The sequence below is a fragment of the Desulfobaccales bacterium genome, from assembly GCA_041648175.1.
Taxonomy (GTDB): Bacteria; Desulfobacterota; Desulfobaccia; order Desulfobaccales; family 0-14-0-80-60-11; genus 0-14-0-80-60-11.
The window spans coordinates 1-230,686 of the sequence record JBAZPO010000004.1; the positions used below are offsets into that span (position 1 = coordinate 1).

Sequence of the window (230,686 nt, forward strand, 5' to 3'; positions counted from 1 at the left end):
AAGCCTGCGCCCGCACAGGCTGGAAAGCCTGTGCCACCAAAATACCCTCTCCCCCATTGGGGGAGAGGGAAAATACATTAAAAATCCGGAAGTTAGGTAATGGCCTCTTTTAAGAAATCATATTCTCTTCTATCTATAGCAAAAACCTTGCCGGACACTACTGCCTAAGTCCCCCTTTTTCAAAGGGGGACTTTGTACGGTTTTGGCTGACAGCTGACAGCTTCAAGTCAACGGTCCCAACGCCTCGCTCTCCTCCGAGGTGACGGGCTGGAGCACCACCACGGTGCGGTTATCTTCCCTGAGGTAAGTCCGGGCCACCCGGCGAATATCGTCCGCGGTGACCGCCTCTAAGGAGCTGAGAATCTGGTTGGCCAGGGTGGCGTCCCCGGTCTTTAAGTGGAACAGGCCGACCAACAGACCCCGGAAAAAGTTGTGCGCCAAAGAGCGGACAGCCTGGGAGCGCACCAGTTTTTTGGCCCGGGCCAGTTCCATCGGGGAGACGCCGTCCTCCCGGAGCTTATCTATGGCGGCCCAGAGTTCCTGCTCCAACTCCGGCAAGGGCCGCCCGGGAGTGGCCACCGCGGTAATCACCAGCAGGTCCGGGTCCTGGGCTGAAAAGGGCAGGGGGGCCAGTTCCACCTCCAGGGCAATGGCCTTACCCACCCGCACGAACTCCTGGTGGAACCGGGACGCCTTGCCGCCCGACAGGATGACGGCCAACAGGTTCAAGGGGTAGAGATCGGGATGGTCGATGCCCACGATATGAAACCCGGCGAGCAAGGCCTCCACCTGGGAGACTTTTTTGACGACGGCCCGGCGCTCGCCGCGCTGGGGCGGCTCCACGACCTGCGGCTCCGGGGCCGCAGGCGGCGCGGGAATCTGGCCGAAGTATTTCTCTACCAGGTCTAAGGCCCGAGCTGGCTCCACGTTTCCGGCGATGACTATGGTGATTTTGGCCGGGTGGTAGTGACTGCGGTAGTAGGCCAGGCAATCGTCCAGGGTCATGCGGTGCAGGTCCTGGTTCCAACCCACCACCGGCCAGTTATACGGATGCTGGGTATAGGCGGTGGCGCACAACTGCTCTTCCACCAGTCCAAAGGGGCTGTCCACTGAGCGCAGCTTCCGTTCGCTGATGACCACCTGACGCTCCGGCTGGAAGGTGTCGTCGTCCAATTTCAGGTGCAGCAGACGGTCGGCTTCCAATTCCAGGCCCAATTCCAGGTGCTCGGCGGGCAGATTTTCAAAATACGAAGTGTGATCCCGGGTGGTGAAGGCGTTGATCTCGCCGCCCTTGGCCTGGAGGAGTCGGGAGAACTCCTCAGGCCCCAGGGTTTCGGTGCCCCGGAACATCAAGTGCTCGAAGAGGTGGGAAATGCCGGTGATGCCCGGAAGCTCGTACCGGGAGCCCACCTTATAGTGAATCTGCAGGGAGACGATGGGCAGCCGGTGATCGGGAAGCACGAACAGGGTGAGGCCGTTGCCCAGGGTAAAGTGCTCCATGGTGATCTCGGGCTGCCATGCAGCGGGATCGAAATTCCGGGATGGGGTCATATAATTCCTCCAGCCTTATTTCACCACAAAGGCTCCAAGATGGATAGTAATCAGTGGTCAGTGATCAGTGGCCAGTAAAAAAATCCACCTCTCATTCCCAAACTTAGCTTGGGACTGTGAGAAAACAGGTTACTATTGAGATAATCTGTTTTTTATAAACCAATTTTTATAAACCAAGAGACCAGCAACCAAAAGGCGATTCCGATCCAAACACCCACTGACCACTGACCACTGACCACTGATCACTGATCACTGAACACTACTTTTCCCAGGATACCCGCTCCATTTCCGCAGCAAGGTCTCATCCACTTCCACGTTGATAGGGATCTTCTCCACAATCGGAATGGTCTGGGGCTTCTCCCCCGCCAGGACCCGTCGGGCCATGTCGCCTATGTCTTCCCCCAGGCGGTGGTAATCCACGGCCACCCACAGCGCCGCGCCCTGGTGCGATCCTTCAGGGAGGCTGCTCACCACCCGGACTTTCATCTGCCGGCCCCAGTCCAAGATCAGGGGAGCGTAGCGCTTGGCGCTGGCCGCGGGCGGCAGGTAGATCACCCGGGCCCCCCGTTTTATCAGCTGCGTCAGCCCCGGGCCGTCGGTGGCAGCAGCTCCGCTGGTCTCAACCAGAGGCTGCGCCCCAAAGTGCGGTGCGGTGGCGATAAAGCGCTGGGCGAGGTCTGCGGCCACCCCATCCGTGGGATCATACAGGAGCCCCCAGGGGCCTTGCCCCAGTAAACTGGTCCCCTGTTGCAAGGCGGCAGCCAGGGGCGCCGGGGTAGAGATGCCGGTGACGTTCTCCTGGTGAATCTCGGGATGGGCTGGTTCATAGGCGGCTCCGGTAAAATACGGATTGGCCACCAGCCCAAAGACCACCGGCGCCTTTTTCACCACCGGGGCCACCAGGAGCAGAGCCGGGGTGCCCAGCACGATAAGGAGCCGGGGTTGACGTGCCCGCAGGAGGTGCAGGGTTTCTTTACCTTCGGGTCCGAACTCCGGGACAAAGACCACTTCTCCGGGAGTCGCCGCCAGCTTCGCCTGCACTCCGGCTACCGCCTGCCGCATCCTGGGCGAATCCGGGGAGCAGAAGATGACGATGGGAGCTTCGGGGCCGGGACCGCAGCCCCAGGCAACCAGAAGCGCCAGATAGACCAAGAGGCCTGGTAGTTTTCTGTTTCCTCTTTTCTGTTCTCGGTTAGAAAAGACCAAAGGCATATTTTAAAAGGGCGCGTTCTGACTTCATGATGGGATGAACCCGGGCTTCAACGGATTAGCGCGGTTGGCCAATTCTTCCCGCTACTTTTTGAAGCCCAAAGAACCGTCAGGCGCAAAGTCGAACATCGGACCCCAAACCACTTCCCAGTAGTAGCCATCCAGGTCGGCGAAATAGCCACTAAAACCACCCCAGAAGGTGTCTTCCGGGGCTTTGGCAATAGAAGCGCCCGCAGCCTCGACCTCTTTGAAAATGGCCACGACTTCGTCCCTGCTTCGGGCGTTGTACGCCAGAGTTATGCCGTTGAAACCACTGCGGGTGGGAGACAATTGGGGTGAAATGTCTTCGGCCAACTTCTCGATCGGATAGAGCGTCAGCCAGACACCGGGCAGCTCGAAAAACGAGATCCCTTCATTCTCGGAGTTTGGGGAAATCCCAAAAATAGTTGCGTAGAATCTGGCGGCCTTCGCCAGGTCCGTCACCCCGAGAGTGATAACGGTCATGCGGGGAATGGTCATGAGCACCTCTCAGAACAAAAAAGATCCTTCCTAATTTTTGAAGAAGTGACTCCAATAACTGATTTTCCCCCGCCAATCCAAGCTTGGAACCATACCAAATCTTTACAACAAAAAAATAGCTTAATGAATGATCTTGCCGATACGGTCCCACCGCACGCGGAAGTCATCGGTATTCCATTGGAAATTGTAAACGAGACCTTTTAACCCTCCGGCAAAGGCCTGCACAAAAGGCTCGCCCGGTGGCCCCTGCCAGGAAAAATAAATGATAATGGCCTTGCCCCGCAGGTTATCCATGGGGACGAACCCCCAGAAGCGGCTGTCATAGCTGTGATCCCGGTTGTCCCCCATACAGAAATAGGAGTTGGCCGGCACCACCACCGGCGCCAGGTTATCCCGGGGCGACTCGGTGGGGCTTTGCGGGGGTGGGATAATTAACGGATCGTCGTTAACCGCCTGAGGGGTCTCATACTCCTTACCGTTGACATAGACTTTTTTGTTGGTGATCTGGATGCGGTCGCCGGGAAGGCCGATAACCCGCTTGATATAATCTTTGGTGGGGTCCTGGGGGAAGATGAAGACGACCACATCCCCCCGCTTAGGCTCGCCGATGGGAATCCAGACCTTGTTGGAAAATGGGTTGCGGATGCCGTAGCTAAACTTACTCACCAGGAGATAATCGCCGATGAGGAGTGTCGGCTGCATGGAGCCGGAAGGGATAGAGAAAGCTTGGACCAGAAAGGCCCGGAGCACCAGGGCCAGGATGACAGCGATAAACAGGGACTCCCCGTATTCTCGCCAGAAGGGCTTCTTTAGCGCACCGGATCGCACGCCTGTGTCTTTATATTTCATGGATAGCATCATTTATGGATTTTCAGGAGCGCCGGAATGGCGCTGCATTTCAAGGGAGCTGCTTTAATCCACCGGGGTAAATTGGTCCTGGCCGGCGCCGCAAATGGGGCAGACCCAGTCCGGCGGCAATTTATCGAAAGGGGTGTTGGCGGCGACGTGATTGTCCGGGTCTCCCTGGGCAGGATCATAAATATAGCCACATACCTGACACTGATATTGCTTCATGATGTCCTCCTTTTTCAGCCACTCAAGTCCGTGAAGATCAGGACGGCTATGCAGAAATATATGGTTAATCTAAGAATTATTAACCCAACTTCCTGATAAGTCAATGGGATTCTCGAGGGTATCTTGGCTGGAGGAACCTTTTCCCCCAGTAAACCTGCTGTGATCAGATCTAAACGACAGGAAAGAGAAGACTCAAACGGGAAACTGCCTTGAGGCGGAAAGCAATTTTACCACCCATCGGCCAGATTAGCGCTCCCGGCCGATGGGCGACCCCTCGAAGAACGGGATTTTTTTTAGCTGAGGGAGCTGATCAGGTCCGGGCCGGCTGCGAAGGACTCCAGGTAGTAGTCGGCCTGCAGGCTGGGGTTGCGGTAAGCCACAAAGGGCACCCCGGCATTGGCCGCGAAGTGCTCATCCACCCGGGAGTCCCCAATATAGATGGCCTCAAAGGGCGCCAGGTTGAAATGGGCCAGGATGCGCACAAAAGCTTCCGGGTCGGGCTTGGGCCGGCTGACGTCCTGGGCTGAAATCACCAGGTCAAAGTCGTCCGCCAGCCGGTGATAATTGAGGACAGCCCCGGTAGTGGTGGTGCGGTTGGTCGCCAGCGCGGTGTAGCGCTCACGGCGCACAAACTGCAGAAACTCTCTGAGGTGCGGCTCCTCCACCATCATGGCGATAAAAGGGGAGTAATCGAAGTCGCGGGCGAAGTCCAAGACCGCCTCATAATTGGCATAGCCCTTAAAGATGTGCTCCAAAGATTCCCCCACGGTGTGGCTGTGGATATAGTCCACAGCCTCGGGGCTCAAGAGCGGACGGCCGAAGTGGCTGAGAGTGCCGTTATAAAAGGCGATGTTGGCCGGACGGGAATCGAACAGCACCCCGTCGCAATCAAAGGCTACCAGTTTGATCAAGTTATCGTTCTCCTGCATTGCGGGAGGTAGTTCTCCTGCCGGGCCTTAAGGCTCTTACGGCAAAGCGCCGCCATGTCAGTGATCTATTTATTTAATTTATCAGATTTTTATGAAAAGGCCAGATACAGCGAGTGCCAAAAGGTTGTCCCGTAAGGGGCATGCTCTAAGACCCAAATCCCCCTAAGCATTTGTAGGAGTGGGGTCTCCCCGCCCTGGTTTCAAAAGTGCTACGGGCTGGCCGGGGAAACCCACCCTGCATCTGAATAGAAACCGCCAAATGCTTAAGTGAACAGCATTGGATTGAGGGGGACTTAAAAATCAGCGAGCGGCATGAATTTATGGCAAACGCTATAAGCCAAGGGTGATTCATGATCTCACCAGCTCCGGGAGGTTTTCTCCTTGATTTTCGCGCCCGCTTCTCCCAGAATCATAATTTATGACCAACATTGAGATACTGCGTTTAACGGCCCTCCGGGAGCTGTTCCCTACCCATGAGCTTGACGCCCTCCTGGTTTCCGGTCCCGAGAACCGCCGTTATGTAAGCGGGTTTACCGCCGATGATCCCGACTGGGGCATGCTCCTCATTACCGCCCGGGAGGCTGTGCTCCTCACTGATTTCCGCTATCAGATCTGGGCCGAGCAGGAGGCCGGGGACTTTGAGGTGTTCATCTATAAAGTCGACCTGGGGGAAACCTTGGCCGGTCTCCTGAAGAACCTCAGGGTGAGCCGCCTGGGTTTTGAAGCCGCGCATCTCACCTACTGGCAGTACCAACGCCTGACCAAGAAAGTGGCAGACGCTGGGCTCACGGTCACCTGGCAGCCCACGGAAGGGCTGGTGGAAGGCCTCAGGCAGCGGAAGACCGCGGCTGAGTTGGCCGTCATGCGCCGTGCCCTTACGTTGACCGAAACCGTGATGCGCCAGGTGGAAGGCGAACTCGCCCCGGGTCTTACCGAGCGGCAGGTGGCCTGGGAGATCGAAAAGCGTCTGAGGGAAGGGGGGGCCGAAGGCCTGGCTTTTCCGTCCATCGTGGCCGCTGGCCCTAACAGTGCCCGGCCCCATCACCACCCGGGTGACTATGTCATTAAGGCCGGGGAACCCATCATCATTGACATGGGGGCCAAAGTCGACGGTTACTGCGCCGACATGACCCGGACCTTTATCCTGGGACCTCCGGATGAAGACTTTCGGAAAATCTATTCTCTGGTACATCAGGCCCAGGCCAAAGCGGAGGCCGAACTCAAGGCCGGCATGGACAGTCTGGCCGGTGATGCCCTGGCTCGGGAGGTGATTACCGCAGGGGGCTACGGTGAGGCCTTTGGCCATTCCCTGGGCCACGGGGTGGGATTGGCGGTACATGAATCACCCAGCTTGAGCCCCGCCGAAGCCAGGCGAGTGGCGTTGCCGGACGGGTGCGTGGTCACGGTGGAACCGGGGATTTACCTCAGCGGCTGGGGCGGCGTCCGCCTGGAGGACATGGTGCGGCTCACCCCTGAGGGGGCCGAGGTGATGAATACCCCTGGATATTTTTATGAGTGGTAGAAAGGCAAGGCGAAAAGGGATAAGGACATGAGGCTTTTCCAGGTTTTCTGGGCTATGTTGAACGATAATGTGGCAGCCAGCTAAAAGTAACGGTCTATCAACGAATTCTCCCCCTTTTCCCCTCTTCCCCCTTATTTTTTATTTCACTCTTCTGCCGATCTCCCAGGGGGTGGAGAAGTCTAATCCCACCAGGGAGCGTCCCGGCTTGGAGGGGTGGGGCAGAACCCAGACCACCTGTCCGCTGCGGTGAATCTCTTTTGCCATGTCAGGCAGAATAAAACTGAACTCCACCGGGTCTCCGGCGGCATATTTTATCGGCGTATCGATTTTAGCCCCGGTCTCGCTAATGTTCAATAAATAGGTATCCCCCAAAGGTTTATGGTTAATCTCTTTGATTTCCAAATAGACTGATATGCGTTTAGCCCGGCGTCGCTCATCCATTGGCATCCTCACCCCTGTTATACCAAATGGCGCTCATAAAGGTAATTTAAAAGAATAATCGCAAGCTTAACACTCATGAACCGAAAGTCTCTCTCTCAGGGATAAAAACCCCTCTGCTCCCTTTTCAAAGGGGGTTTAAAATCCCCCTTTGGCAAAGGGGGATTTAGAGGGATTTGGTTTTCACGGTAAAGCCTGCGGCTATCTATGTACCTGTTTGATCGCATTTTCGTATTATGCGGCATAATCTCATTACTCCTTGCGGTCCTGAGCCTGGGTGTCACAGACCATGACCACCAGGTCGCTGCTCTGGCCGGCCGGGTCCTTGACCAGGTCCTCGAACACGGCCTTGACGGAAAACCCCGCCTTTTTGAACACGGCAATAGCTCCCAGCGCCTGGAGGTGAACCTCGGCCACCAGCTTTTCCAGGCCGAATTCCCCGGCCAGCTCGACGATTTCGTTAATCAGGAGAGTGCCCAAACCCCGGTGTTGGTAGTCGTTAGCCACCACTACCCGCACGTTGCCCACATGCCTTTTCCAGCCCAGCTTGCGCATGTGCAGGGTAACATCCCCCACTATCCGGCCCTCGGCTTCCGCCACCAGGGGAAAGACCCGGTTTAAGTCGATGTGGTTCACCCAACGATCGATCACGGCCGGGTCCCGTACGTCATTGCGCAGGAAGCTCAATGCCCTGGCATCGAGACCCCGAAAGAATTCCAGCAGTTTCTCCCGGTCCTCCTTCACCATGGGCCGCAGGATCACCCGGCTGCCGTCTTTCAGCACCCCCTCTTTGTGGTAAGCCATGACCTCGCTCCCTTTTGCTGTAGTTAGCTGTCAGGTTTCAGGTGTCAGGTTTCAGGTTCCCTCGCCCTTAAAAAGAACCGGGATGACGATCTAATGAACAGCCCTCTAAGAATTGCTGCCTCGCTTTTTTCTGACACCTGAAACCTGAAACCTGAAAAAACCTCTCTCACGTCCCCTGGGCCAGACGCTCGGCCAGAAAGGCCGGCAGTCCGGCGGCCAGGATGCGGTGTTGCGCCCCGCCTATATCATAAGGGGCCGACTTGAAGTGGATGGTAAACTCCTTATCGTCGAAGATAGCGTAGCACGCTTCGGGGTTGCCATCCCGGGGTTGGCCCACGCTGCCGGGATTGATGAGATAATGCTCCTCCGGGGATAACCTTATTTTCTTAGGTGAGATCTGGCGCAGGGCTACCTTCCCCCGAATATCACGGTACCACAAAGCCCGCCGATGGGTGTGACCGAAAAAACACACCCGGGTTTGCGGATGGCTGAGCAAGTGCTTCAAGACCCTTTTGCCCTGGAAGTGATAAGCGATATAGGTATCGGGGCTGGCAGGGGTGCCGTGGCAGGCGAGAAACGAGCCCGGCTGCTCCCGCAACAAGGGCAGACCTTGGAGAAATGCCAAAAATTCCGGTCGGACCTGCTCCCGGCACCACATCAGGGCCTGGTGGGCGATGATATTAAAATGCTGGGCCCGTTCCGCATCGAACAGGGCCAGGTCATGGTTCCCCGCCAGACTCCACACCGTCCGGGTCTTGAGCAACTCCAGGCATTCATTGGGACTGGCATTATAGCCCACCAGGTCGCCCAGATTCAGGACAACCTCAACCCCCTCTTGGTCGATCTGGGCCAGCACGCTCGAAAGCGCTTCCAAGTTACTATGTATATCGGCAATTATGGCCAGTCGCATGAAGGGTTTCCGGTCTTCGGTTTTAAGTTTTCGGAAAAGCCCAGCGGCTTTATCCCAGGCCTTGCATTTACTTACATCGTCATTCTTGCCCAAATTAAAAGAAATTCAAACACTTTTTTGATTTTTTAGATCTCGCCCTCTGAATTTGCAGCTAAGATAGCAGCTGAACGAAAACTGTCCTCATTGACTTTTCCGGGGATTTTGTTACGTTTTGGCCACATGGAACCCGGCGATATTGTCGAATTTTTCGAAGAAAAGCGCATTTTCTGCGCCGTCGTCCTGGATCTGAAGGGCGAACGGCTCCAGGTGTTGAGCCAGTCCAGCCGCGAAATGACCCTGGCTCCCAAGCGTGTCCTCCATGCCGGCCCCCGTCTGGCTATCGCCACCCTGTCCCGCCAGGAGATGTTGAACCGCCTGGACGATACCGCCCGGACACGCGAGGCCCTCAAGGCTGACATCAATCTGGAAGAACTGTGGGAGCTTTTGGCTTCCGAAGACCAGGCCGTGTCGGTGGCCGAGATGGCTGACCTGTGGTTTGGCCAGGTCGACCCTGACCACGTTGCTGCCACGGGCCGGAGCCTCAGGGACGACCGCTTTCTCTTTAAGCTGAAAGAAGGCCTGGTCATCCCCAACCCAAAAGAAGTAGTGGAGCTCCTGAAGGAACAGCTCAACCGGGAATCAACGCGCCGCCAGGAGGCCGAAGAGATCGGCGCCTGGCTGAAGGTAGTCTCGGAAGGCCAGGCCGCGGCGGCCGGCCCCTGGAAAGACCGGGTTGTCGAGCTCTTGCGCCAGATGGCGGTGTTTGGGGTCGAGGCCCCAGATTATCTCGAGGGCAAGGCCATATTGGACAAAGCCCGGCTCAACCCGGCGGAGGCCCCGTTTCGCCTGCTGGTCTGGCTGGGGGTCTTTCAGGAAGATGAAGACCTTGACCTCCACCGGCTGGAAGTCCCTCTAGAATTCCCCCCGGAGGCCCTGGCCCTGGCCCGGCAGTTGGCCCAGACCTCGCCTCCCGATCTTTATGCGGCAAAGCGGCGTGATCTAACCCATCTTGAGATCATTACCATTGACGGGGAGCGCACCCGGGATTACGACGACGCCTTGAGCCTGGAAGCAGTGGCGGACGGCTGGCGCCTGGGGATTCACATCGCCGACGTCTCGTCCCAGGTGTTGCCCCAAACCTCACTGGATTTGGAGGCCCAGGCCCGGGGCACCTCCATTTACCTGCCTGAGCGGCGGCTGCCGATGCTGCCGGAGGAACTCTCGGAAGACACCGTCAGCCTGCTGGTCCACCAGGAGCGCCTGGCCTTAAGCTTTCTGGTCACCTTAACCCCTGACGCAGAGCTCAAAGACTGGGAGATCGTCCCCAGCCTTATTAAGGTCCAGCGGCGCCTGACCTACCATGAAGTCGACAGTCTCCTGGACCAGGATCAGCAACTCGCCACGCTGTACCATCTGTCCCGCCGTCTCAAGGAACGGCGCCTGGCCAAAGGCGGCTACGAGCTGAAGCTGCCCGAAGTCTGGATCACCTTCACACCCCAGGGCGAAACTCAGATCGTGGTGGAAGACCAGGAGACGGTCAGCCGCCAACTGGTGGCCGAGGCCATGGTCTTGGCCAACTCCCTCGCCGCTCAATTCCTGGCGGATAACGGCATTGCCGCCCTCTACCGCGGCCAGCCTGACCCTCGGGAGCCTATCAAACCCGCGCCGGACAAAACCCTTCTGGAACTCTGGCAGGATCGACGCCGTTTAAGCCGCGTGGTAATGGACCTGACGCCGTCGCCCCACTGGGGTTTGGGGCTGCCCTGCTACACCTTTGCCACCTCTCCCATCCGCCGCTACCTGGATCTGGTGATTCACCGCCAGCTCCTGGCCGTGGTGAGTGGCCATCCGCCCATCTACACGCCTGATGACCTGGAGCAGATCCTGGCCACCATCGAGCCGGCCATGCGCCGGGCCGGGCAGTTGAAAACCCGGCGCCTCCGCTACTGGCTCTTAAAGCACCTGTCAACCCGGGTCGGACAACGGCTTGAGGCCCTGGTGCTGGACAGCCTGCCGCACCGCTACCGCCTCATGTTCCCCGATATCCTGCTGGAACTCTTCATGGCGGGCCCGGCCAGCGTGAAGCTCTCCCCGGGCGATACCGTCCTGGTGCGCCTGGATCGCGTCAACCCCCGGGCCGACCAGATCAAGGTGTCCCTGGCCTAAACAGTTTGCATCCGGAAAACCCTTTAAAATCCCCCCCTTTATCAAAGGAGGGCTAGGGGGAATTTATAACTGCCCGAAAATCCGCATTAAATCCCCCTTTTTCAAAGAATGACTGTGAAGGCCATTTGTATCTTTATACCAGCTCGCATTCAAATGGTGGCACAGGCGTCTTGCCTGTGCAGGCGTAGGCCAGAGCCTGCGCCTATTAAGATTTTCCCTTTGAACCCAACTCGGTATTAAACGTTTCCGGTGAGAACTAGAGCGTTTGCCAAAAGTTCCTTCCTCTTATCCCCTCTCCCCCCAACGGGGGGAGAGGGTTAGGGTGAGGGGGGTGCTAACTCACTGCCATCAATCCCCTTGCCCCCCTCAGCGTCCATCTGCTATGATGGACAAAATTCAACCCCTTTTACCCCGGCGGAACCGTGAAAAAAAAGAAACCTGCCAGCGAATCAGCCAAGCCTCAAACCTACCTGCAGTATGAAGTGTTGATCTTCATAACCGGAGCGGTCACCCTCTCGCTGGAAGTGCTCGCCTCGAGGATTATGACCCCGTATTTTGGCGTCAGCCTCTATATCTGGGCCGGCATCCTCTCCATCACCCTGATTTTTTTGGCCCTGGGTTACCGCCTGGGCGGCCAGATTTCCCAACGCCGGGACCACGACGCCTTGCAGCAGATCCTGCTGGCCGCGCCTTTATGGGCCGCATTCTATCTGGTTATTGCCACCGCGCTCTACCCCATCGTCTTTCCAATGCTTGCGGCCATGAACCTGGTCGTGGCGAGCTTCCTGGGCGGGACCTTACTGCTGGCCGTGCCGTTGGTCGTGCTTTCCGCCATGAACCCCCTGCTCATCGCCCTCGACCGCGATTCCCGAGCCTCCGGTGACGGCGGTGCCGGGCGGATTTTTTTTATCAGCACGGTCGGGTCGGTGGCCGGCGTGGTGCTGACTGCCTTTCTCCTTATCCCCAACTTGACCAACTTTCGCGCCTTACTGTGGATGAGCCTGGGGATGGGGGTGGTGGTCGGGGTGATCGCTTTTATGAACCGGGCGCTTCCCGGGCGCCGCAAAAAGCGCCTGCTGTTCGGTTGTGGGATCGTTCTGTTGTTGAGCGGCGGTTTACTGGCGGTACAGCCCGCTTACTTAAGAATGCTCGCGGGGATGAGCGACATCGGCAAAAATTTCAGGGTCTTGGCTGAATATAGTTCAGTGTTTGGCAATATAAAAATTTTGGCCGTGACCCCTGAAGGCGAAGACCGGAAACCGGCCACCGCCTATCTCCAGGACGGTATCATCCAAAATATGGTGTCCGCCGACGGCACGGTCCTGGATCACACCGAATTTATGGTCCGTCTGGCCGATGCCTATGCGCCCAAGGCCAAAAACTCCCTGGTGTTGGGCATGGCGGCCGGGATGATCCCCCGTTATCTGCACAAAAAGGGCGTTGAGGTCACCGCGGTGGAAATCAATCCCAACTCTCTCCAGGCGGCCACGGAGTTTTTCAACTTTGACGCCCGCGGCATCAAGGTGCATATCGAAGACGCCCGGACCTTTGTCCGCCGCCACCGGCACGCCTATGACCTGGTAATTACCGATCTGTTTCAGGGTGATTCCACCCCGGACTATCTCTTGACCGTGGAATATTTCCGGGAAGTGCGGGCCTGTTTGCGGCCCGGTGGAGTCGTGATCATTAATACGTACTTCGATCCAAACAACGAAACTGCCGACGAGGCCATTTTAGCCACCGTCAGCGCCGTTTTCCCTTATGTCCTGGAATTGCGCTCGCCCCCCTCTACCGGCCTGGTGAGCAGCGCCTGCCTGGTGGCCTCAGGTGACCCCCTGTCCCCCGAGGTGGCGAAAAACCTGGCCGACCGCAACACCATGCCCCCCAAGGATTATCAAACCCTGCTGAATGCCAGGCTGATCGACCGCACCCAACTAAAAGACCCCCGCCCCATCACCGACGACCACAATATCTTCTCTCTCCTATTCGCCGGCAGCCAACTCCGCTACCGCAGCCAATTCAATAAACTCCCGCCCAATCTTTTGGTCAATTAAAACCCCAGTACGAACTCGCCTCCATTGCGCCAGTGAGATCATATCCGCAACTATCTTCAGATCGCAGGTTCTTAAAAAAGTTGATTTTCTGCAAAAAACCTTTAAAATTGGCGTAATATCTCTTACTATCTTCTTCTAAGGAGCTTGATCGTGACGGAATACATCAGTCCATTAATCCGTTGGCTTCACTTATCTGATTTTCATATCGGGATGGACGATTACGCTCAAAGAAAGCTTTTCAAGCAAATTCATCAGCACGTTGAACAACGTCTGAATGAATATTTTACTCCTGATTTAATTTTTATTACCGGCGATGTGGCTGATAAAGGAAAACCAGAGCAATACATAACTTTTGTCTCAGAATTTTTAGACAGATTGAAAGAATTATTTGAGGCTGATATACAAGAAAGAATATTTATTGTTCCTGGAAATCACGATGTCTTCCGAGAAAGGAATAAGCATTTTGATCAAAAAGAAATTTGCCTAAATAAATCGCGATTCTTTTATCCTACTGAAGACGGACGCAACGAAAGATCACAATTCCTTCCCCGGTTTGCCGCATATCATGCTAATACAAGTATCATCCCTTGTGATTGGTTAGCAAAAGAAGATGGATGCTATACCCGCAAACTTGAAATTAAAGGCATAAACGTGGGAATTGTCGGAATCAACACTGCCTGGATTTCCAAAGACAATCAAGATAGACATTATCTCTCTCCTGGCATTGATATTATTGACGATGCATTGGAGAAACTTAACGGAAGCAACATTAAAATCGTTTTAGGGCATCATCCGGTTGATTGGTTCATTGACGCTCATGTACCACCTATTAGAGCTATACTTGGCAAACACCATGCCCTTTACTTACACGGCCATCTACATAAAGGGGCTCAGGCAAGACCTGAAGATGGCGCAGGCTATGGCTTCCTATGTGTCCAGTGCGGTGCCGCTTTTCAAACAGAGGAAACCGATATTTGGGATAATGGATTACTATGGGGTGAACTCGATTCTCAAAAGAGAATGCTGCGTCTGCAACCTCAGGAATGGAACTCTGATACCAATGAATGGCGGCCTGGTAATAATCTCCCTGGATCCAAGAAAGTTACGGGGACCGAATGGTGGGAATTTCCATTGCCGGGTCCCACATTAACAGGTGAGGTGATACCCGAGCCATCTATATATCCGGTGGGTTGGCAACCGGTGGACATGGCATTTCTCAATTCGCAACGTGAACCACTCCAAAAAGAGCGCGCATTGCGATTCTTTGACGGTGCATTTCCCGATTGGCGAATTGCTCTATCACCTGATATTCAACGCTTTGCATTGGTAGGACAGGTGCTAAATCAACTCATAGGCCACATACCGAACTATAAACCTCAGCTTGTCCTTCTAAAGGGACCTATCGGCGAGGGGAAATCCACTGCACTGATGCAAATCATTGATGGTGCACTCCAAAAGATAAACGGATTGAAGGTGTTATGGCTTGTCGATGCAAGTTCAGGGTTGAAACCCGAAGAAATACTTCGACTTCCACAAACAGGCGCTCCCTGGCTTTTGGCAAGTGACGCTGCCGATATGATAGCTGACGAGTTGTACCACACATGCCATTTACTCAGGCAATACCAACGCGGTGATATCTGTTTCCTGTTGGCTTGCCGCGATTCCGACTGGAAGGAATCGAAGGCGCATAAATTAGATTGGATAACAAATACAGACTTCCAGCAGCATCACGTCACGGGATTGAGTAAGGATGATGCGCGTGCAATTATTGCATCCTGGAAAAACTTTGGTGATGAAGCTATGGGAGGTCTTTGTCGTCTGGATCAAGAGACAGCAGTCGAACATCTGTTTGAAGCAGCAACGCGTGAGGCTGAAACGAATAGGGGTGCATTAATTGGTGCTTTACTTAAAGTCCGTTATGGGGACGATCTCAAAGAACACGTTAAAGCATTGTTAAACCGACTTGAAGGACGCCCAATTCCAGGCGGCGCCGCTGACCTACTATTGGCTTTCACTTACATTTCAGCAATGCATGCTGAAGGTTTTAATTTCCTCTCCAGGTCAGTATTGGCAGAGGCATTAGGCTGTCATCCCGGTGAGATCAATGCGTTCGTTTTAGCACCGCTTGGAATGGAGGCTGCAATTTCCAAAGATGGGCAGTTTATTCTTACACGACATCGTGAAATTGCTCGTGCTGTTACGAGTCTCTCACAGGAAGTCTTTGAGGTAGATGTCGAAGGTATTTACATTGATCTTGTAAAATCGGCAGAGAGGTTGCGAGCTAATGGAGAGTATGTTCCTAATCTGAATGGATACTATTTCAGCATTGCCGACCATTTCTTTAGAAATAGAAAGGACTTAGCACTTAGAATCGGTGAAGTGCTAATTGAACGAAATCCTGATTATCTCCCCTTACGTACCCATCTCTCTCGTCTCTATCGTGAGGCCTACAGCTCAGGAAGGGCAACTACTCTATTTCGCAATCTTGGGGGTACCATTAGAGATAGGCCTGTGTTAATGGAATGGGGGATGAGTGAGCACACGGCAGGTCGACATGCTTTTGGCGTTATTCTTATGGCCTTATCTATTGCTGATATTCGTGGAATTGTGCCACCAGTGAAAGACAATGCCATGAAGTCCTTTAGCAGCCTCAGCCATGCTTTTGGATTACTCTTTGAGAAATACCTCGATACAATATTTAACCGAGGACGCGGGGCTACAGCTCGGATGGGATTGACATTGCGCTTGAACGAAAAAGAACGCGATAGATTGATTGGCCATTTACGACAGAGCGGTGAAGAGGAAGGCGAAGAGATTGTTTTGGACGATGAGTTGTCCCTCTTCCAGGAGGCCCTTATGCATGCATGGAATATTTGTGGCGAAGATGTTGGAAGGCTTCGAAAATACGTTGAAGCCCCCGGCATAATGAATTTTACTGGGCTAAGATTGCTAATCGCTAATGCACTTAAAGTTCGAAAAGAGAAAGTTTCTGACTCTTGATACCCGCAATTTAAGTCCAACGAAATTAACGCAATCCATTTTCGCTATGGTGACTTTATCTGCGCCTCCTTGGGCCATCGACGTCTAATCTCCTGGCTTTAATTCTTTTCTGTCATGCGTCCCGCCTGTGCTGGCCCCTGGCCCCATGAACCGGGTAAACTTGCTCCCGACTATCACTATTCTGGCTCAGGCTTGCAGGTCCGTAGGGCGGGAAAGCGCAGCGCATCCCGCCTTTCGCCTCATTCCATCTCCAGACGCCGAACGTCATCATCTGCCGCCCATTCAGGGTCATATATACCGCGCTCCACGTATCGCTGAAAGCTTGAATACGGCCAATCCGCGACCCTCGCAACATGACCATGCTTAACCGGATTGTAGTGGATGTAATCTACATGACGCTCATAGTCACCCTCATCACGGATGACATGTTCCCAAGAACGTCGTTGCCAAATGCCTCGTTCTCCCTTCTGCAAACGCCGGGCTGAAAGTCTTTCCCCTCTGGAAATTTGTGCGGCAAATCGTGCCTTGATATCATGCCAACGCGTGGAGAAATCCCCATCCCAGAAAATTATCTTGTTCACGCCCTCGTTCCCAAGTTGCACTTGGGAACGCCACTATCCGCCCAAGCTCTGCTTGGGCACCACCCATAGGGGCAGTGTCTCTCCGCCCATAGTGTTACAGGCTTCCAGCCCGTGTCCTTTTAATACCCCATTCCCCACCCTTAGAGGCGATATGCGATCTTATCTGTACCTCCTTGGGCCATCGACGTCTAATCTCCTGGCTTTAATCCTTTATCTTGTTTGGTAACATAGTTGCCATGCGAGGCCCGTGGCATTCATTTGGGTAAAAAGTCATGGGATTTAGCAAGATCTTGACAGATGGTAATTAAGCTTTAAATTAAAGAAAAAATTAAATAACCCCGCACCATCACGGAGAATGAGATGCGGGGCATGGCATATGGTTCCCAAGCTCCGGCCTGGGAACCTGATTTTAGGCAAAGGTCCACATTGGATGGTCAAACGGAGCTTGGATAGGCATGGGCATTCCCAAGCGGAGCTTGGGACGAGGGAAAAAAATCTACTTCACCCAAGAAAGGAGGCGAATTATGCCAAGCGAGCGTATTTACCAAGGGGAATCGACAGCTGGCAAGTTGCAAGAGGCCTTGGACAAGGCCCTTCAGCAACTCGGTGGCGAACTCGGGGAGGGCGGCGTCAGCGATGCAATGGCATCGTGGAAGATCATCGAAGTTACAGGTCAGCAAGGGGGTATTGCCGCATTCCACAGTGTGCAGGTAAAGATCGCTGCCACACGTACCCCTGCCTGGAGTTAAGTTCGGCCTAACCTGGCGACGTTCCCAGAAAGACAATGCATAACTAATTCCACGGGCGCACCAACGGGTGCGCCCGCAAATTGGGCGGAAACATCGATCCACCTATGGTGATTTTCACGCCCTCGTTCCCAAGTTGCACTTGGGAACGCCACTATCCGCCCAAGCTCTGCTTGGGCACCACCCGTAGGGACAGTGTCTCTCAACCCATAGTGGTACAGGCTTCCAGCCCGTGTCCTTTTAACACCCCATTCCCCACCTTTAGAGGCAATATGCAGATCTGCGCCTCTTTGGCCCATCGCCGTCTAATCTCCTGGCTTTAATCCTTCTCTGCCATGCGTCCCGCCTGTGCTGGTCCCTGGCCCCATGAACCGGGTAAACTTGCTCCCGACTATTACTATTCTGGCTCAGGCTTGCGGGGCGTGCCCTCCAAGACGGAGCGCGGGAAAGCGCCGCGCCTCCCGCCTTACTGGCTGCCCCGTCCAAGCGCGCCGAAAAAAGAGGCCACCCATGGATAAACGCTGTACCATCTGTACTCACCCTGCCCTCACCGAGATCTCCAACGCTTTGCAGGCCGGGGTGTCCCTGCGTTCCCTGGCCGCCCAATACGGGCTTTCCCTCTCGTCTCTTTCCCGCCACACCAAACATGTGCGCCGCGCCTTGGCCGTCGCCGCGGACGAAGCCCAGCAGAACCATCAAACCGCCCTCTTGGATAAGCTGGACCTCTTCGAGTTCCGCCTGGAACGCATCTTTCACAAGGCCGAAGACCTACGCTCCCTCCACATCTCCTTGGGCTGTGTCCAGGAAGCCCTCCGCATCTTCACCCTCCGCGAAAGAATCCGCCAATCCCATCCAGGCAATTTTTAATGCCCCCGTTCCGCATGCTAAGCATTCCACATCAGATTTACTGCGGATATTCAACGAGTTACATCCGTAAACGCTCCGCTTCGATCCGGCGCGCCTCCGCTCAGGATGCGGCGCGACATGCGTGCGAGATGCGGCACGACCCTGCCCATCCGGTACGCCCCCTGGGAAAAAACCCTAAAAAAGGTCTAAAAAGGTCCAAAAAGTGGGTAAAAAAGGCGGCAAAAATGCGCCTTGAGACCCAAACCGTAGGGCGGGAAAGCGGAGCGCATCCCGCCTTGAATCTCATTCCCAAGGTGCACTTGGGAACGAGAAAAAGATCACTCGTTGCAACCAGCTTGACATGGAGCGATTTTCTTGTAAAGTTAGTAAGTTTAGACATGTCAGACTGCAAGCCGGGCCTGTCCTGAGCAGTCTCAAGTGGATGTCTGTTGCAAAACAAACCTAGCAAAGAGCGAGGGTAATCCGGCTGATTGAGTCTGTCGAGGTCAGTTGGGTGAGAGGCGCTCGAGGAGTAACAAGCAAGATGGATAAAATTGTTCTGAAAGCTACCAAGCGTGACGTGGTCGGCAAGAAGGTGGGCGCCCTGCGCCGCCAAGGAAAACTCCCGGCCGTGCTGTACGGGCACCGTATGGAGACGACCCCGATCCTGCTGGATGCCTATGAGGGGACCCAGACGCTTTCCCGCCTGACTTCGTCCAGCCTGCTGACGATCGACCTGGACGGGAAAGAGTTCCTGGCGCAGGTGCGGGAGAAGCAGCGCGACTACATCAAGAACCGCCTGGTGCATGTGGACTTCCAGATCGTCTCGCTCACTGAGAAGATGCGCACCAAGGTCAGTATCGAGCTGACCGGCACGGCCCCCGCGGTCAAGAACTTCAACGCCCTGATTCACACCGGTCTGACCGCGCTGGAGGTCGAGTGCATGGCGGAGGACCTGCCGAAGCGGATCGTGGTGGACATCTCCGGTCTGGCCGAACTCGGCGACGCCGTCCGGGTGCGCGATGTCGTCCTTTCAGACAAGGTGAAAATCCTGGCCGATATGGAAGATGTCATCGCCATTGCTGCCGCCTCCAAGAAAGAAGAGGTCAGTGCAGAAGCCCCGGTTACAGAGGAAGCCGTGCCTGAGGAGGCCGAACGCGGCAAGAAGGACTAGAAAGTCTCTCAAGAGGGTAAGGAATAATCCCCTTAATAAATACGGAACAGCGGTGCCTTAAGCACCGCTGTTTATTTCGATATGGCCGATAGAGCAAAAAACTATCAGCAGAATTTGACCTCGGCCTTCCGGTTACTCCCCAAACACCCGAATAAAAATCTGATCCACGTGGCGGAAATAGCGGTTCAAGTCGAACACCGCCGCAACCTCAGCATTCGTCAAGTGTTGGCCGATCTCGGCGTCGTCTTTAACCAGTTGGGCAAAGTCGCCCCCCTCCTGCCAGACTCGCATGGCCGGGCGCTGCACCAATCGATAGGCCGTGTCCCGGGTGAGCCCCTTATTGATCAGGGCCAGCAACAGCGACTGGGAGAAGACCAGCCCATGGGTCAACTTCAGATTGGCCTCCATGTTCTCCGGGTAGACCTGGAGGTTCTTGAGGAGCCGGGTGAGGCGGGCCAACATGAAATCCAGGAGCACAGTGCTGTCCGGCGCGATGACCCGCTCAACTGAAGAATGGCTGATATCCCGTTCATGCCATAGGGCCACGTTCTCCAGGGCCGCCAGGGCGTTGCCCCTGAGCACCCGGGCCAGGCCGCAGAGGTTTTCCGAGAGGATCGGATTGCGCTTGTGGGGCATGGCCGAAGAGCCTTTCTGACCAGCGGCGAACTGTTCTTCCGCCTCCCTGACCTCGGTGCGCTGCAGGTGGCGAATCTCCAGGGCCACCTTTTCCACGCTCGCCCCGACCAAGGCCAGGGTGAGAAAAAATTCGGCATGCCGGTCCCGCTGGATGATCTGGGTGGAAATGGCCGCAGACGCAAGCCCCAGGCGCCGGCAGACCCCGGCCTCACACTCCGGAGGCAGGTGGGCAAAGGTGCCCACCGCACCGGAAATTTTGCCCACTGCGATGCTGTGCCGCGCGTGAACCAAACGCTGCCGTTGCCGCTGAAACTCGGCGTACCACAGAGCGAATTTCATCCCCAGGGTGATAGGTTCGGCGTGCACCCCGTGGGTCCGCCCCACCATGACCTGGTCTTTGAAAGCGTAGGCCCGGTCTTTCAACACTGCCAGCAACTCATCCACATCATCCAGAAGCAGGTCCGCCGCCTCCGTCAGGCGTAAACCCAGGGCGGTGTCCAACACGTCCGACGAGGTCAAGCCGAAGTGGAAGTAGCGGCCCTCCTCTCCCAGACAGGCGGCCACCTGGTCCACGAACGCCGCGACGTCGTGATGCGTCTTGGCTTCGATTTCCAGGATGCAGGACACGTCAATCTTGGCCAGACCGGTGGCCCGGGCCGGCACGTCAGGCGGAATGAGACCGCACTCCGCCATGGCTTCCATGGCCGCCAACTCGACCTTAAGCCAACTTGCAAACTTGTTTTCTTCAGTCCAAATCCGGGCCATCACCTCACGGCTATATCGGGTAATCATGCTGCACCTCGCATAAAAAAATCTTCGTTTCTATCGAGGAGCGCCAAAAGAAGAGAACTCTTGGCCCCCTCGCCGAACCTCGATCCGCCTGGGACCGGCAGGAATTGGATCGACCATTGATTATAATCAGAAAATCACGAAGGGCGGTAAGAGAAATTGGCAAAGGGGAAATAATGCTGCGTCAAGGAGCGAGAGAGTTGACGTCGACCTTGGGAGAATATACTGTTGATCAAAGGAGATGATTCCGCCCAAGCCCTTATCATGGCACTTTGGGCGTGATTATAATTAAAGATATTGAGGTTGCTATGCCCGGTTGGGGGGAACTTTTTGCCGATCCTGTGATGCAAGGCCGGGAGCCTGATCCCGAGCTGATGGCCCTCATCCCCGTGATGCAGCAGGCCGGCTGCCGCAGGGTGCTGGATGCCGGCTGTGGCGTGGGCCGTCACCTGCTGCCGCTCCTGGCCGCCGGATTCCAGGTCTGGGGCGTAGATGTTGACGCCCAGGTATTGCAAATCCTTAAAGACCGTCTGAAAAATGCCGTGGTTGCGGCCGGTCCGTATCTGGCTCAGGCCGACCTCAACCGTCTGCCCTTTGTGCCCGGGGCCTTCGACCTGGTGGTGTCAATCAAGGTCATCAATCACGGCTATGCCGCCACCTTTCGGGAATATTGCCGGGAGTTGGATCGGGTCGTGAAACACGGCGGCCACCTGTTTATCAACGCTTCCCCCAGGGAGGTCGTCGAGAGGATCAGGCTGCCCCAGACCCGGGAACTTGAGCCTGGCACCCTGGTGAACATTGCTACTCCGGACGGTGCCGTGATCCACCATTTTCCCACCCCGGAAGAACTGCGGGAGCAGTTTCCCGGCTATAAGATCCACCGCTGGGAGACCATTATGTCTTCCATCATGTTCATGGGCAACGTGGAAATGCCCCAGATATTTTTCTGGGGCGAAAAGGAGAGGGAGCGTTAAGCAATTAGCAATTAGCAATTAGCAGTTAGCTATCAGCAAGTTTTCCCTCCTGCCTCAATGGGAGCGAGGGGGATTTAAAAAACTATTAATATGGCTGATCCTCAAGAACCATCCGTTTTGGTACGACGCTCACCCGGCCTGATGGCCATCGTCCTGAACCGCCCCCGGGTCCTCAATACCCTCAACCTGGAAACGATTAGCTTGCTGCGCCAGGCCTTCGATGCGGCCCTGGCCGCGGACCGAGTGCGGCTGGTGCTCATCAGCGGCGCGGGCGAGAAGGGATTCTGTGCCGGGGGCGACCTCAAGGAACTGACCCAGGCAGTCCGGGAGCACACGGTGCACCTGGCCGACCAGTTCTTCCGGGAAGAGTATGCTCTGGACCTCCTGATCCACGACTCCCCCAAGCCGGTGGTGGTTCTGGCCCACGGCATCAGCATGGGTGGCGGGCTGGGCCTGGCCGCGGGCGCGGATATCGTCGTGGCTACCGAAACCACCCGCATGGCCATGCCCGAAACCCGTATCGGCTTCTTTCCGGACGTGGGCGCTACCGGCTGGCTTTTTACTAAATGCCCGCCGGGTTACCCTGAGTATCTGACGTTGACGGGCTATGAGATCGTGGGGGCGGAATGCGTTCGAATGGGGTTGGCCACACACTTGGTGCCGCAAGCCCGCTTACCTGAACTGCGGCAGGGGTTGGAAAATTGTTCCGAAGAGCTCCCCGCAGATAGGCCCGGGGCCGCGGCAGTCTTGCACCAGGTCCTGGCCCCTTTTGCCCTGCAAGATATTTCGCCGAATCCCGATATGGACGTCTGGGTGAAGGAACATTTCGCGGGAAAACGTTCCCTCAAGGAGATCGTGGCCGCGCTCAGTCAATGCAGCGCAAAGTTAGCGCTCTGCGAAGACACCCACCAACGTTTGGGCGAGCGCTCCCCCACGGCCATGGCCGTGACTCTGCAATTGCTCCGGGCCAATGCGGGCCGGCCCTTGCCGGAAGTGTTCCGGCGGGAGGCCCTGGCGGCCCACTTTCTTATCACTCACCCTGATTACCTGGAGGGTATCCGGGCCCGTATCATTGACAAAGATGATGAACCCCGCTGGCAGCCGGCGACCATTGAGGAATTGGGACCTCTGACGGCAGGGTTTTAATTTTGTGGCACAGGCCTCCGGCCTGTGGAAAACAGGTTGATTTACCAAGGAGAAGCCATGACCTATCAAACCATTCTGTTTGACCAAGACGCCGGAGTAGCCACCATCACCTTTAACCGCCCGGACAAACTCAATGCTCTGAACCACGAGATGCTGGTTGAGTTCGAGGATGCCTTGGAGAAGGTGCAGCAGAACCCCGACATTCGGGTGCTCCTCCTCACCGGGGCTGGCCGAGCCTTTATCGCCGGGGCAGACATCAGCGAGTTCCTGAAATTCGGTCCCCTGGAGGCCCGGGCCTTCGCCCGCTCCGCCCATGAAACCGGCTTTATCCTGGAGGACCTGGAAATCCCGGTGATCGCCTGCGTCAACGGCTTTGCTTTGGGCGGGGGCCTCGAGATGGCCATGGCCTGTGATTTCATCTACGCCGCGGACACTGCCCGCCTGGGCCAGCCGGAGATCAACCTGGGGATCATCCCCGGCTTCGGTGGCACCCAACGCCTTTCCCGTCTGGTGGGTAAGGGTACGGCCAAAGAGATGGTCCTTACCGGCCGCATGATGGACGCCGCGGAGGCCAAAACCTTGGGGCTGGTGGCTCAGGTCTTCCCCGCGGACACCTTTATGACGGAATGCCGCAAAGTTGCCCAGGCCCTGGCGGCCAAGGGCAGGGTGTCGGTGCGCGCCGCCAAGCAGGCCATCGACCGAGGATTTGACCTGGACCTGAAAAATGCCTGCCTTCTGGAGGTGGATGTCTTTGCCCTGTGCTTTGCTTCCCCGGATGCACACGAAGGGGCCCGGGCCTTTTTGGACAAGCGCCCGCCGAAGTTTTTGTGAGTGATCTGAGGGCCAGGTGACGTAGAGCAGGACCTGAGTATCCGCCCATCCAACCTTGCGGCGGGGCCTGGTTTCTTTTACAATTGTGAAAAATCTTGAATAGAGTTGCTTATGACTATGATGATTCGCAAACCCACCCGGGCCATCTTTATCGGCCCGGTCCAGATCGGCGGCGGCGCCCCGGTGGTGGTCCAAAGCATGACCAACACCGACACCCGGGATGTTGGGGCGACCTTGGCCCAGATCAACCGTCTGGCCGCAGCGGGCTGCGAAGTGGCCCGCCTGGCCGTGCCCGATAAAGAAGCGGTTGAGTCCTTTGGCAAAATCAAGCGGGAGAGCCCGCTGCCCCTCATTGCCGATATTCACTTCAATTACCGGTTGGCCCTGGCGTCTTTGGAGGCGGGGACCGACGCCATTCGCATCAACCCCGGCAACCTGGGCGGCGCCGAAAAGACCCGGATTGTGGTGGAGGCCTGCCGGGAGCGAGGCGTGCCCCTGCGCTTGGGGGTCAACGCCGGCTCCCTGGAAGCAGACCTGTTGGCGCATTACGGCGCGCCCACCGCCGCGGCCATGGCGGCCAGCGCCATGCGCTGGGTCAAACAATTCGAGGAGTGGGATTTTTTTAATTTTAAGATTTCTTTAAAATCGTCCGATGTATTGACTACCGTGGCGGCCTATGAGGAACTGTCCCACCAGACCGATTATCCTTTGCATCTGGGTGTCACCGAAGCCGGGGGTCTCATTGCTGGCACGGTGAAATCGGCTCTGGGCATCGGCATGCTACTGGCCAAGGGCATCGGCGACACCATGCGGGTTTCCCTGACCCGGGACCCGGTGGAGGAAATCCGGGTGGCCTACGAGATTCTTCGAGCCCTGCACTTAAGGGAACGGGGGGTTGAACTTATCTCATGCCCGACGTGCGGGCGCTGCCGGATTGATTTATTTGCCCTGGCTGAAGAGGCGGAACGGCGTCTGTTAAACGTGACCGCGCCCCTCAAGGTGGCCATCATGGGCTGTGTGGTTAATGGTCCCGGAGAAGCCCGGGAGGCCGACGTGGGCATAGCCGGAGGCGCCGGCGTAGGGCTGTTGTTTAAGAAAGGCGAGATAGTGCGCCAGGTGCCGGAAGCCGAACTCCTGTCCGCGCTGCTCACGGAAGTGGCGGCCCTCACCGGCGAGGCGGTGAAACTGCCAGAAACCGACTGACGCGGCAAGAGTTCCCTTATGGAGAAGGTTTTTTATGTGACTTGGTACCCCGGTCTGACTCATTACCTTCAATTTTATATCAAGGCATTGAAGATAATGTGTTGGTAAACCGATTCTTTGGTGAGCATAAACGTTTTGTTTTATAGTCCGAAAAGAACATTTTGCTTGACAACTTGTTGGGTCAGCGAGAAGAATAGCCTCATCAACGCAGGAGCCCGGTAAAGGAGGTTCGACCATGAGGATTTTGGGCTTTTTAATGATAACTGCACTTGCCGTCGTCCTTTTGGGATGTGCCACTTTCCAGCGTTCCCAAGTAATTGACACCGACAAACTTGAAGGCTATGCCGCTGGAACCTTCAAAGAGGATAGTTCCGGACCGACTGGAAGTTTAGATGTGGCAGGTTCTGGAGCCGCTTGGGGAGGTGGCGGCGCCATGGGAGTTGCCGGCATTAACCTAAGAACCGGTCCGCCACCAAATGGCGCTTTAGACTTCGCCAGAGCGGTTGCCATGATCAATTATAGTAAGAAATTGACAAGCGTGAAATATGATCAGTTTGGCGGGGTCATTGACTATGAGTTTGATCAAACGCCGTTAGCTCGCAGTAAATATCGTGATCCGGCGACTGCGCCCAAGCTGCCTTCATCGTTCGGCCATCAACCCATTGAATAGCAAGGTGGTGTAAGTCTATGGGTAAAAGATTGTTTGTCCTGGCAGTCATACTGGTTTTTTGTTTTGGCTGTGCAAAGGGTACCTCAGAAGTAGGAAAGGCTTCTGAATGGAATAAAACTGTCATGGCCCCAGACGTGGCAGGGCAGAGTGGCTTGGTTTTTGATCCCTTAAACATTGATGGTGCTGCTTTACCTGATATACATGATCTCCCAACCCCTCCTATACAGCCAGCAAAAAAATATACCGGAATAATAAAAAATAACACCCGTTTTGAGGTGTCAATTCCTGCCCGCAACAGTAGCGCTACCATCACCATTCCGGCTTACGGCTGGGTGGAGTATACTGCCTGGAATAGTTATTTTAACGTCACGGTGTATCATGATGGCAAGCCGTTCTATTGTCTCAACATCCATGCCCATCTCCAAAATTACCCTTTTATGTGCAAAAAATACGATTTCATTGCGGAGATCGTCAAAGATGAACCGGTGATAAGGCAGGGGCCCTCTGAGCCCTCCAAGCTTAAGCCCCGCAAGATAAAGCGGAAGGTCGAAAATCCGCCTTGTTAAGTTTCAGGTATTTTCTTTCCAAAAAAGCCCGGAGCTCCCCGGGCTTTTTTGGGGCTCGCCAGATGAGAAGCCGGTTATGTTCCTTCTGGGGAGTTCATTTCTGTTATTCAAGAATAAGGTAACGCTAAGACATGGCTTAATCGCCTTCTCTCCCTCCGTGAATTACCACAACTGTTTTTCCCTGCTCCGCCCAGTCATACAGCCATTCAATGTATGGCTGTTCCACATGGATACAACCGTGAGTTGCTAACTCTTTCTTCAAGTCTGGGTCAGGCACTTCGCCTTCGTGGATGGCTCTTTTTCCTTTAAGATCGAAAAATATGGAGTAAGACATGGGTGTATCATAGGTGCGAGAATAATAATCTGCATCTTTTGCTCTTACAACATAAATTCCCGGCGGGGTTGGAGTTTCATCATCGCCGGTTATTATGGGAAATTCGCAAAGTTTTTCTCCGTGTTCATAGGCCGCCCCGACCTGCTGGATTTGGTCAATCCAAATCATTTTTTCATAGCGTTTGAATATATCGATGGCACTAGAAGGTAGAGCATAAATCTGAGTGAACAGCACAATGACAATGCAATAAATATATTTTCTCATTATCTTTACTGCCGCGCCTTTTTAATTGGTTAAGATCATCAACTTATTGTCTGAACGCCCCTTTTCTAAAGTGGCCGGGTTACTGCCCGGCTGACGTTCTGCACGATGTCCAGATAGACTTCCGAGTAGTTCAAACGTCCCTGCCGGATGGCGTAGAAGGCGTTCAGCATGAGGGACGCCACCATGAGATTGGCAAAGAGCAGTTGCGGGGCGCCGGCCTCCATGAGTTCCTCACACGACATCGTCGCGGGACTCTGGTCTCCGGGGGTGGCGATCTCGGGATGATAGCGGATCAGCGATGGCGTGAGATCCTGGCCGTCTTGCCGGACAAAGATTTGGACGTTGCCGTCTTCGTAGTCGTTGCCCCCGGAAATGAGGGTGAGGTCACTCAAAGAGGAGGCATGACGGCTCACCAAGTTGCGGGAGGCGTGGTTGTCTACCATGAGGAAGACCACTTCGCCCTCACCGATCAAACGGCCCACGTTTGCCTCCGTGACATATTCCGACGCCGACCGGAAGGCCAGGGCTTCGTACTCCTGGGCCAATTCCAGTGACTTCACTTCGGCCTTGTTGCCCAGGCGGGAGAAGGCCTGGCGGGCGGCATTGCTACGTTCAAAGCGGTCGCCGTCAATGAGGGTGAGACGGGCCCGAGTTTCGGAAAACTGCAGATAGCGGCAGAGGAAGGGCAGGAGGGCGCAGCCAATCCCTCCGATGCCGATGGCCTTGATTTCCAACATAGTGGCTCTCAGTCTTCAGCGGTTAGCGTTCAGGTATGTATAATTTTATATTAATGAATTTATTGTCATTATAATAGCAGTTACCCGCTTTTTGATTGAACTCATTCCCAAGCTGAGCGTGGGAATGGGTTGAAAAGGGATCGAAGTCAAGAGATGGAATAAGGCGAAAGGCGGGATGCGCTGCGCTTTCCCGCCCTACGTTGCTACAGGTTACGGTCTTAATTCGCATTTTCACCGCCTTTTTTACCCTATTTTCGGACCTTTTTTAGACCTTTTTTCGTGTTTTTTCTCAGGGGCCGCACCGGATGGGCAGGGATGCGGCGCAACGCGCGTCGCATCCGCATCGGGTGCGCGTCGGAGAAAAGCGGATGGTTTACGGAGGGAACTCGTTGAATACCCGCAGGAAATCGGATGTGGCAGGGTTAGGATGCGGAACGGCGGCCTTAAAAGTTCCTTACCGGGATGGGCGATATTTTTTCGGAGATCGGGGTGAGTGCAGATGGAACCGCGTTTATCCATGAGTGGCGATATGAGGCGGGCACGGTTAACCGGACCCGCAAGAATCGGTCAGGATAGTAATAGTCCAGGGCAAGTTTAGCAATGGAGAGAGCAAGGGGCCAGCACAGACGAGACACATGACAGAGAAGAGTTAAAGCCGGGGAGATTAGACGTCGATGGCCAAATAAGGTGCAGATAAAATAACCATTTAGAATACCTATTATTTTAATTCACGCGGCGTATATATAGCAGAAATCACCAATTCTAGATAAAGGCAGGATTGTCAACATTTTGAGTTTAATGCGGCTGGTCGTAATGAGAATTTTGACTTACACGGTTTTAGAAATGAACCTCGTTAAACTATGATATGAAAGTGCGGTGGGTCATCGAATACCGGATCAATCGCCTGCAGTTCCTCAATCTCCAGCGTGCTTGACAGCCCCACCTCTCTTGTGGCAAAATATTTATGGGAACCTATCTATGATCGATATTTATAAATATCCTTACGAAAATATTTCTTAAATTATATGATCTGGCAGCGCATCTTCATACTTTAAGTAAACAAAATGCCTATCTTGACTCTGCTTTCTCAGGTAAAGTCAAAACCCAAACGGAGGATCTATCTCCTTTTCTTGCTTTATATCGTCTCTATTCCCATAGGCGCTATCTGGTTCACAGCTGCTGAATCTTCTTATTACATGGGTGGACCAACCTTTTTGGAGAGATTGGGAATGGCATTTTGGTTTGCTATCCAAACTGCGACTTTTAGTACCCTGGGTGATGTTGTCCCGCAGACTTTATTGGGTCGATTAAGCGCAATCTATCTAAAATATAACACCTTATTCTGCCTTGGAGGAATAATATATTATACTTTGCAAGCTTCTCTTCTGGAACGGTTGGATAAAATTACCGAGGCCAGGATCCGCCAGATCAGAGAAAAGCCGATTGACATCTTTCTTTGCCATCGCAAAACCGATAGCTCGGGCCACACCGGAAGGATTTTTGATCGACTCTCTGCCTTTTTCGGTCCTGAACATGTCTTCATGAGCGTCAATATCCCTGGTAAGGGTGAGAAAATTGGTAATATCGAGGAAATAATCCCCAATTGTAATATCGTAATAGGGGTTATCGGTCGTAATTGGGCACCTTTCGAAGAAAATGGCGTGGTGCATCTAGAACTAAAGTATGCCATCCAAAAAAATATTCCCATAATCCCAGTACTAATCAACGATGCGGAAATGCCCTCTGTCTCTGAAATTCCAGGCGATCTGGCCGGAATTCTGAGGATTCAGGCCCATGAATTGAGCGATGCCCGATGGAATACCGACGTTCAGAAACTGATAGATCTCATTGATACCATGCGTAAAAGATTTTAAATCAATAAAATAATAATGCCCTAAAATGCTGAGACGCAGGATTTATCTTCTTTTAATTATTTTCCTTTGCATGATTCCGTTAGGGACTGTCGTATTCGTTTTATTTGAACCAGGCGAAGGACCAGCTTTAAGCAAGATAGGTCGTGGCCTCTGGTTGACAATTCAAGATACCATACCGTTTGGAACATATGGAGACATGGTTCCGGTTACCACAGCTGGACGCATAGTTGCTATTTGCATAAGGTTTCTTAGCCTAATTTTACTGGGAGTAGCAATTTATTCGGCGCTGCAAGCTTCGCTCTTTGAGCAAGTCGATACCATTGCGCGGGAAAAATATTCCACAATTGATGAAAAACCACTTAACATCTTTATCAGCTATCGTAGGGCAGATAGTGCCGGACACAGTGGCAGGGTTTTTGACCGACTCTCTGCCCAGTTTGGTCATGAACATGTATTCATGGATATCGATACCATCGTGCCGGGGGAGGACTTTATACAGGTAATTGAAAAAACAATCTCTTCCTGTGATCTCATTGTGGCCGTCATGGGGCCAGGATGGACCGGGATAGGCGTTCAAAAAAGCCGCATATTCCATGAAAATGATTTCGTGCGCCTTGAAATCAAACATGCGCTCCAACAGGGGATTCCCATCATTTCAGTCTTGATCAATGAGGCCCACCTGCCGGGCGCCATCGAACTCCCGGAGGATATTCAGGGAATCTTAAAGCAGCCGGCGCTTGAACTCAGGGATGCGAATTGGAACGGGGACTTCCAGAAATTCCTTGATATGATTGAATCCCAGAGGCGAAAACTGGATGCATAATAGCTGATTAAAACCCTATGGAGTAAAGGCTGGAATAGCCAGGACCTTAGAAGGAGCATCCGATGAATTTTTTGGCACCAGAGGATTTTCAGAATCACCCTGCCTGGCAACGGCTGGAGGACCAATTACAATGGTATGACCGGAAAAGTATAAGAAATAAGAGATGGTATAAAATCTTAAGGGTAACCCAACTATGCCTCGCTGCTTCAATTCCGATTATTGCCTTAGCGGGGGCCGCATGGAGCAAATGGGTGACGGCCGCCTTTGGTGGCCTGATTGCCGTGTTTGAAGGGGTACAGCAACTAAATCAATTCGGACCCCAATGGATTGCCTACCGATCCACAGCAGAACAGCTCAGACACGAAAAATTTCTTTTCCTGTCCCAAAGCGGACAATATAGAAACATCGAGGGAGGTGAGGCTCTGCGGCTTTTGGCCGAACGGGTGGAGGAGAACGTCTCACAAGAACATGCTCGATGGACTAATAAATCAAAGCAGACGCTGGAAGAGAAGCATACTTGATATCTTGCCGCCCGAGAGACTTATCGGTTGAGGGGAGAAAATTGAAGGTATTTTCTGGATATGGAAGGTTTTTGGCTCTGTGATAACTGCCGGATCATAGTTATCTTTATTTCCAATAGCATTCCAGAATTGTTCCAGGCCCAAAAAAACAGGCAGGGCCATCTCTGGCCCTGCTTGGATATGTCTGGCCTCTAACCATCCTTAGCCGCGGCTTAAGCAGTCCGAGCAAAACTCGGTTTACCTCTTGAGCAAGTTGGTCAACAGAGCGATTCCCGGCCTCTTGTAGCACCCCGTCGATGATAGTTTGCTTGAGTTCATCGGTGAGTTCGGGCCGAGCGTCATGCCAGCCATCGGGGCTATGAGGTATGCTTGCCTTACTGTATCACGCGGTGGCTCTGGTCGGTTCACTGATCAGAATTTCAGAAATTCCCGGTCAATTCCGGTCATGGTTATGAGAACCTGATCTGCAGAGGTGTCGGATTGTTGATGGTATCACAGAGCGGACACCTTCCCAGGAGTTCCTGATAAAATTCCCCCTTTTCATTTTCCGAAAGCTCCGAGGAAAACTCCACCTGCACCGACAGTTGTGAAAAACCCGCCCTGGTGGACGTATTCAGGCCAAAGGCGCGGGAAGGGTCGACATCTCCGACAATTGATAAACGGAGATCCTTCAACTCAATCTGCTTCTCCATTGCCATGATGCGGCAGATATTAATGATGCATCCTCCCAGAGCTATGGCCAGGCATTCCGGCGGATTCGGGCCGGCATCGTCACCTCCCCGTTCTTTGCGCATATCCATAAGGATTTCATGACCGCGTGTCGTGGCAATTATCTGGCGATTGGCCCCTGCAGCCACTGTTGTAGAAAAGTGCATGAGTTCCATTTTGCCCTCTGACCCGTTTTCATCTGCCTTCATAGCTGTCTCCTTGGACTGTAGGTTAATCTTGCATTTCGATTAAAATCTGCTGTCTGATAAATTCTGATATATATGATGTACAGAACGATTCAGAGCTCGTCCAACGAATTATTTTCATATGCTTATCGTGAAATTCGATTAAATAAGGAGCAAACACCATGGACCTGCAGCGCCTGCAGACCTTCCGGACGGTGGCTACACTGATGAACTTCAATCAGGCGGCCGAAGTTCTGCACTATTCGCAATCCACCGTTTCAGCCCAGATCAAAACCCTGGAAAATGAAATTGGGATACTGTTGTTCAAAAGAATTGGAAAATCCATCCGGTTGACAGAGGCCGGGGCGAAGATGCTCGTCTATGCCGATAAGCTTCTCGCCATCAAGGAGGAGGCTGTGGCCGAGGTAACCGGCAGAAATATGGTCTCCGGTCTCTTGACACTCCGGATGCCCCAGACCGTGGCTACGCATTATCTGCCGCGTATCCTCTATGATTATCAACCGCGCTTTCCGGGGATGCGGTTGGATATCACCAATTGCGCCCTGCACTCCCTGGAGCATGAACTGCGGATCGGCACGGTCGATCTCGCGTTTTTGTTTGCGGATGTCATCGGTGCGAAAAACCTTGAATGCGAGTTATTGCGCATCGAGCCCCTCGCCATTGTCACGCACCCGAGTCATCCGTTAGCCGCTCGGAAATCGGTTGATTTTAAGGACCTCGAAGGGCAGGTCCTGCTTTTTCCTAAAAGTGATTGCGGATATCGGATGGTCTTTGAGCAGGCATTGGCGACGGAACGGGTGACCCCGGCTACCATAATTGAAATGAACAGCATTGAGGCAATAAAACAGACGATAAGAGCTGGAATCGGGGTAACCATTATCCCGGAGATTGCGATACGGATCAATGTGAAAAAAGGGGAAATGGCCAGAGTGTGCTGGGCGGATGATCTGGAAACCGGAGTCCTGATGATCTACTACAAGGATAAATGGCGCTCCCCGGCCGTCGAAGCCTTTATGGAGACAATGAGGCGTTTTGTCTCGACGCAGCAAGGATATCTGGAGCAATAAATCGAGGCCGCAAATCCCATTTCAGACCGGCAAAGAGAGTTGAGCGGCTTTCAGAAGTTTCTCCAACCGTTTCATGGAGAATCAACCCGAAAGAATCTCCTTAAAATCCGAAAATATGGATTGGATAATTGGATCATGCACCGGGAAAAATGTTATCCTTGGCTGTGAAATAAGAGAGGATACCTGAAGGCCATGCGGCCTTCAGCCGCCAATACAGGTAACCATCCTGGGTGAAATTTTGCCAGGTAGCATCTGCTGTCGGTGAAACCGATGTTGGTCAAGGGATATTATGATTTTTCTTTAAGGAAGGGCGGCGCGCCCCTTAGAACCGGTTCCGAGTTCGACACCCAGATGTTTGCCTATTTCCGGCTGGACGGCGATATCCCCCCACTTTTTCCCTACATCAACGCTGTGGCCGAATCGGCCAGTCTTCTGGAAAACCCCCCGTTTATCCGGTTTGTGCTGGACCGGTTCTCCTGCGGCCTCTATCCCGATCATGGTGTTGCGGCATCTTTTACCAACAGTCAGGAGGCTCTGGGGTTCTTAGACCGGCTAATGGACTTCCTCAATGATATTTGTCAACGCCGGGACGAGCTTAAGCCAAATTATAAAAGGTGGAACCCCGTCCCCGTGCTCGATATCTTCCGGCTGCTCCCTCAAACCAACTGCAGGGCCTGCGGCTATCCTTCCTGCCTGGCTTTTGCCGCAGCTTTAAGCTCCCAGAAAACCAGCCCGGAGCGCTGCCCCGGATTTACCAGCCCCATATCGACCCAGGTGGTCTACCCGGTGCATGATAAACAAGGCAATCTGGTGTCCACGGTTACCATCGACATCGACCCCAGCCGGTTCAACTGCGCCCTTGCATTGCATGAAAAGGATGCTGCGCTGCCCGCCAGCAGCAGGACTGCGCCGGGGGAAAAAAATAATTCCCTGCCGGCAATTCTGACCAAGCGGGAACTGGAGGTTCTGCGCCTGGTAGCCCAAGGGGCCACTAATGTGGAGATCTCCAGATCTTTGAAGATCAGTCCGCATACCGTCAAAAGCCATATAATCAATATCTTCAATAAATTGGGAGTTAATGACCGCACCCAAGCCGCGGTCTGGGCCCTGCGGCACCAGTTGGTCTAATCTTCCGATATTTTCTCCTGATAGATTCCTCTTCCCAAAAACCAAAAATAAAAATGTGGTCTCCCCCCACGGTAAATTTGTTCTCATTCAAAGGCGAACAGGAGCGCGGAGTTTTCACCCCGCACTTCGTTCCCATACTCCCACGCATGGTTGTCAACTTAAAGAGCGTTATTACACAAAGTGCTCCAGGGGATGACGCTAATCCGCGATGAGCCCTTTCTTCTTCACCGTCGGTGCATACCGGCGAAGGCCAATGTTCGATTAAGAGGAGGGGGCGCGGAGTATGCGGCATGGAATGATCCAAATAGAAGGATTTATCGCCCAAATGGGCGATGGTTTTTTTCTGGCCCTGTATATAGTTACCCGTGTAACCGTAACCGAGGAAGGTGTCCAAATTGTTAACTGTTCAGACTCATTATATTTTACTCGCAAACTGCGTTGGAGTTTGAGCCGAGTAGACCAACTTATATATCAAAGAATGGAACAAGGAGGAATCACGATGAAGGTTGTCACGTTATTCGGCAGTCCGAGACCCAATGGAAATACTGCAACCCTGGCAAACGCGTTTAATGAAACCGCAGAGGAGATGGGCGCTGATGTAAAGAGCTTTATGTTAAACAAGCTGGTCTTCCGAGGATGCCAGGCCTGTGATGCATGTAAAACACAGTCTGACAAATGTGTTCTCAAGGACGATCTGGCTGAGGTGCTGGAAGCGGTAGCGAATACGGGTATTCTGGTACTGGCCACACCTATTTATTTCGCGGAAGTGACCGCGCAATTGAAAACATTTGTGGACCGCTGCTATTCGTATTTGGAGCCATTTGAGGTAATGCCGGAAACCAGCCGGCTGAAGCCGGGCAAAAAGATGGTACTCATTACGGCTCAAAATCGTGGCGATGAGCTCTTTGCTGATGTTTGCAAGAAATATCGAATGATATTCGAGTTTCTTGGCTTCAAGGAAACTCATCTTATCAGGGGTTGCGAGCTCTTGGCAGCTGATGCGCTTAAGACAAAAAACCGCAATGATCTTTATCGAGTTGTCAAGAGAAACGGCACGAAAAGTTTTAGGTTGAAGAGACGAGCAGGCAGTATCGAGCATGATTGGGGATGGCGTGCGTTTTGTGTGCTTGCGCTGTGCGGGTAATGTTGGGCAGCAAATCGTGAGAAATTCGGGATGGATGCGAGTACTGATCCCACTCGGACTCATCAAATCAAAAGGTGTATACAGCGTTGACCAGAAAATGCGCCAGCTTGCATTCAAAGTCCGCTCGGTTTTCGATTATCCAAAAATGTCGGAAAATGCATGCGCATCCGCCCTTCCTTAAAGGAGAACAAATCTACCGTGGGTCTCCCCAAATGGGGGGTTCTTTTCCCAAGTAATGAAATTATCCTCATTACCTGATAGCTAAGCGTCGGCCATCAACTATACGAAGAGAAAATTGCTTTCGAGAGTGATCGGTACCGACCTTTGAAGAACCAAGAGAAGGAGAAGAGCCGTATGATCCAGTTGACGAACCCAATGGAGATTTTCAAGTTACTCGATAGATCCAATTGCAGGAAATGCAACGAATTGACGTGCATGGCCTTTGCCGCCGCGGTGTTCAAGGGGCAACGGCAGCTCAACGAATGTCCTCATCTGGAGGGCCACGACCTTGCGCACTCTGCTGGGAAAAGTGAAGGGCGTGTGACCAACGAACAGGAATTGGAATTCACGATAGAAGAATTGAAAACCCGGCTAGCCTCTGTAGACCTTTGTTCAGCAGCGCGCAAAATGGGGGATAGTTTTTCCGACTCCAAACTAACGATCAAGATTTTCGGTAAGAACTTTAGTGTTGATTCCAAAGGGGATATCACCACAGACATTCACATCCATCCATGGGTGATGATCCCTGTTCTCAACTATATCATCCAGAGCAAAGGAACACCTCTTTCAGGCAAATGGGTAGCGTTGAGGGAATTAGAAAACGGAGAGACCTGGGGTCGGCTTTTTGCGCAGCGATGCGAAAAACCCTTGAAACGGTTAGCCGATATGCATACCGACCTCTTCGGGGACATGATCCGGGTATTTAATGGCAAACAGGTGGAAAACCATTACGCTTCAGACGTTTCGCTGGTCCTGAGGCCTTTCCCGAAAGTGCCGATTCTGCTTTGCTACTCGAAGGCGGAAGACGGTCTCGAATCCAACCTGAATGTTTTCTTCGACTCCACGGCGGAGGACCATCTCAATATTGAGTCCATCTATTACCTTGGTGTCGGATTGGCGAGGATGTTTGAAAAGATCGCTTTAAGGCATTCTTCCCAGTGATGACTCATGTAGTGCGGCGGACATTGCTTTTTTCACCGCCTCAGTACTACCGGCAGAAAAGGAGCACCTGTCAGGGTCGAAAATTATCGCTTGAATGGGAAAAATTCTAGATATATCCTGGATAAGAAGAAGTTTTCGCCCGCTTGGTAGGCTTTCATTCATGGTAGGAAGCCCTGAGGCTGATAGCATTGTGTGCCACTACTCTATCACAGGGTTAACGTCCCTCCTGGCGCAAAAATTCACACCTCAAAGGACCTAAAGCGATGTCTTATGACTCTCTCGTTTTCGAAGTCAAGGATGGCGTTGGGCTGATCCGCCTCAACCGCCCCGATGACGGCAATGCCATTACCTTAGAAACGGTCAACGAACTGCTGGATGTTGCCCTGCGCTGTGATGAAGATCCCAAGGTCCGCGCGGTGGTGCTGACCGGCAGCGGCAAGATGTTTTGCGTTGGAGGAGATTTAAAGGCGTTTGCCGCCCAAGGCGAAGGGGTCTCCTTCTATCTAAAAAAAGTTACCCAGGCTTTTCACGCCGTGATCTCCCGGTTCAACTGGATGGATGCACCGGTGATTGGAGCCATCAACGGGACAGCCGCGGGAGGAGGCTTCAGTCTGGCTTTAACCACCGATATCGCCGTTGCCGCGGAGTCAGCAAAATTTACTATGGGCTATACCAAAATCGGCCTGGCCCCGGATGGCAGCTCGAGCTACTTTTTGGCGCGCCTGGTGGGGCTGCGCCGCGCTAAAGAGATGGTATTGTTAAATCCGGTTTTGTCGGCAAGGCAAGCCCTGGAGTGGGGACTAATAAATCAAGTGGTCGCCGATGATCAAGTACTGCCTGCCGCGCTCGAAATAGCGCAGCGTCTGGCAAAAGGACCAACCTTAGCTTTAGGTGAAGCCAAGCGTCTAATCCTATCCGGTGCGACTGAGAGCCTTGAATCCCAGATGGAGAAAGAATCACGCGCCGTTGCTGCAATGGCAGGCAAATTAGATGGGCGAGAAGGAGTAGCTGCCTTTATTGACAAGCGAATACCCAAGTTTACAGGGCAGTAATGTCCTCACAGATCCGCATGTGAAGCTAAACGAAACCGTCGACAGCTTGTCAGGGCAAAACCTTATCAGAATTTCCGCGCAGAATTTATATCATTTGCTTATCAGCACCGTCCAGCTGAAGAACCCAACCCAGGAGGTGGACCATGAAAGTAGCCAAGCGACCCCTAAGCGAATTTTTTCGATCCGTCTTGGCCAAAATATTGGGGGTCTTGATAATCATAAAGAATAATGTGAGGTTTCGCCTTTTCTCCCATAACTTCGAGAATATTTTTATAGAGCGGGGCTAACGAGATGAATTCCTGGATGAAAATTTCGGACATCACCTTTTGGAGTTCCGCCTCGGCCTTGATCCCTTGTTCCATTTCCACCCGGCATACCAGGAGAATATCATGATCATCGTCTTCCACATTTTCCAATACGAAATTGCCGGTTACATAAGGGGCCAGGCTGGCGTGATTTATAGCCTGTTGAACGTATTCAGAATAGATGGGCAAGCCATATATTTTTGCCATAAATTTATCCCGCCCGAAGATATATATAAAAGGAAAATTCCCACAATTATTGCTTACCCATTCTTGACTATCCGGACAGTGTTGCCTCATAAGGCTAGTCATCTGCTGATAAGGAATCACGCCGCCGCGGTCTTTAATGTTATATCTTATCAAGGGGGCGCCGTTGTTTATGGTAAAACAGAGTTCTCCCGCAGGTGATTCAAAATAAATAGTTCTGGGATCATAGACATAAAGGGAGGGCAGGCGTGCATCTCCAAAGAAATTTTGAGCGATATCGTGGTGGTTGGCTAAAAACCTTCTGATCTGGATGGACAAGAGGGTCTCAAATCCCATCAAACCGGCATCCGAAGAACCATACACCGACATTATGGGAGGTTTATTGACCATGCCGCCCAATTGTTTGAAGAGATAATCGCGCCAGTTTTCCGTAAAGGCCTGGCCCGCGCAAACCAGCCTGAGTTTAGTCACATCAATGGCATCCCGGTGCTGGCAGGCTTGATGGACAACTTCTTTAAGGAGGGGAGGATAGCCAAAAATGATGATTTGATCGAATTCCCGATGCAAGGCGCGGATAAAAGTAAGGATATCCTTATCAGACCAACTCGGGGTGGTTATCGTGAGAGGCAGGCCCTTGAGCTTGAGAAGCTGCAGACATGCCAGGGTAAAGGTCCCGGCAACGGTATTCCCCAGGTAAAATCCGTCGATCACCAGGGTCTGCCGTTGGTTAACCTCGAAGAACTCCTGTAGGAAGAATTCGTGCTGCCGGGCCCCTTCTAAATCGGTTTGCAACATCCTGGGCCAGAGGTGAGGCTGGCCCGTCGTTCCGGAACTAACGGCGATAAAATGGGACAGAGAAAGTTTGCCATGCCACGATCTTGAAGCCAGATCATAGGCATCAAGGTAATTTTTATTATCAGTCAAGGGCAGTTGCCGGAAATCATCCAGGGTCCGTATATCGGCAGGGTTAATCCTGGATTTCTTCAAGAAATCATTATATGCGGGTACGTTGGCGGCTGCCTGCTGAAACAGGGTCAAGACTTTTTCTTCGCCCTGGCGTATCAATGCTGCTTCGTCAGAAATAACGCCCGGATCAAAGAAACTCTGGTCTTCTAACCAGACGAGAAATTGCTGGCGAGGGCTGTCTGTTATTTCCATATCATAGCCTTTTCCAGATATGTATTGGCTAGTTACTTCTCTCGGTGCACCCTTTACGGGCCGAACTCGATGGGCGGGGGGAGAGGGGTAACTTTTCGGTCCACCTCGCTGGTCCAATCCGCTTCCGGCGGCGTTTGCTCCCAGGGGATGGGGTAGGGGGAAAACAGGTGTTCCGGGGGAATGTTTCCCCGAAAGCCCTGCACCACCACGGAGCAGGATATGGTCAGGTCAGCGTCCAGGTTGCCGATGGTGAGGTGCAAGCCGTCTTCGAAACGCTCGTCTTGCCAGTCCTGCAGGGAATGAAAGGCTTCCATTGCGGCATGACTGTGAATGGTCCCCAGGCGTGTAAGTCCCAGTGGGAACTCCCTGAGCTCATAATCGCAGTGTCCGCCTCCTACGGTCTGATGGGGCACTACCAATTCGTACGTGCGGGTGGCTTCCCGCCAAGCCAATAGAGCCACGGCTTCACTGTGGTAGCGGGTATAAACAGCCCGGAAAAAGGCTACGGCCGCCAGAAGCAGGGCCGCGGGCAGGGGAGGCGCGTTCAGGTGGACTTCGGAGCTTTGGGGCTCCAGCCAGGGAATGCCCGCGGCTGGGACCACGGCCTCGAAAAACGGCGTGCGCTTCACCAGAAATAACCCATCTCGGGTGAGCAGATAATAGATGGTATCTGAGGGCGGGGCGAAATCCTGATCTTTTAAATAAATGGGTAACATGCAGCCGTGCGCCGGATATGGTCCTTAGCTGATCTTATATTACTGGTTGACGTATTTTTTAGCCGGAAGAAGCAGCCAACAACCGTCATGAACCCCCTGAAGGCCGCGCCGGAATCTCGGTTAAAGTGGATAAGTGTTTGAATCATAATGAGGTACACCAGATTTGTCAATCCTGAGGATAACCTAAAACACCTTCTTGCTGTCCAGAAGCAGGGTGACCGGCCCGTCATTGATGAGGCCCACTTCCATCATCTGGCGAAAGCGACCCGTGGCTACCTTGAGCCCATAATCGGCCAAGGCCCTGGCCAGGTCCTCATAGAGGTGTTCCGCGGTCTCGGGGGTGGCCGCGGCATCAAAAGAAGGGCGCCGTCCCTTGCGGCAGTCCCCCAGGAGGGTGAACTGGGAGACCAGGAGAACCTCGGCTTTGAGGTCCAGGAGAGAAAGATGCATTAAGCGGCCGTCCCCGGCAAAGACCCGCAGGTGCGCAAGCTTTTTGGCCAGATACGCCACGTCCTCGGGACCGTCAGCTTCGGCCACTCCCACCAGAATCAACAGGCCCACGCCGATCCTGGCAACTTCCTCCTGGCCGACCCGGACCCAGGCTTCTTGCACCCGTTGCACCACCACGCGCATACTCAACCCCCCAATGCATTTCCTGTTATAGCACCATTTAAGCCAGACTGAGCCGAACACCCTTCAAGAAGCGCCGGCCATGGTGCGTACACCAGCTTGATCTTTTGCCTGCGTTCGAGTCAGAATAATGAAGCTGGGTCTTGGTGTCAAGATGGTGTGACGGGTTCAGTGTATAGGTACTAGCGGCCCATACCCTGAATCATCTTATTCCCGGAAAATCCTGTCATGGTCACGTTAATGGATTGTTTTATCGCCATAGGGTATGTTAAAGTTTTACCAGGAAAATCCCAGAACAGGAAATCGCTCACAGCATCATGTCATCCCGCCCCCTTTCGCAGGCTAATATCACTATTCCCAACCTCATCACCCTGTTGCGGATTCTTCTGACTCCGCTGTTCATTATCTTTTTGATCCAGGGGTCATATCACAAGGCCCTGTTTGTGTTTCTCCTGGCCGGGGTGAGTGATTTGGCAGATGGTCTCATCGCCCGCACCTGGCATCAGAAGTCCCGCCTGGGAAGCTACCTCGATCCCCTGGCGGACAAAGTCCTCATGGCCGCCAGTTTCGTTACCTTAAGCATTTACCGGGAGATCCCCTCGTGGCTGACCGTGGTGGTCATCAGTCGGGATCTGGCCCTGGGTTTTGGCGTCTTGATTTTCCGCCTGGCGGATATTCCCCTGGAGGTCAGACCCTCCCTGGCGGGCAAATGGACCACCACCTTCCAGGTGATCACAGTATTCCTGGTTTTGATCGGCAAAATTTGGCCTCTTCCCTATAAGGTATTGCTGGCCTTTTTCTATTGCACTGGCGCCTTGACCACCATTACCGGCATTCACTACCTGTATAACGGCATTAGAATGATGAACATGTTTCAGGGCAATGGCTCTCGGGGCAACCGTGATGGCTGAAGTCATCGACCTGGAACACTTTCGTTCCAAGGTCGCCGCGGACCACGGGTTTCGTTCCTGGCTGGCCCGCTTCCAGGAGCAATTCGGCCCTGATACCCGTCTCCAGGATCTGAGTCCATCAACCCTTCTGTACCTGGCTACTCCGGGGGAAGAAAACCTCTATGTTCTTTTCGACCTGGTCATGGGGGCCCAAGGACTGGGGGGATCGCTACGGTTTCGCCTGGATGATCTGAATACTGACACCAAGATGAAGATCATTGACTGCGCTTTTGCATTGGTGGACCGGGTGCGATTTGAAGTTATGCGCCGGTTGGGGTGGGTGACGCTGGTTCCCGAGGTGGAAGTTCCCATCATTGCTCTGGTGAATCGGGCTTGGCGCCTGGGCGCCAGGTTTAACCAGGAGGCCCCGGCCCTCGCCCCAGAGCACCAGGAATTCCCGGCCTATGCCCGGCTCGGCCCCATGGATCGAGTGGTCTTCCTGCGCCGGATCATCCCCCGGGCGGTGGTGACGTTCCGAGACCAGATGGACTCGGACCGCCAGGGGTAAATGCTCTTCCTTCCCAGCGGCTTCATTCCCGCAGCATTCCTCACAGCAGAGTAGTTGTCAGTAGCCCGTCTCCCAATATAAGGGGTTAGAGGTGATGCTATTCTGGTTACTGACCACTGGCACCTATCCTTACCCTCACCACCAAAACTCGGGATAGCGGCGCCGGGGGGCCAGGTTGTTGAACAGCAGGGCCACTACCAACATGATGAGGGCTCCGGCTCCTACGGGTATCACGGCATAGAGATAGCCCAGTTTCTGTATCGAGGGGCCGCCGATGACCGCGATGAGGGCGGTGGCGCCGCCCGGGGGATGGAGGGTTTTGGTGGCATGCATGACTGCAATGCTGGTGGACACCGCCAGAGCCGCGGCCAGCCAAAGGTGCGGATCCAGCATTTTGAAGGCGGTCACGCCGATGAGGGCAGAAATGACGTGGCCGCCCAGCAGGTTCCGGGGCTGGGCCAGGGGACTCTTGATGGCCCCGTAAATGAGCACCGCCGAGGCCCCTAAGGAACCGACGAGGAGGAAGAGGCCGGTCTGGTCCAGCAAGCCGTAATTGATATAGGCCACCGCAGCAACACCCAGGAAGGCCCCCAGCCAGGACCAGAGGATTTCCGCCAGGCTGACCCGGGGCGGGCTCTGGGTGGTGCCGGTCATTTTGCGGAAGTAGTTTCCTAACATGACAGTTCCCTGCCCCTGGTCGCCTTGACGATATCCCCCCGGGATACCAGGCCCAACAGGCGGCCTTCCGGGTCAGTGACCGCCACCCGATTAATACCTCTGGCGGTCATCAACGCGGCAATGGTCCGCACCGGCGTCTCCGGGAGCACGGTGATTGCCGGAGAACTCATCATATCTTTGGCCAATGCCGTCTTGATGGGCAGTGCGACACAACCTTTGGTTTTCAGGCAGTTCGCCACCAGGCTCATGAAGTTTTGAGGTTCTTTAACGTCCATGCGGGAGAGGAAGTCCTTTTCCGAAATCATCCCCACTACCTTGTTTTCGGCGTCCGCCACGGGTAGTCCCGATATCCCCCGCCGGCCCATGGCGAGAGCCACCTCCGCCACCGGTGTGTCGGGATTAACCGTCACCACGTCTTTGGTCATGATCTCGGCCGCGCGCACATCCCGGTTTAGCCGCTTAAGTGCATGCTGAAACGCCAAACGGTAGATTTCTTTGAAATCACCCGGGGTGATATCAAGGTACCCAGGAATGGCGCGCATGGCCTCCAGGATATCTTCCTCTTTGAGATCCAGGTCGGGATCAAGGCAGATATCCGCGTTGTCGCGAGCATCCGACATAATCAAGAGACTCCTTTGGCGCGAATTAAATTCGTCCGCTGGTAAAGAATCATAAGGGCGCGATATCGAAGGATAGAGATAGCAAAGGCGGGTTAAAAACCCGCCCTTGCCTCAATCTTGACAAAGCCTCAAATGCTCAAGGATCAGCCGGTGTGTTCCTTCTTGTAGAGCGGCGACATATCCCGCAAGGTCTGGACGATCTTCGGCATCACGTTGAGCACCTTGTCCATGTCAGCCTCGGTGTTGTCAAGCCCCAAGGTAAAGACCAAGGTGCCCTGGGCCAGGGCGTGGCCCAGACCGGTGCCGATGAGCACATGCGAAGCCCGGAGCGATCCAGAGGCGCAGGCCGACCGGGTGGCCACGATGATGCCTTCCTCGTCCAACATGAGCACCAGGCTCTCACCTTCGATATATTCCACCGACACCGAGAAAAGGTGCGGCAGGCACTGGGTGGGATGACCGTTGATCTTGATCTCGGGGATGCTCTCGGTCAACCCCTTGGCCAGGCGATCCTTGAGGCCCTTAATGCGGGACAGCCGTTCAGGCATCTCTACACGGGCCAGCTCTGCGGCCTTGCCCATGCCTACGATCGCGATGAGGTTTTCCGTGCCGGCCCGGCGCTTGTTTTCCTGGAGGCCGCCGTCGATGAAGGGCCAGATGGGTGTGCCCTTGCGGATGTAGAGCGCGCCCACCCCCGGCGGGCCGTAGAACTGGTTGGCCGCCAGGCTCAGGAGGTTTACCCCCAACTGCTCCACGTCAACGGGGATGATGCCGGTGGCGGCCACCGCGTCGGTGTGCATCACTATCTTATTTTTCTTGGCGATCTTGGCAATGTCAGCAATGGGTTCGATGGTGCCGATCTCGTTGTTGGCCAGCATAACGCTAATGAGGATAGTGTCCGGGGTGATGGCCTTCTCCACCGCCGCCGGGTCCACCAGCCCGTATTTGTCCACGTCCAGGGACGTGACCCGATAATCCAGGAGCCGGAGGGTCCGGAGGGAATTCAACACCGACTTGTGTTCGATGTTGGAGGTGATGATATGGCGTCCCTTTTCCCGGAGACCGATGGCGGCCCCTTTGATGGCGTGGTTGACGGATTCGGTGCCGCCGGAACCGAACACCACCTCTTTGGGCTCGGCGTTGATCAAAGCCGCTACCTGGCCCCGGGCCTTCTCCAGGGCTTCGGCCGCCGGCTGCCCCACCTGGTTATCGCTGGACGGGTTGCCGAAAACGGTTTCGATATGATTGATCATGGCCTCCTTCACCGCGGGAAGGAGAGGAGTGGCCGCAAGATGGTCCAGATAGATTACACCCATGATAGCATCCTTATCTCCAGTGCAGGGGCATTAGTGGTCATGCTCATGGGGGATTTCCTTGCCGCAGAAGATGCACATGGGGGAGTCTTCCTCCACCTTCTTCTCGCAATAAGGACAATAGCAGCCGCCTTCCTGCTTGTGGTGCGGCTCTTTGTCCACGTCGGTTTCGACCACCTTGCCGGCTTTGCGGTCCAGGTAATTTTTGATGGCAGAATGCAGGGCGTCAGCTCCCAGGTTGGAACAATGCAGCTTGTTGGGAGGTAGGCCGCCCAGGGCCTCGGCCACATCCGCATTGGTGATCTTCATGGCCTCTTGCAGGGTCTTACCTTTGGCCATTTCGGTGATCATGCTGGAAACAGCAATAGCAGCGCCGCATCCAAAGGTCTTAAACTTGACGTCGACAATTTTGTCGTTCTCCACCTTGATATACACATTCATCATATCTCCGCATACCGGGTTGCCGACCTCGCCCACCCCATCGGGTTGGATGATTTCACCCACATTGCGGGGATTCTTAAAGTGGTCCAGAACTATCGGGGAATAAGAAGCCATATCTTTCTCCCATTCAGGTGATTTTGGCAAAAATATTCTAATTATAAATATTAAGGTTTATACGAATGAGGGTCAAGACCGAAGCGCGCCATCCCTAAGAATTCTTTGGATAAAGCAGTATTTTTCAACAAGTGAACTCTGGTCCGAAAAGAGCCACCCCAAGAAATTTTGCTGGCCAATGACGGCAATCCAGGTAAAATCGTTTCAAAGAAATGCCCCCTCCATCTTATCGTGTAACTTAGGAGGCTGCCATGCTGATACCGTGTTCCCGACTGCAGGCCAGCTTTGCCGACCCGGGGATCGGGCTGGAACTCGGCGCGCCGGCGTCCATGGTGTGGGATGAGCACGGCGGCACATTTGTCCTGAAAGTGGGCGACCTAAAAGTTGCCGACCTGATGACGCCCACAGAGGCATCGGGGTGCCGCCTGGAAATCTCCCTAACCCCCGGGCCCCCGCTCATCAGCGCGCTGGAAGAATTTGCCGGCCTGCATCAGCTCCCCCTGGCTCAGACATCTACCCCGGACCTGGAGGAAGCCGTGCTCCTCGCTGCTTGCCACGTGCCGGGCAAGAACCTGTTCGTCTTTGCCGAAGAACCCACCTTGACGGCCCTAAAGCGCGGTGAGACCGTGGAACTGGTAGTCTCTGGAGTTTTCAAGGCCCGGCGGGTGCCCTGCCAGAGCACCGATCTGGTCATTCACCTCACCAAAGCCGCCATGACCCGGTTGGTCGCGTTTGTGCTTAACCTGGCCCGGGCCGACCTATAGGAATAGATCGGTTTGTCTGCCTTTAAAGATACTCGCAGGGGCGAATGCGTCGATCCCGCAGTAGCGGCTCTGGGAAATCGGAGGTATCGTGATGCACATCTGCTGGAGTCTTATCTTGGTGGTGGGGATCGCCATGGTGTTTCAATCCGACGGGTTGGCTGAGGAGGCCATCAAACTGCCGCCTCCGGTCACCAAGGGCGGCATGGCTCTGACAGAGGCTTTACAGGCGCGGCGCACGGTGCGCCATTTCGCCACCCGACCCCTGGATCTGGCGCAACTCTCCCAACTCCTTTGGGAGGCCGACGGTGCCAGCGACCCCCAAGGCCACCGGACCTCGCCGTCCGCGGGGGCCACTTATCCCCTCAACCTCTACGTGGTGGCGGGCGAGCGGGGTGTGGCAAATCTGCCTGCTGGAACTTACCATTACGAAATTGCGGCCCAGGCACTTGCGCCTCTGGCCCGGGGCGACTTGCGCGCTGTGGTGGCCCGGGCCTGCCTCAACCAGGCCTGGATGACCGCGGCCCCGGTGCTGATAGTGATCACCGGTGAATACCGCCGCTGCACGGCCCGGTATGGCCAACGGGGCATCAGGTATACTCATATGGAAGCCGGTAATGTTAGTCAGAACCTGTTTCTGGCGGCCGAGTCCCTGGGTTTGGGCGCGGGAATCGTCGGGGCCTTTGAGGATAAGGCTCTGGCCCAGGTCTTGAAGCTGCCCCCGGCCCACGAACCTCTCCTGGTGATGCCGGTGGGGTATAAACATTAGGGGGAAAAGGCGAAAAGGGGAAGAAAAGGGCAGGGACGAGGCTCCGTGCCCCTGATCATTCCAGAAATATGTAGGGTGGCACTGCCCCACCCGCAAAAGTTTTTAGGTAGTCGCAGGCTTTAGTCTGCGCCCGCACAGGCTGGAAGCCTGTGCCACCAAAACTTTTAAGGTCAGAGGTTCAGCCAATGAAAATCGTGACTTGTCTATTAATGGCCGTATGGTTTACACTGGTCAACCTGGCCCCGGGGTTCGGGGCGGAGGCCATTAAACTGCCGGCTCCGGCCAAAAAGGGCACCGTGTCGGTGGAGGAGGCCCTCGAGGGCCGACGTTCCAATCGGCAGTTTGCCAATCGGCCGCTAGAACTGGCGCAAATCTCGCAAATGCTCTGGGCCGCGGACGGTATTAATAATCCCCAGGGCAAAAAGACCGCGCCTGCGGCCCGGGCCGCTTATGCCGTCGAACTCTATGTGGTGGTGGGCGAGCGGGGCGTGACCAACCTGGCCCCGGGCGTTTACCATTACCTGGCGGCGGATAATGCCCTGGACCCGGTAGCCCAAGGCGAATTCCGTGCGGGTGTGGCCAAGGCCTGTAATTCCCAGGCCTGGATAGAGAAAGCCCCGGTGATTGTGGTGATTACCGGGGATTATGCCCGTTGCGCCGCGAAAAATGGTGAACAAAAGGCCCCGATGTACACCCACATGGAGTCTGGTTTTGTGGCTCAAAACCTGTTTCTTCAGGTAGGGGCCCTGGGACTGGGGGCTGGGATCGCCGGGGGGTTCAATGACAAGGCCCTGGCCCAGACCCTGAAACTTCCCCAGAACGACGTCCCGCTTCTGGTGATGCCAGTGGGGTATAAATAGCTGTCAGGTGTCAGGTTTCGGGTTTCAGGGGACAGGGGTTAGGAAGAATTATCCTTTAATCCCTGTCCCATATTCCTTGCATGAGGCGCACCGTGGGCACCGCCCTCTTTAGATCAATTTTGACACCTGACACCTGACACCTGAAACCTATCTCTTGGCCAAGTGGATATAGGTGCACAGCCCCTTGGCCACCAGGCGGTCGGCCTGGCGCACTTCGAATTCCCCCAGGGAGATGGTGCGGCCCCGTTTGGCGATATGGGCCTCGGCGGTCACGTCCCCTTCCTTCACCGCGCCCAGGAAGTTGATCTTCATCTCTACGGTGTTGATCATCTCTCCCTCAGGCACCAGGCTATAGAGGGCGAAGGCCACGGCTTCATCCGCCAGGGCGGCGATGACCCCCCCTTGCATTAGGCCGATGGAATTGGCCAAATCGGGTTTGAAGGGCAGCAGGAAACGGGCGTAGCCCTTGCCCAACTGGGGCACCTCGATCCCAACAAACTTAATAAAAGGGTTGGCCGCCAGCCGCTTGCGGATGCCGGCTTCCAACTCCGGGGCTAAGGGTTCGATGTTCACTTTCATGGGTATTCTCCAGCGTGGAATCAGAGACAGAAAAAGCACCTTAGGGCTGCCGGGAACGGCCGCTCTCCCAGGGGGATTACCAAGCATAATGTTTCAGGAGGCGGGCACGGAGCCCCACCATTTTCACGTTTTTAGGAAAACCATAGCACAAGCGGGAGGGCGACGCCAGCGTTGCGGCCGGGAGGACTGAAAGGGAAAAAAGCGGCTCGGTTCATATCGCGCTACCCTCAGAGGGCCAGATTACCTATAATATAAAAATGATTTCAGAAAACTTTATCAGGAGTTACCCATGAAAATCGCCATCAGCGGCAAAGGCGGGGTGGGGAAAACCACTCTGGCGGCCCTTTTGATCAATTATTTCCGTTTGCAGGGTAAGAAGGTGTTGGCCGTGGACGCCGACCCCGACGCCAACCTGGCCCTGGCCTTGGGTGTATCCGACCCCGAAAACCTCACCCCCTTGAGCCAGATGAAGGAGATGATCGCGGAACGCACCGATTCCAAGCCCGGGTCCATGGGGGGTTTCTTTAAGATGAATCCCAAGGTGGACGACATCCCGGAGAAATATGCACGTCAGATAGATGGCATCAAACTCATTGTTATGGGGGGTGTTAAAAAAGGCGGCAGCGGTTGCATCTGCCCCGAAAGCGTTTTGCTGCGTACCCTGGTGACCCATATGGTCCTGCTTCGGGATGAGGTTGTGGTCATGGACATGGAGGCGGGCATCGAACATCTCGGACGGGCAACGGCGCAAGGAGTAGATTGGCTCATTATCGTGGTGGAGCCGGGACGCCGCAGCATTGAAACTGCAATGCACGTCAAAGAATTAGCCAAGGATTTGGGACTTAAGAAGGTGGCGGTGGTGGGCAGCAAGATCAGAAGCGCCTCCGACGAGGAGTTTCTCAAAAAGAACCTGCCGGATTTCCCCATCCTGGGGTTCATCCCGTTTGACAACAAGATCGTCGAAGCCGACCTGGAAGGGCGGCCGCCGTATGAGGCGGTCCCGGCCCTGGCGGAAGTGGCCAAAGAAATTGCCGAGAATTTGACCAAATAAGTGGACCGCCAGCGTGTAAGGTGAAAAGGAAGAATGGATTTTCAATATTTCCCGTAAACAGATTTCTCTTTTTCCTTTTCACCTCTTTCCCTTTTTGCCTTTTCCCCCTATAAAGTAAAAATGCCCATTCAGTCCAGCCCCAACCTTACCGCCCGCATGAAAATGCTGGTGGTTTTCGTATTGTACTTCGCCGAAGGAGTGCCCTTCGGGTTTGTCTATACCACCCTGGCCTACTTCCTCCGCAGCCGGGGGGTGCCCCTGGAGCAAATTGGCATCTTAAGCCTCCTGGGGCTGGCCTGGAGCCTTAAGGTCCTTTGGAGTCCGCTGGCGGACCGCTTCGGGACCCGGGCCGCCTGGCTGGTGCCGGCTCAAGTTCTGGTCATCCTCAGCATGTTGGGCCTGGCCCACCTGGCCAGCGCCCCGGTGACCCTGGCCTTCTGGGTCCTGGTGGGGGTCCTCTGCCTGGCCTCGGCCACCCAGGATCTGGCGGTGGACGCCTACACCATTGACCTGTTAGATACCGAGGAACTGGGCATGGCCAACGGTATCCGCATCGGGGCCTACCGGGTGGGCCTCATCGCGGCCGGGGGCGGGGTGCTGATCCTGAGCGATCTGGTGGGCTGGAGCGCCACCTTCGTGGGGGTCGCCATCATCATGGCCGCCCTGACCCTCACCGTCATCGTCTTCAGCCCCTTTCATATGGCCCGGCCGGAAATCGCCCGAGCCCAAAAGGGCAAGGGCTTCAGTCAGATCAAAGAGTCGGTGCGCGGCTTGATGAGCCATCCCCATATGGGGGCCATCATTATCTTCATCCTGACTTACAAGGCGGGGGACGCCTTCCTGGGAGCCATGGTGAGCCCCTTCTGGCGGGACATGGGTTTTTCCGGGACCCAGTTCGGGGTGGCCTCCATCACCGTGGGGAAGATTCCGGCCATCGTCGGCGGGTTTCTGGGGGGCGCCATCACCGCGCGCTGGGGCATCAGCCGGGCCTTGTGGGTTCTGGGCATCTTCCAGGCCTGCTCCATTTTAGGCTATTGGGCCGCGGCCTTGCCGGGCACCTGGCATTACACGATTTACCTGGCCACCCTGGGAGAAAGCCTGGCCGGCCAGATGGGCTCCGCGGCGTTTATGGCCTTCCTCATGTGCCTGTGCGACAAGCGCTTCAGCGCTTCCCACTACGCTTTCCTGTCGATGCTCTTTGGGCTGAGCGGCCGCCTCTGCGGCTATATCGGGGGCTGGGCCGCGGCCTATCTCGGCTACGCCACGTTTTTCTTCCTGAGTTTCTTGCTCGCCTGGCCTGCCTTCGCCTTGCTTCCGCGGATACTGCCGGTGATACGCAAGATCGAAGGGCGAGAGTGATTGGGGGAAGTCACTTTCAAAAGAGCTCTTCGGAAGCGTAAGGGCCTATCGCCGGAAGAAAAGCAGGGGGAGTTAAAGGAAATGATGTTGAAATATACTGTCGATTAGGTTTGGTTAATCTTCTCTAATATCAAAGAAATACCTCCTTTGCTCCCAACCTCTTGAGATTCATAGGTTATTGCATTTCAGTCTGCCGGTGACTATACTAAAAAAATGGCTCAAGAAACCTGGATTGAAGTGCGCGTGCTGGTGCCGGCGCGGATGCAGGAGGAGGCCTCCTTGTATCTTACGGATTTTACCGGGCGCGGCGTGATCATCGAGGAAGAGAACGTCCCGGCTGGCGGCGTGGTCATCCGGGGCTATTTTCGGCCGGAAGAGTATGGCGCCTGGCAGCGTCAGGAGTTGCAGGACTATCTGAAGCGCCTGAGTAATTACGAGCTTTATCCTCTGGGCCTGGAAATTCGCCAGGTGGCGGAGGAGGACTGGGCCGAAGCCTGGAAGGCGCATTTTAAACCCGTGAAGCTAACGAACCATCTGGTCGTCCGGCCGCCTTGGGAGGAGTACGCCGCCCAACCGGGAGAGACGGTTATCATCATTTATCCTGGCATGGCCTTCGGTACCGGTCGCCACTCCAGCACTCTTTTGTGTCTCCAGGCTCTGGAGCAGGTGTGGGACCAGGGCCTGCCAAGCTCCGGCAACCCCTGGCAGGTGTTGGACGTGGGCACCGGCACCGGAATTTTGGCTCTGGCTGCGGCCCGCTTGGGCGCCGAAGTGGTGGCCATCGACCTGGACCCGGAAGCCGTGGCCGCAGCCTTGGAAAACGTGCGCCTGAACAACCTCATGGACCGGATATGGGTGGAGGGCACTCCCCTTACTTCTTTGCGGCAGCGCTTCGCCCTCATAATGGCCAACATAACTGCGCCGGATTTGCTGCAGTTGGCCGAAGCCATCACCGGCAGGATGTTGAGCGAGGGAATTCTCATCATCTCCGGCTTCCTGGCCGAAGATGTCCCCGCCCTGGAAAACCGCTACCAGGGGCTGGGTTTGCACAAGACTGGATTTCTCACCGTTGATGATTGGGGCGCCCTGATTTTTCGGCGGCCATAGGCAGGAACTCTGAAACCACGGCAATGAGCTTGCGGTGCGACAAGGGGAAGCCATGAAAGAACTATTGCATAAGGCGTGGCTGTTTAGTGTCGGGATGGTCGATTTTACCAAAGAGAAAGTCGAAGGCCTGGTCCAGGAGATGGTCCAGCGGGGCGAGATCACTCAGCAAGAAAGCCCTGAAGCCGTCAAGCAATTGCTGGCCAAGGCTCAGGACGCCCAACAGGCCCTCTGGGAGAAAGTCAAGGAACTCACCAAGGCAGCCATCGATGAGATCAATGTGGCCAAGGCTTCGGAGTTGGAGGCCCTGGAAAAGCGGGTGGCCGCCCTGGAAGAGGCATTGAAAAGCAGGGGTTAGGGGGCAGGTGTCAGGTGTCGGGTGTTTGGTGTCAGGATCAGCAGTTTTATCCAAACCCGGACGCTAGCCCCGAAACTCAACCTGAAACCCAAAACCTGAAACCTGAAACCTGATAATGCGCCGTTTCTACGCCCATCCCCGTCAATTTTCCCAGGGCATTGTGACCCTGGACCAGGAAGAGACCCAGCATCTGGCCCGGGTCCTGCGTCTGGGGGTGGGGGCCCGGGTGGAGGTCTGCGACGGCCAGGGAGGGAATTTTGTCGCCAGGGTTGCTACCCTGGAAAGTCGGGGGGCTACGCTCCGCATCTTGGAAAAACTGGCCCCCTGGGGCGAGTCGCCCTTACCCCTGGTCTTGGGGATCGGCCTGGCCAAGGGGGAAGCCCTGGACGAGGTTATCCGCCAGGCCACTGCAATGGGGGTGAACCTGATTTTTCCTTTCATTTCGGAGCGCTCCGAACGGCTTCCACCGGAGCGGGTGGAGCAGCGGCGGGAGCGCTGGCAACGCCTGGCCCGGGAAAGCGTTAAATCTTGTCAGCGCTCGCTTCTGCCGCGCATCGAGCCACCCCAGGATTTTACCACCGCTTTACAAGGGCCGGAGGAATGCAAACTAATCTTCTGGGAAGAAGAGCGGGGCGGCGGTCTCAATTCCTTTCTGAAGCGGCCCCGGCCCAAAGACGTCCGCATTCTCATCGGGCCGGAAGGCGGTTTTTCTGGCACCGAAGCGGACCAGGCCCGGGCCGCGGGTTTTCACGTAGCCAGTCTGGGACCCCGCCGCCTTAAGGTGGCCACCGCGGCGTTGGCCGCCGTCACCATTCTGCAATTCGCCTGGGGAGACCTGGTTTGATGGGCGGCGACCTGCCCTACCGGGATCTCAATTCTTACCTGAAGGGACGGTTCGGCGAGCGGGTGCAGAAAATCACCCTGGATGCTGGGCTGACCTGCCCCAACCGGGACGGCCGCATCGGCACCGGGGGCTGCCTCTACTGTAATGCCCGGGGCTCCGGCACCGGCGCCTGGGACCGGGGGCAGAGCATCACGGCCCAAATGCAGATGGGCATCGTTAGGCTGGCCCGGCGCTATGGGGCCGCGAAGTTTATCGCCTATTTTCAAAGTTTTTCCAATACTTATGCCCCCATCGCCAAGCTCCGGAAACTCTATGACGAAGCTTTAGCCTTTCCCCAAGCGGTGGGACTGAGCCTCGGCACCCGCCCGGATTGCCTGGCCGATGACGTCCTTGATCTCTTGGCCGGTTATGCCCGGGATCGGCTGGTCTGGCTGGAACTGGGGCTGCAATCCGCCCATGACGCCACCTTGCAGCGGATCAACCGGGGGCATGACGTGGCCTGTTTCACCGCGGCGGCCACTCGAGCCGCAGCCCGGGGTTTGGAGGTTGTCGCTCATGTGATCCTGGGGTTGCCCGGAGAGGGACCCCAAGAAATGGCGGCCACCGCTGCATATTTGGGCCGTCTCCCATTGCATGGCGCAAAAATACATTTACTTTATGTTGTAAATGAATCAGGACTGGCCAGTCTCTGCCAGTCGGGGGATTATGTCTGCCTCACCGAAGACCAGTATATCCAGCGGGTGGTGGATTTCATCGAGCGATTGCCTGCTCACCTGGTGATTCACCGGCTCACCGGCGACCCCCACCCCGAAGAACTGGTGGCCCCGGCCTGGTGCCTGGACAAACCTCGGGTACTGCAACGCCTCCGGGACGAATTTGACCGCCGGGGTACTCGCCAGGGGAGTTATTTTGTCAAATAAAGCTCAAACTTTGTGCCAATTCCAGGAACAGGATGGCTGAGATCCAAGAATCGCCACCGCAGGGTTCGGACCGTGTCACCGCCAGCGTTATGGAGGTTAAAGCTGACCTGACCGCCGGGATCACCGAATACCTGGGATTCGGTCCCTCCATGGACAACCGGAAGGAGTACCTGCTCTTCCTGGCGGCTGCCATCCTGGTTTCTCTGGGAATTCTCTCGGCCTTGGGGTACATTTACCTGTGGCCGTATGCGAAACCCTACTACGCCATCATTTCCGATAAGGAAAAGATCAGCGGCCTATTCAAGGCAGCGGGGAATTGGGCGCCTATCGTCTATATCCTGCTTGAAGTTGCCCAGGTGCTCACTATATTCTGGCCGGTGCCGTGGGAAATAGCCGGGGGCTACCTGTTCGGATTGCCTTTGGGGATGTTTTATTCCATGGTGGGACTCACGACGGGAGCGGTGTCGGCCTTTCTTTTGGGGCGCTGGCTGGAAAAAACCTATCTGCGCCGCATTATCGATCCCGAGAAGTTACAGCGTTTTCGTAGACGCATGAGGCGGGAAGGGGCCCTGGCGGCTTTCATAATTTTTTTAGTCCCTGGAGTGCCTAAGGATTTTGTCAGCTACGTGTTGGGCATTACCTCGTTATCATTGAAATTTTTTGTCGTGGCCGCCGCGCTCTTCCGGTTGCCCAGCACGTTCCTCCTTACCCTGCAGGGGGTCGAAGTCGCCAAAGGTAATTACTGGATTTCGGTGGGATTGCTGGGCTGCAATTATTTATTGGCGCTTTTGATATACCGCTATCGTGAGTATTTATATCAATGGATCAAAGCCTGGAATCTGGAAGAATTATAAACGGGTTCTCCCTTCAGGTTATGATAAGCTAAATTCTGCCGCGCTTGATCCCCAATGCCGATGGGTTTGAAATCGATTTAACCCGAGGAGTCTATTGCTACAGTGACGGAAGAGAGTACCGGAATATCCTCGGCGAAGAACCGCTCGTGGTTCTGGGGATTGCTGGCCCTGGCCCTTCTGGGCTTGGTGCTGTTGTTTTTGGGTTTCCATTATCGCAGTTACCTGTGGGGTCAGTTGTGCCATTTCCTTGGCATCTGTACCAACAAAGAGTGGATCAAGTCCACCCTCAAGGCCGCAGGACCTCTGGCGCCTCTTTTCTTCATCCTAATCCAGGCCCTCCAGGTGGTTTTAGCCCCTGTGCCCGGCGAAGCCACCGGCTTCATCGGCGGCTATCTTTTCGGCGCGCCCCTGGGGTTGTTGTACTCCACCCTTGGATTAACCCTGGGTTCGATCCTGGCATTTCTCGCGGCCCGCTGGCTGGAGGAGCATTACATAAAGCGGTGGATTCCCGCGGAAATCCTCCAGAAGTTCGATTTTTTGATGGAGCGCCAAGGAGCCCTGATCTCGTTTATCCTGTTTCTCCTGCCCGGCTTTCCCAAGGATTACCTCTGCTTCGTCCTAGGCTTGAGCCGCATGCCGTTTAAGTTATTCATCCTGATCTGCACGGTCGGCAGGATTCCCGGCACCCTGCTGTTGAACCTCCAGGGTGCCCAGGTCTATAAAGGCAACTATTACAGCACCCTGGCCATCCTGGGACTCTGTTTGGTGCTCATTGGGGTCCTAGCTTATTACCGGGAGGCGGTGTACCGCTGGATCAGGCATTTTGATCACCCCGACCAACCGGCGTCGGATCAAAAGTAATGTCAGGCAGGATCGATCCGCTCCATTGACCTGGACTTCCACAGTAGTTAATTTCGGCTAAAAGCGATTTCGATTAAAGGGGCAGACTATGGCATTGGATCCGAAAGGTGGTTTTGACCAAATCATGTCCATGGCCCGGGGATTTCAGGCCTCCAAAATGCTCATGGTGGCTGTGGACTTGGGCCTGTTTGATTTTCTGGAAGACCCGAGGAGCGCCGTGGAAATCGCAGCCTGGCTTAAGGCGGATGCCCGGACTACTGGCATCTTCTTGAATGGCCTGGCGGCCCTGGGTCTTCTGGTCAAAGGGGTAGATTATTTTAAGAATGGCGAGTTGGCGTCCCGCTATCTGGTCCAGAGCGGGGAAGACTACCGAGGGGCCATCATCAAGCACATGGAACACACCTGGGGACGGGGTTGGGACGACCTCAAAGAGACCGTGCTGGTGGGCCACCCGCCGGAGGTGGACCCGGAAAAGTGGGTGGACTCCCGCCCCCAACGGAACGAAACGGAGGTCCGGGCTTTCATTTGGGGTATGCACGCCATTGCCCGGGACCTGGCCCCCACCGTTGCGGCCAAACTGGATCTAAAGGCCGTACGCCACCTCCTGGATCTCGGAGGCGGCCCGGCCACTTATGCCATCACCTTTGCCCAGGCCAACCCTGGGCTTACCGCTACTGTCTTCGACCTGCCTCTGCCCCTGGAGATTGCCAGGGAAAACATCGCCAAGAACAACCTGACGGACCGGGTGCAGACCCTGGCGGGCAACTTCCTTGAGGATGACATCGGCACGGGCTACGATTTCATCTGGGTCTCCCAGATCCTCCATAGCCATGACGAGAGGCAGTGCAAGCTCATCATCGCCAAGGCGGTGGCGGCCCTTACCTCCGGAGGCCGGTTAGCCATACAGGATTTCTATCTCAACCCCGATGGGGCCAGCCCCACGGGCGCCGCTATGTTCGGGGTGCACATGCTGGCGGTCACCCCCCGGGGCCGGGCCTATACCTATGGCGAGGTGGCGGAATGGATGCAGGAGGCGGGTCTGGCGAAACCCGAGTACATCCAAAGCGGCATGGACGCCAGCATGTTGGTGGCGAAGAAGACGTAAATCGATATTAATATGGAGTGCAACGGCGAAAAGGGCGTATGCTATGGCGCCCTTTTCTTTTTGGGCCTTTACCCCAATAAATCCTCTAACGCTGCGTCGATATCTGGAAAATTGAATTTAAAGCCCGCGTCCAGCAAGCGCTTTGGGAAAACCTTTTGGCCGGTGAGCAGGGTATCACCGAATTCTCCCATAATCAGGCGGATCATAAATCCCGGAGCGGTGACGAAGGCGGGGCGGCTCAAGACCCGACCCAGGGCCTTGGTCAGCTCCCGGTTGCGTACCGGGTTGGGCGCGGTGAAATTCACCGGGCCGGAGATTTCGGGGTGCTCCCGGATGAATTGGAAAGCCCGGACCTGATCCTGCTGGTGCATCCAGGAGAACCACTGAACTCCGGAGCCGATAGGCCCCCCCAGAAACTTACGGAACATGGGGACCATCTGCCCCAAGGCCCCGCCGTCTTTCCCCAGGATGATGCCAAACCGGGTAATAACTACCCGAATCCCCAGACCCTGAGCCTTTAACGCTTCGGCCTCCCAGTTCCGGGACACTTCCCCCAGAAAGCCGGCATCCGAAGGGGAGTCTTCGGTGAGTTCCTCCTCTCCCCGGGGGCCGTAGTAGCCCACGGCAGAGGTACTGCAAAACAATTGGTGCAAATCCCCTTCGGCCAACGCGGTCACCAGGTTGCGCGTGGTGCGGACCCGGCTCTCCATGATCTCTTTTTTCAAGGCTTCGGTCCAGCGGTTAAAAATGGAAGCCCCCGCCAAATTAATAATCCAGTCATGCTCCGGCACCGCCGCCATCCAAGGCCCCTCTTGAGTGGGGTCGCCTGTAAGAAAACTGATGCCGGGTTGGCCGGGGGAGGGGGGACGATCCCGGCGGGTGAGGATGGTGATGGTGTGGCCCGCCTGGGCCAATTCCCGGGCCAGATAGGTGCCCACAAAGCCCGTACCGCCGGTCATAAACACTTTCATGATGGCTGCCCTCCCTCTCTGGTGAGCCGGATTCTCGGGCGGGGTTCTCGATCTAGCGCCCCAGCCTCCCAGGAGATTCAAGCCTTCGCCCGGTTTCAGGAAAGTTAACCATTAAAACCGGTGTGGCAAGCGGCAAAGGCGGGATGCGCTTCGCTATCCCGCGCTACGGGCTTTGTTTTGGTCAGGATGATAGAAAAAAACGGTTTTTAAATGGCCCTTAGTCCCTCAAAACGACCCCCAAAATCGCCGGAAATGGCCGCGCGCGGGCAGATTGGACGGGCAAACCCGGCACATGTGCCGGGCCATTGCCGAGGTACCCTCGCCTTGTAACCGGTATCGATGCGCGGGCTTGCGTGTCCTGGTCGAGTCTATGCCGAGATCGTGCCGAGGTCGTGCCGCCCTGGTCCCGGAGTAAATATCCAACTCAAACAAAAATTAGTCATTAATATCAATGGATAGCCGGCAGCCTCGTGCCGGGACACGGCACGGGTGGGACGGGTTCAACCTGCCAATTATCCTCAGGTTGATTTTAAGTGTCTCACTTCTATCCCGGCAAAGCATAGGGACAGCATAAACCGAGGACCGGGAGGGCATCCAGCAATGATGAGGAAGGTGACGCACTTTTCAGGCGGGCAGGATCAGGGTTGCGCTCATACCCTAAAATATGGCGAGGAAGGATTGATCACGGCTTCAAATCAACACCACGTTATCTTTTTGGAATATTCAAGATACATAGCAGAGAGCGAATCTTCGCCCAGCCGCATCTAACCAAACTTTCGTTCAAAGTGCCAATGTCTCTTACCATGCCAGGAGTTGGTATGTCCGAATGGCTTCCGCCTTTCCTCTTGCTCACAACTACCGATCAGTGCTGGCCAGGGGTCCTTTGGCTCCAGCAAAGAGGAGTCCGGGTTATGATTAATAAATCATTTATTAGAAATTATATAAGAGTAAATTATACTATTATGCCTTATTTGGGGCGATGACCTCTCTTTTGATAATATATATCTTTTTACTTTTATATTTTGATTAATATAGTTATTTTAGACAGTAGGGATTAATTGATTAATCTTTTGTTCAATCCTGTCCGATAGGTTAAGTAAATACTGCCCTTTGAGGTCGAGAAAATAATGGATCCAAGAATCAGGCTGTTTTGGGCCGGGGTGCTTTGTATCGGGATGATCTTGATCTCGGGGTGCGGCTCCCTCGTCACCGCCCGATCGAGTACCTTGCTGGGAATTTCCAATCCTGGTTATCCGCACAACACGGATTATCTGGAGTATCAGAAAGGGCGCCTCACGAAAGCGCAACTGGTGGAACGCCTGCCCCATGTTGCGATGATCGGCGACAGTCTGAGCCGGGATTTTTATGTGTCCTCCATGGTCAGCATGATATGGCGTTCCAAGATGCACCATCGTTGCAACTGGTTTCTCGACACCGACCCGTCCGCCAACAGCGCCTACAGCCTTTATGAGCGGCTTGCCCAGGAAACGCCTGTGGCGGCCTGTGAATATTCGAGCGTGGGAGGATGGGTTGATTCGGGGGAAAGCAGGAAACGCTTTCTCGGGTCCTGGTTTGTCTTCAGTTTCTCCCAACAGGTGGATTTGATTTTAGCGGAGAAACGATTCCCGGATTTGGTGTTGCTCTGGATCGGGCACAACAACTTGCGCTGGACGCGCTCGGTGGATCCCCACCGGCCGGAGGAGATCGAAGCCGGGTTGCAAAAAATGGCCGCCAATTTTCGCAAGGACTATGAGCAACAGCTTGGCCGCCTGGTGGAACGGGCCTGGGAGCAAAAAGAACGGCGGGCCATCATCGTCTTCGGCCTCGTAAATATGAAGAGTTTTTTCGAAGCCCGGGACGCGGCGGAGCAACTCCGGAAAAAGAATCCGAAGCTCTATCCCTATTTTGATGTGGTTCTTCAGCGCTTCGAGTCCACGAAACCGGAGTATCGGGACAATATGGTGAAGCTCGCCCTGATGTACAACGAGGAGCTGCGCGCCATGGTTGGTGATTTCAACCGGAAATTGGGCGGCGATTCACCGGTGCGCCTCGAGTACTCGGACGCCCTGGCGACCGTTGATTTCAGCGACGTGGAAGTGCTTCAACCAATTGACGCCTGGCATCCTTCTGCCAAAGCACACAACATGCTCGCTCAGGCCGGGTTTGGCGCCCTGCGCCCCAGCCTGAATTTCCTTGGAATCGTGCCGCTCCAGAAAAATGCTGATTTAAGGTAAGACTCATCGACCGAACATTTTTATGATCCGTAAATAAAGAGGTGCCCTTGCCGTCCATCGAGGAACAGATTGCCCAGCTTCGTGCAGCCATCAGCGCCCAGGAGACGCTTCGGCCCACCCTTGGCGATAGCGTGGTTGAGATCACCCTGCAGGCTCTGCGCACGCAGCTTGACTCCCTGCTCTCCGAGCAGAAGGAGGCAGCCCAGCCGCAATCAGGACAGTCACCAGAGGCCCTGCTCGCACAGCTCCAGACCTATGTCCCGAAACAATTGGCCGACAAAACGCGCGCCGCAGGGCAAATCGAGGGCGAACGCCGACAGGTCACGGTCGTTTTTGCGGATATTTCCGGCTTTACCGCCCTCTCCGAACGGCTCGACGCCGAGGACGTTGCCGGTCTCGTCAACGACTGCCTCAAGGAACTCGCCCTGGCGGTTTACCAATATGAAGGCATGGTCGACAAGTTCATCGGGGACTGCATCATGGCCGTGTTCGGCGCTCCCATCGCCCTGGAAGATGACGCGGAAAACGCCCTGCGCGCCACCATCGCCATGCGCGAAAATCTCCAGAAATTCAACCGTCGCTGGATCGAGAAACTGGGCCAACCCCTGGACGTGCACATCGGGGTCAACACGGGGATGGTGATTGCAGGTAACATCGGAAACGACCTGCGGATGAGCTACACCGTGATGGGCGATACCGTCAATGTCGCGTCACGGCTGGAGGGCGCCGCGCAAGGGGGCCAGGTTTTCGTGAGCCGCAACACCTACCGTCTGACCCGCGGCGCCTTTGCCTTCCAGGAAATGGACCCCATCAAGGTCAAAGGCAAACGAGATCCGTTGACGGTCTATGAGCTCCTCCATGCGAAACTGCACCCGGACAAGGCCCGCGGAGTCGAAGGCTTGTCCTCCCCTCTCGTCGGCCGCGCTGCGGAGCGCCAAGCGCTGGTTGAATGCCTGGAAACACTCCAAACCGGCAAGGGGCAGGTTGTTGCGATTCTTGGCGAGGCCGGGATTGGCAAGAGCCGCCTGCTCGCCGAACTCCGCCAACGTGAAGGGAAGGACCTGACCTGGCTTGAAGGCCGTTCCTTTGCCTTCAGCAGGTCCCTCGGTTACGGGGCGTTTTTGGACCTCTTGCGCCGTTATGCCGGTATCGCCGACGAAGACACGGAAGCCGACGCCGCCGCCAGCCTGAAAGCGCGTCTGCACAGCATTTTGCCGGGCGATCTGGAGATTTATGCCGTACTGGCGCAACTGCTTTCCATGCGCCTCGACAGCCAGGAGACGGCTGCCGTCGGCTCCGTCACCGGTGAAGACTTTCGCAATCGTTTATTTGCCGCATTGGAGCGGCTGCTGCTCGCGCTGGCGAAACAAAACCCCGTTGTCGTGGTGTTGGAAGACTTGCATTGGGCTGATCAAAGTTCGCTGGAACTGCTGGAACATCTCTTGCGGCTGATTACTCAAGCCCCCATTGCCTTCGTATTGCCCAGCCGTCCGAAACAGGAATCATCGGGAAACTGGGAAAAACTTGATCCGGCACTGGAGGGGTATCGACCGTATCTTCTGGAAATCACCCTCAAGCCATTATCCGGCGAGGCGAGCGCCAATCTGGTGCGCGGACTTCTCGATGGCGGCATGCTGCCAAAAAAACTATCGGAGGTCATTCAGAGCAAGTCGGAGGGTAATCCTTTCTTTGTCGAGGAGGTCCTCAGGTCGCTGATTGAGCGCGGGATTCTGGCGCGTGCACATGGAGTCTGGAAAGTCACCGATCTGATCGAGAACATCCAGGTGCCTGACACCCTCCAGGGAGTGCTGCTTTCCCGTCTGGATCGCCTTCACGAGGAAACCAAACGGGTGATCCAAAAGGCGGCTGTCATCGGGCGCGTCTTTCTTTTCCGGGTGCTCGAACACATGGCGCGCGAGGAAACCGAGTTGGAATCCCAAATGGCCTTGCTCGAAGACGCGGCTCTGGTCCGGGAGCGGGCGCGTGTGCCTGAAATTGAATATGTCTTTCACCACGCCCTGGCGCAGGAGGTCGCCTATCAAACGCTTCTGGCTCCAGCGCGCAAACTTCTGCATCAAAAAGTCGGGGAAGCGATGGAAGCCATTTTTTCTGAGCGGATTGACCAGCACCGGGCTCTCCTGGCCTATCACTTCTTCATGGGGGAAGACTGGGAAAGGGCCTTCGAGTATTCTGCCGGCGCCGCGGACGCCGCGGTACAGCTCTACGCCTACGCCGAGGCTCGCGAACATTATCATCGCGCCTTGGACAGCCTCAAAAATCTGCCCGATAACGCCTCAAACCGTCAAAAGCAGGTGGACATAAGTATCCGGCTGGTGGGTGCCTCTCACACGGCTGAATCGCCTGAAAAAAACCTGGCGATTTTGACGGAGGCCGAAAACCTGGCCGCCGCGCTGGCGGATGAAGCGCGCCTGGCGCGCGTCCAGCTTTGGATCGGCAGGGTGCATTATCTGGCAGGACGATTGCCGGAGGCAATTTCGTATTTCCAAAAGGTGCTGGCGGTGGCTCCAGAATTTGGCGATCCCGAGTTGCTGGCCCTGCCGGGAGCCGTCATCGGACGCGTTCTTGTCGTGCAAGGCCAGTTTGCAAAGGCCCACCAACTATTGGAAAGGAGCATACCCCTTCTCGAGGCCAACAAGAACCGCCACGAGCTGTTGTTCGCCTGCGTGTACCGCGGGGTTTCCCGAACCTGTCTTGGCGATTACGCCGCTGGAGCCGCTGAACTCGACCAGGTCCTGAAAATGGCCCAGGCCAGCCGCAATCAAAACGCTGAAGCCATGGTACACACGGCCCTGGCCATGACCCGCCTCGTCGCCGGCAAATACCCTGAGGCCATGGGAGCCGCCCAGGCTGCGCTTGCGGTTGCGGAGAAGACCGGCGACACGATGTTTTGTTACTCCAGCAATTCGTTCATGGCATGGGCGTTGACGGGATTGGGAGAGCATCGGCGTGCCCTTGAACATTGGGCCGCCGCTCATAAAGCCCTCCGGTCTTTGGGCGGCCGCATTTTGTTCACTGATTGGTGGGTTGCCATCGAAAGCGGCACCCTGCTTGGAGCAGGAGATATTCCTGCCGCTCTGAAAAAAGGCGAGGAAGCCCTAGCCATGGCCAAAGCGACGGGCAGCCTCATTGCGGAGGCTTTGTCCGAAAGCGCCATCGGCAATGCCCTCGCGGCCAGCCCCACGCCAGACCATAAAGATATCGAAGTTCATCTGGCAAGAAGCCTGTCGTTGCTGGAAAGCATTGGCGCCAAATTCGATCTGGTGCGCGTTTCGCTGGCGCTGGGTCGGGTCCGCATCGGGCGAAAAGATTGGGAGGGCGCGTCAGAACTGCTGCGGCAGGCCTCCGCCCTGGCCTCCCGATGCTCGCTCCAAATGGAGGAAGCACAGGCACGGGACCTATTGAAAGAGATCGAGGCAACCCGGGTTCAGGATTCGGCCATGTGAACGAGGTTTTGAAGCGGTTCGCCTTGCGTAAATCACTTGATATTTTCCCAGTTTTTGTGCCTCCCCGAATAATTCGATCGCTGTGGTACCGTAATGGCTTATGGGCCATTGTCGGTTAGAGCCGTTTCTGCTATCAAGGCAGCATGAACAGCGTCTTCGACCTCATCCGGAACCTCCGGATCGCCCTGGGATGCATTGGCGAGCTGCTTGGTTACCAGCTGCGTTTCGTCAGCGTGTTCCTCCGGAGTCGGACCTCGGTGGCCGCCCTGCTGTCAGCTGGCATGTGCAAGCGGAGGAAGGAAAGGCTGAGGGCCGATAGACCTCGTAGCGGATTACTTGCCATTTCAGACACTTTTGGTTCATGAGTGTTTAGGCTGCGATTGCTCTTTTAATTACCTTATATGAGCGCCACGTGAGACCTCTGCGAAAGTCCCCCTTTCTGTCATTCTGAGGGAGAAAAACGACCGAAGAATCTCATAACTCAGCGAAAATACGAGATCCTTCGCTGCGCTCAGGATGACAAATTACCTATTCGCAGAGTTCTCCACTTGTTATAAGGCCTACCAGCGCTAATCACGCCGGGAGGGCGTGTTGCTTGCCCATCTCTCGGGCTCCCAGCGCGATGATGATATAGGACCAGCCGCTGAAGATCATTTCGATGGCCACGAACAAGCCGATCACCCAAAATCCTGATATCGGCCACTGGGCCAGGATCATGAAGCCCAAGACAATGGCGGCAATCCCCCCGATGAGGGGCCAGACCCAGTTTTTTAGGCCGCGGTGCTGGAAGGCCATGACAAGCCGCACGATACCGACGCCGATCAGGACCCCGCCCAGGAGCAAGGTGAGCATGGTGGAGGCCATCAAAGGATTACCGAAGATGATAACGCCGGCCAGTACATACAGGATGCCGATGACCACATGCCACAGGATACTTTGCCAACCCCGGCATTTGAAGGCCTGAAAAAGCTGAACCCCGCCTCCGATGACCAAGAAAACCCCGAAGATAAGGACAGTGCCCAAAGTCAGCCAAAAGGTCATGCCCAGTCCGATGGTTCCCAGGACCACCAGGAGGATGCCCTGGGCCAAGAGCCAGCCCCAGTTATGGATGAGGTCCCCCAACACCTCAGCCGGAACCAGGGCCTGTAATGATGCGCGGTCATTTGTCATGCATTCACCTCTTCAAATATTTTTTGGAGTATATAACGGCTGCCTGAATTCATGCCGTTGGCTGATTTTTTAATCCCCCTAATAATGAAATGCGTTCAAACAGGTAAATTGATAGCTGTAGGTTTACCGTGAAAACCAAATCCCCCTAAATCCCCCTTTGCCAAAGGGGGACTTTAACTCCCCTTAGAAAAAGTTTTTATTCCCAGTTGCGGTAAAATGACTATTTTGGGTAGCCGCAGGCTTGCGTCTGCACAGGCGAGACGCCTGTGCCACCATTTGAAGGCGAAATGGTATTAGAGTATTCCTCATTACGGAAAATCTTTTGGCAATCAATCTATGCTCAGAATATAAGTGCTCTCTATGGTATCGGCAAATGGCAGCGGAAGGTTAAGACAAAAATGAGCAAACGCCTATCGCCGGGACCAGGGCTCGTCCAACGAATGGCTTTATTTATTGCGGACCCGGAGCGCCGACATTCTTTTTGATAAACTCAGTTGCGCCGCCGGGCTCCAGGAACAGGACCTGGCTGCTGTCGTCATAAGCCAGGATTTCGGCGTAGCGCCCCCAGTCGATGGCGGTATCCAACTGGCGTTCCGCTTCTTCTTCGTGGAATTCCAGTTCCAGGGCCTTCTGGATTACGTCCCATTCCAACTGCTTTTTGTCGGTGGCGCGGAGCATGGCCAGGAGCCATTTAAACAGGGGCAGGCGACGAATCCGGGTGGCGAAAATCTCTTTGCGGGAGCGAATACTGGCCTCGGCAAAGGTCTCTCCCAGGGGATTCAGGGTGATATCGCCGTAAGCGATATTGGCAAAACCCAACAACTCCGCGGTTTCAATGAGGCGCAGGAGATCGTCGGAATTGATCTGAAGTTCCCGGGCCAGGGCGTAAATGTCCGCCCGGTTGTTGGGCATGGCGTCCAGGTGCTCCAAGAGCCCCGTCAGGTCGTCGATATTGATGTGGGGCAGGGCTCGGGTGCGCCCCGGTTCGCCGGGCGCGGTGCCCAATTCCACATGTTCGGGTTGAGTGTGGCCGGCCAGCACCATGTAAACCCGGTCCACCAGGTTGAGAAATTTTGGGTCTTTGCGCTGCCGGGGATGCGGCAAATCAACCTTCATATTCATGATGATGCGGCCGGGGTCCTTATCCATTACCAGGATGCGGTCTGCCAGGAACACCGCTTCTTCGATGTTGTGGGTGGCCATGAGGATGGCCCGGGTGGGGATGACGCCGCCGGTCCATAGTTCCAGCAGCTCACCCCGGAGGGACTCGGCACTAAGGACGTCCAGGGCCGAGAAGGGTTCGTCCAGGCAAAGCAGCTCCGGTTCCACCGCCATGGCCCGGGCAAAGCCCACTTTCTGGAGCATGCCACCGGAGAGTTCCCGTGGATAGGCGTTCTCGAAGCCGTCCAGGCCCACCCGGTCCAACAGGTCCAAAGCCCGAGTGGTGCGCAACTTTGGAGGCACGCCTCTGGCCTTGAGGGCCACTTCCACGTTTTCCTGGACCGTCAGCCAGGGAAACAGGGCAAAGGTTTGAAAGACGATGGTGGCATGGGGATTGACTCCTTGGAGGGGGACGCCCCGGTAGAGCACCTCTCCGGCGGTGGGGGCCTGGAGCCCCGTGATGATGCGCAGCAAAGTGCTCTTGCCGCAGCCGGTGGGGCCCATCAGGGTGGCAAATTCGCCATCGTTTAAGGCCAGGTTGACATCCTGAATGGCGGTAAAGATCTGTTCGCCGCCACCGAAAATCTGGTTGATATGCCGGAGTTCCAGGAGGAAGCCATTTTCGTCAGCCATAGATCACTCCATCCGATAGCGTTCTTCGGCCAGGCGGTACAACCTCTGCCAGAAAAGCCGGTTGATGGTTACCACGGTCAGGATCAGGGCGAGGGTGGCGGCCAGTAACAAGGGAAAATCGCCGGTCCCGGTGGCTTCGGCAATCAAGGCCCCGACCCCGATGGTGTGGAAGGTCTTGCCGCCGAATTGGGTATATTCCGCCACAACGCTGGCATTCCAGGCCCCGCCGCCGGCCGCGATGGCCCCGGTGATGGTATAAGGGAAAATAGCCGGCAGAATGAGGGTACGCCAGCGCTCCCAGCGGCTCAATTGCAGCAAATCCGAGGTATACCGCAGTTCCCGGGGAATGGCGCTGGCTCCGGCGATAATGTTAAACAAGAGATACCACTGGGTTCCCAACAGCATGAGTAATATAGCCGCCACATCAAGACCCCCGGGCCAGCCTAACACGAGGAGGAGCAGGACCGGAAACAAGGCAGTGGCAGGCAACGAGGCCGCGATTTGCACCACCGGTTGGAGCCAGGAAGACAGGCGCGGGTTGCTGCCGATGGCGACGCCCACCGGAATGGTCCACCCCAAGGCGATGAGGAGCGCTGCAATGACCCGCAGCAAGGTGATGAACGTGCCCAAGGCGATATCACCCCATTTTTCCAGTGGCAAGGTCCAGAGCATTTGGGCAGCCATGAAGCTACCATAACTCACCCCCAGAAAGGCAACCGCCAATAAAAAATACCAGATCCAGACACGCTGGCGCTTCGGCCTCTCTGTGGCCGCATTAGCCGTGAATGAACGGGATAGCCATTCATCCAATCTCCTTAAGGGCGGCTCCAGCACCGCGCCACTCAGGAAATGCAAGAGCCGGGAATTCCTCAAGGCGTTGTAAAACCAGGACGTAGGTGGGGTAGCGCCTTCAACCATAGATATGGTAAACCGTTCGGACCAGGCTAAGAGAGGCCGCCATACCAGTTGGTCCAGGGTGACGATGATGAGGACCAGGGCTCCCAGTCCCCAGGCTATATACTCATAACTCCCCTGATTAGCGGCCTCTTGAAGGTAGGCGCCCAACCCCGGCAGTCGAAAGTTCCGATCCCCCACGCTGAAAATTTCCGCAGCCATCAGGAAAAACCACCCCCCGCCCCAACTGGCCATGCTGTTCCAGATCAGGCTGATAGCGGCAAAGGGCAGTTCCAGGGTCTTAAAGCGCAGCCAACCGTTAAAGCGGAAAATGGTGCTGGCCTGCTTCAGATTGCGGGGAATAGTAGTCAGAGATTGATACCAGGCGAAAGCAATATTCCAGGCCTGGCTGGTGAAGATCAAGATAATGGAAGACAACTCCACCGCCCAGGGTGTGGGTAAGACGGCGCTGAAGCTCAAAAGGGCCACCGGAAGGAATGCGAGGATGGGCACGCTTTGGAGGACATCGAGAAGCGGGATCAGAAAACTTTCTGCAGTGCGGCTCCGGGCGGCCAGGTAACCGAAAACCATGGAAAATATAATGGAGAGAATATAGGCTGCCACCATGCGCCCCAAGGAGAGGCCGACATAATAAGGCAAGAGCCTGGGGGCCAGCTCAATTTCCGGACCCTTGACGACCGCCGGAGCCCCCAGCCCGATACGGATGCCTAAGTAAAGGAGTAACGCCAGGCCGACGAAGACCACGCCATCACCCCAGGTTAAGGGGCGCCGGAGGGGTTTGGCAATTCTAAACTGGCGAGACGGCTGACTCATGAGACTGACTCTAAGCAATTAAAGACATTAAGTAAATGGAAAAAGCTAGAGGAAATTGCCGGGTCTTATGATCATTTCAAAAGAGCCTTTTGCAAGAATGCCGAGCAATCGTGTAGCCGCAGGCTTTGCCGGGAAAACCAAATCCCCCTAAATTCCCCTTTTTCAAAGGGGGACTTTTAAAACTCCCCTTTCAAAAAGGGATGGGGGGTTATCCTCAGGGGTGGTAGCTTTCGGCCATATATGTTTCAATCTGCGTCGTACAGGCTGGAAAGCCTGTGCTACCAGAAAAAGGGTCTGGAATAACAAAAAGGCCTCCCACGCGGGTGGAAGGCCCTATCAGGCTATGGGCAATTGACCTTCCTCACACGTGGAGCTTCGGCACTGCATAACGTAGAGTCGATACACTCAGCCACATTAAGTAAAACCTTAAGCCGGCAATACCTGTTCGGCCCATTGGCGTCTCTCGACGTTTCTGGGCAGTGGCCTGTATTTATGCAGGAGCCTCACCTAACTGAGGTAACCTTAATGTATGCCAGGCAAAAATTTCTGTCAACGGGAGGAATCTTGATCCAAAAACCCTTATGATTAAATAACGATAAAGTAACCATAGCCTCATCAAATGCCTGGCAGAAAACTTTAGGGACGGCGCGGCTGACCGCAGGTTTGATATCAGGCCGTTTACCCTTTATACTTAACCTTATGATGAAGAGGATAAAGAAAATTATCCAGGAGTTCCCATGCCCTTAAAAGGCATTGCGTATCGATTCATAATGGCACTAGCCCTGGTGGGGTTTTTGGTCTCCCCCTGGCCGGTCCGGGCCCAGGCGGTTCATCCGGAAAAGCCGGAGGGCGGAATTGCCTCGCCCCAGGCCCTGCCCCAGGGATTTGAGCAGGGGATTGCCTGGCTCCAAGAGAGCCTCAAGGCGTGGGAATCCCGTGTGGGGGCTGCAACCACAGAACTGGCCCGGACTCAAAAGGAACTGGAAAATCTCCAGGTCGCGGTGGCTTCTCTGAAGGCCACCATGATCCTCCAGAAGCTTCCCTTGCCCCAGGTCCAAGCACTTTTGGTTACCTATACGGATAAGGAAAAGGACCTCAAGGCCAAACTCAATGAGCTGGGCCAGGAGATTGAGGCCCTGAAGCAGGACCAGCAAAGCCAACTCACCGCGGAGAATGCCCTGCGGGTGCAGCTCACCATTATTCAAGCCAACAATCCCCAAGCCTTGACTCCGGAATTGCAGCGATCCTTTCTGAGCTATCTGAAGCTGGCGGGAAACCGGGACCGGCTGGCGGACCAAGTGTTAAACTTGCTTGTACAGCGGCGCCAACTCCTCCAGAAGGAAAAAGAATTAATCGATGGAATAACTCCACAGTTGAAACATTTGGAGGATAGTTGGAAGGCCGAACTCCTGAAGCGTCCGGTTCAAGCCGTGACTTTCCGGGAGCAGGTGGTCCGGGCGTGGCAGAGCCTGGCCACCATACCAGCCCGGGGCGGGGAGTGGCTCAATGAACAGGTGGAATCAGGCCGCCTGAGCGCTTTTATCTGGCGGCATCTGGCCCCCATCATCGGCTTGCTCAGTTTCATCTTCCTTATGGGCTGGAGCACCCGGCGGCTCAATAATCTGGTGACCCGGCGATTCCAGGCCTGGCGGGTGCAGACGGACGATTTCCATATGCTCCCCGTGTATGTCGTGGGACATATCTTGATCGCCAACCTGTTTGGTCTGGGCCTGATTTTGTGGGTGGGTCTGTTCTTTTGGACCCTCAATCTGGTTGGTTCCGCTCCGGCCCAATTGATTCTTTCTGCCCTGGTTACCCTGTGGGGCTTACGCCTGGCCATGCAGTGGGTGCAAGAATTTTTTGCCGGCAAGGCGGCAGGTGGGGTGCTGGCCCTGGATCAAGATGTCGCCAGGTTTTACCGCCGCTCCCTGAAGTTCTTTCTGGTCTATCTCTTCCTGGGCTGGTTCGGACTCAAGAGCGCCGGCCTGCTAAATATTCCCGAACCAAGCCGCTTGTTCCTGGAACACTTCTTTTGGGTGGGCGTCATCATATGGGGCTGGTGGCTTTTGCGCCGCCACTACCTCACCAGGCTCCTACCTGAATTGTCGGAACCCACCTGGCTGCACCAGCCGGTGGTGAGTCTGTTCCTGCGGGGATTGTTGGTGTTCCTGCTGACGCTTATCATTCTGGCTGATCTCCTGGGGTTCCAGAACCTTTCCTTATATGTATCCCAGGCGGCTGCCGGGAGCGTGTTGGCCGCGGCAATCCTGTGGTTCCTGTGGCTGATCGGGGAGACCAGCATTCGCCATCTCCTACATCCGGAAGGAGGCCGGGCCCTCTATCGTTATCCGGATCGGGCGGAGCTGATCCAGAGAATTTATCACCTCAGCCGTTGGGTCCTATCCCTCGTCCTGGGCGTAATCGTCGTGGTGGTCTCCCTGGAATTCTGGGGGATCACGCCGCACCAAATCGCCTGGAGCTTTCAATGGGTCACTTGGGGCCCAACTTTGGGGTCCGTCAAACTGACCACTCTGAGTATCCTGGGCGTCTGCCTGGCGATCTATTTAGGGTTCTTTTTCTCCCGGATGATACGCGGCCTGATGCTCATCCACATCTTTCCCCGCACCGCCCTGGATAAGGGGGTACGCTACACCATCTCCACCACCCTGCACTACGTTATCCTGATCCTGGCGGGGATGATCGCCCTGAACATTCTGGGATTTCCCTTGACCAATCTGGCTCTGGTGGCCGGGGCTCTGGGAGTGGGAATCGGTTTCGGGCTCCAAAACATCGTCAATAATTTCATCAGCGGCCTCATTCTCCTGTTCGAGCGGCCCATCAAGGTGGGGGATACGCTGGTGATCGACGGTCAGTGGGGCACGGTGAAGGAGATCCGGGTTCGGAGCACCATCTTCGAGACCTCCGACCGCTATATTCTGATCATCCCCAACTCGGAACTGGTCTCTAATAAGGTCCTTAACTGGACCCATTACGGCGCGGGCATTAACCGCCTCACCTTACAGGTGGGGGTCTCCTATGGTTCTGATGTGCGCCAGGTTACGGAGTTGCTGACCCAAATTTGCCGGGCCAATCCCCGGGTGGTAGCCGCGCCGCCGCCTCAGATTTATTTTGCGGTCTACGGCGATAGTTCCCTGGATTTCACTATCTGGGTGTTCGTGCGAACGCCCGACGACCGCATTCCCGCTACCCATGAGCTGAACAGCGCCATTTTCGAAGCCTTTCGGGAGCACGGAATCGAAATCCCCTTCCCCCAACGGGACCTCCACATCAAGGAGTGGCCGGAAACGCCGGAAAGAAAAGGCTAGGTTGGTGGGCTTCCCGCGGGTCGAGGCAGGGTTCAGGGAAGGGTAGGGGGGTTACCGGAGGCGGAAGTCGGGTGTGGGACAGCGCAAGCTGCCGGGAGTAATTGAATTACTCCTTACTCCCCGTCCGGGGATTTGGACTTAAGGGACCGGACCTCGATGATTTTGGGCCGAGGACGGCGGGGGACATCCGGAGCCTTTTCCGACTGGAGCTCTTCTTGCGTGGCCTCCTGCTTGCCCCTCTTGGCCTTTTTCTTGGAGGTGTCGGGGGCTACCTTGCCGCCCACGCTGGGTCCGGCATAACTCCCCATTACATTGGTGACAAAGTTCTGGGTTTCGTTGATCGGCGGGACGGTCCCGCATTGGGCCACCCGCTCCGGACCGGCGTTATAAGCAGCCACGGCCAGGGGCACATTGTGCTGAAAGCGATCCAGGCAGTGACGCAGATAGTTCACTCCGCCGGCGATGTTCTGCTCCGGGTCAAACGGGTTCTTTACTCCCATCAGGGCCGCAGTCCCGGGCATGAGCTGCATTAAGCCCTGGGCTCCCTTGGGAGAAACCGCCCCGGCATTGAAGCCGGATTCGTGGCGCATGACAGCCCGCACCAGGGAAGGGTCAACCCCGTAAATTTGGGAATATTTGCGGATCAATGCTTCGATCCACGGGTCCCGGGGGCTTATCTGGCCTTTCCAGGCTGCGGGGGTGGAGTGGGCATAAATCCTGGGCCAGACCCGGGTCTTATTATTAAAGATATAGACCTGGACTTCCTGGCCCAAAAGTTCATAGAGGGTATCTTCGGAACCCCCGCTTTTTTTGGGTTTCTTGGAGTCGGGGTTTTCGATGACCAGGTTGCCGTCCTGGGAGAGTATCTTGGGTTCAGCCCAGGCCGAGGCCGCCAGCGCCACCCAAAGCAACGATAACCCCACAATCAATATTCTTCGCCTCATAACTGGTATTTTACGCTAGATTTTCGAATTTTTTCAAGGGCGAAGTGAGTCGGCCCCAACTTTCTCTCCGGATTTGCCTCGATTAATATTAATAATCAATACGTTATAATAGTGCTAAATATCTTTATTAAAGCAAGATTATTTGTTAAATAAGATTTAGTAACCTAAGAATAAATCGTATTCCGTGCCAGCCTCGACCATGGATGGTTTCCCATGCTTCCCCCTAGATCGGACGATAGCCCGGGAAAGTTAAAAACCACTATCCAAGAGCCGAATCTGCCGCCGGCCAGCCCGGAGGCCCGGCCTGTGGCTCGGCCCCTGGTACCGGTGACCCTGGCCCTGATGGCAGGGATTGCCGCCCCGGCCTGGGGCCTGCATCTGACCCAAGCCTTTTTGTTAACCGGTATTCTCATCCTTTGGGTCATCCTGGCGTTCCTCTGGTGGCGACGCCATCCGGCCCGCGTGCTGCCGCTGGTCTTTTTCTGGCTCCTGGGGGTGGCGTTTTATCAGCAGGCCTGGCAACCCCAGGTTCCTGCCGACAATGTCTTTAATCTGCCTCTGAATCAGAACCTGACCATTATGGGCCACCTCAACCGGCCCGGCAAGCTGGGGGACCGGGTCCAACTCTTCATGAAGGCTGAGGCCTGGCGGAGCCCCTGGGGCTGGCGACCCGCGTCCGGCAACCTCCTGGTGGCGGCCCCGGATCTGGAACGCCCGCCCATGGGTACCGGCTTGGTGGTGAGCGGCCGCCTCAGTACGCCTGGAATGCTCATGAACCCCGGGACGTTCAACCGTCCCCGCTACCTGGCTGCGGACGGGCTGTTTCGGGAAATCCGGCTACGGGACCCGCACGACCTGACCTTTTTGGCCTCCACTGCGGCCTATCCTTTGGGGGAGAAGCTCCGGGGCGGCATCCGGGAGCAACTGCGGCCGCAGGACCCCGCCTGCCGGGCCATCTTTCTGGCCATGCTCCTGGGGGACCAGGGTGAGATTACCCCGGAGATGCGCCGGAATTTTGCCCGCACCGGCACCAGCCACCTGCTGGTCATCAACGGCCTGCACTTAGGCGCAGTGGCCGCGGTCACCTATTTTCTCTGTTTCTGGCTGCTCCGGCGTACTCCCTGGCTGCTTTTGAGGATCAATGCGATCAAGATTTCCACCCTCCTGGCGGCCATCCCTGTGGTGTTCTATGCCTGGGTGGCGGGAGGGTCGCCTTCCACCCAGCGGGCAGAAGTCATGGTGCTGGTCGGGCTGTTTCTGCTCTTCCTGGGACGGCCCGGGGAGGTTTGGAGCGCCCTGGCCCTGGCGGCCCTGATCGTTCTGAGCCTGTCACCGCTGCGCCTCTTTAGTATCTCCTTTCAGCTTTCCTTTGTGGCGGTGGCTGCCCTTATTTATCTGGTCCCCCGTCTGGTCATGCCGGCGGATACGAGGAAAAAAGAACATCCTATCGTTGGTTCGGTAAACAGTCTCCTGTTCCGGGCCAAGGAGTGGCTGGCAGTCTCGGTGGTGGCCAGCCTGGCCACCGCGCCCCTGGTGGCCGCCTATTTCCAGGTGGTTTCCCTCTTAGGCATCCTGGTCAACCTGGTAGCCATCCCCCTGGTGCTCATCCTGGCTCTGCCGCTGGGGGAGGCCGCGGTTTTCGCCCAGGCCGCTTCTCTCACACCGGTAGCCCAGGGACTGCTTTACCTGGGGCAGCTCCCGTTGTGGGCGGGATATCAGACCATCCATTGGGCGGCCCAGGTCCCCGGCAGCGCCATCGTTATGCCTACTCCCACCTGGCTGGAGATCATCGCGTACTATGTCATATTGGTTCTGATATTTGCGCCGCGGCGCACCTACCTGACCTGGGCCGGGGCCGGCCTGGCGGCGCTGGTCATGGTGACCGCCGCGGCCCTGCCCCTGGCTGCGGTCCCTCAGGCATTGGAGGTCACCTGCCTGGACGCCTATGGGGGGTTTAGGGGGGTGCTGGTCACGCCGGAAAACCAGCGCCTGGTTCTGACCGCAGCCGCGCCAATCCGATGGGGGCAGGCCTCGCCAAAGTGGGGGCCGCTGCCAGGATACTGCCATTGGCGGCAATTTCGCCGCCTGGACCTGGTGATGGCCTTGAATCTGAGCGATGCCAACGCCGGGGAACTGCTCACCCTGGCGGAACAGTTTCGGGTGGGATCGTATTGGTACGGTAGCCGGGGGTGGCAAGGGCCGGCCTATTGGGATTTCTGGAATTATCTGGGAGACCGGGGTGAGGTGCCGCGCTCTCTGGACCGGGGGCATCCTCCCGCCACCCTGGGAAGCGTGGATTTGAAGTATGTGAAGCTGGCCCCGGACGCGGGCCTGGCCCTAGAAGCCTCTTACCAAGGCCGCAGGGTCCTCTTGATCCCCCCGGCGGGAGGGTTGGCGGCCGAGGATCTGCCGGTCCCGGCGGGACCGTTGGAGGTGCTGGTCATTCCAGCGGAATTGGGGGACCCGGACGGGCGCAACATTGTCTTATCCCGCCTGAAACCCCGGCGGGTGATCATTTATGGAGACCCCAGCAGGTCTAGCGCCGCCCGGACCGTCTGGCCCATCCCCTGCCAGTTCACCCGGCAGGGCGCGGTGAGCGTCTATCTTAACGCCTCCGAGGTCTATTCCCGCCAATGGCGGCCTTATGAGGAAATGCCTTCAAACAGGTAAGTTGGCAGCCCGAGAACTCATGGATTAGGCGAGGAAAGGACGTGGCTGAAGCGGTGGCCAAATTGTTTGATGAGTTAACAGACTGAGGTTTTTATGATAATGGTAAATCATATACATCGTTGAGTTACTAAGGTTACAGTTATAAAATTCAAATACTGAAACCCGTTCGATCACAGGAGTGATCCCCATGGATAGCGAAGTCATAGAATTAACGGCCGAAATCGCCGTATCCCACGTTGCCATGACCGGAATGCCGGGATTATTCAGAGCAGCGGAGCGCCATGGCTAAGGATAGAGGGTTTGGTGAACGCGGCACTCATCATAGGGTGACCAGTTAAATCAGTGCTTCAATATCCTTCATCTTAACAAGACTGAAAAGTCGAAAAATCGGAGGAGAAAACCATGGGAGACAAAGGCAAGAAGGATAAAGGCAAGAAGGAAGTCAAAAAGCCTAAAAAAAACAAGCAGAAGGTCGACCCAAAAGAAAAGCCCAGCAATAAGTAGCAGTCCACCCACATGAGGGGCGGGTCAGATCAGCCCGCCCCTTTTGCACTCATAGAGCGCGCGGGTTTAGAGAAATTTGCCTTTGCGCTCATTGGTGGGGCTTTTTCTCGCCAGCACGCCACCGTCTATAATAACCCCTCTCGACGCAAGCGGGCCACGACTGCAACCGTCGATTTGCTCCGGTCCATGGTATAAAAATGCAGTCCCGGCACACCAGCGGCGATCAGCTCTTTGCATTGCTCAAAAGCAAAGTCGATGCCGAAGTTGAGCAGTGCCGGGATATCGCCTTCCGCCAGGGCTGCCAATCTTTGCTGCAAACCAGAGGTGATGGTGGCCCCACAGAGTTTGGCCAGATGGTTCATCATCTTGACACTGAAAATCGGCATGATGCCGGGCACAATGGGAACCGTGATCCCCAGGCTGCGGCAAGCGGCGACAAAATCGAAATAATAACGGTTATCGTAAAAATAATTGGTCAGGATATATTCGGCCCCTTTTTCCACCTTGAGTTTCAGGTACTCCAGGTCCTTCGGCTTGCTCTGGGCTTCAATGTGCCCCTCAGGATACCCAGCCGTTCCCAGACAGTAGGGGTAACGTGGGCGAATAAACTCCAGCATGTCCGAGGCATGGAGCAGGCTGGCGGGATGGGGCTTAAAATCGGGTTGCCCGTGGGGTGGGTCCCCCCGAACCACCAAAAGATTATCCACTCCCAGAGACAGATAGCTGTCCAAGACGCCTTGGATATCATCGGGACCCAGGCCGTAACCGGCAAAGTAGGCCATGACTTCCAGCTTGAGTTCATTTTTCAGGGTGGTTACCAGTTGCCGGGAGCCTTCTCGGGTAGAGCCCCCGGCCCCAAAAGTGACCGAGACAAAATCCGGTTCCATGACCGCAAACTGATCGATTACTCTCTCCAGTTTCTCGTTGGCTTCGGCATTCCGGGCAGGAAATAATTCAAAAGATACGGTCGGCTGCTTTTTCTTCCACATCTCGGTCACTTTCATGGACCTGGCTCCTGAGAATTAAGGTTTTTTAAGACATTAAATTAATCCGAGACCATGTAGGGCCTTGCTACCGCGAGGTTGACTTTAAAAACATCTTGTCCCGAGATTAATCTCAATAGAATCCACTTTTTAATCCAAATTATCCTGTAGAAGGCATGATATCATAGGTTTTCCTGAAAAATAAAACTTTCCTTGTTTCTGGATATCCATTTCTCCGGGAGATCAACAATCTTACCTGGGAGGACGTTGCCTTCGAGAAAAGGACGGTGAGGTTCCATGAACAGAGGCGGATTTTCCTGGAATAGATTGCTCGGTATCTCTCAAGCCAAGGCAAGGCTCAGTCGAAAAATAGGCATCCCTTTGACCAGATCAGGCCGGGAACGCAAATTGGGACCAATGCTGGGTTGTTTGGCACCTGTCCTGGGGTTTATAATGGTTATGGGAATCTTAGTGTGGATTAGATGAAGGACGTGGTCTCAGCGAAAGGGAGAAGTGGGCATGTTTGGGTTACAGAAACTAACTTTTAAAGCTAAAGTAATTATAGTATCAGTGATTGTTATTATTATATCAATGGGTATTGTTTATTTAAAGAATAAATATTCTATCACTGTCGTTAAAATTGATGATTGGGTACTTGTTGCAAGTAACGCTGAAGGTACTTGGTATTATAAATCAAATTCAGTCTATATAGACGACCAAACCAAAGTTATAAAAGTGTGGATAAAAATTGTGTATACAGATAAGGGTAAACAGGAAATTCTAAAAACGAATAAGGAAGATAAATACAAGGATATTGATCGGTCATTAAGTATGGTGTCGATTAATTATCAAAAAATGAAATATTATGAAGATAGGGTTATTTACTATTCTAATTCAGATAATATTATAGGCAGTGATGAATTATCTGTAAAACATATTGATTTTATTCCAAAATCTGTGGGTGATAAATTATTACTTAAAATTCTTGAAGACTACAATATCAAGAGATAATCGGGGGAGCCGATCATCGCAAATACCAGGCTCTCGGAATCGGTTCGGTCACCGGAGATGGTGGCGCGGCCTATACACGAGGTGGTGCAAGCCGGCAGCATACCTACCTTCAGGCGGTGCAGGCAGAAGTGGTGCGATGACCATGCCCCACTTGATGTCCTCGGGTTTTTTCTGCAAGGCGCGTTTGAGGTCCCGCTGCATTCGGATCAAGGGGCCTTCCTGAGGTAAATCCCTGGCCTTCTGAGGCTCTTGCAAAAATGCCGAGGCCGCGGGTTTTACCATGACAAGCCAAATCCCCCTAAATCCCCCTTTTTCAAAGGGGGACTTCGATTCGCACAGGCGAGACGCCTGTGCCACCGAGGAATTTATAAACGGTCAGATAAAATATCAACCTCAACGAGACTTTTGCAAGGGGCTCTTCTGGGTCTCCTTTTAGGGGCAAAAATCTTCTAACCACCTTCATTGACCGGCTGGCCGTTGTGGCCGTTGCCGGATTTGGCTTTGCCCAACGCCTTGGTCAACTCCAGGGCCACGCCCAGACCCTGTTTAGTTTCTTTCCCCATCATCCGGAATATCATCCCGAATGGGCCAACCGGTCTGGCTTCCTCCAGATTCACATTGGCCGGCACGTCCGAAAGTCGGTCGAGAAAATCGATAACCCGCGGATCAGCAAACTTCTTGACGATGCCGTGCATGCGGACAAAGCCGTCGCCGATGGACTCGATGTCCTCGGGGGTATAGGTTGAGGCGAGTTTGGCGTACATATCAACCACGGCCTCAATAGATTGAATGACCACGGGGTCGGAAAACTTCTTGACGATACCGTGCATGCGCACGAAGCCGTCACCGATAACCTCGATATCTTCGGGGGAATAAGCCGAAGCGAGTTTGGTGTACATATTGAGGATAGCCGTGTTGATGCGGAAGATGCCTTTCTGCTCAAGGTCGTCCAGTTTGTCGATGAGATGCGGCACCGCAATTTTCAGCAGAGGTTCCATGTCCTGCCACCAGTCGATGAGGTTCTCAAGCTGCTCCAGGGACCAGGCAATATGCCGGAAACTGAGAAGGAGCCTTTTGAACAGACAGAGAGCGTCCTCCAGTTGGAACCCCGTCTCCACTTCGGCCAGTTCCTGGGTGAGCAGACTGGCCCCAGGGCCTATCAAGAGCGACAGGTCTCGCCCCAAGTCGCTCAGGTTTTCATAAGACCTGATAAAAGGTGATAACTGTTCCTGGAAGGCGGCGGCGCGGTCAAGTTTTGCCTCGAGGCGGTCAAGCCGTTCTAGAATCAGATCATTGGTCATGGCCGCCTCCTCGCCCTAAGCGGCATTTCAATGTCCGGAGAGAGTATGCCCCGCACTTTACCCGCCAAAACGAACTGGGACTCCAGGGGCAGGTGGCTCCCCTTGAGCATCATGTTGTAATAGACCCAGCGAAACATCATCTTGCCGACGTAGTTGGAGAAGCTGACCCCCAAGAGATCCAGGGGCCCGATCCCCGGAAAGGGGAATTTGCCCGGCAACGGTTCGATTTTGTAATTAAAATCGAGAAGGGACCCCTTCTCGTAACCTGTCACCACCATTCAGGTGGCGTGGCCGTCGTAGTCCGGCCGGGGTGGTTGCCCGTCGATCTCCCGGATCAAGTTATCAGCCACCACGTCGGCCTCGTAGTGGGCCACGGCGCCGGCCTTGGAGGTGGGGACGTTGGCGGCGTCGCCGATGACATAGATGGAATCGTATTTTTTGGCCTTCAGGGTGAAGTTGTCCGTGTCCATGTAGCCCATGGGATCGCCCATGCCGCTGTCGATGATGCACTGGGCCCCGAAATTGGGGGGAATGGAGACCAGGAGATCATAAGGAACCTCGTCACCGCTGTAGGACTTGATGACCTTTTTCTCCGAGTCCACCTGGGCCAACTGGAAGTTAGGCGTCACCTTGATGTTCTTTTCTTTACAGATATTGCCTAGAATTTCTGCGGCCACCGGTTTGGTGAAAGCTGCGGAAAGCGGCGTCACCATCTCAATTTCAATTTTGTCCCTGACCCCGTTAATCCCGAAGAACCAGTCCGACATGAAAGAGAACTCCAGAGGGGCCACCGGGCACTTGAAGGGCAGTTCGGCGATATTCACCACCACCCGGCCTTTGTCGAAGTATTTCATTTTCTCCCGGAGAGCCAGGGCGCCTTCCAGGGTGTAGAAATTATGGATGTCTTGACCCCAGCCTTCGATCAGGCCTTCCACTTCTTCGGGAACGATGCGGCAACCGGTGGCGATCACCAGCCAGTCGTAGGGAAAGGTTTCTCTTTTGGTCTTGACTTCTTTCTTGTCAGGATCGATTCCCAGGATTTCATCAAGCACCAAGTTGACCCCGGGAGGGACGAACTTGGTCTTGGGCTTGACGCAGTCTTCCTTGGTGTAGATGCCGAAAGGGATGAAGAGCCACCCGGGCTGGTAGTGATGCTGCCAGTCCTTGTCAATAACGGTGATTTTCCATTGCGACTCGGGCAGTTTCTGGCGCATCTTGGTGGCGATGATGGTGCCGCCCGTCCCATGCCCTAAAATAACCAGCTGCTTCATTGTCAGATCCTCCTTAATATAAGGCTGAACCGGTTCATCCTTCGGCTTCCCTCTTCGGATTGAGTATTGTTAATTTTAAAATAATCAGTCCGGAACAAATTCTCAAGCCGCCTGGGACAGTTTCTGGATCAACGGTCGTTCGGGCTGGGCTTATTAGTTGAAATCCAGCGGGTAACCGATTAAAAGATACTCTGTTATCTCCGGCAGCTAAAAAAATGGTAGGCAAGGAGGATAAGATGAAAAGTTCTGTTGCGTTTCCTTCTTGAAAAAACAACCATCAGAAATTAGATTGACAATATCCGGTTATCCGGTTATAATAAATCTATGAAAAACGAGGCTCGACTCTTTAAGTCCCTGGCGGATGAAACCCGGCTAAAGATCCTCTGGCTGTTGATGGCGGAAGAGGAGCTCTGCGTCTGCGATATTATGGGGGTGCTGGGGATCACCCAGTCCAAGGCCTCCCGGCATTTGCGCTACCTCTATTATTTGGGCTGGGTCACGGACCGCCGGGAGGGGGTGTGGATGAATTATCGCCTGAGCGTCCCCCCAGGCAGCCCGGAAGATAAACAGCTCAAGCTCTTGGCGGACATTCTGAGCTCTCGCCCCGAAGCCCAGGCGCTCAAGGACCGGTTGGAACAGTGGCTGGCAGGTAAAGACCAGAAGGACCGCGCCGCTGCGTGTCAGTGCTCCTGATCAGTTTATCTGGGTCTTTTTTTTTAAGATAATTTTATCTTGACTTACCCGGTTATCCGGTTATAAAGAAGCATCATGAGAGCAGAGGCGCGATTCTTCAAATCACTGGCAAACGAAGGCTGAAGCCGGATGGGCAGAGGCCGCCGCAAAGCCTGCCTGAAACCTAAAAATTTTTAACCTATGAGGTTCTTGCAAAAAGCCGTTTTGTCATCCTGAGCGAAGCGAAGGATCTCAAGGTTTGGTGGCACAGGCTTTCTAGCCTGTGCGGCATTCGCACAGGCTAGAAAGCCTGTGCCACCAAGAGACAAGATTCTTCGGTCGCTTCGCTCCCTCAGAATGACAGGCAGGGAGATATTTGCAAGAGGCTCCTATGATACGTAATAAATCGGTTATACGGATATCAAAGCGATAGGAGCATTTATGGCCGCCACTGTTGCCAAACGTCTGGGGTTCGTGGAGCGCTTCCTGACCCTGTGGATTTTCCTGACCATGGCCGGAGGCGTAGCTTTGGGCTACTTCATCCCGAGCTTCACCAAGTTATTAACGTACTCCCAGGTTGGCACCACCAATATTCCCATTGCCATCGGCCTCATTCTGATGATGTATCCCCCTTTGGCCAAGGTGCGCTACGAGGAACTGCCCCAGGTCTTTAAGGATTATAAGGTCCTGGCCCTGTCGTTGGTCCAGAACTGGATCATTGGCCCCATCCTGATGTTCCTGCTGGCCATCGCCTTTCTCAGCGGCTATCCCGAGTACATGGTGGGTCTGATCATCATCGGCCTGGCCCGCTGCATTGCCATGGTCATCGTCTGGAACGACCTGGCCCAGGGCGATACTGAATACTGCGCCGGCCTGGTGGCTTTCAACTCCATCTTTCAGATGCTGTTTTTCTCCATCTACGCCTATATTTTCGTCACGGTGCTGCCTGCCTGGCTGGGCGTCGCCTCCGGCCTTAAGGTCCAGGTGACTATTTTGCAGGTGGCGGAAAGCGTCTTGATCTACCTGGGCATCCCCTTCTTCGCCGGTATGTTCACCCGCTTTTTCCTGATCAAACGCAAGGGCATCAAGTGGTATGAAGAAACATTCATGCCCAGGATCAGCCCCATTACGCTCATTGCCCTGCTGTTCACCATCGTCGTCATGTTCTCCCTCAAAGGGGAGTACATCGTGGAACTTCCTCTGGACGTGGTGCGCATCGCCATACCTCTTACTATCTATTTCTTCATCATGTTTTTCGTGACGTTTTATATGTCGGCCAAGGCCGGGGCCGGGTATCGCATTTCCACCACTCTGTCGTTTACGGCCGCCAGCAACAACTTTGAGCTGGCCATCGCGGTGGCGGTGGCGGTCTTCGGGCTGCAGTCGGGCGAGGCCTTTGCCGCAGTCATCGGCCCTTTGGTTGAAGTGCCGGTGCTCATCAGCCTGGTGGGCGTGGCTTTACGCTTCCGGCAGAAGTATTTTACGCCGCTGGTGTGCGCGCCAGAGGCCTTGGATGAAAGAGGGTAGGTTTATGTTCAAGACCATCGTTTTAGCCACCGACCTGTCACCCGCCTGGGATGAAATCATAGCCTGCGCCGGAGAATTTAAGGCCCTGGGGTGTAAACAGGTGATCCTGACCTATGTGATCAGCGTCAAGGTCATGGCAGGAATGGAAGGCCTGTTGCTGTCGACGGCCCGGCCTAAACTTACGGCCCAGCAGCGGCAACTGGAAACCCAGGGATTGCACGTGACGCTGGAGACCCCGGTAGGCCTCCCGGCCTATTCTTTGAACGACCTCGCCGGTCGCTATTGTGCCGATCTCATTGTGGTGGGCTCCCATGGCCAATCGCTCTGGCGGGAAGGGGTGCTGGGGTGCTTCACCTGTGCGGTATTGCATAACTCCCAATACCCCGTGTTACTTCTCAATGTACGATTAGAAATGCCCGGCAAGCCGGGCTCGTGTGAAATCTCCCACACCGAGGTCCTCCGTCATGTGCTCTTGCCCACGGACTTTTCGGAAATTTCCTTGCGGGCCTTGGAGTATGTGGAACGCTTGGCGGTTAAAGGACTAACCCAGGTCACGCTGCTCAACGCCCTGGATGTGCCGGGAGGGGAAGCTTATCCCCCGGGCTTCCAGGAAATCGCCACGGGCGCGGCCCTGGACCTGCTGGAGCAATGGAAGCAACGTCTTTTGAAAGCCGGAATTTCCGTAGTTCATGATCGTTTTGATCCGGGGCACCCAATCCCTGCCATTCTCCAGGTTTTGGAATCCCAGGATATTTCATTGATCATCATGGGCACCCAGGGGAAAGGCTTTATCAAAGAGATTTTCCTGGGGAGCGTGGCCCACAATGTTTCCCGGATGGCGCCGTGCCCGGTGCTCTTGATCCCGCCGGTGTCACGGTGATTATGGATATGCTTGATAAAGAAATGCACGGTTTCAGAAAAAGGTTATCGGGGCGCGCCGGATTTGTCTCCTGCAATGGTTTAATATTTTAAAATCCGGATACCCGGTTATTAAGGAAGCGAGTCTGACATTTAATCACTACGCTAAGGAAGGGTAACAATGAAATTTTTACGTGGAACTTGCATCGGTTTGTTTTGCCTGGTGGCAGGTTTTCTGGTTATCTGGCAACCGTGGCCGGCTCAGGCCCAGGGTTCGGCTCCGGCCAAAAGCAAGCCTGCCCTCTATGAATTCGGCGCCAAGTATTGCATCCCCTGTAAAGAGATGAAAGAGGTCATGGCGGCATTGAAAACCAGCCATGGCGACCAGGTGGAATTTCGCATGGTGTATTCGGATGAAGAAAAGCCCCTGTTTGAGAAATACAAGATCATGCTCATCCCCACCCAGGTCTTTTTCGATGCTTCCGGCAAAGAGGTGGACCGGCATATTGGGGCCTTACCCAAAGAAGAAGTCATCCAGAAGCTCAAGGAATTGAAGTTCATCCGCTAACAGAAACAGGAGGAAGTTTCATGGCATGGAGTGAATCTCTGGGCCAGGTCATGCAGACCCGTCCCGTCCTGGCCTATGGAGCCAGCTATTTGGGGGGGGTGATCGCCACTGCCAGCCCGTGCATCCTGGCCAGCATCCCCCTGGTCATCGGCTTCGTGGGCGGTTATGCCGGGGGCAATAAGAAGCAGGCCTTTTTCTATTCCCTCACTTTCGTGGTGGGGTTAGCCGTGGTCATGTCCGTCCTGGGCGCGATGGCGGCGCTGATGGGCACCATGTTCGGCGATGTGGGGACCTACTTGTATTTCGTGGTGGCGGTCATCCTCATCGTCATGGGGCTGCAATTGTCCGGTCTCATCAACCTGAAAATGGGTGGAGCCTCACAGAAATTCTTACCCCAGCGCACCGGCCTGGTGGGGGCCTTGATCCTGGGGATGTTGTTCGGGCTGGTACTGTCGCCCTGCGCCTCCCCGGTGCTGGCGGTGATCCTGACCCTGGCCGCAGTCAAGGGCGAGGTGGCTTACGGCAGCACTTTGCTCTTTGCCTACGCCTTGGGACAGGGGACTCTGATCCTGGTGGCCGGGACGTTCACCGGGGTGATCGAGAGTTACTTGCAATCTAAAAGCGCCAAGGTGGGGACCATGATCCAAAAAGCGGCCGGTGGCCTGATCTTCTTTGCCGGCTGCTACATCTTGTTCCAGGGAATCAGGAATTGGTAATTTTGAGGTAAAACAGGAAAAGTATTTTGCTTCTAAAGGATCACATCCATGAATGACCAACATCCACAAGAGCAGGTGAAAATTGCCACCGAAGCCATCGAACCATCTATCAATCTCTTTGCTAAACTGAAAGCGGCCATCGCTGACCTGTCGGCCAACCAAATCCTTAAGCTGATCTTTCTGGGTTTGGCGCTCCTGGTCTGGTATCCGATTTATAGCAGACTGGTGCCCTTCTCCCTCTGGGTTACCTATGATGTCTTCCGGATCGCTCATGGCACCCACCTGGGCGACGCCGTCTCATTTTTCTTTCTGGATATCCCCAAGGTATTCATGTTGCTGATCCTGGTGATCTGGGGCGTCGGCGTGCTGCGCTCCTTTTTCACCCCCGAGCGCACCCGGACCATTTTGGCGGGCAAAAGGGAGGTTCTCGGAGACGTGATGGCGGCGCTCTTAGGGGTGGTAACCCCCTTCTGCTCCTGTTCGGCGGTGCCGCTATTTATCGGTTTCGTGGAAGCGGGCATTCCCATCGGCGTCACCTTCTCTTTTTTGATTTCTGCCCCCATGGTGAACGAGATCGCCCTGGTGCTTCTCTTCGGCCTCTTCGGCTGGCGGATCGCCCTGATTTATATGTCCATGGGGTTGCTCATCGCCATGGTGACCGGCATGATTATCGGCCGCATGAATATGGAGCACCAGGTGGAAGACTGGGTCTATGAGATTCGCATGGGGAAGACGCCGGCTCTCCTGGAAAAAATCGGCTGGATGAGCCGGATCGATTACGGCCTGCACCAGGTCAAAGATATTGTGGGGCGGGTCTGGATCTATATCATTTTGGGGATCGGGGCGGGGGCAGCGATCCACGGCTACGTTCCCGAGGGCTTTTTAGCGGCCCTCATGGGCAAACAGGCCTGGTGGTCGGTGCCGGTGGCGGTCATTCTCGGGGCGCCGCTGTACTCCAACGCCGCCGGGATAATCCCGGTGGTACAGGCTTTGTTGGAAAAAGGGGCGGCCCTGGGCACCGTGCTGGCCTTCATGATGTCGATTATCGGCATCTCGTTCCCGGAAACCGTCATCCTCCGAAAAGTATTGAAGCCCAAGCTGATCGCGGTGTTTGTCGGCGTGGTCACGGTGGGGATTATCATCGTGGGCTTCATATTCAACGCCATTATGTAATGGCTGGATTCGAGGAGTAAGAGAGTGAATGATCAGAATCTGAAAGACGTCATCAAGGACCGTTACGGCAAGATCGCCCGGGGGGAGCAGACATTCTGCTGCCCCACCTGCGGGCCCACGACTACTGACCAGTGCCTGGCGGTGGGCTATACCGGCGAGGACCTGGCGCTGGTCCCGGAAATGGCGATCTTGGGGGTAGGCTGCGGCAACCCCACGGCGCTGGCGGACCTTAAAGTTGGTGAAACCGTCCTGGACCTGGGCTCCGGCGCGGGCATCGATGTCTTCCTGGCGGCCCACAAGGTCGGTGAGCCGGGCCGGGTTATCGGGGTGGATATGACCGAAGACATGGTGGCTCGGGGGCAGCAACTGGCCCGGGAGCATGGCTTTGGCAACGTGGAGTTCCGCCATGGCGATATCGAGCATCTGCCGGTAGATTCTGGAACCGTGGATGTGGTCATCAGCAATTGCGTGATCAACCTGACCCCGGACAAGCTGGCGAGCTTCACCGAAATCCATCGGGTCCTGAAACCCGGCGGCCGGATACTCATCTCCGACTTAGTGACTTCGGGCGAGCTTCCGGAAGACGTGCGGGCCAGCGCCGCGGCCTGGGCCGACTGCCTGGCCGGAGCCATGGAGAAAGAGGCTTACCTGGAGACCATCCGCCGCGCCGGTTTTGCCGAAGTAACCGCGGTTTCCGAGTCGTCCTATGAGGCTCCGGAGATGGATGAGCGTCTGCGCGGCAAAATCCTCAGCGTGAAAGTGCGCGCCGTCAGAGGTCAATGATGGCGGGAGGAATCGTTAATCAAACTCTACAATCGCGGGTTTTATCTCAAAGAGCAGGTTTGATGGCCAAGGCGGTGGACGAGGTGCTGGAGGAAAAATAGGCATGATCACAGACATCCAAATGCGCGTCAAGGGGATGGTGCAGCAGGGCGGCTTTACCTGAATGGGCTGCCCCGACGCGGTGCGCGCCGAATTGCTCAAGGTAACCGGAGTCCTAACAGTGACCTATAACCCCGAGCAAGATATTTTTTCAGTGAGCTATGAATCCGTACTAGTCAGCCTGGAGACTATTTTTGCCACGGTGTTCGCTGCCGGCAAAAAGATGGGGCAAGAATACCTTCCGGAAACCGTCCTACCATCCCCGGTTGCTTAATCCATCACGGAGCTCATGCATGCCGAATTATAAAAATAAAGTGGAATGGCGCGGGGAGCATCTGGGTTACACCTGGTGCCGGGGAGGTTTCGCACGTTCGAGACATGAAGGACACCATCGCTTTGGGAGTGTTTGGAACTCCGGGGCTCCTGATCAACGATGACGTTAAAGCTGTGGGGAACCTCCCCAGCCGGGAAGCGCTGAAAAAATGGTTGCAGGAAGCTGCGGCGTCGCTCAGTTGAGCAGAGGGAAATATGCGGAAAAACAAGGTCCTGGCCTTTGTGCTCCTTGCTCTGGCTGCATTATTTTTTCAATTCGTTCTGAGCCTGGGGAAGCCGGCTGGATCAAATAAAGGTTGTTGTTCGCCTATCCTTAATTTTTTCAGCAATAATTCTTCAGAGGGTCAAAAGGACGGCAGCCGCTGAGTTCGAAGTTTAGAATTCAATATTGAACGAAACTGCTCGCGCACCAGATTTAGGATTAAACCCGACAGATGACGTAAATAAATAACCGGGGGAGGGGAAATGGCGAAAGGCAAAATCGGTATCATAGGGATCATGGTCCTGGGAATCTTGGGTGCGGCTGTCCTGACCCAGGCCGAGCCGACCAAGGTGAGTCAGGTGGTTTATATCACCAAAAGCAAAGCCTGCGGTTGCAGCGCCAAGATCGTCCATGACGCGGACGCGTTGGTGAACCAGACTTTCACCGGACCGCGGCAGGCTCTGCTGAAGCGCATTGATTATGACACCGACCGTCAAGCCGCGGTGCCCTATATCGGCGAGTACCACCTCATCCGGTTACCGGCCTTGATCTTTCTGGACGCCCAGAACCACATGCTCTGGATGGCTGTGGGGGAGGTGGCGAAAGAGGACGTAGCCGCAAAGCTCTCCCTATTCGGTAGTTGAACCGAATCCCAGCCCGGGTTTATATCAAGCAATACCGCGTTACCCAGGCGCCGGCCCTGTTGGGCCGAGTCATGGGCTGGAAAAAACCGCGGTATTCTGTAGCATTATCGTGGTCATTGCCACCTTCGTCGGCATGGGGTTCGGCTGGCGGTGAAATAAGAAAATCCGGGGAGAGGATTTCAACCCCTCCCCCGGCATAAAATAAGAGGAGGATTACCATGAAAAAATTGCAGGTACTGGGGCCGGGCTGCCCCAAGTGCATCGAGTTGGCCAAGCGCACCGATGAGGCCGCCAAGGTTTCAGGTATGGACTATGAACTGGAAAAGGTCTCGGAGCTCAAAAAGATCATGGCCTTCGGGGTGTTTATGACCCCGGCCCTGGTGGTGGACGGCGAAGTGAAGGTGGTGGGCAAGGTGCCCAGCGTGGACGAGATCAAAAAGATGATCTCCTGAAGGATGAATGCGGATGTTGAAGGTCTTATTTCTCTGCACCGAAAACTCCTGCCGCAGCCAGATGGCTGAAGGCTTGGTAAACCACGACCTGGCCGGACAGGTTAAGGCGTATTCCGCCGGGATCAGACCCAGCCGGGTGAACCCCCGGGCCATCCAGGTCATGGCCGAGTTGGGCATCGACATCAGTCAACACCACTCGAAATCTGTGGACGACCTGGCCGGAGAGCACTTCGACCTGGTGATCACCGTGTGCGATCAGGCCCAACAGCAATGTCCCATCTTTCCCGGGGAATCTGAGGTTATGCACGTGGGCTTCCCGGACCCGGCCAAGGCCACGGGCACGGAGGCAGAAGTTCTCACGATGTTCCGCTGGGTGCGGGACGGCCTGCGGGAACGCCTGGGGTATCTTTTACGGAAGAAACTCGGAGATCGCCGGGAGAAAGATTGATGCAGCCGAAATCGCCTCAGCCTGAACTGAGCCACACCTGCGCTCACCCTGACTGCTATGGTCATGGAGAAATTGACAGGATTCGTCGCCAAGGCTTCCCGATAGCTTTGGGGAGGTGAACCATGTTGTTGGAGAAGATTGATAATTTTGACATCTTTCGCCCGAAAATGGACTCCAGCAAGGAGGTCCTGCACGGCATCGCCACGTTTCAGGCGGACATCTCCCCGGCTTTCCCCTATGTCAATGCCGAATTGGGCGGTTGGGACTACAATCAAGCCAATCAGGTGCTCCTGATCAAGCTTTCCGACGGCAAGTGGATCACCCTGCACCCCCACAAGATCGCCATACGGGGGATTCGGGACCTGGAAGAAGCCAACGCGCTGCTGACCTGGATCCAGGCCCAGATCAATGGCATTTATGAACGGCGGGAATCTATCACGCCGCGCCACGTGAGTCAGGCCGGCCTCAAAGTCATCGAGATTTTGAAACTTCTCCCTATGACCAGCTGCAAGGTTTGTGGTTATCTGACCTGCATGGCCTACGCCGCGGCTTTGCGGGAAGGCGAGATTTTCCTGGAGGCCTGTAAACCTCTCTGGGAAGAAAACTACCGTGAAAATCGGGAAAAGCTCCTAGCCTATCTGGAGAGCTATGGCTGGCGGGCCTTGGACGCGGACTAGGAGCAAGGAGAATTATGCGTATCGATAAATTGGCTTATCGGGCTTTAATCTGGATATTACTGCTGCTGTGCACGCCGATGGCAGCCATGGCCACCATCGGGCCGAAAGCCCAGGTCCCCGAGACCACCCATGATTTCGGCGAAATTTTTGAAGACCGGGAGTTAACCCACACCTTCACCATCAAGAATATCGGCGACGCCCTCCTGGAGATCAAGGATATCGACTCCGATTGCGCCTGCACCGCGGCGGACTCCGACCGGCGCATCCCCCCAGGCGGGCAGGGCCGCATCAAGCTGACCATCGCCCCTTACTCGGTGCTCCGGCAATTTGCCAAGAAAACCAAGGTGTTTTTCAACGACCCGGACCATCCCCAGGTGGTCCTGACCATGCAAGGTTACGGTAAACCTTTCATTGAAATCCAGCCCAGCCACATCATCCGGTTCCGGGGCAAGCCGGGTGAGGAACTCCGGGATCAGGTCCGCTTCATCTCTCACCTTCCCGGTCACTGGGAAATCAAGGAAGCCCGCACCAATATCCCGGATGCCATCGACATCAAGGTCAAGCCGGAAGAGCCGGGCCGGGTTTATGTGGTGGAGGTCCGCAACAAACGGCAGGAAGCAGGCAATTATGCCGGCGTCATTGAACTATTTACCAATTCGGAAAAGCGGCCTCGCCTGATCATGCGGGTGTTCGGGGAGCTTTCCATCCCCTCTTCGCAAGGCCAATGATCCACCATCAGGGGGCAGAGATTGAGATGAGTATTAAACTTAAACCGGATTCATGGAGGCCGCTTAGGAGGAAAAGCCCTGACTCGGCGGTCTTTGGAATGGCGCGCCCGGAGGGATTTGAACCCCCGACACACGGATTCGTAGTCCGTTGCTCTATCCGGACTGAGCTACGAGCGCGTCTTGTTTTTCTTTGAATGTTCGTCCTTACTAGATATTTATACCCCTGGAAGCTGAAAAGGTCAACCGGTTATCAAGGGCTCCGGTTATGGTGGGGTGATTCAGGAAGCTCTGCATTGCATCTCATACCGAGTTGCATTCAAAGAGCAATGTTGGGTAGGCGCAGGCTATAGCCTGCGCCTGCACAGGCGAGACGCCTGTGCCACCGTTTGAATGCGAATTGGTCTCCGCAGGAGCTTGGGTGAGTACCAGGCGGGTTGACCCTGGTGAATCCTATAAAAGAGAGCGGACCCCCGCGGGCCCGCAATCTTTAAAGAAATTAGAAGTGTTGTGAAAAAACAGACCAAAAAATTCTTAAAGCACCCCCTTAGTGGATGGCACCCCGGTGGCCCGGGGTTCCGGCTGGGTGGCGGCGTCCAGGGCCCGGCCTGCAGCCTTGAAGATCGCCTCCAGGATGTGGTGGGTGTTCTCCCCATAGGGCACGCTGATGTGCAGGGTCATGCCACCGTGGATGGATGCGGCCCGCCAGAATTCCTTGAGTAACTGCGGGTCCATGCCGGCGCCCCCTGGCGGCAGGTCCACTTCCAGGTGGAGGAAAGGGCGGTTGCTCAGGTCCACGGTGACCTGAGCCAAGGCCTCGTCCATGGGAACCCGGGCCTCGCCGTAGCGCTTTACCTTGGGGCGTTGAGCCAGGGCCTCCCGAAAAGCGTGCCCTAAGCAGATGCCGATGTCCTCCACGGTGTGGTGCTGATCCACCTCCAGATCGCCCTCAGCCTTGATGGTTAGATCAAAATAGCCGTGGGCCGTGAAGAGGGTGAGCATGTGATCAAGAAACGGGATGCCGGTATCGATGGCCGCCTGGCCCCGGCCGTCCAGTTCCAGTTCCAGGCTGACTTCCGTTTCCCGGGTCTGACGGTGGATTTTACTTAAGGGCATGCCTGGTTCTCCTTGGGTTCGACGACGCTGCTCCCGGTGGCTACCAAATTTAGCTCACGCATTGAATATTTGGGGACGCTACTTTTGCCGAGGTTCCCAACACGCGGTGGCGTTATTATAAATCATGATCCTGCCGTTCACTTCGCACTGCCAATGATCGCCGACCTTACGAACATTTTGCGCTTCCCCCGGGGCTTGCGGCGACAACTCGTCAGGGGTGCCCACGGTGCTGCGCGTATAGCTGGTGGGCGGGGGCTGTTGAATCTGCGACGGTGACGAGGTGCAGCCGCTTCCCAACGTGATCAACAGCGCAGCTGCTAAAGCCATCCCGGTAAAGTGATTCTTGAACTGCATAACGGTAACCTCCTGACCCTGGTGAAGTCTTTGAAATTCCCCAAGATAGTATTTGGAGAGCAGGATCATCATAAATCTTTTCGCCAACCTTGACAAATGGTTATGTTAAAATACCGGCAAGATTATCACAAAGCCGCTTTCTCCGGGCTGGGTTCTGGCGCCGACGTGTGTTGGTGAGAATGAGCCCCGCGGCTGGAAGAAGACGGACCCGGCGACAAGGAGCACTATCCGACGTGATCGACGCACAGCATTGCCAACATCACCAAACCCGGCGGGTACGATTTTTCACCTCTTTTTGCGCCCTGCTGCTCTTAGGTGCAGCCATGGCCTGGGGGGGCCAGTCCACCCCAGCCTGGGCCGCAGGGACCGGACCTGTGGCCACCATCAGGGAAACCACTTTTGATTTTGGTAAAATCTTCGAAGATCGAGCCTTGACGCATACCTTCATGGTTAAAAATACCGGATCAGCGCCGTTAAAAGTCGAGGATGTAGACCCGGATTGCGCCTGCACGGTAGCCAGTTACGATAAAACCATTCCTCCCGGCCAGGAGGGGGCCATCACCCTGACCATTAAACCCTTCTCAGTGCTCCAGCAGTTCAAGAAAGAGACCAAGATCAGACTCAACGACCCGGAGCGGCCCATGGTGCAACTGGTCATGACGGGCTTGGCCCTCCCTTTTATCGAGATCCTGCCCAGTCATATTGTGCGGCTGCGAGGCGCCCCCGGTGAAGAGGTCAAGGGCCAGGTGACCTTTATTTCGCATCTGCCCACCCCCTGGGAAATTATGGAATATCGCACCAGTATTCCCGACAAGATCGAAGTGACTCTCAAGCCGGAAGTGCCGGGCAAAGAATATGTCCTGGAAGTGCGCAACAAGAGCCGGGAGGCGGGCGCCTATGCCGGTCTGGTGGAGCTGTTCACCAACTCCAAAGAGCGGCCTCGCCTCATTGTGCGGGTCTTTGGGGAACTCTACTTGCCTTCCGCGGGCGGCCAGTAAAGGAGCAGTTCATTGAGCAGGTGGGCGGCGAAAGTCCGGGCTGCCATGCGCAGGAGCAGTTCTTCTTCCTTTGGGGCCGCAGGACCGGGATTCACCGGCGAGCTCAAACTGATGCGGTCCTGGCAGGCAAAGAGGGTGTCGCCTCCCCGGGTGATGGCCCCGGACACGATAAGGTCGGCGTCGATTTTGCCCCGGATGAACCGGAAAGTGGTGCCCCGGACCGCGACATACTGAATAACCCCGGACAGGACGGTATCTCCCTGGGGAGCGATCCTCAGGCCGTTGGCCTGCCAGGCCTGCGTCAGCTCTTCCATAAAGAGGGTTTGGAAGGCGTCAGCCGGGAATCCTTTGGCCGACTCTACTAAAAACGGGGTTACGGTATACGTCGCCTGGGCCGGGGTAAAATCCGGAGCTCGATAATAGGCAGTGAGATATCGGCCGGGCTGCAACGTCACTGCCGCCGGTACGGCCGGCGAAATCCGGGGGACGCAGCCCCAAAGGCAAGTCAGACACAGGGCTAGGACCAAGCTTAAAGAGATGCATCTTCTCATATTCATGGCCATATGATTACCATAAACCGTCCTCCTCTCACAAACCATTTAACCGCCCGGAAGCAAAAAGGGGGCTTAAGGGCTGGGCAGACAGATGAATGTACGGGGGAGCCGGCCGACCCCCGGCACTCGGGCCAGGCGGCGCGGGGATTTGACAACCGGTTGCAGATATCTTATGTATGCTGACATCGCTGACCGGAGGCCCGGAGTTCGGACCCCGCGGTGACGATAAATACTCCAGGGATTTTGGACTTTTAGCCACAACTTACAAAAAATGCGAAACCTTGCAGAGCCTTCGGTAGCATGGTAACCTTCCGTAAAATTGCCCAGATGGCTGCCATGTTGCTGGCCCTTTTGTTGATCGGCAGCCTGGGCTTTGTCTGGCTGCAAGGTTGGGACTTTTTTGACGCCCTTTATATGACGGTGACCACCCTCTCCACTGTGGGTTATGGGGAGATTCATCCCCTGACGCGGATAGGGCGTCTTTACAACATGGTACTCATTCTTAGCGGCATGGGTGTCATGTTTTATATTCTGGGCTCCCTGGCCCGGGTGGTGATCGAAGGGGAAATTCGCGCAGTTTTCGGAAGGCGAAAATTGATAAAACATATCAAGAGGTTGAAAAACCATTACATTCTCTGTGGCTATGGGCGCATCGGTGAAATTATCGCTCTGCAGCTCAAAGATCGCGGCCTGCCCCTGGTGGTCATCGAGAACGACCCGGCATTGCTTTCTCGCCTGGAAGCCTCGGGATATTTTTTCATCAGCGGAGATGCTACCCGGGAAGAAGTCCTCATGGAGGCCGGGATCGAACGGGCCAAAGGTTTGATCTCCGTGGTGTCCACCGACGCAGCCAATGTCTATACCGTGCTGACGGCGCGCAGTCTCAACCCTCGTTTGTTCATCGTGGCCCGGGGGGAAGAGGAGGGTTCCGAAAAGAAGCTGCTCCGGGCGGGGGCCGACAAGGTAGAGTCGCCCTATCGCATGGGCGGCCAGAAAATGGCCCATACCATTTTGCATCCAACGGTGACCACCTTCATGGAACTGGCCATGAAGGAAGGGATAGAGTGGAGCATGGAAGAGATTGCCGTAGGCCAGGCTTCAGCCCTTCTGGGGGTGCCTCTGAAAGACTCGGGCATCCGCCAAAAATTGGACCTGATCCTGGTGGCCATCAAAAGGGCCGATGGCGAGATGATCTTCAATCCCAGCTACGATACCGCCATTTTGGCGGGGGACACCCTTATCGCTCTGGGGTTGCGTAAAAACCTGGACGCCCTGGAAGAGATGGTGCAATAAAGCAACTGTCAGCAGCCAGCTTTCAAGCAAAAGAAGCCCGGAAACAAGGATAAAACAGGAGGGGGTTATGGCGCAGTCAAAAATCGGCCGCGGGGTAAAGATCACCTTCTTGGGCCATTCGGCCTTCAAACTGACGGGTGCGGGGGTGAATGTACTCATCGACCCCTGGCTCAGCAATCCGCTGCTCAATACGCCGGTGGCCCAGGTGGGGCCGGTGGACGTCATACTGGTGACCCACGGCCACGGCGACCACGTGGGGGAAACCGTGGCTGTGGCGAAGGCGACCGGCGCGACGGTGGTGGCCATTCATGAACTCAGCCTGATCCTGGCAGGTCAGGGGGCCCCTCAGGTGATCGGCATGAACAAGGGCGGGACCATGAGCGTGGCCGGGTGCAAGGTCACCATGACCAACGCGGTGCACTCCTCCGCAGTGGAAGAAGGCGGTAAGCTCATTGCCGCGGGCGACCCCGGCGGCTTCGTCATTGAGTTTGGGAACGGCTTTGTGGCCTACCACGCCGGCGACACGGCAGTCTTCAAGGACATGGAACTCATCCGGGAGCTTTATCACCCGGAGGTGGCCATGCTGCCCATCGGCAGCCATTACGTCATGAGCCCCGCGGAGGCGGCCCTGGCTTGCCGGATGCTGAAACCCCGCTGGGTCATCCCCATGCATTACGGCACCTTTCCGGTGCTCACCGGCACCGCGGAGGAGTTGATCGAACGCCTGAAAGGGGAGCCGGAGATCACGGTTATTCCCTTGAAACCGGGCGAGACGGTGGAATAATGAGCTGTCAGCTTTCAGCCCATAGGGCGTGCCATGCACGCCGCTCAGGTTTGGGCGGATAACGGCGGCTACGGGCCGCCCTATGAGGCTCAATAAGAGTTTGGCAGGAAGGGTAAGGACTTAGGCCTCTATCCCCTTAATTTAAGAAACCTTATAAGTTGACCGCTGATAGCTGATAGCTGACAGCATTTGCTCAAGGAGCAAATATTGCGCCGCAAGAAGGCCTGGCAGGTATATCCCGAACAGCCGGAATTGGTAGCCTCAGTCATGGCTCGCCATAATCTCCCGCCTTTGGTGGCCCGCATCCTGTTGAACCGGGGTTTGGCCGCCGCGGACGATATTCTGGCGTATCTGGACCCCTCCCTGGAACGGCTGAATCCCCCCTTCGGGCTGCCGGACCTGGAGGCCGCGACGGGCCGTCTGGGCCGGGCGGTGCGCCAGGGGGAGCCGATTGCGGTGTATGGCGACTACGACGCCGACGGTCTCACCGCCACCGCCTTGATGCAGCAGTTTTTCCGGGAGCTGGACCTGCCGTGCTTCGCCTATATCCCCGACCGGTTGACCCAAGGCTACGGCCTCAAGACCCAGGGCTTAAAAGAGCTGGCGGCTCAGGCCAAGCTTTTAGTCACGGTAGACTGCGGCATCAGCGACTTTCAGGAAGTGGCGCGGGCGCGGGAACTGGGGCTGGAGGTGATCATCACCGATCACCACGAAGTGCCCCTGAAACTACCCGAAGCCCTGGCCGTGGTCAACCCCAAGCGCGTTGGCCACGATTACCCCTTTAGGGAACTCGCCGGGGTGGGAGTGGCATTGCTCCTGGCCCTGGGGGTGCGGGCCGAGCTTAGGGCCGAAGGCTGGTTTAGGTCCCACCGGGAGCCCAACATGAGGTCCTATCTGGACCTGGTGGCCCTGGGCACCGCGGCGGACGTGGTGCCGCTGGTGGGGGAAAACCGCATCCTGGTGCACCAGGGGCTTAAGGTTCTGGAAGAGAGCCGGCGCCCTGGCATCATTGCCCTGAAGGAAGTCACCCAACTGGAAGGCAAACCCATCTCCTATCAGGATGTGGTGTTTAGGCTGGCGCCCCGGCTCAATGCCGCGGGACGCATGGGCCAGGCCCGGTGCGCCCTGGAACTGCTCTTAAGCGACGACCTGGCCCAGGCCCGGGTTCAGGCCAGATATTTGCATAACCTCAACCGGCAACGCCAGACTTTGGAAGAGGAGGTCTTAAAACAGGCCAGGACGCTGATCCGTCAAGGTGGTCTGGAGTCGCGGAAAGTGTTGGTCCTGGGTAAAGAGGGCTGGCACCCCGGGGTGATCGGCATTGTAGCGGCCCGTCTGGCCGAGGAATATTACCGGCCCGTGGCCCTGGTGAGCCTGGAAAACGGCCGGGGCCGGGGCTCGGCCCGGTCCATCGAGGGCTTCCACCTGTTTCAGGGGCTTAACGCCTGCAGCAGCGCGCTCCATAAGTACGGGGGGCACCAGGCCGCGGCGGGCTTCGAGATGGCGGCGGACAACCTGCCCGCCTTACAAGACCTCATGGATCAGGCCTTCCAGGCGCAGTTGGGCGAAAAGCCGCCCCGGCCCACCCTCAAGGTCGACGCCCAGGCGGCGCTCCAAGACTTGGACCATATTTTTTATCGGCATCTGGAGACCCTGCGGCCCTTCGGACCCGGCAACCCGGCGCCGGTCATTGTCTGTTTGGAGGTGGAATGCCTGGGGTCCCGGATCGTAGGCGGCAAACATCTGAAGGTGCAATTGGCCCAAGGCGGCAGCGTCTTGGAGGCCATTGCCTTTGATAAGGCCGGCAGCCACCCTATGAGTGGCACGCTGGACGTGGCCTTGGGCGCCAGGGTCTCCCATTACCAGGGCCGGACCTATCCGGACCTGAGGCTCCTGGACTGGGGCAGGCCTTGAGGCTGCGCTTATAAAGAAATGCGTTCGAACAGGTAATTGGTAGCCGCAGGCTTTGCCGTGAAAATCCAAATCCCCCTAATCCATACTCATTGCCAAAAAGTTTTTTCCGTAATAGGAGACACTTTAACACCCCAAATCCCCCCTAACCCCCCTTTGGTAAATTGGGTAACTATAAGGAATTACTTATAAAGTTCCCCTTTGAAAAAGGGGGATTTAGGGGGATTTAAAAATCAGCCAGCGGCATAAATTTATGGCAAACGCTATAAATCCCCCTTTGTCAAAGGGGAACTTACCCTGCCAAGTCCGGCCTTCCTGACCTGATTCATGTTCACCTAATTTTGAAAGGCTTCACTATACCGTGGCGGGGATCATTACCGGCTCTCGAGGTGCAGGGGGAAATGCGGTAATCGGAATGGGCTAACTCAACATGGTGGGTGAGATAAAAGTTTGACCGTGGCGGATGGTTTTGATGGCTTTATGCAGGACATCGTTGGCATCCTCTTTGAGGACATACCCATCGGCGCCGTCATTCATGGCTAAGTACAGATATTCCTTGGTCTTATGCATAGTAAGGATCAATATCTTAATTTGTGGATAGAGTTCCTTAATAATCTTGACCGCCTCAAGGCCCCGCAGTCCGGGCATAGAGATATCCAAGACCACCATATCCGGGGTCGTTTCTTCCAGGAGACGCATAAGTTCAACGCCGTCTCCGGTTTCTTCGACTACGCTCAACTTGGCATCTTCTTGAATTATCCGCTTTATCCCGTCCCGCACCATAACGTGATCATCTGCCAGCATAATCCGATACTTGGACATTAGTTATCTCTTTTATCGGGGAAACCTGAAAATTTATAGTACTTTGTTAAGACTGGCGAAGCCCCCTGTCAAGCTGTTGGCCCCCGCCCAGCAAAATTTCTCAATCCTGACTTGCTGTTTTCAGGCCATTTCTCACGCTTGAATTTATAAACCGATTGTTGTATCTTCCAAGCATCCTCGGGGGAGTGTCTGCTGTAAAAGTTTGACCCGGAAAGTAACCGCGGCATTGGCCCGGCTGGTCAGTCTGATCCCTGGCGGTGCGCACTCATTACCCAGGACAGCCGGTGCACCAACAACATTAACCCATAACCTTTATCAGGAAAAGAGACAATGACTCGTATGCTCCGTATTGTGGCTGGAATTATGCTGCTGGCCATGTGCTTCTGCGCTGCGGCCATGGCCGAGGATCAGGTTACCGTCCCCATATTGCTCTACCATCGGTTCGGCCCCACGGTGGCCGACGGTATGACCACGACCACCAACCTGTTTGCCTCTCAGCTCCAGTGGCTCAAGGACCACCAATACACGGTCATCCCATTAAGGACGCTGGTGAATTACGTGCGCGGAGAGGGTCCGCCTCCGCCCCCCAAATCAGTGGTGATATGTACGGATGACGGCCACAAGACGGTTTATAGCGATATGCTGCCTCTGGTGCGCAAATACAACATCCCCGTGACCCTGTTCCTTTATCCGTCCTGCATTTCCAACGCCTCCTACGCCATGACCTGGGAGCAGTTGAAGAAACTGCAGGAAACCGGCCTGTTCGACATGCAGGGGCATACCTTCTGGCATCCCAATTTCAAGAAGGATAAAAAGAAAATGACCCCCGCCGAGTTCCAGAAGAATTTGGACAAGCAGCTCATCACGTCCAAGGCCGCCCTGGAAAAAAGGTTCGGGACCAAGGTGGACATGCTGGCCTGGCCCTTTGGCATCTATGACGACGAGTTGGAAAAAGCTGCCGCCAAGGCGGGTTACGTGGTGGCCTTCAGCATCGATCGCCGCAATGTCGCTAAAGGCGACAACCTCATGACCTTGCCCCGCTACCTGATGGTCAACGGCGATGGTTCTGGAAAACGATTTGAAGCCATCGTCACCGGCCACGCCCAGGAAAAAGGGCATAAGACCTATTGATACATAGCCCCATAGTCTGGGGAAGGGGAGGGGGGAGGCATGAAGCGGCAACTCTTAAGGTTCGTACTCATCCTGGTGGGGTCCCTGGTTCTCAGCCTTCCGGCTATGGCCGCTGACGGCACTGACGGCAAAGTCGGGGACAGCCAAACCAAGCAACCAGCCGCGGCCGCAACGCCTGCCCCGGAAGGGAAGGCCGCCGAGGGGCAACCCCAGAAACCCGCCGAGATCCCGGCCAAAGCCTATAACGGCAAGATCATAGACGCTCAGACCAAGGCGCCCATCGAAGGCGCTCTGGTCACCCTGGGCGACGTGGTCGTCCGCACCGACAAAGACGGCGTCTTTCATATGGACGGTAAGGGCGAGACCCTGAAGCTGCGGGCCCCGGGTTATGCCCGGAAGGAAGTCCCCCTGGCTGAAGTGGCCAAGCCTACCGCCGAGATCGCCCTTACCCCCTTCAAAGTCGAAGCCCTCTACCTCACGGTCTACGGGGCCGCCAGTAAGAAAATCCGCGAGGCCGCTCTGGAGGCCATTCAGAAGAATAACATGAATGCCCTGGTGATCGATGTCAAAGGGGATCGAGGCTTCATACCCTTTAAGGTCGACATTCCTCTGGCCGAAGAAGTGGGGGCCCAAAAGATCATCCTCTTTAAAGACATGCCGGCCTTCGTGGCGAGCCTGAAAGAGAAAGGTCTCTACCTCATCGCCCGCATTGTAGTCTTTAAGGATGATCCCCTGGCCGAGGGTAAACCCCAGTGGGCCGTCAAAAAGGGCGGCGGGGTGTTCCGGGATCGTGAGAAACTCCGCTGGGTCGATCCTTTCCGGCGCGAAGTGTGGGATTACAATATCGCCATTGCCAAGGCCGCCGCGGCCGTGGGTTTTGACGAAGTCCAGTTCGATTACGTCCGCTGTCCCGACACCAAAGGCATTGTCTTCTCCCAGCCCTCCAATCAGAACACCCGCACCGAGGCCGTTACCGGCTTTTTGAAGGCGGCCCATAAAGCCCTGGCGCCCACTAACGTCATGGTGGCCGCGGACATCTTCGGCTACGTCGCCTGGAACACCGACGATACCGGCATCGGCCAGAAGATCGATGAGTGCGTCAATGCCGTGGATGTCGTTTGTCCCATGCTGTACCCCTCCGGGTACCATTTGGGGATTCCCAACTACCGCAATCCGGTGCAACATCCCTATGAAATCGTCTACTTCACGTTGAAAAAGTCCCAGGAGCGCACCGGCGCCTCCCCGCTGCGCTTCCGCCCCTGGCTGCAGGCCTTTAGGGACTACGCCTTCCGCGGGGGCGACTTTGCCGAGGAGAGGATGCGGATTCAGATCAAGGCCTCGGACAAGTTCGGAGCAAGCGGCTGGATGTTCTGGAACCCGCGCAACATCTACCCCACAGGGAAATTTAAGGATTGAGTTTGCCATAAATTATTGATTAGGGCATACTGTGATGCGACTACACCGTCATCTATGAATTATGAAGGGCGACTCACCGTCCTGATCATTGCGGTTGGTCACCCTTGATATCTGCTAAAATTTAAGAGAACATGATGCCTCCACAAAGATCTATCATCGCGTTCACTGCAGTTGTCATTGTCATCATTGTTTTAGGTCTGGGCGGTTGCGCCCGCATGCCGCCGCCGCTGCCGCCGGTAGCGGTGGAGCCCACCCCGCCTCCGTGCCCCCCACTGCCGCCAGCGCCACCGCCCGACATGAGCGAGATTGATTCGCCCTCCTTTGCGCGCATCGCGCAAGTGGCCAAACGGGAGATCGCCGCAGGGCACATCCCCGGAGCCGTTATCGTGGTGGGGCACCAGGGCCGGATCGTCTACCGCAAGGCCTTCGGGCTGCGCGCCGTTGAGCCGTGCCCTGTGCCCATGACGGTGGATACCATCTTCGATCTCGCCTCCCTGACCAAGGTCGTGGCCACCACCATAGCCGTCATGGAACTGGTTGACAAAGGCTCCATTAAACTCGATGCCCCCGTGGCCACCTATTGGCCGGCCTTCGCGGCCAACGGCAAGGGGAGCATCACCATCCGGCAACTCCTCATGCACACTTCCGGCCTGCGTCCGGGCCTGATGGCCCGTTTCCACTGGTCGGATTATGGCGGCGCCATGAAAGCAGTGGAGGAGGATCACCCCGTAACGCCTCCCGGCGCAAAATTCAGTTACAGCGACGTCAATTTCATCACCCTGTGTGAGATCGTGCGCCGGGTCTCCCACCAGCCCTTGGACGTTTACTGCACCAGGGAAGTCTGGGGGCCGCTCGGTATGCGGGACACCTTCTTTAACCCGCCGCCGCAGCTCAAAAACCGCATTGCGCCGACGGATTATCAAGGCCATGGCCTTCGCTGGGGCCAGGTCTCGGACCCCACCTCGCATCGTATGGGCGGCGTGGCCGGTCATGCCGGGGTGTTCTCTACGGGCAACGATTTGGCCATCCTGGCCCAGATGATCATTGACGGCGGGACTTGCCGGGGCAAACGTATTCTCGGTGAGAAAACCGTGGCCGCTATGGAGAAACCCCAACGCGTTCCGGGCAGTTCCACCTTGCGGGGTCTCGGCTGGGATGTGCAATCCCCCTATAGCAGGATCTTCAACACCTCCTTTCCCGCCGGTTCCTTCGGACACACCGGCTATACCGGGACCTCCATCTGGATCGACCCGCGCTCGGAAACTTTCCTGATCATCCTCACCAGCCGCCTGCATCCTCGCGGCAAAGGGGACGTCAAACCCCTGCGGGTCGCAACCGCCGCGGTAGTGGCTGCCGCAGTGCGTATGGGAAAACCGGCCCGCAGCGCCGCTCTGCGCCCTGAGGCCGGTGACGACGAAGAAGCGGGGTTTGGCGCCAGCGACACCCCGGATCGGGTCCGGCCCGGGATCGAGGTGCTGGCCACAGACGGTTTTGCCCCTCTGGTGGGAAAAAACCTCGGCGTGATCACCAATCACACGGGCATCGACGCTTCGGGGCGCACCACCCTCAACCTGCTGCTCAAGGCCAAGGGAGTCAAGGTGCGGGCAATTTTTAGCCCCGAGCATGGTTTGTCCGGCCAATTCGACGAGCATGTGGCCTCCGGGAAAGACGCGGCCACCGGGCTGCCGGTCTACAGCCTGTACGGTAAGGTAAAAAAGCCCACGCCTCAGATGTTGCGGGGGCTTGACGCCCTGGTTTACGACATCCAGGACGTCGGCTGCCGTTATTATACTTATATTACCACCATGGCTTATGCCATGGAGGCCGCCGCCGCAGCCCGCCTCGACTTCTATGTGCTGGATCGGCCCGACCCCATCAATGCCTGCGCGGTGCAAGGGCCGGTGTTGGACCCCGGCTTGAAATCCTTCATCGGTTACTACCCTTTGCCCATCCGTTATGGCATGACAGCCGGGGAGCTAGCGCAACTCTTTAATTGTGAGAGAGGACTTGGCGTCAAGTTGCAGGTCATAAAGATGGCGGGGTATCGCCGGGATAGCTGGTTCAACGAAACCGGCCTGCCCTGGGTGAACCCCTCGCCGAACCTCCGGTCCCTGACCCAGGCCATCCTCTATCCTGCGGTGGGCATGCTTGAGTCCGCCAATGTCAGCGTTGGCCGGGGAACTCCCACGCCCTTTGAAGTCATGGGGGCTCCCTGGATTTCAGGGCAGCGGTTGGCTGAATATTTGAATCACCGCAAGATCGGCGGGATCGTCTTCGAGCCGGTGGTTTTCACCCCCTCTGCCAGCCCCTACCCCCGCCAGAGATGCGAAGGAGTCCGCCTGCGTGTGAAAGATCGGGCCGTGCTGAATAGTCCGGCCCTCGGGGTTGAGTTGGCCGCGGCTCTGTACCGTCTCTATCCGGGGAAATTCCAGTTTGGCGGGACCCTGGGCATGTGCGGTTCCCGTGACGTGATCAACTCCATCAAGTGCGGCGTTGATCCCCGCACTATTGAAGACCAGTGGCAGGCCCGGCTGAAATCCTTCGACCGCCTGCGGGCCAAATATCTGCTCTACTGACACCACGCTCTACCATCCTGGAATGCCATCCTCACCTAGTGCTGACCTGCAGTGCAAACCGGGCATTATGCCGCGTTGCGTCATGAGTTGGCGACGGGTATTTGCCATCATAAAATATTATCAGCGTTAATTAAATTAAACAAAATGTGCATCATCCTTTACGAATCTAAAGCCTGGTAAGGACAGAATTAAAGGCCCCTTAGTTAAATAATTGAAATGATGAAGTAATTTATATGTTATTTTTGGCATCAAAATTGCTTCAAAAAGCGATAGAAATTCGTCTCAATCAAAGGCACATATAAGCCTATGAAGAAAAACCATGAAAACTTTATCGCATGTAATGATACTCTTGGCGCTCGGTACCGTGATCAGCCTGTCGGGAATCTCCTCCTGTAAAAAACAACAACTGCCTGCGGCCAACGAATATCAATCGTCTCCCTTCGCCCTGGACCCGGACCAAAATTTTCATGCGGGCCACGCACCTATCCCCGGTACTCTTCTGCTTTTGGGCAGCGGGGTGGCAGGTATGGCTTTGCTCGGCTGGAGAAGACGCACCAAACGCTGATAGCGGCTTGATTTTCCTCCGGAGGGCTGCCCTCCTCGTGACCCGCCCGATGCGTTGTGACCGCGCCCCTTTGCTGCCTCCTTTAGTCCCACTACCGACAGGGCCGGAGTCTTTCAGCCCTTAAAGTATTCCTTTCCTCCAGCGCCAAAAATAATTTAAGATTGTCCATGGTATCAATTAATCTGGGTGGCCCCACATCTAAAGAACCATGGCAGAATTAATTTACTCTCGAGCCGATCTGAAGAAATTGGTCCAATTCTCTTCTTTGGTCAACTCGTCCCTAGATTCTCAGGAGGTGCTGAATAACACCTTGATGAGTGTTGAGCAGTGGGTGCATGCCGAGGTAAGCTCCATTTTTGAGGTGGATAAGGTCAAGGGGGAACTCTTTTTTCGCCTGGCCCGGGGCGCAGGGGTGGAGCCGATCAAACCGCTGCGGTTGCAGATTGGCGAAGGTATCGCCGGGTGGGTGGCCCAGACGGAACAACCCCTGATCTGTGCCGACCCTTACGAGGATCCCCGCTTCTCCCGGCAGTTTGATGAGAAATCGGGCTTTCGCACCCGCTCCATCCTCTGTGTTCCCCTGAAATCGCAGGATCGGCTCGTTGGGGTGTTGGAGGTGCTCAACAAGCAAGACGCTCCCAGCTTTACCGACGACGACCTGGAGATGCTGACCATGCTCAGCAATATGATCGGCCCGGCCATGGAAAATGCCCAGCTTTACCGGCGCCTGCAAGAAAAACTGGACCTCACCGTGGAAGAGTTGCAGTTGGTGGAAGAAAAGCTTTTGCAATCCCAGCGCCTGGCTGCCCTGGGCAAACTCTCCCAAGGGGTGGCTCATGAGGTGCGAAACCCCGTCATGATCATCGGCGGTTTTGCCCGGCACCTCCAGAAGCGCCTGCCTCCCGATGATCCTTCCCAGGCAATGGTCGCTCCGATCCTTGATGAGGTGCACCGGTTGGAACAGATGGTCTTAGAGATTGAAGCCTTCACGGTTTTGCTCGAGCCCAATCTTAAGCGCCAAGACCTGACCGGGGTTATCGATCAGGTGTTGGCTGAAGCCGCCCCGGCGCTTAAGCAGCACCGCATCAGCATGCAGCGCCTGATCCCTCCGAACCTGCCCCGGATTCCCCTGGATGAGCATCTCATGGGTCAGGCCCTCCATCAACTCATCAACAACGCCATGGATGCCATGGAAGGGGGCGGGCGGTTGACCCTGGAAGTAACCCCGGACGCCAAAGGGCTGAGTCTGAGCCTGAGGGACACCGGGGCTGGCATCCCGCCTGAGGATATGCCCTATATCTTCGACCCCTTTTTTTCATCCAAGCCTCATGGCACCGGCATGGGGCTGACCAAGGTCCACCAGGTCATCAGCAACCATCGGGGCGAAATCCAGATAACTTCCGCCCCCGGTCACGGCACCGAGGTTGCCGTCTGGCTCCCTCGCTGGCAGGTCAAATAGTCTTTGGTCCCCTCGGCAGCAGTTCCGCTCTATCTCCGCCGCTTTTTCATCTCCGGCTCCAATCCCCCTATTCCCTGGACAAAGCCGTGAACCTCGGATAGAATCCCCTCACTATATGCGTGCCCTCCGGGCTCATCCTTAAGAGGTTTAGCGAAATAATGAAACGCACATTGTTGCTCAATCCGCCATCTTTTCAGGATTTTGATGGCGGGGCCGGTTCGCGCTATCAGGCCACCCGCGAAGTCACCTCGTTCTGGTATCCCACCTGGCTGTGCTATCCCGCCGGGCTTATCCCCGATAGCCGGGTGGTGGACGCGCCCCCGGAGAATTTGACGGTGTCCCAGGTGGCGAATTTGGCCCCGGATTTCGAGTTGGCAGTCCTGTTCACCACCAAGCCGTCGTTCCAGCACGATCTGGCCACGGTCAGCCATCTTAAAGAGAAGAACCCCAAGCTCCTGGTGGGTCTGGTGGGGCCCCAGGTGAGCATCCTGGCCCAGGAATCCCTGGCAGCCGGCCCCCAGGTTGACTTCGTGGCTCGCCGGGAATTCGATTATGCCATCACCGAAGTGGCCCAGGGACGGCCCTGGGACGATATCCTGGGCATTAGCTATCGCACCAACGGCGCCATCCATCATAATGCCGACCGGCCTTACGTCGAGGACCTGGATGCCTTGCCCATGGTCACGGAGATTTACCACCGGGACCTGACCATGGAGCATTACGTAATTCCTTACCTGCGCTACCCCTATGTGTCGTTCTATACCGGCCGGGGCTGCCCGTCCCATTGCGTCTACTGCCTCTGGCCCCAGACGTTCACCGGGCGGCGCTACCGGGTGCGCAGCGTGGGCAACGTAGTGGCGGAGGTGCGCCGTTCCCTGGAACTTTTTCCTCAGGCCGCCGAAATTTTCTTTGATGACGACACCTTCACCGCGGACGGCGAACGGGCCCGGCAACTCAGCCGGGAATTCCGCGCCTTAAAATTCGTCTGGTCCGCTACCGCCCGGGTCAACACCTCCTACGAAACCCTCAAGGCCATGAAGGAGGGGGGCTTGCGTCTCCTGGTGGTGGGTTTTGAAACCGGCGACCCTCAGGTTTTAAAGAACATCCGCAAAGGGGCCACCCTGGACTTGGGGCGCCGTTTGAACAAGTGGTGCCGGGAATTAGGCATTCAGGTCCACGGCACCTTCATGGTGGGGCTCCCCGGCGAGACCCGGGAGTCCATCGAGGCCTCCATCCGGTTTGCCTGCGAGCTGGACCCTGACACCATCCAGGTTTCTCTGGCGACCCCCTATCCTGGTACGGAATTCTACGATTTTTGCCGGGATCAAGGCTATTTGCAGGATGACGACGCCCTGGTCAACGGTTCCACCGGATACCAGCAGTGCGTGGTGGACTATCCCGGCCTGGCCGCGGCGGAAATCTTTCAGGCGGTGCCACAATTCTACCGCCGGTTTTACTTCCGGCCCCGTTACATGGCCCGGGCGGCCCTGGTCATGATGCGTGACCCGGAGGAGCGCCGCCGCTTGCTGAAGGAAGGCCGCCAATTCTTGAGCTTCATGTTCAAACGGCGCCAGTGCCAGGAAACCCCCGTAGCCAAGGGCAAGCGCTGTCCATGACCCTCAAGGAGCTCCTTAGCGGGGAGTAGGGGAGGGGAGGGCGGTTAAACCTTTACCGTGGCCGGCATTAGAATCTGAGAAATCAGTTATCTTCACCGCCGACGACTTCGGGCTCTCCGACGCGTTAAACGGCGCGGTGGTTTTGGCCCACCGCCAGGGACTGCTGCGGTGCGCCGGTTTGATGCCCGAGGCGCCCCGGACCCAGGTGGCAATGAGACTGGCCCGGGAATTGCCTGATCTTTGCCTGGGGGTGCACCTCACCCTCATCCAGGGGCGGGCTGTTTTACCTCCAAAACATCTCCCCCACCTGGTCAATCCCCAAGGTTTCTTTTCCAACGATCCCGTGACCACTGGCTGGCGCTATTTTAGGCAATCGCGCCTGCTGCCGGAAATCCGCCGGGAGTTGGCGGCCCAGATCGAACTGGTTCAGCGGGCCGGACTGACCATCTGGCACCTCAACAGCCACCTCAACCTGCACCTGCACCCCAGTATCTTTCCGATTGTGGTGGGCCTGGCCCGGGAATACGGCATCCCCGCAGTGCGCCTGGCCCGGGAGGACTGGCGCACCACCCTGGCCCTGGCCCCGGACGGCCCGTTGCCCAAGATCGCCCAGGGTCTGATCTTTGCCCTCCTGGCTCGCCGGGCCGAGAGAATCGCCCGGACCGCAGGTCTCAGCTTTAACGACCATCTCTTCGGCCTCCTCAATGACGGGCGCATGACCGAAGCGTATCTCTTGGGGCTGGCGCCTCGGCTGCAGCCGGGGGTGACCGAGATCTACTGCCATCCGGGTCTCTTTGCGGACCCGGAGCTTAAGCGCTGGGCTCCAAGCTACCGGCGGCAGGAGGAACTGGCCGCGCTCCTGAGCCCGCGACTCAAGGACACTCTGGCAGCGACGGGGATTAAAATCACCGATTTTCGGGAACTGTCCCGGAAGAAAGCCGCGCCGAACTGAGCCCCAGCACGCAAAATATAATGATTGTCAGTGCCCTTTTTTAAGGGTTTCCAAGCCCCGCTCGGGAACCTTAATTAAATACCTCCGAATTCAATCTTTTAAAGGCTTGCACCCTGAGGCGTCTTCTTCTATAATACATAATTTATATGACTACCATCGTCGTTATCATTCATGTCATCGTTTCCCTGGCCCTGATCTGCATCGTGCTGCTGCAGCAAGGCAAGGGCGCAGGAATCGGCGCGGCTTTCGGCGGGTCCAGCCAGACGGTTTTTGGCTCCACTGGGGCCGCCCCCTTTCTGGCCAAGCTCACTGCGGTGGCGGCCATTCTCTTTATGTGCACCTCGTTGGGACTGACTTTCCTGGGCCGGCAGAAAGCGCCCTCGGTGATGCAAGGGGCGGAAAAACCCGCGGCTACTCAACCAGCCCCGGCCCAACCGGCTCCCCCAACTCCTATCGCACCCTCAAGCAAATGAGCACCCACGTGCCGAAGTGGTGGAACCGGTAGACACGCCATCTTGAGGGGGTGGTGGGGAATACCCGTGCGGGTTCAAATCCCGCCTTCGGCACCAATTATTTATATTGCTATATCAATAAGTTAATCATCTGAGGCGACCTGTATTTTGGCCATTGTGCCTATCTGGGTTGTCTTTTTATTTTTGGTTCCAGCCAACAGACCCTCCAGCGCCGAACCATCCTGTCTGGTCAAATTAGGAATGTAACGTCCATTGACTTCGGTTAGTTCGATTAATCCAGCATAGTGCAGACTACCGGTGGCCGGCGTTTCTGTTGAAAGAGAATTCCACCGCCGCCTTTACCGGCTTGCCGCCTATTTCTAGCACGGGATAGGCAAGGAAGTTGATGGGGCCTGGAGTGGGTCCTGGTTCAACCACCAGGTCGCGGCCGCGGCTGAGTTCGAAGCGGTTGGCGGGATGGTGGCCAAAGTAGTAGGTCGCCAGCCCCGTATACTTGTTGCCCTCGCTGATGTCCACAGGCCACCACTTGCCCTCGGCAAAGAACTCCGCCCAGCAATGATAGCCGTCTACCCCGCCCTCGTTCCGCTCCGAAGGGATTGCCGCACCGATGGCGAAGCGCGCCGGGATGCCGACCGACCTTGCCAGGGCAATGAAGTAGGAGTGAAAATCCGTGCAGTTACCGGTACGGGCGTTGCAAGCGTAGACGGCGTCGCCCTTACCCCAGCCGTCGCCGTACTTGATGTAGCGCATGCGGTCGATGATGTGATCGTAAAGCGCTCGGGCGCGCACCAGGTCACCCTTCTTACCCTCAACGACCTGCTCGGCGATACGGCGAAAATCCTCATTAGTCGGCACCAGACGCTCCGGGTTAAGGTATTTTCGCTGGTCGGGCGTCGGCGCCGCATAGGCGGCCTTCTCAAGACGCCGCACCTGATAGCGGATCTCAACCTTCTTACCGCTGTCCTTGGGACCAAGCTCGAGGAAAAGGACTTTGTTGCCATATTGCCGCTCCTGCAATATGCTTTGCTTCCCTGGAGCGTTGATGGATTTTACCTTCACCGTCTGAAATGAGTCCGTGGACGCCAGAGGAAGCCACATGCGGGCGGAAGCGGTTATCTCGGGCAGGGTGGCCCGATAGAAAAACTCGAACTCGTCGTGCTCCCGGATGACGCCCAAGTGGCCTTCTGAAGCGTCTTTCAGGGGGATGCGCTGCCACGTGCCATCGCTTTTTTGCTCCCAGGCGTAAAAGGGCTGGCCGTTTAGCTTATGGACGATCGTTTCGGTGACCCGCATCGCCGCAGGATCACCGGCGAGAAAGAAATCGACGTCATAGACGTCGCCGCTGATGTCCGCCAAGTCCACGCAGGCGAAATAGCGGCCAGGACCCAGTTTCGACAGGTATTCGGTGTGGACTCGGACCAGCTTGAGACGGAGTTCCTTGTTGCCGTAGGGAAGGTGGAAATATCCTCCGCCCAGGCGGACCTGCGCCTCGATGTGCTTCTCGATGCCTGCCTGTATCTCAGCGGTTGGCACCGAGTTGGTCACGGGCGGGGCAGACGCGCTTGGCGCGTCTTGCCCCTCTTGCTGTCCGCAACCCACAGACACAAGGCAAACTGCCACTACCGCTGACAATATGGTGCGCCAGTCCATAGAAGTTTCTTCCCCGGCTACTATGCCCCAGTCAAGAACTGATATTACTTCGGATGTTCCGACTTGGGGTGTTCGGGCTTTGGTTGCTCCGGGGCAGGGGGAGCGGGCGTTGCCGGCGGGGCCTGAGGCGCTACTTTCTCACCCTGTGCCGGCGGGGCCGCCGGTTTGGCGGGGGCTTTCTTCTCTTCCCCGCTACCGCAGGCCAGCACCAAACCGAACATTGTCACGATTAGCCAGATCCCATATTTTTTCATTACCGGCACCTCCTAATGAAATTGAGTGTTGCCATGGCTCGAGGATGAATTGAGTCATCTCTTAGAGCAAAAATAATACCTCATTCTGTAATGTCAACGAAACTTATCAGTTATTACCGGGGAGGAGCCCATGCAAGCAGGCTAGGGGGAAGGTAGCTTTGCAGTCATAGCTGCACAAAAGTCAGCTTGAGCACTATCCTACGATAATTCCTGGACTCCCAGGAGTGGCGGAGGGGGGCCGGACAGGCTCGGTGCCGTCCGGCCAGAGCCAGTAGTTTTTCGAAAACCTGAGGGGCAAGACTACCAAGTGCCAGAGGCGGTTATGTTCCGGGGACAGATAGCCTGCCACGCCGATGACGATATCCTGCTGAAGAACATTGAGTTTCAGGGTGCGGTGGAGGGCGTCCCACCAGCGGAAAATTACGGAAAAGTTGGACCCCACTTCGTCGCTGACGACGGAGTGATGAATACCATGCATGCGGGGCGTCACTACGATTTTATTCAAGGCCCGCTCCAAGAGCAGGGGCAGGCGAAGGTTGGCGTGCTGGAACAGATTAGCCGCCTGGTAGGTTACTTCGTACAACATAAAAGTGAAGACGTCCACCCCTAAAAGGCCCACCTGAAGGACCCGAAACCCCGTGGAGTAGAGGACCTCCCCAAAATGAAATCGGATCGCGGTGGTGACGTCCAGGTCGGGGTCCAGATGATGGACGCCATGGAACCGCCAAAGGAGGAAAAACCTGTGGTTGGCCCGGTGCCACCAGTAGAAGGTGAAGTCCATGAGGACAAGCCCCAGCAAGATTGCAACCGGGTCGGGGATTTTGAGCACGCGCAGGAGGCCGAAGTTTCGGTCCACCGCCCAGAAAGACGCGGCCAGGGCCAGGGGGCGCACCACCCAAAGGCCGACGGCCATAACCGTGGCGGTCAGGGCGAAGTTCACCGGCAAACGCTGACTGCGAGCCCGGGTGCGCCGCCTGAGGGGGTAGACCGCCTCCAAGACCAGGAGCAGCAAGAAGACCGTCCCCAAGATCAGAGGGATGACGGGCAGAGGGGCCGGACCGATATGCAGGCTACCCCAAGCGATTTCTGGGATGGACATCCGACTATGACCCCCGAACGCTAACCTTAGGCCCCAAGTGCGGCCTCGGGAATGAATAATGAAGCTGCCATAACCAGCCGGACCCGACCGTAGGTTTATTTATTCGTTTAGTCAGTTTTTATTTTTTCCCAAACTTTCAACTTTGATATGATCTTGGGGATGAAAAGAGAGAATAAAAAGAGCCCCAATGATAGGAAGATCTTCCACGTGAGCAATTGTCCCCACTGGCCGCTGGCCCAGACTTCTTTGATGGTTCCCACGAAAAAGGTAAAGATGAAGGTGCCTACCAGGATGCCTAAGCCCGTGCCCCAGAGGTAATCCCGGAAACGCACCTTGGTCAGGCCCATGCCGAAGTTCATAGGGGTGAAGGGGAAATAGACCAGGCGCAGGTAGAGCACGGTGGCAAAGCCGTTTTTTTCGATGGCGTCGTCGTATTTCTTAAGGCGGTCGCCGATGAGAGAGGCGGCGAATTCCCGCCCCAGGTAGCGTCCGATGAGAAAGGCCCCCGCCGACCCCAACATTGCCGCCACCCAGACGTAGACGAATCCCCAATAGGGACCGTAGATGGCGGCTCCCAGGGTGGTGAGTAGGGTCCCGGGAATGAACAGGCAGACCCCCACGGCATAGACCAGGATGAAGGCCAGGGGCGCCCAGAGGCCCGCGGCCGCGAGCTGCGCCCCCAACTTTTCCACGGTGAGAAGTTCCCTGACACCGGTATAACGGACCAACACCACCGCAGCCACGATGAAGATTAACAGGAGCATGGCTTTTATTAAGGCTGCCCCACGAAATCTGCGGGTCTGCATGTCTCTTCCTCTACCTCTGCCGCCCGGCTTCCCGAGCAGAACGATGGCTCAGCCTGGGAACCCAGGCGGCACGGATAATGGTTACTTGCCGAAGAAGCGGCCCAGGAAGCCTTTCTTTTTGGGCTCCGGCTCCGGCAACTCCAGGTGCCGGCAGATGGCGGCCTCCAGTTTATCTTCGGAGACATCGGCCCCTTCCACCACGACTTCCTCTCCCACCATGATGGCCGGGGCCGTGGGGAGATCCAACTCGAAATATTCGTCTGTCTGGTAATCGGCAATGGGTTTGGAGATGACCTCCGCCTCAAACTCATACTTTTGGCCCAACCTGGGCACCATTTCCTGGAAATGCTTTCAGGGCTTGCCGTTGGGTTCGTTGTAAAAGCATCTGACTTTTAGCATGTCTTTTTCTCCTTTGGGGAACATTTTTTCAAAAAGACCTTGACAAGGGTGTTGTTTTGCATTAATTAATTAAGCAATTACTTAATTGCTTAATTGGGTCAGCGCTCATGGAATGGGAAATCTCCGAAATGTTTAAAGTCCTGGCCGTGGAAACCCGGGTGAGGATGCTTGAACTCTTGAAGACCCAAGGCCCATTGGGGGCCAAAGAAATTGCCAGACTGGCGGGGATCACCCCCGCGGCGGCCTCGCAGCATCTCAAGATCCTGAAGCAGGCCGGACTGGTAAGGTGCGAGCGCCAGGGATATTGGATACCATATGCCGTTAACCCGGAGGCCTTGGAAAAATACCGCCGGATCTTGTCGGAAGTTTGCACTTGCGGCTGCCAGGGTAGCGGCCAGTGGCGAGAACAGGAGCGCAGCGCAATCTCACTGAAGACCCTGGAACAATACGAACAGGACCTGCAGAATGAGCTGGAAAATGTTCGCCAGAGGATCAAAGAACTGAAGCCAGAATAGGAGGACGCGCTTTTTTTTCTCAATTTAATTAAGTTATTAATTAAATACTTAAACAGAAAGGAGGTGAAAATCATGGCTGAAAAGAAAAACCCCTGTGGTTGTGGCTGCGCCTTGAAACAGGCTGCTCCCAAGGCGTCTGACGACAAGGAAAAGGCCAAAGATACCAAAGAGTCTAAGTAGATCAACATCTTAGCCGAGTGCCAGAGGGCAGCACCGAGAAATTGGCTTCCTGCCCTCTGGGCTTAAAATGGATGGGATAAGCCATGGGGTGTCAGGTTTGGGCCTCCAAAGGTGGTAAACCTAGGTGACGACGGATGGCTGTCTCTAACTTCTCCGCAGAAATCCCCGGTCCCTGGCCAACCACCTCATCGTCAACCATCATCGCCGGAGCCGCAGGCAGGCCCGCAGCCTTGTATGCCTCGCTTTGGTATTCTTCCCTGGACTTGGAAACAGCCTCCACCTCGATTGCGTATTTCTCACCCAACCTGGGTATGATCTCGTGGAGGCGCTTTCAGGTCATGCCGCAGGGATCGTTCAAGAAGATCCTGATCTTGAGCATTTCTTCTCCTTTGATTCATTTCTTGGTTACAGTGACCATGCGGGACAACATCTGCTCCGGCGGCAGATAATCCGCCAGGCGCAGGTTCTGGCATTCGTTCCCCCGGCCGTCCAGAAAAACTATCGTGGGTACGCCCTTGACTGAGTACTGGCTGAGCAAACGAGTGTGCAGAGGATTGCCTTTCTGGGTGAGGTCCACTTTGACCATGACAAAATCCCGGTCCGCCAGTTTCACCACATCGGGGTTATGAAAGGTGATCTCATCCAATTCCCGGCAGGGGGAGCACCAGGTGGCGTAAAAATCGATGATCACCGGCTTTTGCGCTTGTTTGGCCGTCGTCAAGAGCTGATCCGAATATGGCTGCCAGGTTACTCCCGGACCACGGAGGGCCCAGGACCCCACTATGAAGGTGGCAACTACCACACCCACCAGCGCGGCGATGGTCTTGAGCCACCGGAAACCCCGAAAGGCCGCGGTGGTGCGGTCCAGCCACCCCAGGTGCACGGCCGCAGCCAGGGCTACGGCGGCCAGCAGAAGCACACCCACGGATTCCGGCAGGAGCGGCCGGATAAAATAGGCTGCCATACCCACCAGAACCCAGCCCATGAGCTTGCGCACCCAGAGCATCCACTCTCCTGAGCGGGGAAGTTTCTCTAGGCTGCCGGAAAAAATGGCCAGAATAAACAGGGGCAGACCTAATCCCAGGCTGAGGGTAAAAAAGACCAGAAAGCCCAGAAACGGCGATCCCATACTGGCCACCCAGGTGAGCAACCCCAGCACGAAGGGACCGATACAGGGCGCCGCCACCAGCCCCAGGGTCAAGCCCATGAACAAACTACCGAAATAGCCTGCATAAGATTTGGACGCGGCTTGCGTCAGGCTGCCGGGGAGTTTCAATTCCCAGAAACCAAAGAGGCTGGTGGCAAAGAAGACCAGGATGGCCGCCACCGCCAGCAACACCACGGGGTTTTGCAGCATGGCCCCCATGAGGCCGCCGGTTAAGGCCGCGGCAACTCCCAGGCTAGAGTTGGTCAGGGCCAGCCCCGCCAGGTAAAAGAGTCCGTGAGCCACCAGGCGCCCCTGTCCCTGGCCGCTCTTACCGCCAAAATAAGAGACAGTGATGGGGAGCAAGGGGTAAACGCAAGGCGTCAGGTTGAGGGCCATGCCGCCCACAAAGATGCCCAGCATGGTCCAGATCAGGGCCCAACCGGAAAGCAGGCCGGGGGCATAGGCTTCCGGTGCATAATCACACAAACCCAAGGGATCGCTGGCCACGGGCAGGCCAGCTTTTTGCCATTCCGGGAATCCCAAGGGATCGCGATAGACGTTCTTATAACCGAGCTTTACGGCCACCCGGGCCGCCGAGTCGCTGCGGACTCATGCCAAGCCCGCTCAGTAGAAAACGATGAGCCGGTCCTTGTCTGGTCCCAGGAATTTGGCCAGGCTCCCCCGGGAGCGCCACCGCGACCAGGCGTTGGGTTCTATGGAAAAGTTCACGGCCCCCTTCATGTGGCCGGTGCGATATTCCCAATCCTGACGCGTGTCCACCAGCAAGAGCTTGCCGGTGTCCTGCCGGTAGCGCTGTGCCAGTTCTTCGGTAGTTATTAGACGATAGCCGCCATTTTGGGCTTCGGCCTTGACGTCCTCCCAGGTGGCCTCTTTAACGATGATCGGCCGGTTGAGATACCAAAGCACACTTAACGTCAGGGCCGCGGCCACCAGGGCTAAAAGAGTGGTTCCCTTGCGTTGCATGGCCTACCTCGTTACGGTTAAGATATTTTGCCTTCCCTCGACAATTTGGACATGAGGAAATTAGCACCCCGCTCAGACAGCCCGAGCTTATGGGCCAGGTCCTCAGGGCTCATGGGGCCGTGCTGTTTAGCCAGCGAGACCACTTCGTTTTCCAGTTCGTCCAGCCAATCTTCAAACAGGACCAGGAGTTCCGGGTCGGCGACGGCCATCAGTTGCCGTGATTGCGCCACCCGGTTTACCAGCTTTTGACACATGTGCGTTGGATCGACACCTTCGTCCAGGCATTCCGCCAGTCAGAGGTGCACCATGCTGGCAACCTGGTCATCACTGGCGCCACCGATGAGATTAACCACGAAATTCAGCCGATCCTCATCGGTTACCAGAGGCAGGATTTTTTTCAACGCCGCCCCAATTTCTATAAGAGCTTTTTCCGGAGTCATGCGATCTAAACGTTCTTGAATGCCGGCCATATTGATGAAACACCTCCCCCGATTAAAAGGTTGTCCTGGCAGCCAACAAATCTGTGGCCAATGCTTTTAACGCCTCCAGGATCGTCAGAATTCTGGCGTCGGCGATTTCGTAGTACACGAAGGGACCGCTCCGCTCCACCTTGACCAGCAGGGCCTGCCGCAATTCCTTTAGATGATGGGAGACCAAGGGCTGAGACAGGTTCAGTTCTTCGACGATGCTGGAAACGGACTTCTTCTCGTTATTGACGCACAGCAAAATCCGCAAGCGGTTTTCATCCGCGAGACTCTTGGCCACAAAGGCAACTGTCTGGAGATAATCCTCCAACGGCATCATTTTCTCATGACTTGGTTGCGCCAAGTGACCCCCCTTTTCCGGGTACTGGTTTCTTTCCTGTGATCGAACCAGCGACCTTCCCTACATGCCCCGCCTTCTTCATTTCCACATGAGGGCCGAGTATGTCTTCCTCTTCAGCCTGAATGAGCGAGTAGGCAATCTAAATAACGTATAAATATCTATTTATATACTATTCAGTTTTTAGTCAAGGGATATATCAAGCTTATGAAGATAAATTTTTATTAAAAATTGGTGAGAAGATCAAAGAGAGTGGACTCAGCAAGGGGGTTATGGCTCCCAGCAATTTGAGGGCTGGAAAAGATTATCCAAATTTTGCTAATTGTTGGAAATTCCAACAATCGGCTTTCGTATTAATATTAATAAAATTAATAAGTTAACAATACCGAATAGGAATTGTTGGATTATCAGACATAACGTCGAATAAACAAATCATATTGTATAAAGCATAAATGTAATTAATTATCAGATAGTTACCTCAATATTCAGAGTCTGGCATATCCCTTGCCTATTCATAAGTTTAGCGATCCCTTGCAGCGCCAAGTGGTGCGATAAGGAGGATTAAATGAAGTCGGGTCAGACCATTGAGGATAAACGAGGTTCAGTCATGGTAGTGGGTGGAGGCATCGCCGGCATGCAAGCTGCGCTGGATGCTGCCAATTCAGGGTTCTATGTCCACCTGGTGGAAAAGGGGCCGAGCATCGGTGGCACCATGGCGCAGATCGACAAAACGTTTCCCACCAACGACTGCGCCATGTGAATTATCTCCCCCAAGCTGGTCGAGGTCGGCCGGCACACGAACATTGAGCTGCATACCCTTACTGAACTGCAGAAGATCACTGGAGAGGAAGGCAATTTCAGCGTAACTCTCAAAAAGCAGCCGCGTTATGTTGACGCCTCCAAGTGTACCGGCTGCGGCACCTGCATGGAGGCCTGCCCGATTCGCTATGAAGTTCAGTTGCCGGAAACGGTTAAACTGGCCCGAACTGCCTATGCCAAAGCTACTGACGAAGAGGCGGTGGCCGATATTATCGACCGCTACCGGGAGGAGCGTGGCAATCTGCTGCCCATCTTGCTGGACATCAACCGCCAGTTTAACTGGCTGCCCCGTGCGGCCCTGGAGCATGTCGCCGATGAGTTGGGTACGCCCCTCACGGAGATTATCCGGGTAGCCAGTTTTTACAATGCCTTTAGCCTCGTGCCCCGGGGCAAGCACATTGTCAATATTTGCCTCGGGACCGGGTGCTTCGTTAAAGGATCGCCCCAACTCCTGGAGCGCTTGGAAAAGACTTTAAAAATCAAGCATGGCCAGACCACCAAGGACTTTTTGTTTACCCTGGAGGTGGTTCGCTGCATCGGCTGTTGCGCTCTGGGGCCGGCCCTGCGGGTGGGAGCCGACACCTATGGCCGCGTCGCCCCGGAGCAGGTGCCTGAAATCATTGACTCATACAGGAAGAGCGTGAGCTTATGAAAATCCTCTCTTTGGAGCATCTGGATGAAGTCAAGCAGCGGGGCCTGGCCCTGACCTACCCACCTAAAATCAAGATCATGGTGGGGATGGCCACCTGCGGCATTTCCGCGGGAGCGGATAAGGTCTTGCAGGCGTTGGCCGACCGATTGGAGGAAAGCAACCTGGACGTGGTGTTGGATACCACCGGCTGTATCGGCTACTGCCAGCGGGAGCCCCTGGTGGATGTGGTCTATCCCGGGAAGGTGCGTCTCAGTTATCACAGCATGACGCCCGACAAAGCGCTGGAATTGCTGGAAGCAATCGGGGCCGGGCAGTTCTATTGGGACAACCTCCTGTGCCGCATCGATCAGGAAGAATTTTTGATGGAGGGCATCTCCCGTCCGTACGCCAATCCGCACCCCCCGGAACTGCCCCAGGACATTCCCCGTTACGAAGACCTGCCTTTCTTCGCCAAGCAGGTAAAAATTTCCCTGCGCAATTGCGGCTTCATCAACCCCGAGCGGATCGAAGAATATATTGCCCGGGGTGGCTACCGGGCCCTGCATGAGGCCGTCACCTTAATGACCCCCGAACAGGTCATCGCTGAGGTAAAGGGGTCGGGTCTGCGGGGCAGAGGTGGCGCCGGGTTCCCCACCGGCCAGAAGTGGGAGTTTTGCCGCCAGGCGCCGGGCGATGTCAAATATGTGATCTGTAATGCCGATGAAGGCGACCCCGGGGCCTTTATGGATCGCGGCATCCTGGAAGGCGACCCTCATGCGGTCATCGAAGGGATGGCCATCGGCGCCTATGCTATGGGGGCGCAAGAAGGCTACATTTATTGCCGGGCGGAGTATCCGCTGGCCATCAGCCGCCTGAAAACCGCCATCTCCCAGGCCCGTTCCTTGGGCCTCCTGGGGGACCGCATCTTCAACAGCAGCTACTCCTTCAACCTGAAGATTCGGGAAGGCGCCGGCGCCTTTGTTTGCGGCGAGGAGACGGCGCTCATCGGCTCCATCGAAGGCCGCGTGGGCGAACCCCGCCCCCGTCCCCCCTTCCCGGCCCAAAAGGGATTGTGGGGCAAACCCACCACGATCAACAATGTGAAAACCTGGTCTCACATCGCCCCCATTGTGGCCCGGGGGGCCGCCTGGTACGCCGCTCTGGGCACGGAAACCGCGCGGGGCACTACGGTTTTTTCCCTGGTGGGGAAGATAAACAACTCCGGTCTGGTGGAGATACCTTTGGGCATGCCCCTGAAAGAATTGATTTACGACATCGGCGGGGGTATCCAGGACAACCGGATGTTGAAGGCGGTGCAGACCGGCGGTCCCTCCGGCGGCTGCATCCCTGCCAGCCTGATGGACACGCCGGTTGAGTATGAATCCCTGGCCAAGCTCGGTTCCATCATGGGGTCAGGGGGCATGATCGTCATGGACCAGGGGACCTGCATGGTGGACCTGGCCAAGTATTTCATCTCCTTCACTATGGATGAATCCTGCGGCAAGTGCACCCCCTGCCGGGAAGGCACCCAACGCCTTTGGGAAATTCTTACCACCATCACCGAAGGCCGCGGCGCGGTAAGCGATTTGGACGCCCTGGAAGAGCTGGCAAATTATATCAAGGAAGTGGCCTTGTGCGGCCTGGGGGCCACCGCGCCTAACCCGGTGCTCACCACCCTGAAGTATTTCCGTGAAGAATACCTCCAGCACATTATAGATAAACAATGCCCGGCCCGGGTCTGCCGGCGCCTGTCCCCGGCCCCCTGCCAGTTCGCCTGCCCGGCAGGGATAGATATCCCCAGCTACATCGCCTTGATTGCCCAGGGACAGTACGAAGAAGCCCTGGAACTCATCCAGGAGGACAACCCGCTGCCCGGCGTCTGCGGCTACGTCTGCACCGCCCCTTGCGAGGTGCAGTGCAAACGCGGGGTTATCGACCAGCCCGTGGCCATCAAGTCACTCAAACGCTTTGTGGCGGATTTCGTGCGGCAGCATGGCTCCGTGTTCCAATACCCGGTGCCGCCCCGGGCCGAAAAGGTGGCGATCATCGGCTCGGGTCCCGCGGGCTTAAGCGCAGCTTATTACCTGGCCCGGGAGGGTTACCCGGTAACGGTCTTCGAGGCCTTGCCGGAGGTGGGGGGGCTGCTGCGAGTCGGCATCCCCAGCTTTCGCTTACCTCAAGAGGTCCTCGATTTTGACCTTCAGACCATCGCCGCCCTGGGAGTGGAGTTCCGAACTCACAGTCGCCTGGGTCGAGACATCTTTCTGGACGGCTTGCGGGACCAGGGGTACCAGGCCTTTTTCCTGGCTACCGGGACACATCATATCGCCCGCCTGGATATTGAGGGCGAGGATTTACCCGGAGTGCTGTCAGGAATAGATTTCTTACGGCAGGTCAGATTGGGCCGGCCACCGGCCCTGGGGCAAAGCGTGGCGGTCATCGGCGGGGGCAATGTGGCCATTGACACAGCCCGCACGACGGTTCGTCTGGGCAGCGCGGCAACGATTCTCTACCGCCGCTCGGAAGCTGAAATGCCAGCCTATGCCGAGGAGGTGGCCCAGGCCAAGGAAGAAGGGGTAACCTTCCGGTTCCTCACTCAGCCCATTAAAATCTTAGGGGAAGACTGTGTCAGCGGCATCGTCTGCCAAGGCATGGAACTGGGCAAGCCAGACCCATCGGGCCGGCGGCGCCCCCTACCGGTGCACGGTTCGGAAATGGCTCTGCGGGTGGATGGGGTGATTCGGGCCATCGGCCAGATACCGCCGGTTATGAAATTCTCCATGGCTGACGAGCCTTTGCGCGTCACGGAGCGCCGCAACATTTGGACCCATCCGCTCAACCTGGCCACCAATCTCACCGGGGTCTTTGCCGGGGGCGACGTCGCCACCGGTCCGGCCACCATCGTGGAGTCGGTGTGGGCCGGTAAACAGGCCGCCAGGTCGATCCATCGTTATCTGCAAGGAGTGCCCCTCGAAGAAACATCCCGTATTGCCGTCCCGCGGCGGCGGGTGTCACCCTCGGAGATTGCGGACGAAGAACGGGCGCAGTTCCTGCGGCCGGGCATGCCCAAAAGCAGAGCCATCGAACGCATCAAGGATTTTTCACTGGTGGAACTGGGACTCACCGAAGAGCAATGCCGCCAGGAGGCGTTAAGGTGCCTCAGGTGTGATTTAGGAGAATAAGGCGATGGTCAACCTGACGATTGATGGACTCCTGGCAGAGGTTCCGGCGGATTCGACTGTCTTGGAGGCGGCCCGGAAACTGCGGATAAATATCCCCACCCTGTGTTACTGCGAGGCCATCGAAGCCTACGGGGGCTGCCGCTTGTGCGTGGTGGAGGTGGAGAGGAACGGCCACTCCCGCCTCACTGCTTCCTGCACCCTGCCGGTGGAAGAGGGCCAGAACATCCAGACCCAGTCTCCCCGGGTCATCAAGGCGCGGCAGATGACCATGGAGCTTCTCCTGGGGCGTTGCCCGGGGGTTCCCGCCCTGCAACATATGGCCCGTCAGTTGGGGGTCTCGGAAGTAAGATACTCCCCCGGAACCAGCGACTGCACCTTGTGCGGCCTGTGTGTCCGGGTGTGCAGCGAGCTGCAGCATGTGGGAGCCATTGGCATGGTGGGCCGGGGCGCCAAGCGTCAGGTGATGACCCCTTTCGGCGAGTTCTCGGAGATTTGCCGCACTTGCGGGGCATGCGCCAATGTCTGTCCCACCGGACACATGAAAGACTTCGGCAAAATTAGCGGCAAGACGCCCAAGCCCAAGCTTTCCGAATTCAACCTGGGCCTCACCAGCCGGGGCAACATCTACCGCACCTATCCCCAGGCCGTCCCGGCCACGCCGGTCATTGACCCGGCCAATTGCATCCAGTTCCTGACCGGAGACTGCGGGGTCTGCGCCCAATCATGCGTGGCTGGCGCCATCGACTACGGCCAGAAAGAAGAGACGTTGTCCGTCGATGTGGGCTCGGTAATCCTGGCTCCCGGATTTCGCACCTTCGACCCCCAGGGATTGCCTAACCTGTCGTACCATCACCCCAATGTGGTCACCACCCTGGAATTCGAACGCATCCTCAGCCCTGGGGGACCGTTCCAGGGTCATATACAGCGCCTGTCCGACGGCCGGGAGCCGAAGAAGATCGCCTGGATACTCTGCGTGGGTTCCCGAAGTGAGCGGGAAGGTTGCCAGGACTATTGCTCGGCGGTGTGCTGCATGACGGCCCTCAAACAGGCGATCATCGCCAAGGAGCACGTGGGCCCCGAGTTGGAGATGGCCCTCTTTTATATGGATATGCGCACCACCCGCAAGGGTTTCGAGAAATATTACGAGCGCGTCAAGAGCCAAGGAGCCCGGATGATCCGGGCCATGGTGCACTCGGTGCGGCCCGAGGGTAATTCGGGGGACCTCCGGCTGGATTACGTGACCGAAAATGGGGAGCCTTGCCTCGAAACCTTCGATATGGTGGTCCTGGCGGTGGGCATGGAGATTCCGGCCAGCACCAGAGAACTGGCCCGGAGGGTTGGAATCGACCTCAGTCCTCACGGGTTTGTAAAAGCCAGTTGCTTTGCCCCGGTGGCCACTTCCCGTCCCGGGATTTATGCCTGCGGCGCCTTTACCGGTCCGAAGGATATCCCGGAGTCGGTGCGGGAAGGCAGCGCCGCCGTTGCCGCCGCCACCAGAGCAATCGCGGCAGCCAGGAATACCCTGCTCAAAAAGAAGGAATACCCGCCGGAACGGGATGTCTGGACCGAACCGTGCCGCGTGGGGGTCTTTGTGTGCAACTGCGGCATCAATATCGGAGGCGTCGTCGACGTGCCGGCCATTGTGGAGCAGGCCCGGTCCATTCCCGATGTCGCTTACGCGCAGGAGAACCTTTTTACCTGCTCGGAAGACGCCCAGAATCAGATAATCGAGATGATAAAAGAACACCGCCTGAACCGGGTGGTGGTGGCGGCCTGCAGCCCCTCGACCCACCAGCCCATTTTTCAGGATATGCTTCGCAATGCCGGTCTCAACAAATATCTCTTCGAGATGGCCAATATTCGGAACCACTGCACCTGGGTTCATCAAGGTGAGCCGGAGGCCGCCACCCGGAAGTGCCGGGACCTGGTAAATATGGCAATTGCCAAGGCGCGGCTCCTTAAGCCGCTGCCTTATCTGTCCTTGGGGGTCAATAAAAAGGCCCTGGTCATCGGTGGTGGGGTCGCAGGCCTGAGCGCCACCCTGAGTCTGGCGGAGCAGGGTTATGCAGTGCATCTGGCCGAACGTAAGAGCCAGTTGGGCGGCCATGCCCTCAAGCTGCATACCACCTGGCGGGGAGAGCTGGTGGCCCCCTTTGTCCAAGAGTTAATTCAACAGGTAAACAGCCACAACAATATCGAGGTGCACCTTTCGGCCACTGCCCAAGGGGTCTCCGGCACGGTGGGTAATTTTACTACCACCCTGTCCACCGGCCAGGTAGTGGACCACGGCGCCGTCGTTCTGGCCACCGGTGCGGAGTCGTATAAACCCGAGGGCATGTATCTCTACAAAGAACACCCCAATGTGCTCCTGTCTCTGCAATTGGATCAAGAACTGGCCGCCATGAGCAATAAGGTGAAGAGTGCCCGATCGGCCGCGTTTATCCAGTGCGTGGGCTCCCGAGTGCCGGAGCGGCCTTACTGTAGCCGGGTGTGCTGCTCCCACAGTGTGGAAAATGCCCTCAAGCTCAAGGAAATTAACCCTGATGGTGAGGTTTTCATTCTCTATCGGGACATGCGCACCACCGGTGAGATGGAAATCCTCTACCAGCAGGCGCGGGAGCAGGGCGTCATTTTTATCCGCTATACCCCGGACTATCCCCCTAGGGTGGAAGCCAATGGGGATGGCCTCAGGATTACCGCAATGGATCACGTGCTTCACCGGCCAGTATCATTTCCGGTAGATCTTTTGACTCTGGCCACCGCCATCGTCCCCCATGACAATGCTCCCCTGGCGGAAATGTACAAGGTAGCCCTCAACGAAGAGGGGTTTTTCAATGAGGCCCACGCCAAGATCAGACCGGTGGATTGCGCCACTGAGGGCATATTTCTGGCAGGGCTGTGCCATAACCCCAAGCCCCTGGAGGATTCCATCCGCCTGGCCTGGGCCGCGGCGGCCCGGGCCGCCACTATCCTTTCCAAAGAATATCTGGAATTGGGGGCCAACATCGCCGTGCCCGTGCATGAAAACTGCGACGGCTGCGCCTTCTGTGTGGACGGCTGCCCCTTTAAGGCCATTACCCTGTTGGAATACATGTGGGAGAGCCAGGTCAAAAAAACCGTGGAAATCAACGAAATCCTCTGCAAAGGCTGCGGTTCCTGCATGGCCACCTGTCCGAAACAGGGTATTAACGTGGCCGGGTTCTCCCTCCAGCAGTTGGAAGCCCAGGTAGACGCAGCTTTGGGCCTGATCTAATCAGGGGAGATAATTTGCCTTATTTCGTAGTAAATTATTTTCTCATGGACATTATGGCCTTAGTGGAATGATGGAGAATTTGCAGAAATCATGTTATCATGTGAATATTCCGGACTAAACCTGGAGGCGCGTGGTAGTAAACCGCGTCATCCGACTCCCTTCAGGAGTTCATTATGAGTCCCGGCAAGCAGGTCTATAATCTGGCCCTGGTGGGAGCAGGGCGACAAGGCATGACCATCCTGGAAGCCTTGGTGCCTATCCAGCGGGATGACCAGCTCTTGCGTGTGGTGGCGGTGGCGGATCTGAACCCGGAAGCCCCCGGCATCCTTTATGCTTACCGGCATAATCTGTTGGTCACCGTCAATTTCACCGACCTGTTCCAAATCCCCGAATTGGACATCATCGTCAACGCCACCGGCCGCCCGGAAGTCGCTTTACAGTTGGACGGCCAGCGTCCCGGGAGATTGATAGTCCTCAATGTGGATCGCCCCCTTTCCTGGGAGGACTTCTGGGACCTCATCTCCATGGATCTTTCCTCGGTTCAGGCAGCCACCCCTTTGAAAACTGTCATTGTGGGGGGAGGGAAAGGAGGACATGAAGTTCTTCAGTTGATTGCCAGGGATCAGCATTACCAGCGCCGCATCGACATTCTCGGGGTGGTTGATCTCAACAGCCAGGCCCAGGGAATCATCCTGGCCAGAAATATGGGTATCCCCACCTTTACCGATTGCTCCCCCCTCCTGGAGTCAAATCCGGACCTTATTCTGGAACTTACCGGAGACCCCCGAGTGCGGGATAAAATTATTCAGCAAAAGGGGCCCGGCACCCAGATTATCGACCACAGTAAGGCGCGGCTTTTCTGGGATATTTTACATAGAGAAGAAGACCGGCTGCGGAGCAAGGTGGAGAGCGAAATCAGGATGGCCGGCCAACGCACTCGCTTTCAGAGAATATTCAACCACTTGCCCGATCCGGTCCTCGTGCTGCGCCCCAATTATTTAGTAGAGGAAGCCAATCTCCCCTTTCTGAACCGCTTCCACAAGACGGCTCATGAGGTTATCGGCAAGCCGTGTTATGAAGTATTGCGTCAGTTCGAAGAGCCCTGTGACCGTATGGGCCTGACCTGTCCTTTGCCGAGGGTTTTGGAGAAAGGGGAAACCGTCCAGATTTTGCAGCGCTCCGCCAACGGCGGCACGATTCGCTATGATGAAATCACCATGTCCCCTTTGTGTCCGCCGGAAGGGACCAAAAAAAGGCTTATCGAAGTTATCAAAGATGTCACCCCTCGCAAGGAGTTGGAGGAGGCCCTGCAGAGTTCGGAAGAAAGGACCCGGAAGGATAAGGCTTTTCTGGAGACCATTGTCAATGGCATTGCCGACCACATGATGGTGATCGACCTTAACTACCGGATCATCGAAGTGAACCGGGCTTTGCTGGAGATGGTGGGTCTGAAACGGGAAGAAGTGGTGGGCAAACATTGTTACGAAGTGTCGCACCACTTGAAAGTCCCGTGCACTACTCCGGATCATCCCTGTCCTTTAAAAGAGGCGGTGGCTACGGGTAAGGCCGCCTCAGCCACGCATGTGCACTTTGATAAGGATCGCCGGGAGCACTATTATCACGTGATCTGCCACCCGCTGTTTAATGAGGCAGGGCGGATTCATCGGGTAGTTGACCTGTCACGGGATATTACCCAGGAGATCCTGGCCCGCACGCATTTACTCCATGATGACAAGATGACCTCTTTGGGAAAGTTGTCCGCCAGTGTGGTGCACGAAATCAATAATCCCCTTACCGGCATACTCAACTTCGTCAGTTTGATGGAAAGCATGATGGGCCAGGAGGCCCTGAGCGAGGAGGAATTGGGTGATATCCGCCGCTATCTCGCCATGGTCCATAGTGAGACCGCCCGGATCGGCAGAACGATTGCCAACCTCCTGGCCTTTGCGCGCAAAACCAATCCGGAATTCAAACCGCTGGACCTCAACGCCATAGCCGCGGAGACGTTGTCTCTGACCGGGTACCAAATGCGGCTCCAGGGAATTACCATGGAGCGTCAACTGGCTAAGAACCTGTTTCCGGTCCTGGCGGATAAGGGACAGATGAAGCAGACGTTTTTGAATCTCTTCCTGAACGCTCAGGATGCCATGCCCCAGGGGGGGGTGCTCACCCTGGAAACGAAGAATTCCCGGCGCCACACGGTGGTGGTAAAGGTATCCGACACCGGAAGAGGTATCCCTAAGGAAAATTTCTCTCAGATCTTCGAACCGTTCTTTACGACGAAAAAGACCAGTTCCGGCGCGGGGCTGGGACTCTCCGTGGTGTACGGCATCGTCCGGGACCACCAGGGAACCATCAAAGTGGATAGCGTCCTGGGACAAGGGACCTCGTTTACCATTCGCCTGCCTGCCTTTAAGCCTGGAGAAAAAGATGCTGCCACATAAAAAGATCAGCATCCTTGTGGTGGATGATGAGGTGAGCATCCGCGAATCTTTGCACGGTTGGCTAAAACGGGGCGGCTATCAGGTGGAAACCGCGGCCGACGGGCTCGCGGCGCTGGATAAAATCCGGGAGAATCACTACGACATCGTGCTCATCGACGTTAAAATGCCAGAGATGGACGGCCTAACCCTGCTCAAGAAACTCAAGGAAAGCCAGGCCGACACGGCCATGCTCGTGATGACGGCCCACGGTGATATCCATGACGCCGTGGAAGCCATAAAGTTGGGGGCCTACGACTATCTGCTCAAGCCCTTCGAATTGGAGGAACTTAATTTCACCATCGAAAAAATGGTCGAGATGCAAAACCTGGCGATGGAGAACCTGATCCTAAAAGAGCGGCTGGCGACCATTACCCGCTTTGAAAACCTGGTGGGTCAGGCTCCGGTCATGCTCAAGCTGTTCGAAACCATCGTCAATGTCGCCCAAACCGACGCCACCGTCTTGATCACCGGGGAAACCGGCACCGGCAAAGAACTGGTGGCCAGGGCCATCCATGCCCAGAGTTCCCGGTGTTATGCCCCCTTTATAGCCCTCAACTGTGGAGCCTTTACGGAGCATCTCCTGGAAAGCGAGCTCTTCGGACATGAAAAAGGCGCGTTTACGGACGCCAAATATACTAAGAAAGGTCGCCTGGAAATGGCCCATGGCGGAACCCTCTTCCTGGATGAGGTGGGTGACATCTCCATGAAGATGCAGATCGACCTGCTAAGAGTCCTGGAGACCCGGGAATTCACCCGGGTAGGCGGGACCATCCCGTTGCGCAGCAATTTCCGGGTCATCGCCGCCACCAACCAGGACCTCCACGAGGGCATTCGGTGCAAAACTTTTCGCCAGGACCTGTTCTACCGCCTGAACGTCATCCATCTCCCGGTGCCGCCCTTGCGGGAGCGTGCGGAAGATATTCCCCTGCTGGCGCAACATTTCCTGAGACGCTACGCCACGGAGACCAAAAAGAAGATCGACTCTATCCTGCCAAAGGCCATGGAGGCGATGCAGCGCTATTCCTGGCCGGGAAACGTCCGGGAGTTGGAAAACGCCATTGAAAGGGCGGTCGTGGTGGGGAAAAGCCGGCAGATCAAGCCCGGTGACCTGCCTTTTGTAGCTGCAGACGGCGCCGCGGAATTGGGGGAATTATCCCTGGAGGAACTGGAGCGCCAACATATTGCCCGGCTCCTGGCCTCCAAAGGCGGCAACCTCTCCAATGTGGCCAGGGTGCTGCGCATCAACCGCTCCACGCTCTACGAAAAAATCAAAAAATACGGCCTCACCTCTTGAAAACAAAGTGCATCGAGGCCTCCGGCCTTAAGAATTCATGCCTCCCCCCCCGTTTTTAGGCTTGGTGGCTTTGGGTCCGGTTGATCCGGAAATCCTGCGGCAGTTGCGTATCGCCATCACCAAAATTCTTTTCCTGCCGGCGCGAGTCCTGCGCCCCAAACCTTTACCCCTGCAAGCCTACCACATGGTACGGCAACAGTACCACTCCACCAGGCTCTTGGAACACTTATTAACCGACGATGATTCCCACGCCTTCCGGATATTAGGGGTTACCACGGCGGACCTCTTTATTCCGATATTTACCTTCGTTTTCGGTGAAGCCCAGTTGGAAGGAAAGGCTGCGATTATCTCCATGTTTCGGCTCCGGGGCGAAGTTGGGGGTTTCGCGACGCCAAAGTCTATTTTTTTAAGAAGACTCATCAAATTAAGCCTGCATGAATTGGGTCATACCTTCGGCCTGGGGCACTGCCGGCAAGATGGTTGTCTTTCAGGATTTTCCGCCAACCTGGAGACTTTTGACGGGAAGAACCTGGCCTTTTGCAAATATTGCCGGGCCCTTTTGATCGACTACTTTCGGGACAATGGACTGAAGCTACAACTTAAGCGGTACCAAGAAACTCCCGCACCAGGCGATCCCATCCCAGCTGAGGATAGGCGCCGAAGACATCGTCGATGATCATGCCCCCGGAAGGCATCGTCACCCCTACCATGGATTCAAGCATTCCCAAAAGCCGGTGGGATTCATGCTCCATCCAGGCGACATTGCACTGGCCAAAAAGCATCTTTTCCAGGTCCGGCTTCAGATTGGTGGGGGTAACCACGAACAGCCAGCCCTCGCCATACGGGTCATCATGCGGCAGTCTGGGATTTTGCCGGACCCTGGGATTCACCGCCTCAATGACTCCATCCAGCGGCGCCAGGACCGCGGCTGGTTTCCCCTGGCGGCTCAGGGTCAACGCCACTTCATCTGCGTGAATCTCCTTCCCGAGGTCGGGGAGCATGATTTTAGCGGCGGGACCAAGGACCTTTTGGGAAAAGTCGTCTAAACCGATGCGGACTCGACCGGCATGCTCCAGCGCGACCCAGGTATGACCACGGTGGAGAAAGCTGGAGGTCGGCACCGTAATGCCGAAAACCTCTTGCACTTTGGGTTTTTCCGGGGCCAGAAAGAAATCTAATTGCTCTTCCAGGAGCTCATCAAAGGAACATTGATGACAATGTCTGGTCTTCATCAATTGGCACTTTGGCTGCTCCCCGGAGCGTTGGTGCATCTTTTTCTCCCAGGCGGCAGCATGACCCTTCTTAGCCCGCGGCTGTTGGTCGGCCTGCCTCCCGGCCAAATTGTCGGACGCGGCTTCGGTCATGGCCCGATCGAATTCACAGTTCGCACAATCGAAGTTCTTATTGCAGATCTTGAAATCGATCACGCAGGCTTCCATCCAGATGCAGGGCTTTTTCCCTTGGGTAATTTGGTTTGTCATGACCTCACCTTCCCCAGCTTACAAGCTGCACCGGCAGGCCGGAGCCTCGAGCGGCTGGCCCCGCCCTGCCAGGCCATCGTGTTTTCATAGTTTCCTCTTCCAGCCTTTAGTTGTGAGCGGCAAGAAAAACTCCCGTTCCAGAGCTTGCCAGCCTAACTGGGGATAATGACCAAAGACATCGTCAATTATCGAGCCGCCGTCCGGGAGAGTGCAGGTGGAGCCCATGAGGTTCAGCAAACGGTGAGCCTCTAAATCGATCCATTCGACATTGCCCTCTCCAAAAGCCAGGTTGTCCAGATTACGCTGGAGATTGATGGGCTTGACCAAAAACAGCCAGCCTTCTCCGTAAGGGTCATCGTGGACCAAGTTGAGCTGACGACGCACCTTGGGGTTGATGGCCTCGATAATCCCATCCACTGGCGCCAGGAAGGCGGCTATACGTTTTTGCCTGACCAAAGCCATGCAAACGTGATCCTGACGGGAAATCTTTCCTACTTCAGGAAAGGTAAATTTGTCTGCCGGGCCCAAGACTTTCTGAGAAAAGTCATCCAATCCCACCCGCACCCGGTCGTCGCTTTCCACCACGGCCCAGGTGTGGCCCCGGTGCAAATAATAGGTATCGGTGGGCACTTGGAAGCCGAAGACCTCAGCCATCTGTGGCTGTGACCGCGCTGGCGGAGGTTCCCACCTCTCTTTCTCCACGTTTGTTTGCCTGGACATGACCTATGCCTCCTTTATGATCTTGAGTTTGTGAACTTCTTTTTCAGGCTTTTTAAGAAAAACTCCTGGACCAGGGGCCGCCAGCCGATTTCCGGATAATGGCCATAGAGGTCATCAACGACGGTGCCGCCATCCGGCAGGGTAACGCCCACCGTGCTGTCCATAAGGTTAAGTAACCGGTGAAATTCTTCATCGATCCAGGTGGCGTTAGCTTCTCCGGAGAACAGATTGTCCAGGTTGCGCCCTAAATCAGTGGGTTTGAGCCTGAACAGCCAGCCTTCTCCGTAAGGATCATCGTGAATCAAGCTGGGCTTCTGGCGAATCTTGGGGTTAATGGCTTCGATTACGCCATCCACCGGCGCCTCGAAGGAAGCCTTACGTCCCTGTTTGAACAGGGCCAGGCAGAGATGATCCTGGTAATTCACCTTGCCGACCTCGGGCAACTTGAGGTCGTCCGACGGACCCAGGATCTTCTGGGAAAAGTCATCCAAGCCCACCCGCACCCGGTCATCGCTTTCCACTACGGCCCAGGCATGGCCCCGATGCAAATAATAGGTCTCAGTGGGTACCTGAAAACCATAAATCTCCACCATTTTCGTATAATTATTCATGATGACATCCATCCTTTGGGGTTTGATCTATAGTGGAGCAATGAATATGCCAACCCCCGCCCGCTAGTTTATCTTATTGATATTACTACTAAACCTATGTAAGGGCTCTTATTGTAGACCATTACAACCTGTTGGATAAAGCAACAAGTAAATCCTCTTTAATCAGTTAATATATTGATTTAATTATTAAATATAACTTGTTGTAAATTCCTACGAATTAATCTAGAGGCAAGCGGCCTGACTTGACGGCGAAGGATGGTAACCCGGGGCGGGGGGGAGCTTAACTCTTGTGAGATTGCCACGAAATTTTTGGGGAAACCGAAATCCAAGACTCCTCACCAAATGAATCTGTGGGATACTTGATTACCCCCAGTACAAGATTCCCATTGATTTTCTCATTTCTGGTATAAATTTTTAAACCAAAAGACCTGAACGATTTAGGACGATAGATTATTTATTATGTGATATCATTAGGTTATATTTATGGTATGGCTTGGTATGATAAGTGCATGGATATATTGCATAGATGAACTGATTAAGGAAACCCCCAATTCCCCCCTTAAAAGTTCATATACCAATTCTCCTTTTCACTGGCCGGGACTCCCCCTCTCGGCCAGTTTGTTTTTTTCCCTTAATTGTTCCATTATATTGATTCGATTTGTTCACCTGCCGCCGTCGACAAACCAGATAGCACCATGCAAGATGGCTGTTCTTTCATTTGCAAACCACCGATAACTGTTGTATTGGTATTTTAAACCTTATGGCGAGTGAATCCTTGTAAATGGCGCCATCGCAACGCCTGCTGACTCGATTGACCCTTTACAATCCATGAACCCAAAGGAATAATCCTCATGCCCAGCGAAATTCTCAATCTAACGGCTCAAATAGTTATATCGCATGCCTCCATGACTGAACTAACTCCCAAAGAATTAATCGCGGAAATTAAGAGCATTCATGATGTCTTGGTTTCCTTGGATAAAGAAGTTGTAGTTACAGAACCCAAGCCCCCAGTGACCCGACAGCGCAAGCTTCGAAAAGTTAAAATAGAAGCATCCCCTGAAGCCAACGCGGTTAAAAATGAGGAAGGGTTGCCTGTTGGAGATCCGGATTATATGGAGTTTATGGAAAGCCGGGAAGGGTAAGCGGAACCAGATAGTTACCTTGGTCATTAATTGTGATGGAGAAACCATGAGCAAATACATGCATCTCACAGTCACTGTTAATCCTTATTATCAAAAGAATTTGGAGGATACTTATCCAAATTTGACTCGTCGTTTAAAGGCGTTAGATCAAGACTTGGTGGAACGGAATCCTTCACTTTATGCAATTGCGGGACAATTGGATAAACTTCTTTATGCCTTCGATGGCACGCCGGTCAGAGAGGTGCTTCTCCGGCATAGAGATAGTCTTCGCAACCTTCATAAGGGCATTGAAGAGAATATAGCCGATTGGAATCTCGCCCAAGCTGATGGCCTTCTTTATAAGCTAGAGGATCTATTTGACAAAATAGAATCTGAATTAGATTAAGACTATAGTGGCAAACCACTGAAAGAAATTGGTGACCTAAAGATCGATTTCTTTTCATCAATCCCCGAAGAGGGGCCAAAAGCAGATGCGGCCTCAAGCCACTCAAGACCCCCGTTCTGAAGTATTTTCTCCTGTAGTGGTCAAAATCAAAATTCTTGATTATTTTTATCAGTTCGTATATTAACCTAATCTAGGACCTCAGATGACCAAGAGATACAGTATCGAAAAATCCACCGGCTTTATCATTTACCGCACCGCTCTGGCGATGAAGGGAGCTTTGCAACGGACTCTGAAGGAACACGGATTTGATATTACCCCTGAGCAATATGGGATTCTAATGCTTCTCCGGGAAGAGGAGGGGCTTTCTCAAAAGGAGATTGGCGACGTACTCTTCAAGGATAAGCCCAACATCAGCCGGATGTTGGACGCCCTGGAGAGGAAAAGATTAATCCTGCGCCAGTCAACCGACCGCAGAAGTTTTGCCATATTCCTAACCGCAGAAGGAAAAAAGCTGGCAGAAGATATCCTTCCTATCAAACTGCAACTGGAAAAAAAAGCGCTCAATGGCTTGTTAGCGAGGGAACTAGAACTATTGGAAAGCCTTATTAATAAAATCTATGGGAATATTTCGTAATTTTTTTTAAGGTTAAAGTTATTATAATAACCGTTAATCATAGAACTATATATACCGGTGCCAAAAAGTCTCCTTCATCATCTATTGCCTTAAAATATTTTTTTGGATATAAAGTTACTATGTTAACCGTTAATGTCTTAATCGTAATCCAGGGCTTCCGGAGGGAGCTATGAAAACCTTGGCTTCGGCTTTGGTTATTTTTTGCCTGGCTCTTGGGCTTGCTGGTTGCGCCGACCTCAAAACCCCCGAACAAAAATTTGCCAACCTGGAGAAAAGGGCGGCCGGGGGAGATGTGCTGGCCTGGTATAGCCTGGGACTCATGTATGAACGGGGATACGGCGTCGCCCAGGATATATGTCAGGCTGTCTTATGCTTCAGAAAGGCGGCGGAGCAAGGACAGGTTGAGGCCCAATATCGTCTCGGTTCCATGTATTACCATGGCCAGGGGGTATCGAGAGATGTAAAGCAGGCCGCCGAGTGGTATAAACAAGCCGCGCAGCAAGGATCAACCCCGGCCCAGGCGGCCCTGGGCAATATGTATTTATCGGGTGAAGGAGTGGACCAGGATAGTTCCAAGGCCGCGTACTGGCATAAAAAATCTTTAAAACTAAAGAAACATGTCGATTTTACGCGTGATTAAGCATCTCGACCGTATTCGCAACGAGGTCCGGCCGGAATGTGGGATCATTCAGCGCCTTGTTCTCCTAGCTTTCTCTAGCCCTCTCCATATTGGCGCGGTATAGTCTGCCGATATGCCCTTTCCGCGGTTGCTAATTCCTTCTGAATTTCCTTGACAATATGTCGGATAATTCTATATTGTGACGGTAAGTTCATATTATGAAGGATAGATGCAGCGCCGGAGGCCAGACGATGGAAGACCAGAAGCTCCCAAGGCGGGAAAGGGAGAAATTGCGGCAGCGTCAAGAGATGCTCGCCACCGCGCTCGATCTTTTCTCGCGGAAGGGATACCACAACGTCTCCATGCACGAAATCGCCCAGAAGGCCGAGTTCGCCATCGGCACCCTTTACAAGTTTTTCCAGAATAAGGAGGACCTTTACAAGGCCCTGGTTTTGGAGTTATGCGACGAGTTTGAAGACTCGATCATGCGAGCAATTGAACAACCGCAGGACGAAGCAGAAAAACTGCGCAGTTATGTTCGGGCCAAAACCGAGGTGTTTCGCCGCAACCTCCCATTCATTCGCCTGTATCTGGCCGAGAGCAGAGGAGCGAGCTTCAACCTCAAGGCTGGCTTGGATGATGAAATCCGCAAACGATATTACATTTCTCTGGAAAGCATTGCTGCCATCTTTGCCAGTGGCATCAAAAACCAACGTTTTAAGAAAATCGCCGACCCCTATTACCTGGCGGTAGCGCTATCCAGCGTCATAGATGCGTTTCTGCTTCTCTGGCTCGACGCGCCCGAGAGTCATCCTTACCCGGAAGATCCGGACGCTATTTTGAATATTTTCTTCAAGGGACTGATTGACCCGTGATTTTTGGCTCGGGTTTTCAAAATGAATATGTTCATCACCGCTATTGGGGAGATTTCTGATGCAACAGAACAAGAATAATTATGCACCACTTATATGGGCTGCGGCCTTGATGGCTCTGACAATTTTGCTGGGCGGCTGTGATCGCGGGCAGGGGCAGCAAGCCAAGCCCCCGGTCCCGGAAGTGGCTGCGGTGGCCCTTCAGCCGCAGCAGGTTGAGCTGACCACCGAGTTACCGGGCCGTACGTCTCCCTACCTGGTGGCGGAGATCCGGCCGCAGGTCAATGGCATTATACAGAAGCGCCTGTTTAAGGAGGGCTCCGATGTCAAAGCCGGACAACTGCTATACCAGATTGATCCCGCCCCGTTTCAGGTGGCCTATGACTCTGCCAAGGCATCGCTGGGCAAGGCGCAAGCCAATCTGCCCTCGATCCGGCTGAGGGCCGAACGACACAGGGAATTGCTGGTCGACAAAGCGGTTAGCAAGCAGGACTACGACGATGCGGCAGCCGCCATGGAACAGGCCCGGTCCGAGATTGCCTATTGGCAAGCCGCGGTTGCAGGGGCCCGCATCAATTTGGGCTACACCCGGGTCACCGCGCCCATATCAGGGCGCATCGGCAAGTCCAGCGTCACGGACGGTGCGCTGGTGACTGCATATCAGCCCACTTTCCTGGCAACCATCCAACAGCTCGACCCCATTTATGTGGATGTGACCCAATCGTCCGCCGAGCTGCTGCGTTTGAAACGCAACCTGGAAACCGGCCGGCTCACCGCCAATGGAGCCAATGGGAAAAAAGTCCGTATTCTGCTGGAAGACGGAACCCCATATCCCTTGGAAGGCGCCTTGCAGTTCCGTGACATCACGGTGGACTCGACGACCGGGTCTTTCACCTTGCGGATCGTGGTCCCGAATCCGAAGCATCTGCTCCTGCCGGGCATGTTCGTGCGGGCCGTGGTCCAGGAGGGTATCGCCGCGCAGGCCCTCCTGATTCCTCAACAAGGGGTCAGCCGCACCCCCAAGGGGGAACCCATCGCACTGGTCGTGGATGAGGCCGGAAAGGTCCAGCAGCGGGTGTTGACCCTCAATCGAGCCATTGGCGACCAATGGCTCGTTTCATCCGGGCTGTCGCCCGGAGAGCGTGTGATCGTCGAAGGCATGATGAAGGTGCGGCCGGGCGCCGCCGTAAAGGTCATTCCCTGGAATAGCCCCAAGGCCGGCGAGGAAGCCCCGAATACGAAACGCGCGGCTGCAGAATCGAACTAAGGGAGAATGTGATGTTATCGAACTTCTTTCTGGACCGCCCGGTTTTCGCCTGGGTCATCGCCATCATTATGATGCTGGCGGGCGGTCTGGCGATCCATAATTTGCCTATTTCCCAATATCCGCCCATCGCACCCCCGTCCATCGCCATTGACGCCTTTTATCCCGGGGCCTCTGCCGAAACCGTTGAGAACAGCGTTATTCAGATCATCGAGCAGAAGATGACCGGATTCGACAAGTTGCTGTACATGTCCGCCACCAGCGATGCTTCCGGCGCCGGGAGGATCGAACTCACCTTTGCGCCGGGCACCGATCCTGACCTCGCCTGGGCCCAGGTGCAAAACAAGCTTCAGCTCGCCATGGCAAGTTTGCCCGATGTGGTGCAGCGCCAGGGCGTCAAGGTCAGCAAGTCCACCAGAAACTGGCTCATCATTGTGGGTCTGACCTCTGAAGATGGCAGCATGGATGAATTTGACCTGGCGGACTACGCGCAGGCCAATGTCGAGCAGGTGCTGGCGCGGGTGCCGGGAGTGGGTGAAGTGGAAGTCTTCGCTTCCCAGTACGCCATGCGGCTCTGGGTCAATCCGGATAAACTGGCTGATTACCGTCTGACGATGGAAGATGTCGTCCAAGGGCTTCAGGCCTACAACGTGGAGATTTCGGCCGGTCAGTTCGGCGGGGCGCCGGCGGTGGCAGGTCAGCGGCTGAACGCCTCGGTCATCGTCCAGAACCTGCTCAAGACCCCGGAGGAGTTTGCCGCCATCCCGCTGCGCGTCAACCCTGACGGCTCCATCGTGCGCGTGCGCGATGTGGGACGGACGGAGTTGGGCACCGAGCGCTACGGCAGCAACGTGCTTTACAACGGTCAACCAGGGGCCGCCCTGGCCGTCCGGCAGGCCGCCGGCGCCAATGCGCTGGCAACCGGCGACGCCGTCAAGGCGAAAATGCAGGAGCTATCCCGTTACTTCCCCCCCGGCATGAAGGTCATCTACCCCTATGACACCACCCCCTTTGTGAAGGTGGCCATCGACGAGGTGGTGTGGACCCTGTTCGAGGCGATTCTGCTGGTCTTTCTGGTGATGTATCTCTTTCTGGGAAATATCCGGGCCACGCTGATTCCGACCCTGGCGGTGCCCGTGGTGATCCTGGGAACCTTCGCAGTCCTGGGATTGTTCGGGTTCTCCATCAACATGCTGACCATGTTTGCCATGGTGCTGGCCATCGGCCTGCTGGTGGACGACGCCATCGTGGTGGTGGAAAACGTGGAACGGGTCATGAGCGAGGAGGGACTTTCGCCCCGGGAGGCGACCCGCAAGTCCATGCGAGAAATCACCAGCGCCTTGATCGGCATCGGGCTGGTGCTCTCGGCGGTGTTCGGCCCTATGGCGTTCTTCGGCGGCTCCACCGGGGTCATCTACCGCCAGTTTTCTGTGACCGTGATCGCCGCCATGCTGCTGTCGGTCTTGGTAGCTCTGATTCTAACCCCGGTTCTGTGCGCCTCGCTCCTCAAGCCGGTAGTTAAGGGGCATGAAGCCGCGGAGACCGGTTTTTATTTGTTTCGGCCATTTTTCCGGTGGTTCGACCGGGTGTTTTTTTGGACCCGGGACAGGTACCAGGCCATGGTCGGCCGGATACTCACCAGGAAGCTCCGCTATTTCGTTATTTACCTGGTGATAGTGGCGGCTCTGGTCTTCCTCTTCCAACGCATGCCCACCGCCTATCTCCCCAGTGAAGACCAGGGCATCATGTTTATCCAGGCGATGTTGCCCACAGGCTCGACCCTGGAGCAGACCAAGCTGGTCCTGGATCAAGTCCGCAGCCATTTTCTGGAGGATGAAAAGGAAGCGGTGACGTCTATTTTCACGGTCGCGGGCCGGGGCTTTTCCGGAACCGGGCAGAACGTGGGGCTGGCATTCGTTAAGCTCAAAGACTGGGAACTGCGCCCTGGGGCGAACCTGAAAGTAAGTGCCCTGGCGGGACGCGCCATGGGTAAGTTCTCACAGATCCGTAACGCTATGGTGTTCGCCTTCCCGCCCCCGGCAGTCCTTGAGCTTGGACAGGCGGGCGGGTTCGACTTTCAATTGCAGGACCGAGGCGGGCTGGGTCACGAAGCCTTGATGGCGGCCCGCAACCAGATGCTCGGCATGACCGCAAAGGACCCGCGGCTGATGCGCGTCCGCCCCAACGGCCTGGAAGATGTGTCCCAATACCGCATCGACGTGGATTGGGAAAAGGCCGGCGCACTGGGGGTTCCCATCAACTCCATCCACACCACTATCTCGTCGGCCTTCGGCAGCGCCTACGTGAACGACTTCATACAGGGGGGACGAGTCAAGCGGGTATACGTCCAGGCCGACGCACCCTACCGTATGTTGCCCAAAGACCTGGAGCGGCTCTATGTTCGCAACGCCTCAGGGTCGATGACGCCGTTTGCTTCCTTCGCCGCCGGCCACTGGTTCCAAGGGTCGCCGCGCCTGGAGCGTTTCAATAGCTTCCCGTCGATGAACATCTGGGGTGAACCGCCGCCCGGGAGGAGTTCGGGGGAAGCGATGCAAGCCATGGAAGAGATCGTTTCGAAGCTGCCCAAGGGCATCGGCTTTGACTGGACCGGGCTCTCCTACCAGGAGCGGATGGCAAAGTCCCAGACCGGGCTGCTCTACGCCTTTTCCATGATCGTGATTTTTCTCTGCCTGGCGGCCCTGTACGAGAGCTGGACCGTTCCTATCGCGATCTTACTGGCCTTACCGCTCGGGGTCATCGGCGGAGTGGTGGCCTCATCGCTTCGGGGACTGCCTAACGATGTGTACTTCCAGATCGGGCTCCTCACCGTTTTAGGTCTCACGACCAAAAACGCCATTTTGATCGTTCAGTTCGCCATGGCCAAGGTAGACGAGGGCATGGGGTTGATCGAGGCCACGCTGGAAGGGGCCAAATTAAGGCTGCGGCCCATCGTCATGACCTCGCTGGCCTTCGGCTTCGGCGTCCTCCCCCTGGCAATGGCCACCGGGGCCGGCGCTGGAGCGCAAACGGCCATCGGCACCGGCGTCCTGGGCGGGATGGCTACGGCCACCTTCCTGGCGATCTTCTTCATCCCCCTCTTTTTTGTAGGGGTGGTGCAACTGTTTGGAAAAAAGCCAGTCGCCCAAACGGAAGAGCCGGGTTCGGATACTCCGAATCCTCCAGAGGGGCAGTGACATGATAAAGAAGCTATATTCTTTTTTGGCAATAACGGCCGTTCTTCTCAGCGGTTGCACCATGACGCCGAAATATACCCGGCCCGATGCGCCGGTTCCCGCGGGCTGGCCCGGTGGTCAGGCCTACAAAGAGACCCCAGCCATGCAAGGGGCTCCGGCTGCCGCCGACCTGCAATGGCGGGAATTCTTCGCCGATACGCGGCTTCAAACGGTCATCGCGAAAGCCTTGAACAACAACCGTGATCTGCGCGTGGCCGCCTTGAATGTTGAAAGAGCGCGCGCGTTATACCGCGTCCAGCGCGCCGAGCTTTTCCCGAAGGTGGAAACGGGCCTCATAGCCAGCAAGCAACACGTTAGAATTTCCGGCACCACCGGTTTGGTGACCTTGGAGGAGTATGGCGCCAATCTGGGCATCACTTCCTGGGAGATTGATCTCTTCGGCCGTATCCGCAGCCTGGGAAAAAGGGCGTTGGAGGAATACTTCGCCACGGAACAGGCCCGCCGCGGCGCGCAGATATTGCTAGTGTCCGAAGTTGCCAACGCTTATCTGACCCTTGCCGCGGATCGGGAAAACCTCCAACTGGCCAAATCCACCCTCGAGGCCCAGCAGGCCTCTTACAAGGTGATTCGACGGCGCTTTGAAGTCGGGCTCGCCCCCGAACTGGATCTTCGCCAGGTCCAAACCAGAGTGGATGCGGCGCGGGTTGACGTCGCCCAATACACCGAACGGGCCGCTCAAGATGCAAATGCCCTTAACCTGCTGGCAGGCTCGCCGGTGCCCGCCGATTTGTTGCCGGGACAGTTGAGCGTTGTCAAACCGTTGCCGGACGTTTCGCCCGGGATGTCCTCCGAAGTGCTTCTGTGTCGCCCTGATATTCTTCAGTCGGAATACTTACTCAAGGCCGCCAATGCAAATATCGGCGCCGCCCGGGCGGCTTTCTTTCCCCGCATTTCTCTCACGTCCGCGATAGGCAGCGCCAGCGGTGATCTGTCTGGTCTGTTCAAATCCGGCTCGTTCGTCTGGAATTACGCCCCCCAGGTCGTTCTGCCAATTTTCGATGCCCGCACCTGGTCGGCGCTCAACGTAACCAAGGTGGATAAGGAGATCGCCATTGCTCAATACGAGAAGGCAATCCAGGCGGCCTTCAAAGATGTTGCCGATGCACTCGCCAGGCGAGGAACCTTGGGGGATCGGATGGAGGCGCAGCAATCCCTGCTCGATGCTACCGCGCAAACTTACCGGCTCTCCACTGCCCGATATGAGAAGGGGATCGACATCTATTTGAACGTGCTGGATGCGCAACGTTCTCTCTACTCCGCCCAGCAGGGACTCATCGCCGTCCGTCTGGCGAAACTCGCCAATCAGGTGCGGCTTTATGCGGTACTGGGCGGGGGCGGCGGACCAAGCACGCCATAAGGTTCATAGTGCAAAAGTTACAATAGGGAAGTTACTTCCGACCGTTCCTCCCCACCTTGTCGGCTAGCATCGTACAGTCTTATGGTGGGGAGTAGGTCAATAATTTGACATCAACTAACTCCCAGCACCACCTTCAGTTTGCCCAGCAGGTCGGCGGCATCGCTTTCACCGGGGTTGACCGGCAGCCGTCCCAGCACGCCCAACCCTTCGCTGGCCTCGTGGAACTCCTCGTCGGAAAGCGGGCTGACCACCGCAGTATTCACCATGGCATTGACCTTGACGAGCTTCAGGACGAGATCTAAAGGTGCGATGTCCGGCAGGTCAGAGTCAATGATCATGAGGTGTGGGGCGGAGGTGCGCGCCGCTTCCAGGGCTTCAGCCCCGGAAACCACGTACTTAAGGTCTACCTCCGGGTTTGTCGCCAAAGCGGCGGTGAAAGCCTGCATGGCTTGAGGGCGAGCGGTAGCGAAAACGATACGCAGCATGGAAAAACCTCATATATAATAATGAACGCGGAGCGGAACCCTAATCCGGATGCCAAGCTCCGCGTTGCAAGGTTTATTGGACGCAATTACTTGATCCTGCCAGAGCACCCCGCCGGTAGTAATCGGCAATCGCCTCTCCCAATGTGTTGACCGCTTCAGTGAGCGCCGCCGCCGCAGGTGAACTCGGTGCTAAACTGCGGCAGCCGGCCATGCAAGAGAGCCTCCACGGCTTCTCCCACGGTTTGGGCGTCGCCGCCGTGCATGACATTGATTCCCACCTGTTGGAACCCCATAAGCGGCCGCATGCCCATGCCGCCGGCAATAAGAACCTTCACGCCGTTTTGGGCCAGATGATTGACCGGGGCCATGCAGCCGCCCTGTTGGTGGGGAACATTGGGCAGCGTTGCGACCTCCAGCACTTTCCCTTCGGCGATTTTCACCAGGGTGTAAAGGTCACAGTGGCCGAAATGGGCCCCGAGCGGGGCATCAAGCCCGCCAGGATGGTTTGAGGGCACGGCAACGATTGTGCTATTCACAGTATTCTCCTTATATTTATGAAAATGTGGCGCCGGCTTCCCCGCCGGCGTGGGAACTATCGGCCTAGGCCGGCCAATGCTTCAATTTTAGCCCAGGCGTGGGCCAACTCGCGGCTAAAATCCGTTTCGGGCAACTCGGTCACCACGAGCCCCTGGATCATGGCTCTGGTAACCAGCATATCGTGGGGCAGTCGCGCGATAACCGTGTAGCTTTCCGCCTGGCAAAAAGCCTCTATCCGAGCGGCTTCCTCATAATTGAGGTCATGCTTGTTAATGATGACGGCCAGGGCAGTCTGAAAGTGTCGGCACAAGTCCGCTACCCGTTCCAGGTCGTGTCGCCCTGAGGGGGTGGGCTCCGTGACGGCCACGGCCAGGTGGGCTCCCGACAGCGAGCTGATCACCGGACAGCCAATACCCGGTGCCCCGTCGCACAGCACCAGGTCGGCGCCCCGGGCCTTAGCCAGTTCTCGCGCCTGTTGTTTCAGAACCATTACCAGTCTGCCCGAATTCTCCGCGCCCGGCAAGAGTTGGGCATGGACCAGGGGACCGAAGCGGGTGGCCGAGACGAACCATTGGCCGCAGTGTCTCTCGGGAAACCGGATGGCCGCATTCGGACAGAAGGCCACACAGACCTTGCAGCCCTCGCAGCGTACCGGGTCAACCGCAAAACCCGCCCCATTCTCCCGGATCGCCCCAAACTGGCACATGGTGGCACAGAGACCGCAGCCATCGCATTTCTCGCCGTCGATTTCGGCCTCATGCCCAGAGTAAAATTCCTCCAGGCGTTCTTTGGTCGGTTGCAGCAGCAAGTGCAGGTCCGGGGCGTCCACGTCCAGATCGCAGATGATCTTGCCTTCGGCCAGATGTGCGAAGGCCCCGGTAAGGGAGGTTTTCCCCGTGCCACCCTTGCCGCTAATGATGATAACCTCACGCATGTGCGGCTGCCTGGAGGTGGATTTGATTTGCCAGGTTGCGGATCTTGCCCTTAAGGGAGACAAAGGTCTGCTTGAGACTGGGGGATACCGTCGCGATGATCCGGCCGTGTGCATAGGCCTCGGCGATGGCCCGGTCGTAGGGAATCTCGGCCAGGATCGGCAGCCCTTTCTCGCGGCAGAACCGGTAAATGGCCTCAGTGCCTACTCCGGCCCGATTGATCACGGCCCCCAGAGGCTTTTTAAGGGGCGCAAAGGCTTCCCAGGCGAGCTTAAAATCATAGACGCCAAAAGGAGTGGGCTCGGTCACCAGGACAATAACATCACTGTCCAGCACCGCATTGACCGCGGGGCAGCTCACCCCCGGCGGCGCGTCGATGATGGCATCTCCACCGGTTTCAGCCAGAATCTGATCTAGCCTGGCCTTCACCAGACGCATCAGGGGCGGACTCATGGCCTCGCCGATGCGCAATCTTCCGGATAGAAACCCCACGTCACCGGCTTGCCCCCAACTGATCTCCCCCAATTCCCGCTGGCCGGCAGAAATGGCTTTTCCGGGACACACCGCCATGCAGCCGCCACAGCCATGACACATCTCAGGAAAGATCAAGATCACCTGGTTGAATACACTCACGGCCTTAAACTGGCAAAGCTCCGAGCAGGCGGCGCAATAGGTGCATTTTGCCTCATCCACCTCCGGCACCATCATATGCGCCATTGCGCTCTCGGCAATGACCGGTTGGAGAAAGAGATGCAAGTTGGGCTCCTCCACGTCCAGGTCCACGCCCACCACCGGCCCGTCCCAGACCGCAGCCAGAGACGCGGTAACCGTGGTCTTACCGGTGCCGCCCTTGCCGCTTGCTACCGCCACGATCATCGTCCGGCCCGGTTTGGCGTTTGCGCCATCTCCACCTGGCCGTCATTAAATCGCTGCACGGCCTGGCCTACGGTCAGCCCCTCCAGGTTCTGCCCCACCTTGATGCCTGCGGCCGTCAGGGCCTTGAAGGCTTTGGGGCCGACATAGCCGGTAAGCAGACAGCTCACGCCGGCCCGGGCGATCAGCTCCGCTGCCTTGATGCCCGCCCCCTGAGCCATCAATTGGGACTGGCCATTATCAATGTATTGGGTATGCATGGTTTCCAGGTTCACCACCACGAAACCCGCGGCCCTGCCGAAGCGGGGATCAATTTGATCGTCCAGTGAAGGACCTTCACTCGTTACCGCAACCATGTTCATGCTCAACACCTTCTTGGGTCAATCACATTTTAAAGGGCCGGAACGGCCCTAAAAGGTCTCCAAAAATTCTCTAACCAACGGACTTATCTTTGATCGGTCTTGGTAGGTTTTGTTTCCTGCCAGCCTACTGCCGAACCATTGGTTTGCCGCACTGGGGACAATTCACCTGAACGCATGGAATCCCGCGTTCATGGGGGGCGCTGGCCCCGCAAGCCGGGCAACGGCATCTATCCTGGGTCCCTGCGGTTTGCCCGACTCCTGATCCCGCCAACCCGCCGCCCGCACCCTGACTGCGGCACCGGCCACCCGGCCCACTTCCTTGTCCTCCGCCTTGTCCTTTGCCGCCTCTCCCTGCTGGCATGTGCAGTTTACCTCCTTGGACAAATGTGCGCAATGCAAGGGTGCCAAGGGAGACCGGCCCTTGCAGCCAAGCGATTCTCCCGTAACTCCCCCTGCAAACTTATTTGGACCTAAGGTATTATACCTGCGATGGTTTAAATGAACAAGTGGTCGTTATAAAAATTTCCCTTACGGTTTTATCTCGAGGCGCCATTTTGTTCTCTGCGCCATGCTTTATGGGTGCGAGATTCACTTGTCAGCCCAGTCAAAGGGTATATTACTGCCACTCTTCGCTTCGATTGAGCCAATCGGGTTATTTTATCTCATTAAGAGGAGTTCGTGGGTTTACTGCGCGGCCAAACCCGAGAGGCGTCAGGGAGAACCATGGGGAAATAATATCTGTTTTCTTGATGCAGAGAGTTCAGACTTGATGTTACCTGCGGCAAAGATGACCCTGAGGAACCACGATAATTTTGATCATATCAGTCATTCTGCCGCGGCATCAGCTACCACCACCCGGTTACGGCCCGCGGCCTTGGACCGGTATAAGGCCGCATCCGCGGCCCGGAGGAGGTCTTCCCCGCTGGTCCCATGCTCTGGGAAAATGGCTACCCCCAGAGACACGGTGGTGCTCTCTAGTACTTGGCCCCGCTGAAATATTTGGAGCTGGGGGATACTCCTGCGGATCTCTTCGGCCCGCTGCAACAATACTTCTCGCGGGGCTTCCGGCAGAATCAAGACAAACTCTTCGCCCCCATAGCGGCACGCCACATCTTCCTGGCGGATGTGGACCTGCAAAAATTGCCCCAGGGCGCGCAAAAGGTTGTCTCCCGCTTCATGGCCATAAGTGTCGTTAAAGCGCTTGAAGTGGTCCAGGTCCAGCATGAAAACACCCAAAGAGGCGCCTTTGCGCTTGACCCGAAAAATCTCCCGCGCCAGGGTCTCTTCCAAATATCTGCGATTAAATAATTCTGTCAGAGGATCGTGGATCACCTGGTAGCGCAGGGTTTCCCGAAGCCGGATATTGGCCAGGGCCAGGGAAATGTGGTCGGCTACGGTCACTGACAGGTGCATCAGTGATTCCGTGTGCTCACGATCGAGGCCTCGAAGGTTCTGGACATGCAACATCCCCAAGGTCTCGTCTTGGGCAAGTAACGGTAGACATAAATAATTGCCTGAATAAGAGGGGCTTACGTGACGGCACGTCATTCCCAGCTTAGAATCTTCGGCCAAGTGCAAGCGCCCCCACCGTAGCGCCCAACAATCATCCGGTTGAAAGACTTGTTCTCCGGCCAGGGGTTCCCCCCAATAGGCCACTGCCTCTATCAGACGGTTGTCGGGGTCCTGGATGAACAAAGCCCCGGCCTCAGCAGGGAATAAGATTTGGGCTTGCTGGCTGATAATCGGATATGCTTCCTCACTCGAGAGGCACGATTGCAATTTTTCCGACATGGAGTTAATCGTGGTAAGCTCGCAGTTCCGCTGGTTGGCTACTTCTATCATGGCTTGAAGTTGGGTATTGGCCTGTTGGAGAGCGTTCTGATCCTTCTTCCGCTGTGTAATGTCCCGAGTCACGCTGAGTATCAAGGCGCGATGATCCAGATCGATCGTTCTGGCGTGAATCTCCACGGGCATGACTGAGCCGTCTTTACGGATATGCGCTGATTCAAAGATCACTTCACCTTTGGCCAGCAAATCTTTGAGGAGCTTTTGCCGGGTCCCGGCGTACTCCGGGTGCAAGATCAGCGAGATATCTTTTCCCAGCAGTTCAGCCTGATCATAACCCCGGGCAGCGCACGCCACTTCATTAACATAGATAAAATTACCATCCAGGTCATGTAAGAAAATGGAGTCCCCGGCATTGTCCAGCAGTCTTTCCTTGAGTTTTAGGTCTTCCTCCGCCTGTTGGCGCTGAATTTCACGCTCTTGAAGGGTTTCTGCCAAGTGATCAAAGGATCGCGCCAGAGAATCGATTTCCCCCTTGCCATAATTCAAACCGGTGCGAGCGCTGAGATCCCCCGCCGCCAATTGTTGGGTCGCAATGGTTAAAGCCCCCATTCTTCGCACAATGAACAAATAGCCCAACAGCCAGGCCATAATAAGGAGAAAGACGGCCACGGCCAACACGGTAAAGAGGTTGCGCCTGAGGGCTTGATTGGCCGGACCAGAAACAGTTTCCAGAGGAATCCCGGCATAAATATACCCCTTGGGATGAGTCCGACCTATGGGCATAAAGGTATATAAACGCAAAACCCCGTCGCGGCCGTGAGCTTTTACCAGTCCCTGACCGCTTCCCCGAATGATTTTGACGATCTCTGTCTCGGCAATGTTCTGTTCAACCCACTCTTCTGGGTTGGGATGGCGAAAAATAATTTCCCCTTGGCTATCGATAATCGTGAGTGTCGAGCCTTTTGGGAGTATGGCAAAAGGCAAGCCCGTGGCAAACTGGTCAATATTCAAGGTCGCAACTACTAGCGCTTGAACCTCACCGGCGGTGTTGATGATCGGGTAAGCGCAAGGGAGCACGGGTTTTCCCACAATTTTATCGATTACCATCTCGCCTGCCGTGAATTGTTTGGTTTGCATAGCCAGTTGGTAATACTTGCGGTGCGCTAAATTAGTCGGCCCCTGAGGGGGCAGACCCGAAGCAAAAATCTCTCCGTCGGGTGTCAGCGCAAATATGTTGGCGTACAAGCGCCCTTCTTTCAAAAGGGCTGCAAAAAGTGCCGAGCAGTCCTCAGAGTGCCGCTGGCTTAATGCCGGAAGTTGAGCCAGGCCCATGAGAAACTGGCGCGTCTGACTGATGGCGCTGTGGTAGTCATCCTCCCCTTGTCCTACCAGAATTTTCAGTGCTCTTTGATAATTTTCAGAGGCTTGCCGGCGGGACTGTAAATCATTATAGATAATTAATCCCACCGTAGGGATGGAGGCCAACAAAACGATAATGATGATGCGGGAACGCAGACTGTTCACGTGCACTAACCTCTGACGTTATGAAACAACTTTGGTTCGCCTAACTCCAATCTGGAAGGTTGGGCTAGTCAAATTCATAATCCTTTTCGCCAAAGAGCCGTATGCAGGCCCTCACCACCTCAGGATCATAGAGGGTGCCCTTATGCTGGGCAATCTCTTCAAGGGCCTGCTTAATCCCCACTGCTGGACGGTACGGCCGATGCGAGGCCATGGCCTCCACCACATCAGCCACTGCCAGGACCCTGGCCTCCAGAATAATTTCTTTGTCCGTTATCCCCGAGGGATAGCCGGAGCCATCCAGCCGTTCGTGGTGTTGGGCTACCGCCTGGGCCACCGGCCACGGAAAGACAATTTGCTCTAAGATGTCAAAACCCGAAATCGGGTGCTGTTTGATGAGGTTGAATTCAAATTCGTTAATTTTCCCCGGCCGGCTGAGAATTTCGGCGGGCACTGCGATCTTGCCGATATCATGCAGATAACCCATGACCCGAATGCCTTCGATTTGATCCTGTGATAACCCCATTTCCCGGGCAATGGCACAGGCCAGATGGGTCACTCGCCGTTGGTGCCCGGCAGTATAGGGGTCTTTACTTTCCACCACCGCGGACAGGGCTGTGACCGTTCCTTCAAGCGAGGCCCGCAATCTTTCATAGCTCTCCTTGAGGGATTCTTCCGCCTTTTTGCGCGCCGTAATATCCCGGATGGTGCCGGTAAAGGCTTTGGGGGTGCCGGCCGCATCAACCGTCAACGCGGCGCTCACCTCCGCGGGAAAACTAACTCCGTCTTTTCTCACAAAGGTGTATTCAGCATTCAGTAAGGTCCCGGTTTCTAATAACTTCCTCGTATCTCCTAATAACCGGGGACGGTCAGAGGGGTCTATCAGGTCCAACAACCTGGTGCCGATGAGTTGGGTGGCCCGCTCGTACCCGAATAAGGGCTCGGCCATATGAGAGACCATCAGAAAATTGAGGTTCAGATCTACCTGCGTCACCACATCCGGCGAAGTTTCGAACAAACCGCGGAACTTTTCTTCACTCTCACGGAGGGCTGATTCCGCGCGCTGGTGCGCCTTTTGGGCCCTCTGGGAGATGATGCCGTATCGGATGTCCTGGGCCAATTCCTCCAGCAGGGCCACCTCGTCAGAGTCAAAGGCATTCACCTCCGACGCGTAAATGGTTAGCGCGCTCCAGGGATCGCCGTTGAGAGGCAGGGGCAGACTGATAACCGAGGACAGGTCGTAGCTCAAGATTTTTTCCCGCCAAGGTGCAAAAGTCGGATCGTTCGCTACATCTCTCACAATCGTGGTTTGATTGGTCCTGATGGCTGTACCCGTGGGTCCGTGTCCCTTTTCGTCATCGCCCCAACTAAGGCTCAGGTCCTCCAGATAACCTGCCTCGATCCCGGCATAGGTCAGAACGCTGACTGCCTTCATGGCATCGTGGTGGGCCAGAGCCACCCAAGCCAAACGATAGCCTCCCACCTCGGTGATGATCTTGCAGATGTCTTGAAGAAAGGTGTGCTCAACGTTAGCGTCAATCAGGGCATGGTTCACGGCGCTCAGAGTTTTGAGGGTTCGGTTGGCTCGCTGTAGCTTGGCCTCTGCACATTTGCGGGCGGTGATATTTTCGGCAAACCCTTCGTAATAAAGGAGATTGCCGGCTGCATCACGTACAGCTCGGGCATTTTCGGAAATCCACAGGGCGCTCCGATCCTTCCGACAAACCTGATACTCAAAATTCCTGACAAACCCATCCAGTTCCATGAGACGCTGAAAATCCCGGCGGCGCCCCGGATCGACATATACCTGATGTTCGATATCCGTAACTGAGTCCATCAATTCTTCAGGTGAACCATACCCGTACATTTCGGCCATCGCCGGATTAACATTGATATAGCGCCCCTGGGCAGTACTTTGGAAGATGCCCTCCACCGCATTATCAAAGATATTGCGGTACCTTGCCTCACTCAGACACAGCGCCTCTTCCGCAGCCTTGCGTTGGGTGATGTCCACCGCCACGCCGCCGAGAACTAGTTTCCCCTGGTGATCAGGGATAGGAAACTCATAGATGAGGTAGTCCCGGGAATCGCCGCCCCGATCCGGTAGCGCGGCCATGATTTCCACGGACTTTTCTTTTGTAAAAACCAATCGGTCCATGGCCTCGAGCTGATGAGCCACCTCGGGGGGCCACAGTTCAGAATCCGTCTTTCCCACCAACTCCCCGGGTTCTTTGGACGAAAGTTGTTCAATGAGTCCGTTCACAAAGACATACTTACCTTCTGCGTCCTTCATAAAGGAGATGGCAGGGCTGTTCTCCATAAACATCCGGAGCCGCTCCTCGCTAAGGTGCAGAGCCTCCGCAGTTCGGCGCCGTGCCGCAATCTCCCGTTTGAGGTAATAAAAAATTAGGATCAAGATGCCGAAACTGAGGGGGCCTCCGATTACCCGGGCCAGGAGGGCTCTGTGTCTCATCGTCTCGACCCCGGCTTGGCGCTCCGATAAGACTTGATTCTCCTCGGTGTCAAGGTCTTTTAGCACCAGGCTGATCTTACCCATGAGCTGCAACCCCGTTCCACTCTGAATGGATTGGATGGCGGCCTCACGGTTTCCCGCTTCCAACGCTGTGATTCTTTCTTGTAAGAGGTCCAACTTTCGGCCAATTAACGGTTCCAGGGCATCAATGAGTGCCTGGGAACGGGGGCGTTCTCCGGTCAAGTTTCTCAGCACTGTGAGTTTTAAAGGAATGTTCTTGACTTGTTGCCGGTATGACGCCAAAAATCGCTCGCTCCCGGTGAGGACAAACCCCCGCTGACTGCTTTCGGCCTCGACCACCAAGGTTCGCACTTCATCAAGGACCTCGTGAACCTGCAAAGAACGGTTGAGGAGCTCGTTATAGCGCATGAAATCCCGGGTACTCACAAAGGAAAAAATGCCGATGCCCACCATAATGGCCAGAGCCAGGCAAAAGCCTAGCGAAACTTTGACTCGATTATGCAGCCAAATTATTGGTGTGTTGCTTGGTGAGGCCTGGGAAAAATTAATCATCTAACCTTATTAAATAGGCGCTCACGCCCGTCTTGGTTGTCATATAGCCAGAATACCGCGTCCGACACCTGTCTCGGCCCGGTCTGACGGATATCAGGCGCTACTGTCCTGCTTGCGCCGTTTCGCTTCATACATGGATGAATCCGCCTGACGCACCAACTCTTCGATACTACTGGGGAACAAAGGATTATAATGGGCTATCCCGATACTGAGTTTAATCTGATAGGGACGGTCTTCTCTGGTGTTGTGGCGCTCCAAGTTCTGGTGCAACCGGCGCAGGATGACTTTAGTGTCGGTAGGTTCCGTGATAAGCACAACAAACTCATCACCGCCGATGCGGGCCATGATATCGGTTTCACGAAAAGTCTTGCGCAAGATATTAGCCGTATCAATTAACGCTTGGTCGCCTTCAAGATGTCCCAGGGTATCATTGATGGTCTTGAGCGCGTCCAGGTCTCCGAAAAAGAGCACCATGCTTTTATGGCTGCGTTTGCTCAACTTGAATTGATGTTCCGCCAGGCTGGAAAACCCCCTGCGATTGTACAAACCGGTCAGCTCATCCACCAGAGAACGCGCCTGGGCCTCCTGGGCCTGCTGCCGGTCGGTGATATCCCAAAAAGTCAGCACCGCTCCAATAGTTTGCTCCCTCTGGACAATGGGTGTACAGGTGTATTCCGCGGGGAAACAGGTGTCGTCTTTTCTCCAAAAAACCACGTTGGTGCACTGATGGACCCCGCCGGCCATAATTGAGGCACAGAGAGGGCATTCTTCCAAGGGATAGGGTTTTCCGTCAGATGTCTTCCGGTACCACGTGGCATGGCTGTTCTGGCCTATGAGTTCCTCTACGCTATATCCTAACATCCTTGCCGCGGCGGGGTTGACGAACCGGTGGTTCCCCCTTAAATCCAGTCCAAGGATGCCTTCCCAGGTGGAGTTGAGCAGCAGGTCAGACTGGTAACGCATTCTATCGGCCGCGGCCAGGGCCGATTCCAACCTCACGGTTTGTTCCCGGAACGCCTTCTCGTTTACGTCGAGGAGGTATTCCAACATGGCAATTTTGGCTTCAAGCCGGAGAATATCTTCGTCCCTGGTGTTTTCACCCATGGTCGCCCAAACCTCCTATATTACTTGGGAGGCGCGGCTGCTTTTCCCCGGCAGACGCGCCCCGCTCCTTGGACTAACTCTCCTCACAGGTGGGAAGCTCATAACTCCACCCGCTTTTCCCTGAGGACCGTTAAGCAGGCATCCACCACCTCGGGATCATACAGGATGCCGCGTTTTTGGCTTATTTCCTCTATAGCCTGGTCGACTCCCAAAGAGGGCCGATAGGGCCGGTGAGAAGCCATGGCTTCCACCACGTCCGCCACGGTCAAGATCCGGGCTTCCACGATGATATCCTCTCCAACCAGACCATGGGGATATCCTGAACCGTCCAGCTTTTCATGGTGTTGCAGGACTGCCAGCGCCACCTGCCAGGGGAAATCCACTTCCTTCAAAATATCGTAACTCACCTGGGAGTGATATTTGACGATGTTGAATTCATATTCGCTCAACCGGCCCGGTTTGCTCAGGATCTCAGCGGGTATGGCGATTTTACCGATATCGTGGAGGAATCCCATCACCCGCATGCCTTCCAGCCGATCCGGGGAGAACCCCAGTTCCGCGGCAATGGCGCAGGCCAATTGCGCCACACCTCGCTGGTGCCCCGCAGTATAGGGGTCCCGGGTTTCCACCGCGGTGGCCAGGGCCGTGACCGTTCCCTCCAGGGTCCGGCGCACACGGTCGAGACTTTCCTTGAGGGCTTCTTCGGCGCGCCGGCGCGCCGTAATATCTTCTCCGGAACTCAAACAGCCGGCAATCTCACCCGCTTCATTCCGAAGCTGCGTATTGTGCCAGGCAATGATGCGCTCTTCCCCGGTTTTGGTCAAAACGGCATTTTCAAAATATTCCATGCACTCAATTTCACCCGACATCATGCGCTGACGCATAAGCCGTATTTCATCCCGGATATTTTCCGGGATAAAATGATCAACCCAATTCCGGCCAACAATCTCCTTCTCCGGATAACCTAAAAGTTCACAGCCCCGCTTATTGATCAGGGTGACGTTGCCCGGCACGTCCAGGACGAGAAACATAACCGCGGCAACATCAAGATAGCGCTGGGCGGTTTCTTTCTCCTGGCGCAAGGCCTCCTCGCCCTGTTTGCGCTTGCTGATATCGAACAACACCCCACTGATATAGTCAATCTGTCCCTTGGCATCGAGCACGATCTGGCTGCGCTCTTGGACCCAAATGATATCTCCCCTCTTACATCTCATCCGGTATTCCCGAACATAAGAGTTGGAGCCTTTGAGGGCTTTAAGAAATATCCGCCTGGCCTGCCCCAGGTCTTCCTTCAGGATTAGATCGGTCCATTTGCGACGGTGTTGTTCGAACTCCTCCCGGGGGTAACCCAGCATCCCTTCCACTTTGTCGTCGATGAACGACGCGTAACCATCGACATAGCCTTTGCAGACGATAGCCGGCACATTGCCTACCAGCAGCGAGAATTCCTGGTCGGTGCACCGCCGGGCTTCTTCGGCTTCCCGGCGCATAATAATCCCCGCCAGGGTGTTCGCCACCGTGCTTAAGAATTCCTCTTCAGAGGCAGAACGATGGTGTCCGGCTTTGACGTAAAGGTTCATCACCCCCAGGACCCGCTCACCGTGCAGGATGGGAATACAGTAGTGACCATGAGACGGCATGCCGGGATACCGGATTTCATGCAAGTGGTCGCATCCCGCGCTGAATTGCAGTTGGCGGCTGGCCGCGGCCCGCCCGCAGAGACAGCGGCCATAGGGAATTCGCCCACATTGTTGGATAATCGGCTCCGGCAGCCCTTTGTGCACGCGGAGGACCAACACTTCAGGTTGATCTGCCGCCAGAAAGATGGCCCCTTTCGATTCCAATGCAATCCAGGGAATAGCCGTGAGGAGTAACAGACTGCGACGCAGAAGTTCATCCAGAGGCAGGTCCTCTAAAGAAAGATTCAACAGACCGTTGATCACCCCTTGTTTAAGGAGATTGAGCTCCAGTTCCGTCTCCATGGAATGCCGGGTAATTCCCTCAGCCACCAACGGGGCCATGGATTCAAGAAATTCCACCGCAGCTAAAGGCACCTGGTCTTCTTGATCGCCGGCCAGGAGAATTACGCCCAGCAAGCTCTCGTGATAACGCAAGGGGACGATGGCCACCGAGGCCATGCTCATCATCAGACAATCAGTTCGGTATTTGGTTTGCTGCCGCTCAGATAATCCCTCGATAAATTGGGGGAGATTCTTGCAGTAAATTGACCCCCCGGGGGTCAGGAGAGTGCCCTCTTGGGGCTCTGGTTTACCACGTAAGAGGCGGAAACAGAGACATTTATCGGGGTCAGGTTGCGCCAGAACGCCGCACCCCGAGAAACTCTCGCCCGGGCCCGCAGAAGCAACAAATTTAATGGTCCCCGCCAGTGCCTGCGCGAGTCCTAAGCCCACCGACTGACAGCCGCACCAATCCCGAATATGCGCCACCACCGCGTCCGAATACTCCTGGAGCGAAGTCTTTTGGGCGGATAGCCTCAGGAGAGCGGTATTGAAGGCGCTCTCTTTTTGGACGACCTTCAGTAAGGTAAGGTCGCGGATGAACGCCAGTAAAAACTGTCTTTCGTCTATCACTATAAAGGTGGCGTGGATTTCAACCGGGATAATGACGCCGTCCTTGCGCCGGTGGGACCTTTCAAAGCGCGCTACTCCCTCCGCCTTGACCCTCTCCATGGTCTCTAAAATCTCCTGGGGCGTTTCAAAGGCCTCCAGGTCCTTGATGGACATGGTGAGTAACTCATCCCGGGAATAGCCGCTCAATTTGCAGTAGGCTTCATTGACTTCCCGAAGCCGTCCCTGAGTATCGATTCCCCAGATTCCGTCCAAGGAAATCCGGGAGAAAGTATCGAAAATCTCACTCAGTTTAAAAGATTCGCTGGCCATGTAGCATTCCTTTGCTGGGTTTGACGATGCTTACTGGTTTTTGGGTTTTCGGGCTTTTGTGCAAGTCAATTAAGAATCATCCCCGGGGGCATGGCAGGGTATCACGACATTGTTTCAAGGCCGGGAGAGATTTCTATAAAGCCTCTATTTGCATATAAAAGAAGCATGTTTATCCATGCGGCGCAGGCAGGCAATCTTTCCCTCCGCCGCCCGGTGTACCTCAGGCGGCGGCCCCCGGCCGGCCCGCATGAGTTGTAAGGCTCGGGAGGGCCGCGGCCCAAAACCTCATATGTGTATTCATCGGTTTTTTAAGAAAATTTATTAAAGGAAAACATGCGGTGGCCTTATAAAAATTTTAGTGTAGATCCTCAACCGACCAAATTCGAAGCTTCTTGCCGCGCTCATCTGCCTTACCTTAATTTTGCCCAACTTCTGAGGCATTTCATGGTATAGTGAAACGCCGGTTTATGAAATGTCATACCGATAAATATATTTATGATTCTATGCAGTTATGCATATTCCCGCAGGCAGTTCAGGTGAAGCGCACCAAACCGCACAGGTCCGCGGACACGCCTCTTACTTTGCTACCACCGCAGAAGGGATACACGATGGCCTCATCAAGCACAAGACTTTCTTCTCAGACCCCTCACGTGACTGACTCCGGGACTCGCCAGGGGCGCAGCCGGCTCATTTGCCGCCTGGCCTTTTTGACCATCTGGTTCTCGGCCTTGGGACTGCTGGCGGCTGCAGGTCTGGCCGGCGCTCAACAATCCTCCAAAGCCCCCAGCGCCCCCGGTTCCGCCTTCGACGCCAAAAAGCACTTCACCATCGCCAAGGTTGAACCTGACGCCATGAAAGAGGAAGTCAGGGTCTTTTTCAGCCAACCCCTGGATCTCGACAGCGTGCGCAGCAATTTACGGCTGCTGCCTCGGGTCAAAATTGACTGGCAGCGCACCACCATGACCCCTGAAGGAGTCCTGACTCTGCGCGGGGCCTTCCGTTATGCCACCGGCTATCTCATTAACGTGCCCGAAACCCTGCGGGCCGGCAACAAAACCTACCATCAGACCGTCCACACTTTTTTTATGCCTGATCGGCCCCCCAAAGTCGATTTCGTGGGGGCCAAGAACGTCATCGAGCGGGATAGCCGTCAGCTCCTGCACGTCCGGGCGCAAAACGTCAATAACCTGAGGTTTGAAGGCATCCGGGTGCCACCGCTGCTGCTGCCCCTGGCCCTGGCGGTGGAGAAGTCCCCCACCGACTGGACCGTGATCTTGGGCGAGCTCAAGGCGGCCACCGCCGGACTCAAGCCCCTCCTTGCCTCAAATAAAGACCTGGCCCCCTTTGTTACGGCACCCTTGGACGAAAAGCAACTCTTTCCCGCCGCGGGCGAGAAAAACCAGCCCTGGGCCATCTCTTTGCCTTTAAGCTGGCGTCAGGGCAAGGAAGCCGGAGCCCTGGAACTCATCCGGGTAGCCAACAATGAAGCCGGCAGCGGCGCGGTCTCCGCTCCCCGGGTCTTTGAAATCACCGATCTGGGACTGACCTACAAGCGCAGTCAGCAAAACCTGCTCCTCTGGGTCACTTCTTTAAAGACCGGCACTCCCATGGCAGGGGCCAGGGTCATCGGCTTTACCAAGGCCATGGAGGTCTTCCCCTTGGGGCAGACCAACGCTGACGGGGTGCTCATCTGCGAACGCCGGGAGTTGAGCGGCCTGTCCCTCAAAACCCCCAAGCGCCCGGCCGCGGTAAAGCGCTCCGTTGACCAGGCCGACCTGGTGCTTCTGGTGGCCGGAACCAAAGATGACGTCGCCTTCATCGAGGTGCTGCCTCAGGGCAACCTCAAGCCCCAGAGTATCTGGCAGGCCAAGGTCGGCGAAAAAATGCGCACCCTCCGGGGCAACATCTTCACCGAGCGGGGCGTCTACCGGCCCGGCGAAAAGGTCTTCTTCAAGGGCGCGGTCCGGGAATACGACCATGGCCGCATCTCCCCGCCCTACGGAGAAGTCTGCTCCTTTGAGCTCATCAGCCCCAAAGGCGAGCAAATCTTCACGGGGGAGGACCGCACCTCTGATTTCGGCACCGTGGCCGGAGAAATCCCCACCCAGAGTTATTGGCCCCTGGGGACCTACACCCTCAACCTGACCTATGGCCCGGAAATCAAAGCAGATACAGTGGAAAAGTCCCAGGGTCGCCGCAGGCAAGCCGAAGCCGAGGAGGACAAGACCCCCAAGAACCAGGTAAGCGTTACCTTCCAGTTACAAGAGTTCAAGCCCCCGCGGCACTTTGTGGGGATCAATTTCCAACAGATTTCCCGGGACTTGCAGGGCTATGTCAACCGGGGCGAGCAACGCGCTCCTTTTGTGAAGATCGCTCTCACCGGCTCCTATTATGCCGGCGGGCCGGTCAAGCACGGCCAGGTGCGCTGGAAGATTTACCAGGCTAAGACCAGCTATCAGGTCCCCGGCCATGATGATTTCACCTTCGGCTACGGCGGCGACGAACAGGGCGAGCTCATCGAGAGCGGCCAGACCATTTTGGACGAGCAGGGGAGGGCGGATCTGGAGTTTCCCCTGGACCGCCAGGTCATGAACGGCCAGCACGGCCTCTCGGTGGTGGCTACGGTGGTGGACTTCGATGGCCGCGCCGCGACGGACACCAAGGCTTTTCAGGTCACGCCGGAAAAATTGGTGGGTATCAGCCGCCATCCGGACTCAGCCAGGGCTGATGAAGAGCAGGTCCTGAAGGTGATGGTGGCCAGGCCCGACGGCAAGGCGATTTCCAAGGGAGTCGTCAAGGCCGAGATTTTACAAAAAAGTTGGGTTTATGTGCCGAAGCGCAATGAGCAGGGCGACCTTTATTGGGACGGACAGGACGTTTGGACCAAGACCGTGGGGAGCGATCTGACCCTGGATAAGGGCACGGCCGCGTTCCGCTTCTCCTTCGCCTGGGCCGGCAGTTATCTTGTGGCCTTCACCTATACCGACGAAACCGGTAAGAGTTTCACCTCGGCTACGGCCTATGAAGTCGCAGGCGAAAGCTATGCCTACGAACACCGGGAGGAACCCTATCAGCCCCTGGCCCTGGCCGCTGATAAGCCCGCGTATAAGCCGGGGGAGAAGGCCTTGCTCACGGCCCGGCCCCAGCGCCCGGTGTCCCGATACCTCCTCACCCTGGAGCAGGATGGCGTGCTCAAGTACCAGGTGATCACTCCGAAACCCGGCGAAGATCGCCTGGAAGTGCCCATCGGCGCCGAGTACGCCCCCAATCTCTTCGTGTCCGTCCTGGGACTGACCCCCCGGGGCGAATTCCCGGTTTATACCGGCCATTATGATATCGAAGCCCCCAATTTTTACTGGGGCACCCTCAATCTCCCGGTGCGCCAGGAAGTGGAGGCCTTGAAAATCCAGATCAGCCCCGGTGTCCAGGAACTTAAGGCCGAGCCCGGCGCCAACGTCACCCTGGACTTCACCGTGTTGGACTCCAAGGGTAACGGAGTGCAAGCCGAAATGGCCGTGGCGGTGGTGGATGAAGCCGTCCTGGCCTTAACCGGCTTTAAGACCCCCACCCTGGAATCCTTAACCAAGTTTGACCGGCCCCTGGGGGTGTTCACCGGTGAACTCCGGTCCTTCCTGGTGCACCAGACTCCCTTTTATCTCTCCAAGAATGAGCCCCTCACGGGCGGCGGCGGCATGAACGAAGAGATGATGTCCAAGCTGCGGCGGCGCTTCGAGGCGGTGGCCTATTTCAACCCCCGCGTGCTCAGCGACGCCCAGGGCAAGACCCAGGTCTCGTTTACCTTGCCCGACAACATGACCACCTATCGTATCTACACCGTGGTCCTGGACAAAGGCAGCCGCTACGGCAGCGCCGAACGGCCGCTGCTGGCCACCAAGGCCTTTTACCTGGAACCGGGTCTGCCCAACTTCTTCACTAAGGGCGACACCTTTAAATTCCAGGTGGCCGCGTTCAACCACAGCACTGACCAGGGCCCGGTGCAGTTCAGCGCCGTGGGCGATGGCGGACTCTTTCTCAGCGCGGCCGAACCCGAACCAGTTGCTCAACTTAAACCCAAAGACAGCCTGAAGCTCAATGTAACCGGCAAAGCCGCCAATCCAGGCCCTGCTACCGCCCATTTCGAAGGCGGCTTCCAGGGGCGCACCGACGCGGTGGAACTCAAGCTGCGCATCAACTCCGGGCACGTCCGGGATACCGAAGTGTGGTTCGGTTCTCTGGCCGGGACCTCCGAAATCAAGGTGGCGCTGCCCTCCTATCTGACCGGCAAGGTTGACCTGGAGGAAGTCCAGGCAGTCTTGACCGTAGCCGGTTCACCCTTCTTGCGGATGACCGAGGCCATCCATTACCTCCTGCAATACCCCTACGGGTGTGTGGAGCAGACCAGCTCCGGGGTTATGGCCCTGGCCGCGCTTCGGGGCGCGATCGAAAAGGGGCTGGTGACCGGCGTCAGCCTGGACGAAACCGACAAATATCTGAACCGCGGCCTGGCGCGGATTCTGGGCATGCAGACCGACTCCGGCGGCTTTGCCTACTGGCCGGGGCAGCGGGAAACCCACATCTGGGGCTCCATCTACGCGGCCACCGCCCTGAGTCTCGCTAAGACCAACGGCCTCGAGGAGCCGGATGACTCCCTGAACTCGGCCTTGGATTACCTGAAAAAACAGGTTGAAGAGCCCAAACGCGCCCTCGCCATCAAGGCCTTTGCCTGCTACGTCCTGGCCTTAAACGGCGCGCTGGACCCTGACACCTATAAAACCGTGCACGCTCATTATGCCAAGCTGCACCGGGAGAGCAAACTCTTGCTGCTCTTGGCCGCAACCCTCGCTGACCTGCGCCCGGCCAAAGAACTCCAGACGTCCCTGCAACCGCTGATAGGCAGCAAAGTTCCAGTGGCCCCGGCCGAGAAGGATGATGAGTTCCGGGCCCAATTTCGCACCCCGGCCCTGGCGCTGCTGGCGGGCGCCATCATCATGCCCCAGGACCCCGCCACCAAAGAAGAAGCGCTGCTGCTCCTGATGGGCCTGGACCACAAGGGCATCTGGACCTCCACCAGCGATACCGGCTGGGCGCTTTTGGCCCTGGGAGAATATTTTAAGGGCGTCACCTTTGGCACCGAACCCGTGGAGATCGCCATCAGCCAGCCCGGCGCACCCCAGACCGAGCGCCTCAAACTGGACCCCAAGGGCTTCCGCACCGTGGGCCTTGACGCCTCCGTTTTGCTCAAAAACCCGATAGTCAAAATAGAAGGCCAGGCCGGCAAAACCTGGCTTTACAAGCTGGAGGTGACCGGACCTCGGCTGGATATCGCCAAAACCGGCGCGTCCCGCGGCTTCAAGGTCCGCCGGGAGATCAAGAACACCGATGGCGGGGACGTCATTAAGGTGGGTGACCTGGTAAAAGTCACGGTTTTCCTGGATGTGGCCGGCAAAGAGCAGCGCTACGTGATGCTGGATGACCCCCTGCCCGCCGGGCTCATGGCTATCAACTCGGCCTTCACCACCGAGGAGCAGGTCCCCCAGGGAGACGAGGATAACGGCGACGACTTTGATTACGTCACCCGGGAAGGCACCATCCGGTTCCGGCCCAACTATTTCGAAATCAAAAACGACCGCGTCCTGGCCTACCGGGATCAAGTCTACTCCGGCTCCTACCGGTTCGAGTATTACTGCCGGGCCATCTGCGAAGGCACCTTTGTGGCCCCCGCCACCCGGGCCTCGGCCATGTACTCCCCTGGCGTAAACGGCTATTCCGCCAAGGGCGAACTGCAGATCAAGGGACGCTGAGGTTACAGCAACTTCTAAAACTTTCTTATTTTATTCATCTCTCACTTAATTAAGGGGGCGTTCATAAAAGCCCCCCTATAAAAGGCTATTAATGTGTATCCAACTATAATGGTTATTATCACAATTAACCCCTAACCAATAAGGTGGGTTGCTATGAGTCCAGAAACGGTTAATGTAATTAATATAATAGGTGGAGTCTCAGCAATAGCTATAAGTATTATTGCAATGGCATTATCAATCACGTTCTACATTGCAGGACGAAAAACTGAAAACAGCGTTTCTTCATCACTCGCAGAAATTAAAACCCAAACTAATGCCTTACAAAAACTTAGCGGCAAACAAATCGACAAGTTAATGGATCATGTTTTCAATGGTAATATATCGCAAAGTGACACAATGGGACAAATTATCACTGCACTCTCTCAAATCCCCATTACAATTACAACTATTTTAAGACAACCAATTGAGAACCCAAATCAAACTAGCCAAGAACAAATCATTGGATTATATTCTGCGTTGTATTTTTATATTGCCCAAACTAATTACTGGTCTCAATCATTTCTTCCTAAAGTATTTGATTTTGATGAAAAGAACGAATTTCATGTGCTTATCAAAAGAGTAGTAGATTTAAGTAATAATGATTTTCTATCCGTGGCTACTTGGCTAAGCCAATGTGATCAGAGTTTAATCGAGAAAACACCTCTTTATGACTACTTAAAAGAAACAAAAGATAAATGGCGTCATGCCGTACGGTCATCGTCAGATGTCTTTGTAGTAACAAGTCAGGAATAATTATTTTTCATTTTTCTTCTTGGAAGGTTCTTGGCTTCGGCGGCGTCTTCAAAAACCGCTTGGCAATATCATCCCCAGTAACACGGAGATTTAGAGGGATTTCCACGAACAAACTTGAGCGAAAAATCCGGGCGATTTTGTAAGGGGGCTTTTTGTCAAGGCGTCTATCAACCCGCCGAACCTGGTGCCTGGCCGCGGCCCTGCTGGTCCTGGCAACTCTGGCCTGGCATTTTGCGGCCGTATCCCGCCTGGACCCTGAGGCCCTCAAGCTCAAGCCCGGCCCCCTGGTTGTGGACCGGGCCGGCCGCATCCTGCGGCTGGTGCCTGAAGCCCAGGGGCGCAAGCAGGTTATCTTGCCAGAAGGCCCCGTGCCCCCCATCGTGGCCGCGGCCTTTGTGGCCGCGGAAGACCATCGCTTCTGGCATCATCCCGGCTTTGACCCCCTGGCCATCCTCAGGGCTGCGGCCACCAACTTAAGACACGGCCGCATCGTCTCAGGCGCTTCCACCCTCACTCAACAACTGGCGCGCCTCATCGACCCCGGCCCCCGCAGCTATTATCGCAAGCTGGTGGAGACGGCGCGCAGCGTCAGGCTTTCGCTTATGTTCAGAAAAGACGAAATCCTGCGGCAATACCTTAACCGCGTACCCCTGGGCAGCAACCTCATGGGGGTGGAGGCCGGGGCTCAGGCCTATTTCGGCAAAACCGCCTCCCGCCTGGACGCCAGCGAAGCCGCTCTTTTAGCGGCTTTGGTGAAGGCCCCCGGAGCCCTGAACCCTTATGGCCCCCACCGCGCCCGTTTGCTGGCGCGCCAGCGCTTCGTCTTAAGCCGTATGGCACACCTGGGCTATCTTCAGCCCGAAGAATTCCAGGCCTGCCTTACAGAAAACCTCCGGTTTCAGGGGCATGGCCCCCGGCCCCCGGCCTTCCCCTTTGAAGCCCCCCATTTCGTCAACCTGGTCCTGACCCGGGAGAAGCCCGCGGAGTCTGGTTCCCAGCGGCTGCAAACCACCCTGGACCTGCCCTTGCAGCGCCGGGCCCAGGCCATCGTCCACTCCCACCAGGCCCGAATCGCCAAATCTGGCGCCTCCCAGGCCGCCGCGGTGATCGTTGACAACCGCAGCCGCGATGTCCTGGCCCTGGTGGGTTCCTGCGCCTATGGTCCCAGAGATCAAGGCTTCAACAACGGCGCCGCAACCTGGCGCTCCCCCGGCTCCACCCTCAAGCCCTTTCTCTACGGACTGGCCCTGGACCAGGGGTTCACGCCCGCTTCGGTGATGGAGGACGTGGAACGGCGCTACCGCACCCCCCGGGGCGAATTCATCCCGTCCAACTTCGACCGCGTCTCCCACGGCCCCGTTTCCTTCCGGGAAGCCCTGGGCAATTCCCTCAACCTCTCCGCAGTGCACCTCCTCAACCTCATCGGGCCGGAATCTTACTACGACACCCTGGCCAGCCTTGACCTCATCAACCGCCCGGAATTTACCCCGGACCATTACGGTCTGGGCATGGTGGTGGGCAACCCCGAAGTCAGCCTCCTGCAACTGGCCGCGGCTTACGCCTGCCTGGGCCATGGCGGCAGCTTCGCCCCCTTGCGCCTGACCCGCGACGCTCCCCGGCCGGCGGGCACGCCCATCTTTTCCGAACAGGCCGCCTATATCATCAGCGACATTTTAAGCGACCCCATGGCCCGGGCGCGCATCTTCGGGGGCGCCGCGGCCATGAACCCGCCCTACCGCCTGGCTATCAAGACCGGGACCAGCACCCGCTATCGCGATGAATGGGCCGTGGGCTACACCCCGGAGTTTACGCTGGCCGTGTGGGTGGGCAATTTCGACGGCCGGCCTACCACCAATCTCAGCGGCGCCACCGCGGCCGCGCCCATCGTGGCTGATTTGGCCGCGGTCCTCTTTGCCGGGTCACCGCCGGCGCCTTTTGTCAAACCGGCCGGGGTCATAGAAGCAGAAGTCTGCGCCTTCTCCGGCTTAAAGCGCGGACCGGCCTGCGTCCACCGCCACCAGGAGTTTTTCATAAGTGGCACCGAACCCCAGGCGGTGTGCGCCTATCACCAATCCCAGGAACCGTGGCACCGCATGCCCGCCAATTTTGCCGGCTGGCTGCACCAACGCTTTGAAAAGGGCGGGCAAGGGCGTTTCCGCCTGGCCGACTTTGATCAGGACTTGGGGAAAACCTTTCAGGGTCCCGTGGCCCCCGGCCCCAAGCCCGGACCGCAATCCCGGCGTCAGAGAGGTGCCGTGATCGCCGGGCTGCCATCCGGCTCTATCGGCAACGGCTCCACACCCGTCCGGGCGGACGGCCTGGCGCTCCGGGTCAGCATCAGCGCGCCCTTAAACGGCGACCGCTACCTGTTGACGCCCGCCTCCGAAGTTGTCCGAGTAACGGGGAAAGCCCTGTGCCGGGAATCCCTGAAGAAAATTACCTGGTTCGTAGATGGCCGGGAAGTGGCCGCCACCGGCCCCCCGTATGAGCTCCCCCTGGACTTGCCCCGGGGCCGCCACCGCATCACCGTAGCGGGACCTGGCAGCCAGGCAGATTCCGTGGAAGTGTTTGTGCAATGAGGGCCTATCTATCCGGTGGGATTAATTTTTAGCGCACGGTAGGAGCAAAAGGCAATTTCGCCGCTTTTCGTAGGGGCGGACCTGCGTGTCCGCCCTCTTGCGTCGCGTTTTGGGAATATGGCTCGAGTGGCCGTATCTCCCTCTCTCTTGATGGGGGAGGGTTGGGGTGGGGGTGAAAACCCAAATCAGCGGTCAAATTTCACTTAGGAACCGGATTTTCAATCTGCTCAATTTTAAGAGGTTTCTTGAACTTAGCCTGCATTTCTTTTGCCTCGGCCTGGGCCTCATCTTGCGAGGAAAATGGCCCCAACCACGCCTGAAAGAGATTTAGATTCTTGGGGTCGCGCTGCACAAACGCGGGTTTTCCCTGCTTTTTCAGTGTGCCCAGCAGCTTGGCGGCGTCCTCGTAGTTCTTAAAACTACCCACCAAAATCCCGTAGTGTTCTTTCATCGCGGGGGGCGGGGGAATAGTAAGGTGCGTTCCCGGAGGGCCCGGTTCCTGTAAGGGCGCGATGCCTGGGGAGGGCTCCACTTTGATAGGGGGAGCCGCAGTAGGGGGAACCGCCGGAGCAGGCGCAACCGGCGCCTTGGAAGTGGCCACGGGGCCGGGTCCGACGCCCGGAGGACCGCCAAGATAATGCCGCCACAGCAGCACTGCCACAATAATCATGACCGCCAGGATTGCCAATCCGAATGCCGTATTCTTCTTCATCTTGCTTGGCCCCGCCTATCCTTCAATCGTAAAACTTTCTGTTTACTATACCCCCAGTCTGCCGCCGCTACAACTTCCAGCCCTAAGGTCAAGGCTGCGTCAGCAGTTGACACACCTGGTCAATCTCGGCCCTTTGTGTTTTTAAAATGCGGCTGGCCTCGATCTTCAAACCCGCCAGGTTGGCCGGGGAGGCATCATCCATATCATCATTGGCCGTGTCCAGGGTAGTCTGGAACCTGAAAAAATGCTCCCCCAATATCTGCCGCAACTGATAATCCACCGCATCACAGACACCATCGAACACCACGCTGAGAATCGGCAGGGCCCACTGCACTTTCCCCCAGTCTTTGGCTTCCTCAAAAGGAATGGGACGGGTCAACTGGCCGGTGCCAAGGGACACGATGAGAAAGGCGGTTTCGTCCGGAAAGAGACGCCGAGCCTCAGAATATGCCGACATGGCCGGATTATTGACAAAGACGCCGCCGTCAATCAAAGCCAGTTTCTGCCCCGCCACCTGGAACTGGGCGGGCTCAAAATACGTAGGCGCCGCCGAAGTGGCCCGGGCCGCATCGCGCATCAACACCGGCTTGGAATCATCCCGCCAGCTTTTGAAGAAAAAGGGGGTCCGGGTCTCGATCTCATAGCTGCTGACCAAAACCTTGGAAAGCGCCTGCCCCAAAGGCACATCATCGAAATATTCCTTGAGAATCCCCTCCAACGGACACTGGGAATACTTTTCTTCGGTCAGTCCCGCCACCGAACTCACCCCGTGCCAAAAGGAGCGGGAAAATATCTCCGCCCCCCGGTTGACATACATATCCACCAGGTCCTTGGCCCTATATTTCGGCACACCGCTACCGCCGTCCCGGCTCAGAGCCAGGCTGATAATCCCGCCGGTGGAGGTGCCCGCCATCAGGTCGAACATGGACGCTACCGGTCTGTTAGTCCTTTTCTCGATCTCCGCCAGGATCGTTGCCGGGATAATGCCCCGGATGCCGCCGCCGTCAATGGAGAGCAGTTTTTTCATTGCCGTTGACCTCCCTGCTGGCCTAAAGGGGTTGATGGGTGAGCACAAGTGCTTAACGAGAATATGAGCATCAATGGATATTTAACTTTTATACTACTCATGTCAGTCAGATTAATAAAGCCAAAAGCATTATTAAAACGTTTTCAGGCCCCCCCACACGGCTTAATGCACGAACTTGACAAGGCAGCCCCCGCTGGGTAACAATGACCTAACCGCTTAACCTGCAGAAGAAATTATTTGAGCTCGATAAAGAGGTCCGATCATGGAACTGTTATTTCGGCCCCGGCGCCTGAGACGGCGGGAACCACTGCGGCGTATGGTGCGGGAGACGCATCTGCGCCCGGAAGATTTCATCTACCCCATGTTCGCGGCCCCCGGAAAGGGCGTGCGCCAGGAAGTGCCTTCCATGCCCGGCGTCTGCCGCCTGTCCCCGGACTTGCTGGTGGCGGAGGCCAAAGCTGCACTTAACGTGGGCGTGCCCGCGGTGCTCCTCTTCGGGCTGCCCACCAGGAAAGACGACACCGGCTCCGAGGCCGCCTCCCCGAAAGGCGCGGCGCAGCAGGCGGTGCGGTTGCTCAAAAAACAGGTCCCCGAACTGGTGGTGATCACCGACGTTTGCCTGTGCGGCTTCACCTCCCATGGCCACTGCGGCCTCTTGTCCGGACAGGAAGTGGACAACGACGTCACTTTGGAAGTCCTGGGGCAGGTGGCGGTGTCCCACGCCGAGGCCGGGGCCGATATGGTAGCCCCTTCCGACATGATGGACGGCAGGGTAGGGGCCATCCGGGAGGCCCTGGACGAGCGCGGCTTTGAAATGGTGCCCATCATGTCCTATGCGGTTAAGTATGCCTCCAGTTTCTACGGCCCTTTCAGGGATGCGGCGGAGTCCGCTCCGGCTTTCGGCGATCGCCGGTCCTACCAGATGGACCCGGCCAACGTCCGGGAGGCCTTGCGTGAGGCCGCTTTGGATGTGGAAGAAGGCGCCGATCTCATCATGGTCAAACCCGCCCTGCCTTACCTGGACGTCATCTCCCAGTTGGCCGCGGAGTTCGACCTGCCCCTGGCCGCCTATCAGGTGAGCGGTGAGTACGCCATGATTAAGGCCGCAGCAATAAACGGCTGGCTGGACGAAGAGGCGGTCATGCTGGAATCGCTCCTTTCCATCAAACGCGCCGGCGCGGACCTGATTTTGACCTACTTTGCCAAACAGGCCGCGGCCTTGTTGGGGAAATGAATGCGGGCCTAATATTGCAGGCGAAAAAGGGACAGAGAGGCAAGTCAGGGAATCAATCACTAAGTCGGTTCATGGGGGAGCGGGTCAGGCTGTTCCCAAACCGGCAGTGCTCCTGCCGGTTTGGGCAGATACTCAGCCTAGCTCAGTCTTCTGCGGAAACGAAGCGCACCGAGCCCCATCAGACTGGAACCCAGGAGGTAGACGGCGCCGGGAATAGGCACTACCACTTCATGTTGGATCTTTGCGGTGATGGCAGCGCTGAATCCATCAAAATCTGTGACGAAATCGACAAAAGCGGGAGGGATCGGGCCTATCACGTTGTTAGTGTAATAAGCCACGAGAGCTATATCCTGGATAACCAGCGCATTGATCTGAATGCCGGCGGCCACCGCATTGTCGCGAGGCGTATTGGGGGCAGGGCCGTCGTTGTTGGAGCCATCGCTGGAAATATCGATGATCTTGCGGACTCCTGTGAAGTCATTGTTGAGAATCGAGTCTGTGCTATAAAGGAGAGCGTCCCCAACAGCAGTGAAACCGGAATAGGGTCGAGAGGCAGCGCCGATCGAAGCCGCAAAAGCGTTGGCTGACGCCTCGCTGTCGATGAGGGTCCAAGCCACTGCTGTCTGCTGTTGGCTGCCGCCGGACCAGTAGATTAACGCTGCCGCAAAGGCCAGTGGCGGGGTGGCCGTATTGAATTGAGGGGCGAGGGCCGTGAAGGCATTGACATAGCCGGTTCTTTGCAAGTTGAATTCAGTTGTGTCAATACTCCCCGACACGTCTACCGCCAAGGCCAATTCCAAGTTAACCGCTATGGGCGATGCCATGGCCGGAGCGATCGAAAACAGCATCACGGCCGCCAATAACACAACCAGACTGAACGAGAAGCCTTTCTTAGACATGTGATTTCTCCTTTTTCGGTAGCAAAAAGCCATCCGCTGTAAGAGCCCCCGAATTTGGGGGTCAAGCCCAATTCTATAAGCTATTCCTGTTCCCTGAGAAGTGTGATCACCTCCTTTGCGGGTTGATACACGCTACCCGTTTACCGAGATACCTTCAGGCAACTTGGCTGAATCCTATAACCCGGAGGGCCTACGTCCCCGTCTCCTGGGAGTTCGGCTTTCCGTTGGGCTTATAGTTCCGGCCTGGAAGGCCCCCGGCAACCGCGTTTCCCTCCCTTTCTCGTGTTCAACTGACTATAAAAAAACCGGACTACCTGCTCCCAGGCACCCCGGTTACTCTTCCTTAAGAACCGCAACTTGCCAACCCGCTTTGCGCCACGGGCTTAACTTTATCGATAATTGATCTAAATTATACAGATAATATTCTAATTAGCAATATATTTTATTAAATAAAAAATAATTATAATATAATTGACTATAGACTTTCTCGGAGCGTTTTAGAAAACTTTCTGAGTCGATGCTTCCAGACCTCAAGCCATAAAAAAGCAGGGTCATCTCCGGCCCTGCCGTACTCAAATAAGAAGTTTATCTGAAAGCTTATTTTTTAAGTTTCCTTCCTTCCCGAAATCATCTCGACTAACCAAAAAAGGCAGGGCCATCGCTGACCCTGCCTTTCGATGTGATACCCGGTCATAATTAGGTTGTTTTAAATTTTCGGCCGAACCCGATTAACCCGAGCAGGCCGGAACCAAGCAGCAGCACGGTGGGTGGGAGAGGAATGACTGGAGGAGCAACAAAGCCTTGAACCACGACAACGCGATCGCCGCCGCCGAAAGTGGAGAAGAGAAAATCACCGGTCAGGGGATCGATGAAAGCCCCTTCAGCCCCTTCCAGATCGGTGATAAAATCTCTGCGGGAAGCCAATGTAGGGTCGCCATTGGCGTCAACTTCATAGGTGGCAACTTTCCCGACAGAGAATTCACATTGGAGCAAGCTTGGTACGGGAAAAAGTGGTGAGCCAGGTGGCACGTAGGCAATACCTTCGGGGCCACCGGGGAGAGTTTCAACAAAATTAGCGGAGGTGATATCAAAGGTCCCTGTCCCATCCGGGGTGTAGGTTAAAGTGTACCATTCCCCACCTTCCCACGATACTAATTTCAACTGACCGGCGCCGGGAAATCCGGCCGGGACGAAAGCCAGTGCGGCCGCTGAATTCGCTACACCTAAGGCGGCCATATCCACAATCTTGTCAGTGACGGTGCTTCCCGGCAAATTCTGGCCGATCTCATTAACCGGCCACCTGGCCAGAAACAACACTCCACCGGGGCCGTATTGGGCTCCGCCATCATTATAGGCGGCCTCTGCATAGAATGAGGCGCTGCCCGAAAACCCGGTGATATGGTTATTGGCATCCCTGGTGACCCCGATAGAATAAAGTGCTCCGGATGCCTCATTGGCATTGCCGCCGATCAGTAAGGTGTTGGGATCACCCGCTTTCAATAACACCGGGCCATAAAGAGGCGGCACTCCCGGTACCGAACCGAGATCAAAAGCCGTATAGGAACCGGCATAGAAGGGGTCAATCGTGACCGCCTGGCCTGAAACCGGGAGAAAGGCCAGGGCCGCGGCTACCAGCAAAAACACCAAATGTTTCTTTAGCTTCATCATCTTCACCCTCCTCATTATTTTTGGGCATCGGAAAACCCACCAGATCTTAAGATCGGCGATCCATCGCCTCCCCGAGATTTCCGGCCGCAGACCACAAGGCCTTCCTTTGCTGACAGTCCATGGCCTTCTAATTTAATGTAAATAAATTAGTATCCATATTAAATTATGTCAAGATTTACTATAGTATTGTTTATTGTAAATTATCTTTTTTCGGGGGAATCCAGAGCGCTTGCCGAAGGAGGGTTTTCGAGGAGAATGGTGGCGGTTATCCTCCAATTTTGTTACATATTAAGATAATGAACAATTTAAGCTCCTCGCCAAGGATAAAAATCCCGCCCCTCCGCCTCCTGGCCTGGGAGACCACCCGGCGCTGCAACCTGGCTTGCCTCCACTGCCGGGCCGCGGCGGGGTCCGGGCCTTATCCGGGGGAGTTGTCCACCGATGAAGGCATCAAACTCCTGGACGACCTGGCGACCTTGGGGCAGGTGGTAGTCATCCTCACCGGCGGCGAACCCCTGCTCCGGGAGGATATCTTCGACCTTGCGGCTTACGGCGCCAGGCTTGGCCATCGTATGGTCATGGCGGTGAATGGCACCCTGGTCACCCCAGCCATTGCGACGCGCCTCAAGAACGTGGGAATTCAACGGGTGAGTATCTCCCTTGACGGCGCTACGCCAAGCTCCCATGATCGCCTCCGGGCGGTGGATGGGGCCTACGCCGGGGCCCTGGCCGGGATTGCTGCCTGTAAAGAAGCTGGTTTACCCTTTCAAATAAACACCACCGTCACCCGGGCCAATCGGCTCGAACTTCCTGCCATCCACGAGTTAGCTATAAAACTCGAAGCCGCGGCCCATCACGTCTTTGTATTGGTGCCTACAGGAAGGGGGGAACTGATCCGGGAGGAACTGGTGACCCCGGAGGAATACGAGGCGACCCTACACTGGTTACTTGCGCGGCAGCGGGATGGCAAGCTTTTCATCAAGCCCACCTGCGCGCCGCAATACTACCGGCTCATGCGTCAGGACGCGTACGCTCGGGGCGAAAAGATCACACCGGCCAGCCATGGCATGGAGGCCATGACCAAGGGTTGCCTGGGAGGCCAGGGCTTCGCGTTTGTGTCTTATCAGGGGGAGGTGCAGCCCTGCGGCTACCTGGAATTGGTGGCGGGTAACATCCGGGAAACCCCCTTCCCGGCAATCTGGTCCGGTTCCGAGCTGTTTCAACAATTGCGCCAGGTTAACGACTACCACGGTAAATGCCACGCCTGCCAGTACCGCAAGGTCTGCGGCGGCTGCCGGGCCCGGGCCTATGCCATGACCGGCGATGTCCTGGGGGATGACCCCATCTGCCCATACGAGCCGGTGGGCTAATCTCTTAGCCTCGTTCCCAAGTTGTACTTGGGAACGAATTTGGAGCCCAAGCTAAACTTGGGCGCGAGCCAAAAATAGACGCCAAGGCGCAAGACTTTCTTATGACCATAGCGGAAAACGGAAAACCGAAAACGAAAAACGAGTCCTTGGACGATCTGGACCGGGCCATATTGAACGAGATCCAGTCGCATTTTCCCATTGAGTCCCGGCCGTATGCCGAGGTAGGCAGCAGGGTAGGGGCCTCGGAAGCTGAAGTCCTGGCCCGGGTTAAGGTCATGGCCGAATCCGGCATCATCCGGCGCCTGGGGGCTAACTTTACCTCCCGCAAACTGGGCTATACCAGCACCCTGTGCGCCGCCCGGGTACCCGAAGATAAGCTGGATCAGTTTGTGGCCGTGGTCAACCGCTATCCCGGAGTGACCCACAACTACCTGCGGCGGCACCACTATAATATCTGGTTCACCCTCATCGCCGACTCCGAGGCCCGCCTCAACTACATCCTGGAGGAAATCTCCCGGGTCGCGGGAGTCCCGGAAATTCTTAGCCTCCCGGCCCACGAAGTCTTCAAGATCAAAGTGGATTTTTCGGTGTGATGCGGTCGAGCGCCATACCGTAGACTAGGTTTTGTGACCTTCCTCTGATTTTTTCCCCTTATAGATAATCACCGCATTGTAGCGGCCCTCGCCCAACGCTTATTCCGGTTTTTCTAAACCTTCCCAGGGCACGCACAACACCGGGCAGGGCAGCAGGCGCACCACCTTCTCGGCAGTGGAGCCGAAAAAGACCTCCTCGATCGGCCCCCGGCCGCTCCGGCCATAGCCTCCCATGACGATCAAGTCAGCCGCCAGATCCCGGGCGATGACTGCGATCTCCTGAAAGGGAATACCCACGGTCACCATGCCGGTCACTTCCAGGCCGCCGCGCCCATGTTCTTCCAGGAAGGCATCCAACTGTCGTTGCGCCTCCTCCCGGAACTCCGGCAGTAGAGTTTCGGGCTGAACTTTCAGGTGTTCGGCCACCCGGGCCACAATGGATTGCTGAATGACATGCAGGAGAACCAGCTTGGCCCCGAAACACTGAGCGAGATGCTTGGCCGTCTTAAACGCCGCGCCGGCGCATTCGGAAAAATCGGTGGCTACGAGAATGGCTTTGAAATCCATGGGAGAGGTCCTTTATAAAACCGGGATACGTCTGGTTACGAGCTCGACTGCCTCTGCCTTAATCCCCAAATTATTTTAATCTCGCCTTAAGTATCTTGAACATCTGACCGGCGTTGCCAAAGCTCCCTGATTCCCTCAGCAGCACCTTGCCATGCTTATCCACGACCACGGTGGTGGGGGTGCCGTCGATATGGAAGACGTCTACGCCGATGGCCCAATCCGGATCGGGCACCATAGGGAAAGGCACTTTATAAGCAGCTTTGAATTTCCGCAAAGCTGACTCATTATCACTCTCGCCCACTGCGAGAAACTTTACCTTGTCTTTGAGGTCCGATTTTGCCACCAGATTATACAACCGGTTCACGACCGGTGCCTGATCCACGCAATGGGGTCAGGTGGTGCGCGTGATTTCGATCAGAACATAGGGGGCTTGGATATCCTGGAGGCTGAAATTTCCAGGACTTTTTAGGCCGAGATATTTTTGGTCCGCCTCCGTTACTGGGCCGGAAAACTTTAGGTTAGCAATCTTGGCATTGTCCGAGGCCGCAGGTGACGAGGAACTGAAACCCAGCAAAATCGTCAGGCAACCTGCCAGGGCCAGAGCAAAAGTCTTATGACGCATAGCTCCCCCTTTTCAGGATCTCGTTAGCATACGAATGATTTTCATGAACTGAAGATAAGGCCACAAACCGGTGGCGTCAATCGGGCGGGAATCGGGTCAGGCTGAGGACAGCCTGACCCGATTATGGAGCAGTTATTTTACCACGGCCTTGATCTTCTGGAGGACTTCATTGGGGTCGTCAAAAGTGCCGATATGGACAAATACAATCTTGCCAGTCTTATCCAAGATCACGGTGACGGGATACGGAGTGAAATTCAGGGCCTTGCCAAAGCTGTTGTTGGGGTCGGGCACCAAGGCGAACGGCACCTTATAGAATGCCTTCCACATTTTCATGCCCATTTCTTCGTTGCCCTGGCCCGCGCCGATAAATTTCAACTTGGTTTTCAGTTGAGGATCGGCTTGCACCTTTTCGAACAGTTGATTCATGAAGGGAGCCTGGTGAATGCAGTGCGGGCATTTGTCATTGAACTGCTCCACCAGCACATAAGGCGCTTTGACATCCTTCCAACTGAACGGGCCTTGTTTGGCCAGGCCGAGATACGTGGAATCTTCCGGCGTGATGGTCCCGGAGAATTTTACATCGGGGACTATTTGGCCGACCTTGGGCTCTGCCTCCTGTGCTGCCGCAATGGATATGGTGCCCACGAAAAAGATCAGAGCCAGACAGCAACTCAAGACTACAATTTTATTCCTGCTCATTAATTACCCCCCTTTCCATTTTTTGCTGAATGATAAACCAACCCTTGCTAAAGGGCAAAAGAAAAGCGCTCTTACCTATCTCTTCGGAACCGATTTTGGGAAAGTTTAGGGAAAAAACCAAGGGGGGTCGTTTTTTTTTCGGCAAATCAGCTAAAAAACCGCTCTTCCTGCCAATCCACCGGCATCCGCACCAAGGCTCCCTGGCGGTGCTGATAGAGCAGATAGCCATGGCGCACCCCAAATTCAAAGAGGCGCTGAGTCAGGACCACATCCTGGCGGCAGTAGGATTCCAACTCTTCCCACTTGCCAGCGGCATAGAGTTCCAGGGCCAGGAGGCCGTCGCCGCTCTTTTGCTCTCCCAAGGTCTTTTCCGACAAATGATTGAGGGAGAGCCGATGTCCCAGGAGGGTATGGACTTCCTCCAGGATGTCAAAAGTGGGCAATTCCGCCAACGGCACGGTCGTGTAAGGCTGCAAGACCTGGTAATCGAAGCGCTTGATATTGAAGCCCACGATCAGGTCCAGTTTTTTTAAGCGCTCTGCGAGCCGCTTCAAATCGTGCTCCCGATAGGTGGTGGCGACCCCCGTATGGCTCTCGTGGACCACCACGAGCGATACCCCCATGCGGTGGCATTGTCCCCAGCCGCCCACGTCCGCCGCAGAGCAACAAGTCTCCAGGTCCAAAACCCCGATCTTCCGGTTGCGGAACCAGGGAATTTCCGTATCCGTATCCGACTCCGGCACGGGCACCTCGACTGGTTCCGGCGCCGAAACAATCTGGATCTCTGCCGGCGTCTCCGCCTCTTCCACTCCCAACAGCAGTCCGGCGATCATAAGCGTCGCCTCTTTGTCCAGGGGTTTGTTGCCCGAACCGCACTTGGGCGAATGGATGCACGAAGGACAGCCGTCCTCGCAGGGGCAGGCCTCGGTGAGTGAAAGCGCCCGCTGAACTAAATCTTCCAAGATCTCGTAAGCCCGAACCGACAGCCCCACGCCGCCGGGATAACCGTCATAGATAAAGACTGCGGCTCGACCCACCTGAGGATGGGCTGGATGGGAAATGCCGCCGATATCGTAGCGGTCCGCCAGGGCAAACAACGGAAACATGCTGATGAGGACGTGTTCCAGGGCGTGAATGCCCCCCATGAAGTGGCCCCCTTGGGCGTACACCGCATTTTTTACCGCGTCCGGGATTTCCAGCCACATGCCCACGGTTTCAAAAACCTGGGGCGGCAGCTCGAGTTCGACCTGGCCCAGCAACTCCTGCCCCGGCAGCCTCCGCTTTTCGTAGCTCAGCAAGTGCTCCGTGACCTTGAGCCGCCCTATATGGGCCGTGAACCGGGCCACCTGCCGGGACTCTATAATCTCCAGGATTTCCGTCTCTTTGTCGGTCTGAATCCGGGTAAAATAATTGGGCTCGATGGAGTTGACCCAGACGTTGTGCCGCGCCAGGTCCAGCTTTTCCACCACCCAGGTCTGGGCCTTATGGAGATACACCGCGCCGGGATGACACTCTCGCAGGGCCCGGTGGCCGTCTATAGAGCCCAGGGGCCGCTTTTTCCCCGTCTGAAAAATGGCGAAGCTCTCCCCAAGCCCCCGGATATTCACTTCTTTCTGCGGGAACCGGGACCGGGCAAACCAGGCGTCGCCCGCGGCGGAGTGGAGCAACTGGCGCTCCCGGGCCAGTTCACCCACCACCTGCTCGTGCGCCTTCAGGTCAAAGTATTTCTCGTTTTTGGTATTAAGCGGCAGTTCCTGGGCCGCACAGGGCAGGTGGGCCTTGACCACAAACCGGTTATCCGGGTCCACCACCGCGGTCTCCATGGGCCGCCCGAAGAATTCCGCCGGATACTTAATGAAATACTGATCCAAGGCGTCGGCCTGGGCCACCATGACGATGAGTGAGTCCCGGCCCTGGCGTCCCACCCGGCCGGCCCGTTGCCAGGTGGTCACCATGGTGCCGGGATAGCCCACCAGGATGCAGACGTCCAGGCCGCCGATGTCGATGCCCATTTCGAGCGCGCTGGTCGAGATCACCCCCCGCATCTTGCCGGAAGCCAAGGCCCGCTCAATCTCCCGGCGCTCCTCCGGCAAAAACCCGGCCCGGTAGGAGCTGATAAAGCGCTTCATCTCCGGCGCCAGGCGCTGGGCCCAGACATGAATCAGTTCGGTGAGCTTCCGGGCCTGGGTAAAACAGATAGTGTTGAGCCCCTCCCGGATGGCCTGGGCAAAGATCCGGGCCGCGGTGGCCGGCGCGCCGCCGTGCGGATTGAGGAAGACAAAATGCCGCCCGCTCTGGGGTGCGCCGCTCTTTTCGATGATTTCCACATCCAGGCCGGTCAACATCTTGACGAAAATTTCCGGTTTGGCAATCGTGGCCGAAGACAGCAAAAACTGGGGGTGGGAACCGTAATGCGCACAAATCCGCTTCAAACGCCTGAGCACCTGCGCCATGTGGCTGCCCATAATGCCCCGGTAGGTATGGACTTCATCGATCACCACAAACTTAAGATGCGCAAAAAAGCTGGACCACGAGGCATGGTACGGCATCAGGCCCATGTGGAGCATGTCCGGGTTGGTGATGATCACGTGCGGCGGCTTGGCCTTGATGGCCTGGCGCTGGGCCGGAGGCGTGTCGCCGTCATAAATGGCGGACGTCAGAAAAGGGTAGGGGAGGGCGGCGTCCAACTCCTGGAGGGTCTTGAGCTGGTCCTGTTCCAGGGCCTTTAAGGGGAAGAGATACAGGGCGTGGCCCCGGGGGTTTTCTATAAGATTCTCCAGGACCGGCAGATTATAGATGAGCGTCTTGCCGCTGGCCGTGGGCGTGGCCACCAGCAGGTCTTTGCCCGCCCGGATGTAGTCCAGGGCCTCTCCCTGATGGCAGTAGAGCCGGGGAATCCCCAAACGCTCCAAGGCCGTCAGCACCCCCGGTGACAGCCCCGCAGCGCCTGCGACATACTCCACCGGCTTCTCAGGCAAGTAATGATAATGGCTGAGAATATCCCGGTATTCGGCGGTTTCTTTCAGGGAGTTGATGAAATCTTGCAGCATAATGAATCGGAAATTGGTGTAGGGTGAGCACCGCTCACCACGTACTCGTTCCCAAGTTGCACTTGGGAACGAAATTGGAGCCCAAGCTGAGCTTGGGCACAATCATTAACGTTCCCAAGCTCAGCTTGGGAACGAGTACCACGTTCCCAAGCCAAGCTTATAGGGCGTGCCGTGCACGCCGAACTGCGGCGGCCACGGGCCGCCCTATAGACTGTTTTTTCACTTCGTCCCCACATCAATATGCTCCCAGTCGGTACAATAACCCGTGTAGCACCACTCCTGGGGGATGCGCAGCCGCTGCCACTTGGCGGCCGTAAAGACCCAGGCCGGCAGTTGCCGGGCGTCCAGCTTGTGCATGGCGTCCCGGTTATATTGGCGGGTGGCCGGACTGATGGGGTTCGGTGTGCCGTCCACCACCCCCGGGTAGTTCGAATCATTGAAGTCAACGGCCAGGCCCAGGCGGTGGTTCGATCCTGGGGCATGGCGGCCGTGGTAGATTTCCGCCAGACTCTGATAGTGGCACATAACCACCGTGGCAGCCAGCGAATCCCCGTGATTATCGGGAAAACTCAGGCATTCCACCGCTACCGGAGGCGAGGCCGCGCTCACCGCGTAGGTGTCTTCCCCCATCCGCAACGACATCAGCGGCATCCGCCGGGACGGGTCGTACCAGCCTTCCCGGAAGATATATTCTATGAGCAGCCCCACCAAGGGCGCGAATTTGCTGTTGACCTCCACCTGAATCGTGGCCGGGCGGTAGTTCGCCTTATCGTTGACCTCCCGCATGGTGCGCACGAACCAGACATAGCCTGAAGGCCGCGGCGTCGTCAGGGCCACGGTCTGCCATTTTTTTTCGAAACCGCAATAAGTCTTAAGGCGTTGAGCCCGGGCCGGCACCCACACCGGAACCTCCAAAGTCACTCCCACCGGGTCGCCTCCCGGCCAGCGGCGGCGGCGCACGTCTTCCCATGAGGCAACTTGCCCCGGCGCCAGCAGCTTCAAAGTTTGATGCCGCAGCTCCACCATCTGGCCCACCCCCAGGAGGCGTTTGGCCAGAGTGACTTTCTGCAGGAAATCTATCTCCCGGGCCCGCTCCGACATGTGGGGCTCGTAAGCCAGGGCCACCTGGCGCAAAATTCTGGCCGTTTGAGCAGCCTGGGCAGCTTCCAGGATGAAGGGATGAGGCGGCGGGGCAGGGGATGGGGACTGCCGGATGACTTCGGCGGCCAGGATTCCTCCAGACACGATTATTACCAGACAGATCGCCAGAACCAGTGACGCCAGGACAGACCGAAATCGCATGGCTCTAATTGTATGTGAGCAGGTGAGGGCAGTCAATGCGAGAATGACTTGGTGTCGCTCGCGGTTGGACCCAGCGCGCGAAATTCATAACATTTATTTAACCACATTTATTTATATATAAAAAAATTGTCAGCATAGCTTTAACCATTTTTAATTAACTTAATAATTATTTACAAATAGCAGAATCCTACAATGCTCCCGGCCTAAAAAAATCTTGATACAGGGGGAGCATGAAATGGAATCAGACCCATCCAAAGCAGTTGCATTAGAGCTGGACCAGACTCCAAAAAAACTCGGAAGCAGGGTAGGACTATGGGCCATGGTGATGCTGGTGTGCCTGGCTCTGGCAAATATGGCGGGGTCCACGCCAGCTTGGGCCTTGAACGCCGACGAGCTGTTAGACATTATGGTGGACGAAGGCGCCATCACTCCGGAAAAGGCTCAGAAAATCAAAGAAAAGGCCCGCAAAATCGACAAGGCGAAAAAAGCCCAAGAGGATGCCAAACGGGCTCAGGAGTTACAACAGGTCAAGCAGGAAGCCAAAGCCGAAGCCAAAGCGGAGGCCGCCAAGGAGGCCAAAGCGGAAGTGAAAAAGGCCGTGCCAAAACCTGGGTGGAAGGCTTACTGGGATAACGGTCTGAAAGTGGAAAGTGAAGACGGTAAAAATAAGGTAAAAGTGGGTGGAAGAATCCAGTATGACGTCGCCAGCGTCTCTTCACCTACGCGCCGCTTTGCCGATCAAGTTTCGTTTGATGAAGGGACCCGGCTTACCGGTTCCGGTGCAGAATTCCGGCGGGCCAGGTTGTATATCGAGGGCGACGTTTACGAAGACATCTTTTTTAAGGCGCAGTATGATTTTGCCGGCGGCTCCACGGCATTCAAGGATGTCTACTTAGGGGTTAAGCATATCCCCTACATCGGGCATATCCGGGTCGGCCAGATGAAGGAACCCTGGTCGCTTGAAGAGCAAACCAGCAGCAATTTCATCACCTTCATGGAAAGAGCCTTGCCGAATGTATTCTCCCAGGAGCGCAAACCGGGGGGCATGGTTTACAACACCGCTTTTAACAAGCGGTTATACTGGGGCACGGGAGTTTTCTTTAACACCATACGAGCCACCAGTGATACCGATGCCGGTGGTGATTCCTACCAAAACTTTCAAAACTGGGACGCCACGGCGCGTCTCGCTGGCACTCCCCTGTATGAGGACAACGGCAAGCATCTGATCCACCTGGGTTTTTCTTACATGCACCAGTTCCGTAACGACAGCACGAACACGAATAACAGCGGTACGCCGACCTCTTTTGCCTTGCGCTACCGGCAGCGCCCGGAGGCGCATATTACCGACGCCCGGACGGTGGACACCGGAGGGAATACCAACGCCCGGACGTTGTTCGCTCGAGGCCGCATTCTGCCGGTCGTCGGCCAGCGCGCCCTGATTGCCACTGAGGGCGTCAACCTGATCAACCCCGAGTTCGCTTTGGTGTGGGGTCCCTTCTCCCTTCAAGGCGAATACGTGCTTTCCGCAGTCGAAGCATCTCGCAGGCTAGCACGTCCCGTAAGAAATACTTTCTTAACCAGCGATAACCCGACTTTCCAAGGCGGCTACGCGTATGTCAGCTACTTTCTCACCGGCGAACACCGAACCTACAAACAATCTGACGCTTGCTTCGACCGAATCAAGCCGAAGCGTAATTTTAATCTGAAAGGAACCGGCTGGGGCGCCTGGGAAGTGGCTTTCCGCTGGTCCTATCTGAACTTGAATAGTAGTGGGGTATATGGCGGCATAGAAAACGATTATACCATCGGTCTGAACTGGTACCTGACCCCCAACACTCGATGGATGTTCAACTATGTGCAAGCCGAAATCACTGATCGCCAGGTCACCCCAAGCACCCAATACGCGGTTCCAACCAGAGCTTACCCGGAAAATTATGCTAACGGGTCAGTTAACGTTGTGGAAACTCGTTTTCAGATTGATTTCTAAAGTCTGAACCCAAAAAACCTATAAGGGCAGAGCCGAAAACTCGGCTTTGCCCTGAACTATCCGTAAGGCTTTCAGCAAGAGGGACTCTTGGCCGAAGAGGTTAATGGAAATGCAGTCGCCGGTGCAGCAAGTGGGGGTATCATTTGCCGAAGAGAACTGGTGACAATGTTCATGGAAAGTCCATTTTATTTCGATATGTCGCTAAGGGAACGGCTTACCCTCGTACAGCAACACGAATGGCGCTGTTCCCATTGCGACCGGCGGACTCACTGTACCGCTACCAAGACGGGCAACATATATTATCAATTAAAGCCGTAAGTTACCTTCAGATCAACTCTGTCTGACCCAGTCTCTTAAAAAAATTTCACCTGATTACTCCACCTCCAAAATAAAATAAACACTTCAGCCGGGAAGGGGAGTCAATGCGCCCGTCTAAGAGGTAAGCGAGCTGACAACGCAGCAGCTTTAAGAATTCAACAAAAAATGCCTTTATGTAAAAAAACTAAGAGATCTATCTTGTTTTGAGCCAAAGCCGTAATTATCCTGTGGACATGCGCCAAGACCCCTTTGGGATAGCTGTATTCTGAGGCCAGATAACGCTAGACGGGACATCCAACCCAAAGACCACTCTCAAAAGGAGGTAGTTTCCTTGAAAACCAAAATTGTCGTATTGACTCTGATCATGGCTTTGATCCCGGTAGGGCTGATTATGGCCCAACCGCAGATGACGATCTACGATACCCTGAAGGCCAATGGCAATTACAATGCCCTGGTGGCTTTGCTCGATAAGGCCAATGTAGCCGAAGTGAAGCAGATGCAGGGGCCCTTCACCATATTTGCTCCCGATGATGCGGCTTTTAACAAAGTGCCCCCGGAAACCTTGAAAAGGATCATGGATGATGAGGCTATCGCGAAGAATGTAGCGTTCTTCCACATAATCCCGGGAAAATACATGGTCAAAGATCTTCCTGAACTTAAAGAATGCAAGACCCTGTGCCCCACCGCGGCTGCCCAGCCGCTCAAATTTACCAAGGTCGGAGTAGACAAGTACATGGTTAACAATGCCAACATCACCAAACCCGACATGATGGCCACCAATGGGGTAATTCAGGGGATCGACATGGTACTGATCCCACCTATGGCTCCGCCAAAGGTTCCGTAATACCTGAACGGGGTAACTTGAGCCCCGAAACCTGTTCCGTCTATCGTTATCTGGCCTCGGAATTTTTGCTGAATTCGTTTGAACGGGCGTCTTAATATCGCTTGACACGGTTGAACGGCTTATAGCGCTTGCCGGAAGTTCTTTCCTTATTATTCCCCTCTCCCCTTGCGGGAGAGGGCTAGAGTGAGGGGGAAGTAATCTCTTTCCCGCTCCCATTAATAACTGAAAATCACGGTCTTGAATTGGGTCAGTAACCACCTTCTTTTGTCCCTTTTCCCCTTGGGGCTGAACATTACCCATAAGTCTATATCTTGTTGGTTCATCTCCTAAAATACCGTCTCCCCCCTGAGGGGAGCATTACACTTTGGGCAATTTAAAAATTGTCCCTGAGCCTTGTCTCTAAAGATTTCCCTCTTATTTTAATCAAAGAGGTATTGCTGATTCGGGCGAGATGGGTCTGACCTTTACGGCTCAAACATTTGCCACCCTCGGGAGGAGGATCATAACTGATGACTACCGTCGCCGACCTGCCGGCACAAGATCCCTTTTGGTTTCGAGAATGTTTTTTGATACCCATGCCCATCGGCACGAAGGTGGTCAATCTCCGGGAATTGCTCCAAGCCCTTCGAGATGTGAGCGACTCGGTAATCTACTACCATCTGGTGCAATCCCGCCTGGCCGTGTCCCAGCCCGCGGTGGAATTTCCCAATGACTTCGCCCTGTGGGCCGCTACGGCCCTGCAGGATATGGCTTTGGCCGAAAAGCTCAGCTCCTTCGACCCCCTGGATTATGAGAATCTGGGTCAGGTACGCCAGGCCATGGTGGATATCATAGAGGAGTATTTATGGGATTTGCCCTTTGTTCCCTGGGCCCGTTCCGGGTTTGAATTCCATTTCTGCGAAGCCTCCACCGTAGTTATCCGTTCCGTGATTTCCGCCAACAGTCTCCAGGATTTTTGCCAGGCCCTCAATAAAGTGGGGTTGGATTCGATGTACTACCATTTCTTCGAGTCCCGCTGGCGTTTGGAAATACCCATGGACGATTTCTCTTACTGGATCGAGACCAATTTCGATTTTCCGGAACTGGTGGCGGCCATTCGGGATATGGATATTTACTTCTACAATCTAAGGGAAATCCGCGCTACGCTTCTGAGCTTAATTCATCAACATCTGGGGGACACCTGTGATCTGCCTAAATGATTTTAAGCCCATCGTAGGTCCCGAGGTGATCGGACAGCTTGAACGCCTGTCAGAGGTTGTGGCCGGTCGCCGGTTTGTCCATATCAACTCCACCCGCACCGGCGGCGGGGTGGCGGAGATTCTGAACCGGGCCGTGCCCCTCCTCAATCAACTGAATATTAAAACCCAGTGGGAAGTGATCCTGGGAGACCCTTTCTTTTATGAGATCACCAAGGCCATGCATAATGCCCTGCAAGGCCATAAAGTCCATTTCACTCAGGCCATGTTCGACCACTACCGGGAGGTCAACATGGAAAATGCCCGCCGGGCTGACTGGGAGGCCGACTTTGTTTTGCTGCACGACCCCCAGCCCGCCTATATGATCGAAAAGCTGCGGCCCCGTGCCAAACACTGGGTCTGGCGATGTCACATCGATGTGTCGCGACCCAACCTCCAGGTTTGGAGATTTTTGCGGAAAGTAGTGAGTCAGTATGACGCCTCGGTCTTTTCCATGTCCCAGTTTGCCCAAAGTCTGCCCCATCCCCAATATCTCATCCGCCCCTCCATTGACCCTTTGAGCGAGAAGAACCGGGAGCTGACCCCCGAGGAAATCCAGGCGGTGTTGGACCGTCTGGGGGTTGAACGGGATAAGCCCATCGTTTTACAAGTCTCACGCTTCGATTCCTTTAAGGACCCCGTAGGGGTTATTCAGGCTTTTCGGATGGTACGGCGGCATACTCCCTGTAAGCTGGTGCTGGCGGGCGGCGAGGCCACCGATGACCCGGAGGGGCCGCGTATCCTTGCCGAGGTACAAGAAGCAGCAAGGGGGGAATCCGACATCCAGATATTACTCTTGCCGGCCGACGCTCATCATGAAGTCAATGCCTTGCAGCGGGCGGCGGACGTGATCGTGCAGAAATCCACCCGAGAGGGTTTTGGCTTAACGGTCACCGAGGCCATGTGGAAGGGTAAACCGGTAATCGGCGGTGCAGTGGGAGGCATCGTCTTGCAGCTTCAGGACTACAATACCGGGTTTCGGGTATATTCCCCGGAAGGGTGCGCCTTTCGCATCCGCTATCTGCTGCATCGCCCAGAAATGGCCAAACGCATGGGGCAACTGGCCCGGGAGTTTGTCCGCAACCACTTTCTCATCACCCGAAACGTGCGCGACTACCTCACCCTGATGATCTTGTTGGATAAACAGGGCAGCCGCCTCATAGAATTATGATTCGGCTGTGGCAGGGCGGCGCGGTCCCGGCAGGCGGGTACCCGTGGTATTCTAAGGGAGTGGGGAGGTTCCTTTAACCCTGACGCCGCGCTCATTAATTCTCTTCGTCCGGAGAGAAGAGGAGACCTGATGGAAAGGTACATTTGCATTCACGGCCATTTTTACCAGCCACCCCGGGAAAACCCCTGGATAGAAGCCATCGAGGTCCAGGACTCGGCTTACCCTTACCATGATTGGAATGAGCGCATTAATGCGGAGTGTTACGCTCCCAATACAGTCTCACGCCTACTGGACGGCGAAGGCCGGATTTTAAACCTGCCCAACAATTATGCCAAGATCAGCTTCAACTTCGGGCCCACCCTGCTGGCTTGGATGGAGCAAAAGTCGCCGGAAACCTATGAGGCCATCCTAACCGCGGACCGCACGAGCCAGAAGAATTTCTCGGGCCACGGCTCGGCGCTGGCCCAAGCCTATAATCATATGATTATGCCTCTGGCCAACCGCCGGGACAAATATACCCAGGTAATATGGGGGCTACGGGACTTTGAGTTTCGCTTCGGCCGGTTACCGGAAGGGATGTGGCTGCCGGAAACCGCGGTGGATTTGGAGACTCTGGATATTATGGCGGAGTTGGGGATTCGATTTACCGTCCTTGCCCCCGGCCAGGCCAAGCAGGTGCGTCCCCTGGGCCAGGAAGAGTGGGAGGATGTGAGTGAGGGACGAATCGATCCCACCAGGGCCTACACCCTCAATCTAACCTCAGGCCGACAGATCAGCCTCTTTTTCTATGACGGGCCCATCTCCCGGGCCGTGGCTTTTGAAGACCTGCTCAGCCGGGGGGAAAATTTGGCAGAGCGGCTGACCGGCGCCTTTTTCAAAGAGCGGCAGTGGTCTCAACTGGTGCACATTGCCACCGATGGCGAAACCTACGGACACCACCATCGGTTTGGCGACATGGCTCTGACTTATGCCATGCAGTACATTGAGGAGAATAACCTGGCCCATCTGACCAACTACGGGGAGTACCTTGAAAAATCCCCCCCGACCCATGAGGCGGAAATCTTTGAGAACACCTCCTGGAGTTGCAGCCACGGGGTGGAAAGATGGAAGCAAGACTGCGGTTGCAACAGCGGCGGTCATTCCGGCTGGAACCAGGGCTGGCGCGCTCCCTTGCGGGAGGCCCTGGATTGGCTGCGGGATACGCTGGCGCCCCTCTTTGAAGAGAAGGGCGGACAGTATCTAAAAGACCCCTGGGCCGCCAGGGATGATTATATCAAGGTCATCCTCAGCCGAACCCCTGAGAATATCGAGCGCTTTCTGGCTCAACATGCCCTAAGGCCTCTGACCGACGAAGAAAAGGTGACGGTATTTAAACTTCTGGAGGTTCAACGGGAGGCCATGCTCATGTATACGAGCTGCGGCTGGTTTTTCGATGAGCTCTCAGGCATCGAAACGGTGCAGGTCCTGCTCTATGCCGGCAGCGCCATCCGGTTGGCGGAAGATATCGACGTCGAAGCACTGGAAACCGGCTTTCTGGAACGGCTGGAACTGGCCAAGAGCAACATCCCCGAGAATGGCGATGGGCGCTTGATCTACGAAAAGTTCGTCAGGCCGTCCATGCTGGATCTGGAAAAGGTGGCCGCCCATTATGCGATAAGCTCCCTCTTCAAGGAATACCCCCAGCAAACCGGGATTTATTGTTATTTCGTCGAACAGGAAGACTACCATTTCTCCGAGGTAGGGGTCACCAAACTGTCGTTGGGGCGGGTGCGGATTACCTCGGATATCACCAAGGAAACTGCTACCCTGAATTTCGGCGCCTTGCATTTCGGTGATCAAAACCTCAGTGCCGGGGTGCAAAAGTTTCAGAGCCAGGAAGCCTATGAGGCCATGGTGCAAGAAGTGACCGAAGGCTTTGCTACCGGCGATTCCCCCGAAACCATCCGGCGGCTGGACCGGCACTTCGGGGCCTCCACTTACTCCTTCAAGTCCCTCTTCCGGGATGAGCAGCGTCGGGTGCTGAACCAAGTCTTGGAATCGAGCCTGGAGGAAACACGGTTCGTTTATGGCAAGAGGTACAGTAACCATGTGTCCTTCATGCGTTTTCTCACCGAATTGGGCATCCCCCTGCCCCAGCCTTTCCCTTGCAATGCGGAATTTGTTTTGAATTCAAATTTGCGCCTGGCCTTCGAACAACCAGAAATAGATCCAGAGGACATCCAAAAACTTCTCGAACAGGCATCTGCTCTGCAAGTAAAGCTCGATGGGGTAAGCCTGGAGTACGCCTTGAGGCAAACCCTGGAGCGTTTGATGGCCGTGTTCAAGGAGACCAGTGAGTTCAATTTGCTCAAGCAACTGGAGGCCGCGGTGAGAATCGCCCGAGCCTTGCCCTTCGAGGTAAATTTTTGGAAGGTGCAGAATATTTACTATGAGATGCTTAACACCGTCTTTCCCGAATGGCGCTGGAAGGCCGAACACGGCGAGACGGAAGCTCACGACAGGGTGGAAACTTTCCTGCAATTGGGGCGGGAGCTCTCCATAAAAGTCGATTAGAACATGGCGTTGCCCAAGAGAAAAAATGACCAGTTTTAAGATTCCCGGAGCCACCTACCGGCTGCAATTCAACCGCACCTTCAAATTTTCGGCGGCGGCGGCCCTGGTGCCATATTTGCACGAGTTGGGCATTACCGAGCTCTATGCTTCTCCCCTCCTGCAGGCCCGCCGCGGCAGCCTCCATGGGTACTCGGTAACTAATCCTATGGAGCTTAATCCGGAACTCGGCACTCGCCGGGCCTTTGACCTTCTGGCACGAAAACTGAAAACCCGCGGGATGGGCCTGTTATTTGATATCGTCCCCAATCACATGGCCTTGAGCCACGATAATCCATGGTGGATGGAGGTCCTGGAAAACGGGCCGATTTCGCCATATGCCATCTTTTTCGACATCGATTGGCATCCCCCGAACCGTATCCTGGAGGGGAGACTGCTGCTGCCCATCCTGGGCCGGCCTTACGGCCAGGCCCTGGAAAACCAGGAACTCAAACTGACCTTGGAGTCGGGTGGGTTTTTCATCAATTACTACGAGCATAAATTCCCCCTGGACCCCAAAACCTATCCCCAGATCTTGGCCCCAGGGCTTGCGCAACTGACTCAAGAATTGGGCGAAGAGAGTCCGGTAATCATCGCGCTCACGGTGATTATCAGCCTGATCGCCAGCCTGCCGGCCCGCACCCTCCTGAGCCCCAAAAAGGCCAAGGAACGGCAGCGGGAGAAGGAGATTATCAAGAAAAATCTTTGGCTGCTCTATCAGGGGACGGCGGAGACGAAGAAATTTTTGGATGAAACCATCAGGAGGTTTAACGGCGCCAAAGGAGAAGCGGAGACGTTTGACTCCTTGGACCGGCTCCTGCAACATCAGCCGTACCGGCTGGCTTTCTGGCGGGTAGGCCTGGAGTTGATCAATTATCGGCGGTTTTTCAGTATCAATGATTTGATCGGCATCCGCATTCAAGACCCCAGGGTATTTGATGCCTTCAAACATGGCCTCCTCTTCAAGCTCGTGGACGAAGGCAAGATCTCGGGGCTGCGGGTGGACCATATCGATGGCCTCTACGATCCCCTGGAGTATCTCCAGCGCTTGCAAGCCTGTTTCGCTCCTGGGGATCCAGGCGTTCCCGGCTCCTCGCAATTTTATATCACCGTGGAGAAGATCCTGGCGCCTGGGGAAACGTTGCCTCCGGAATGGCCGGTGGCCGGGACCACTGGCTATGATTTCCTCAACCTGGTGAACGGGGTCTTCATAGAACAAGAGGGCCTCCAGGAACTGCAGAAAATATACGCCGGATTCCTTAATGATCCGATCAACTTGATCGATCTGACTCTGGACAAGAAAAAGCTTGTCATGAATTCCTTCTTCGGCGGGGAAGTTGAGAGCTTCGTCCACTATCTGAGCCTGTTGGCCGACCAGGATTGGCATGCTCGAGACATTTCCCGGGGGGACCTGCGGGAGGCCTTGGTGGAAGTGATGGCAGCGCTGCCCATCTATCGCACCTACATCCGCAGTCTTGAGGTCGCGCCCCTGGATTTGGCCTACCTGGACAAAACCTGTCAAGAAGTTCGCCGGCGCAGCCCTTATCTCAACCAGTTGGCCCTGAATTTCCTGGAACGGGTGCTGCGGCTTGATGTTCCTGCCTATCTGGGCAGCGAACAGAAGGCGGAATGGCTAAATTTCGTGATGCGGTGGCAACAATTTACCGGGCCGATCATGGCCAAGGGCTGGGAAGATACGGTCCTGTATATTTATAATCCCCTGATATCACTCAACGAAGTGGGAGGGTGTTTCAGCGCGATTCCGGCCGAGGACTTTCATCAGTTAAACCAGCAAAGGCAGGAGTCCTGCCCCTTTACCATGAATGCCACCTCAACCCATGACACGAAAAGAAGTGAAGATGTGCGGGCCCGCCTCAATGTCCTTGCCGAGATTCCCGAGGATTGGGAAGAGCACCTGAAGCGGTGGGGCGACCTGAACCGGTCTAAGAAGGTCGCGGTTAATGGAGTCCTGGCGCCGGACCAAAATCAGGAGGTCCTGCTCTATCAAACCATGCTGGGGGCCTGGCCGCTTGACCCGGCTGAGGTTCCAGCGTTTAAGGAGCGGCTCCAGCGCTACATGATTAAAGCCGCGCGCGAAGCCATGGTGCACACCCGGTGGATTTCACCCCAGGTTGAACATGAAAAGGCTTTGCTGGCCTTTGTGGACCACATCCTGGATGAGGCCGAAAATCGAGAGTTCTTAGCGGATTTCAGAAACTTACAAGCGCGGCTCGCTTACTATGGAGCCATGAACTCTTTATCGCAAGTGCTGCTCAAGATCGCGGCGCCCGGGGTCCCGGATTTCTATCAAGGAACGGAACTTTGGGATTTTAGTTTGGTTGATCCGGACAATCGGCGTCCGGTGGACTTCGATAAAAGGGTTCGGTTCCTGAAGGATCTAAAACTGCAAGAAAGAAAAAAGGGGTCGGCCCTGGTCTGCAAGTTAATCAGCCGCTGGGCAGATGGGCGCATCAAGCTATATATCACCTACAAGGCCCTGAATTTTCGCAAGGATAACCCAGACCTTTTCCTGCAAGGAGATTATTCCCCCCTGGCGGCAGAGGGGGACCGGGAGAAAAATATACTGGCCTTGGCTCGCAGACAAGAGAACAATTGGGCGCTGGCCGTGGCGGCCAGATTCTTGACGAAAATTGTCCAACCTGGTCAGCCTGCCATAGGTCGAGAAGTGTGGGGTGAAAGTGTTCTGAGGTTGCCGCCTAACGCGCCGGTTCGATGGATTGACATCTTGACCGGCGTAGAGCATCGCGCCATCGAATCCGGGCAATCTTTAACTCTTCCCCTCCAGAGAATATTCCGACACCTACCCGTGGCTTTCCTTTCGAACTCAAAGTAATCCTAGCATTTTTCAGCATGTCCTATGAGATCCAGCCCTAGAGAATGATCTGTTTGAAAAGAAAGCCAAAGGGGGGACTTTTACCCCAATACGGTTCACTTAAGGTGTCCATACTTTGGGGGGAACAGGTTCTTTCAAGGGTTTTGGCGGGTAGTGCCCGTCCTCTTTACGGCTCAGTCCTTGGCGGCTTTCAGGCGTTCGGCGACGCTGGGGAAGTAATCCATTTTGGTGTGGGGCAGGAACAGGGCGGCGATGTACTGGTCCATGAAACCGGGGGTTTCGGAGAGCTCGAAATTGGTCATCATATCGGCCACGCGGCGTTCCTCTTCCAACATGTCTCGGGAGAAGGCCAGCAGCGAGGCGCCCTGGAGGGAGGCGTTGCCCACGAACTGATAATTTTCCCGGGGTAGATCGGGCAGCAGACCGATGGTGATGGCGTTATCGATGTTGATGAAGTTGCCGAAGGCCCCAGCCAGGATCACCTGCTCCAGGTCTTGGAGCTTGAGCCCGACGTTTTCCAGCAGGGTGACGTAACCCGCAAACATAGCCCCTTTGGCCCGCATCAGGTTGTCGATATCGGCCTCGCTCAGGGTAATATCCTCCCCGCTCTGGGTGTCGGGGGCCATGGCCAGGACGTATTCCTTTCCTTCATTGCCCTCGCGAATCCGAGACGTGTTCAAGTCATCCCGGAACTTGCCGTTGGGCGAGATCATGTCAGCCTCCATCATGGCCGCCAGGATGTTGATCAAGCCGGAGCCGCAGATGCCCTTGGGTTTCACCATGTCGATGGTCAGGAGCATGGGCTCGCAGGTTTGGGGATTGATGCTGACTTCCTCGATGGCGCCGGCGGTGGCCCGCATCCCGTACTTGATGCCGCCGCCTTCGAAGGCCGGTCCGGCCGAGCAGGCCGCGCAGGCCAGCCACTGCTGGTTGCCGATGACGATTTCGCCGTTGGTGCCGATGTCGATAAAGAGAGTCAGCTTGGGATCTTTGTAGAGACCCGAGGCCAGAACCCCGGCCACAATGTCGCCCCCCACGTAACTGGACACGGAACTCACTGAATAGATGAAGACGTGGTCCGGCAGCTCCAGACCCAGGTCCCGGGCCCGGACCGGCGGAGTGTGGCAGGCAGTGGGAATATAAGGGGACAGGCGGATATACTTGGGGTCGATGCCGTAGAACAGATGGGTCATGGTGGTATTGGCGGCCACGGTGAGGTGGGAAATCTCCGCCACCGGCAGCTTATGCTTTTTCAGGAGCCGGTGCATCACCTGGTTGATGGTGGCGACCACGGAGCGTTGGAGCTTTTGCAGCCCTTGCTCTTTCTGGCTGAAGACCATGCGGGTGATGACGTCGTCGCCATAACTCATCTGGGAGTTGTAATCCGCGGCGTGGCCGACTATGGTGCCCGCGGCCAGGTCCAGGAGTTGGACCCAGACGGTGGTGGTGCCGATATCTATGGCGAGGGCGTAATGCCGCTGGGTGGTGTCCCCGGCTTCCAGGTCCACAATCCGGGGGTAACGGGAGCGCCGCTGGGCAAAGTCCAGGGTGGCGGTGACCCGGAAGTTGTCCTCCCGCATCACCTTGGCCAGCTTGCGCAGCATGAAGAAATCGTGGGCCAGGTTATCCAGGCCGTGGGTGCGCGCCAGACCCAGCTCCAGCCGGCTTAAATCACAGGCATTGTCCGCCAGGGAAGGCGGCGGCAGCTCGACGAATTTCTTTTGAAACGCAGGGTTATAGAGCCCCTCAGACTTCAAGGCCGCGAGGTCAATGGGGCTGGAGCGCAAACCGATGCCGGCCCGGCGGCGGGTCAGGGTACGCCGGTCCAGCAGGGACTCCGGCGGGATGCGAATGACCACATCGGCATTAACCCAGCTCTGGCAGGCCTGGCGGTAGCCCAGGTCCCAATCTTCGTTGCTGATCAGCCCGGAGCGGGTGCTCTCCAAATCGCCCGATTCCAGCAAGACCCGGCACTTACCGCAGACGCCTTCGCCGCCGCAGGAGGCGTTAATGTGGACGCCGGCCTGCAATGCAACCCGCAGCAGGTTCTCGCCGTCCGGCACCTCGATAGTAATCTCATATGGTTTGAAGGTGATGTGCTTACTCATGCGACCCTGAGAGGAGAAGAGTTGAGTTGACTCCGGGGACTCTGTAGAGTTGGCGGCATTCTATCATAAGGAGGTGGCAAAAAAAATGTTAAATTATAAGAAGATGTTGGATCAGAAGGGTGTACTCTCTGCGTTCTCAGCGCCTCTGCGGTGAAAAATGATTAACCGCAGAGACGCTGAGAGCGCAGAGAAAAGCAGATATGGAGGGAAATTCATGGCCGCGGCTCGCAGGGGGAGATGGTTGCGTGAGCTTTATCAACGTTTATGGGAGGTTTGGGGAGCCCAGGGCTGGTGGCCCGGAGATACGCCCTTTGAAGTGGCGGTGGGCGCGATCCTGACCCAGAACACCAACTGGAACAACGTAGCCCTGGCCATAGCGGCGCTTAAAGAGCAGCAGGTGCTGGAACCACAAGCCTTGTACGACCTGCCGGAACCGGAGTTGGCCCGGCTCATCCGGCCGGCGGGTTATTACAATGTAAAAGCCAAACGGCTCAGGAACTTCCTTAATTTTTTGGCGAACCATTACCAAAATTCCATGGCGGTGATGGCTGCCGATAACCTGGAGAACTTGCGTCAGGGGCTCCTGGCCGTTAAGGGGATCGGTCCAGAGACCGCGGATAGCATACTTCTCTATGCCCTGGATAAACCCACGTTTGTCGTTGATGCCTATACTTTTCGCATTTTAAATCGCCATAACCTCATTCCCGAGACCTACACTTATGAAGAATTGCGGCAATCGTTCATGGAGCATCTGCCGTTCCAGGTCACTCTGTACCAGGAATATCACGCCTTACTGGTGCGTCTGGGGAAGGTGTGGTGCCGTCCTAAACCGCAGTGTGATTCCTGCCCGGTGCAGGGCTGGCCGGAGGAGTAAAACTTGCTCATTTTTTGGTACAGGAGTTGCAACATAAAATGGGCAAGGAAGAAATATTATGGCAAATGTAGGCAAAGAAGAACAGTTTCCTATCTGGCTGCCCGAGTCTCTCCCGGAAGAGATTGTGGCTGAAAGTTTTTTTGAACTCTTGAATACCGATGCGGATGGTGAAGCTGGCTCCCGCCCGGAAGATCCCAACTTCGGCTTTGTTGTACGGGACTGGTTCGGACCTTTCTTGTTAAGCCCGCCGACTCGCTTTCTGAGGGGACAATGTTAGCTCGACGCTTATTGAGAGTAAGGGAAGGGCCGTTCTCTCATCTGATCTGAGGAGTGATACCTATCACCGCCGTGAAATTTTATTCCCGCCGCGCAATTTTCCCCATATTCCGTCCGATGATGTTAATATAAGCGCACACGCCCAATACCTCTTTACATTCATATTTATGAACTTTTTAACGGGATTCGTTCAGAGAAATGGACATTATCGCACTGGAGCAGCATCCTCAGGACGCCTTGATTGAGCGTCTCAGGCGGGTTCCCCTCCTGGAAAGAACAGATGTCTTGATTTATTCGCAGGCTTTGATCAGCCTGGAGAAGATTCACACCAAGTGCCTCCACCCCCCACAGAATTATATCTGGCTGCAGGAATTGCGTAAGACTCAGGAATTGCGCTGGAGTCTGACGGCCTGGGGGGTAGACCTGTTTCGCCTGGACGGTTATGTCACCTACACGGTGCGGCAGGACGATGGGGAGGAGGCGATTTACGATCTCTACCCTCCCATCGTCGAAGAGTCCTTCGAAGCGGACGGCACGGTGGCCTTGCTCATCAACGACGGTATGCATCGGCTCTATCTGGCCCGGCTGGAGTGGGTGGTGCCGCAGGTGACCTTTGTGCGCGGCATCCCCAAGGAATATCCGTATTACGCCTTTCCCCGTCCCGGAGGTTGGGAGGGTCTGGATCTTTTGGCCGAGAACCCCGATCCCCAGGGCTATCTGAAGAAGTGTCACCGGATCCGGCAAAACAAAAGCCTCTATCGGGATTTTCAGGCGGTGTTCCATAACGTGGGCCGCTCCAGGAGCCGTCTCCTGAAGAAATAGGGGTTGGCCGCCGCGAAAATGTGGCGCCGCCGCCCTCGGCGGCGTACGGGTCCGGGAACCCGTTTACCAATGCCGTTGCTACCCCGGTCTGTCGGTCTCTTTAACTCTTCGTTGCTCCCTGGCCATCCGGTGACTACGAACTCTAGGTTGTGGAGGTATGTATGAGTTTGGTCCTGTTAGGTATATTAATTGCCCTGGCCCTGGTGGTGCTGGGGCGCAACGTGCCGCAACTCCAGAAGTACCCGCAAATCCGGTACTTCCTGGCTATCGTCGTCCTTGCGGCCACGGTGGCTGTTTCCACGGCTAAGATAGTGCCCCCGGGGAACGTCGGGGTGCTGGTGCTCTTGGGGAAAGTGTACGGCACTATCCCTGAGGGGGTGCATCTGGTCAACCCCCTGGCTTCCATGGAACTGATGAGTGTGCGCACCAAGGAAGTCTTCGAACACGCCGAGGCGCCCTCCAAAGAAGGGCTCAACGTTGCTCTGGAGGTCTCCTGCCTCTATCACCTGAAATCGTCCGAGGCGGCCAATGTGTACCGGCAGGTGGGACCCAACTATGAGGAGGTAGTGGTGAAGCCGCAGTTCCGGTCAGCCATCCGGGGCATTACCGTCAGTCACGAGGCCAAGGACCTGTATACCTCCAGCCGGGAGCTGATCTCTACCGAAATCTTCCAAGACCTGGAAGCGAACCTGGGTAAACGGGGGATAGTCGTGGAGACCATCCTGCTGCGTAAAGTCGATTTGCCCAAGTTAGTGGTGGAAGCCATCAACTCCAAGCTGGCCGCGGACCAGCAAGCCCAGCAGATGCATTTCGTGCTGGCCAAGGAACGGCAGGAAGCGGAGCGCAAACGTATCGAGGCCCAGGGCATTCAGGATTTCCAGAGGATCATTTCGCAGGGACTGTCCGAGCAACTGCTGCGCTGGAAGGGCATCGAAACCACTCGGGCCCTGGCCGAGTCCAATAACAGTAAGCTGGTCATCGTGGGTGGCAAAGACGGCCTGCCGTTGATTTTGAATACGGAGTCGGCTGGAGGTTCTTCGGGAAAATGATTGACAACCATAATTTCAAGCACTATCTAAAAGCAATGGTATGCCATTTCACTTCCCGCCGGTGCTGGCTGGTCCTGGCGGCTCTCTTGTCCCTGGCGTTAATCCCTGCTGTGGTTTGGGCCGGGGCGGTGGTTGCTGCCAATGCCGGCCATGGCGGCGAGGAGCTTGACCTGAACCCCCTGCTGACCGTTGGTAAAACCAACCTGATTGATTTCTACAGCCCTTTTTGCCCGCCATGCGTGCAAATGGCCCCGGTTTTGGAACGACTGGCGGAAAAGCGTCCGGATTTAGCCATTCATAAAGTCAACATCAACCGTCCGGACGTGAGGAGTATTGACTGGAGCTCGCCGCTTGCGAAGCAGTATAAAATCCGCCAGGTGCCGTATTTCATGATATTCAGTCCCCAGGGGAAACTCGTGGCCCAAGGCCCAGGCGCAGTTGAACAACTGAAAAGCTGGCTTAAGGAAGCCGGGCTGATGAAGTGAGGGCAGAATTCCGGGTAGGGGGTGGGGTGGTTTTCAGTATCTTCTCCGACCGGATGTTGGTAAGATAATATTTTAACGCAGTTATGAAGTAATCAGGGTGTAAGGCTCAAGAGCCAGGAGCCTAACGCCCCCATTCCATAAGGTGAGGAGGAGAAGGGCATGACGTTGTCAGGCTGGCGCCGCTTGGCGGCGATAGTGCTCTTACTGGTTTTTTATATGGGCTGCACGTTGCCTTCAACGCCCCAGACTTCCGCGTTGACGGTTACGGCCGCTCAGAACACCTTGGATAATTGGAACCCCAGTTATTGCAAGGTGGCGGAATTTTACGGGTTCTATAAAGCGGGGGAAAACGACCCCAACCAGGTGGCCTATGTACTCATTGCCAACCCCAGTGATAAGGGCCAAAAGCCTGTGGTCTATGCGGCCCGGTTTCAATTGCTCACCGTGCCCGGGGATAAGCAACAGTGGTTTCTGGTCAGCTTAACGACGCACAGCTCGGGGCTTAGCCGCCGGCAAGGGTGGGATAACCTGATGATCCCGGTGAAGGAAGGGGCCCCGGCCGCGACCAAATAATACAAAAATGCGTTCAAACAGGTAATTGAGTAACCGCAGGCTTTACCGTGAAAAGCCAAATCCCCCTACTAAATCCCCTTTTTCAAAGGGGGACTTTTTATCCCCGTCCCTTAAGGCTAGCCGGTTTCGGACACGTTGGTTCAGTCAACGTCTAACTTCTTTGAAATTATCTTTATGAGCCCAACTCGGTATTAGGGGTACTTTATAGCGCTTGCCAAAAGTTTTTTCCTCTAATAACCCTCTCCCCTGTGGGAGAGGGTAGGGTGAGGGGTTAATAAGAAAAAACTTTTGAGCTTCTTGCAAAATTGCCGGACATTATGGAATCGCAGAATTCAGCCTATATGAGCACAGGCTGGAAAGCCTGTGCTACCGGGGAATTTTTAAATACCCATATAAAGTTTCGGCCGCAAAGAGACTTTTGCAAGAGGCTCTTTTGGCAATGAGTATAATCCTGCCTGTGGGTTCAAAGCACAACTTTCCCCAACTTCCCTAAAATATTCCCGCGGTCTGACAGTACCAATCTGGATTTAAGGGGGAGTCACGGCGCCCATATCGGTCAAGAGGCGCCTGGCTTCCTGGTGATCTTCCTCCAGGTCCTGGGGCTTCACGGAGTATTGGGTGCATTTGAGCACCAGTTCCAATTGCTGCTGCGCCAAAGAGCGGTAATGAAGGCCGTAGAGGGTCTGGGCCAGATAAAGGTGGTTGGTGCTGTTGTCGGGGGCCAGCTTAACTGCGGCCTGGAGGTGATGCAGGGATTTTTGCAGATCGCCCACAGACATGGGCCAGGCGGGGGCTTCGAAATAAATACGGCCCAGCACCCGGTGGGCTCCGGCCTGGTCGTAGGTTTCACTCAGAGCCAGGGAGCGCTCAAGGTTTTCGATGATCTTGGGCAGGAGCCGGCGTCCCACCATATAGCCGCAGGCATCGGCTTCGCCGCAGAGGTTGAGGGCCAGCCAATAATGGCCTTCGGTCCGTTTGGGATCTTCACGGTTGAGCATGGCCGCGTACATCTGCCCCTTACGGTAGTAACCCTCCCGCTGCTTTTTGGGGGCCAGGTCTCCTAAAATAAAGCTGGTCCGAGCCAGTTTTGCCAGGACCAGCGCTCGGGGAGCCGATGCCGAAGAGAGCATCCTCTCATACATGTTCAGGGCTTTCTCGGCCTGGGATGGGTCCAAGGTGGGACCTTGGAGGAGGGCGTCCGCGGCGGCCATCCCCGCGTCCGGCGTCCCGGCGTTTCCTCCGGCGGTCGCCATAAGGAGGGCGAGGGCGAGGCACCCCAGGATTTTTAAGCAGCAAATTCGTTTCATATTAGGTCCAGATAGGTAATTTCATGCTACGGTGAAAGCACAAACCAATCTCACTGACCAATATAAGTACGCAGGCCCCGTCTGCCAACCCTGGAAGGTCAGGCAGAGGAGAAAATCATTTTTTTCTGCCGGCCCTCCATGGAGGTTTCCGCATAATCCTTGCCCGGCCGCCTTTTCTGTGATAGAGGATTGTGGTAACCAAGGCGCGGTTGCAGGAGGAAGTATGGCTGGCATGAATAAAGTTATTCTGGTGGGGAATCTGGGGGCCGACCCGGAGGTGCGCTATACCGCCGGCGGCACCGCGGTGTGCAAGTTCTCCCTGGCCACCAGCCGGAGATTCACCGGCAAGGATGGACAGAAGCAGGAAAAGACCGAGTGGCACCGCATCGTGACCTGGTCAAAGCTGGCGGAGATCTGCGGCCAGTACCTCTCCAAGGGCAAACAAGTGGTGATCGAAGGCCGGATTGAGTATGGGTCCTACGAAAAGGATGGTGTGAAGCACTACACCACCGACATTGTCGCCGAAAATATGACGATGTTGGGAAGCCCTCCTGGCCAAGGTAATCGTGGTCAAGAGCCGGAGTCGCCCTTTGGCCCACCGGAAGGCGGCATGCCTGAGGATGATATTCCTTTTTAGGTTTCAGGATACGAAGGGGGCTAGAAGTCTCGGAGCTTCCGAATCTAGAGAGGAGAGCTGACCTTTTTGCGACCAAGCCGGCGCCATCTGCGGGAAAAGATTGTCACCTTGCTGAAAGACGGAAATTTCCCGGGCCTGCAGGAACTGGCGGGCCAGGATTCCGGGGTGGCGGCCATCCTGATGCAGTTTTTCTACGACCCGGGTGACCTCCTGCATTGGCGGGCTCTGGAGGGATTGGGATATGTGGCCGGCTCCAACCCGGCGCAGGTCGGCAAACTCATCAATCGGCTCATCTACCTGCTCAATGAGGATTCGGGCAGTAACGGCTGGGGGGCCGCGGCTGCTTTGGGAGAGATCGGCCGCCACCAGATTTCGTTAGTGAAAGAGATCATCCCCATGTTCGTCGGGTTCCTGGAGGAGGAGTTCTCCCAAGAACCCATGCTCTGGGGGGTGGGTCGTTTGGCCGAGGTGCATCCGGAACTTCTCGAAGAAGTTTTGCCCGTGATTGTGCCTTTTCTCACAAACCCCGAGGCACAAAAGCGAGCCCTGGCCGCCTGGGGTCTCGGTAAAGCGCGGTATCACCCGGCGGCCGACGCCATCCGGGCGCTTTTAGAAGACGACCAGCCGGTTCAGCTTTACGACCACGAGGGTCTGTTTCAGACCAGCGTGGGCCGGATGGCCCAAGAAGCCCTGGCGAATCTGGCTTGATTTGGGAGTGCCAAGTTTGACAATTATCTGGGCCAACGCCCCAGATTAAACTTGAATAAGAAAGGAAGGCTTAAATGTTCTTACTTATTGTGGTTTTTGCCATCGGCGTATTTGTAGGCTATAAATACCCCCAACAAGTGGAGCAGGTTGTTCAGATGGCCAAGAAAACTTTTGGCGATCTGAAGGAAAAGATTTCCAAAAAGAATCCGTAAGGCAGATTCCGGTCTACCCGTATAGGGAACAAGGGTACCGGGTTGCTCTAAGTGCGGTCCGAGGGCTTCCCCGGTAATCTCACGGTCGCAGGTTCTGGACACGGTTGGGGTATCGGCGGAGCTTGCCGGATCGGGGTTGCCGCGCCCTCTTCAGGCTCGCAGGGCGATGACGGCCCCTTGACGGCCGGTAACCTTGTCCCGGCGGTAGGAGAAAAACTCGCCGGCCCCGCAGCGGGTGCAGAGCCGCGCCAGGTCAAGGCGTTCCGGTCGCAGTCCGGCTGCCGTCAGTTGATCTACGGTGATCTGCCATAGGTCAAAGTATGTGGGCCGCACCTGGTAGCCCCACAGGGTTTCGGGAAACTCCTGCCGGAAGTTGCGGAACTCGGCGCAGCAGGGCCCCAGGCTGGGTCCCACCGCGGCGTAGAGGGCCCGCGGTTGCGACCCGAACGTGGTCTGCAGCAACGCCACGGTTTCGCCCAGAATATTGTGGACGTGCCCGCGCCAGCCGCAGTGGACGTTGGCTACAACCCGGTTGACCGGATCATAGAGCATGACGGCCTGGCAGTCGGCCTGTTTGATGACCAGACCCAAGCCGGGTACGGTGGTGACCAGGATGTCCACCTCCGGTATGTCTTCCCCCTGGCCCTGGTCGGCCGAGGTGATCACTGCCGCGTGGTTGCCATGCACCTGCGCGGCGCTGGCCAAACTCTTTAGCCCCAACGCCTGCTCCATGCGGCGCTGGTTTTCGCCCACCAGATCGCAAAGGTCCCCCACTGCCGGGCTCACATTAAGACTGTCATACGCTCCGGTGCTGACGCCCCCTTGCCGGGTGAAAAAACCGTGCACCACTGCCGGCAGTGCGGCCAGCACGGGGCTGCGGTAAGATTTAGGCTCGCCGGCTGTCTGCCATTCCGCCATCCACACCCTCCTCAAGGCTGCTTTCTTCTCGTTCCCAAGCTCCAGCTTGGGAATGTAAATTTCCGGCGAAGCTCTGCTTCGCCACCTTATCGTCTAATAATTAGAGGCTGCTTTCAACTAACCTGGCCTTCCTTCCCGCCCCTTTATCCAGGCTACCGGCAAAAGGTTGCCCGGATGTGAGGGCTTGGTTTCCGGAAGGATAATTCGGCCCCGCTCCCAGATTACGCCGCCCGTATTCCCGTGACTTCACGTATAATATACAAAGGTGGGGAAAAATCCCATTCTTACAAGATTAATTTGTCAGGAGGGCATGGCGCGTGGCGGCAAAGAGCTTGTTGATCGTGCAGCACATGGACTGGGAGGGCCCTGGACAGCATCTGTTGGCGGCGCTTTTGGAGGCGGAGGTTAACTTCCAGGTGACGAAAGCCTGGGAAGAACCTTTGCCGTCCCTGGACCCCTTTGACGGCATGATCGTTTTGGGAGGGTCTCCCAATGTGGATGAGGAAAAGCAGTTTCCCTACCTCATACCATTAAAGGCCCGTATTCGGGAAGTGATCGCGGCGGGAAAGGCTTACCTGGGGTTTTGCCTGGGTCACCAACTTCTGGGGAACGTGCTGGGGTGCCGGGTCGGCCCTTTGCCGCAAAAATCCGTGGGTTTCATCACCGGGGAGCTGACCTCCGCGGGGCTGGCGCATCCGGCTTTTCAGGGATTGCCGCCTAAGCTCAACCTGTTCAAGTGGCATGGCCAGGGAGTGTTGCCGCCCTTGCCCGCGGACCTCAGCCTCCTGGCCCGGTCGGAGGGGGCGCCGGTGGAGGCCTTGGGATTAATTGATAATCCCCGGATACTGGGACTCCAGTTTGACAATCATGCCGCCGCAATGGATGTGGCCACCTGGCTCAAGCATGATGGCGACTGGGCCCTGAGCGGCTCGGGCGCCGACCCGGAAACCATGATCACCACCGCCGTAGCCCAGGAAGCGGCCATGGGCCGGGAGTTTCACCATTTCATGAAAAATTTCTTTCGTTTGATCTGGGGCTCATAAGCTGTCCATGACCGGCCGGCGGTTTTGCCATGGGGGTGCGCGCCATGGAGATCATACGCGGTTGGCATGAAACTTGAAATCGTATTTAAGAAAACGGACAAAGGGTGGCCCCATGAAGAAACGCAATAAGCGCACTGACATTCTGGCCCACATGGAGTTGGCCCCTATCACGGAGCAAATCCTGGCCCAAATGGGCCAGGAAGGGGCCGATATCCGTAGACGTTTAACGGTTTTTTACCGCCAGCGGGCTAGCAAAGATCATTGCCGCATTGAGGAATGTCTGGGGCACTCTTCGTGAGTCCTGGAGGCGCAGGGTGAGAGTTTGAAGGCCTCAAGGAGATTTTAGAATTCCTCCGGAGCCAACACTTTTGGGTGAGGTATGGGTATTGGGGCATAGTAAGTCTATACTTTGCTCGGTTGATATAGGCCCTGGTAGTTGATCCGACTTATCGCCACCGTGGACTTTTCTCAAGATCGGCAGAGTGATGAGAAATAGGCTTTAATACCTGCCTGTTTAATTTGCTCGCCGCTAGAACTATGGAATTTAAACCATGGAGTACTTTCCATACCTGACGCTAATTGGCGGCTGTGATTCTTTCACTGTGATTGCCTTCGACCTTGAAATAAGAGAACGCGTAATTTGTGGCTATCAAGATAGCCGGTCAGAGCCCATTGATATGAGAATCGTTACGCTTAAGATTAGATGAAAATTTGCCATCTCCCCCAGAGGTGAGCACCTTTGCTTGACGGGCATGGCGGAGGTGATTATAGTGGGAACACGTGGGGGAGAAATTTCATGGCTTGGTTGCACCTGGTACTGGTTTTGGGGATATTGACGGTGGGCTGCGAGCAGGTGGCGTATCAGCGCTTCGAAAAACAGATGTGGAGCAACTATGTCCACATGAATGAAATAAAGAAGGGGATGAGCAAGGCAGAAGTGGTCGGCATCATGGGGCCGCCCGGGATTCAGGAAGAAGGGGATTATCGTGGCGGCCATTATACCATTTATTTCTACCTGACCCACAGCATGGACTTTGATGAGAGCAATACCGTACGGAGCGGCTACTCCCCCCTGGTGTTTAAGAATGACCGGCTGGTGGGCATCGGGAGGCGGGATTATCGGGGGGCGGTGGACCGCATGGAAACGGAATCAGAAGGGGTGCCCAAGGGCAGCCTGCCCTGGGGTCGGACTCAATGAGTCATACCTAGCGACATAAATCATCTGACACATTTAGCTCTGCGCCCTCAGCGTCCTCTTCGGTTAAGCATTTTCCACCGCAGAGGCGCAGAGAGAGCTATAATTTTTCTCCTGCCAGTTGGCCGCAGGCGGCGCCGATCTCCTGTCCCCGGCTCTCTCTGATCATCACCGTATAATTGGCCTCCCGCAAAATCTCCTGGAACTTTAAGGTGCGCGCCTCCGGCGGCGGCTCATAGGATAGGCGCGGGTGCCGGTTGAAAGGGATCAGATTGATTTTGGCCCGGAAGCCCCGAAGCAGCTTGGCCAGTTGCCGGGCCTGATCCGGCGCGTCATTGATGCCGTCTAAGAGCACATAGGCAAAGGTAATACGCCGGTGTCGGGGTAAGGGAAAAGCCCGGCAGGCGGCCATAAGCTCGGGCAGCGGATAGCGCCGGTTGATGGGCATGATCCGGTTCCGGGTCTCGTCATCCGGGGCATTGAGGGATACCGTGAGGTTGGCCCGGACTTCGACGCCGAGCCGGGGGATAAGCGGCGCCAATCCTGCGGTGGACACGGTTATCCGCCGGTAAGCGAAGTTTAAGCCCCAGGGCGCGGTAATGACGCCGAGAGCCCGTACCAGGGGGTCAAAATTGGCCAGGGGCTCCCCCATGCCCATGAACACCAGGTTGGAAAGGGGCCGAGCGTCCGGCAGATTCTTGCGCACCGCTATGATTTGATTGACGATTTCGCCAGCCGTCAAGTTGCGGATCAGGCCGCGCCGGGCCGTCAGACAAAAGCGGCAACCCTGGGCGCACCCTACCTGGGAGGACAGGCACAAGGTGTAATGGCCTTCTTCCGGGATGAGGACCGATTCGATGAGGTTGCCGTCTTCCAGGGCAAAGAGGAATTTCCGGCAGCCATCCGCAGCCTCTTGCACCTGTTCCACGCTCAGGCTACTGATCCGGGCGTGCCGGGACAACTCCGCCTGGAAAGGCCTGGCGATATCGGTCATACCCTCAAAGTCGCCCACTCCCTTGTAGAGCCACTTGACCAGTTGCCGGGCTCGGAAGGTCGGCTGGCCCCACGCGGCCATAAGCTCCTCCAACTCGGGGAGCGTGAATTCTTTCAGATCTAACGGGTGAGTCATGGGAAGGACTTAGTGCTCAGTGGCCAGTGGTCAGTTATTAAAGGAATTAGTATAGGTGGTCGGTGATCTCCACTTTATGAGTCAAGTTGATTTAAGCCGAAAATTAAGAATTCAAGATAAAATTTGGCAGGGAACTGATAAGTAACTGGCCACTGACCACTGCAGTTACTGCCCCCGAGAGCGTTCCAAGGCCTCCTGTCCGGACTTGCAAGCGATACACATGGTGGTCACCGGTCGGGCCTTAAGGCGCTTTTCGGTGATCTCACCGCCGCAGAGTTCGCAATAGCCATAGGTTCCGGCATCGATGCGGTCCAAAGCTTCCCTGATTTTGCTGATCAATTTCCGTTCGCGGTCCCTGATACGCAGGGTGAAGTTGCGGTCGGTCTCCAGGGTGGCCCGGTCGGTGGGGTCCGGAAAAGGGGCAATGACGCCAGTCATGTCACTGCGCGTCTTGTCGGCCTCTCCTAAAATTTCTGCCAGGCGTTCTTGCAACAGGTTACGAAAATATTCTAATCGATCAGGATCCATTACTCAACTCCGGCCTCCGCACAGTAATTTTTATGGGGTTGCCGCGGCCCGGCTATAGGCGCCACTGGCTCCCCCGCTCTTTTCCATGAGCAGTAAGTTTGTAATAACCAGACCCCGGTCCACGGCTTTGCACATGTCGTAAATGGTGAGAGCGGCCACCGCTGCGGCCGTTAAGGCCTCCATTTCCACCCCGGTGCGGGCGTAGGTGCGCACCCGCGCCTGGATGGCCACGGCCCACTCCTCCGGTTCCGGGGTAAAGTCTATGTCAATCCCGGTGAGAGGCAGCGGATGGCAGAGAGGAATAAGCTGCGAAGTATTCTTGGCCGCCATGATGCCGGCCAGCCTGGCCGCGGCCCAGACGTCACCTTTGGGGAGCCGGCCGGCCACAAGCAGGGGAAACACTTTAGGACCCACCACCACCCGGCAGCCGGCTGTGGCACAGCGCAAGGTTTCGGGCTTGTCAGCCACGTCAACCATGCGCATCTGCCCTGATTCATCCAGGTGGGTAAAGCTATTCATGGCCGGCCCTCTCGAACGGTTCCAGTTCCAAATGACCCAATTCCTCCAGGAGCGACCGCTGCCGGGGACTGAGGTTTTGCGGCGTGGTGACGATGATCTCATTCACCTGATCACCGGGCGGCTCCAAGGGCCCTCCGGGGGCTCCGGCCCCCGTAAACCGGAACGTCCAGCCGGTTTGAGTGCCCTGGGGTAATCTCACCATTTGGAAGCCATCCAGGGTGGGAATGCAAATGGCGCTGCCCAGAGCGGCTTCGGCAAAAGAAATCTCGATCTTACAGTGAATGTCGTTGCCCATCCGGGTAAAAAAGCTATGGGGAGCCACATGGATTACTACTTCCAGGTTCCCCGGAGGCCCGTTCTGGTAACCCCCGCCACCTTCGCCCTTAAAGCGCAAACGGTCGCCGTCCCGGGTGCCCGGCGGAATCCGCAGGTGGTATTCCTGTGTATGGGAGCAGGAGCCAACCCCGCCACAGTGCTGACAGGGCTGGGAAACGACCTTGCCCCGCCCCCGGCAATGCCCGCAGACAGGACCGAACCGCAGGAGCCCGGGCCCTCCGAAGCGACGGCCCCGGCCCTGGCATTCCGGGCATTCCCGATACGCGGTCCCCGGCGACAGGCCGGAGCCCTGGCAATAACGGCACTGCGGCTGATGATCTACCGCAATCACGGTTCCCATGCCCTTGATGGCCGCCAGAAAGGGAACTTCCAGGTCATAGCGGAAATCTGCCCCCGCCGACCATGACGGAGAGGAGTCCTCTTGGCAAATGCCGAAAAACTCTTCATAGAGGTCTTCTTTGCCGGTAAACCGGGGCTGGCGATATTGGGCGGCATGCTTGCGGGTGCGGCTCGCAGCTTTGGCTTTGGCCTTGGTCTTGGCTTTGGCCGCCAGGATGGCCTCGAAGGCTTCCACCACCTGGCGAAAACGGGCCGCAGCCTCCGGATCGTCGGGATTGAGGTCGGGATGGTGTTGCCGGGCCAGCAAACGATAACGCTGTCGCACTTCCTCTACGGTGCAGGAGCGCTTCACCCCTAAAATGCGGTAGTAATCCGGAGCAGCCATAATTCAATTATCTAACGCCTCATCAGAGGCTGGGGTCTGACCGGCGATGAGACCGGCGACCATGGCGGTTTTATCGGCATCCCCGGCGATCTCAAAGGCCCGCCGGGCGAAATGGAGTTTTCCCAGGGACAAAGCCCGGTCAGCCAGCCGGCGCCAGACTTCCGGCTCCCGGTTGCCCAAGCGGGCCAGCAGGAAGGCGTCGCCCGTTTCCAGGCTGTAGGCCTTGAGCTTTTCCAGCGCTTCCGTGACCCCGCCTTTTTGAAAGAACTCCAGGGCATCTTCCCGCCACCCCAGCTCCAGGAACTTGAGGCCATAATCCCGGCAAGAAGCAGGGCTTAACATCTTATCGTTCAAAAGTTGCCTTTTCTTTAGGCAATTCGGTACCCCAGAGGGTAACGTCGGGGATGCAGAACTCAAACTCCACTCCTCATCATATATATTATCTTTTTTATATAAAATATCTTGCCGGGTATGTAAACCGTAATTTTCCGGGTCTCGGTTCACCGGGAGCAGGGGAAGTTATTGACTTTCGCGCTCTCATTGGATATGTTAGACGTACGTTAGAGTTTTTTACCTAATTATTTCGGTATGTTCAAGGCTGGGGCCCCCAGGAGTAACGGGGCGGATGAGCCGCCAGCGATGCAGGGGCGGCTCCTTTGTTACGGCGAGAGCCAAGCCACCGGCAATATTTTAGGAACTCATGTTCAAACGGTTACTGGAGCGCTTACGCCTGGATCGGGGCCGCCATACGGCCACGGTGCGCGTCGATTTTTTCCCCCAAAACCAGGTTACCCCTCACATTTCCTGGTTGAGCAGTCAGGACCCCGATAGCGATGCCATTCCCCTTATCCTTTTGGTTTATGCCCGCATCCTCTATGAGCTGGCAGAACTGAATGAGATGCGGGTGGCCCGGGAATTGATCCGGTTCCTGGACCAGGTCTGCGAGCGAGTGCTGGACAGCGATGGCCCGCCTCGTCGGCCCCGTCTGCCCCTGGGTCAACTGCAATTAGCCGAAGAACCCGGACGGCCCGCCATGCGGTCTTATCAGGCGGAACTCTACGAGTTTAAGGCCGGCGGCTACCGCCTGGAGTTTCAGGGCAGCCTGGGGAAAGAGGGGTTCTATTTGCCGGGGGCCTTCCTGGTCCTGCTGCAATCCTGCCTGGACAATCTGGGGGACGACGCCTTGCGCCGTCTGGCCCGGGGTCTGGTGCGCCTCCATCTCTACTACCGTTATCGCCGGGACTTTTGGGACGGGGGAGCCCTCATCTCCGGCCCCCTCTTCGCCCTGGGAACCGAGGAAATCCGACCGGAAGAGGCCACCCCGGAAGTGTGAGGGAGCGGTCAGGGTTCAGCCGTCAGAAATCAGTGAAGAGCAACCTTGGGTGCCACAATATCAGGCGATTGAAAACTGATGGCGAGCCCTTCGGCCACTTTGGCCCTTAAAAGAAGGCATCGATATCCATCATTGCGGGTAGAACCCTGACGACCTGAATCCCGTCATCAATGGGCACATAGAAAATCAGATATTTGCCGATCGGCAGACTGCGCAAGGACGGCAGCAGTTCATCACGGCTCATGCCCATATTCGGGAATTGCGCCAGCGTCTGGCAGCGATCTTCAATTTTATCAAGGAACCGGTCCGCGGCGTCTGCATTGTCCTGGGCTATATACCACCAGATATCATCGAGATCGGTTTCAGCCTGCGGGAGTTTAAGAACTTGCGGCATCGGGGTTTATTTCTCTGGCTCTGCCGCTAGTCGCTTGCGCCCCCGTGCCTTAATGTCGCCGATATCCAATGGCGTTGCCTCCCCACTGTCCAAGCCCTTCTTAATTTCTGCCCTCAACTCTTCAAGACGCAGGGCCTTTAAACGGTCGCGTTCTTCAAGAAGGCGCAGGGCTTCTCGCAGGACTTCGCTCGCTGAAACATAAAGCCCGCTGTCCACTTTCCTTTTGACCAATTCTTCAAGCTGTGGCGTTAGTGAAATGTTCATGGCGCTTAACTCCTATTGCTAATATGTCGCCGATAACATAAAATGTCAATAATTGTTATTGATTTAATTTATTCAACAGTCCATATTTGCGCCGGATCGTAGCCTTACTAGTGGTGGGCCTGCGAATCGCCGCTCAGTTTCTTCATCGCCTTGGCAAGAGTCGGCAAGTCCTTGATGGTTTCCCCGGATTTCTGCTCGGCCAGGCGCAGCTCATAGAGCTTTTGCAGGTTCATCCAGAATTCCGGGCTGGTCCCGAAGAAATGCCCCAGGCGCAAGGCCGTGTCCCCGGTCACGGCGCGCTGGCCGTTCAGGATTTCGGTGATGCGGTTCGTGGGCACCTTAAGCTGCCGGGCCAATTCAGCCGCGCTCATGCCCAGTTCTGTAAGTTGTTCGGCAAGATGTTCGCCTGGATGTATGGCACTGCGTCCCATGATGCACCTCAATGATAATCGATTATTTCAACGTTGACCGGCCCCGGCGTGCCTTTCGGCCTATCGAAGCAAATCCGCCATTGATCGTTGATACGGATACTGTATTGGCCCCTTGCGGTCGCCCTTAAGCGCTTCGAGACGGTTGCCGGGTAAGTCCAAATCGAGGAGCGAGATGGCTGCGTCAAGCTGGTCGAGCCTCATTTCCGCTTTGCGCTCGAACCCGGCGAAGGCTTTGACCCATTTGCCTTCTGCGAACTCGCGCGTGCGCTTGTCTCTGAAGCTCACGATCATCAGTCTAAAATATAGGGTAAATTATGCGTTACGTCAAGGATAATTAGTTAGGGGAAATTGATCAGGAGACCCGAAGGGGCCGGGCGCGGGTGTTCAAGCCGAAATGCGCTGGAGCAAGCTGGCCTTGATGCGGTCGAATTCCTCGGGGCTGATGACGCCTTCGTCCCGGAGCCGCATGAACTCGCCCAGTTCCTCCCGCAGACGTTCCGGCGGTAGCCAGGCTTGTGTATCTGGCGGTTCCGTGACCAGGGCCGCAGGGGCTTCTAAAGCCAGGGGCTGAGGCCGTCCCCCGGTCAGGGCGGCCTGGGTCAGGCGGTCCGAGCCGCTGTAGCGCAGGGTGAAGACGCCGTTCATCAGGGAGATTTCAACGTCCTTGCCGCTCTTGGTCGCCTCTCGCATCAGATCCTGGAAGTCGCCGGTCTGAGAGGCCATCTTGGCCTTGATGATCCCCCAACGGCGGTAGATGCGCCAGACGGCATAAGCCAGCAGGCAGGCGAAGCCCGCAAAGATGTAGGTGTTGAAACCAATGATGCCGGTGAGCCATACCAGGCCGATGATCAGGACGAAGGGAATGGCGATGAGAAAGATCAGGAGGCTGTAAAAATTGGCCAGGTTCCCAAAGGTAGAGACCGAGGGGTCAACCGGATCTTGCTTAAAGCGGGAAAAGAATCTACCCATTTTATAAGGTTCCACTACAGATTAAGTCAGATTTTCCCTAAGGGTACCATTTTTGGGCAAACTTGCAAGCCTCAAGGGAGCGCTGAACGTTGCAGCGCGAGCGGTACCCCAGGGGATACTGCCTTGTTTATTTAAAAAACCGCTTTGCCAGGAGATATTCAGAACAGCCCCAGAGGCGCCAAAAGAAAAAGGCAGGGTTGGCTGCGACCCTGCCTTGGCTCTAAGGAGGCAAGCAGTTACTTTCTTGCTTTTCTCCTCCAGCTAACCAGCCCCAGGAGACCCGACCCCACGAGGACCAGGGTGGCAGGTTCGGGAACCGGCGTGCAGGCATAGTGGAACATATTCTCCCACACAATGGCATTGTTGCTTCCCGCCGTAATCAGGGGTTTGGCAGCATTACCAAAGTCGTCCCAGGCATCCATGTCCGTGAGGAAGACCACGTGCCCCAAGCCATACACGAGTGTGGCCAGCGCGGTTTCGCCGGGGTCGGTGGAGTGTACCCCGATGGCTGTGGCCCCCGAGACCGAAGAAGAGAAAATCTGGCCATAGGAGGTCACCGAACCCGCGGGTCCGTCCCAGATAGGGCTGTTCGCGGTTTTATCGACCGCAGTAACCGTACCGCCGATACCAAACCCGCCCGGGTTGTAGGTTACCCCAAAGATTGCGGCCAGGGGGTCAGCCGCCGGATAGAACGAGTTCCAATCCCGTTGCATCACCAAGCCGCCACCGCCGGCGACAAACGCCTGGACATCAGTCAGTTCCTGGGCAGTAAAATCCGTAATCACAGCTCCGGTGTACAGGACGCAAGCCCTGGCGATATTGGCGGCCAGGAAGCGGTCCGTGGTGCTGATGGTAAAGCCGGCGTTCTGTAAGGTGGTGGTGGCGTTAGTCATGGCACTGCTGGTTAAATAGCGGGGTCCGCCTTCTTCACCTTCATCGCCGGTTCGAGTGCCATCCAGGCTGACGATGAGCCCGGCGCCATAGGCCGGGCCGGTTATCCCCAGCGTGCTTACATAAACCAGGAGACACAAGGGGATGATTAACCAAAAAGTTTTTTTCATCGGGCTCCTCCTTTCCGGTTGGGGGGTTTAATAAGGTTGCGATAGATTTGATTATAATTAAATAATTTAAATAATAAGTCAATATATTTTATAAAATATAAATTATTAAAAAATAAGGGATTATGATTAGCTTTGGCGGCGTTTTGACCACAGTGAGAAACACAATAGGTCTCATAAATTGAGCCTTGCCGGAATCGCAACTGGGGTTCAACGATTGGAGAAGAAGGGCGGGGGTGTCCCGCCCTGATCGGAGAGTTAAGAAAACGATGAACTCTGAGGTGGAGGTGAAAGGGCTGGAGCAGTCCCCGGGAATTTAGTGGGCCCGGAAAAAGGCCCGGAAGGCCTTGAAGGTCATGTACAGGTCGGCCTTGGAGGCCACCTCAAAAGGCGAGTGCATGGACAACAGCGGGGTGCCGCAGTCGATGATCTCCATGCCGTACACCGCCAGGTATTTAGCGATGGTGCCGCCGCCCCCTTCGTCTACCTTACCCAACTCCCCGGCCTGCCAGACAACCCCGTGCTCCTGGAAGGTCTTGCGAATCCAAGCCACGTATTCGGCGTTGGCGTCGCTGGTGGAATATTTGCCGCCGCTGCCGCCATACTTGTGAAAGCAGACGCCGTACCCCAGGCGGGCGGCGTTGCGCTTCTCATGGACTTCCGGAAAATCCGGGTCCAGGCCCCCGGTGACATCCGCGGACAGGGCCTTACTGCTCATGAGCACCCGGCGCCGGGCCTGGGGATTTTCGCCCTGAAGTTCCAACAGGGTTTCCACGACTTCATGCAGGAGGCAGTTTTGGGCGCCCGTATTGCCTTCGCTGCCGATTTCCTCTTTGTCGTAAAACAGGGCCAGGCAGGTATGCTCCGGCTCCTGGACGTCCAGGATGGCGGCCAGCGAGGCGTAGGCGCAGGAGCGGTCATCCTGGCCATAGCCGCCCACCAGGCTACGATCCCAGCCCAGGTCCCGGGCGGGTCCGGCCGGCACCACTTCAAGTTCGGCGCTGATCAGGTCTTCTTCCACAATGCCATACTGGTCTTCCAGATATTTCAACAGATGGAGCTTGACGCGCTCCTTGGTCTCGCTGTCTCCCAACGGCAAGGAACCTACCAGGACATTGAGCTTTTCGCCTTCAAAGGTCTCGGAAACCTTTTTATCCATCTGGACCTTGCGGGCCAGATGCGGCAACAGGTCCAGCACCGTAAAGACCGGGTCGCCCGGGTCTTCGCCGATGGTGAGCTGCACGCGGGTCCCGTCGGCCTTGAGGACCACCCCGTGAATGGCCAGGGGCCGGGCCAGCCACTGGTATTTCTTGATGCCGCCGTAGTAATGGGTCTTTAAAAAGGCCAGGTCTGTGTCTTCATAGAGGGGATACTGCTTTAAATCCAGGCGGGGTGAGTCAATGTGGGAGGCCACCAGGTGGATGCCCTCGGTCAGGGGCCGCCGCCCCTGGACCACCAGTACGATGACCTTGTTTTTATAGTTATAAAAGGCCCGGGGGCCGGACTCATGCCGGGACAGATCCACGAAGCCCAAGGCCTTGGCCTGGCGTTCGATTTCGGTCACCGCTTCCCGCTCGGTTTTAGCGCGGTCCAGGAAAGTTTTGTAGTGGTCACCGAAAGCAAAGATGGCGGCGCGCTCGGCCGCATCCACCTTGTCCCATACCATGGTCTGGGTGACGGCCAGGCGGTCCCGCAGTTGTTTCAGTTCGTCTTTATCGTTGACTTCCATCTTCGAATTATCCTCCCTAGGTTGCAATCAATATATGGGATCCGGTGCAGTCACGGTGTGAAGACGCACTCTATATTAATGTTCCGAAAAGCTTCTGAGTAAATGCAGGAAACCCGGCCTGTGATGTCCAAACAGGCTTGAAAGCCTGCGTCACCAAACCTTTTCATAATTTACAGATGGGCCAAAGGCTCATGAACCACTGACCTAAAAATAGCACGATTCTGCATGAGAAACAACGGCGGCAGCAGAATACAACCCTGGGGCAGTTGACTTAAGGGCGGAAAATTAATAAATTTATTTGATGAAGCGCCAGCAACGCGAGAGTGGCGGAATTCGGCAGACGCACTGGATTTAGGTTCCAGCGGGATAACCGTGGGGGTTCGAGTCCCCCCTCTCGCATACCTCGGTGGGGGAAGACAGACCGGGGGCAGCCCTCCTGAACATTAATTAAGAACTAAAAAAATCAAAATTCGACAAGATTGTGAGCCAAGAAATGACAGAGAGCGCAATGAAAGTGGAGATGGAGAATCTCAGCGAAGTCAAACGGAAATTAAAGATCGAGGTGCCCTCCACTGAGGTGACTCAGGAAGTGGAGCGGGCCTACCGGGAATTGGGGAAAAAGGCCAAAGTCAAGGGTTTCCGGCCGGGTAAGGTGCCGCGGTCCGTCCTCGAGATGTATTACCGCAAGGAGATCGAACAGGAGGTGTCCGATAACCTGGTGCGGCGTTCTTTGGGGGAGGCTCTGAAGGATAAAGACATGGACCCCATCAACCTGAACTGGCCGGAGGCCCTGCCGCCGGTGGTGGCCGGGCAGGATTACCGCTACACGGTAGAATTGGAGGTGTCCCCGGAGTTTACCGCCCAGGACTACTTAGGCCTCAAACTGGCAGCGCCTGAGGTAGAGGTCGCGGAAGACGAAGTGGACAAACGCCTGGAGGAGATCCGGCAGCACAACGCCCTTCTGAAACCACCCGCGGTAGACCGGGGGGCCCAGGAAGGCGATTTCGTGGTCCTGGACTACCAGGGCTACTTCGCGGGCGAGCCCGTGGAGGGCGCCAAAGCGGAAGGGAGCGTCTTCGAAGTGGGGAGCGGCAAATTCAACGTCGATTTCGAGAGCAACCTCATAGGTCTCAAAGAAGGAGCCGAAGCTCGCTTCGCCGTGTCCTTGCCCGACGATTTCGCCAATCCCCTCATTGCCGGCAAGGTAATTGAATTCCAGGTGAAGATTATTGAAGTGAAAGAGAAGGTGGTGGCTGAGCTGGATGATGCCTTCGCCCAGAACCTGGGGGGAAACTTTCAGACCCTGGCTGACTTGCGCATGGCCGTGCGAGAGGATATTATTAAAGGTAAAGAACGGGAGAGGCAGGCCCACCTGGAAAACCAGGTGGCGGATCAATTGCTGGCCAAACATGAGTTCGAATTGCCGCCCTCCCTGGTCCAGCAGGAACAAGAGAATATGTTGCGGGATCAAATGGAGCGCTACAGCCAGTACGGCATGAACGTTGCAAATATGGATACCGGCAAGATGGCCGAGGTCTTAAAGCCCATGGCCGAGCGCCGGGTGCGGGTCAAGTTGGTGCTGGCGCGGATCGCTGACCAGGAAGGTCTGACAGTGGATGACGCCGAAGTGGACGCGGCGTTGGCCAGTATTGCCGTACATAGCGGCCGGGACGTCGCTGAGGTGAAAAAGTTCTATGAAGAACGCGATCTCAAAGGCATTCTTCAGCGTGAGTTGCTGGATAACAAGACCATGAAGATGGTGCTGGATAAAGCCGAAATAAGTGCACTCGCCGCATCCGCCGGCGAGGTGACCGAAAAGGAGTAGAATGCCGTTAATTCCCATCGTAGTGGAGCAGAGCAGTCGGGGGGAGAGGGCTTACGATATTTATTCCCGTCTGCTTCGAGACCGGATTATCTTTCTGGGGACGGCCATCAATGATGATGTGGCCAATGTGGTGATCGCCCAGTTGCTGTTTTTGGAGGCCGAGGATCCGGATAAAGAGATTAACTTTTACATTAATTCCCCTGGGGGCCTGGTGACCGCCGGGATGGCCATATATGACACGATGCAGTATATCAAGAGCCCGGTAGCCACCCTGTGCATGGGCCAAGGCGCGTCCATGGCGGCGTTGCTTTTGACCGCGGGCGCCAAGGGCAAGAGATTCGCTCTGCCTCATGCCCGCATCCTGATTCACCAGCCCTTGGGCGGGTTTCAGGGTCAGGCCACTGATGTCGAAATCCAGGCTCGGGAGATTTTACGCCTGCGGGAAGATCTCAATGAAATCATGGCTAGCCATACGGGCCAACCCATTGAGCGCATCCATCAGGATACGGAGCGGGATTTTTACATGTCCGGCCAGCAGGCCAAAGAATATGGCTTAATTGACGAGGTCATCACCCATCGGGAAACTGGGATCATGTTTCCGCCTAAGCATCAGGACTAGGCCCCGAAGGGGACTAAAGAAAAAACCGCCGGCTGCCGATATAATCAAGTAAGCATAAACGGCGGCGGCGAAGCAAAGCAGCCAAGCCCTGGAACCAACTAATTCGGGGTTTGCGGAGGAAGAAACATATGAGTAAACGCGGTACCGATAAGAGTGCCGATCTGTTGTGTTCTTTTTGCGGCAAAAGCCAGGGCGAGGTGAAAAAACTCATTGCCGGCCCCGGTGTCTACATCTGCGATGAGTGCATTGAACTGTGCAACGATATCATCGCCGAGGAGTACGAAAAAGACGAGGCCAAACATGCCCGGTTATCGATTCCCGAGCCCGCGGCCATTAAGAAGGAAATCGACGAGTACGTCATCGGCCAGGAACGGGCGAAAAAGATCCTGTCCGTGGCAGTCTACAATCACTATAAGCGCATCAATGCCGGGGTGGACCTGGACGGCGTGGAACTCCAGAAGAGCAATATCCTGCTGATAGGCCCCACGGGCTCGGGCAAGACCCTGTTAGCCCAGACCCTGGCCCGCATCTTAAACGTGCCCTTCACTATTGCCGACGCCACCACATTAACTGAGGCCGGCTATGTGGGCGAGGACGTGGAAAACATCATCCTCAACCTGCTCCAGTCCGCAGACTACGATGTAGAGAAGGCCTCCCGAGGCATTGTCTATATCGATGAAGTGGATAAAATCGCCCGCAAAACCGACAGCCCCTCCATCACCCGGGATGTCTCCGGAGAAGGAGTGCAGCAGGCCCTGCTCAAGATCATCGAAGGCACTATGGCGTCTGTCCCTCCCAAGGGCGGCCGCAAGCACCCGCAGCAGGAGTTCATCAAGGTGGACACCACCAATATCCTGTTCATCTGCGGCGGCGCCTTCAACGGCCTGGAAGATATCATCGGCGCCCGCACCGGCCGCAAGTCCATGGGCTTCGGGGCCGATATCCAGAGCCGGAACCAGCGGCCCCTGGGGGAGATTCTGGTAAAGGTTCAGCCCCAGGATTTGTTGAAGTTCGGGCTCATCCCCGAGTTTGTGGGGCGCCTGCCGGTGCTGGCCACCCTGGATGAACTGAATGAAGAAGCCCTGGTGCGCATCCTTAAGGAACCCAAGAATGCCCTGGTGAAGCAGTATCAGAAACTCCTGGAGTTGGACCGGGTATCCTTGAAGTTCACCGATGGCGCCCTGGAAGCCGTGGCCCATGAGGCCCTGAAGCGCAAGTCCGGGGCCCGGGGGCTGAGAGCCATCCTGGAGCGGGCCATGCTGGACCTGATGTATGAACTGCCGTCGCTCAAAGATGTGCAGGGATGCCTGATCAACGAGGACTTCATCATCAAGCATGCCGCTGCGATACTCACTTACCGGACGGCGGAAGATTTGTCCTGGGATAAACCCGGCATGGCGGTGCAACAATGATCTTTCGGTTACCCAAGAACCGCGGCGAAGGGGAGAAACGCAACCTGGTGACGGTCCCCATGTTGCCCCTGCGGGATATCGTTATTTTTCCCCACATGGTGGTGCCACTGTTTATCGGGCGGGAACGTTCCATCCATGCTCTGGAATATGCCATGGGGCAGGAAAAATATATCCTGCTCTGCACCCAGAAGGATCCCCGCAAAGATGAACCCCGGGAGGGTGAGATTCACCGGGTGGGCACCCTGGCCGCGATCCTGCAGCTCTTGCGCCTGCCCGACGGCACCGTCAAGGTCCTGGTGGAGGGCAAGGGGCGGGCCATTGTGCGCCAGTTTTTGCCCATTTCCCAGTTTTTCCAGGTAGAGGCCGAAGAACTCCCGGAGTCCTGGGAGGTTACGTCCGAAACCGAGGCTCTGCGGCGCACCGCTACCGGCGCGTTTGAGACCTATGCCAAGCTGAACAAGAAGGTTCCCCAGGAGGCCCAGCAAAGCCTTGTGGGAGTGGAGGATCCGGGGCGGCTGTCCGACATCATTGCCGGGCACCTGGCCATCAAATCCGACGAAAAACAGGCCCTGCTGGAAACCCTGGATGCGGTCCGCCGGCTGGAACAGGTGGTAGGCCTGGTGAACCGGGAAAATGAAATCCTCCAGATCGAGTCCCGCATCAAGAACCGGGTCAAGAAGCAGATGGAAAAGACCCAGCGGGAATATTATCTCAATGAGCAGATGCGGGCCATCCAGAAGGAGATGGGAGAAAAAGAGGATCTCAAGGGCGAGATTCAGGAACTGGAACGGCGCATTCGCCGGAAGAAGATGAGCGTCGAAGCCACCACCAAGGTGAAGCATGAGCTCAAGAAGCTGAAGCTCATGAGCCCCATGTCGGCGGAGGCCACGGTTTCCCGGAACTACATCGATTGGATTTTATCTCTGCCTTGGTACGAGAAGACTAAAGATAAACACAACCTGGAAGAAGCCGAGCGCATTCTCGAAGAAGACCACTACGGTCTGGAGAAACCCAAGGAACGCATCCTGGAACACCTGGCGGTCCAGAGCCTGGTGAAGAAGATGAAAGGCCCTATCCTCTGTCTGGTGGGGCCGCCGGGCGTGGGCAAGACCTCCCTGGCCAAATCGGTGGCGAGGGCCATGGGACGGAACTTTGTGCGGCTGTCTCTGGGAGGCGTGCGGGATGAAGCCGAGATTCGCGGCCACCGGCGCACCTATATCGGGGCGCTGCCCGGTAAGATCATTCAATCCCTCAAAAAGGCCAAGACCAACAACCCAGTCTTCTGCCTGGATGAAGTGGACAAAATGAGCACCGATTTCCGGGGCGACCCCTCTGCGGCGCTCCTGGAAGTGCTCGACCCGGAACAGAACTTTGCCTTTAACGATCATTACCTGGATGTGGACTACGACCTGTCCGAAGTGATGTTCATCACCACGGCGAACAATCTCTATTCCATTCCGCCACCGCTCCAGGACCGGATGGAGATCATCCGCCTGGCCGGCTATACCGAGGTGGAGAAGCTCCTGATCGCTGACCAGTTTTTGGTCCCGAAACAGTGCGTTGCTAATGGCCTGAGCAAGGAAAATATCCAGTTCTCCGAGAACGCCATTCTCACCGTGATCCGGCAGTACACCCGGGAAGCTGGCGTGCGTAACCTGGAGCGGGAGATCGCCTCCATCACCCGGAAGGTGGCCCGGGAAGTGGCGGCCAAGGGCCGGGAGCATCAGGTCAAGGTCAGCAGTCAGATGGTGGCCAAGTATCTTGGCGTCCCCAAGTTTCGTTTTGGCCGTACCGAAGAGGCCGACGAGGTGGGTCTCACCACTGGGTTGGCCTGGACTGAATTCGGGGGCGAACTCCTCCATACCGAAGTCGTGGTATTGCCCGGCCGGGGCAAGCTCTTGATCACCGGCAAACTGGGAGAGGTCATGCAGGAATCGGCCCAGGCGGCCTTGAGCTATGTGCGTTCCAAGGCCGAGAACCTGGGGCTCGACCCGGACTTCTACCGCAAGATCGATATCCACGTCCACGTGCCGGAGGGCGCCATTCCCAAAGATGGCCCGTCCGCCGGGATTACCATCGCCACCTGCATTGCTTCGGCCTTACTGAAGATTCCGGTGCATCGGGACGTGGCTATGACCGGCGAAATCACCCTGCGGGGGCGGGTCTTGCCCATAGGCGGCCTCAAGGAAAAAATCATTGCGGCTCACCGCCACCAGATGAAGACCGTGCTCATCCCCCGGGATAACGAAAAGGATATCAAGGAAATTCCGGCCCGAATTCTCAAGGCGGTAGAGTTGGTGCCGGTGGATCATATGGACGAGGTCTTGAAAAAGGCCCTGGTCCTGGATGATCCGGAGAGTCTGTTCAAGGCGGTTCCGCCGCCGGTGCCCCCTGAAGCGGTCTACGTGCCGGCCGAGGTACCCGGCGCCGAGATTCAGGCCCATTAACCTTGATTGGGGAAAAGGGAAAAAGGCGAAAAACCAGAATCCCTCGATTTTCCGCCTGATTCGCAACGCAGTAAGTTTTAGGCGATCATCCCTTATAGAAAAATAGAAAAATGCCGGGGCCGGATTATCTTGAGGGTAATCCGGCCCTTGGCGCGTGTGATGCCGGAAGGGGAGGGGGGCTTGGTTTCTCCCGAGTAAATCTCATGGTTGCGGACCCAAAAGGTGTATAATACCAAGTTGCGGTCATACAGGTAATTATAGCTTTTGTAGGGGCGGACCTATGTGTCCGCCCTCAGAGTGGTCGCACATGCAAGTGTGCCTCTACAAAACCGAAGCTATTTTTACTTCTATGAGCGCAACTTGGTATAATACCCTCGTCCTACCAACTTTGAACTTTATAGACTCTGATAATCAAAGGGGGTGCATATGAAGCGGAAAGCGCGGCGACTTATCGTGATCCTGGTAGCCTTTAGCCTCGTGGGTTCGGGCTTGGGGTGGGCTCAGGATAGCGATGTTGTCAGGTTGTTGAACACCGGCTTTGATTTTTTGGAACAGGGTAATTACAACCAGGCTCAGAAACTCTACGAAGAGTTGCTGAAAAAAGATCCGACCCAGCCCCTGGCCCTGAACAACCTGGGGGCCATCATGGTCAAGCAAGGCAAGTATGACCAAGCCTTGGATTATCTCCGGCGGGCGCTGCCCCGGGCTAAAGGGTTCAAAGTGGCCATTGACCGGGTGTGCAACGTTGACAGCGTGTGCGCCGCCTGCCGCATAAGCGAGAAGCAATTCGGATCCGAAGACCTGGATGGGGTGGTGCGGAGTAACATCCTGATGGTTGAAATGGCTAAATCCTCCAAGCGGGGAGTGCAGTGACCGGCTCCGGTTCACACAACGCCACTTAACCCCCTCCCAGCCGCGAATCCATTTCTAAGCTGCTTTACGGATGCTGGCCTCAATTTGCCCTATTGTGCGGAGAATAGTTATAATAGTTTAAATGCAGTTTTCCTCCAGACCCTGAAAGGCCCAAATCTCTTGCATCTCATCGGCCTATCCTTATGAACCGGCAGTCTTTCTTCACCCTCCAAGCCCTGGTATTCGGTCTGGTGGCCGCGGCCCTCACCACGGTGTACATCACCCAACCGGTACTGCCCATCTTGCAGCGGGAGTTCGGCGTCAACCCCTCCCAGGCTTCGTACACGGTGTCGGCGGTGATCCTGGGAATCTCCCTGGCCAACCTGCCCTTCGGCATGCTGGCGGACCGCTTCCCGGTACAGCGTCTCATTCTGGTGGGAGGCGGCGTGGTGGTGGCCTGCGGCCTGTTTTGCGCGGTCACCTCCAGTCTGCCCCTCCTGGTGGGAGCCCGGTTTGTGCAGGGCCTGTTTGTTCCCGCTCTGACCACCTGCCTGGCGGCTTACCTGTCCACCAATCTTCCCCTGGAACGGCTGAATGTGGTTATGGGCTCATATGTGTCGGCCACGGTGGCCGGCGGTCTGGGCGGCCGTCTGTTGGGAGGCTGGATTCATCCGCCCCTGCATTGGCGCTATGCCTTCGTCACTGCTTCTATCCTGGTGCTCATCGCCACGTTAGCCGCGGTGCGGTGGCTGCCGCGGGGGAAATTGGCCAGCGAGGACGATACGCAGGGAGACGGGTTTCTGGCCCTGCTGTCGCAAGTGAAGTTGCGGCGCTCATTCCAGGTGGCCTTTGGGGGATTTTTCGTTTTTTCCTCCATCTTCAATTACTTGCCATTTTATCTCCATCAGCCGCCCTTCAATGCTTCCACCCAATTAATCACCCTGTTATACTTGGCCTATCTCATCGGGATCTTCACCGGCCCCATGGCAGGCAAGCTCAGTAACCGCATCGGCAACGGCGGCACCATGGTGTTGGGATCGCTGGTCTTTGCCCTGGCCATTGCCCTAACCATGATCAAATCGATCCTGGCCATAGTGGTGGCCCTGATGCTGGTCTGCGCCGGCTTTTTCTCGATTCACGCCTCGGCGGCGGGCGCCTTGAACCGGAGACTTACCGGCAGTCGCGGCCGGGCCAACTCCCTGTATGTCCTATCTTATTACCTGGGAGGTGCCGTCGGCATCACCCTGAGCGGCTATGCTTATGGTTTGGCGGGCTGGTATGGGGTTGCCGGCCTGGGCTTGGTGATGCTGACCGTGCCTCTGGTTACCGGCTTTAAGGAAATGCGGGAACCTGCGGATGGTGCTAAGCTCGAAGAAGAGTTGAGTACCGGCGTCTGATCCGCGATAATAAGCGTTAGGGATTCGCTCTCAAGGAACTCAGCGAGATTTTATCAAAATGATAAAAATACTCTTAACATTTTTGACACGGTGTGGTCTATATCAATGAAACCAGTAAAGAAAGCCCATGACTGATGATCAGCTCGTGGCCCAGGCCCAGGAGGGAGATCTTCCAGCCTTCGAAGAACTGGTGAAGAAGTACCAGCGAGAGGTTTACGGCTTGGCGTGCCGCATGGTATCCGATGCGGAGGAGGCACGGGATCTGGCCCAACAGGCCTTTCTCCAGGCCTTTATCCACATTAAGAGCTTTCGCCGGGACGCACAGTTTCGCACCTGGCTCTTTCGCATTGCCATTAACCAGTGTTACAATTTTTTAAAGGGTCGTAGAAAGTTTGGTGACCCGATAGATTGCGATGAGCTGAACCTGGCAGGGGAGGGGGCCTCTCCGGAAGAGGATCTGGTCAGCCAGGACGACCGCCGGCGTCTCCACGCGGCGATGGCGCAATTGCCCGCCAAGCAGCGGGCGGTGATCACCCTAAAAATCGAGCAGGGCCTGTCCTATCAAGAGATTAGCCAGATTCTGGGCGGGACTGCCGGAGCTGCCCGAGTCAATTACTGTCAGGCATTAAAAACTTTAAAGAAACATATGCAGAGCGAGGACGAGCATGAGGTGGCAATGCGCCCTTCTACAACGGTGGCTTCCAGAGTATCCCGACGGTGATCTCCCGGGGTGGGGGAAGCGGTGGCTGCACGCCCATGTGGCCCAATGCGCCATCTGCCGCCGGGAATTAGCGGGACTCAAGGAAGTGGTCACCGCCATTAAGGCGGCGCCGGCTAAGGAGCCCGGATCAGAATTCTGGAGCGACTTCTCCCGGGATATGCATCTGAAGTTGGCCCAGGCCGCGCACGAGACCGCACCTGTGCCGTCTGCTCGCCGGTGGTTCAAGTTGCCCTACCTTGTGGGAGCGCCGGCCCTGGCGGGTTTGCTGCTATGGGTGGCGGTACAGTTCACGGGGCCCGGTGCCCCGGTGCAAAATCAGGCCTTGATAATGCCGGAAGTTAAACAGGAAAGGGCCTTAGAGATGGCGACGGCTCCCAAACGGGCGCCGGCGCCACCAGCGGCGGCTGCTGTACCGCTTGGCGAGGTGGAGCAGTTCGTGCCAGTAGCCCTGGAGGAAGGAGCGACCCTCCCGGCGGAGGAGGTAGATATTTCCGGCTGGGATCTGGATTCGGAGCTGGCGGGAATGACCGACCAGGAGAAGGAAATATTTCTCAAGAAAATGCATCAACGTGCGAAGGATGGGTCATGCCTCGAAAAATTTGCCTTGTGCTCCTGGGGCTAATGCTGGCCGGCATAAGCTCGGCTTGGGGGCAGCCGGGCCATGAATTTGGCGGCGGCTTTCAAGATCGTCTCATGGAAGTCAAGCGGGGACAGTTGGGACCAGCCCTGGGAGTCGATCAGCAGACGGTAAACAGACTGCTGGCCATCGATGAGCGCTATAAGCCGATTCGTCGCCAGCTAATCACGGGCATGAAGACGGATTTCCAGCGCCTGCAGCAGCTCATGAACCAGCCCGGCCCCTCGGAGCAGGAAATTAAGGTGATTCTCAGCGACATGAAGCGCAAGCGCCTGGAAATGCTCAATCTGCAACAGCGCAAGGATGAAGAGGAAACGGCCCTTCTCACCCCGGTACAGCAAGCCCGTTATATTATTTATCTTATGGGCCTGGTGCGGGAGGCCCGGAACATCAAAGGCGGTACGGGTGGTTCGGGCGGACCTGGCCGCATGGGCGGTCCCAGCGGAGGTGCAGGCGGACCCGGCGGCATGGGGGCGCCAGCCTTCCGGCCATCCGAGATCCCTGTGTCTCGTCCCCCCCAGTAAGGGCAGGGCGCCAGAAAACCAAGATTTCTGCCATTATCAATGCTCGAAAACTGGTAAGGACCTGAGATTTGCAGGTCTTCTGCCAGTTTTTTTATCGTCCTACTTGCAAAATCATGGTTCAGAAAGCTAAAATAGTAACGTTGCCGGAGTGGTGGAATTTGGTAGACGCAGAGGACTCAAAATCCTCCGAGGGCAACCTTGTGCCGGTTCGAGTCCGGCCTCCGGCACCAAGTAATTTCAGTAAGTTAGATGGGTTTTAGGTCGTCAGGCCTAAAACCCTTTCCTTTAATTGAGTGTGAATCTGAGTGTGACTCTCCCCTGGCTTGTTCATAGACGGCCATCGCTGCAAACTCAGATTGGTTGATGGAGTGTAGATAGATTTCAGTAGTGGTTCGGTTCTCGTGACCCAAAATCCGCTGGATAGACCCAAGGGGAATGTTGCAGTTGTCCATCAATGAAGCTCCGGCATGTCTTAACGCATGGAAACCGAACCGTCTTATTCCGGCCTTGGCGCAAAGATTTTTCAAAACTTCCCGCCGATCTTTAAACGGACCAACCTCCCTCTCACCACTTGATTGATCCACATAACTATGCCAAAAGACCCAGGGGATATTTCTTTCCCGTTCTGAAAACCTGCGGGAAAGGATATCGAAAACTTTCTGGGTCATCGGCACTTTCCTTGGAGTCAAATGCCCACCCCGTTTTTTGCGGGTATAAAGCACCACATATTTCTGTTCGAGGTTTACGTCATCCCAAGATAGGCGATTGACTTCACTGACCCGAGCAAAAGTGTCCCTTAAGAGCCACAGATAATCCTGGACTTCCAGATCAGCCAAGGCGATCAACTTATCGATATCTTCCAGCGCAGGTATATATTTAAGCTTCTTGGCCATCGGCAGGAAACTCAAGCCAACAACAGGGTTGTCGGTAACCCAGCCCTTCTTTTTCCCAAAATTAAACATGGCTTTGAGGTAGCGGATTTCCTTATTGGCAGTAAAGGCCGAAACTCGGCTACGATCCAGGATGAACCGCTCAACCATATCCCGGGAAATTTCACTGCAACTGAGTTCCTTCCACTGCCTAACCCATTTTCGAGCCGAGCTTTGATACACGTGGTAATAAGTGGCCGAGTGATAAGCTTTAACGTGATCTAACCTTCTATTCACCAGGTCCAAGAAGGTTATGTCGGTTGAGATTGTCTCCACCGGCTTCGCTGGGGGTGGGTTCAAGACCTCTTCTCTTTTTTGTATTTCTGCCTGTTTTGCCTCCTTTTTGGTTTTGAAATATCGGGACGTGTACCTCTGTCCGTTGAGGGTGAAGTCGTGTTTCCACCCTCTGCCCTTCTGAAAATAGACGCTCATAGAGGTCCTCCTTCCCAGGGAAGAATAGAGAACCCCCAAGTTTCCTGCCTCCCAGTACCTGCCAGTGCTTATAGACCCAGCTCTGGCTTTTCCGAAGGTACCGAGCGACCTCCTCAGGAGTCATTATGTTGGTTTTAGAGAATTTGTCAAACTCAACCATTTTGATATCCAGCTACTGGACAGTACATTCAGAATTTCATTGACCTGATTGATTAATGGTTTTAGGGTATCTTGAATCTTTAGTCGAAATCGCATTTGTCTGTTAAAAAGCAACAAACATGCCTATCACTAACTCATTGATATTATGAATCATTTATAATAGCGAAAAAATTGGGAAGAGTTCAGCATATTTTGGGAAGAGCTCAAATCCTGGGGGAGAAAGCTTTGGTAGGAATTCCAACCTCAAAGGCTATTAAATGAACCTAGATTAGCTTGTGGAAGAGCTTCGACGCATAGTCAAAATAGGAGGAAAAAAGTATGGGCTCTGAGGTGGCTAAAATAAAGGCAACTGGCGATGAAATTGTTGGAGTATCCAAGCATATAAAAAGTCTTCGGAGAAATATCAAGGAAGCGGCTCAGGGGGATAAGGATGTTTTGATTTTGGGACCTTCAGGAACTGGAAAAGAACTGGTGGCAAGAGCCATTCATCAACAGAGTCAGCGTAATACAGGTCCTCTTATATCTCTTGATTGCGCCGCAATTCCGTCCGAACTGTTCATTAGTGAATTATTTGGACATAAAAAAGGTTCTTTTACCGGGGCTTATCAGGATATGAAGGGGAAAGTAGCTGAAGCCGAAGGAGGGACTCTATTCTTAGATGAAATTGGGAATCTCCGGCCGGATCACCAAGTTATGCTTCTCCGATTCCTTGAAGAGAGAGCATATAGGATGGTGGGTGGCAATGAATTAAAAAAAACCAATATCAGAATCATATTTGCAACTAATAAAACAAATTTGGCTACGGGTTCTGAAGGTCATTTTAAAGAAGATCTTTATTACCGAATGAATCAACACATGATAATAACTGAGGCATTAAAAAATCGATATGATGATGTTGTTTTTTATGTTAATTACTTTAATAGGAATATTAATGTTAGGACCAAATGTTTATTATATTCATATGGTTTTCCTGGAAATGTACGCGAATTATTAAATCTCGTCGAACACAGCTCTTCTTATGTAAGGGGTTATATTAGGATGCGTTTGGCGGAGCAACTTAAAATTAGCAATGGAATGGAAGCTAAGGCACAAGAGTCCAGTTATTGGAAAGGCTATTTATCTAATTATGTCGTTAACGAATCATATGAAAAGGATATACTTTATTCAACATTTGTTTTTAACAGAATGCACATTAAGAACCTTAAGAAAATTGTGGACCTGTATGAAATTATTACTCTTTTATCTTATGCCAAATTAACCAAAGTGGCGACAAGGGATGTGTTACATATAAGGGATGAGAATTTAACCCCGAAGATTTTCAGAGAACGATTCGGATATAGTTTGCCAGAGGGGAGAAACATAACGATTGGTAATGATGAGACAGATTGCAGAAAGCTACCGAGGGAACCCATGAAGTTATACCCAGAATTTATTAATTTTTTTGAATTCTATCAATATGTTAACCTTGATCGAAAAAAATAGCCTTCTCTTCTCATTCCTAATTCTTCCCATAATATAAAAATCTCTTCCCAAAAAATTTACCCATTAAATAAAGTAATTATTTAAGCTACTTATCAAGTGGCATGCCACTTGCTTTTTATTTTTGCGGACGCGTCGTCATCACCCCCTGACGGGGTGCGAGGAGGTTGACCGGTTTTAAAGGTGGGCCTTGTTGGTAACGCCGGCTCAGTGAGTACTAACAACTTAACAGGGAAGAGGGCGCTCTCTTTAATTCTAACGTTCCTTGAGTCTCATATGAAACGAGTGAACACCTCAGAGAAGGAGAAACAAGACCATGGAAGAATTAAATTACAACCTTCCAGCCTGCTATCGGCCTAACAATTTCGACGAGTTGTTAGGAAACGAGGGTGTGAAGAGGGTTTTAAAAGCGTACCAAAAAAACCCCAATCGCCCTAAATCGATAATGCTTTCTGGCCCAACTGGAGGCGGCAAGACCACCACCGGCAGGATATACGCCCGAACCCTTAACTGTAGCCAACTGACAGAGGGATTTAATCCCTGCGGACAATGCCCCTCGTGCCAGATGCCATTACAAGGGTGTGGGAGCATCATCGAAGTTAACTGTACGATGCGGAGGGGACTCGATGACATGAGGCAATTGATCCGGGTGTCAAACCTTACTCCTCGGCAAAATTTTCGGATCCTTATCCTAGATGAGATCCAAGGAGCTACTTCTGAAGCTCACAACGCTTTGCTTAAACCTCTTGAAGAGCCGCCCGCCCTCACCTATTGGATACTCTGCACATCCGAGCCCAATAAGGTGCCAAAGGCAATAGCCGGCCGGTGCGTACAGTTGGCGCTAACCTATCCACCTCCAGCGGCCCTCCAAAACCGGCTCCGGGAAATAGCTCGGAAGGATTTTGGTCGAGATATTGCCCGCCTTTTACGGCCGTATTTGCTGGACATTATCGATCAATGTGATGGCCAGCCGAGAGCTTCTATCGAGCTGATGGGGGTGCTCGGAACGGCCCTATCCGTGGACAAGAAGGCCTTAAGCAATCAGCTGCTGGCCAAACAGATCGTGGAGAGCTTCCTTGACGATCTCTAGACACCATGCCTCAGTGTGAGTTGTTGCTTTAAGCAAGCATCACACTGGTGGATTTGATTTGGTCGGCCAAAGGCCCCTGGCATGCCGCTGTGACGTGTCAGGGGCCAGTTGGCACCGATCGTTAGATACACGAGCATGGATGGTGTGGACTTTATTGGCCTGAACTGGAGGGTAATGGATGGTAAAGATGAACGTTTAACACCGATGTGGAAGGGTGTTGCGCGGTTGCGCGGTTTTTCAAAGGTAAGTCAGGTGTCACCAAGAAAAATCGGTTTCATGTGGAAATGTACGATTTGTACCAATCTCCATAGCAGGGCCGCGCCATTGATTGTTCATCATGTTGCCCTTTGCCAATACTCCTGGATGTAAGCACAAGGATATCTCGGCTACAGGCAACGTAACTCAAATAGGAGATTTCTCCATGAAGCATGCCACTTCAAAAACTGCGCAACCGCGCAACACTAAGGGTTGTTCCTTAAAGGAATATGCCCTGGTTACTCAATTACCCCGGAAATTTCTCAAGGGGCTGGGGCTTGCTAACTCCATCTCCCATGGAATCCGGAACCTATCCCTTCCTTATTATGGCGTAGACGGAAATATCATCAACACCAGGTATCGGACCACTCTGAGGGCCCATGGGGAGTTTCTATGGGCAAAACAGGACGAGGAGATCCCTTACGGCCTCTGGAAACTGGCCGAGGCCAAGGAAGCCGGATTTGTCGTTCTGGTCGAAGAAGAAAGCGCTTGCCATACCCTCTGGTACAAAGATTTCCCGGCCCTTGGGATACCCGGACCAAACACCTGGAAGAAAGATTGGGAGTCAAGCCACCTGGAGGGCATACCGACGATCTACGTGGTCATTCCTCCAGACCATGGTGGAGAAGGCATCCTGACCAGGCTGAAGGAGTCATCCCTTTGCGGCCGTATCAAGGTTGTGAACCTGGGCAAGCACCGGGACCCGAGCACTCTTTACCTTGCGGCGCCGAAGGAGTTCCAGGGGCGGTTCAAAAAAGCCCTCAAGACAGCAACCCCATTGCGGCCGATAGATATGAAGGCAATCAACCACATAGCCCAGAGCAAAAACATCCTGAAACTGTTCACCGACGACCTAAGGAAATGCGGCATCATCGGGGAGAAGCATGGGTGTAAGTTAATGTACCTCTGCGTCACCACCCGCTTCTTCCTTGAACCGGTTTCGGTGGTGGTGAAAGGGGATTCGAGCGGAGGCAAATCGTATACCACCGGGGGAGTCCTGAAATTCTTTCCCTCGGACGCCTATATTGACTTAACATCAATGTCGGAGAAGGCTCTCATTTACGCCGAAGCATCTTTTGAACATCGGTTTCTATGGATTTATGAAGCGGCTGGCTTGGAGAACCCGTCAGTAAGGTACCTGATCAGGACCTTATTGAGCGAAGGGAGAATCAAGTACATGGTTACCGGAAATGTCTCTGGGGGACGCGCGAGTAAGACAATCGAGAAAGAAGGGCCTACCGGTCTTATCCTGACCACCACCTTGAAGTTCATCGGGGAGGATCAGGAAAACCGCCTTCTCTCAATCCCTATCAACGTGAGCCCAAACCAGACCAGACAAATTCTGGTGGGCCAGGCGGAAGAAGCTGGAGGGGAAGTGAATTCATCGGACCCAAATGGGGTTGGGGGGGAGGTGGATTTATCGCCCTGGCACGAGTTTCAAGAATGGCTCAGGCAATCCGATCAGCGGGTTATCATCCCCTATGCTCCGGCCTTGGCAGAGTTGATAAACCCGGTTGTCTTGAGGATACGGAGGGACTTTACCAAGGTCTGTAACCTGATCAAGGCGCATGCTTTGCTGCACCAGTTAAACCGCGACCGTGACCCGGCTGGAAAACTCATCGCCAAGCTAATCGATTATTCCCGGGTTTATAAGCTCATACATGGCCACCTTCAACTGGCTCATGAGACCGCTGTCCCGCAACACATAAGGGAACTGGTAGAGGCGATCAATAAGGCCAGCGAAGCACATGATTTCCAGGGAATTTCTGGGAAGAGATTAGTCCAGAATCTTGGGATCAACAAGTCAAACGTTTCCCGGGGGGTAAAAGAGGCCCTGGAGAAGGGTTATATCCGGAACCTCGAAGATAGGCGCGGAAGGCCGGCGAAATATGTTCTAGACAACCCCCTTCCGTCAACCAGGGACATTCTCCCGTCACCACAGGAGCTCAAGGCACACTGGAAAAAGAAAAAACCCGGCAAAGGGGACCGGTGAACTGCTAAAGTTTTGGTGTAAATTGGCTTGAATAATACAGGGGTGGCAGCTTTTGATGGGCTGCCATCCCAATCTCCCAATGGATGTGATGCGGTAGACATCCCGTCTAACCACCATAAAGCATCTTTAGCCGGTTTTCCTTGACGCTTCATCAAGACCTCAAGGGACAGAACACCTACGGCCTTGTATCGGAACCTGAAGGTGATCAGAAAGACGGAGGAGGCTTCGTGGACACCATCAACCAGCAGTGGTAGGCGCGGACACAAACGATTTCCTCAGCCCTGTCGAGACCAGGGCAGCTCAATAAAACCTTGTATCCGAAAAACCGGATGTGGTACAGATTTTTATTTTTTTTCCATTCCTGGTTTGATTGTTTTTTGTAAGATTAACAAATCGCTGGCAGGTTATTGAGTCAGAAAACCAGATATCTCATTAAGTGGGGAAAAAAGTGGAAAGAGCGGGGAAGAGAAGGAAGGGGCCTCGGATTATATCAAAGCATGAGCAGCATAAAATTAACTCTGGCAAACGTCTGCAGCAGAGAATAATAAATACCACCTTACGAGGCATTACAGAACTAAAGGTATTAATTCATAGGTCTGTCTTCTCCGGATTATATGGTTCCGAGAAGCTAGAACGAGCGATGGGAAACCAGGAAATCAAATGGATTCCTAATAAAACACGGGCATTTTCTAGCTACTCATATAAGGCCAATATACAACTCGAACAGGGTGAAGTCGATATATTTTCCTTGCGTAAAACTTTTGGACCTTCCTGTATAATCGCCACCGCTGATTCGACTTATGACATGCTTCACTACCTGCGTAAGTCTCTTCCTAACTTAAAAATATACTCACTCGAATATGCGATCGACCACTATTGCAAAAATCCTGAGGCCGTCGCTGACATATTTTATCTTTTAAGACGCTACCTCTATAGAAGAAATGCGAAACTTACCTCAATGGTTGGTGGAAAGTTCTTTGGGTGGCAAGATTGGTTGAAAGACTTGAGGGAAAGTAACGCAGTTTATTATATTCAAATGGGGAAAAAATCAGGGAAGCATATTAAGGTCTACGAGCGGGGCCCAGACTCAAAGAAACTCTCTGGCACCAAAGAATGGCGTCACGAAGACGTAGACCGAGTCCGCATTGAATTTAAGCTCAAACGCTTAGCAATTACCAAGAAATACGGCCTCAGCACCTTGAAACAATTGCTGATGGCCCCTAAGTTTGCCGATATTGCTTCGGAGTATGTTCAGTTCAAAAACTTCAAGTTCTCCTCAGAATTGCCGCAAGACTGGGATGATTACCTATCCGAGGACGGTCAGGGGAACCTGGAAAGTTTCATGCAAGAGGTATTATCAGCCAAAGATAAAGACAAGGTCAAGAACGTCATTCAGTATGTTGAAGATAACCAAAGAATGCAGGTCCTTAAAAAGCGTATCATTGAGGCTGCAGAGGCATTTGATAAACATTGGGGCAGAGGATCTTACCGAATCGTCAAATAATGTTGCTGCAAAAGCCATAGTATAATAAGCAATAGTATATGTGTAACACTTAAATCAACTACTTGAGCCCTTCCTTGTTACTCTGTAATTCTACCTGACATTCCATAACTCCAGCAAGTGAACTGTACTTTGCCCACAGCTTGGTGAAATGCTACATGCCATTGGCTTTGTCGTTGTTGTTTGACCCCCGGATTTACTTGTGCAAGAGGGGTGTTTTTGGCTTTTGTCTGCCCCGGCCAACTTTCGTACCCCTGGTTTGGCGTGAGTGTGCCACTGGTCCCGCCAAAGTGGCCCCTGACCCCAACCGTTTTCGCCGCTGAACTGCCAAAGCCCACCCGGAATACCCCAAAACTGCCATGTAGTCCCGCCGACCATAGCTTTTCAATGCCTCAGACCACCAGCTAGGGACTTTTGCCACTTGTGTGTGGCTGACTCCCGGATTTCTCAGTTGCGGTGGTCTGCTCACCGCTGTTGACAAAGCGGTAACCAGGAACCGCTAATCGCCGCAATTGGCCCTAAAACCTCAGTCTACAGACCCCGTTTGAACAAGCAATCTATTCATACGGAGGTCTGTCATGGAACTGAAATGTGATTATCTAGGAAAAGACTGGCGCCAGGCGAAGCAAGAAGTGAAAGCTGTGCTGATTGGTCGGGCGAAGGCGCGGGACGTCATTTCCTATTTTGAGCTTGCAGTCCGGGTGCCTGCCATCAAGTTTGATCCGGATTCTCTGACGCTGCGGACGTTGCTCCAGGAGATTGGCGCTGAAGAAAACGCGGCTGGGAGAGGGATGCTGTCTGCGGTTGTCGTTTACAGTGCTGGCGAAAGGCAACCAGACCTGGAGTTCCTTTACTTGGCGACTCAGCTCGGGAAAAACACCTCCAACATCATGTGGTGCTGGCTCAATGAACTGAAACGGGTGTTCAATTGTTGGTCGCAGGCCAAGAGAAAGCCAAAGTCTCATTGCCAGAGGTCTAAACAACTATAAGTTACAGTGGGGAGAGTTGGGCCATTTGTTGGTGGAGCTTGCCCCTCTTCCCTTTTTACCGTTGCCAGACAGGCTTATGGTTTCATTTCATGCCTGCAGAATTTACAATATTTGGCTGGAGCAACTGCCACCTATGATAACCATATCTGGTATCAATTATTACCTGACTGGCTGCGCATAAAGAGCAGTAACATTCAATCATGGGATACAAAAGAAGCTTCAACATTTTATTTCCCCAAGATGTTTACATCAGCTAATTGGCAGCTTGGATGGTTTGCCTTCTTCCCCATAATTACTCCCAAGAATAGGGTGCGCTGGTTGTTGTGAGGATTTTTGGTTAATAAATGCACCAAACCTGGCGGCTCAAAGCAGTCCTGTCCATGTCGGTAAGAAAAAGTTTGCTCCCCTTCCACATAGATAACCACCTCCCTTTCAGGACTTTGCGTACAATGCGAGTGTTGTCAAAGACGTCACCGCCCTTGATGTCCGCCAAAGTCGCCCGCTTCAGGCCAAAATCTTCGGGAGCAATATTATAGGTCCGAACCGTACCGTCTTTAAGCTGGCTCACCGGGTGGGCCTCACGAGGCTGATTTCGTCGAACGAGTCCTCGCCGAAGACCACAAAGGCGCTTTTGCCCCCCAGGTTGCCCAACACCTGGACCAGAGGCTCGGTGAAGCGGGCGTCATAGCCCCCCAGCACCCTGGATGTTGCCGCGGGCTCAGTTGGTCAGGGGCCTTAGGACGTTAAAGATGGTGTGGATGTGCCGATCTCCCGCGGGGGCCGATGGAATAACCCATGGCCCCGTGGAGTGGGGAGCGAACCGAAACCCGATGTCCACCTCCAGGATGCACCAGCCACCTGATCCGGCGTCAGGGCCAGAATAATCCCCAAGGCCTCCTCATTTAAACTTTGTATAAATGGCCGCCAGGAAGATGGGCACCAGAATCCAGCCCGCCAGCCTCTGAAAGTAGATGAACACCGTGAAGCGGCCAGAAATTCTGTCCGGTTTCCATTTTTTTTGCATCCCCAGGTCCACCATGGGGGTGAACTGCTCGAAACTGAGCAAAAATCTTCCCAGGATGCCATAGAACCGGCTTTTCTGCGGCCAGTCAATTTCTTTGAGATTATGGGGGTCGTAGTAAAAAGCTCCCAGAATGACGATGGCCAGGGCAGCCCAGAAAATCCTGAAGGGTTTGCGGCCGTAGCCGGCCAGAAAATCCCAGAACACCACCTTGGCCCATACTGCCGGGTTCAGCCACTCCACCCAGTTATTGGGCCAGGTCTCCTGCCGCTTCATATCGATGAACACCTCATCCGCCAGGCTTTGGTGCCCATTTTGCTCGAAGAATGACTGGAGCTGCAGGTAGTTCCGGTTATCAAAGCTGCTGTGATGCACCCAGGCGATTAACTTGCGCCAATCCTGCAGCCTGCCCGGGCCTTCCGCCGTGGCAATGAAGTTGTATATCATCCCGGAAAATCGCACCTTGTCTTTATCCTGGGGCCATTCAACTCCCAGTATCTTCAGGTTGGCGAAATGGCTATTCCTCAAGTCAGCTTCGGTTTCGATACTCAGACCGTTTAAGGTGGTCTGCCCCTTTGCTTGAAGACCGGCGGCCATTAATCTATTTAATCTGACATTTTCAAAGTGGATATCCCGATCCACGACCGCACGTTCCAGATATAAGTCAGAAATGGCTGCTATCCCCGGTGAGGATACTCTTTTCAGGCTTGATGTGCCGATAACGGAAAGATCGGATAGGTGAGCATCCTTTAAGTCAACCGGCCCGCGGAAGACGCCCCCCGTTAAAACCGCCCCTTGCACCACATCAGCCTTCAATTCGCCGATCCTCGCACCCGCCAGACTAACCGGGCCATTGAACAGGGCGTCGGTGAACTGAAGCAGTGACCCCACCTTGAGGTTGCGGAAATTCGCTTCCCTGTCGCTGTTAAATTGAGCCCTGCTGGCATTAAACTGTCCGGCACAGTCGGTCCCGTCAAAATTTACCGGCCCAGCAAAAATTACGTCTTCAAAATTTGCGAAAGTGCCGACCTTCAAACCAATGGACTCCAGCCCTTTGGTTACATCCAGAAACTTCGCTTTCTCGCAGAGCAATACCAGGCCAATATCCGCACCGTCAAAATCTACCGGCCCCTTGAACAACGCTCCTTGAAAATCGGCCACATTGCCGACCTTGAGACCGGGGAAACTGGCGTAATTTTTCTCGCTTAAAAAGCGAGCATTTCTTGCCCAGAAACTCCGTTTGATCGTTGATCCAGCAAAATATGCTCCGCCGTGAAAGATAGCCGCCGATATATCGAAACTTCCGCCTACGTTCATATTCCTGAATTCCGTGGGGCCTTGAAACTCAGCATGGTCGCTCAGGACGTTTTGACCCACCTGCATCCCATTGAAATATGATCTGCCCCGATTTAACAGACGCGCCTCTATCAAGCTGAACTCATTGCCAATCCTGGCCCAATTAAAGTTCACCAGGCTAGAAAAGATAGTCTTATTGAAATAAGCGTTTTTTGCCACCTCTAATCCCAGAAAATAGGCCTGCCCCAAAAAAAGCGACCCGGTAATCTGCAAGCTGCATTTAAACAGGCTGTCCTGTAAGTTCACGTCCCCTTGGAAAATGCAATCTACCAGCCTCACCTCGTAGGGCACCACCGCAGAGCGCAAATCGATCCGGTCATCGATGTTAATGATGGCGTTTCTTAAATAGACTCCATGGCGATGGACTTTTAGCCCCTGAAACC

Annotated in this window: 209 protein-coding genes, 4 tRNA genes, 1 pseudogene and 1 riboswitch (1 of these 215 cut by a window edge); of the genes and pseudogenes, 125 read left to right on the forward strand and 89 right to left on the reverse strand. The window is 55.5% G+C overall.

Translation table 11 applies throughout. The features are described from left to right. Nucleotides 1–222: 222 nt before the first annotated feature. The 6 genes from WC600_04830 to WC600_04855 all read right to left on the reverse strand — a co-directional run bounded on the left by WC600_04830 (nucleotide 223) and on the right by WC600_04855 (nucleotide 5,282). Nucleotides 223–1,551 carry a pitrilysin family protein gene (locus tag WC600_04830; GenBank protein ID MFA4902053.1) on the reverse strand — a complete coding sequence of 443 codons (1,329 nt, stop codon included), beginning with the start codon at nucleotides 1,549–1,551 and terminating at the stop codon, nucleotides 223–225. Nucleotides 1,552–1,800: 249 nt separating this feature from the next. Beyond that, nucleotides 1,801–2,703 (reverse strand): ABC transporter substrate binding protein, encoded by a 903-nt coding sequence (locus WC600_04835; protein MFA4902054.1) that lies wholly within the window; start codon nucleotides 2,701–2,703, stop codon nucleotides 1,801–1,803. A 141-nt stretch (nucleotides 2,704–2,844) separates the two neighbouring features. Continuing rightward, nucleotides 2,845–3,279: a VOC family protein gene (locus WC600_04840; protein ID MFA4902055.1), complete on the reverse strand. Its 435-nt coding sequence runs from the start codon at nucleotides 3,277–3,279 to the stop codon at nucleotides 2,845–2,847. Nucleotides 3,280–3,399: 120 nt separating this feature from the next. Next, nucleotides 3,400–4,128: a signal peptidase I gene (gene lepB / locus WC600_04845; protein MFA4902056.1), complete on the reverse strand. Its 729-nt coding sequence runs from the start codon at nucleotides 4,126–4,128 to the stop codon at nucleotides 3,400–3,402. Nucleotides 4,129–4,191: 63 nt separating this feature from the next. Continuing rightward, nucleotides 4,192–4,353, reverse strand: coding sequence for a rubredoxin (locus tag WC600_04850; GenBank protein MFA4902057.1), 162 nt, complete (start codon nucleotides 4,351–4,353; stop codon nucleotides 4,192–4,194). Between the two features lie 293 nt (nucleotides 4,354–4,646). Beyond that, nucleotides 4,647–5,282: an HAD family hydrolase gene (locus WC600_04855; GenBank protein MFA4902058.1), complete on the reverse strand. Its 636-nt coding sequence runs from the start codon at nucleotides 5,280–5,282 to the stop codon at nucleotides 4,647–4,649. A gap of 418 nt (nucleotides 5,283–5,700) precedes the next feature. On the opposite strand from WC600_04855, the gene WC600_04860 reads away from it, so the two are divergent. Then, complete coding sequence (locus tag WC600_04860; protein MFA4902059.1) at nucleotides 5,701–6,804, forward strand: aminopeptidase P family protein; 1,104 nt, start codon at nucleotides 5,701–5,703, stop codon at nucleotides 6,802–6,804. Between the two features lie 138 nt (nucleotides 6,805–6,942). Here WC600_04860 and WC600_04865 read toward each other — a convergent pair whose 3' ends face one another. The 3 genes from WC600_04865 to WC600_04875 form a co-directional block, all read right to left on the reverse strand. Then, nucleotides 6,943–7,245, reverse strand: coding sequence for a PilZ domain-containing protein (locus WC600_04865; GenBank protein ID MFA4902060.1), 303 nt, complete (start codon nucleotides 7,243–7,245; stop codon nucleotides 6,943–6,945). 249 nt (nucleotides 7,246–7,494) lie between these two features. Further along, a complete protein-coding gene (locus WC600_04870) occupies nucleotides 7,495–8,046 on the reverse strand; it encodes a GNAT family N-acetyltransferase (protein MFA4902061.1) in 552 nt (183 codons plus the stop codon). Nucleotides 8,047–8,212: 166 nt separating this feature from the next. Further along, nucleotides 8,213–8,956, reverse strand: a complete 744-nt coding sequence (locus WC600_04875) for a metallophosphoesterase family protein (protein ID MFA4902062.1) — start codon at nucleotides 8,954–8,956, stop codon at nucleotides 8,213–8,215. Nucleotides 8,957–9,157: 201 nt separating this feature from the next. Here WC600_04875 and WC600_04880 point away from each other — a divergent pair, with 201 nt between their 5' ends. The 3 genes from WC600_04880 to WC600_04890 all read left to right on the forward strand — a co-directional run bounded on the left by WC600_04880 (nucleotide 9,158) and on the right by WC600_04890 (nucleotide 16,215). Further along, nucleotides 9,158–11,161 carry a ribonuclease R family protein gene (locus WC600_04880; protein MFA4902063.1) on the forward strand — a complete coding sequence of 668 codons (2,004 nt, stop codon included), beginning with the start codon at nucleotides 9,158–9,160 and terminating at the stop codon, nucleotides 11,159–11,161. Nucleotides 11,162–11,583: 422 nt separating this feature from the next. After that, nucleotides 11,584–13,215: a fused MFS/spermidine synthase gene (locus tag WC600_04885; GenBank protein ID MFA4902064.1), complete on the forward strand. Its 1,632-nt coding sequence runs from the start codon at nucleotides 11,584–11,586 to the stop codon at nucleotides 13,213–13,215. Between the two features lie 150 nt (nucleotides 13,216–13,365). Beyond that, complete coding sequence (locus WC600_04890) at nucleotides 13,366–16,215, forward strand: metallophosphoesterase (GenBank protein ID MFA4902065.1); 2,850 nt, start codon at nucleotides 13,366–13,368, stop codon at nucleotides 16,213–16,215. Nucleotides 16,216–16,454: 239 nt separating this feature from the next. Here WC600_04890 and WC600_04895 read toward each other — a convergent pair whose 3' ends face one another. Beyond that, nucleotides 16,455–16,796 (reverse strand): hypothetical protein, encoded by a 342-nt coding sequence (locus WC600_04895; protein MFA4902066.1) that lies wholly within the window; start codon nucleotides 16,794–16,796, stop codon nucleotides 16,455–16,457. 455 nt (nucleotides 16,797–17,251) lie between these two features. On the opposite strand from WC600_04895, the gene WC600_04900 reads away from it, so the two are divergent. The 3 genes from WC600_04900 to WC600_04910 all read left to right on the forward strand — a co-directional run bounded on the left by WC600_04900 (nucleotide 17,252) and on the right by WC600_04910 (nucleotide 19,562). After that, entirely contained in the window at nucleotides 17,252–17,545 is a 294-nt protein-coding gene (locus tag WC600_04900) for a hypothetical protein (protein ID MFA4902067.1), read from the forward strand. Between the two features lie 507 nt (nucleotides 17,546–18,052). Continuing rightward, nucleotides 18,053–18,409, forward strand: coding sequence for a hypothetical protein (locus WC600_04905; GenBank protein MFA4902068.1), 357 nt, complete (start codon nucleotides 18,053–18,055; stop codon nucleotides 18,407–18,409). 523 nt (nucleotides 18,410–18,932) lie between these two features. Further along, nucleotides 18,933–19,562: a 50S ribosomal protein L25 gene (locus tag WC600_04910; GenBank protein MFA4902069.1), complete on the forward strand. Its 630-nt coding sequence runs from the start codon at nucleotides 18,933–18,935 to the stop codon at nucleotides 19,560–19,562. A 132-nt stretch (nucleotides 19,563–19,694) separates the two neighbouring features. Here WC600_04910 and purB read toward each other — a convergent pair whose 3' ends face one another. After that, a complete protein-coding gene (gene purB / locus WC600_04915) occupies nucleotides 19,695–20,990 on the reverse strand; it encodes an adenylosuccinate lyase (GenBank protein MFA4902070.1) in 1,296 nt (431 codons plus the stop codon). Nucleotides 20,991–21,295: 305 nt separating this feature from the next. Here purB and WC600_04920 point away from each other — a divergent pair, with 305 nt between their 5' ends. The 6 genes from WC600_04920 to WC600_04945 all read left to right on the forward strand — a co-directional run bounded on the left by WC600_04920 (nucleotide 21,296) and on the right by WC600_04945 (nucleotide 26,377). Then, complete coding sequence (locus WC600_04920; GenBank protein MFA4902071.1) at nucleotides 21,296–21,961, forward strand: class I SAM-dependent methyltransferase; 666 nt, start codon at nucleotides 21,296–21,298, stop codon at nucleotides 21,959–21,961. Nucleotides 21,962–22,051: 90 nt separating this feature from the next. Then, nucleotides 22,052–23,107, forward strand: a complete 1,056-nt coding sequence (locus WC600_04925) for an enoyl-CoA hydratase/isomerase family protein (protein MFA4902072.1) — start codon at nucleotides 22,052–22,054, stop codon at nucleotides 23,105–23,107. 57 nt (nucleotides 23,108–23,164) lie between these two features. Next, nucleotides 23,165–23,938 (forward strand): enoyl-CoA hydratase-related protein, encoded by a 774-nt coding sequence (locus WC600_04930; GenBank protein MFA4902073.1) that lies wholly within the window; start codon nucleotides 23,165–23,167, stop codon nucleotides 23,936–23,938. A gap of 111 nt (nucleotides 23,939–24,049) precedes the next feature. Continuing rightward, nucleotides 24,050–25,141 carry a flavodoxin-dependent (E)-4-hydroxy-3-methylbut-2-enyl-diphosphate synthase gene (ispG, locus tag WC600_04935; GenBank protein MFA4902074.1) on the forward strand — a complete coding sequence of 364 codons (1,092 nt, stop codon included), beginning with the start codon at nucleotides 24,050–24,052 and terminating at the stop codon, nucleotides 25,139–25,141. A gap of 235 nt (nucleotides 25,142–25,376) precedes the next feature. Further along, a complete protein-coding gene (locus WC600_04940; protein ID MFA4902075.1) occupies nucleotides 25,377–25,811 on the forward strand; it encodes a hypothetical protein in 435 nt (144 codons plus the stop codon). A gap of 17 nt (nucleotides 25,812–25,828) precedes the next feature. Next, entirely contained in the window at nucleotides 25,829–26,377 is a 549-nt protein-coding gene (locus tag WC600_04945) for a hypothetical protein (GenBank protein ID MFA4902076.1), read from the forward strand. A 136-nt stretch (nucleotides 26,378–26,513) separates the two neighbouring features. Here the strand turns inward: WC600_04945 and WC600_04950 are convergent, their stop codons facing one another. Both WC600_04950 and WC600_04955 read right to left on the reverse strand, forming a co-directional pair. Continuing rightward, nucleotides 26,514–26,975 (reverse strand): L,D-transpeptidase, encoded by a 462-nt coding sequence (locus tag WC600_04950; protein MFA4902077.1) that lies wholly within the window; start codon nucleotides 26,973–26,975, stop codon nucleotides 26,514–26,516. A gap of 65 nt (nucleotides 26,976–27,040) precedes the next feature. Continuing rightward, nucleotides 27,041–27,712 (reverse strand): ThiF family adenylyltransferase, encoded by a 672-nt coding sequence (locus WC600_04955; protein MFA4902078.1) that lies wholly within the window; start codon nucleotides 27,710–27,712, stop codon nucleotides 27,041–27,043. Nucleotides 27,713–28,776: 1,064 nt separating this feature from the next. On the opposite strand from WC600_04955, the gene WC600_04960 reads away from it, so the two are divergent. The 3 genes from WC600_04960 to WC600_04970 all read left to right on the forward strand — a co-directional run bounded on the left by WC600_04960 (nucleotide 28,777) and on the right by WC600_04970 (nucleotide 30,930). Further along, on the forward strand, nucleotides 28,777–29,586 hold the full coding sequence (locus WC600_04960; protein ID MFA4902079.1) for a hypothetical protein: 810 nt from the start codon (nucleotides 28,777–28,779) through the stop codon (nucleotides 29,584–29,586). A 25-nt stretch (nucleotides 29,587–29,611) separates the two neighbouring features. Next, a complete protein-coding gene (locus WC600_04965; protein ID MFA4902080.1) occupies nucleotides 29,612–30,409 on the forward strand; it encodes a toll/interleukin-1 receptor domain-containing protein in 798 nt (265 codons plus the stop codon). A gap of 62 nt (nucleotides 30,410–30,471) precedes the next feature. After that, complete coding sequence (locus tag WC600_04970; protein MFA4902081.1) at nucleotides 30,472–30,930, forward strand: DUF4231 domain-containing protein; 459 nt, start codon at nucleotides 30,472–30,474, stop codon at nucleotides 30,928–30,930. 449 nt (nucleotides 30,931–31,379) lie between these two features. On the opposite strand, the gene WC600_04975 is transcribed toward WC600_04970, so the two are convergent. Beyond that, nucleotides 31,380–31,847, reverse strand: coding sequence for an OsmC family protein (locus WC600_04975; protein ID MFA4902082.1), 468 nt, complete (start codon nucleotides 31,845–31,847; stop codon nucleotides 31,380–31,382). 158 nt (nucleotides 31,848–32,005) lie between these two features. Here WC600_04975 and WC600_04980 point away from each other — a divergent pair, with 158 nt between their 5' ends. The 5 genes from WC600_04980 (at nucleotide 32,006) to WC600_05000 (ending at nucleotide 37,396) form a co-directional block, all read left to right on the forward strand. Then, nucleotides 32,006–32,911 carry a LysR family transcriptional regulator gene (locus tag WC600_04980; GenBank protein MFA4902083.1) on the forward strand — a complete coding sequence of 302 codons (906 nt, stop codon included), beginning with the start codon at nucleotides 32,006–32,008 and terminating at the stop codon, nucleotides 32,909–32,911. 270 nt (nucleotides 32,912–33,181) lie between these two features. After that, entirely contained in the window at nucleotides 33,182–34,039 is an 858-nt protein-coding gene (locus WC600_04985) for a LuxR C-terminal-related transcriptional regulator (protein ID MFA4902084.1), read from the forward strand. 283 nt (nucleotides 34,040–34,322) lie between these two features. Beyond that, nucleotides 34,323–35,183 carry a flavodoxin family protein gene (locus WC600_04990; GenBank protein ID MFA4902085.1) on the forward strand — a complete coding sequence of 287 codons (861 nt, stop codon included), beginning with the start codon at nucleotides 34,323–34,325 and terminating at the stop codon, nucleotides 35,181–35,183. 354 nt (nucleotides 35,184–35,537) lie between these two features. Beyond that, entirely contained in the window at nucleotides 35,538–36,344 is an 807-nt protein-coding gene (locus WC600_04995; GenBank protein MFA4902086.1) for a DUF3786 domain-containing protein, read from the forward strand. A gap of 263 nt (nucleotides 36,345–36,607) precedes the next feature. Continuing rightward, nucleotides 36,608–37,396, forward strand: a complete 789-nt coding sequence (locus tag WC600_05000) for an enoyl-CoA hydratase (GenBank protein MFA4902087.1) — start codon at nucleotides 36,608–36,610, stop codon at nucleotides 37,394–37,396. 164 nt (nucleotides 37,397–37,560) lie between these two features. Here the strand turns inward: WC600_05000 and WC600_05005 are convergent, their stop codons facing one another. The 3 genes from WC600_05005 to dtd all read right to left on the reverse strand — a co-directional run bounded on the left by WC600_05005 (nucleotide 37,561) and on the right by dtd (nucleotide 40,412). Further along, on the reverse strand, nucleotides 37,561–39,063 hold the full coding sequence (locus WC600_05005; protein MFA4902088.1) for a hypothetical protein: 1,503 nt from the start codon (nucleotides 39,061–39,063) through the stop codon (nucleotides 37,561–37,563). Between the two features lie 53 nt (nucleotides 39,064–39,116). Beyond that, entirely contained in the window at nucleotides 39,117–39,779 is a 663-nt protein-coding gene (locus WC600_05010; GenBank protein ID MFA4902089.1) for a Mov34/MPN/PAD-1 family protein, read from the reverse strand. 183 nt (nucleotides 39,780–39,962) lie between these two features. Further along, a complete protein-coding gene (gene dtd, locus WC600_05015; GenBank protein MFA4902090.1) occupies nucleotides 39,963–40,412 on the reverse strand; it encodes a D-aminoacyl-tRNA deacylase in 450 nt (149 codons plus the stop codon). Between the two features lie 314 nt (nucleotides 40,413–40,726). Between dtd and pgsA the strand changes: the two genes are divergently transcribed. Together pgsA and WC600_05025 are read left to right on the forward strand one after the other, a co-directional pair. Beyond that, nucleotides 40,727–41,320, forward strand: coding sequence for a CDP-diacylglycerol--glycerol-3-phosphate 3-phosphatidyltransferase (gene pgsA / locus WC600_05020; GenBank protein ID MFA4902091.1), 594 nt, complete (start codon nucleotides 40,727–40,729; stop codon nucleotides 41,318–41,320). Continuing rightward, nucleotides 41,313–41,867 (forward strand): hypothetical protein, encoded by a 555-nt coding sequence (locus WC600_05025; protein MFA4902092.1) that lies wholly within the window; start codon nucleotides 41,313–41,315, stop codon nucleotides 41,865–41,867. The genes pgsA and WC600_05025 overlap by 8 nt, the downstream gene beginning before the upstream one ends. A 135-nt stretch (nucleotides 41,868–42,002) precedes the next feature. Here WC600_05025 and WC600_05030 read toward each other — a convergent pair whose 3' ends face one another. The 4 genes from WC600_05030 to nifU all read right to left on the reverse strand — a co-directional run bounded on the left by WC600_05030 (nucleotide 42,003) and on the right by nifU (nucleotide 45,033). Beyond that, complete coding sequence (locus WC600_05030; protein MFA4902093.1) at nucleotides 42,003–42,545, reverse strand: HPP family protein; 543 nt, start codon at nucleotides 42,543–42,545, stop codon at nucleotides 42,003–42,005. After that, nucleotides 42,539–43,165: a CBS domain-containing protein gene (locus WC600_05035; GenBank protein ID MFA4902094.1), complete on the reverse strand. Its 627-nt coding sequence runs from the start codon at nucleotides 43,163–43,165 to the stop codon at nucleotides 42,539–42,541. Before WC600_05035 ends, WC600_05030 begins: the two co-directional genes overlap by 7 nt. Before the next feature lie 143 nt (nucleotides 43,166–43,308). After that, nucleotides 43,309–44,481 (reverse strand): cysteine desulfurase family protein, encoded by a 1,173-nt coding sequence (locus WC600_05040; GenBank protein ID MFA4902095.1) that lies wholly within the window; start codon nucleotides 44,479–44,481, stop codon nucleotides 43,309–43,311. A 30-nt stretch (nucleotides 44,482–44,511) separates the two neighbouring features. After that, nucleotides 44,512–45,033: a Fe-S cluster assembly scaffold protein NifU gene (gene nifU, locus WC600_05045; protein MFA4902096.1), complete on the reverse strand. Its 522-nt coding sequence runs from the start codon at nucleotides 45,031–45,033 to the stop codon at nucleotides 44,512–44,514. Between the two features lie 251 nt (nucleotides 45,034–45,284). On the opposite strand from nifU, the gene WC600_05050 reads away from it, so the two are divergent. From WC600_05050 to WC600_05060, 3 genes are all read left to right on the forward strand, one after another. Continuing rightward, nucleotides 45,285–45,797: a hypothetical protein gene (locus WC600_05050; protein ID MFA4902097.1), complete on the forward strand. Its 513-nt coding sequence runs from the start codon at nucleotides 45,285–45,287 to the stop codon at nucleotides 45,795–45,797. Nucleotides 45,798–45,888: 91 nt separating this feature from the next. Further along, the gene (locus tag WC600_05055) at nucleotides 45,889–46,563 is read left to right on the forward strand and encodes a SagB/ThcOx family dehydrogenase (GenBank protein ID MFA4902098.1); all 675 of its coding nucleotides are present in this window, start codon (nucleotides 45,889–45,891) and stop codon (nucleotides 46,561–46,563) included. Between the two features lie 185 nt (nucleotides 46,564–46,748). Continuing rightward, nucleotides 46,749–47,423 carry a SagB/ThcOx family dehydrogenase gene (locus WC600_05060; protein MFA4902099.1) on the forward strand — a complete coding sequence of 225 codons (675 nt, stop codon included), beginning with the start codon at nucleotides 46,749–46,751 and terminating at the stop codon, nucleotides 47,421–47,423. A 147-nt stretch (nucleotides 47,424–47,570) separates the two neighbouring features. On the opposite strand, the gene WC600_05065 is transcribed toward WC600_05060, so the two are convergent. Beyond that, nucleotides 47,571–48,002 carry a PaaI family thioesterase gene (locus WC600_05065; GenBank protein ID MFA4902100.1) on the reverse strand — a complete coding sequence of 144 codons (432 nt, stop codon included), beginning with the start codon at nucleotides 48,000–48,002 and terminating at the stop codon, nucleotides 47,571–47,573. A 289-nt stretch (nucleotides 48,003–48,291) separates the two neighbouring features. Here WC600_05065 and WC600_05070 point away from each other — a divergent pair, with 289 nt between their 5' ends. The 9 genes from WC600_05070 to WC600_05110 all read left to right on the forward strand — a co-directional run bounded on the left by WC600_05070 (nucleotide 48,292) and on the right by WC600_05110 (nucleotide 56,458). Beyond that, nucleotides 48,292–49,053: a carbon monoxide dehydrogenase accessory protein CooC gene (locus WC600_05070; protein MFA4902101.1), complete on the forward strand. Its 762-nt coding sequence runs from the start codon at nucleotides 48,292–48,294 to the stop codon at nucleotides 49,051–49,053. 120 nt (nucleotides 49,054–49,173) lie between these two features. Further along, entirely contained in the window at nucleotides 49,174–50,412 is a 1,239-nt protein-coding gene (locus WC600_05075; protein MFA4902102.1) for an MFS transporter, read from the forward strand. Between the two features lie 213 nt (nucleotides 50,413–50,625). Beyond that, complete coding sequence (locus WC600_05080) at nucleotides 50,626–51,519, forward strand: 50S ribosomal protein L11 methyltransferase (protein MFA4902103.1); 894 nt, start codon at nucleotides 50,626–50,628, stop codon at nucleotides 51,517–51,519. Between the two features lie 52 nt (nucleotides 51,520–51,571). Continuing rightward, nucleotides 51,572–51,874 (forward strand): hypothetical protein, encoded by a 303-nt coding sequence (locus tag WC600_05085; protein ID MFA4902104.1) that lies wholly within the window; start codon nucleotides 51,572–51,574, stop codon nucleotides 51,872–51,874. A gap of 115 nt (nucleotides 51,875–51,989) precedes the next feature. Continuing rightward, a complete protein-coding gene (locus WC600_05090) occupies nucleotides 51,990–52,718 on the forward strand; it encodes an RsmE family RNA methyltransferase (protein MFA4902105.1) in 729 nt (242 codons plus the stop codon). Next, complete coding sequence (locus WC600_05095) at nucleotides 52,718–53,638, forward strand: TIGR01212 family radical SAM protein (protein ID MFA4902106.1); 921 nt, start codon at nucleotides 52,718–52,720, stop codon at nucleotides 53,636–53,638. The genes WC600_05090 and WC600_05095 overlap by 1 nt, the downstream gene beginning before the upstream one ends. Nucleotides 53,639–53,670: 32 nt before the next feature. Beyond that, complete coding sequence (locus tag WC600_05100; GenBank protein ID MFA4902107.1) at nucleotides 53,671–54,492, forward strand: VTT domain-containing protein; 822 nt, start codon at nucleotides 53,671–53,673, stop codon at nucleotides 54,490–54,492. Nucleotides 54,493–54,594: 102 nt separating this feature from the next. Further along, a complete protein-coding gene (locus WC600_05105; protein ID MFA4902108.1) occupies nucleotides 54,595–55,353 on the forward strand; it encodes a TVP38/TMEM64 family protein in 759 nt (252 codons plus the stop codon). 88 nt (nucleotides 55,354–55,441) lie between these two features. Further along, the gene (locus WC600_05110) at nucleotides 55,442–56,458 is read left to right on the forward strand and encodes a methyltransferase (protein MFA4902109.1); all 1,017 of its coding nucleotides are present in this window, start codon (nucleotides 55,442–55,444) and stop codon (nucleotides 56,456–56,458) included. 68 nt (nucleotides 56,459–56,526) lie between these two features. Here WC600_05110 and WC600_05115 read toward each other — a convergent pair whose 3' ends face one another. Beyond that, on the reverse strand, nucleotides 56,527–57,429 hold the full coding sequence (locus WC600_05115) for a TIGR01777 family oxidoreductase (protein ID MFA4902110.1): 903 nt from the start codon (nucleotides 57,427–57,429) through the stop codon (nucleotides 56,527–56,529). A 1,127-nt stretch (nucleotides 57,430–58,556) separates the two neighbouring features. Here WC600_05115 and WC600_05120 point away from each other — a divergent pair. Continuing rightward, nucleotides 58,557–59,663, forward strand: coding sequence for an SGNH/GDSL hydrolase family protein (locus WC600_05120; GenBank protein ID MFA4902111.1), 1,107 nt, complete (start codon nucleotides 58,557–58,559; stop codon nucleotides 59,661–59,663). Between the two features lie 47 nt (nucleotides 59,664–59,710). Continuing rightward, the gene (locus WC600_05125) at nucleotides 59,711–63,127 is read left to right on the forward strand and encodes an adenylate/guanylate cyclase domain-containing protein (protein ID MFA4902112.1); all 3,417 of its coding nucleotides are present in this window, start codon (nucleotides 59,711–59,713) and stop codon (nucleotides 63,125–63,127) included. A gap of 573 nt (nucleotides 63,128–63,700) precedes the next feature. On the opposite strand, the gene WC600_05130 is transcribed toward WC600_05125, so the two are convergent. The 3 genes from WC600_05130 to WC600_05140 form a co-directional block, all read right to left on the reverse strand. Further along, complete coding sequence (locus WC600_05130; protein MFA4902113.1) at nucleotides 63,701–64,297, reverse strand: HdeD family acid-resistance protein; 597 nt, start codon at nucleotides 64,295–64,297, stop codon at nucleotides 63,701–63,703. A 450-nt stretch (nucleotides 64,298–64,747) separates the two neighbouring features. Then, complete coding sequence (locus tag WC600_05135) at nucleotides 64,748–66,091, reverse strand: nitrate/sulfonate/bicarbonate ABC transporter ATP-binding protein (GenBank protein MFA4902114.1); 1,344 nt, start codon at nucleotides 66,089–66,091, stop codon at nucleotides 64,748–64,750. A gap of 3 nt (nucleotides 66,092–66,094) precedes the next feature. Next, nucleotides 66,095–67,819, reverse strand: coding sequence for an ABC transporter permease subunit (locus WC600_05140; GenBank protein ID MFA4902115.1), 1,725 nt, complete (start codon nucleotides 67,817–67,819; stop codon nucleotides 66,095–66,097). A gap of 354 nt (nucleotides 67,820–68,173) precedes the next feature. Beyond that, a riboswitch (M-box (ykoK) riboswitch) is annotated at nucleotides 68,174–68,341 on the reverse strand. 215 nt (nucleotides 68,342–68,556) lie between these two features. Here WC600_05140 and WC600_05145 point away from each other — a divergent pair. Next, a complete protein-coding gene (locus WC600_05145) occupies nucleotides 68,557–71,145 on the forward strand; it encodes a mechanosensitive ion channel domain-containing protein (GenBank protein MFA4902116.1) in 2,589 nt (862 codons plus the stop codon). 113 nt (nucleotides 71,146–71,258) lie between these two features. Here WC600_05145 and WC600_05150 read toward each other — a convergent pair whose 3' ends face one another. After that, on the reverse strand, nucleotides 71,259–72,089 hold the full coding sequence (locus tag WC600_05150) for a lytic transglycosylase domain-containing protein (protein MFA4902117.1): 831 nt from the start codon (nucleotides 72,087–72,089) through the stop codon (nucleotides 71,259–71,261). Between the two features lie 213 nt (nucleotides 72,090–72,302). On the opposite strand from WC600_05150, the gene WC600_05155 reads away from it, so the two are divergent. Continuing rightward, nucleotides 72,303–74,759 (forward strand): ComEC/Rec2 family competence protein, encoded by a 2,457-nt coding sequence (locus WC600_05155; protein MFA4902118.1) that lies wholly within the window; start codon nucleotides 72,303–72,305, stop codon nucleotides 74,757–74,759. Between the two features lie 629 nt (nucleotides 74,760–75,388). Here WC600_05155 and WC600_05160 read toward each other — a convergent pair. Beyond that, nucleotides 75,389–76,267 carry a methylenetetrahydrofolate reductase gene (locus WC600_05160; GenBank protein MFA4902119.1) on the reverse strand — a complete coding sequence of 293 codons (879 nt, stop codon included), beginning with the start codon at nucleotides 76,265–76,267 and terminating at the stop codon, nucleotides 75,389–75,391. Nucleotides 76,268–76,765: 498 nt separating this feature from the next. On the opposite strand from WC600_05160, the gene WC600_05165 reads away from it, so the two are divergent. Further along, entirely contained in the window at nucleotides 76,766–77,257 is a 492-nt protein-coding gene (locus WC600_05165) for a hypothetical protein (protein MFA4902120.1), read from the forward strand. 48 nt (nucleotides 77,258–77,305) lie between these two features. On the opposite strand, the gene WC600_05170 is transcribed toward WC600_05165, so the two are convergent. The 4 genes from WC600_05170 to WC600_05185 form a co-directional block, all read right to left on the reverse strand. Further along, nucleotides 77,306–77,467, reverse strand: a complete 162-nt coding sequence (locus WC600_05170) for a hypothetical protein (GenBank protein ID MFA4902121.1) — start codon at nucleotides 77,465–77,467, stop codon at nucleotides 77,306–77,308. 239 nt (nucleotides 77,468–77,706) lie between these two features. Continuing rightward, on the reverse strand, nucleotides 77,707–78,558 hold the full coding sequence (locus WC600_05175) for a DUF1641 domain-containing protein (protein MFA4902122.1): 852 nt from the start codon (nucleotides 78,556–78,558) through the stop codon (nucleotides 77,707–77,709). After that, the gene (locus WC600_05180) at nucleotides 78,555–78,836 is read right to left on the reverse strand and encodes a hypothetical protein (GenBank protein MFA4902123.1); all 282 of its coding nucleotides are present in this window, start codon (nucleotides 78,834–78,836) and stop codon (nucleotides 78,555–78,557) included. Before WC600_05180 ends, WC600_05175 begins: the two co-directional genes overlap by 4 nt. Next, nucleotides 78,837–79,829, reverse strand: coding sequence for an FAD/NAD(P)-binding oxidoreductase (locus WC600_05185; GenBank protein MFA4902124.1), 993 nt, complete (start codon nucleotides 79,827–79,829; stop codon nucleotides 78,837–78,839). A gap of 324 nt (nucleotides 79,830–80,153) precedes the next feature. Here WC600_05185 and WC600_05190 point away from each other — a divergent pair, with 324 nt between their 5' ends. The 14 genes from WC600_05190 to WC600_05255 all read left to right on the forward strand — a co-directional run bounded on the left by WC600_05190 (nucleotide 80,154) and on the right by WC600_05255 (nucleotide 89,709). Next, nucleotides 80,154–80,522, forward strand: a complete 369-nt coding sequence (locus WC600_05190) for a metalloregulator ArsR/SmtB family transcription factor (protein MFA4902125.1) — start codon at nucleotides 80,154–80,156, stop codon at nucleotides 80,520–80,522. A 420-nt stretch (nucleotides 80,523–80,942) separates the two neighbouring features. Beyond that, a complete protein-coding gene (gene arsB, locus WC600_05195) occupies nucleotides 80,943–82,028 on the forward strand; it encodes an ACR3 family arsenite efflux transporter (protein ID MFA4902126.1) in 1,086 nt (361 codons plus the stop codon). A gap of 4 nt (nucleotides 82,029–82,032) precedes the next feature. Next, nucleotides 82,033–82,908 (forward strand): universal stress protein, encoded by an 876-nt coding sequence (locus tag WC600_05200; protein MFA4902127.1) that lies wholly within the window; start codon nucleotides 82,033–82,035, stop codon nucleotides 82,906–82,908. Between the two features lie 159 nt (nucleotides 82,909–83,067). Continuing rightward, nucleotides 83,068–83,454 (forward strand): thioredoxin family protein, encoded by a 387-nt coding sequence (locus WC600_05205; protein ID MFA4902128.1) that lies wholly within the window; start codon nucleotides 83,068–83,070, stop codon nucleotides 83,452–83,454. A gap of 20 nt (nucleotides 83,455–83,474) precedes the next feature. Continuing rightward, nucleotides 83,475–84,170 (forward strand): cytochrome c biogenesis protein CcdA, encoded by a 696-nt coding sequence (locus tag WC600_05210; GenBank protein ID MFA4902129.1) that lies wholly within the window; start codon nucleotides 83,475–83,477, stop codon nucleotides 84,168–84,170. 48 nt (nucleotides 84,171–84,218) lie between these two features. Continuing rightward, nucleotides 84,219–85,343: a permease gene (locus tag WC600_05215; GenBank protein MFA4902130.1), complete on the forward strand. Its 1,125-nt coding sequence runs from the start codon at nucleotides 84,219–84,221 to the stop codon at nucleotides 85,341–85,343. Between the two features lie 24 nt (nucleotides 85,344–85,367). Then, complete coding sequence (gene arsM, locus WC600_05220) at nucleotides 85,368–86,126, forward strand: arsenite methyltransferase (GenBank protein MFA4902131.1); 759 nt, start codon at nucleotides 85,368–85,370, stop codon at nucleotides 86,124–86,126. Between the two features lie 163 nt (nucleotides 86,127–86,289). After that, nucleotides 86,290–86,499: a hypothetical protein gene (locus tag WC600_05225; GenBank protein MFA4902132.1), complete on the forward strand. Its 210-nt coding sequence runs from the start codon at nucleotides 86,290–86,292 to the stop codon at nucleotides 86,497–86,499. A gap of 59 nt (nucleotides 86,500–86,558) precedes the next feature. Further along, the gene (locus WC600_05230) at nucleotides 86,559–86,741 is read left to right on the forward strand and encodes a thioredoxin family protein (protein MFA4902133.1); all 183 of its coding nucleotides are present in this window, start codon (nucleotides 86,559–86,561) and stop codon (nucleotides 86,739–86,741) included. Nucleotides 86,742–87,023: 282 nt separating this feature from the next. Next, entirely contained in the window at nucleotides 87,024–87,404 is a 381-nt protein-coding gene (locus tag WC600_05235; protein ID MFA4902134.1) for a hypothetical protein, read from the forward strand. Nucleotides 87,405–87,622: 218 nt separating this feature from the next. Then, nucleotides 87,623–87,856 (forward strand): thioredoxin family protein, encoded by a 234-nt coding sequence (locus WC600_05240; GenBank protein MFA4902135.1) that lies wholly within the window; start codon nucleotides 87,623–87,625, stop codon nucleotides 87,854–87,856. Between the two features lie 13 nt (nucleotides 87,857–87,869). After that, nucleotides 87,870–88,304 carry an arsenate reductase ArsC gene (locus tag WC600_05245; GenBank protein ID MFA4902136.1) on the forward strand — a complete coding sequence of 145 codons (435 nt, stop codon included), beginning with the start codon at nucleotides 87,870–87,872 and terminating at the stop codon, nucleotides 88,302–88,304. Nucleotides 88,305–88,426: 122 nt separating this feature from the next. Then, nucleotides 88,427–88,981, forward strand: a complete 555-nt coding sequence (locus WC600_05250; GenBank protein MFA4902137.1) for a (Fe-S)-binding protein — start codon at nucleotides 88,427–88,429, stop codon at nucleotides 88,979–88,981. A 14-nt stretch (nucleotides 88,982–88,995) separates the two neighbouring features. Next, on the forward strand, nucleotides 88,996–89,709 hold the full coding sequence (locus tag WC600_05255; protein ID MFA4902138.1) for a DUF1573 domain-containing protein: 714 nt from the start codon (nucleotides 88,996–88,998) through the stop codon (nucleotides 89,707–89,709). Nucleotides 89,710–89,808: 99 nt separating this feature from the next. Here WC600_05255 and WC600_05260 read toward each other — a convergent pair. The 3 genes from WC600_05260 to WC600_05270 all read right to left on the reverse strand — a co-directional run bounded on the left by WC600_05260 (nucleotide 89,809) and on the right by WC600_05270 (nucleotide 91,176). Further along, nucleotides 89,809–89,886 (reverse strand) — tRNA-Arg (locus tag WC600_05260). Nucleotides 89,887–90,240: 354 nt separating this feature from the next. Then, nucleotides 90,241–90,822, reverse strand: a complete 582-nt coding sequence (gene hisB, locus WC600_05265) for an imidazoleglycerol-phosphate dehydratase HisB (protein MFA4902139.1) — start codon at nucleotides 90,820–90,822, stop codon at nucleotides 90,241–90,243. Between the two features lie 78 nt (nucleotides 90,823–90,900). Further along, complete coding sequence (locus WC600_05270) at nucleotides 90,901–91,176, reverse strand: hypothetical protein (GenBank protein ID MFA4902140.1); 276 nt, start codon at nucleotides 91,174–91,176, stop codon at nucleotides 90,901–90,903. Nucleotides 91,177–91,409: 233 nt separating this feature from the next. Here WC600_05270 and WC600_05275 point away from each other — a divergent pair, with 233 nt between their 5' ends. Further along, a complete protein-coding gene (locus WC600_05275; GenBank protein ID MFA4902141.1) occupies nucleotides 91,410–92,174 on the forward strand; it encodes a DUF1573 domain-containing protein in 765 nt (254 codons plus the stop codon). Here WC600_05275 and WC600_05280 read toward each other — a convergent pair. Continuing rightward, complete coding sequence (locus WC600_05280; protein MFA4902142.1) at nucleotides 92,147–92,731, reverse strand: hypothetical protein; 585 nt, start codon at nucleotides 92,729–92,731, stop codon at nucleotides 92,147–92,149. The genes WC600_05275 and WC600_05280 overlap by 28 nt on opposite strands. 297 nt (nucleotides 92,732–93,028) lie before the next feature. Here WC600_05280 and WC600_05285 point away from each other — a divergent pair, with 297 nt between their 5' ends. The 3 genes from WC600_05285 (at nucleotide 93,029) to recJ (ending at nucleotide 96,719) form a co-directional block, all read left to right on the forward strand. Continuing rightward, on the forward strand, nucleotides 93,029–94,021 hold the full coding sequence (locus WC600_05285) for an NAD-binding protein (GenBank protein MFA4902143.1): 993 nt from the start codon (nucleotides 93,029–93,031) through the stop codon (nucleotides 94,019–94,021). Between the two features lie 67 nt (nucleotides 94,022–94,088). Further along, the gene (locus tag WC600_05290) at nucleotides 94,089–94,805 is read left to right on the forward strand and encodes a metal-dependent hydrolase (protein MFA4902144.1); all 717 of its coding nucleotides are present in this window, start codon (nucleotides 94,089–94,091) and stop codon (nucleotides 94,803–94,805) included. 207 nt (nucleotides 94,806–95,012) lie between these two features. Beyond that, entirely contained in the window at nucleotides 95,013–96,719 is a 1,707-nt protein-coding gene (recJ, locus tag WC600_05295) for a single-stranded-DNA-specific exonuclease RecJ (protein ID MFA4902145.1), read from the forward strand. Nucleotides 96,720–97,136: 417 nt separating this feature from the next. Here the strand turns inward: recJ and WC600_05300 are convergent, their stop codons facing one another. After that, entirely contained in the window at nucleotides 97,137–97,538 is a 402-nt protein-coding gene (locus WC600_05300; protein MFA4902146.1) for a response regulator transcription factor, read from the reverse strand. A 330-nt stretch (nucleotides 97,539–97,868) separates the two neighbouring features. On the opposite strand from WC600_05300, the gene WC600_05305 reads away from it, so the two are divergent. From WC600_05305 to WC600_05345, 9 genes are all read left to right on the forward strand, one after another. Further along, nucleotides 97,869–98,669: a polysaccharide deacetylase family protein gene (locus WC600_05305; GenBank protein ID MFA4902147.1), complete on the forward strand. Its 801-nt coding sequence runs from the start codon at nucleotides 97,869–97,871 to the stop codon at nucleotides 98,667–98,669. 39 nt (nucleotides 98,670–98,708) lie between these two features. Continuing rightward, nucleotides 98,709–100,085, forward strand: a complete 1,377-nt coding sequence (locus WC600_05310; protein ID MFA4902148.1) for a putative glycoside hydrolase — start codon at nucleotides 98,709–98,711, stop codon at nucleotides 100,083–100,085. A 131-nt stretch (nucleotides 100,086–100,216) separates the two neighbouring features. After that, nucleotides 100,217–102,661: an exo-beta-N-acetylmuramidase NamZ domain-containing protein gene (locus WC600_05315; protein MFA4902149.1), complete on the forward strand. Its 2,445-nt coding sequence runs from the start codon at nucleotides 100,217–100,219 to the stop codon at nucleotides 102,659–102,661. A gap of 319 nt (nucleotides 102,662–102,980) precedes the next feature. Further along, nucleotides 102,981–103,226 (forward strand): hypothetical protein, encoded by a 246-nt coding sequence (locus tag WC600_05320; protein ID MFA4902150.1) that lies wholly within the window; start codon nucleotides 102,981–102,983, stop codon nucleotides 103,224–103,226. A 208-nt stretch (nucleotides 103,227–103,434) separates the two neighbouring features. Then, on the forward strand, nucleotides 103,435–104,685 hold the full coding sequence (locus WC600_05325) for an ATP-binding protein (GenBank protein ID MFA4902151.1): 1,251 nt from the start codon (nucleotides 103,435–103,437) through the stop codon (nucleotides 104,683–104,685). 158 nt (nucleotides 104,686–104,843) lie between these two features. Then, nucleotides 104,844–106,301 carry a hopanoid biosynthesis associated radical SAM protein HpnJ gene (hpnJ, locus tag WC600_05330; GenBank protein ID MFA4902152.1) on the forward strand — a complete coding sequence of 486 codons (1,458 nt, stop codon included), beginning with the start codon at nucleotides 104,844–104,846 and terminating at the stop codon, nucleotides 106,299–106,301. A gap of 88 nt (nucleotides 106,302–106,389) precedes the next feature. Further along, entirely contained in the window at nucleotides 106,390–107,253 is an 864-nt protein-coding gene (gene hpnK / locus WC600_05335; protein ID MFA4902153.1) for a hopanoid biosynthesis-associated protein HpnK, read from the forward strand. Nucleotides 107,254–107,399: 146 nt separating this feature from the next. Then, entirely contained in the window at nucleotides 107,400–107,726 is a 327-nt protein-coding gene (gene secG / locus WC600_05340; protein MFA4902154.1) for a preprotein translocase subunit SecG, read from the forward strand. Nucleotides 107,727–107,736: 10 nt separating this feature from the next. Next, nucleotides 107,737–107,822 (forward strand) — tRNA-Leu (locus WC600_05345). Nucleotides 107,823–108,017: 195 nt separating this feature from the next. Here WC600_05345 and WC600_05350 read toward each other — a convergent pair. From WC600_05350 to WC600_05370, 5 genes are all read right to left on the reverse strand, one after another. After that, nucleotides 108,018–109,259 (reverse strand): transglutaminase domain-containing protein, encoded by a 1,242-nt coding sequence (locus tag WC600_05350; protein MFA4902155.1) that lies wholly within the window; start codon nucleotides 109,257–109,259, stop codon nucleotides 108,018–108,020. Nucleotides 109,260–109,420: 161 nt separating this feature from the next. Next, nucleotides 109,421–109,630, reverse strand: coding sequence for a hypothetical protein (locus WC600_05355; protein ID MFA4902156.1), 210 nt, complete (start codon nucleotides 109,628–109,630; stop codon nucleotides 109,421–109,423). A gap of 193 nt (nucleotides 109,631–109,823) precedes the next feature. Further along, nucleotides 109,824–110,729, reverse strand: coding sequence for a sterol desaturase family protein (locus WC600_05360; protein MFA4902157.1), 906 nt, complete (start codon nucleotides 110,727–110,729; stop codon nucleotides 109,824–109,826). Nucleotides 110,730–110,836: 107 nt separating this feature from the next. Next, nucleotides 110,837–111,535: a TVP38/TMEM64 family protein gene (locus tag WC600_05365; protein MFA4902158.1), complete on the reverse strand. Its 699-nt coding sequence runs from the start codon at nucleotides 111,533–111,535 to the stop codon at nucleotides 110,837–110,839. An 81-nt stretch (nucleotides 111,536–111,616) separates the two neighbouring features. Continuing rightward, the gene (locus tag WC600_05370) at nucleotides 111,617–111,871 is read right to left on the reverse strand and encodes a hypothetical protein (protein ID MFA4902159.1); all 255 of its coding nucleotides are present in this window, start codon (nucleotides 111,869–111,871) and stop codon (nucleotides 111,617–111,619) included. A 191-nt stretch (nucleotides 111,872–112,062) separates the two neighbouring features. On the opposite strand from WC600_05370, the gene WC600_05375 reads away from it, so the two are divergent. Both WC600_05375 and WC600_05380 read left to right on the forward strand, forming a co-directional pair. Then, the gene (locus tag WC600_05375; GenBank protein ID MFA4902160.1) at nucleotides 112,063–112,449 is read left to right on the forward strand and encodes a metalloregulator ArsR/SmtB family transcription factor; all 387 of its coding nucleotides are present in this window, start codon (nucleotides 112,063–112,065) and stop codon (nucleotides 112,447–112,449) included. Nucleotides 112,450–112,763: 314 nt separating this feature from the next. Further along, on the forward strand, nucleotides 112,764–113,078 hold the full coding sequence (locus WC600_05380) for a hypothetical protein (protein ID MFA4902161.1): 315 nt from the start codon (nucleotides 112,764–112,766) through the stop codon (nucleotides 113,076–113,078). Here WC600_05380 and WC600_05385 read toward each other — a convergent pair. Genes WC600_05385 through WC600_05405 form a run of 5 tightly spaced genes read right to left on the reverse strand, consistent with a single transcriptional unit; the run spans nucleotide 113,024 to nucleotide 115,588 of the window. Next, nucleotides 113,024–114,361 (reverse strand): cytochrome c biogenesis protein CcdA, encoded by a 1,338-nt coding sequence (locus WC600_05385; GenBank protein MFA4902162.1) that lies wholly within the window; start codon nucleotides 114,359–114,361, stop codon nucleotides 113,024–113,026. The genes WC600_05380 and WC600_05385 overlap by 55 nt on opposite strands. A 39-nt stretch (nucleotides 114,362–114,400) precedes the next feature. Further along, nucleotides 114,401–114,760 carry a rhodanese-like domain-containing protein gene (locus WC600_05390; protein ID MFA4902163.1) on the reverse strand — a complete coding sequence of 120 codons (360 nt, stop codon included), beginning with the start codon at nucleotides 114,758–114,760 and terminating at the stop codon, nucleotides 114,401–114,403. Between the two features lie 17 nt (nucleotides 114,761–114,777). Then, nucleotides 114,778–115,014, reverse strand: a complete 237-nt coding sequence (locus WC600_05395; protein MFA4902164.1) for a winged helix-turn-helix transcriptional regulator — start codon at nucleotides 115,012–115,014, stop codon at nucleotides 114,778–114,780. 39 nt (nucleotides 115,015–115,053) lie between these two features. Beyond that, complete coding sequence (locus tag WC600_05400; protein MFA4902165.1) at nucleotides 115,054–115,230, reverse strand: hypothetical protein; 177 nt, start codon at nucleotides 115,228–115,230, stop codon at nucleotides 115,054–115,056. Nucleotides 115,231–115,252: 22 nt separating this feature from the next. Continuing rightward, the gene (locus tag WC600_05405) at nucleotides 115,253–115,588 is read right to left on the reverse strand and encodes a metalloregulator ArsR/SmtB family transcription factor (GenBank protein MFA4902166.1); all 336 of its coding nucleotides are present in this window, start codon (nucleotides 115,586–115,588) and stop codon (nucleotides 115,253–115,255) included. A gap of 559 nt (nucleotides 115,589–116,147) precedes the next feature. Here WC600_05405 and WC600_05410 point away from each other — a divergent pair. The 7 genes and pseudogenes from WC600_05410 (at nucleotide 116,148) to WC600_05440 (ending at nucleotide 127,920) form a co-directional block, all read left to right on the forward strand. Beyond that, nucleotides 116,148–116,534, forward strand: a pseudogene (locus WC600_05410) (FAD-dependent oxidoreductase). Continuing rightward, nucleotides 116,508–117,053 carry an NAD(P)H-dependent oxidoreductase subunit E gene (locus WC600_05415; GenBank protein MFA4902167.1) on the forward strand — a complete coding sequence of 182 codons (546 nt, stop codon included), beginning with the start codon at nucleotides 116,508–116,510 and terminating at the stop codon, nucleotides 117,051–117,053. Before WC600_05410 ends, WC600_05415 begins: the two are co-directional and overlap by 27 nt. Next, entirely contained in the window at nucleotides 117,050–120,214 is a 3,165-nt protein-coding gene (locus tag WC600_05420; protein ID MFA4902168.1) for an FAD-dependent oxidoreductase, read from the forward strand. The genes WC600_05415 and WC600_05420 overlap by 4 nt, the downstream gene beginning before the upstream one ends. Before the next feature lie 4 nt (nucleotides 120,215–120,218). Then, on the forward strand, nucleotides 120,219–123,467 hold the full coding sequence (locus WC600_05425; GenBank protein ID MFA4902169.1) for an FAD-dependent oxidoreductase: 3,249 nt from the start codon (nucleotides 120,219–120,221) through the stop codon (nucleotides 123,465–123,467). Between the two features lie 173 nt (nucleotides 123,468–123,640). Then, nucleotides 123,641–125,911, forward strand: coding sequence for a PAS domain-containing protein (locus WC600_05430; protein ID MFA4902170.1), 2,271 nt, complete (start codon nucleotides 123,641–123,643; stop codon nucleotides 125,909–125,911). After that, complete coding sequence (locus WC600_05435; protein ID MFA4902171.1) at nucleotides 125,898–127,244, forward strand: sigma-54 dependent transcriptional regulator; 1,347 nt, start codon at nucleotides 125,898–125,900, stop codon at nucleotides 127,242–127,244. Before WC600_05430 ends, WC600_05435 begins: the two co-directional genes overlap by 14 nt. Before the next feature lie 37 nt (nucleotides 127,245–127,281). Beyond that, the gene (locus tag WC600_05440) at nucleotides 127,282–127,920 is read left to right on the forward strand and encodes a hypothetical protein (protein MFA4902172.1); all 639 of its coding nucleotides are present in this window, start codon (nucleotides 127,282–127,284) and stop codon (nucleotides 127,918–127,920) included. Here the strand turns inward: WC600_05440 and WC600_05445 are convergent. From WC600_05445 to WC600_05455, 3 genes are all read right to left on the reverse strand, one after another. Further along, entirely contained in the window at nucleotides 127,844–128,725 is an 882-nt protein-coding gene (locus WC600_05445) for a hypothetical protein (GenBank protein MFA4902173.1), read from the reverse strand. The genes WC600_05440 and WC600_05445 overlap by 77 nt on opposite strands. An 84-nt stretch (nucleotides 128,726–128,809) precedes the next feature. Beyond that, nucleotides 128,810–129,445: a hypothetical protein gene (locus WC600_05450; protein MFA4902174.1), complete on the reverse strand. Its 636-nt coding sequence runs from the start codon at nucleotides 129,443–129,445 to the stop codon at nucleotides 128,810–128,812. Between the two features lie 14 nt (nucleotides 129,446–129,459). Further along, nucleotides 129,460–130,056, reverse strand: coding sequence for a hypothetical protein (locus WC600_05455; protein MFA4902175.1), 597 nt, complete (start codon nucleotides 130,054–130,056; stop codon nucleotides 129,460–129,462). Nucleotides 130,057–130,907: 851 nt separating this feature from the next. Here WC600_05455 and WC600_05460 point away from each other — a divergent pair. From WC600_05460 to WC600_05495, 8 genes are all read left to right on the forward strand, one after another. After that, entirely contained in the window at nucleotides 130,908–131,198 is a 291-nt protein-coding gene (locus tag WC600_05460) for a MucR family transcriptional regulator (protein MFA4902176.1), read from the forward strand. 46 nt (nucleotides 131,199–131,244) lie between these two features. Beyond that, a complete protein-coding gene (locus WC600_05465) occupies nucleotides 131,245–131,583 on the forward strand; it encodes a hypothetical protein (protein MFA4902177.1) in 339 nt (112 codons plus the stop codon). A 202-nt stretch (nucleotides 131,584–131,785) separates the two neighbouring features. Next, nucleotides 131,786–132,217, forward strand: a complete 432-nt coding sequence (locus tag WC600_05470) for a MarR family transcriptional regulator (GenBank protein MFA4902178.1) — start codon at nucleotides 131,786–131,788, stop codon at nucleotides 132,215–132,217. Nucleotides 132,218–132,386: 169 nt separating this feature from the next. Then, entirely contained in the window at nucleotides 132,387–132,857 is a 471-nt protein-coding gene (locus WC600_05475) for a tetratricopeptide repeat protein (protein ID MFA4902179.1), read from the forward strand. A gap of 230 nt (nucleotides 132,858–133,087) precedes the next feature. Beyond that, on the forward strand, nucleotides 133,088–133,711 hold the full coding sequence (locus WC600_05480) for a TetR/AcrR family transcriptional regulator (GenBank protein MFA4902180.1): 624 nt from the start codon (nucleotides 133,088–133,090) through the stop codon (nucleotides 133,709–133,711). Between the two features lie 58 nt (nucleotides 133,712–133,769). Beyond that, complete coding sequence (locus tag WC600_05485; protein MFA4902181.1) at nucleotides 133,770–134,975, forward strand: efflux RND transporter periplasmic adaptor subunit; 1,206 nt, start codon at nucleotides 133,770–133,772, stop codon at nucleotides 134,973–134,975. An 11-nt stretch (nucleotides 134,976–134,986) separates the two neighbouring features. Continuing rightward, nucleotides 134,987–138,166: an efflux RND transporter permease subunit gene (locus WC600_05490; protein ID MFA4902182.1), complete on the forward strand. Its 3,180-nt coding sequence runs from the start codon at nucleotides 134,987–134,989 to the stop codon at nucleotides 138,164–138,166. Between the two features lies 1 nt (nucleotide 138,167). After that, a complete protein-coding gene (locus WC600_05495; protein ID MFA4902183.1) occupies nucleotides 138,168–139,583 on the forward strand; it encodes an efflux transporter outer membrane subunit in 1,416 nt (471 codons plus the stop codon). A 110-nt stretch (nucleotides 139,584–139,693) separates the two neighbouring features. Here WC600_05495 and WC600_05500 read toward each other — a convergent pair whose 3' ends face one another. The 10 genes from WC600_05500 to WC600_05545 all read right to left on the reverse strand — a co-directional run bounded on the left by WC600_05500 (nucleotide 139,694) and on the right by WC600_05545 (nucleotide 153,131). After that, complete coding sequence (locus tag WC600_05500) at nucleotides 139,694–140,068, reverse strand: response regulator (GenBank protein MFA4902184.1); 375 nt, start codon at nucleotides 140,066–140,068, stop codon at nucleotides 139,694–139,696. Nucleotides 140,069–140,223: 155 nt separating this feature from the next. Beyond that, entirely contained in the window at nucleotides 140,224–140,604 is a 381-nt protein-coding gene (locus tag WC600_05505) for a NifB/NifX family molybdenum-iron cluster-binding protein (GenBank protein ID MFA4902185.1), read from the reverse strand. Between the two features lie 56 nt (nucleotides 140,605–140,660). Beyond that, nucleotides 140,661–141,539, reverse strand: a complete 879-nt coding sequence (locus tag WC600_05510; GenBank protein ID MFA4902186.1) for an ATP-binding protein — start codon at nucleotides 141,537–141,539, stop codon at nucleotides 140,661–140,663. After that, on the reverse strand, nucleotides 141,532–142,413 hold the full coding sequence (locus tag WC600_05515; GenBank protein ID MFA4902187.1) for an ATP-binding protein: 882 nt from the start codon (nucleotides 142,411–142,413) through the stop codon (nucleotides 141,532–141,534). Before WC600_05515 ends, WC600_05510 begins: the two co-directional genes overlap by 8 nt. Further along, complete coding sequence (locus WC600_05520; GenBank protein MFA4902188.1) at nucleotides 142,410–142,772, reverse strand: NifB/NifX family molybdenum-iron cluster-binding protein; 363 nt, start codon at nucleotides 142,770–142,772, stop codon at nucleotides 142,410–142,412. Before WC600_05520 ends, WC600_05515 begins: the two co-directional genes overlap by 4 nt. A gap of 162 nt (nucleotides 142,773–142,934) precedes the next feature. Then, the gene (locus tag WC600_05525) at nucleotides 142,935–143,156 is read right to left on the reverse strand and encodes a hypothetical protein (GenBank protein MFA4902189.1); all 222 of its coding nucleotides are present in this window, start codon (nucleotides 143,154–143,156) and stop codon (nucleotides 142,935–142,937) included. Between the two features lie 441 nt (nucleotides 143,157–143,597). Further along, the gene (locus WC600_05530; GenBank protein MFA4902190.1) at nucleotides 143,598–146,084 is read right to left on the reverse strand and encodes a diguanylate cyclase; all 2,487 of its coding nucleotides are present in this window, start codon (nucleotides 146,082–146,084) and stop codon (nucleotides 143,598–143,600) included. 64 nt (nucleotides 146,085–146,148) lie between these two features. Beyond that, a complete protein-coding gene (locus WC600_05535; protein ID MFA4902191.1) occupies nucleotides 146,149–149,127 on the reverse strand; it encodes a PAS domain S-box protein in 2,979 nt (992 codons plus the stop codon). A 93-nt stretch (nucleotides 149,128–149,220) separates the two neighbouring features. Next, nucleotides 149,221–150,231: a sensor domain-containing diguanylate cyclase gene (locus WC600_05540; protein MFA4902192.1), complete on the reverse strand. Its 1,011-nt coding sequence runs from the start codon at nucleotides 150,229–150,231 to the stop codon at nucleotides 149,221–149,223. Nucleotides 150,232–150,329: 98 nt separating this feature from the next. Then, complete coding sequence (locus WC600_05545; protein ID MFA4902193.1) at nucleotides 150,330–153,131, reverse strand: PAS domain S-box protein; 2,802 nt, start codon at nucleotides 153,129–153,131, stop codon at nucleotides 150,330–150,332. 608 nt (nucleotides 153,132–153,739) lie between these two features. On the opposite strand from WC600_05545, the gene WC600_05550 reads away from it, so the two are divergent. The 3 genes from WC600_05550 to pbpC all read left to right on the forward strand — a co-directional run bounded on the left by WC600_05550 (nucleotide 153,740) and on the right by pbpC (nucleotide 162,303). After that, a complete protein-coding gene (locus WC600_05550; protein ID MFA4902194.1) occupies nucleotides 153,740–158,932 on the forward strand; it encodes an MG2 domain-containing protein in 5,193 nt (1,730 codons plus the stop codon). A gap of 153 nt (nucleotides 158,933–159,085) precedes the next feature. Continuing rightward, a complete protein-coding gene (locus WC600_05555; GenBank protein ID MFA4902195.1) occupies nucleotides 159,086–159,724 on the forward strand; it encodes a hypothetical protein in 639 nt (212 codons plus the stop codon). A gap of 152 nt (nucleotides 159,725–159,876) precedes the next feature. After that, the gene (pbpC, locus tag WC600_05560; protein ID MFA4902196.1) at nucleotides 159,877–162,303 is read left to right on the forward strand and encodes a penicillin-binding protein 1C; all 2,427 of its coding nucleotides are present in this window, start codon (nucleotides 159,877–159,879) and stop codon (nucleotides 162,301–162,303) included. A gap of 199 nt (nucleotides 162,304–162,502) precedes the next feature. On the opposite strand, the gene WC600_05565 is transcribed toward pbpC, so the two are convergent. Together WC600_05565 and WC600_05570 are read right to left on the reverse strand one after the other, a co-directional pair. Next, nucleotides 162,503–163,015, reverse strand: a complete 513-nt coding sequence (locus tag WC600_05565) for an SPOR domain-containing protein (GenBank protein ID MFA4902197.1) — start codon at nucleotides 163,013–163,015, stop codon at nucleotides 162,503–162,505. Between the two features lie 88 nt (nucleotides 163,016–163,103). After that, complete coding sequence (locus WC600_05570) at nucleotides 163,104–164,042, reverse strand: patatin-like phospholipase family protein (GenBank protein ID MFA4902198.1); 939 nt, start codon at nucleotides 164,040–164,042, stop codon at nucleotides 163,104–163,106. Between the two features lie 262 nt (nucleotides 164,043–164,304). Between WC600_05570 and hemB the strand changes: the two genes are divergently transcribed. Then, a complete protein-coding gene (hemB, locus tag WC600_05575) occupies nucleotides 164,305–165,276 on the forward strand; it encodes a porphobilinogen synthase (protein ID MFA4902199.1) in 972 nt (323 codons plus the stop codon). A 137-nt stretch (nucleotides 165,277–165,413) separates the two neighbouring features. Here hemB and WC600_05580 read toward each other — a convergent pair whose 3' ends face one another. Together WC600_05580 and WC600_05585 are read right to left on the reverse strand one after the other, a co-directional pair. After that, complete coding sequence (locus WC600_05580; protein ID MFA4902200.1) at nucleotides 165,414–166,175, reverse strand: DUF1194 domain-containing protein; 762 nt, start codon at nucleotides 166,173–166,175, stop codon at nucleotides 165,414–165,416. A 696-nt stretch (nucleotides 166,176–166,871) separates the two neighbouring features. Continuing rightward, nucleotides 166,872–167,843 (reverse strand): hypothetical protein, encoded by a 972-nt coding sequence (locus tag WC600_05585; protein ID MFA4902201.1) that lies wholly within the window; start codon nucleotides 167,841–167,843, stop codon nucleotides 166,872–166,874. 296 nt (nucleotides 167,844–168,139) lie between these two features. On the opposite strand from WC600_05585, the gene WC600_05590 reads away from it, so the two are divergent. Together WC600_05590 and WC600_05595 are read left to right on the forward strand one after the other, a co-directional pair. Continuing rightward, nucleotides 168,140–169,213 (forward strand): radical SAM protein, encoded by a 1,074-nt coding sequence (locus WC600_05590; GenBank protein ID MFA4902202.1) that lies wholly within the window; start codon nucleotides 168,140–168,142, stop codon nucleotides 169,211–169,213. Between the two features lie 101 nt (nucleotides 169,214–169,314). Beyond that, entirely contained in the window at nucleotides 169,315–169,806 is a 492-nt protein-coding gene (locus WC600_05595) for an AsnC family transcriptional regulator (protein ID MFA4902203.1), read from the forward strand. 99 nt (nucleotides 169,807–169,905) lie between these two features. Here the strand turns inward: WC600_05595 and WC600_05600 are convergent, their stop codons facing one another. The 6 genes from WC600_05600 to WC600_05625 all read right to left on the reverse strand — a co-directional run bounded on the left by WC600_05600 (nucleotide 169,906) and on the right by WC600_05625 (nucleotide 176,046). Next, nucleotides 169,906–170,373, reverse strand: coding sequence for a universal stress protein (locus WC600_05600; protein ID MFA4902204.1), 468 nt, complete (start codon nucleotides 170,371–170,373; stop codon nucleotides 169,906–169,908). A 70-nt stretch (nucleotides 170,374–170,443) separates the two neighbouring features. After that, a complete protein-coding gene (locus WC600_05605; GenBank protein ID MFA4902205.1) occupies nucleotides 170,444–170,737 on the reverse strand; it encodes a hypothetical protein in 294 nt (97 codons plus the stop codon). Nucleotides 170,738–170,764: 27 nt separating this feature from the next. Further along, entirely contained in the window at nucleotides 170,765–170,995 is a 231-nt protein-coding gene (locus WC600_05610) for a hypothetical protein (protein MFA4902206.1), read from the reverse strand. 132 nt (nucleotides 170,996–171,127) lie between these two features. Further along, nucleotides 171,128–171,694 (reverse strand): TlpA disulfide reductase family protein, encoded by a 567-nt coding sequence (locus tag WC600_05615; protein MFA4902207.1) that lies wholly within the window; start codon nucleotides 171,692–171,694, stop codon nucleotides 171,128–171,130. 146 nt (nucleotides 171,695–171,840) lie between these two features. Continuing rightward, a complete protein-coding gene (locus tag WC600_05620) occupies nucleotides 171,841–174,744 on the reverse strand; it encodes a DEAD/DEAH box helicase (protein ID MFA4902208.1) in 2,904 nt (967 codons plus the stop codon). Between the two features lie 219 nt (nucleotides 174,745–174,963). Next, the gene (locus WC600_05625; GenBank protein MFA4902209.1) at nucleotides 174,964–176,046 is read right to left on the reverse strand and encodes a hypothetical protein; all 1,083 of its coding nucleotides are present in this window, start codon (nucleotides 176,044–176,046) and stop codon (nucleotides 174,964–174,966) included. A 235-nt stretch (nucleotides 176,047–176,281) separates the two neighbouring features. Between WC600_05625 and WC600_05630 the strand changes: the two genes are divergently transcribed. The 6 genes from WC600_05630 to treY all read left to right on the forward strand — a co-directional run bounded on the left by WC600_05630 (nucleotide 176,282) and on the right by treY (nucleotide 187,044). After that, complete coding sequence (locus WC600_05630) at nucleotides 176,282–178,033, forward strand: porin (protein ID MFA4902210.1); 1,752 nt, start codon at nucleotides 176,282–176,284, stop codon at nucleotides 178,031–178,033. 649 nt (nucleotides 178,034–178,682) lie between these two features. Next, entirely contained in the window at nucleotides 178,683–179,195 is a 513-nt protein-coding gene (locus WC600_05635; protein ID MFA4902211.1) for a fasciclin domain-containing protein, read from the forward strand. Nucleotides 179,196–179,704: 509 nt separating this feature from the next. Beyond that, entirely contained in the window at nucleotides 179,705–180,394 is a 690-nt protein-coding gene (locus tag WC600_05640) for a DUF5752 family protein (GenBank protein ID MFA4902212.1), read from the forward strand. Further along, the gene (locus WC600_05645; GenBank protein MFA4902213.1) at nucleotides 180,378–181,601 is read left to right on the forward strand and encodes a glycosyltransferase; all 1,224 of its coding nucleotides are present in this window, start codon (nucleotides 180,378–180,380) and stop codon (nucleotides 181,599–181,601) included. The genes WC600_05640 and WC600_05645 overlap by 17 nt, the downstream gene beginning before the upstream one ends. 129 nt (nucleotides 181,602–181,730) lie before the next feature. Then, the gene (locus tag WC600_05650) at nucleotides 181,731–184,154 is read left to right on the forward strand and encodes a DUF3536 domain-containing protein (GenBank protein ID MFA4902214.1); all 2,424 of its coding nucleotides are present in this window, start codon (nucleotides 181,731–181,733) and stop codon (nucleotides 184,152–184,154) included. 25 nt (nucleotides 184,155–184,179) lie between these two features. Next, the gene (gene treY, locus WC600_05655) at nucleotides 184,180–187,044 is read left to right on the forward strand and encodes a malto-oligosyltrehalose synthase (protein ID MFA4902215.1); all 2,865 of its coding nucleotides are present in this window, start codon (nucleotides 184,180–184,182) and stop codon (nucleotides 187,042–187,044) included. A 173-nt stretch (nucleotides 187,045–187,217) separates the two neighbouring features. On the opposite strand, the gene WC600_05660 is transcribed toward treY, so the two are convergent. Further along, complete coding sequence (locus tag WC600_05660; protein MFA4902216.1) at nucleotides 187,218–189,152, reverse strand: ASKHA domain-containing protein; 1,935 nt, start codon at nucleotides 189,150–189,152, stop codon at nucleotides 187,218–187,220. A 214-nt stretch (nucleotides 189,153–189,366) separates the two neighbouring features. Here WC600_05660 and WC600_05665 point away from each other — a divergent pair, with 214 nt between their 5' ends. The 6 genes from WC600_05665 (at nucleotide 189,367) to WC600_05690 (ending at nucleotide 193,231) form a co-directional block, all read left to right on the forward strand. After that, nucleotides 189,367–190,026: an endonuclease III domain-containing protein gene (locus tag WC600_05665; protein MFA4902217.1), complete on the forward strand. Its 660-nt coding sequence runs from the start codon at nucleotides 189,367–189,369 to the stop codon at nucleotides 190,024–190,026. A 58-nt stretch (nucleotides 190,027–190,084) separates the two neighbouring features. Next, on the forward strand, nucleotides 190,085–190,303 hold the full coding sequence (locus tag WC600_05670; protein MFA4902218.1) for a hypothetical protein: 219 nt from the start codon (nucleotides 190,085–190,087) through the stop codon (nucleotides 190,301–190,303). 197 nt (nucleotides 190,304–190,500) lie between these two features. Further along, complete coding sequence (locus tag WC600_05675) at nucleotides 190,501–191,124, forward strand: hypothetical protein (GenBank protein MFA4902219.1); 624 nt, start codon at nucleotides 190,501–190,503, stop codon at nucleotides 191,122–191,124. Between the two features lie 161 nt (nucleotides 191,125–191,285). Next, entirely contained in the window at nucleotides 191,286–192,173 is an 888-nt protein-coding gene (locus tag WC600_05680; protein MFA4902220.1) for a prohibitin family protein, read from the forward strand. After that, the gene (locus tag WC600_05685; GenBank protein MFA4902221.1) at nucleotides 192,170–192,658 is read left to right on the forward strand and encodes a thioredoxin family protein; all 489 of its coding nucleotides are present in this window, start codon (nucleotides 192,170–192,172) and stop codon (nucleotides 192,656–192,658) included. Before WC600_05680 ends, WC600_05685 begins: the two co-directional genes overlap by 4 nt. Nucleotides 192,659–192,817: 159 nt before the next feature. Continuing rightward, on the forward strand, nucleotides 192,818–193,231 hold the full coding sequence (locus WC600_05690; protein ID MFA4902222.1) for a hypothetical protein: 414 nt from the start codon (nucleotides 192,818–192,820) through the stop codon (nucleotides 193,229–193,231). A gap of 527 nt (nucleotides 193,232–193,758) precedes the next feature. Here WC600_05690 and WC600_05695 read toward each other — a convergent pair. Continuing rightward, nucleotides 193,759–194,538 (reverse strand): hypothetical protein, encoded by a 780-nt coding sequence (locus WC600_05695; protein ID MFA4902223.1) that lies wholly within the window; start codon nucleotides 194,536–194,538, stop codon nucleotides 193,759–193,761. Between the two features lie 232 nt (nucleotides 194,539–194,770). On the opposite strand from WC600_05695, the gene WC600_05700 reads away from it, so the two are divergent. The 3 genes from WC600_05700 to WC600_05710 all read left to right on the forward strand — a co-directional run bounded on the left by WC600_05700 (nucleotide 194,771) and on the right by WC600_05710 (nucleotide 196,095). Continuing rightward, nucleotides 194,771–195,175 (forward strand): single-stranded DNA-binding protein, encoded by a 405-nt coding sequence (locus WC600_05700; GenBank protein ID MFA4902224.1) that lies wholly within the window; start codon nucleotides 194,771–194,773, stop codon nucleotides 195,173–195,175. Between the two features lie 66 nt (nucleotides 195,176–195,241). Continuing rightward, the gene (locus WC600_05705; protein ID MFA4902225.1) at nucleotides 195,242–195,883 is read left to right on the forward strand and encodes a DVU0298 family protein; all 642 of its coding nucleotides are present in this window, start codon (nucleotides 195,242–195,244) and stop codon (nucleotides 195,881–195,883) included. A 74-nt stretch (nucleotides 195,884–195,957) separates the two neighbouring features. Continuing rightward, entirely contained in the window at nucleotides 195,958–196,095 is a 138-nt protein-coding gene (locus WC600_05710) for a hypothetical protein (protein ID MFA4902226.1), read from the forward strand. A gap of 150 nt (nucleotides 196,096–196,245) precedes the next feature. Here the strand turns inward: WC600_05710 and WC600_05715 are convergent, their stop codons facing one another. Then, a complete protein-coding gene (locus tag WC600_05715; protein MFA4902227.1) occupies nucleotides 196,246–197,013 on the reverse strand; it encodes a polyphenol oxidase family protein in 768 nt (255 codons plus the stop codon). A gap of 317 nt (nucleotides 197,014–197,330) precedes the next feature. Between WC600_05715 and WC600_05720 the strand changes: the two genes are divergently transcribed. The 3 genes from WC600_05720 (at nucleotide 197,331) to WC600_05730 (ending at nucleotide 199,254) form a co-directional block, all read left to right on the forward strand. Continuing rightward, nucleotides 197,331–198,056, forward strand: coding sequence for a type 1 glutamine amidotransferase (locus WC600_05720; GenBank protein ID MFA4902228.1), 726 nt, complete (start codon nucleotides 197,331–197,333; stop codon nucleotides 198,054–198,056). A 112-nt stretch (nucleotides 198,057–198,168) separates the two neighbouring features. Continuing rightward, complete coding sequence (locus tag WC600_05725; GenBank protein MFA4902229.1) at nucleotides 198,169–198,354, forward strand: hypothetical protein; 186 nt, start codon at nucleotides 198,169–198,171, stop codon at nucleotides 198,352–198,354. A 498-nt stretch (nucleotides 198,355–198,852) separates the two neighbouring features. Further along, nucleotides 198,853–199,254, forward strand: coding sequence for a DUF3192 domain-containing protein (locus tag WC600_05730; protein ID MFA4902230.1), 402 nt, complete (start codon nucleotides 198,853–198,855; stop codon nucleotides 199,252–199,254). A gap of 97 nt (nucleotides 199,255–199,351) precedes the next feature. Here WC600_05730 and rlmN read toward each other — a convergent pair whose 3' ends face one another. The 5 genes from rlmN to WC600_05755 all read right to left on the reverse strand — a co-directional run bounded on the left by rlmN (nucleotide 199,352) and on the right by WC600_05755 (nucleotide 202,841). After that, nucleotides 199,352–200,380, reverse strand: coding sequence for a 23S rRNA (adenine(2503)-C(2))-methyltransferase RlmN (gene rlmN / locus WC600_05735; GenBank protein MFA4902231.1), 1,029 nt, complete (start codon nucleotides 200,378–200,380; stop codon nucleotides 199,352–199,354). 165 nt (nucleotides 200,381–200,545) lie between these two features. Beyond that, complete coding sequence (gene dksA, locus WC600_05740; protein ID MFA4902232.1) at nucleotides 200,546–200,908, reverse strand: RNA polymerase-binding protein DksA; 363 nt, start codon at nucleotides 200,906–200,908, stop codon at nucleotides 200,546–200,548. Nucleotides 200,909–200,938: 30 nt separating this feature from the next. Then, the gene (gene moaC / locus WC600_05745; GenBank protein ID MFA4902233.1) at nucleotides 200,939–201,427 is read right to left on the reverse strand and encodes a cyclic pyranopterin monophosphate synthase MoaC; all 489 of its coding nucleotides are present in this window, start codon (nucleotides 201,425–201,427) and stop codon (nucleotides 200,939–200,941) included. Continuing rightward, entirely contained in the window at nucleotides 201,420–202,487 is a 1,068-nt protein-coding gene (locus WC600_05750) for a J domain-containing protein (GenBank protein ID MFA4902234.1), read from the reverse strand. Before WC600_05750 ends, moaC begins: the two co-directional genes overlap by 8 nt. Nucleotides 202,488–202,490: 3 nt before the next feature. Next, nucleotides 202,491–202,841, reverse strand: a complete 351-nt coding sequence (locus WC600_05755) for a hypothetical protein (protein ID MFA4902235.1) — start codon at nucleotides 202,839–202,841, stop codon at nucleotides 202,491–202,493. 346 nt (nucleotides 202,842–203,187) lie between these two features. Between WC600_05755 and WC600_05760 the strand changes: the two genes are divergently transcribed. Continuing rightward, the gene (locus WC600_05760; protein MFA4902236.1) at nucleotides 203,188–203,820 is read left to right on the forward strand and encodes a hypothetical protein; all 633 of its coding nucleotides are present in this window, start codon (nucleotides 203,188–203,190) and stop codon (nucleotides 203,818–203,820) included. Nucleotides 203,821–203,926: 106 nt separating this feature from the next. On the opposite strand, the gene WC600_05765 is transcribed toward WC600_05760, so the two are convergent. The 7 genes from WC600_05765 to WC600_05795 form a co-directional block, all read right to left on the reverse strand. Continuing rightward, nucleotides 203,927–204,214 carry a type II toxin-antitoxin system RelE/ParE family toxin gene (locus WC600_05765; protein ID MFA4902237.1) on the reverse strand — a complete coding sequence of 96 codons (288 nt, stop codon included), beginning with the start codon at nucleotides 204,212–204,214 and terminating at the stop codon, nucleotides 203,927–203,929. A 6-nt stretch (nucleotides 204,215–204,220) separates the two neighbouring features. Then, nucleotides 204,221–204,478 carry a type II toxin-antitoxin system ParD family antitoxin gene (locus tag WC600_05770; protein ID MFA4902238.1) on the reverse strand — a complete coding sequence of 86 codons (258 nt, stop codon included), beginning with the start codon at nucleotides 204,476–204,478 and terminating at the stop codon, nucleotides 204,221–204,223. Nucleotides 204,479–204,585: 107 nt separating this feature from the next. Then, complete coding sequence (locus WC600_05775) at nucleotides 204,586–204,909, reverse strand: HigA family addiction module antitoxin (protein ID MFA4902239.1); 324 nt, start codon at nucleotides 204,907–204,909, stop codon at nucleotides 204,586–204,588. A gap of 60 nt (nucleotides 204,910–204,969) precedes the next feature. Next, on the reverse strand, nucleotides 204,970–205,200 hold the full coding sequence (locus WC600_05780) for a hypothetical protein (protein ID MFA4902240.1): 231 nt from the start codon (nucleotides 205,198–205,200) through the stop codon (nucleotides 204,970–204,972). 93 nt (nucleotides 205,201–205,293) lie between these two features. Further along, entirely contained in the window at nucleotides 205,294–205,878 is a 585-nt protein-coding gene (locus WC600_05785) for an SHOCT domain-containing protein (protein MFA4902241.1), read from the reverse strand. 236 nt (nucleotides 205,879–206,114) lie between these two features. Continuing rightward, on the reverse strand, nucleotides 206,115–206,939 hold the full coding sequence (locus tag WC600_05790) for a PEP-CTERM sorting domain-containing protein (GenBank protein ID MFA4902242.1): 825 nt from the start codon (nucleotides 206,937–206,939) through the stop codon (nucleotides 206,115–206,117). A 313-nt stretch (nucleotides 206,940–207,252) separates the two neighbouring features. Next, nucleotides 207,253–208,665, reverse strand: coding sequence for an aminopeptidase (locus WC600_05795; GenBank protein ID MFA4902243.1), 1,413 nt, complete (start codon nucleotides 208,663–208,665; stop codon nucleotides 207,253–207,255). Nucleotides 208,666–208,982: 317 nt separating this feature from the next. On the opposite strand from WC600_05795, the gene WC600_05800 reads away from it, so the two are divergent. The 11 genes from WC600_05800 (at nucleotide 208,983) to WC600_05850 (ending at nucleotide 219,329) form a co-directional block, all read left to right on the forward strand. After that, nucleotides 208,983–209,064 (forward strand) — tRNA-Leu (locus WC600_05800). Nucleotides 209,065–209,158: 94 nt separating this feature from the next. Next, on the forward strand, nucleotides 209,159–210,490 hold the full coding sequence (gene tig, locus WC600_05805; GenBank protein MFA4902244.1) for a trigger factor: 1,332 nt from the start codon (nucleotides 209,159–209,161) through the stop codon (nucleotides 210,488–210,490). 1 nt (nucleotide 210,491) lies between these two features. Next, entirely contained in the window at nucleotides 210,492–211,109 is a 618-nt protein-coding gene (gene clpP, locus WC600_05810; GenBank protein ID MFA4902245.1) for an ATP-dependent Clp endopeptidase proteolytic subunit ClpP, read from the forward strand. 128 nt (nucleotides 211,110–211,237) lie between these two features. Beyond that, nucleotides 211,238–212,521: an ATP-dependent Clp protease ATP-binding subunit ClpX gene (clpX, locus tag WC600_05815; protein MFA4902246.1), complete on the forward strand. Its 1,284-nt coding sequence runs from the start codon at nucleotides 211,238–211,240 to the stop codon at nucleotides 212,519–212,521. Further along, on the forward strand, nucleotides 212,518–214,968 hold the full coding sequence (gene lon, locus WC600_05820; GenBank protein MFA4902247.1) for an endopeptidase La: 2,451 nt from the start codon (nucleotides 212,518–212,520) through the stop codon (nucleotides 214,966–214,968). Before clpX ends, lon begins: the two co-directional genes overlap by 4 nt. A 426-nt stretch (nucleotides 214,969–215,394) precedes the next feature. Next, entirely contained in the window at nucleotides 215,395–215,841 is a 447-nt protein-coding gene (locus WC600_05825) for a tetratricopeptide repeat protein (protein MFA4902248.1), read from the forward strand. A gap of 182 nt (nucleotides 215,842–216,023) precedes the next feature. Continuing rightward, entirely contained in the window at nucleotides 216,024–217,217 is a 1,194-nt protein-coding gene (locus WC600_05830) for an MFS transporter (GenBank protein ID MFA4902249.1), read from the forward strand. A 127-nt stretch (nucleotides 217,218–217,344) separates the two neighbouring features. After that, a complete protein-coding gene (locus tag WC600_05835) occupies nucleotides 217,345–217,938 on the forward strand; it encodes a sigma-70 family RNA polymerase sigma factor (GenBank protein ID MFA4902250.1) in 594 nt (197 codons plus the stop codon). After that, complete coding sequence (locus WC600_05840; protein ID MFA4902251.1) at nucleotides 217,883–218,560, forward strand: zf-HC2 domain-containing protein; 678 nt, start codon at nucleotides 217,883–217,885, stop codon at nucleotides 218,558–218,560. The genes WC600_05835 and WC600_05840 overlap by 56 nt, the downstream gene beginning before the upstream one ends. Then, nucleotides 218,524–219,099, forward strand: a complete 576-nt coding sequence (locus WC600_05845; protein MFA4902252.1) for a hypothetical protein — start codon at nucleotides 218,524–218,526, stop codon at nucleotides 219,097–219,099. The genes WC600_05840 and WC600_05845 overlap by 37 nt, the downstream gene beginning before the upstream one ends. A 142-nt stretch (nucleotides 219,100–219,241) precedes the next feature. Next, nucleotides 219,242–219,329, forward strand: a tRNA-Leu gene (locus tag WC600_05850). A gap of 15 nt (nucleotides 219,330–219,344) precedes the next feature. Here the strand turns inward: WC600_05850 and WC600_05855 are convergent. Next, a complete protein-coding gene (locus WC600_05855; protein ID MFA4902253.1) occupies nucleotides 219,345–220,460 on the reverse strand; it encodes a tyrosine-type recombinase/integrase in 1,116 nt (371 codons plus the stop codon). Nucleotides 220,461–220,937: 477 nt separating this feature from the next. Here WC600_05855 and WC600_05860 point away from each other — a divergent pair, with 477 nt between their 5' ends. The 5 genes from WC600_05860 (at nucleotide 220,938) to WC600_05880 (ending at nucleotide 227,926) form a co-directional block, all read left to right on the forward strand. Continuing rightward, nucleotides 220,938–222,101: a sigma-54 factor interaction domain-containing protein gene (locus tag WC600_05860; GenBank protein ID MFA4902254.1), complete on the forward strand. Its 1,164-nt coding sequence runs from the start codon at nucleotides 220,938–220,940 to the stop codon at nucleotides 222,099–222,101. A 313-nt stretch (nucleotides 222,102–222,414) separates the two neighbouring features. Next, on the forward strand, nucleotides 222,415–223,188 hold the full coding sequence (locus WC600_05865) for an AAA family ATPase (GenBank protein MFA4902255.1): 774 nt from the start codon (nucleotides 222,415–222,417) through the stop codon (nucleotides 223,186–223,188). Nucleotides 223,189–223,516: 328 nt separating this feature from the next. Then, entirely contained in the window at nucleotides 223,517–225,436 is a 1,920-nt protein-coding gene (locus WC600_05870; GenBank protein MFA4902256.1) for a helix-turn-helix domain-containing protein, read from the forward strand. A gap of 436 nt (nucleotides 225,437–225,872) precedes the next feature. Beyond that, nucleotides 225,873–226,940, forward strand: a complete 1,068-nt coding sequence (locus WC600_05875) for a hypothetical protein (protein ID MFA4902257.1) — start codon at nucleotides 225,873–225,875, stop codon at nucleotides 226,938–226,940. A 575-nt stretch (nucleotides 226,941–227,515) separates the two neighbouring features. After that, complete coding sequence (locus WC600_05880) at nucleotides 227,516–227,926, forward strand: hypothetical protein (GenBank protein ID MFA4902258.1); 411 nt, start codon at nucleotides 227,516–227,518, stop codon at nucleotides 227,924–227,926. Nucleotides 227,927–228,263: 337 nt separating this feature from the next. Here the strand turns inward: WC600_05880 and WC600_05885 are convergent, their stop codons facing one another. The 3 genes from WC600_05885 to WC600_05895 form a co-directional block, all read right to left on the reverse strand. Further along, nucleotides 228,264–228,494, reverse strand: coding sequence for a hypothetical protein (locus WC600_05885; GenBank protein MFA4902259.1), 231 nt, complete (start codon nucleotides 228,492–228,494; stop codon nucleotides 228,264–228,266). Further along, nucleotides 228,491–228,625, reverse strand: a complete 135-nt coding sequence (locus WC600_05890; GenBank protein ID MFA4902260.1) for a hypothetical protein — start codon at nucleotides 228,623–228,625, stop codon at nucleotides 228,491–228,493. Before WC600_05890 ends, WC600_05885 begins: the two co-directional genes overlap by 4 nt. Before the next feature lie 199 nt (nucleotides 228,626–228,824). Then, on the reverse strand, nucleotides 228,825–230,686 hold the 3' portion of the coding sequence (locus WC600_05895) for a pentapeptide repeat-containing protein (protein ID MFA4902261.1). The gene runs 244 nt beyond the window's last position; only the last 1,862 of its 2,106 coding nucleotides appear in the window; its start codon lies beyond the right edge, outside the window; it ends in the stop codon at nucleotides 228,825–228,827.

What these genes read in the sequence shown, in the direction of transcription:
- WC600_05000 (MFA4902087.1), top strand. Translation starts at nt 36,608, where the DNA reads ATGTCTTATGACTCTCTCGTTTTCGAAGTCAAGGATGGCGTTGGGCTG.
- WC600_05315 (MFA4902149.1), top strand. Translation starts at nt 100,217, where the DNA reads ATGATGCCTCCACAAAGATCTATCATCGCGTTCACTGCAGTTGTCATT.
- WC600_04950 (MFA4902077.1), bottom strand. Translation starts at nt 26,975, where the DNA reads ATGAGAAAATATATTTATTGCATTGTCATTGTGCTGTTCACTCAGATT.
- WC600_05660 (MFA4902216.1), bottom strand. Translation starts at nt 189,152, where the DNA reads ATGAGTAAGCACATCACCTTCAAACCATATGAGATTACTATCGAGGTG.
- WC600_05650 (MFA4902214.1), top strand. Translation starts at nt 181,731, where the DNA reads ATGGAAAGGTACATTTGCATTCACGGCCATTTTTACCAGCCACCCCGG.
- WC600_05280 (MFA4902142.1), bottom strand. Translation starts at nt 92,731, where the DNA reads ATGAATATGAGAAGATGCATCTCTTTAAGCTTGGTCCTAGCCCTGTGT.
- WC600_05480 (MFA4902180.1), top strand. Translation starts at nt 133,088, where the DNA reads ATGGAAGACCAGAAGCTCCCAAGGCGGGAAAGGGAGAAATTGCGGCAG.
- WC600_05450 (MFA4902174.1), bottom strand. Translation starts at nt 129,445, where the DNA reads ATGTCCAGGCAAACAAACGTGGAGAAAGAGAGGTGGGAACCTCCGCCA.
- WC600_05395 (MFA4902164.1), bottom strand. Translation starts at nt 115,014, where the DNA reads ATGTGTCAAAAGCTGGTAAACCGGGTGGCGCAATCACGGCAACTGATG.
- nifU (MFA4902096.1), bottom strand. Translation starts at nt 45,033, where the DNA reads ATGGCTTCTTATTCCCCGATAGTTCTGGACCACTTTAAGAATCCCCGC.
- WC600_05050 (MFA4902097.1), top strand. Translation starts at nt 45,285, where the DNA reads ATGCTGATACCGTGTTCCCGACTGCAGGCCAGCTTTGCCGACCCGGGG.
- treY (MFA4902215.1), top strand. Translation starts at nt 184,180, where the DNA reads ATGACCAGTTTTAAGATTCCCGGAGCCACCTACCGGCTGCAATTCAAC.
- WC600_05010 (MFA4902089.1), bottom strand. Translation starts at nt 39,779, where the DNA reads ATGTTACCCATTTATTTAAAAGATCAGGATTTCGCCCCGCCCTCAGAT.
- WC600_05555 (MFA4902195.1), top strand. Translation starts at nt 159,086, where the DNA reads ATGAGTCCAGAAACGGTTAATGTAATTAATATAATAGGTGGAGTCTCA.
- WC600_05355 (MFA4902156.1), bottom strand. Translation starts at nt 109,630, where the DNA reads ATGAAAAAATATGGGATCTGGCTAATCGTGACAATGTTCGGTTTGGTG.
- WC600_05640 (MFA4902212.1), top strand. Translation starts at nt 179,705, where the DNA reads ATGACTACCGTCGCCGACCTGCCGGCACAAGATCCCTTTTGGTTTCGA.
- WC600_05600 (MFA4902204.1), bottom strand. Translation starts at nt 170,373, where the DNA reads ATGGATTTCAAAGCCATTCTCGTAGCCACCGATTTTTCCGAATGCGCC.
- WC600_05235 (MFA4902134.1), top strand. Translation starts at nt 87,024, where the DNA reads ATGGCGAAAGGCAAAATCGGTATCATAGGGATCATGGTCCTGGGAATC.
- WC600_05515 (MFA4902187.1), bottom strand. Translation starts at nt 142,413, where the DNA reads ATGATCGTGGCGGTAGCAAGCGGCAAGGGCGGCACCGGTAAGACCACG.
- WC600_05285 (MFA4902143.1), top strand. Translation starts at nt 93,029, where the DNA reads ATGGTAACCTTCCGTAAAATTGCCCAGATGGCTGCCATGTTGCTGGCC.
- dksA (MFA4902232.1), bottom strand. Translation starts at nt 200,908, where the DNA reads ATGGATCCTGATCGATTAGAATATTTTCGTAACCTGTTGCAAGAACGC.
- WC600_05730 (MFA4902230.1), top strand. Translation starts at nt 198,853, where the DNA reads ATGGCTTGGTTGCACCTGGTACTGGTTTTGGGGATATTGACGGTGGGC.
- WC600_05440 (MFA4902172.1), top strand. Translation starts at nt 127,282, where the DNA reads ATGCCTCCCCCCCCGTTTTTAGGCTTGGTGGCTTTGGGTCCGGTTGAT.
- WC600_05865 (MFA4902255.1), top strand. Translation starts at nt 222,415, where the DNA reads ATGGAAGAATTAAATTACAACCTTCCAGCCTGCTATCGGCCTAACAAT.
- WC600_04945 (MFA4902076.1), top strand. Translation starts at nt 25,829, where the DNA reads ATGGGTAAAAGATTGTTTGTCCTGGCAGTCATACTGGTTTTTTGTTTT.
- WC600_05160 (MFA4902119.1), bottom strand. Translation starts at nt 76,267, where the DNA reads ATGAAAGTGACCGAGATGTGGAAGAAAAAGCAGCCGACCGTATCTTTT.
- WC600_04990 (MFA4902085.1), top strand. Translation starts at nt 34,323, where the DNA reads ATGCGGCATGGAATGATCCAAATAGAAGGATTTATCGCCCAAATGGGC.
- WC600_05520 (MFA4902188.1), bottom strand. Translation starts at nt 142,772, where the DNA reads ATGAACATGGTTGCGGTAACGAGTGAAGGTCCTTCACTGGACGATCAA.
- WC600_05175 (MFA4902122.1), bottom strand. Translation starts at nt 78,558, where the DNA reads ATGACCAATGATCTGATTCTAGAACGGCTTGACCGCCTCGAGGCAAAA.
- WC600_04940 (MFA4902075.1), top strand. Translation starts at nt 25,377, where the DNA reads ATGAGGATTTTGGGCTTTTTAATGATAACTGCACTTGCCGTCGTCCTT.
- WC600_05860 (MFA4902254.1), top strand. Translation starts at nt 220,938, where the DNA reads ATGGGCTCTGAGGTGGCTAAAATAAAGGCAACTGGCGATGAAATTGTT.
- WC600_05060 (MFA4902099.1), top strand. Translation starts at nt 46,749, where the DNA reads ATGAAAATCGTGACTTGTCTATTAATGGCCGTATGGTTTACACTGGTC.
- WC600_05475 (MFA4902179.1), top strand. Translation starts at nt 132,387, where the DNA reads ATGAAAACCTTGGCTTCGGCTTTGGTTATTTTTTGCCTGGCTCTTGGG.
- WC600_05665 (MFA4902217.1), top strand. Translation starts at nt 189,367, where the DNA reads ATGGCCGCGGCTCGCAGGGGGAGATGGTTGCGTGAGCTTTATCAACGT.
- hpnJ (MFA4902152.1), top strand. Translation starts at nt 104,844, where the DNA reads ATGAAACGCACATTGTTGCTCAATCCGCCATCTTTTCAGGATTTTGAT.
- WC600_05760 (MFA4902236.1), top strand. Translation starts at nt 203,188, where the DNA reads ATGTTCAAACGGTTACTGGAGCGCTTACGCCTGGATCGGGGCCGCCAT.
- WC600_05270 (MFA4902140.1), bottom strand. Translation starts at nt 91,176, where the DNA reads ATGCAGTTCAAGAATCACTTTACCGGGATGGCTTTAGCAGCTGCGCTG.
- WC600_05085 (MFA4902104.1), top strand. Translation starts at nt 51,572, where the DNA reads ATGAAAGAACTATTGCATAAGGCGTGGCTGTTTAGTGTCGGGATGGTC.
- tig (MFA4902244.1), top strand. Translation starts at nt 209,159, where the DNA reads ATGACAGAGAGCGCAATGAAAGTGGAGATGGAGAATCTCAGCGAAGTC.
- moaC (MFA4902233.1), bottom strand. Translation starts at nt 201,427, where the DNA reads ATGAATAGCTTTACCCACCTGGATGAATCAGGGCAGATGCGCATGGTT.
- WC600_05240 (MFA4902135.1), top strand. Translation starts at nt 87,623, where the DNA reads ATGAAAAAATTGCAGGTACTGGGGCCGGGCTGCCCCAAGTGCATCGAG.
- WC600_05510 (MFA4902186.1), bottom strand. Translation starts at nt 141,539, where the DNA reads ATGCGTGAGGTTATCATCATTAGCGGCAAGGGTGGCACGGGGAAAACC.
- WC600_04875 (MFA4902062.1), bottom strand. Translation starts at nt 8,956, where the DNA reads ATGCGACTGGCCATAATTGCCGATATACATAGTAACTTGGAAGCGCTT.
- WC600_05140 (MFA4902115.1), bottom strand. Translation starts at nt 67,819, where the DNA reads ATGAGTCAGCCGTCTCGCCAGTTTAGAATTGCCAAACCCCTCCGGCGC.
- clpX (MFA4902246.1), top strand. Translation starts at nt 211,238, where the DNA reads ATGAGTAAACGCGGTACCGATAAGAGTGCCGATCTGTTGTGTTCTTTT.
- WC600_05320 (MFA4902150.1), top strand. Translation starts at nt 102,981, where the DNA reads ATGAAAACTTTATCGCATGTAATGATACTCTTGGCGCTCGGTACCGTG.
- WC600_05460 (MFA4902176.1), top strand. Translation starts at nt 130,908, where the DNA reads ATGCCCAGCGAAATTCTCAATCTAACGGCTCAAATAGTTATATCGCAT.
- WC600_05215 (MFA4902130.1), top strand. Translation starts at nt 84,219, where the DNA reads ATGAATGACCAACATCCACAAGAGCAGGTGAAAATTGCCACCGAAGCC.
- WC600_05620 (MFA4902208.1), bottom strand. Translation starts at nt 174,744, where the DNA reads ATGCTGCAAGATTTCATCAACTCCCTGAAAGAAACCGCCGAATACCGG.
- hemB (MFA4902199.1), top strand. Translation starts at nt 164,305, where the DNA reads ATGGAACTGTTATTTCGGCCCCGGCGCCTGAGACGGCGGGAACCACTG.
- WC600_05485 (MFA4902181.1), top strand. Translation starts at nt 133,770, where the DNA reads ATGCAACAGAACAAGAATAATTATGCACCACTTATATGGGCTGCGGCC.
- WC600_05310 (MFA4902148.1), top strand. Translation starts at nt 98,709, where the DNA reads ATGAAGCGGCAACTCTTAAGGTTCGTACTCATCCTGGTGGGGTCCCTG.
- WC600_05325 (MFA4902151.1), top strand. Translation starts at nt 103,435, where the DNA reads ATGGCAGAATTAATTTACTCTCGAGCCGATCTGAAGAAATTGGTCCAA.
- WC600_04905 (MFA4902068.1), top strand. Translation starts at nt 18,053, where the DNA reads ATGGATAAACGCTGTACCATCTGTACTCACCCTGCCCTCACCGAGATC.
- WC600_05570 (MFA4902198.1), bottom strand. Translation starts at nt 164,042, where the DNA reads ATGAAAAAACTGCTCTCCATTGACGGCGGCGGCATCCGGGGCATTATC.
- WC600_05795 (MFA4902243.1), bottom strand. Translation starts at nt 208,665, where the DNA reads ATGGAAGTCAACGATAAAGACGAACTGAAACAACTGCGGGACCGCCTG.
- WC600_05365 (MFA4902158.1), bottom strand. Translation starts at nt 111,535, where the DNA reads ATGCAGACCCGCAGATTTCGTGGGGCAGCCTTAATAAAAGCCATGCTC.
- WC600_05130 (MFA4902113.1), bottom strand. Translation starts at nt 64,297, where the DNA reads ATGACAAATGACCGCGCATCATTACAGGCCCTGGTTCCGGCTGAGGTG.
- WC600_05565 (MFA4902197.1), bottom strand. Translation starts at nt 163,015, where the DNA reads ATGAAGAAGAATACGGCATTCGGATTGGCAATCCTGGCGGTCATGATT.
- WC600_05255 (MFA4902138.1), top strand. Translation starts at nt 88,996, where the DNA reads ATGCGTATCGATAAATTGGCTTATCGGGCTTTAATCTGGATATTACTG.
- WC600_05110 (MFA4902109.1), top strand. Translation starts at nt 55,442, where the DNA reads ATGGCATTGGATCCGAAAGGTGGTTTTGACCAAATCATGTCCATGGCC.
- WC600_05205 (MFA4902128.1), top strand. Translation starts at nt 83,068, where the DNA reads ATGAAATTTTTACGTGGAACTTGCATCGGTTTGTTTTGCCTGGTGGCA.
- WC600_04840 (MFA4902055.1), bottom strand. Translation starts at nt 3,279, where the DNA reads ATGACCATTCCCCGCATGACCGTTATCACTCTCGGGGTGACGGACCTG.
- WC600_05490 (MFA4902182.1), top strand. Translation starts at nt 134,987, where the DNA reads ATGTTATCGAACTTCTTTCTGGACCGCCCGGTTTTCGCCTGGGTCATC.
- WC600_05055 (MFA4902098.1), top strand. Translation starts at nt 45,889, where the DNA reads ATGCACATCTGCTGGAGTCTTATCTTGGTGGTGGGGATCGCCATGGTG.
- WC600_05430 (MFA4902170.1), top strand. Translation starts at nt 123,641, where the DNA reads ATGAGTCCCGGCAAGCAGGTCTATAATCTGGCCCTGGTGGGAGCAGGG.
- WC600_05550 (MFA4902194.1), top strand. Translation starts at nt 153,740, where the DNA reads ATGGCCTCATCAAGCACAAGACTTTCTTCTCAGACCCCTCACGTGACT.
- WC600_05680 (MFA4902220.1), top strand. Translation starts at nt 191,286, where the DNA reads ATGAGTTTGGTCCTGTTAGGTATATTAATTGCCCTGGCCCTGGTGGTG.
- WC600_05155 (MFA4902118.1), top strand. Translation starts at nt 72,303, where the DNA reads ATGCTTCCCCCTAGATCGGACGATAGCCCGGGAAAGTTAAAAACCACT.
- arsB (MFA4902126.1), top strand. Translation starts at nt 80,943, where the DNA reads ATGGCCGCCACTGTTGCCAAACGTCTGGGGTTCGTGGAGCGCTTCCTG.
- WC600_05360 (MFA4902157.1), bottom strand. Translation starts at nt 110,729, where the DNA reads ATGTCCATCCCAGAAATCGCTTGGGGTAGCCTGCATATCGGTCCGGCC.
- WC600_05245 (MFA4902136.1), top strand. Translation starts at nt 87,870, where the DNA reads ATGTTGAAGGTCTTATTTCTCTGCACCGAAAACTCCTGCCGCAGCCAG.
- WC600_05165 (MFA4902120.1), top strand. Translation starts at nt 76,766, where the DNA reads ATGTTTGGGTTACAGAAACTAACTTTTAAAGCTAAAGTAATTATAGTA.
- WC600_05585 (MFA4902201.1), bottom strand. Translation starts at nt 167,843, where the DNA reads ATGATGAAGCTAAAGAAACATTTGGTGTTTTTGCTGGTAGCCGCGGCC.
- WC600_04980 (MFA4902083.1), top strand. Translation starts at nt 32,006, where the DNA reads ATGGACCTGCAGCGCCTGCAGACCTTCCGGACGGTGGCTACACTGATG.
- WC600_05880 (MFA4902258.1), top strand. Translation starts at nt 227,516, where the DNA reads ATGGAACTGAAATGTGATTATCTAGGAAAAGACTGGCGCCAGGCGAAG.
- WC600_04870 (MFA4902061.1), bottom strand. Translation starts at nt 8,046, where the DNA reads ATGGCTTACCACAAAGAGGGGGTGCTGAAAGACGGCAGCCGGGTGATC.
- WC600_05790 (MFA4902242.1), bottom strand. Translation starts at nt 206,939, where the DNA reads ATGAAAAAAACTTTTTGGTTAATCATCCCCTTGTGTCTCCTGGTTTAT.
- WC600_05630 (MFA4902210.1), top strand. Translation starts at nt 176,282, where the DNA reads ATGGAATCAGACCCATCCAAAGCAGTTGCATTAGAGCTGGACCAGACT.
- WC600_04960 (MFA4902079.1), top strand. Translation starts at nt 28,777, where the DNA reads ATGCCTATCTTGACTCTGCTTTCTCAGGTAAAGTCAAAACCCAAACGG.
- WC600_05500 (MFA4902184.1), bottom strand. Translation starts at nt 140,068, where the DNA reads ATGCTGCGTATCGTTTTCGCTACCGCTCGCCCTCAAGCCATGCAGGCT.
- WC600_05180 (MFA4902123.1), bottom strand. Translation starts at nt 78,836, where the DNA reads ATGGTGGTGACAGGTTACGAGAAGGGGTCCCTTCTCGATTTTAATTAC.
- WC600_05135 (MFA4902114.1), bottom strand. Translation starts at nt 66,091, where the DNA reads ATGGCTGACGAAAATGGCTTCCTCCTGGAACTCCGGCATATCAACCAG.
- WC600_04975 (MFA4902082.1), bottom strand. Translation starts at nt 31,847, where the DNA reads ATGAAGGCAGATGAAAACGGGTCAGAGGGCAAAATGGAACTCATGCAC.
- WC600_05590 (MFA4902202.1), top strand. Translation starts at nt 168,140, where the DNA reads ATGAACAATTTAAGCTCCTCGCCAAGGATAAAAATCCCGCCCCTCCGC.
- WC600_05380 (MFA4902161.1), top strand. Translation starts at nt 112,764, where the DNA reads ATGGCTGTCTCTAACTTCTCCGCAGAAATCCCCGGTCCCTGGCCAACC.
- WC600_05425 (MFA4902169.1), top strand. Translation starts at nt 120,219, where the DNA reads ATGGTCAACCTGACGATTGATGGACTCCTGGCAGAGGTTCCGGCGGAT.
- WC600_05540 (MFA4902192.1), bottom strand. Translation starts at nt 150,231, where the DNA reads ATGGGTGAAAACACCAGGGACGAAGATATTCTCCGGCTTGAAGCCAAA.
- pgsA (MFA4902091.1), top strand. Translation starts at nt 40,727, where the DNA reads ATGTCATCCCGCCCCCTTTCGCAGGCTAATATCACTATTCCCAACCTC.
- WC600_05420 (MFA4902168.1), top strand. Translation starts at nt 117,050, where the DNA reads ATGAAAATCCTCTCTTTGGAGCATCTGGATGAAGTCAAGCAGCGGGGC.
- WC600_04970 (MFA4902081.1), top strand. Translation starts at nt 30,472, where the DNA reads ATGAATTTTTTGGCACCAGAGGATTTTCAGAATCACCCTGCCTGGCAA.
- WC600_05005 (MFA4902088.1), bottom strand. Translation starts at nt 39,063, where the DNA reads ATGGAAATAACAGACAGCCCTCGCCAGCAATTTCTCGTCTGGTTAGAA.
- purB (MFA4902070.1), bottom strand. Translation starts at nt 20,990, where the DNA reads ATGATTACCCGATATAGCCGTGAGGTGATGGCCCGGATTTGGACTGAA.
- WC600_05375 (MFA4902160.1), top strand. Translation starts at nt 112,063, where the DNA reads ATGTTTAAAGTCCTGGCCGTGGAAACCCGGGTGAGGATGCTTGAACTC.
- dtd (MFA4902090.1), bottom strand. Translation starts at nt 40,412, where the DNA reads ATGCGCGTGGTGGTGCAACGGGTGCAAGAAGCCTGGGTCCGGGTCGGC.
- WC600_05115 (MFA4902110.1), bottom strand. Translation starts at nt 57,429, where the DNA reads ATGAAAGTGTTTATGACCGGCGGTACGGGCTTTGTGGGCACCTATCTG.
- WC600_05035 (MFA4902094.1), bottom strand. Translation starts at nt 43,165, where the DNA reads ATGTCGGATGCTCGCGACAACGCGGATATCTGCCTTGATCCCGACCTG.
- WC600_05675 (MFA4902219.1), top strand. Translation starts at nt 190,501, where the DNA reads ATGGACATTATCGCACTGGAGCAGCATCCTCAGGACGCCTTGATTGAG.
- WC600_05225 (MFA4902132.1), top strand. Translation starts at nt 86,290, where the DNA reads ATGGGCTGCCCCGACGCGGTGCGCGCCGAATTGCTCAAGGTAACCGGA.
- WC600_05145 (MFA4902116.1), top strand. Translation starts at nt 68,557, where the DNA reads ATGCCCTTAAAAGGCATTGCGTATCGATTCATAATGGCACTAGCCCTG.
- lepB (MFA4902056.1), bottom strand. Translation starts at nt 4,128, where the DNA reads ATGAAATATAAAGACACAGGCGTGCGATCCGGTGCGCTAAAGAAGCCC.
- WC600_05290 (MFA4902144.1), top strand. Translation starts at nt 94,089, where the DNA reads ATGGCGCAGTCAAAAATCGGCCGCGGGGTAAAGATCACCTTCTTGGGC.
- WC600_05090 (MFA4902105.1), top strand. Translation starts at nt 51,990, where the DNA reads ATGCGCCGTTTCTACGCCCATCCCCGTCAATTTTCCCAGGGCATTGTG.
- WC600_04830 (MFA4902053.1), bottom strand. Translation starts at nt 1,551, where the DNA reads ATGACCCCATCCCGGAATTTCGATCCCGCTGCATGGCAGCCCGAGATC.
- WC600_04910 (MFA4902069.1), top strand. Translation starts at nt 18,933, where the DNA reads ATGGATAAAATTGTTCTGAAAGCTACCAAGCGTGACGTGGTCGGCAAG.
- WC600_05750 (MFA4902234.1), bottom strand. Translation starts at nt 202,487, where the DNA reads ATGGCTGCTCCGGATTACTACCGCATTTTAGGGGTGAAGCGCTCCTGC.
- WC600_05710 (MFA4902226.1), top strand. Translation starts at nt 195,958, where the DNA reads ATGTTCTTACTTATTGTGGTTTTTGCCATCGGCGTATTTGTAGGCTAT.
- WC600_04920 (MFA4902071.1), top strand. Translation starts at nt 21,296, where the DNA reads ATGCCCGGTTGGGGGGAACTTTTTGCCGATCCTGTGATGCAAGGCCGG.
- ispG (MFA4902074.1), top strand. Translation starts at nt 24,050, where the DNA reads ATGACTATGATGATTCGCAAACCCACCCGGGCCATCTTTATCGGCCCG.
- WC600_05065 (MFA4902100.1), bottom strand. Translation starts at nt 48,002, where the DNA reads ATGAAAGTGAACATCGAACCCTTAGCCCCGGAGTTGGAAGCCGGCATC.
- WC600_05030 (MFA4902093.1), bottom strand. Translation starts at nt 42,545, where the DNA reads ATGTTAGGAAACTACTTCCGCAAAATGACCGGCACCACCCAGAGCCCG.
- WC600_05455 (MFA4902175.1), bottom strand. Translation starts at nt 130,056, where the DNA reads ATGAATAATTATACGAAAATGGTGGAGATTTATGGTTTTCAGGTACCC.
- rlmN (MFA4902231.1), bottom strand. Translation starts at nt 200,380, where the DNA reads ATGACTCACCCGTTAGATCTGAAAGAATTCACGCTCCCCGAGTTGGAG.
- WC600_05770 (MFA4902238.1), bottom strand. Translation starts at nt 204,478, where the DNA reads ATGAACATTTCACTAACGCCACAGCTTGAAGAATTGGTCAAAAGGAAA.
- WC600_05780 (MFA4902240.1), bottom strand. Translation starts at nt 205,200, where the DNA reads ATGATCGTGAGCTTCAGAGACAAGCGCACGCGCGAGTTCGCAGAAGGC.
- WC600_04860 (MFA4902059.1), top strand. Translation starts at nt 5,701, where the DNA reads ATGACCAACATTGAGATACTGCGTTTAACGGCCCTCCGGGAGCTGTTC.
- WC600_05210 (MFA4902129.1), top strand. Translation starts at nt 83,475, where the DNA reads ATGGCATGGAGTGAATCTCTGGGCCAGGTCATGCAGACCCGTCCCGTC.
- WC600_05545 (MFA4902193.1), bottom strand. Translation starts at nt 153,131, where the DNA reads ATGGCCAGCGAATCTTTTAAACTGAGTGAGATTTTCGATACTTTCTCC.
- WC600_05300 (MFA4902146.1), bottom strand. Translation starts at nt 97,538, where the DNA reads ATGTCCAAGTATCGGATTATGCTGGCAGATGATCACGTTATGGTGCGG.
- WC600_04865 (MFA4902060.1), bottom strand. Translation starts at nt 7,245, where the DNA reads ATGGATGAGCGACGCCGGGCTAAACGCATATCAGTCTATTTGGAAATC.
- WC600_05835 (MFA4902250.1), top strand. Translation starts at nt 217,345, where the DNA reads ATGACTGATGATCAGCTCGTGGCCCAGGCCCAGGAGGGAGATCTTCCA.
- WC600_05825 (MFA4902248.1), top strand. Translation starts at nt 215,395, where the DNA reads ATGAAGCGGAAAGCGCGGCGACTTATCGTGATCCTGGTAGCCTTTAGC.
- WC600_05185 (MFA4902124.1), bottom strand. Translation starts at nt 79,829, where the DNA reads ATGAAGCAGCTGGTTATTTTAGGGCATGGGACGGGCGGCACCATCATC.
- WC600_05830 (MFA4902249.1), top strand. Translation starts at nt 216,024, where the DNA reads ATGAACCGGCAGTCTTTCTTCACCCTCCAAGCCCTGGTATTCGGTCTG.
- WC600_05845 (MFA4902252.1), top strand. Translation starts at nt 218,524, where the DNA reads ATGCCTCGAAAAATTTGCCTTGTGCTCCTGGGGCTAATGCTGGCCGGC.
- WC600_05765 (MFA4902237.1), bottom strand. Translation starts at nt 204,214, where the DNA reads ATGCCGCAAGTTCTTAAACTCCCGCAGGCTGAAACCGATCTCGATGAT.
- WC600_05445 (MFA4902173.1), bottom strand. Translation starts at nt 128,725, where the DNA reads ATGACAAACCAAATTACCCAAGGGAAAAAGCCCTGCATCTGGATGGAA.
- WC600_04985 (MFA4902084.1), top strand. Translation starts at nt 33,182, where the DNA reads ATGTTGGTCAAGGGATATTATGATTTTTCTTTAAGGAAGGGCGGCGCG.
- WC600_05625 (MFA4902209.1), bottom strand. Translation starts at nt 176,046, where the DNA reads ATGCGATTTCGGTCTGTCCTGGCGTCACTGGTTCTGGCGATCTGTCTG.
- WC600_05685 (MFA4902221.1), top strand. Translation starts at nt 192,170, where the DNA reads ATGATTGACAACCATAATTTCAAGCACTATCTAAAAGCAATGGTATGC.
- WC600_05095 (MFA4902106.1), top strand. Translation starts at nt 52,718, where the DNA reads ATGGGCGGCGACCTGCCCTACCGGGATCTCAATTCTTACCTGAAGGGA.
- WC600_05695 (MFA4902223.1), bottom strand. Translation starts at nt 194,538, where the DNA reads ATGAAACGAATTTGCTGCTTAAAAATCCTGGGGTGCCTCGCCCTCGCC.
- WC600_05305 (MFA4902147.1), top strand. Translation starts at nt 97,869, where the DNA reads ATGACTCGTATGCTCCGTATTGTGGCTGGAATTATGCTGCTGGCCATG.
- WC600_05855 (MFA4902253.1), bottom strand. Translation starts at nt 220,460, where the DNA reads ATGAGCGTCTATTTTCAGAAGGGCAGAGGGTGGAAACACGACTTCACC.
- WC600_05370 (MFA4902159.1), bottom strand. Translation starts at nt 111,871, where the DNA reads ATGGTGCCCAGGTTGGGCCAAAAGTATGAGTTTGAGGCGGAGGTCATC.
- secG (MFA4902154.1), top strand. Translation starts at nt 107,400, where the DNA reads ATGACTACCATCGTCGTTATCATTCATGTCATCGTTTCCCTGGCCCTG.
- lon (MFA4902247.1), top strand. Translation starts at nt 212,518, where the DNA reads ATGATCTTTCGGTTACCCAAGAACCGCGGCGAAGGGGAGAAACGCAAC.
- WC600_05080 (MFA4902103.1), top strand. Translation starts at nt 50,626, where the DNA reads ATGGCTCAAGAAACCTGGATTGAAGTGCGCGTGCTGGTGCCGGCGCGG.
- WC600_05415 (MFA4902167.1), top strand. Translation starts at nt 116,508, where the DNA reads ATGGAGGCCTGCCCGATTCGCTATGAAGTTCAGTTGCCGGAAACGGTT.
- WC600_04900 (MFA4902067.1), top strand. Translation starts at nt 17,252, where the DNA reads ATGGGCATTCCCAAGCGGAGCTTGGGACGAGGGAAAAAAATCTACTTC.
- WC600_05200 (MFA4902127.1), top strand. Translation starts at nt 82,033, where the DNA reads ATGTTCAAGACCATCGTTTTAGCCACCGACCTGTCACCCGCCTGGGAT.
- WC600_05495 (MFA4902183.1), top strand. Translation starts at nt 138,168, where the DNA reads ATGATAAAGAAGCTATATTCTTTTTTGGCAATAACGGCCGTTCTTCTC.
- clpP (MFA4902245.1), top strand. Translation starts at nt 210,492, where the DNA reads ATGCCGTTAATTCCCATCGTAGTGGAGCAGAGCAGTCGGGGGGAGAGG.
- hisB (MFA4902139.1), bottom strand. Translation starts at nt 90,822, where the DNA reads ATGCCCTTAAGTAAAATCCACCGTCAGACCCGGGAAACGGAAGTCAGC.
- WC600_05725 (MFA4902229.1), top strand. Translation starts at nt 198,169, where the DNA reads ATGAAGAAACGCAATAAGCGCACTGACATTCTGGCCCACATGGAGTTG.
- WC600_05535 (MFA4902191.1), bottom strand. Translation starts at nt 149,127, where the DNA reads ATGATTAATTTTTCCCAGGCCTCACCAAGCAACACACCAATAATTTGG.
- WC600_05025 (MFA4902092.1), top strand. Translation starts at nt 41,313, where the DNA reads ATGGCTGAAGTCATCGACCTGGAACACTTTCGTTCCAAGGTCGCCGCG.
- WC600_05075 (MFA4902102.1), top strand. Translation starts at nt 49,174, where the DNA reads ATGCCCATTCAGTCCAGCCCCAACCTTACCGCCCGCATGAAAATGCTG.
- WC600_05690 (MFA4902222.1), top strand. Translation starts at nt 192,818, where the DNA reads ATGACGTTGTCAGGCTGGCGCCGCTTGGCGGCGATAGTGCTCTTACTG.
- WC600_05250 (MFA4902137.1), top strand. Translation starts at nt 88,427, where the DNA reads ATGTTGTTGGAGAAGATTGATAATTTTGACATCTTTCGCCCGAAAATG.
- WC600_05610 (MFA4902206.1), bottom strand. Translation starts at nt 170,995, where the DNA reads ATGCGTCATAAGACTTTTGCTCTGGCCCTGGCAGGTTGCCTGACGATT.
- WC600_05100 (MFA4902107.1), top strand. Translation starts at nt 53,671, where the DNA reads ATGGCTGAGATCCAAGAATCGCCACCGCAGGGTTCGGACCGTGTCACC.
- WC600_04995 (MFA4902086.1), top strand. Translation starts at nt 35,538, where the DNA reads ATGATCCAGTTGACGAACCCAATGGAGATTTTCAAGTTACTCGATAGA.
- WC600_04850 (MFA4902057.1), bottom strand. Translation starts at nt 4,353, where the DNA reads ATGAAGCAATATCAGTGTCAGGTATGTGGCTATATTTATGATCCTGCC.
- WC600_05615 (MFA4902207.1), bottom strand. Translation starts at nt 171,694, where the DNA reads ATGAGCAGGAATAAAATTGTAGTCTTGAGTTGCTGTCTGGCTCTGATC.
- WC600_05190 (MFA4902125.1), top strand. Translation starts at nt 80,154, where the DNA reads ATGAAAAACGAGGCTCGACTCTTTAAGTCCCTGGCGGATGAAACCCGG.
- WC600_05400 (MFA4902165.1), bottom strand. Translation starts at nt 115,230, where the DNA reads ATGGCCGGCATTCAAGAACGTTTAGATCGCATGACTCCGGAAAAAGCT.
- WC600_04925 (MFA4902072.1), top strand. Translation starts at nt 22,052, where the DNA reads ATGGCTGATCCTCAAGAACCATCCGTTTTGGTACGACGCTCACCCGGC.
- WC600_05715 (MFA4902227.1), bottom strand. Translation starts at nt 197,013, where the DNA reads ATGGCGGAATGGCAGACAGCCGGCGAGCCTAAATCTTACCGCAGCCCC.
- WC600_05670 (MFA4902218.1), top strand. Translation starts at nt 190,085, where the DNA reads ATGGCAAATGTAGGCAAAGAAGAACAGTTTCCTATCTGGCTGCCCGAG.
- WC600_04955 (MFA4902078.1), bottom strand. Translation starts at nt 27,712, where the DNA reads ATGTTGGAAATCAAGGCCATCGGCATCGGAGGGATTGGCTGCGCCCTC.
- WC600_05150 (MFA4902117.1), bottom strand. Translation starts at nt 72,089, where the DNA reads ATGAGGCGAAGAATATTGATTGTGGGGTTATCGTTGCTTTGGGTGGCG.
- WC600_04965 (MFA4902080.1), top strand. Translation starts at nt 29,612, where the DNA reads ATGCTGAGACGCAGGATTTATCTTCTTTTAATTATTTTCCTTTGCATG.
- WC600_05040 (MFA4902095.1), bottom strand. Translation starts at nt 44,481, where the DNA reads ATGGGTGTAATCTATCTGGACCATCTTGCGGCCACTCCTCTCCTTCCC.
- WC600_05465 (MFA4902177.1), top strand. Translation starts at nt 131,245, where the DNA reads ATGAGCAAATACATGCATCTCACAGTCACTGTTAATCCTTATTATCAA.
- WC600_04855 (MFA4902058.1), bottom strand. Translation starts at nt 5,282, where the DNA reads ATGCAGGAGAACGATAACTTGATCAAACTGGTAGCCTTTGATTGCGAC.
- WC600_05785 (MFA4902241.1), bottom strand. Translation starts at nt 205,878, where the DNA reads ATGGGTAGATTCTTTTCCCGCTTTAAGCAAGATCCGGTTGACCCCTCG.
- WC600_05775 (MFA4902239.1), bottom strand. Translation starts at nt 204,909, where the DNA reads ATGGGACGCAGTGCCATACATCCAGGCGAACATCTTGCCGAACAACTT.
- WC600_05840 (MFA4902251.1), top strand. Translation starts at nt 217,883, where the DNA reads ATGAGGTGGCAATGCGCCCTTCTACAACGGTGGCTTCCAGAGTATCCC.
- WC600_04930 (MFA4902073.1), top strand. Translation starts at nt 23,165, where the DNA reads ATGACCTATCAAACCATTCTGTTTGACCAAGACGCCGGAGTAGCCACC.
- WC600_05580 (MFA4902200.1), bottom strand. Translation starts at nt 166,175, where the DNA reads ATGTCTAAGAAAGGCTTCTCGTTCAGTCTGGTTGTGTTATTGGCGGCC.
- WC600_05700 (MFA4902224.1), top strand. Translation starts at nt 194,771, where the DNA reads ATGAATAAAGTTATTCTGGTGGGGAATCTGGGGGCCGACCCGGAGGTG.
- WC600_05470 (MFA4902178.1), top strand. Translation starts at nt 131,786, where the DNA reads ATGACCAAGAGATACAGTATCGAAAAATCCACCGGCTTTATCATTTAC.
- WC600_05070 (MFA4902101.1), top strand. Translation starts at nt 48,292, where the DNA reads ATGAAAATCGCCATCAGCGGCAAAGGCGGGGTGGGGAAAACCACTCTG.
- WC600_05390 (MFA4902163.1), bottom strand. Translation starts at nt 114,760, where the DNA reads ATGCAACGCAAGGGAACCACTCTTTTAGCCCTGGTGGCCGCGGCCCTG.
- WC600_05120 (MFA4902111.1), top strand. Translation starts at nt 58,557, where the DNA reads ATGGATCCAAGAATCAGGCTGTTTTGGGCCGGGGTGCTTTGTATCGGG.
- WC600_05595 (MFA4902203.1), top strand. Translation starts at nt 169,315, where the DNA reads ATGACCATAGCGGAAAACGGAAAACCGAAAACGAAAAACGAGTCCTTG.
- WC600_05435 (MFA4902171.1), top strand. Translation starts at nt 125,898, where the DNA reads ATGCTGCCACATAAAAAGATCAGCATCCTTGTGGTGGATGATGAGGTG.